Source organism: Hymenobacter baengnokdamensis, assembly GCF_008728635.1.
GTDB classification, from domain to species: domain Bacteria; phylum Bacteroidota; class Bacteroidia; order Cytophagales; family Hymenobacteraceae; genus Hymenobacter; species Hymenobacter baengnokdamensis.
The window spans coordinates 3,209,534-3,440,219 of record NZ_CP044285.1 but is presented as its reverse complement, the minus strand read 5'-3'; the positions used below and the strand labels follow the sequence as shown (position 1 = coordinate 3,440,219).

The following is a 230,686-nucleotide window of genomic DNA, read 5'->3' as shown; positions in this document are numbered from 1 at the left end:
TACCGGCGATATTCTTGTTGTACGCTACTTTCAGCGTGGCCGGGCTGGCAGCAGTACCCACCACAATCTTGGAGTTCGCCCCACTCACGGCCCAGGTAGTAACATTGCTGGCGACGGTACCCGACAAAATCCGGTCTTCGTTATTAGCCGAAGCCGAGGGGGCGGGGCTCATAACGTAGAATACCTGGTTATCGGCCGTAAAGCTGGCCGGCGGGCTGACCGCAGCTGCTTGCCCGGTAGTCCAGGGCGACTGGTCCCAGTTGGCCAGCAGGCCCAAATCGCCAGTGGTATTGGAATAAAACACGCCGGTTTCCGGCGTTACCACCACATCGTCAATGCTCAGGCCGTTGCCGTTGGTCGTGGAGTTGAGGGTATAGCCCCAGCGCAGCATAATTTCCTGGCCGGGTGCCAGGTTGAGGCCCATCAGGGTGGTAGCCGCTACCCGGCGGTTGGTGGCCGAGTTGCCATCGCGGCTGGCAATAACGGTGGCCGTCGAGGGCGCATTAACCCCCAGGGCCGGTACGGAGGTCCAGGTGCCGGCCAGCAGGCTGGTAATCGCGCTGCCGGTCTGGTAAGAAACATCTATCCGGGCGGCATCCTGCTTGCCCGAGTTGTACCACTGCTCCATCGCATACATCACTTCCAAATTTTTGATGGTGACCGAAGAGCCATTTTTGAGCCGGATACCGACGTAGCCCGTGCCATCGTAGCTGTACGAAGTGCCGGCAATACCCCCGAAGGCGCGGTCGGTAGTAGCCCCGCTGCTATAGCCGAAGTGATAATAATTGGAAGCTGAGTTGGAGCCGTCGTTGGCTTCAATCGTCGTAGGCGTATAATCGAGGATGCCGGTCGGAAAGGTAGCTTCCGTGTACACCTCGGCCGGCGCTGCCAGGTGGTTGCCGCTCATGGCCACGCTGCCACTCAGCGTATTGAAGTCCTGTACATAAGGTTGAAGGGTCGCATCAGTAAAAGTGTACTGAGCCCAGGCCGGATAGGTGCCTAGCCAGCTCAACAGCAGTGCTCCTATAAAGTAGACTTTTTTCATGAAACAGATTAAGGATGAAGCTTGTGGAATAAAAGAAAAGGTTGAAAATTTCTATACGCGGTAAAGATAAAGGGTGCGTCAGGGCACGATTCGCTTGAAAAAGGATAAATAGAATATTTTCTGCTAATAGTTATAAAATTGGATTATGCACCAGGATGCAAAAAAACAGCCTCCCGTTTGGGAGGCTGCGCTTGCTAAAAAACGGAAGTAGAATGTCAGCTTACCGGCCGGGCAGCTTCCTTGCTGGCGTAAAACTTGCGCTCAGTCATGCAGTATACATTGCCCTTGGCCAGCACATGCATCCTGATATTTTCGATGGAAAGCGTGGTGCCCTTTTTGGCGGCGGCGGCGTTGTTGTGCGCAATATCGTAGCCATCTAATATTATCACCAGGTTCGAGCCGATGGTTTCAACCAGGCGGCCATCGGTAATAAGCACTCCCGTGTCTTCGCCCAGCCCGATACCGATGAGCTTGGGGTGCAGAGCCACTGCTTCGATAAGGCGGCCAAAGCGCCCGCGCTTCACAAAGTGCGAGTCGATGATGGCGGCCGGCAGCAGGTTCAGGCCGGTACCCATTTTCACGGCTCCCTTTAATAAAGCATCGGGTACGGAGCCGCCGCGTATCATGTGCTGCGACATGGCCATGGCCCCGGCGCTGGTGCCGGCAATGACGAAGTTGGGCTCGGCGTAGTAGCGGCGGGTGAGCGTGTCCAGAAAATCGGTTTCGCCGAACATCTCGCGCAGGCGCGACTGGTTGCCGCCCGAAAACAGCACCACATCGGCGGCGAGCAGGCGGGCCAGGTAGTCGGGCTGCCGCGCATCGTCGGGGGTGCGAATATCCATAATGCCGATATTATGGCAGCTGAGCATCGCAAAGGAGGCCGTGTAGATAGGCCCCACCTCCTGCGGAATCATGGAAGCCGTAGTTACTACTTCGATACGCGGGTCAAGCTTGCCCGATTCGGACACGACCCGCTTTAGAATTCCCAGCTCGAAAAAATTAAGGTAGTACTGGCGCTTGCTGCGAACGGTGGGGTAGGTGCCCTTGTCCTCGTTGCCACCGATGGCAATAAGCTTGCCTTGCGGGATAAGATTTTTCAACGCTAACTGCTAATCTGATTTAGGAAGACAAAAGTACGAAGCAGCCCAGGGGATGCCGAGGCGAAAGGCAGATAGCCGGAAGTACATATGCTTTTTTCTATGTACTGCCGGCTTAGAAATTCGACCTAGCGTAGCAGCGCATCGAGGGTGGTAGTGGCAACCGAGTGGTAGTTGGGACGCGCCTGCTGATAAATTTTTTGCGCCCGCGCCCGGCCGCCCGGCGCGGCCAGCAGGGCGCGGTAGAGGGGCACCAGAAACTTGCGGCGGCCCACCTGCCGCAGAAAGTTTTCGAGGGCCGCGTCGGCCGGTTGGTAGCCGGCCCGCAACGCCAGCGGAAACCAGGCGGCCAGCAGCTCGGCATTGCCGGAAGCCGTAAAATGGAAAGTTGCGTCGAGCCGGGCCAGGTCGTCGGCCGTGAGGGTAGGCGGCAGGCCGCGCAGAAAGTGCTCCCACTCCTGGCTGCTCCACTCCGTAGTGATAGGGCGCAGCGCGGCGGGCGCTGTGCCCGCCGCCAGGCGAGCCAGCGTGTCGTTCACCGCTGTGAAGCGGGCCGACTGCGTTCGGGGGGCATCGGGCGGCAGGCCGGGGCCGTCGAGCCAGGCGGGCAGGTTGAGGTGGCGGGCTTCGGCGGGGGTGAGCAAGGTTTGGGTGAGGTAGGCAGCGAAGCGGTCGGTATCCATGCGCTGAAAAGCAAACCGGGCGAAGTACTCCGTAATAAAGGCATCGAGGCGCGGGCGCCCCACCAGCTGCTCCAGCGTCAGTAGCAGCAGGCAGCCTTTTTCGTAGGCGATGTCAGTGAGGCCGTCATCGGGGTCGCGGCCGGCCAGGTGCAGCCGCAGGTGAGTGGCCGGGCTGTCGGGACCCAGCTCCTGTATGGTGTGGCGCAGGTCGGCCTCCCCCAGCACTTGCAGCATCTGGGCATAGGGCCGGCCATAGAGCTGCTCCATAATACGGCGTTCAAAATAAACGGTGAAGCCTTCGTTCAGCCAGAAATCGTTCCAGGTTGCATTTGTAACCAGGTTGCCGCTCCACGAATGGGCCAGCTCGTGGGCCACCAGGCTGGTCAGGCTGCGGTCGCCCGTCAGGATAGTGGGCGTTACAAATGTTAAGCACGGGTTTTCCATGCCGCCAAATGGAAAACTTGCCGGTAGTACCAGCAAATCGTAGCGTCCCCAGCGATAAGCTCCATACAATTGTTCGGCGGCTTCTACCATTCGGTTTAGCTCGCTGAATTCGGCGCTGGCCAGGGGCAGGGTGGCCGGCTCGGCATAAATGCCAGTGCGGCCTCTCAGCGGAGTAAAGTCGAGCCGGCCAACTGCCAGCGCGAGCAAGTACGCGGGCACCGCCTGGGGCTGGCGAAAGCGATAGCGGCCGTCCGGCGCGGTGGCCTGGGGGTTTTCGGCACTCATCAGCGCAAGGAGCTGGCCACGCTCCGGGCCCATGATTTCTACCGCAGCTTCGTAGGTGAAGCGGCAGCCGGGCGAGTCGGGGCAAGGCAGCCAGGTGCGGGCCAGGATAGCCTGCGATTGGGTAAATAGAAACGGGTGCTGACCGGCCGTCTGCGCCGGGGCCAGCCATTGCAGCGCCGCCGCGCCGGGGCTGGTGCGGTAGCTGATGCGCAACGCTGTCGCGCCGGCTGGCAGCGCTACCCGCAAGGCCTGGCCCAGCACCGCGTCGGGGGCGCTGAGAGAGTAGGCAAGGGGTTCGCCGCCGGCCACGTCGCCCGCGTGCACCTGCTCAATGAGCAGCTCGCGGGTATCGAGCACCAGGTCCTGAGCCGTTGTCAGCGGCTCAGCCAGCAGCCAGGTAGCCGAGCCGCTGAGTGTCTGCCTGGCAAAGTCAATGGCCAGCTCAAGGTGCAGGTGCAGCAGGGGCGGGCCCTGCGCGTAGCTGTGCGGGTCGGCCGGGACGAGTGGAGTAGAAGCAGGCGAGCTGGGCATGAAAAGCAGAATGAAAATTAAATGAGCCGGCTTGGGTAGTTATGATTAACTGCCGTCTTATCCGCAACCGGCGTGTTATTAAGGAGGCAGCCGCCAATAAAGTACGCGGCTGCGGCCAGGTGGGTCGACTATTTCTGTTACCTTAGGCGCGTTATTTGCGTTGGCGTGGTATGCCCCAGCACAACCTGCCGGGTAGCGGCTCAGTAAAATGAGCACCTTCCGCGTCAACCAGGCGCGGCATCGCCGGGGAGCGGGTCTTACCCGGCTTCCGGTATGCCGCCCGCTTTCCCTCTGTAATGCTGCTTAAGCTCCGACTTCATTTCTTCACCGCGGCCTGCTTGCTGGGCCTGCTTAGTCTGCCCGTGCTGCTGGCTTCGTGCGGCGGCAACGGCACTTCGGCCGACCAGGCCAGCTCCAAAACCGGCACCCCAACTACGGGTAACGTTACCGGCCCCGAGCCCCGCGTCGACAGCGTCTTCGTTATCCGGACCATGCAGGCCGATGCCCGCTTCAAGGCGCAGGAGCGTTGGGCGCGCAAATTTTACCGCGAGCGGCAGTTCCGGCTGGGCTGGTTCCGGCAGCATCAGCTCGTGCCGCAGGCCACTACCTTTCTTTCCGTAGTAGATAAAGCAAAGGATGATGGTCTTGACCCTAAACGGTATGATACCAAGAAGATAACTGATATGTTGGTCCAGCTCAAGAGCGTGGGCCCTGATACTGCGCGCCGTAACCAGCTGGAGCGCAAGCTCGACGTTACGCTGTCGGGCAGCTACTTCGCCTGGGCTTCCGACTACTACCGCGGCGTAGCCAACCCCCGCGACACCAGGAACGATGCCTGGAAGGTTAAGCGCAATAAGATTAAGCTTGACCACGCGCTGATGACCATTCTGCGCGAGCGCGAAAGCACCTATCCCTACTACGACTTTGCCCCGCTGCACCCCGAGTACAACAACCTCAAAAAAGCCCTGGCCCTGCTGCGGGCCCGGCAGGCCGCCGGTGGCTGGCCCACGCTGTCCGGCACCACGCACCTCAAGCCCGGCGATGTCCTGCCCGTAGTAGGCCTGCTCCGCCAGCGCCTGCTGGGTACCGAGAATAGCGGTCCTGCCCCGGCCGCTACTGCCCGGCCGGTAAACAACGTTTCCTCGCCGGCTGCCACTACGTATGACCCGGCGCTGGTTGAGGCGGTACGAAGTTTTCAGCAGGACCTGGGCCTGCCACCTACCGGCCTGGTCAGCGGGGAAACATTACGCGAGTTGAATGTTCCCATTCACGAGCGCATCAACCAGGTTATTCTGAATATGGAGCGCTGGCGCTGGCTGCCCAAAAAGTTTGAGCCCGACTACCTCATTGTGAATATTCCCGAATACCGGCTACGGGTGTATGAGAAGGGCAAGGAGGCCCTGACGATGCGCGTCATCGTCGGCAAAACGCTGACGGCAACGCCCGTTTTTTCCGATAAGATGGAATATGTAGTGCTTGCTCCTTATTGGAACGTGCCTTACAGCATTATCGACAAGGAGCTGCGTCCGAAGCTGGTGGCCGACCCCGGCTACCTCAATCGACTCGATATGGAAGTAGTGAAGGGGTACGGTCGCAAAGCTACTATTATCGACCCCGCTACCATCGACTGGGCCAATGTCACGCAGGACAACTTCAAGTACACCGTGCGCCGCCGCCCCGGCCCTAAAAATGACCTGGGAGATGTGAAATTCATCTTCCCCAACTCGAACGATATCTACCTGCACGACACGCCCCACGATGAGCTGTTTTCGCAAACCAAGCGTAATTTCAGCCACGGCTGCGTGCGGGTAGAGGAGCCCATTAAGCTGGCTACGTACTTGCTGCGCAAAGACCCCAACTGGAGCCAGCAGACCATTCAGGATACTATTGCCCAGCGGCGCGAAAAATATATTACCCTGAAGCAAAAGCTGCCGGTGTACCTGGTTTACCTCACGGCCTGGGCTGATGCCAACGGGCATCCACACTTCCGCGATGATATCTACGGCCACGATAAAGCGCTGGCAAAAGAATATTTCGATTAGCTTCTGCGACTCTGGCGGAACTGGTAGGAATAGCTATAAACGTTCCCAAGCTACTTTCCTATTTGCTTTCCAAGAAGGCCCGGCCACTAAAATGGCCGGGCCTTTTTAGTGGTTTTAATGCCAGTTTGCCAAGGAGGCTGAACGAGAAGTCACCAATAGTTTTGAATACATTTGTATTGCAGAAGCGTATTCCCAGAGGAGTACGAGCAACAATTTTCGGAATAACAAGTGTAAATAAAACCTTGTTACAGTTGTTTTAAATTGCGTCTATACATTTGTTTGGCATGTAGCAGGTAGGGAAGTTGAGAATTGTTACGCACATTTGTGCCCTAAAAGGTTTCATATGGTAACCCGTATCCGGACTCTGTTGGAGCACAAACAGCTCTCGCCAACCCAATTCGCCGACCTGATTGGAGTCGGGCGGCCGGTTATGAGTCATATTTTAAGCGAGCGCAACAAGCCTAGCCTGGAGGTAGTGCAGCGTATTATCAGCGCAATGCCCGAAATATCAATACCCTGGCTGCTGAGCGGGGCCGGCGCTATGCTCGCAGAAGAGGTGGCTACTGACCCAAAAAGCCCGGCAGCGACCAACGCAGATAATGCAATACCTGCTCCGACGCCAGCGCCAGCGCTTCCTGAAGGTGAATTACCAGTCAAGGTAGTCCCCTCAGGGGTAAGGCAAACGGCAGTTGTGGCTGAGCCGGTATCCGTTCGTGTATCACCAGCCCCTGCCTCAGCCGCAGCTCCTCCTTTAGCCAATGTACCGGCAGCGGCGCCGCTGCCGGCAGTAGCCGAACTATCGCCTGAGAAGCCGGCAATCGCGGCTTTTAAGCCATTCCGGCCGACTCGCTTTACCCCGACCGCCCCGGCCTCCACAGTAGTAGCTTCAACTGCCACCACGGCCACTAATAAGGACTCATTAGCTGCTAATACCCCAGCGCTGGAAGGTGGTACACCCCCGCCTGTTGTGCCAGCCGAGCGCTCACCAAGCCCCGTGCCCGTTTCTGCCCCGGCCGCAGCGGCTCCGCTGCCCTCCCTGACTGAGCCGGGGAAGGCGATACGGCGTATCGTTATCTTTTACCGCGACGGCTCCTTCGCCGATTACTGCCCTGAGCAGTAGCTCCTGCCTAAAGCGGATTCTGGGTCAGTGTACGCTTTTTGCCATAATGGCTCCCCCTCTCCTTTTCGGAGAGGGGGCCGGGGGGTGAGGCGAACGCAAGAACAGAACCCGTATACTGACCCAGAATTCGCTCTAAGATAAGCTATAAGCTACCAATAGAGGTAGCCCCAAGCCTGGCTATTTTGCCAGGCTCGGGGCTACCTCTTTTAGCAGGTAACGGTCTTGCTGGTAGCCCGCTCAAGCTAGCTGCCTGCCTGTGACCCTGGCCTGAACAATGGGAGTAGAAGCTCGTATACTATTACAAGCAAGCAAGGGCGTAAGCAAGTTAAATTTCTGCTAATAGCTGTAGCGCGTAGTACAAATAGCAGCTAAGCTGCTACCTTGCCTAATAAGAGGGATAAGCTAATTGCGTTTGCTTACCACTTTGCCAATAAAATGCAATTGACAAGCCAGCTTATCAAGCTCGTTAGCAAGCGTTTTATAGGTCCTTAACTACCTGATGAGCGTAAGTAGTAAAAGGATATGCTGTCTGGGGATAATTATACTTTTTTGTGGGTTATGAATGAGGCTTTAAGTATAGCATGTTTTTCGTTATAAAACATTGTTTATCAAAAGGTTGTGTTGAGTATATTAAAGGTATTATGCTGGCTAAAACCTCTTCATTTGCGGTATGTAAGATATTTTTTTAATACAACCTTTGCTGTTCGCATCCTGACTTGTCAGGCAGTACGGTTATGCTAATCGCGTTGCCCGTCTGCTTGCCTGATAAAAGCTAAAATTGCTTCGCTAAGCTGGTGGGCAGCCTGCCCGCCTGAAAAGGCCTATTTGTTGGGTCTGCGAGCTACATCCTTCGCTACCAGGGACTGGTAATTCCTGCCCAATGAAGTTGGCCATCAAGCTGGCCGGCTGCCAAGGCTATTGGCAGGAAAAAAGGATAAATATGCCCCTTTTATCAAATGTAAACGTGGGTTCTTTGCCCGCTTAACAAGCATTTGCCTTGGTCTGAGATGGGCCAAATCGCCTTATTATTGATATAGTTGCTGGTGCCTCCGGCAAGCAGTTAGAGAAAATAGGCAGCGCTTGGCTTTCAGCTTTAGACCTTCGTTCCGTACCTTCGCGGCATGAAAAGCTTGCGCACCTACTCCCTGCTGCTGGCCGCCAGCGCGGCCCTGTTTCTGACCGCTGCCTGCTCCACGGCCCCCGACGCGGAGAAAGACCCCAGCGCCGACGCCGCTTATAAGCGGGCCCACCGTACCGAAGGCTACCGCGAGGCGCAGCGCAGCAACGTCAGCTACTAAGTACTTAAGCTCGGGCTTTACTGCCGGGCTATACAGGCAAAAGCCCCGGCTACGCACGTTGCGTAGCCGGGGCTTTTGTATAAGCTGAAGTAGGCCTAAGCTCCAGCCAGCGCGGGCTGGGCAAAGGCTGGCAGGGGCAGCGAGGCTACGAACTGCTGCTCCAGCAGGTCGGCCCAGGTGCGCAGGTAAAGCACTACGTCCTCGCGCTGGTTGTGGCGCAGGGTATTGCGCCGCTCAAACGGAATAGCCCGGCGCACGGCCGGGTCGCCGAGCTTTTCGAGGTGCGTAAGGTCCTGGCGCGAAAAGCCCAGGGCCAGCATCTCATCCACGGTCTGGTCGAAGGGCAGGCCGCTGGTGGGGCAGTAGTCCACGAGCTGGCGCTCCCAGTCGCCGTAGCGCTGCAGGGCCTGAGTGTGGATTTCAGCTTTGGTAAGGCGGGTAATGGTCTGGGCCAGGTGGCCGCAGTTGCAGCTGCCCATGTGGCCCCATTGATACGGGGCTTCGGTGGCCAGGCGGTGGGCGGTATCGCGCAGGGCCTGAATGAGCGGAAGAGAAACGCGGGAAGTCATGCCGGTAAGCTAGGAAAACAGCGTTAAAATAGTGACCAAGAACTGCTGACAGAAGTCGGCCCGCCCCGGTTTTGTTTCCAGTATTCGTAAAAAATCCGGTAGCTGCCCTTCTGAAAGAGGGCAGCTACCGGAAATATTAAATATTTAATATATAACGGCGTACGTAGCTCGCAGAGCCAATAAGTGGCTACTGCGGGCGACGACCACCCTCGCCGCTACGGCCCGCCTGGAAGGGCCGGCTGGAGCGCTGGCCGCCCCCGCCGGCCGCCGAGCGTCCGCCGCCGGCGCGCTCGCTGCTACCCGCCTGCGGACGGCCGCTGCTGCGGTGTTCGCCCCGCCCGTTACCCGAGCCAGCACTGGCGGCGCGTGGAGCTCCGCCTCGGCCCTGGCCGCTCCCGCCGCGCCCATCACGAGCCGGCCGGCCGGCCGGGCCTTTCGGCCGGATAATACGCTCATTGCCGGTCAGCGATACCGGGGCTACGCTGTTAGTCGTGTAGGGATGCTCTTTATCCACATCAAGCTGCTTGCGAATCAGCTTCTGAATGTCCTGCAAATAAGCACGTTCCTCTTCTTCAACAAATGTAAACGCCGTGCCGAACGCCCCCGCCCGGCCAGTGCGGCCGATGCGGTGCACGTAGGTTTCGGGCTCGTTGGGCACTTCGTAGTTGATAACGTGGGTTAGCTCATCCACGTCGATACCGCGCGCGGCAATGTCGGTAGCTACCAGCACGCGGGTGGTACCCGCCTTGAAGTTGCTGAGCGCCCGCTGGCGGTGGTTCTGGCTTTTATTGCCGTGGATGGCTTCGGCCGTAATCTGAGCCTTTTCCAGCGTTTCGGTTACCTTGTTGGCGCCGTGCTTGGTGCGGGTAAACACGAGCACGCGCTTAATGGCGGGGTCTTTCAGCACGTGACGAAGCAAAGCCGGCTTGTCGTTTTTGTCAACCAGAAACACCGACTGGGTTACCGTGTCGGCCGTGCTCGACACGGGCGTTACGGCTACCTGCACGGGGTTGGGCCGCAGGATGGTGGCCGAAAGCTCCTTGATAACGTTCGGCATGGTGGCCGAGAAGAACAGGCTTTGGCGGCCGGTCGGCAGCTTGGGCAGAATGCGCTTGATGTCGTGAATGAAGCCCATGTCGAGCATACGGTCGGCCTCATCGAGCACAAATACTTCCACGTGCTGCAAGTTGACGTAGCCCTGGTTCATCAGGTCGAGCAGGCGGCCGGGCGTAGCTACGAGTATCTCGATGCCGCGCTGCAAGGCCTGCACCTGCGGGTTTTGGCCCACGCCGCCAAAAATGACCGTCGAGCGCAGCTGCGGCAAGTGGCGGCCATACGCCTTAAAGCTCTCGCCAATCTGGATGGCCAGCTCACGGGTGGGCGTCAGCACGAGGCAGCGAATGCGGCCTTTGGGGCCCTGGGCTGCTTTCTGGGTTTGGGAGGTCTGGTGCAGAATCTGCAGAATCGGTACCGAGAAAGCCGCCGTTTTGCCCGTGCCGGTCTGGGCCACGCCGAGCAGGTCGTGTCCTTCGAGCACCTGCGGAATGGCTTGCTGCTGAATGGGCGTAGGGGTGGTGTAGCCTTCCTCGCTCAGGGCGCGCAGGATAGGCTCAATCAGGTTGAGGTCGTTAAAAGTCATGGGGGTGTAGGAGCCACCCGCCCGGTGGGGTGGTGGCCGGGGCGGAGGCCATCGGCTGCCCTCGCAAATACAGGAAAAGAAGAAGGGATAAGCCCGCGCCTCACGCACAAATCACGACGCGGCGGGCCGGCGGCCGTATACTTACGGCGGGCAGCTGGTCCGATTGCCAGGCTGCCTTCGGCGGCAAAGGTACCGCTTAAATCCCTAACTCATGCAGATAGTTCACCGCCAACGCGCCTACGACGGCCATTTCAAGCTCAACAAGCTCACCCTCAAAACACCGCAAGGGGAAGAATTACCCCGCGAGCAGTTTGCCCCCGGCCACGCCGTGGCGGCCCTGGTCTTCGATATGCAGGCGGGCAACTACCTGTTGACCAGGCAGTTTAGAATAGGGCCGGAGCACGAATTGCTGGAAATTGCGGCCGGTATGATTGACAAGGGCGAAACCCCCGAAGCGGCCATCCGCCGCGAAATCCACGAAGAGCTGGGCTACGAAACCGACCAGCTCACCGAAATCGTAACCATGTGGCCCTCGCCGGGCACCAGCGCCGAAACCATCGGAGTGTACTACGCCGAGGTGAGCCGGCAAACCGGTCCCGGCGGCGGGCTGGCCGAAGAGCACGAGCAAATCGAAATCGTGCACCTCACGCGGGAGGAACTAGCCAGGGAGAAAATCCAGGACGCCAAAACGCTGCTGGCCGTGCAGTGGGCGCAGCTGCATAAGGCATAAGAAAAAGTTTGTCATTGCGAGCGCTTCACTGCATTGCGCTCGCAATGACAGGCAGGGTAGCCCTTACTGCGGCGTGAGCTGGTACTCAAACTGCTGGCGCAGGTGGGTATCCGTAATCACGAGCGTGAGCGGGCCAGCGGCCGGGTCGAGCTTAATGAACGGGATAAGCTGCTGGCTCTGATACAGGTCGCGGCCGAAGAAGCGGCCAAAGCCGGGCTTGGGCGTGGCCGCAAAAACCTCCTTGCCATCTTTCGTGCGGGCCGAGAGCGTGAGCAGCGACGGGTCGGCAAACTTGGCACCCTGGCGGCGGATGTTGAGCACCAGGGCCCCGCCGGCGGGCAGTAGCTTCAGCCGTCGCTGATAGGTCGAGTCGGCCCAGTCGTGAATCTTACGCAGCTCGTTGATTTCGGCCAGCATTTCCTCGGGCGAGCGGTAGCAGATGTGGGTATAGGTACCGGTTACGTCGGCATCCTCATCGGTATTCTTGGTGATATTCGCTACTACCGGGCACTCCGGATTCTTTTGGGCAAACAGATAGCGCTTGCGCGCCGGGCCATTGGGCGTCTGGGCCTGGGCGGCCGTAGCGCCAGCCACCAGCAACAATAGCAGTCCAGCCCGCAGCGTAGTAGAAAATTGCATTTTACTGAGAAAATAAATAATACTTCGTTGGATAGGAATAAATCCGCTACAAAGAACGGCAGGCCGCGCCAAATGCTTCGTTTTATTCGCTAAACTGCCCTGGTGCCCCGTTGCTTTATGAAAATGTAATGCGGGCGTAACGCCTGCTTTATCTAGCGGCGCGAGCTTTGGGGTATGCTAAATCCCGCTCAATCAACCCGCTTTTTATTGGACTGGCGGCCCACGCGCGGCTACCTCTCGTGGCTGCTGGCCCTAGCGTGGTGGCAGGTGCTGGGGCGTCCGTTGCGCCGCAGCCTGCGCTCGGCGCTCGGCAGTGCCGCGCCGCATTGGCCAGCTGACGGGCCCCCCACCAAGCCCCGCCGGCCCCGGACCAGCCCGCGCCCAAGCCAGCCCCGGTTACCTTACTCCTCTGCCGCATGAGCACGCCAACCGGGCCACTGCCAGAGGCCGGCCGTCGCAAAAAGCGCCGCCTCGCTGTAGCGGTAGTCAGCGATGTGCACCTGGGCACCTACGGCTGCCATGCCGCCGAGCTGCTGCGCTATCTTAAGACTATTCGGCCGCAAGTGCTGGTCCTCAATGGCGATATTGTCGATATCTGGCAGTTTTCGAAAAACTACTGGCCGGCTTCGCACATGCGAGTGGTGCGCTACCTGGCCGGGCTGGCTGCCAAAGGCACCCGCATCTGCTACCTCACCGGCAACCACGACGAGCTGCTGCGCAAGTTTGCGGGCCTCAAGCTCGGGCATTTTCAGCTCGATAATAAGCTGGTGCTCGACCTGCCCCACGGCCGCACCTGGCTTTTTCATGGCGATGTGTTTGACGTAAGCATGCGGCACGCGCGCTGGCTTGCCAGGCTAGGCGGCAAGGGCTACGACCTGCTTATCTTGCTTAACAGACTGGTAAACTTTGGGTTGCAAAAGCTGGGCCAGCCCAGGGTGGCTTTGTCGAAAGCCGTGAAAGACCGGGTGAAAAGTGCCGTGAGCCTGGTTAGCGACTTCGAGCAGACGGCCGTCGGCATTGCCGCCGACAATGGCTACCGCTACGTGGCCTGCGGCCACATTCACCAGCCCGAAATCCGAACTCTGACCACGCCGCAGGGGGAAGTTACGTATCTTAATTCGGGCGATTGGGTGGAAAATCTTACCGCCCTCGAATACACCGCCGACACGGGCTGGACCCTCTACCGCTACGCCGAAGACCCGCTCATGCAGCCCCCCGCCGATGCCGCCGAGCCGCCCGAAGCCACCGACCTCGCTGCCGATGCCGCGCCCGCCACGTTGCTGGCCGGCTTGCTGGCCGAGTTTAAGTTGAAATAAGCCCCGCTGCGTACAGCAGCTAGAAGATGGGCTGATTAGCTGTTTAATATAGTGTAAAATGCATATTCTTTATGCTATTCAGGGCACTGGCAATGGGCACTTGATGCGGGCTCTCGACGTGGTGCCCCTGCTTCGGCAGCAAGTGGAGGCGCTGGGCGGGCAGCTCGACGTGCTGGTGAGCGGTCCGCCCGCCGATTTGCCGCTGCCCTTTTCGGTACAGTACCGGGTAGGGGGCATGGGTTTTGTATTTGGCAAGAAGGGCGGTATCAACTTTGTGAAGACCTTTCGGCAATTCAACTCGGCCGGTTTCGTGTACGATATCCGGCAGTTGCCGGTAGAGCGCTACAATCTGGTAATCAACGATTTTGAGCCGGTGTCGGCCTGGGCCTGCCGGCTGCGCCACCGCCCGTGCGTAGCCTTGAGCCACCAGAGCGCCGTGCTGCACCCTGCCGCGCCCCGCCCCGCGCAGGAAGACCCCGCCGGCCGCGCCGTGCTGCGCTACTACGCACCGAGCACGGCGCAGTATGGCTTTCACTTTCAGGAGTATGCGCCGGGTATCAGCACGCCCGTTATTCGGCGGCAGGTGCGCGAGCTGACGCCCACCGACGAGGGCTACTACACGGTGTATCTGCCGGCTTTCGACGAGCAAAGGCTGGTTGAGCGCCTGCGCTACCTCAGCCGCTCGGTGCAGTGGGAGGTGTTTTCGAAGCACAGCCAGCAGCCCGCCGACTACGGCAACGTGCGGGTGTGGCCCGTGAGCAGCGACGATTTTCTTCAGAGCCTGGCCCGCGCCCACGGCGTGCTCTGCGGCGCGGGCTTCGAAACGCCCGCCGAGGCGCTTTTTTTAGGTAAAAAGCTGCTGGTAGTGCCCATGAAGCAGCAGTATGAGCAGCAGTGCAACGCCGCCGCGCTCGATAAAATGGGCGTGCCCGTGGTGCGCGGCCTCAAAGACAAGCACCTCGACCGCATCGACGACTGGCTGCACCGGGGCCAGCCGATTCGCGTGCAGTATCCCGACCAGACCGGCGCCGTGCTGGCCCGCCTGCTGGCCGAGCAGCTGGGCGTGGGGCCGCCCGCCCTGGCGTTGTAGCCCCGCCCCGAAATAGCCCGCCGGGGCAAAGCCGCCAACTACCACGCTTACTGTCCAGTGACTACCACTCGCTGCGCACTATTTACCGCCTTCCCGTAGCTCCGTTTGATGCCCAACGACCTTCTTGTTGCCAGCAGGCCCCCGCTGGAATTGCCAGATGCCTTTTTCCCGGCCACCACTCCCAGCAGCTATTCGCGCAGCGACTTCGGGCCCGATTTTTACTGGGGGGCAGCCTGCGCAGCCTACCAGGTAGAGGGGGCCTGGCAGCAGCAGGGCAAAGGCCCGAGCATCTGGGATGAGTTTACGCGCCGGCCGGGCGCTATTCAGCGTGGTGAGCATGCCCGCGTCAGTACCGACTTCTTCACGCGCTACGAGCACGATTTAAACCTGGCGCAGGGGCTGGGCTTAACCGATTTCCGCCTCTCGGTGGCGTGGTCGCGGGTGCTGCCCGAGGGCACCGGGGCGGTCAGCAGGCGTGGACTCGATTTCTACGACCGCCTCGTGGATGCCTGCCTGGAGCGCGACCTGCGCCCCTGGCTGACGGTGTATCACTGGGATTTGCCGTTGGCTTTGCAACAGCGCGGCGGCTGGGCCAACCGTGCCGTAGTGGGCTGGCTGGCCGACTACGCCCAGGTGCTGGCCCGCCGCCTCGGCGACCGTGTGCAGCACTGGATGGTGCTCAACGAGCCGATGGTATTTGTGGGGGCGGGGCATCTGCTGGGCATTCACGCGCCGGGGCGCCGCAGTCTGCCCGCCTTTCTGGCGGCGGCCCACCACGCTACGCTGGCCCAGGCCGAGGGCGGCCGGGCGCTGCGGGCGGCGCTGCCCGATACTGCCCGCATCGGCACCACGTTTTCGTGCTCCTACCTTACGCCGGCCCGGCCGGGCCACGGCCCCAGCGAGGCGGCCACGCGCCGCGCCGATGCGCTGCTCAATCGCTTTTTTGTGGAGCCTACGCTCGGCCTGGGCTATCCAACGGCCGAGCTGCCCGCCCTGGGATGGCTGCTGCGCCGCTACCAGCGCCCCGGCGACGAGCAGCGGATGCAGTTCGACTTCGATTTCTGGGGTATTCAGAACTATACCCGCGAGGTGGTGCGCCGGGCACCCTGGCTGCCGCTGCTGGGCGCGGCCCTCGTGCCGGCCGCCAGGCGTGGCGTGCCTACCACCGAAATGGGCTGGGAGGTGTACCCCGAGTCGGTTTACCACATGCTGAAGCAGTTTGCTACCTACCCCGGCGCACCCGAGCTGTTCGTTACGGAGTCGGGCGCGGCCTTTGCCGACCAGCCCCGGGCAGGCCGCGTGCCCGATACCGCTCGTCGGGCTTACCTGCAAGCGGTCATCGGCCAGGTGCTGCGGGCCCGCCGCGACAATATTCAGGTAAACGGCTATTTCCCCTGGAGCTTTACCGACAACTTCGAATGGGCCGAGGGCTATCGTCCGCGCTTCGGGCTCGTGCACGTCGATTATGAAACCCAGGAGCGCATTATTAAAGACTCGGGCCACTGGTACGGCGAGTTTTTGGGTGGCGCACCGGTAACGGTCGGGGCCGGGCGGGCCGGCTTCAGCCAGCAGTAAGCGAAATGACTGCCTGCGACAGGTTATTTTCGGAGCCTTGGGCTAGCGCGTGAGCAGGGTATCGCGGCAGCTCATAAACCGCTCGATTACGCGCTCGGGCTGCTGTTCGTCAAACTCTGCGAAGCCCAGCACGAAAGCCGGCGCGGGCTGCACAAACCGTAGGGCGGTTACCACGGCTTCCAGGTAAGGCTGAATGCCCTCGGGGGTGCCAGCCGCTGCCGCTGCAAACTCGGCATCCCAGCGCAACGCGGCCGGGCCTTTGCGCACCAAAAAAGGCAGCACAAACGGAATATAGTGGCTGAAAACCGGGTTTTCCTCGCTGGTCAGGCGCGTGTCGGGCCACACGTGAAACGCGCTGAATGAGGCCGGCGGGGCTACCAGAAACCGCGCCTGCTCATCGGTCATGGCCTCAAACAGCGCGGCCCGGTTGGGCTGACTATAGAGCTGCGCATACGCCGCGTACCACACCGTTACGCCACCTGGGCCGATGAGCTGATAGGGATGAAACGAGCTGCCGATACTTACGCCACCGTGGGCACCAATTACCAGGTCATACAACTGCCCGAACTTTTCGACGTCAGCCGATTGCCGGTAAGGGTTATTGCTAAGGCCGTAGAGGTAGAAGCTGGCAAACTCAGTGAGTGGGGGCACGGCGGCTGGGGCAGTTGCAGGAGCGGGCACGGAAAGAAAAACCGGTTTCGATAGAAGACACTATCCGGCAAATCTCGGCCAGCCACGACGGATAAGGCGCAGCAGCCTCCATCTCTGGCTCGGCCTTGCGGCGGCCTGCTTACGGCTACGGCCTGAAAACAAGCAAGGTAGCACTGACTGGAACAATTATAAGTTGCTGATATGGGCTAAAACCCGACAATGCCAAAATCATGTACCCGTAAAACTCAACTAAAACCCGACCTTCGCGCGTTCATTCACCAGCCGCTCACTGGTGGCATTCCCTTGTATGGTACTCAGTAACGACCTTCTTATTTCGCGCGGCGAAGTACTTCAGCAACTTGAAGGCTATCTGAAAGATAATATCTATACCTTTCTTAAGAAGGTAGAGGATAGCTGGCAACCCGCTGATTACCTGCCGGACTCGCGCCGCGACACCTTCTTCGAGGAAGTAAAGGAATTGCGCGAGCGGGCTTCTACCCTCAGCTACGACCTGCTGGCCGTGCTCATCGGCGACACCATCACCGAAGAGGCGCTGCCTAACTACGAAGCCTGGTTTCATGAGCTCGACAACCTCAACCGCGACCGCGATAACGGCTGGGCGCAGTGGATTCGGGGCTGGACGGCCGAGGAAAACCGCCACGGCGACCTGCTCAACCGCTACCTCTACCTCTGCGGCCGCGTAAACATGCGCGAGTTTGAGGTCAGCACGCAGTACCTGATTAACGACGGCTTCGACCTGGGCACGGCCAACGACCCGTACCGCGCCTTCGTGTACACGAGCTACCAGGAGATGGCTACCAACATCTCGCACCGCCGCGTGGGCCAGCTGGCCCGCACCGCCGGCGACGACCAGCTCTCGAAAATCTGCGGCATGATTGCCGGCGACGAAAACCGCCACGCTCGCGCCTACAAAACCTTCGTGGAAAAGATTTTCGAGCTGGACCCCAGCGAGATGATGCTGGCCTTCGAGGACATGATGCGCAAGAAAATCGTGATGCCGGCGCACTACATGCGCGAGCTGGGCGTGGATATGGGCAAAACCTTCGGGCACTTCACCGATGCCGCTCAGCGCCTCGGGGTATACACCAGCAGCGACTATACCGATATCCTGGATACGCTCATCACGGACTGGAAAATTGCGGACCATACCGGCCTGACGCCCGCCGCCGAGAAGGCCCGCGACTACGTAATGGCCCTGCCCAACCGCCTGCGCCGCGTTAGCGACCGCATGCCGGTGCCCAAGCTCGAATACAAGTTTAAGTGGATTAGCTAACGGCCCGGCCGCGCTGAAACCGAAAAAAGCTCCGGCTGCCCTGCGCAGCCGGAGCTTTTTCATGCGCCCTAACTATTGGGCGGGGCCCTGGTTATGAGCAGGTACTTACCACTCGTAATTCTCCTTTTCCAATGGCAAAGCAAACGCAAGCCGCCTACTACACCGAGTTTGGCGGCATCGATAAAATAAAGGTTGGCCCCCTTGACCTGCCCGAACTGGGCGAGGGCGACGTGCTGCTGCGCGTAAAAGCCGCCGGTATTAACCCCGTCGATTACATCGTGCGGGAAGGCTATTTTCAGCAGGTAGTGCCCAACGCTTTCCCGGCCGTGCCGGGCTGGGACGTGGCCGGGGTAGTTGAAAAGCGCGGCCACGGAGCTTCCCGCTTCGCTGACGGTGCCGAGGTGTATGGCTACGTGCGCCGCCCCGTGGTACAGCACGGCACTTTTGCCGAATACATAGTAATTCCTGAATGCTATCTGGCGCGGCGCCCGGCTACCCTCAGCTGGGAAGAAGCCGGCGGCCTGCCGCTGGCGGGGCTCACGGCCTATCAGTCGGTTTTCACGGCCGGTAAGCTGAAAAGCGGCGAAACCGTTCTGATTCTGGGGGCGTCGGGCGGAGTTGGCAGCGTAGCTATTCAGCTGGCCAAAAGCGTAGGAGCCACGGTGATAGCCGTGGCCAGCGCCCAAAATGCCGACTATATGAGTAAGCTCGGAGCCGATTTTACCATCGACTACGCGGCCGGCCCGGTAGCCGAATCGGTAAAGAAAATAGCTCCGGAAGGCGTTGACCTACTGTTTGACGCCATTAGCGGCGACACGCTTACCCAGAGCCTGGCGGCGCTGAAGCCGGCCGGCCGGCTCATCTCGGTGCTCAACGATGGTAAAGCACTAAGCTTGCCCCCCGGCGTCTATTTCACGCACGTAATGGCCCAGCCCAGCGTGCCCGACCTCGACCACCTGCGCGAGCTGGCCGATGCCGGTAAGCTGCACCTGCCCATCGCGGCTACCTTCCCGCTGGCTGAGGTGAAAAAGGCCTTCGAGCAGATTGAGTCGAAGCATACCACCGGCAAAGTGGTGATAATTCCTTGAAGAGCAAACGCTAACGAAGCTGTTTAGGGCGTAGTAAAAAACGTGCTGCCTCGACAGGCAGCTGCTTGTCGAGGCAGCACGCTTTTTACTACGCCTCAATCTTCACGCCCTTCCAGAATGCTACCCGGCCCTGAATGTTGGCGGCGGCGGGGCTGGGCTGGGGGTAATACCAGGCGGCATCCTTGTTGAGCGCGTCGTTTACGCGCAGCGAGTAGTAGCTGGCGCGGCCTTTCCAGGGGCAGGTGGTGTGGGCAATGCTGTCCTCAAAAAACTCTTTTTTGAGCGAGCTTGCGGGGAAATAGTGGTTATTCTCAACCACAACGGTGTCGTCGCTCTCGGCCACGACGGTATTATTCCAGATGGCTTTCATGGGATAATGAACATTGCCCCGCGGGCCGTTGTTTTTGCCACCACTACCGTTACGTAGATTATTATGGCTATTGGGGTTCGCTTTCGTGATTTTGTGCCCGATGAAAACTCGGGCGATAAGGGATTTGAGCAGTTATTCAAGCTCTTTATGCAGCTCATTACCATCACCAGCGGCGACGTGGGCGAGGCGTTGCAGTGGCTCAATGAGCTCGACAAGCAGTACGGCCTCACTGACAACGACTACGGCATGGGAAACTTCATCGACGACCTCAAGAAAAAGGGCTACATCGATGAGAATGAGCAGGAGCGGGGCGAGCTGAAAATCACGCCCAAGACCGAGCAGAAAATCCGCAAATCGGCGCTGGAGGAGATTTTCGGCAAGCTCAAGAAGAGCAGCACCGGCAACCACCGTACGCCCCACACCGGACAGGGCGACGAGCAGAGTACCGACCTGCGCGAGTTCCGCTTCGGTGACTCGCTGGAGCAGATTCAGATGTCGGAATCCATCCGCAATGCCCAGCTCAACCACGGCATGGACGGCGACAATTTCATGCTGACCGAGGGCGACCTCGAAGTGCGCGAAAACGAGCATAAGTCCCAGACCAGCACGGTGCTGATGATTGACATCTCCCACTCGATGATACTCTACGGCGAGGACCGCATCACGCCCGCCAAAAAGGTGGCGATGGCGCTGGCCGAGCTGGTGAAGCAGAAATACCCTAAGGACACGCTCGACGTGATTGTGTTCGGCAACGACGCCTGGCAGATTGAGGTCAAGGACTTGCCCTATCTGCAGGTCGGCCCCTACCATACCAACACGGTGGCCGGCCTGGAGCTGGCGATGGATTTGCTGCGCAAGCGTAAAACGCCCAACAAGCAGATTTTCATGATTACCGACGGCAAGCCGACCTGCCTTAAGGAAGGCAACGGCTACTACAAAAACTCGTTTGGCCTCGACCGCAAGGTGGTGAACAAGACGCTGAACCTGGCCGCCGCCGCCCGCCGCATCAAGATTCCGATTACCACCTTCATGATTACCTCCGACCCGTATTTGCAAAAATTCGTGGAGGAGTTTACGGAAGTAAACCAGGGCAAGGCCTATTACTCGGGCCTGAAAGGGCTGGGGCACCTGGTATTTGAAGACTATAAAAAGAACCGGCGCAAGTCGTTGTAAGCTACTGCTTGTCGCTGCAAAAACGCTTCCTATTTCTAACCGGGAAATGGGAAGCGTTTTTTGAATACTATCCACGTTCAACTCGCCGCTGCCCGGCTGAACCACACGCCCGTTAAGCGGGTTTAAGACCTAATGAAGCACGAAACTATCCGCACCCTGGGCCAGCTCCGCGCCAGTGGTTACCAGCCCCGCACCGTGAAACAAGAGCTGCGGGACAACCTCATTTCTAAACTCAAAAACAAAGAGGATGTGTTTCCCGGCATCTTCGGCTACGAGGAAACCGTGATACCCGAGTTGCAGCGCGCTATTCTGGCCGGGCACCACATCAACCTGCTGGGCTTGCGCGGCCAGGCCAAGACGCGCATCGCGCGCCTGCTCATCAACCTGCTCGATGAGTATATGCCCGTGGTCGAAGGCTCGGAGCTGAACGACGACCCGTTGCAGCCGCTGTCGGTATTTGCCAAAAACCTCATTGCCGAGAAGGGCGACGACACGCCCGTGAGCTGGATGCACCGCAACGACCGCTACACCGAGAAGCTGGCGACGCCCGACGTGTCGGTGGCCGACCTCATCGGCGACGCCGACCCCATCAAGGCCGCCACGCTCAAACTGCCGTACTCCGATGAGCGGGTTATTCACTTCGGCCTGATTCCGCGCGCGCACCGGGGCATTTTCGTAATCAACGAATTACCCGACTTACAGGCCCGTATTCAGGTTTCGCTATTTAATATATTGCAGGAGGGCGACATCCAGATTCGCGGCTTCAAGGTGCGCCTGCCGCTCGATATCCAGTTTGTGTTCACGGCCAACCCCGAGGACTACACCAACCGGGGTAGCATCGTAACGCCGCTCAAGGACCGCATCGACGCCCAGATTATCACGCACTATCCCAAGTCGATTGAAATCGGCAAGCGCATTACCAAGCAGGAAGCCCGCATCAAAGAGGAGCAGAAAGGCCTGGTAACCAGCAACGAAATCATCCACGACCTCGTGGAACAGGTGGCCGTTGAGGCGCGCGGCTCCGAGTTTGTCGATGCCAAGTCGGGCGTATCGGCCCGCCTCACCATCTCGGCCTACGAGCAGGTGATTGCCGGGGCCGAGCGCCGGGCGCTCATCAACGGTGAAACCAGCACCTACGTGCGCGTGGCCGACTTTATCTCGGCCGTGCCTGCCATCACGGGCAAGGTCGAATTGGTGTACGAGGGCGAACAGGAGGGCGCCGGCATCGTGGCCGAGAAGCTCATGGGCAAGGCCATCCGCACGCTGTTCCTGAACTATTTCCCCGACCCCGACAAGGCTAAGAAGCTCAAAAACCGCCCCTCGCCCTACAAAACGGTGCAGGAGTGGTTTGGCAACGGCAACACGCTCGATATCCTGCACGACGCCAGCACCGAAGACTACCGCGCCGCCCTCGACAAAGTGCCCGGCCTGCGCGCCATCGTAACCGAGCTGCACCCCAAGGACGATGCCGAAACGACTTATTTCCTGATGGAATTCCTGCTGCACGGCCTGGCCGAGCACTCGCTCATCTCGCGCAACCGCCTCACGGGCGGCGCCCAGTTCAAAGATTTGCTTTCCTCTATGTTCACCATGCCCAGCTTCGGCGATGATGACGACGAGGAAGAGGAAAAGCCCCGCCGCCGCCGGTAGCAAGGTAGCGTGGACTCTGCGAGTCCGCGCGTGAGTAGTAAAAAGCCCCGCGTACCAGTCTGGTACGCGGGGCTTTTTCTTAAAGCAGCTTCCAAATTGGTGTAAGGGGCACCAGTGTGCTACTCGTCTTTTACTACAATCCTGGTAATCTCGTCGTTGCCCCGAATCTGGTCAATCACGTCCAGGCCCTCTACCACTTTGCCGAACACGGTATGCACGCGGTCGAGGTGGGCGGTATTGTCGCGCGAGTGGGCGATAAAAAACTGCGAGCCGCCGGTGTTTTTGCCGGCGTGGGCCATGCTAAGGGCGCCGCGCTCGTGGTACTGGTGGCCGCCGCTGGTTTCGCAGTCGATTTTGTAGCCGGGGCCGCCGGTGCCGGGCGCGCCTTTGGCGCCGGGCTTGGTGTTGGGGTCGCCGCCCTGAATCACAAAATTCGGGATAACGCGGTGAAACTTGGTGCCGTCGTAGAAGCCTTTCTTGGCCAGGTCGGTGAAGTTTTTCACGGTGTTGGGCGCGTCCTGCTCGTAGAACTCGACTTTCATGATGCCCTTAGGCGTGTGGATTTCAGCGGTTTTCATCGAAAAAATAAGCGGTGTGAAGGGTGGGAAAATGGCCCAGCATATGCCGTAGGCCCTGCGAAGGTAAAACAGGCCGTGTCGGGTTGGGGTTTGCTAAACCGAAGGCCCTGGCTATTACGTAATCTTGCGCCAGAGTTCCACTTTTTTCCTCCTTTCTATTTTTTCATGAAGAAGCTATTCTTCCCGCTGGCCGCCCTTACCCTCAGTCTTGGTTTCACAAGCTGCGGCGGCGACAAAACCACCGAAACCACCACGACTACTGAAAAAAGCACCGCTAACCCCGCCGATTCGGTAGCCGCGATGGCCGGCGACTCGGCCCGCATGGCCAAGCCCAAGGGCGTACTGGTAGACGGCGTAGCCATGACGGCCGACAAAGACATCGTTGACAATGCTGCTGCCGCCAAGAGCGTAAGCACGCTGGTAGCATTGGTGAAGCAGGCCGGCCTGGTTGAGACCCTGAAAGGCACGGGGCCCTTCACGGTTTTTGCGCCTACCAACGCGGCTTTTAACAAGCTGCCGAAGGCAGCCGTGGCGGCCCTGCAAGACCCCGCCAACGCGGCTAAGCTTAAGGGCGTGCTCACCTACCACGTTATCCCCGGCCGCCTCGTGGCCGCCGACCTCAAAGACGGCCAGGAGTTGACTACCGTGAACGGCGAGAAGCTGCACATCTCGGTGAAGGATGGCAAAGTGATGGTAGGCAACGGCAAAGACGCCCCCGCCACGGTGCAGATTGCCGACGTGATTTCCAAGAACGGCGTGACGCACATCATTGATACCGTGGTGCTCCCGCTGGCGAAGTAGACATTAATGGTTAATGCATAAATGGTTAATGTTGCTCCGATACGTTGAGTATATTAATCATTAACCATTAACTATTCATGCATTAACCATTAATGAAGTCCCGCGTCTTCCGATACTCTTTTGGCGAAGCTGGCCCAGTCCACGTCGGGCTCGCCCAGGGCCACGGTGGCGGTGAGGCGGTCGCGGATGAGGTTGGCAAAGGGCATGGGCACCTCATTCTTATAAGCCTCCTGCACCACCAGGTTCATGTCTTTGCGGATAATGGCGGGCGGCGCGCCCACCGGCTGGTAGTGCTGCTCGGCAATGAGCTTGCCGTAGCTTTTATAAATCGGGTTGTTGAAGAGGGTGCTGGTTAGCATCTCGTAGAAGCCCACGCGGTCGAGGCCGCACTTTTCGGCCAGCGTCAGGGCTTCGGCCATCCCTTCAATCACGGTGCCGAGCAGGAAGTTGCCGCAGAGCTTGGCCACGCTGGCCGCGCCGGGGTCGTCGCCAAAGTCGTGGGTGCCCTGGCCGATGGCGGCCTGCGCCGGTCTGAGCCGCTCGCGGGCTTCGGCCGGCCCCGAAGAGCCAATCCAGAGCTTACCGGCGGCCGCCACGTCGGGCTTGCCAAACACCGGCGAGGCTACCAAGAAGGAGCCGTGCGCGGCGTGCGCCTCGGCCAGGCGGCGGTTGGTATCGGGCGCTACGGTGCTGCACGAGGCATGGATGGCGCCCTTACGCAGGGTGGTGAGGATGCCGTTGGGGCCGGTGGTAAGGTCCGTAAGCGCGTGGTCGTCGGTAACCATCGTAAACACGATATCGGCCTCGCGCACGGCTTCGGCGGGCGTGGCCGCCACGGTAGCGCCCTGCCGGCGCAGGGGCTCGGCCTTGTCGGCGCTGCGGTTATAAACGGTAAGGGGAAAGCCGGCTTTAAGCAGGTTGGCCGCCATGGCGGCACCCATGCTGCCCAGGCCCAGAAAAGCAATTTTCATTATTTTTAATAGAGGATATGTGGAAAATGTGGGAGAAGTGCAGAATGTGGGAGATGTGAAGAATGTGGGAGAAGTGTAGAATGTGGGAGAAGTGTAGAATGTGGGAGATGTGGAGAATGTGAGAATGTGGAAGCTGCTTCTTTCTATTCCTCACATTTTCCACATTCTCACATCTTTCACATTCCTCACATTCTCCTACATTAAAAACCTAGTGCCGGTTGTCCTCATCGTGGAGCATACTCACGTAGCTTTCGTAGCGCGGCACGGCCAGCTGGCCCTTATCCACGGCTTCGCGCACGGCGCAGCCGGGCTCGTGCACGTGCTGGCAGTTGTGGTAGCGGCACTGGCCCAGCAGGGCGCGCATCTCGGGGAAGTAGCCGGCCAGCTCGGCGGCGGGCACGTCCACCAGGCCCAACTCCTTGATGCCGGGCGTATCGATAATATAGGTTTCGGGCGATACTTCCAGCATCTCGGCGAAGGTCGTCGTGTGCTTGCCCTTATCTGAAAAGGCGCTGATTTCGGCCGTTTTCAAATCCAGGTCGGGCACCAGCACATTTATCAGCGTGCTTTTGCCCACGCCCGAGTGGCCCGACAGCAGCGAGGTCTTGCCCGGCAGCAGCGCGGCCACGGCCGCTACGTTGGCCCCGGTTTCGGCCGAGCACAGCACGCTGGGGTAGCCCAGGCTGGCGTACATGCCGGCAATCTGGCGCTGATAGTCGAGCGTATCGTCGTCGTATAAGTCAGATTTATTGAAAATAAGCTGCGCCGGAATGTGGTACGCCTCGGCCGTAACCAAAAATCGGTCGATAAACCCAAACGAGGTGGCCGGCGACACCAGCGTTACTACCAGCAGCGCCTGGTCGAGGTTAGCGGCTACAATGTGGGCGTGCTCACTCTTATGTACCGAGCGCCGGATGATGTAGTTGCGGCGCGGCCGGATAGTATGAATCACGCCCGCGCCCTCCGACTGCTCCGGCAGGTCAAACTCCACCACGTCGCCCACGGCCAGTGGGTTACTCACTTTCAGCCCCTTGTTTTTAAACTTGCCCCGGAGCCGGCAGCGGTGCAGCTGTCCGCTGGTAGTGTCGCGCACCACGTACCACGAGCCGGTAGATTTAACGACGATGCCAGTCATTTTTGAGTTAAAAGTTAGGAGGTAAGAGTCAGGAGTTGAATAGGCTGTTCTGAGAAGTTAAAGACTGCCTTGCCAGAGGCCGCCCCACAACTTCTAACTTTTAACCCTTCACTTTTAACTCCCTAAGAATGCGGCTTGTGGCCCCCGCGTGCTGGTGCACGTAGTCGAGGCAAAGGTCCTGGACCTTCAGCCGCGCTTCTTCATTGTAATAGAGCCGGTCGAACGCCGCCTCCAGCTGCCGGGCCGATTGCACCGGAAACGCGCAGCCGAGCTGCACCAGCTCCACGGCTTCCTGAAACCGGGCGTAGCGCGGCCCGAAATACACGGGCAGCCCAAAGGCCGCCGCTTCCAGCGTGTTGTGCAGCCCCGCCCCAAAGGCCCCGCCGATGTAGGCAAACTGCCCAAACCGGTAAAGCTGGCTGAGCATCCCTACATTGTCGATAAGCAGCAGCCGGGCCTCGGCTACCGTGCCGGGCACGGCCCGCGAGTAGCGCAGCGTAAGGCCCGGCATGGCGGCTTCTATCTCCTGCAAATGCGCCTCCGATACCTCGTGCGGGGCCACAATAAAGCGCATGGTGCGGGCGTGCTTGCGCAGCAGCGGCGCCAGCGCGGGCAGGTCTTCGGGCCACACGCTACCGGCCACGAGCACCGGCGCGCCGTCGGCCACGAAGGCTTCGGCCAGGGGCAGGGGGCGGGCGGGGGCCAGCGCCGTTGCTGCCACGGTATCGAAGCGCGTATCGCCGGCTACGCTTACCCGCGTGAGGCCGATGCCACGCAGCAAGTCGGCGGAGGCCTCATTCTGCGTGAAAATGTGCGTCAGCTGGCCGAGAATCTGCCGAAAAAAACCTCCCCAGGGCCGGAAGAATGGCTGCTGAGGCCGGAAGATAGCCGCCACAACTACTGCCGGAATACCCTGCGCGCGCAATTCGCGCAGAAAGAAATACCAGAATTCGTACTTGACAAAGACTGCCAGCCGCGGCTGCACCGCCGCCACAAAGCGCCGGGCATTGCCGGCCGTATCGAGCGGCAGGTAAAAGACGTAGTCGGCTCCCGGCCAGCTTTTGCGCACCTCGTAGCCCGAGGGTGAGAAAAACGTGAGCACGATTTTGTGGCCGGGGTATTGCTGCCGTAGGCCCTCAATAAGCGGGCGGCCCTGCTCAAACTCGCCCAAGGAGGCGCAATGAACCCACAGGCGCGGGGCAGCATCGCCGGCCAGCGCCTGCTCAACGCGCGCCAGCAGCCCGGCGCGGCCCGCTACCCAGGCCGCCGCCTTGGGCACAAACGGAGCTACCAGGCGCAGCAGCAGCGCATAAAGCGAAAGTCCTAACGAATAGAGAAAGCGCAAAAAAGACCGTACCCGGAAAGTAAAAGTCCGGCTGCGGTCCCAAAATTAACGCTTTCGAGGGGTTATGGGGCTGGCCTGGCATCGGCCAACTAGCTAGCTCCTGACTTTCAGCCGATAATTCCCTCCTCCGCTTCCCAGTTAGCCGGGCAGGTTTCGCCGTGCTCCTCAAAGTGACGCAGGGCATCTACCACGCGCAGGGCATCGGAGATACGGCGGCCCAGAAAGCGGTCGTTCACGAGCTGGTGGCGCACAATACCGTCGCGGTCAATCAAAAACAGGCCCCGGTAGGCCTGGGCGGTGCCTATGAAGACCATTTCGCCCGATTCGTTGTAGTCGTAGTGACCAGCCAGTACATCGTAATTTGCCGATATGGTCTTGGTCGCGTCGGCCACGAGCGGATACGTTACCCCCACGATGCCGCCCTCATCGAGCGGCGTGCGCAACCAGGCCTGGTGCACCTGGTGCGAATCGGTGCTGCACCCGATAACGGCGACGCCGCGCCGCTCAAACTCGGGCAGCATCTGCTGAAAAGCCAGCAGCTCGGTAGGGCAGAGGCCCGAAAAGTCGGCGGGGTAAAAAAACAGCAGCACGTAGCGCTTGCCGAGGTAGCGGTCGAGCGAAAAATCAGCTTCTACCTGCTGGCCGATAACGGCATACGCCTTAAAAGCAGGCGCGCGCTTGCCAACGAGAACGGACATTTACTTAGTAGTTAATGGTTAATGAGTAGTGGTTAATGACGCTGGATTAGGTAGTTATGGCGGCCGGCCTGGATTACCCAACGACCTCTAAACGGTAATTGGTAGGCATAGTTATTTGTGCACTAAAAACTGAAACGTGCTGCGCGTGCGCTGCTCCAGCAGCAGCGTGCGCCCGGCCGTGAGCTGCTCAATGCTGGCCTGGTCGTAATGCTTAATTGTAAAGAGCGTCAAATCAGTATTATACTGCACCCGAAACTGCGCGTGCAACAGCTCCAAAAGCCGCTGCACGCGCAGCGCATTGTAGTCGGTGCACACCGAAAAGCTGATGGCTGAGTTCTGCATGAGGTTGATTTTGAGCCGCGCCTGGGCCAGCGCGCCGAATATCACTTCCAGGTTTTCTTCCGAGATAAACGCGAAATCCTTGCTCTCGAACGACAGCAGACACTGTCCCGCCTTGCAGATAAACGCGGGCACCAGCGGCGGGTGCTGGCAGTCGTGGATGAGCGTGCCCGGCGCCTCGGGGTTCAGAAACGACTTTACGCGTAGCGGAATGTGACGCTCGGCCAGCGGTTTCAGGGTTTTGGGGTGAATGACACTGGCCCCGTAAAACGCCATCTCGATGGTTTCCTGGTAGCTGATTTCGGGGTACAGCACCGTGTCAGGAAATATTTTAGGGTCGGCGTTGAGCAGGCCCGGCACGTCCTTCCAGATGGTGACGCTTTCGGCATTCAGGCAATAGGCGAAGATGGCGGCCGAGTAGTCGGAGCCCTCGCGGCCGAGGGTGGTGGTGCGACCGTCGGCGGTGCCACCAATAAAGCCTTCTGTTACAATGATTCTAGCTCCGGATTTTACGGCCTTGGTTACGGCTTGCCGTGTAAGACGCTCGGTTTCCGGCCAATCTACGCGGCCTTCGCGCCAGCTTGTATTGGTGCGGAGCATGGTGGTGGCTGCCAGGTGAGTTACTTCTGACGGCTCGAATTCAGTTAGCAAAGCTATACGTACAAACTCGGCGGAAATACGTTCTCCCAGGCTCACAATCTGGTCGTAACCCTCATCATAGTCAGCTTTTACGCGGCCAAAGAATGCGGAGGCAAATGCACTGAAATGATACTTTAAAATTCCTTCAACCGGACCAAATGGTCGAATCCGCTCCATTGGTACTTTTTGGACAACCTCTTGTCCAATGAGCGCGTGGTACCGATGAGTAGTTACCTCTTTATGATAGTAGTCTTGTCCTTTATAACCCAAATCATATAGCTCCTCCAGCGCATTCGTCGTCTTGCCCATCGCCGATACCACAATCAGCAGCGGACCCTGAGGCCCAAAGTCGCGCACGATGCGACAGAGGTTGAGAATCGCCGCCGCGTCTTTCACCGAGGCGCCGCCAAATTTGTAGACCTGCAAGCCCGTTAGTTCTTTTCCCATAAGCCCCAAAACTAGCCCATGCGCCGCTTTTGGGCGCTCGGCCCGGCAATGGTAGCTTTGTGCTAGCTCTTTCCGATTCCCTAGCCACCCTTCATGGACCACAACAGACTCGCCCTGCCCGTCGGCACCACCCTCGACCGCTTCATCATGCGCAAGCAGGAAGATTTTCCGTACGCCACCGGCGAGCTTTCGCAACTGCTGCGGGACATTGCGCTGGCGGCCAAAATCGTGAACCGCGAAATCAACCGCTCGGGCCTCATCGACATTGCCGGGGCCTACGGCAACCGCAACGTGCAGGGCGAAGACCAGCAGAAGCTCGACGTGATTGCCAACATTCGCTTCATCCGGGCGCTGCGCAACGGCGGCGAGGTGTGCACCATTATCTCGGAGGAGGATGAGGATATCATCCAGACCGGCAACACCCAGGGCAAATACGTGGTGGCCATCGACCCGCTCGACGGCTCTTCCAACATCGACGTCAACGTCAGTATCGGCACCATTTTCAGCATCTACCGCCGCATTTCGCCCACCGGCCGCGAGGGCAACAGCGCCGACTGCCTCCAGCCCGGTACCCACCAGGTGGCCGCCGGCTACGTCATATATGGCTCCAGCACTATGTTGGTGTACACCACCGGCAATGGCGTCAACGGCTTTACCTACGAGCCCAGCCTGGGCGAGTTTTTCCTCTCGCACCCCGATATCCAGACGCCCAAAACCGGTAAGGTCTATTCCATCAACGAGGGCTCATCGGAGTCGTTTTCGCCCGGCGTGGCGGCTTTTGTCAAGCATTGCAAAGACTCGAGCTTTTCGGCCCGCTACATCGGCTCGCTCGTGGCCGACTTTCACCGCAACCTGCTGAAGGGCGGTATCTACATCTACCCCGCCACGGCCAAGGATAAGAACGGGAAGCTACGCCTTATGTACGAGTGTAATCCACTGGCTTTCATTGTAGAGCAGGCCGGTGGCAAAAGCTCCAACGGCGAGCAGCGCACCCTCGAAATCGAGCCTAAAACCTGCCACGAGCGCTGCCCGGTATTTATCGGCAGCCGCGAGCTGGTAGAGCAGGCCGAAGCCTTTCTGGCCCAGGAAATACAGGAAGCAACCAAAGAATAATGTTTTTCATATATAAAAAAGCCGTTCCTGCTTGCAGGAACGGCTTTTTGCTTTTTAAGTCAAGTTAAGAGTAGCCGGTGAGGCAGTCAGGCAATTAGTCAGGCTTTTTGGCGCTCTTCTTAGCGGCCGGGGCCTTTTCCTGCGTCACTTCGGGGTTGCCGGTCGGGGTTGCCGCGGGGTCGGCCTCGCCAATTACGCCGCCGGTGCTCAGGGGCTCATCCGTAGCCGGGGCAGCCTCGGCCTGAGTGGGCTGGTAGGGCAGGTGCTGGCTCACGATAGTGTACCAGTTTGTCAGCTTCTTAATATCGGACAGGTACACGCGCTGGCGGTCATACTCGGGCATTACTTCGGCCAGGAAGCCGGTTAGCTCTGCCTCGCTCGACTTGCCCGAAACCGGCAGGCTGGCCCCGTACTTCTGATAGATGCGCTCAAATACATCGGTCAGCGGCAGCGTGTCGTCCGAATCCTGGGCATAAATACCTATTTCGCTCAGCAGCGACACTTTGTTGCTGGCTGGGGCCAGCGAGCGCGTTGCCTTGGCATCGAGGGTTTCGACCAACACACCGTGGCGCGCCGGGCGCACCAGGCGGTACAAGCCACTCTGGCCGCTGATGGCGGCCAACTCTTTCAAATCGTAGGGCATTCGTTTTTAATGATTAATTTTTTAATGATTAACGGTTAATTATTAAGCTGGGCCTGGAAAACAAAAATTAACCATTGACCATTAAATAATTAACCATTAAAACTAGTTTTCCAGCGCGTTTGAGCCAGTAACTCCGAGCTTGAAATCGATGGGCAGGCTGGTCAGGATGGGGTATTCGGGTTTCTTGAATTTGAGCAGGCGCACCACGCGGGCGGCCTCCTCGCCGGTGCCACCGCCCACCTGCTTCACAATGCGCAGGCCCTGAATATTACCATCGGGGTTGAGCGTAAAGCTGATGATGCAGCGGCCCTGCATACGGTTGCGCTTGGCCAGCAGCGGGTATTTCAGCTCCTTGGCAATGAAGGCATACATGGCATCCTGGCCACCTTCGTAATACTTGGCTACCGGAATTTCGGTGCCTACGTGGTTGAGCCCGGTGCCCTGCTCGGTCTGCGGCACGGTTTGGGAGGGCGGCACCGTGTTGGGCTTGGTCGTCTGCGCGTGGGCCGGGGCCAGCAGGGCGCACAAAGCCAGCGGCGTCAGCAGTAGTTTTTTCATGGGGATAGTAAAACAGGTCAGGATGAAACGGGCGGCTAAGGCAATTGGTGGGCCAAAAGTACTTAAGCGTCCGCCGCATCGGCTGCTACCTGCCGGTTTATTTCCGTGATAAAGTTTAGTACTTCCTCGCGGCCCAGCCCGGTTTCGGCCGACGTCACAAAGTAGCGCGGCAGCTCATCCCAGGTTTCGCCCATCTTCGCCAGATAATTGCTGATCAAAGCTTTCGTCTGGCTGGTGGACTGCTTGTCGGTTTTCGTAAAAATCATTACGAAGGGTACGCCCGCCTCCCCCAGCTTTTCCATAAAGTCCAGGTCGACGGCCTGCGGCGCGTGGCGCGAATCGAGGAGCACGCATACGCAGGTGAGATTTTCGCGCTTGGTGAGGTAGGCATTTATCATCTTGCCCCAGTCGGAGCGCGAACTCTTGCTCACGCGCGCATAGCCGTAGCCCGGCAGGTCGACCAGGTACCACTCATCATTAATATTGAAGTGATTAATGACCTGCGTTTTGCCCGGCGTGCTCGAGGTTTTGGCCAGTGCCTGGCGGCCCGTCAGCATGTTTATCAGCGACGACTTGCCCACGTTGGAGCGCCCGATAAAGGCGTATTCGGGGCGGTCGGGGGCCGGGCAGGCGGCCACCTGCGTATTACTAACTAAAAAAGTTGCTTCACGAATTACCATTTGCGGGTTACCTATCGGACGATGCAGGTACAAAGATGCGTTGGACTACGGGTGCCGGCCGAGTTACCAGCTCCGGCAGCTATAGTACAGCATTCGGTAAATAGTTGTCTTTCAAAACCTGCCACTATATTTGCGCCGCTCCCATTCCGCTCTTTTGCCGCTTCGCAAACGCCTGATTACCGCCGCTGGCCTATTTTAGTGCCCCTGGCCAGCCCGCGTACCCGCGCTTTGCCGGTATATTTGTTGCTTCCAAGGGCCAATGGCCTCGTTATTTTTAGACAGCAGCTGGCTAATCGGGCCAACCCTGTCGCCTAATTTTAGTATAAGTCGCCAAAACGAGTGTGCTAGTGGCCTGCTTACGCCGACATTATACTAAAGCCACTTCTTCGCTCTTCCTTTTAAATTTTCCAAACACCCTTTTTTCAATGGACAACGTATCCAAAAGGCTGCTGCAAGCTTCCTACGCGCTAGCCCTGACTGCGGCCGTGGCTACTTCGGCCCAGGCACAGAGCACCCGCAAGGACCTGCAAACCGGCAACAAGCTGTTCAACCAGGAGAACTACCGCGCTTCCATCCCTTACTACGAGCGGGTAATTGCCAAAGACCCTAACAACGCGCAGGCGCTGTTTCGGGCGGGGGTAGCGTATTTGTCCTTTGACAAAGAGAAAGCCAGCGACTACATCTATAAAGCGCAGAAGCTGAAGCCGAAAGTATCGAAAGACGTAGAGTACTGGCTGGGTCGCGTCGACCACCTCAACTACAACTTCGATGAGGCTATCACGCACTACCAGGCCTACAACGCTACGCTGAAAAAGAAAAACGACACGCGCCGTGAGGAAGTGGCGCAGCTGATTCAGCACAGCAAAAACGCTAAAATTCTGTTCAACGCGCCCAAGGACATCTTCGTGAAGAACCTGGGTCCGACCGTGAACACCCAGTACTCGGAGCACAGCCCGGTTATCTCGTCGGATGATAAGACGCTGATTTTCACGACGCGTGCCAACCCGACCGATATCCCCGGCCTCGATAGCAAAGCCCGCAATAAAACGGCGGCCGATGGCGAGTACTACGAGGGTATCGTGGAAACTCACCGCATCGATGCCGACAACTGGGAGAAGCCCCGCTCGCTGTCGGCGGCGCTTAACAGCAAAGGCCACGATGCGTCGGACCAGCTGTTCGACAACGATACCAAGCTGCTCATGTATCGCAGCGATGAGGATGGCGACGTCTTCGTAGCTTCAAAGCAGGCCGGTGGCGACTGGGGCAACCCGGTAAAGCTGAACAGCAACATCAACTCGAAGCAGTACGAGGGTGACGCTTACATCACGCCCGATGGCTTGACGCTATACTTCTCTACCTCGCGGTACTCGGAAGACGGCAACCTGGACCTGTACTACAGCACCCGCACCGCCGGCGGCGACTGGGGGCCGGCTAAGTCGCTGGGCAGCACCATCAACACCAAGTACGACGAGGACAGCCCGTACATGAGCCGCGATGGCAAGACGCTGTATTTCAGCTCGCGTGGTCACAACACGATGGGCGACTACGACATCTTCAAGTCGCAGTACGACAGCATCGGCCACAAGTGGGGCCGGCCCGAGAACATGGGCTATCCCATCAACACGCCGGACGCTGACTCGTACTACCGCCTGGCTCCCGATGGCACGTACGCCTACCTCAGCTCGTACCGCATCGGCGGCTACGGTGAGAAGGACATCTACACCATCAGCTACATCAAGAACATCAACATCAAGGGCTCGGTGTTCTCGAAACGCGACAGCACCCAGGCCATCCCCGGCGTGGAGCTGGTGTTCAACGGGACGCAGGCCGACAAAACGGCCATCAGCTTCCGTGATGTAACCAAGCCCGATGGTACGTATCAGGTGAAAGTTCTTTCGGCCCGTACCTACCAGGTAGCGGTGAACAAGGACGGTAAGAACATTGAGACGCAGGAATTTGCGGTGCCAATTTCGACCAATGACTCGACGAGCATCACTAAGAATTTCTACGTCGATTATATTGACACGACGCAAATCAACCCTATTGCCAAATACAAAATCTATTTCGATACTGACAAATACAAACTGCGTCCGGAATCGATTAAGGTTTTGAACAGTATCAGCACTGTTCTGAAAGCAAACACGGGCCTCAACATCTCGATTGAGGGTAACTGCGACTCGCGCAATACGGATGAGTACAACATGGTACTCGGCCAGAACCGCGCCGATGCTGCCAAGAACTACCTCGTGAAGCAAGGTGTGGCCTCGGCCCGCCTCACTACGGTAAGCTACGGCGAGCGCAAGCCCGCTGCCCCGAACGATTCGCCCGAGAACATGCAGCTTAACCGCCGCGACGAGTTTAAGGTGGTGCTGAAAGAGGGTGAGAAAATGCCCATGATTCAGCCCGCAACTTCAACTACCACTACTACTTCTTCCACCTCCAGCTCGTCGACTATGGCGGCTCCCGGAGCCCCGCTGCCCGGCAAGAGCAAAGTGCGCCTGGCCGACGGTACCAAGGTGAAAACCAAGGTGGATGAGTCAAGCGACAAGGTAAAAGTGAAAACCAAAGGCGCCGCCGGCGAGAAGTCGAAGACGATTTCGAAAGACGGCGAGCTGGAGTCGAAGGCAAAAGACGCTTCGGGCGAGAAAGCCAAAGTAAAAACCTCTAACTAGTCGTTTTTTCTTACTCTTTGCCAGAAAATAAAACGGCCGGACAAACAGTCCGGCCGTTTTTTTGTCCTGACTGCAAAGCGACTATCATCCGCTACGCGACAACGGCCTTGCCGCCGCACAATTTTTGCGGAGCGTTGCCGTTATTTGCACTCCTCCCTATGGCCGTAGTACCCTATAAAGAAGACGCCGCCGATAAGAAATCGCAGGTGGCCCGCATGTTTGACAACATTGCCGGCAAGTATGATTTCCTAAACCACTTTCTGAGTGCGGGCACCGATATTTACTGGCGTCGGAAAGCCGTAAATGAGCTTAAAGCGCTACGTCCGGCCCGCATTCTGGACATTGCGACCGGTACGGCCGACTTTGCCATTGAAACGCTCCGTGCTGCCGCACCCAACGCCCAGGTAACGGGCGTTGACATATCGGCCGGTATGCTGGAAGTGGGCCGCCAGAAGCTGGTGGAGAAGAAGCTCAGTCACCGCATTAAGCTGGAGCTGGCCGATTCGGAAAACCTGCCGTTTGAAGACAACCAGTTTGACGCTGTAACGGCCTCCTTCGGCGTGCGCAACTTTGCCCACCTCGAGCGCGGTCTGGCTGAGATGTACCGGGTACTGCGCCCCGGCGGGCAGCTTGTTATCCTGGAGTTCAGCAAGCCGACGGCTTTTCCGCTCAAGCAAGCGTATAATTTTTATTTCAGTCGGGTACTGCCGGTTTTTGGCAAAGTAATTTCCAAAGACCAGAGCGCCTACACCTACCTGCCCGAGTCGGTGCAGGCATTTCCCGACGGCGCCGAGTTCGTGGCTATTCTGGGTCGCGTCGGCTTTACTACTCCTGCATGGCAACCACTTACGTTTGGCATAAGCTCCATTTATACGGCTCGCAAATAGCGCGAATAAGCCCCTGGCGTGGCCTGCTGCCGCTGTTGGGCCTGCTGCTGCTGGCTGGCCCGGCGCTGGCCCAGCGCAAGCGCAGCGATGCCATCGACCGCAGCCGTAAAGGGCACATCAAGGGGATTACTGTCGAGAACCTGTCAAACTATAACGACCGGTTTTTTCGGCCCGGTATTTACATCGCGCCTAATTTCTCGCGGTTTTTTCTGGAGCAGTCGGCCGCCTATTTCCAGGCGGCCCAGCAGGGGCGGGGCATCTCGGCCAATTCTATTATCAGTCCGGGGTTTGCAGTAGGCTTTATTGGGGATATTCGGTTAGGCAATCCGGGCACTCCGTTTCACCTGCGCTTTACGCCGGGCCTTAATTTCCTGACGCGCCGGGTCGAGTTCCTGAGCGCCGGGGCTGGGCAGCCCGATACCATTCGCACCCAGGAAGTCAGCACTACCCAGCTGGAGCTGCCGATACTACTCAAATACCAGTCGAACCGCCGCCGCAACACGCGCTTTTACATGATTGGCGGCCTCAAGCCCAGCTTTGCCGTAACGCAGCGCCAGAATACGCCGGCCATTAACCAGATTACCGTGGCCCGCGACGACCTGATGCTGGAGTATGGCGTTGGGCTGGATTTATTTTACCCTTACTTCAAGTTTGGGCCCGAGCTGCGCTTTTCGCACGGCCTGCGCAATGTGCTGACCCCGCGCGACAACGCGTACAGCAACAGCTTGCAAAGCCTGCGCACGAATACGGTGACCCTTTACTTAAATATTGAATAATTTTTAACAGGCGGCTGCCCTGCTAAGCCAACAGTTTGCCACAATTTTTATGAAAACTGCTTTTATTACGGGAGCTTCCTCCGGCATTGGCCGGGCTACGGCGATAGCGCTGGCAAAATCGGGTTTTCAGCTGGTAATAGCCGGGCGGCGGCGCGAGCGCCTGGAAACCCTGGTGCAGGAGCTGGCCCCCACGCCGGTGCATATCCTGACCTTTGATGTGCGCGACCGCGCGGCCGTGGAAGCGGCTGTAGCCGGGCTGCCCGCGCCTTTTCAGCACGTTGATGTGCTGATTAATAATGCCGGCAATGCGCACGGCATGGCGCCTGTTCAGGAGGGCGATGTAGCCGACTGGGAGGCGATGCTCGATGGCAACGTCAAGGGGCTGCTCTACGTGAGCCGGGCGGTGCTGCCACGCATGGGCGAGGGCGGCTTTATCGTCAACCTGGGCTCGATTGCTGGCTACGAGGCGTATGCCAACGGCAACGTGTATTGTGCCTCCAAGGCGGCCGTAGCCATGCTCACGCGCACCATGCGCATCGATCTGCTGCCGCGCGGCATCCGGGTGGCTGAAGTAGCTCCCGGCATGGTCGAAACTGAGTTTTCGGCGGTGCGCTTTAAAGGTGATGAAGAGCGGGCCGCCAGCGTGTACAAGGGCGTGCAGCCGCTGCAAGCCCAGGATATCGCTGAGCTCATTCAATTTATCGTAACGCGCCCGCCGCACGTACAGATTGCCGAGGCCGTCATTTTTCCGGCGGCCCAGGCGGCGGCAGCTACGGTGCGACGGCAGCCTTAGCGCATTCCCCAGGTGTGTACAGCTTGGGGCGGCAGGCTGCGCGCTCGTAACCGCTCTGGCAGGGCTACTAGGGCATAGTAGCGTGCAGCTGTTGTAGCAGTGGGCCGTGTAAGGTGTGCCCACCCGCGAAGCGATAAGTCGTAACGTCGGCGCCCAGCTGGCGAAGGGTGGCTGCCTGTTGATTGAATATGTTGTTTTTAATATATTCATCCTGGTCGCCGCAAATCAGTGTTACGGGCAAGGCAGGTAGCAGCTGCCTGGCCGCTATAGGGTCGATATCAGCCGGAAAATCGCCGGCCCACAGTACCAGCCTATGCGGACGCCAGCTGGCGGCCTCACGGCTTAGCCAGCGGCTGGCCGTAGCGGTGCCCTGCGAGAAACCCAGCACCGTAACCTGCACCCCGGCCGGGCACTCGGCCAGCAGGTGGTGGCGTAGAGCCGTGAGATAGGCGGCCTGGTCCTCGATTTCAGCCAGCCGGTCGGCGCGGGTCATCCAGGATGCACCCACGCGGCCCGCCGTGCCCGTGAGGTAAAAGCGGGAGAGGCCTTCGGGCGCTACTACAACGGTACCCACCGGGTCGGCGGCGTGCAGCGGGGCAAAGTGGCGAATAAAGTATTCGGCCAGCTGGCCGTAGCCGTGCAGCACCAGCCACAGCTGCCGGGTAGCGGGCGAGAGGCTGCCCAGCTGCTGGTAGCGCGCCGTGCGGGCAACGGGAAAATGGTGTTCCAAAGGACTATATCGACCAAAAAATGAGCTGTCAGGCCAGCGTTAGCTACGGCTGCCAAAGATGGCGCTGCCCACCCGGATAAGCGTGCTGCCCTCGGCCAGCGCCCATTCGTAGTCGGCACTCATACCCATCGAAAGCTCGCAAAAATCTTCGGCATTGGCAAAATAGGTGGCTTTCAGGTGCTCGAAATACTGACGCAGCTGCCGGAATTCGGCCCGGACCAGCGCCTCGTCGGGCGTGTGGGTAGCGATGCCCATTACGCCGGTGAGCCGCACGTGGCGCAGCGCCTGGTAGTCGGCCGACTGCAATAGCTCTTCGGCCTCGGGCAGGCTGAGGCCGGTTTTGGTTTCTTCCCGGGCAATGTGAAACTGCAGCAGGCCGCGAATAACCCGCCCGTGCCGGGCCGCCTGCTTATCCAGCTCCCGCAGCAGGCGCAGGCTGTCGATACTTTCGACGGTGTGCACAAAAGGCGCCAGGTATTTTACCTTATTCGTCTGAAGCTGACCAATCTGGTGCCACTCCACATCGGCCGGCAGCTCGGGCTGCTTGGCGGCCATTTCCTGCACCCGGTTTTCGCCGAAGCGGCGGGCCCCGGCTGCATAGGCCTCCCGCAGCCGCTCTATGGGGTGGGTTTTGGTCACCACGACCAGCCGCGCCGCGGTGCCGGTTAGCTTCTGCTCGAAGGCAGCAATATTTTCAGCGATTGACATGGGGGTTCCTAATTGTGTTTCGCTACTTGTTGTTATTTTTTTTAATATTCATAATATTCATAATATTCATAATATTCATAATATTCATAATATTCATAATATTCATAATATTCATAATATTCATAATATTCATAATATTCATAATATTCATAATATTCATAATATTCATAATATTCATAATATTCATAATATTCATAATATTCATAATATTCATAATATTCATATTTATAAATACTATGAAGGCAATAAACTATGAACGAGGAGAAACAAAAAGCTAATCTTCCAGCACATTGTTCATAAACGTGCTTTTCAGGGCTAGCCAGAGCAGCCAGAGGGCGAGGCCCAGGCCTAGGTAAGGCCGGTAAAAATCCTGCACGCTGCGGTAGCGCTGAGTGAGAATATCGGATTTTTCTAATTTATTAATTTCCCCAAATACCTGCTCCAGCGCGGCATTATCGGTGGCGCGGAAGAAACGGCCGTCGGCGGCCTGGGCGAGCTGCCGCATGGTGGTTTCGTCGAGGCGGGTTTGCACGTAGCGCGGCTTGCCGGTGAGGGAATCGCGGCCGTAGGGCACATAGCCGTCCTCGCCCAAGCCAATGGTATAGAGCCGGATACCGTAGGCGTGCGCGAGCTTGGCCGCCAGTAGTGGGTCGAGGCTGCCGGCATTGCTTTCGCCATCGGAAAGCAGCACGCACACCCGCGACCTGGCTGCCGATTCGCGCAGGCGGTTGATAGCCACCCCGAGCGCCGTGCCAATGGCCGTGCCGTCGTCGGCAATCAAGCCGGGGCGCAGGCTGCGCAGGTTTTCCAGTAGCAGGTCATAATCGGTAGTAAGCGGCACCAGAGAGTAGGCCTGCCCGGCGAAGGCCACCAGGCCAAGCCGGTCGCCGGCCCGCCGCCGTACAAAGCTGCTGGCTAATGCTTTAGCTGCTTCAAGGCGGGTGGGTTTCAGGTCTTCAATCTCCATACTGCCCGACACGTCGAGGGCCAGCACAATGTCGATGCCGCGGCCGGTTTGGATAAGGTGCTCGCTGGGGCGCTGGGGCCGGGCAACGGCAATGACCAAAAGCGCCAGACTAAGGCTGAGCACGATATCCGGCAGGAAGCGCAGGGCCGCCCGCCAGTCGGGCCGGATGCCGCCCGGTCCGAAGGCCACCACCACCTGCCGGCGCCGGCGGGCCAGCAGCCAGCGCAGCAGCGGCAGCAGCGGCACCAGCGCCAGCAGCAGCAGCAGCCGGGGGTGCTGCCACTCGTAGCCAGCCAGGGTTGCGTAAGAAAAAGAATTCATGCTGAAAGTGGCCCGAAGCCGCAAATTACGCTGCCAGGCCTATGCTGGCTGCGGCACGCGGTGCCGGTACCTTTGCCGGCACTTTATGCCCTAGCGGCCGGCCTCATGATTCGTACCGTAATTTTTGACATGGATGGTGTTATTATCGACACCGAGCCCATCCACAACCACGCATTTAATACCCAGTTTGCCGAGCTGGGTATCAGCATTACTGCTGCCGAATATGCCACCTTTCTGGGGCGCTCGACCCGCAACGTATTTGAGCGCCTTAAAGCGCAGTATAATTTACCTCAGCCAGTTGAAGCGCTGTTGCAGCGCAAGCGGGAGCTGTTTAATAAGGCATTCGACGAAGACGCGGCCCTCGACCTGCTGCCCGGCGTACGAGCGCTGCTGGAGGACCTGCGGGCAAACGGCGTGCAGATGGTCGTTGCCTCCTCGGCCTCCAAGGCCACGATTGAGCGGGTGTTCCGGCGCTTTGGCCTGGCTCCGTACTTTACGCACGTTGTTAGCGGCGAAGACTTTGCGCAGTCGAAGCCCAACCCGGCCATTTTTGTGCAGGCGGCGGCCGTGTCCGAAACCCCGGTAACCGAGTGCCTTGTTATTGAAGACTCGGCCAACGGTGTGGCAGCGGCCAAAGCAGCTGGTATCTACTGTATCGGCTACGCCAGCCCGTACTCGGCCCTGCAAAACCTTAGTCAGGCCGACCGGGTGGTTCAGGACTTTTCGGAGCTGTCGGCTCCGGAGATTCAGGCTATTTAGAGCCGTTGCCCGGACCTGAAATTTGCGCTCAGTCAGTCCTCAAATCGACCCAGCTCTGTGCTGGCAAACGTCCATTCCGGCGTTTCAAACTCGGCCTGGGCCGGGCTGGGCACGGCAAACCAGGCGCCGAGCTTTGGCTGGGCTACGTTGCGCAGCAGGTGAATACTCTGGGCCGGCATATAGCTTTGAGCCAGTAGCAGATAGCGCCGGCCGGTTTGTGAGTTTTCGGCTACGTCGACTACCAGCACGGCGTGGCCGGGGCGGCCGCCGTGCACCAGCACATCGCCGGGCTGCACTTCGGCCAGCGGCACGGGCCGCACCTCCCGGCTCAGCGAGCGGGTGCCCGCGTAGCCGAACACCGGCAGCAGGTAACGTTCCAGGGCCGCGTGCGTAATCGCCTCGGCCGGCTTGGCAGCTGCCTTTACCTCTTCGCCGTGTACCTGAAACGTGTGCCCGGCCAGGTAGTCCGAAAACCAGGTGTCGTAGCCGGTAGTCAGGTGAAAGTGAATCCGGTTTGGGTTCTGGCTAAATAAATACTCGGCGCGCAGCCGGATAACGGCATCGGCGCACTGCTGCAAGTCCCTGGTACCAGGGGCAATATCAACTACGGCCGCCACTACGGCCTGATTATCCTTTAACCGCCCATCGTAAAGGCGGGCGGGCGTGCCGGCGGGGCGAAGCGGCAGTCCGCGCAGCCACTCGCCCCACGAGCCCGGCCGTACTGCCTGGCGCTGGCAGCCCGCCGGAGCTACAAAGCGCCGATGCAGGCACTCTGCCGGCTGCGGCTGCCTTGCCAGCCAGGGGTAAGTGGGCGTAGCCGGCGTAGGTAAAAGCGCCAGCAGGGTAAAGGCCGCAATTTCCGGATAAGTCATAGCCCATTAACGCTGACTCCCTGTAAAGCAGTATAGCCTGTAAATACCTTGCCGGTTAAGGCGAGGTATTTACAGGCTATACTATGTAGAAATACTTTCCTATTTCAATGCTGTTTTCTTAGCGGCGGCCGGCTTCTTGGCTGCTGCGGGCTTTTTAGCGGGCGCTTTTTTCTTGGCAGCGGGGGCCTTGGCGGTCTTTTTGGCCGGAGCGTCAGCTTCTTTCTCGACTGACGGGGCAGCCGCTTTTTTGCCGAAGCGCCCGCCTTTGGCGGGTTTGTCGGGGGTAGCGGCGGCCAGCTCCAGGCAGCGCTCCAGCGTAAGCTCGGTGGGCTCTTCGCCCTTCGGAATCTTTACGTTCTTCTTGCCGGCTACTATGTAGGGCCCAAAGCGCCCATTAAGTACCTGAATATCGGGATTTTCAGCAAATTCCTTAATTAGTCGCTCCGCGTCGGCCTTACGCTTGGCTTCGATGAGCGTTACGGCTTCTTCGCCCGTGATGGTATGCGGGTCCTGCTCCTTGGTAAGCGAGTAAAACTTGCTGTCGTGGCGAATGTAGGGGCCGAAGCGTCCGAGCGCGGCCGTCATCTCCTTACCCTCAAACTCGCCCACCACGCGCGGCAGCTTAAACAAATCCAGCGCCTCTTCGAGGGTAATGGTTTCGATAAACTGACCTTTGCGCAGGTTGGCATAAGCAGGCTTGGTTTCGCCCTCGGTATCGCCCAGCGCCACGTAGGGGCCGTATTTGCCCAGGCGGGCCGTTATCTTCTCGCCCGTTTCGGGGTGCAGGCCGATTTCGCGGGTGCTGCTCAGCGTGCTGCGCTCAATGTCCTGCCCCCGCTCCACGCTCTTGTGAAAAGGCTCGTAGAAGCCGGCCAGCATGTGGCCCCATTCCTCCCGCCCGTTGGCAATCTGGTCAAACTCGTCTTCTACCTTAGCCGTGAACTGAAAGTCTACGATAGCGGGAAAGTGCTCAACCAGAAAATCATTGACCACCAGGGCCGTATCGGTCGGAAAAAGCTTAGCCTTGTCCGCGCCGTAGGTTTCGCTGCGCTGCTCGGTCTTCACCTCGCTGCCCACCAGCGCCAGGGCGTAAATCTTGCGCTCCTTGCCCTCCCGCGAGTCTTTTTCGACGTAGCCGCGCTTTTGCACGATGCTGATGGTGGGGGCGTAGGTGCTCGGGCGGCCGATGCCCATTTCCTCCAGCTTCTTCACCAGTGAGGCTTCGGTGTAGCGGGCCGGCGGCGTGCTGAAGCGCTCGGTGGCCGTCAGGGCCTGAAGCGGCAGGTGCTGACCTACGCTCAGCGGCGGCAGGCCGCGCGAGAAGCTGCTTTCGCCATCGGCGGGCTGGTCGTCATCGTCCTTGCTTTCGGCATAGGCTTTCAGGAAGCCCTCAAATGTAATTACCTCACCCGTTGCCGAAAACGTGGTGCCCGGCTGGGTGCTGATACCAATCACGGCTGTGGTGCGCTCAATTTGCGCGTCGGCCATCTGCGAGCCCATGGCCCGCTTGCGGATGAGGTCGTAGAGGCGCTGCTCCGAGGCATCGGCCCCGGCTTTCACCTGCTTGAAGTCGGTGGGGCGAATGGCTTCGTGAGCCTCCTGGGCCGAGGCCGACTTGGTTTTAAACTGGCGCTCCAGGGCATACTCGGCCCCGTAGGCAGCCTCAATGGCCTCGCGCGCCCCCTTGCGGGCCTCCTCGCTCAGGTTCACCGAGTCGGTTCGCATGTAGCTGATGCGGCCCGCCTCGTAGAGCTTCTGGGCCACCGTCATGGTCTGAGCCACTGAGAAGCCCAGCTTACGCGAGGCTTCCTGCTGCAGGGTAGAAGTGGTGAAGGGCGGCGCGGGGCTGCGCTTGCCCGGTTTTTTATCGAGGCTATTAATACTGTAGGTAGCCCCGATGCAGCGCGTCAGAAAGGCTTCGGCCTCTTCGCGGGTTTTGTAGCGGGTGGGCAGCTCGGCTTCCAGGGTGGTGCCCTGGCCGGCGTCGAAGCGGGCCACTACGCGGTAGGCGCTGGCCGATTTGTGCTGGTTAATCTCCCGCTCGCGGTCTACTACCAGGCGCACGGCCACGCTCTGCACGCGGCCAGCCGAGAGGCCGGCTTTCACCTTGCGCCACAGCACCGGGCTCAGCTCAAAGCCCACCAGGCGGTCGAGCACGCGGCGGGCCTGCTGGGCGTTCACCAGGTCGAGGTTTATCTCGCGCGGATTATCGATAGCCCTGAGAATAGCCGCCTTGGTAATCTCGCGAAACACAATGCGCTTTGTCTTGTCAGCCTTGAGGTTAAGCGTTTCCGACAAGTGCCAGGAAATGGCTTCGCCCTCCCGGTCATCGTCACTGGCCAGCCACACCATCTCAGCTTCCTTAGCCAGCTTTTTGAGCTGCGAAATGAGCTCGCGCTTGTCGGCATCAACCACGTAGGTGGGCTTGAAGCTGTTGGCTACATCGACGGCATTATTATCCTTGGGCAGGTCGCGGACGTGCCCGTAGCTGGAGCGCACCACGAAATCCGGGCCGAGGTAGCCTTCAATGGTTTTGGCCTTGGCGGGCGACTCGACGATAACTAGATTCTTGACCATGCAGGCGGTAGTAGGAGCGGGGTAAGGTTTTGCCGGGATGCTGAGAACGCGCACCCCGCCCGAAAAGTTGAAAACGGGCACAAAGATGCACGGTAGGCGCTGACTGCGGCCGGCAAGCTACCTTACCGACGCGATTGTATTGTCGGATTGCTTCGCGGCCCTACTTTTGTTGAGTCTCCCCGCGAGCCGCTGGTTCGCCCCACCCTCACTGCTTCCCTCCACATGGCTTCCGCCAAGAAAGCTCCCGCTTCAGAACCAGACTACGGCCTCAACGGCGAAAACCCGGATGATGCACCCGTGATGCCGGTAGTGCGCACCGACCAGACCCGCAAGCGCGGGGCCGGCCGCAACTCCGAGCTGACCGATACTGACTACGTCAACGAGCAGCTCAACCGGGTGCTCTTCGCCCTCGATGCCTTTAAAAAAGGCGACGTGTCGGTGCGCCTGACCAAGCAGAACGACGACATCTTCTCCGAAATCGCCGAAGCCTACAACTCGATGGTGGAGATGATTGGCGGGGTAGGCGGTGAGGTATCGCGCATCTCGAAGGTGGCCGGGGTTGAGGGTAACCTCAAGGCCCGCGCCTCGGCCGAGGGGGCCGCCGGCTTCTGGCGCGACATGATAAACAATATCAATGGCCTGGTGGATTCCATCGCCGTGCCGGTACTGGAGGTGGGCAAGGTGTTGAAAAACATCAGCCGGGGCAACCTGGACGAGAGCTTCCAGATTCCGGTATCGGGCGACTTCAAGGTGATGGCCGAAACTATTAACCGCACCATCGACAACCTGAACGTGTTTGCCGGTGAGGTAAGCCGCGTGGCGCAGGAAGTAGGTACGGAAGGCCGCCTCGGCGGCCAGGCCGTGGTGCCCAACGTGGGTGGCGTGTGGAAAGAGCTGACGGACAACGTAAACACGATGGCCTCGAACCTGACGAGTCAGGTGCGCGACATTGCCAACGTGGCCACGGCCGTAGCCCGCGGCGACCTCAGCCAGAAGGTAACGGTAGAGCTGAAAGGCGAGCTGCTCCAGCTTAAGCAGAACCTCAACCAGATGGTGGACTCGCTCAACCTGTTTGCTGGCGAGGTAACCCGCGTGGCCCTCGACGTGGGCACCGAAGGGAAGCTGGGCGGCCAGGCCAGTGTGCCGGGCGTATCGGGCACCTGGAAGGACCTCACCGACAACGTGAACAACATGGCCGCCAACCTGACGAGCCAGGTGCGCGACATCGCTAACGTGGCCACGGCCGTTGCCCGCGGTGACCTGAGCCAGAAAATGACGGTAAACGTTAAAGGTGAAATATTAGAATTAAAGAATATTCTGAACCAGATGGTTGACTCGCTCAACATCTTTGGTGACGAAGTAACCCGCGTGGCCCGCGAAGTAGGTACCGAAGGCAAGCTGGGCGGGCAGGCCGTGGTGCCCCGCGTTGGGGGCACCTGGAAAGAGCTGACTGACAACGTAAACACGATGGCCGCCAACCTGACGAGTCAGGTGCGCGACATTGCTAACGTGGCTACCGCGGTAGCCCGCGGCGACCTGAGCCAGAAGATGACGGTGGATGTGCAGGGCGAGATTCTCGACCTGAAAAACATTCTGAACCAGATGGTGGACTCGCTCAACATTTTCGCCGGCGAGGTAACCCGCGTGGCCCGCGAAGTGGGTACCGAGGGTATTCTGGGTGGCCAGGCCAACGTGCCCCGCGTATCGGGAACCTGGAAAGAGCTGACTGACAACGTAAACACGATGGCCTCGAACCTGACGAGCCAGGTGCGCGACATTGCCAACGTGGCTACCGCGGTGGCCCGCGGCGACCTGAGCCAGAAAATCACGGTAAACGTGCGCGGCGAGCTGCTTCAGTTGAAGGAAAACCTCAACCAGATGGTGGACTCGCTCAACGTATTCGGCGATGAGGTAACCCGGGTGGCCCGCGAAGTAGGTACCGACGGCAAGCTGGGTGGCCAGGCCGTGGTGCCCGGCGTAAAAGGTACCTGGAAAGACCTGACCGACAACGTAAATACAATGGCGGCTTCGCTCACCAGCCAGGTGCGCGACATTGCCAACGTGACGACGGCGGTGGCCCGCGGCGACCTCTCGCAGAAAGTATCAGTAGATGTGCGCGGCGAGCTGCTCGACCTTAAGGACAACATCAACCAGATGGTGGACTCGCTCAACATCTTCGCCGGCGAGGTAACCCGCGTGGCCGTGGAAGTAGGCACCGAAGGCCAGCTGGGCGGTCAGGCCAACGTACCGAACGTGAGCGGTGTGTGGAAAGACCTGACGGACAACGTAAACACAATGGCCGCCAACCTTACTACGCAGGTACGGGGTATTGTGAAGATTGTAACGGCCGTATCGCAGGGCGACCTGACCCAGAAGCTGATGCTGGAAGCGGCCGGCGAAGTAGCCGACCTGGCCCAGACCATCAACCGAATGGTGGATGACCTCAACCGCCTCGCCTCGGAAGTAAGCCGGGTGGCCCGCGTAGCTGGGGCCGAGGGCAAGCTCACCGAGCGCGCTACGGTAGGCGGCGTATCGGGCTCGTGGAAAGAACTGGTGGACACCCTCAACGCGCTGATTGAGAGCATCGCCCTGCCGGTACTCGAAGTAAGCCGCGTGGTACGGGCCATCTCGGAAGGCGACCTGACGCAGATGGTCGAGATTCAGCCTACGGGCGATATCGCCGCGATGTCGAACGCCCTGAACCTGGCCGTGGAAAACCTCAACGCCCTGCTCGGCGAAATCAACGATTCGGCGCAGGTAGTAGGTACTTCTTCGGAAGAAATGGTGGATAAGGGTCAGGAAATGAGCCGGGTAACGGTCGACGTAGCCCTGGCCATGCAGCAGATGGCCGAAGGCGCGCAGAACCAGGCATTGAAAACCGACCAGGCCTTTAAGCTGATTGAGGAAATCATGACGGCCACCAAGGAAACGGCCAACAAGGCCGATGTGGTAAACAAGTCGGCTATCATGGGTGAACAGACCTCGCAGCAGGGCCTGAAAACGGTGGCGGAAGTGGTAAAGAACATGGAAGAGATTTCCAGCGCCGCTACCCAGACCTCCCGCACCATCGAAGTACTTTCGACCCGCTCGCAGGAAATCAGCAAGTCGCTGGGCGTAATTACCGACATTGCCTCGCAAACCAACCTGCTGGCCCTGAACGCCGCCATCGAAGCGGCCCGCGCCGGCGAGGCCGGCCGCGGCTTTGCCGTAGTAGCCGAAGAGATTCGCAAGCTGGCCGAAGGCTCGCGCAAGTCGGCTAACGAGATTGCCACGCTGGTAGAAGACGTGAAGAAGGATACGACCAGCGCCGCCAGCGCCATCAGCGCGATGGAAAGCCGGGTACTGAAAGGCAAGAACGCCACCTTCGAGGCCAGCGCGGCCTTTAAGAATATTGCCACCAGCAGCGGCGAAACGCTACGCACCTCCCGCGACATTCTCACGGCTACGGCCGTGCAGCAGACCTCGATTGGCGACGTGGTGAAGTATGTGGAAGAAGTGGTAGCCATTGCCGAGCAAACGGCCACCGGCACGCAGCAGGTAGCCGGCACGGCCCGCCAGCTGTCGTCGTCGATGCAGGAGCTTACCAGCTCCTCGCAGCGCCTCTCGGATATCGCGGACGACCTCCAGGACGGCCTCGAAACCTTCCAGCTCTTCGACTACCTGCCCGAGCCCGAGCCCCAGCGCCGCGTACTGCGCCGCACAGCCCCCGTGAAGGCAGCAGCATTGGCCGCTACCTCGCCGGCAGTACGCCGCGCCACGCCGCGCCGTGCTGGCGAAGCCGCCCGCACTACCGAAAGTCCGGCCGCTCCGCCAGCGCATACCGCCAACGGCAGCAACAGTGGTAATACCACAGGCCGGACGCGCCGCGTAACCGCCATCGCCGAAGCCCAGAAAGCACAAACTAATAGCGCCAGCAAGAATGCGTCGCGGCGGCCCAAGCTCACCCCCAAGCCGGAAGCCACTGCTAAGCCGGACGCCAAGCCGGAAGCCCCCGCGGCTGAACGGCCCCGTAATCGACCCAAATCCAGGTAGGGCCCCGCCTCTGGCCAGCGCCTGCTCCGCAGCGGGGCTCAGCTTTTAATTTCTCTTTGCTTTTAATTTTTTGCGCATGGCTGATTCTGCTGCTGCCCGCCCGGCAACTACGTCGGGCCGGGCCGCTCCGGCTGCTCCCGAGGCCGTTGTCCAGCTTATCGTTTTTCGCCTCGGTGATGAGGACTATGGCATCCGCATCGAGCAGGTGAAGGAAGTAACCATCACCCCGGATGTAGTGCGGATGCCCAAAACTCCACCCTTCATAAAGGGTATTGCAAACTTGCGGGGCGACATTATCGCCATTGTAGACCTGGAAGAGCGGTTTCAGCTCCGGCCCGCCGGGCGGCCGGTTCCCGAGTTTTCCTATACCTTGGCCGTCGAAGCGCCCGATTATACCCTGGGCCTGATGGTGCGGGAGGTGCCGCGCCCGGTAACGGTGCCGGTGAGCCTGATAGAGCCCGCTCCCGAGTTTGTGCAGGATACGGCGCAGCGGGAAAAATACCTGGAGGGCATTGCAAAGCTTCCCGACGGTAATGGCGTCATTATCGTGCTTGATATGCCTAAACTATTATCACCCAGCGAGATAATGCGCCTGCCCGGCCGGCCGGCCGAAACGGCTAATCGGCCAGCCAAAGCCAGCCGTACGCCGCACGATGCACCCTCTAAGCCCCAACAGACGTAGAGGAGCCAGCCGGAGCCCAGTCCGTTTCGGCTTTTCTTCTATTCTCCTCTTCACTCTCTAGATTTTCAGGTATACATGAATAAGCGGATTCTCATCGTCGATGACTCGTTCTACATGCGGACGATGCTCAAGAATATGCTCACCGATGCTGGCTACGACGTAGTGGGTGAAGCAGCCAACGGCCAGCAGGCCCTGGAAATGGCAGTGGCTACTACCCCCGACCTGATTACCCTTGATGTTATTCTGCCCGATAATACCGGCCTCGACGTGCTCAAGGGTATTCGTCAGCAGCAGCCCGATGCCAAAGTGGTGATGTGCTCGGCCGTAGGCCAGGAAACTATTGTGAACGAAGCCATTGAAAATGGTGCCCTGGCTTATATCGTCAAGCCATTCTCCGAAGAGCGGGTGCTTGAGATAGTGGGCTCCGCCTTGCAGGGCGACAGCTCGCTGGCTTAGGTTATTCGGTGGTTTTATCTAACGCTTGGTAGTTTTACAGCTCTTGCTTTCTCTCACTTTTTTTGCGCATAGTGCCCGTCTACAGACGCTGGCTGGCTTCGGTATTCCGAAGGCGGCTGCCTGTGGGTGGCTGTTGCGCGGGCGGGTGGGCCGTAGCTATTTGTCGGGGAGTCGGTTATGAAATCACGAGAACAAGAGTACCGTGAGCTGTTCATGGCCGAGGCGTTGGAGTATTACGACGCCATGTCGCGCCATTTGAGTGAGCTGGAGCGCAACCCGCAGGATACAGCTGCGCTCAACGAGCTCTTTCGGCTCATGCATAACCTCAAGGCAAATGCCCGGGCTATGGGTTTTGTCGATATGGGCGAGGTTGCCCATAAGATGGAAACCCTCTTTGGCCAGATTCGAAGCCAGGAGCGGGCCTTTACCGGGGCCTTGGTAACGCTGACCTTCCGGGCCGTAGATGTGCTCGGCACTATGATTCGGGCGGTGGGCTCGGGTCAGGATTCGGGTGAGGCCAAGGGCCTGCTCGACAACCTCGACCTGCTTATAAAGGGCGAAGAGCCGGTAGAAACCCAGGCGGCCCCTACCGAAGAAGAAGTAGATTCGGACGCGGCCCGCAAGCTGGAATTATCTGACTTGGTCTATATTCCGGTTAAGAAGCTTGACAACCTGCTGAACCTGGTAGGAGAGCTGGTAATCGACCGCGACCGCATCCTGACGCTGGCCGAGGAGCTGGGCCATTCGGCGCTGCAAGCCACCGCCCGGCACCTGTTTCGCATCTCCGACGACTTGCAGTACTCCGTGATGGACGTGCGGCTGGTAGGCGCGGGGGTGCTGCTCAACAAGTTTCCGCGGGTAGTGCGCGACGTGGCCGCTACCGAAAACAAGCAGGTAGAATTGACGCTGGCCGGCCAGGACGTGCAGATTGACCGCAATGTCTTGCAGCTCATTACTGATGCGCTGCTGCATATTGTGCGCAATGCCGTAAGCCACGGCCTGGAGGAGCCGGCCGCGCGGCTGGCGGCTGGCAAGCCAGCAACTGGTCAGTTGAGCATCTCGGCCCTGACCGAGCGCGACGACGTGCTGCTCCAGGTGCAGGATGACGGCCGGGGCATCGATACCGAAGCCGTGCGCCGCAAAGCCGTGCGCAAAGGCCTGGTATCGGCTGAGGCGGCGGCGCTGCTCGATGAGCACGGAGTATGGGCGCTGCTCTTTGAGCCCGGCTTCTCGATGGCCGAGCAGATAACGGATATTTCGGGTCGGGGCGTAGGCCTCGACGTGGTTAAGCTGGCCATCGACTCGCTGGGTGGGCAGCTGCGGGTAAATTCTGAATTAGGCAAGGGCACCACGTTTACGCTGGTGCTGCCAACCTCTATCGCGGTTAAAGGCGCCCTGCTGATAGAGCTGGAAGAGCGGGCCTATGCCGTGCCGCTCCTGCACACCGATACGGTACTGGCCCTGGCTAATGACCAGATTTTTGCCGTCGGTGGGTTGCTTATGACCCGCGTGCAGGACGAAAATGTGCCCATCGTGCCCCTGCGGCAGCTCTTATATGCCGAGGGCGATGAGCAGCTGCCCCGCGCTACCCGCGCCGACCTGCCCACAGACGGCGGCTTGCACCAGGTGCTGATAGTCAGCTACAACAACCGTCGGCTGGGCCTGCTTATCGACCGCTTTCTGCGTCAGCAGAATATTGTGGTCAAGTCGTTGAGCAAGCCCCTCGATACCATTGACCTCTTCGGGGGCGTCACGCTACTGGGCAATGGGCAGCTGTGCCTGGTGCTGGACGTGCCGGCCCTTACTCGTCTGTTTCTGGCCAAACGTCCTTGATGTTGGCTACCTCCCCCTGTTTTTCGTATTACCCTGCTGTCTCCCGCTGCTGTCGCCACGCACTTAGCTGTTATGAATTTATCAATGAATGAGTTAGAGCGCGATATTATCCGCGAAATCCTCAACATCGGTCTGGCCCGGGCGGCCGACAGCTTTGCCGTGATTGCACAGGAGCGCGTGATGCTGGAGGTTCCCAACCTGGACTTGCTGCCCAGCAGCGAGATTATTGACCGGGTGCGCGATTACCAGGCCCGCTACGTGGCTATCCAGAGCGATATTCGGGGCGATTTTAACGGCTCGACGTTCATGTTCTTTTCCGGGCAGCACGTGCAGCGCCTTTCGCGGGTGTGCCTCCGCATGCAGGTGTCTGACTCGCTGCAGCTCAACGAGCTGCAGGAGTCGCTGCTGCTCGAGATAAGCAATATTATTACCGGCGCCCTGGTAACTCAGCTGGCGAACATTCTGAAAGCCAATATTTACGGCGCGCCGCCGATGGCGCCTACCGGCGACCTGGCCGAAGCGCTCCAAAACCTGCTGCCCGACCCGTCGGCCCTGCAGCCGCTTATCTTCTCCGTAATTACGCAGTTTTCCGACAAGGAAAATTCGGTTGAGCTACCGCTGATGCTGTTTTTTGACCGGGCTACGTTTGAGAAAATCCTCGAAATCATCCGGACGTATGATTTTCTGGGGAAAGCACAGTCGGCAACGTAGTAATATGCATTATTTAATATATTAATTCGACAGCCATTTTCTTGCTTGCTACGGCCGTAACGTCATATTTCTTAACCCCACCAAGCGCCAGTCGCTTGGTGTTCTTTTTTAGCTGTGTCCCAAATTTCGCTCGCGCAAAAGATTGCCAATTTTGACCCAAATGCCCTCGGCGACGCCGCCGGTGGTTTATTTGGCCTGCCTTTTACCCCCGAAGAAGCCCAGGTTGTGGTGGTGCCCGTGCCCTGGGAGGTAACGGTAAGCTACCGTGCCGGCACGGCGCAGGGCCCGGCGGCCATTCGCGAAGCCTCTTTGCAAGTTGACCTCTACGACCCCGAATTGCCGGAAGCCTGGAAGCTTGGGCTGGCAATGGAGGAGGAAGACGAGGCGATTGCCCAAGCCAGCCGGGAGCTGCGCCCCGTGGCAGCCGGCTACATTGGCTGGCTTGAAGCCGGCCAGCCCGCCGCCGGGGCCGCCAAGCATGGGCCGGTACCGGCCCGAATGACTGCCGAAGGCCAGAAGCTACTGCAGTGGCTCAAAGCCAAGACCGGTGCCCTGCTGGATGCCGGCAAGGCCGTAGCCGTGCTCGGCGGCGACCACAGCACGCCGCTGGGCTACCTGCACGCGCTGGCCGAGCGCCACAGTGAGTTTGGCATCTTGCAGATAGACGCGCACTGCGACCTGCGCCCCGCCTACGAGGGCTTTCAGTATTCGCACGCCAGCATCATGTATAATGCCCTGGAACTGCCGCAGGTGAAGAAGCTGGTGCAGGTGGGCATCCGTGACATGTGCCAGCAGGAGGCCGACCTGGTTGAGCATTCGGTGGGCCGCGTGGCACTGTTCGGGCAGCGGTTTATGAGCGAAGAGAAGTTCGCCAAGAAATCCTGGAAGAAAGTGTGCGGTAAGATAATTGCTCAGCTGCCCCAGAAAGTATATATTAGCTTTGATATAGATGGTCTCGACCCCAAGCTCTGCCCCGGTACCGGTACGCCCGTTCCCGGCGGGCTGGAGTACGAGGAGGCAACTTACCTGCTACGCCAGATAGTGCGCTCCGGCCGCACTATTATTGGCCTCGACCTCAACGAGGTAGCGCCCGGCGATACCGAGTGGAATGGCATCGTGGGTGCCCGCCTGCTATATCAGCTCTGCAACTGGATGGCCGTGTCGCAGGGCCGCCTGGCGGCTAAGGGCGTGGAGTCGTCGACCGACTAGCTTTTCCTTCATTTCCCACCCTTTTGCACTGTTTCGCGCTATGGGCAAGCTTCTTATCAAGTTTATGCTTTCGGCCCTGCTTACGTATGGCCTGGCTAAGGTATTGCCAAACGTGCGGCTCGACGGCGTAAGCAGCGCCGCGCTGTTGGTTATCGTCATGGGGCTGCTCAACGCCACCGTGAAGCCGGTGCTCAAGATTATCGGCTTTCCGATTACGGTCCTGACTTTAGGGCTGTTTCTGCTGATTATCAACGTGATAATCGTTAAGCTGGCGGACTTTCTAATGACCAGCTTTGCCGTAACCGGCTTCGTAAGCACCTTGATTTTTAGTCTGGCGCTGTCGCTGGTCACAACCGTGGTAGACATGGTGGTGGACTAGGTGCCAGCCGCTGCGCGCCGGAGGAACCCGTTGGGTGTTGGCTGGCAACGGGCAACGAGCCTGGGCAATAAGGTATTCATCAAAAAGCCCGGCCGCTTCGAGAAGCGGCCGGGCTTTTGGGCATTGGGCTCGTTTGCTATACGCGCCGGATATCGGCGCCCAGCGCATTCAGGCGCTCGTCGATGTTCTGGTAGCCCCGGTCAATCTGCTCCACGTTGAGGATTTTGCTGGTGCCCTCGGCACTCAGCGCCGCGATGAGCAGGGCCACACCGGCCCGGATGTCGGGTGAGGTCATGGTAATGCCATTCAGCATCTTATGACGGTCGAGGCCGATGACAGTAGCGCGGTGCGGGTCGCAAAGGATAATCTGCGCGCCCATATCAATGAGCTTGTCTACAAAAAACAGGCGCGACTCGAACATTTTCTGGTGAATAAGCACCGTGCCCCGCGCCTGGGTGGCCACAACCAGAATAATGCTCAGCAAGTCGGGGGTAAAGCCCGGCCAGGTATGGTCCGAAACGGTCAGGATGGAGCCGTCGAGGTAGGTGCCAATCTGATAATGCTCCTGGGCCGGAATATAGATATCGTCGCCGCGAAACTCCAGCTCAATACCCAACTTGCGGAAGGTGTCGGGGATGATGCCCAGCTCGGGAATCTGACAACCCTTGATGGTAATTTCGGAGCCCGTCATGGCGGCCAGGCCGATAAAGGAGCCAATCTCAATCATGTCGGGCAGCATCCGGTGGTCGGTACCACCAAGATTTGCCACCCCTTCAATGGTGAGCAGGTTGGAGCCAATTCCCTGAATCTTAGCGCCCATGCGCACCAGCATGCGGCAGAGCTGCTGCAAATACGGCTCGCAGGCCGCGTTGTAGATGGAGGTGGTGCCCTCGGCCAGCACGGCCGCCATCAGAATGTTGGCGGTGCCGGTTACGCTGGCTTCGTCGAGCAGCATGGAGGCGCCATGCAGCTTGCCCTTGGGCACATGCAGGCGGTAGAAGTCGGTGCCTTCCAGGGTGAGCTGGGCTCCCAGCTTCTCAAGGCCGATAAAGTGCGTATCAAGCGGCCGGCGGCCAATCTTGTCGCCGCCTGGCTTGGGTAGCTGGGCGCGGCCGTAGCGGGCCAGCAGCGGGCCAAGTATCATCACCGAGCCGCGCAGCTCGCGGGCCTGGGCCACAAACTCGGGCGTATCGAGGTAGTCGAGGCGCACGTCCTCGGCCTGAAATATATACGTGTCCGGCGCCAGCTGGCCCACTTTCACGCCCAGGTCGCGCAGCAGCTCGATGAGCTTATTCACGTCCCGAATATTAGGTACGTTGCTGATGGTGACAGGCTCCGGGCTGAGCAGCACTGCGCACAGAATCTGGAGCGCTTCATTCTTAGCCCCTTGGGGTATAATTTCCCCGTGCAGCTTCCGTCCGCCGCGTACTTCAAAAGCAGCCATTCTCTTTCAATTAACAGTTAACAATGAGCAGTGAGAAATTGACCGGGCACCTGGGCGGTGCCGGCCAATGAAGCTGCAAAGCTACTGCGGCGGCTGCTGGGGTTCGGAGCGAAATTTCTTGCCCCGCTTTTTATCGCGCTTTTTACCGTTGCCGAAGCCGTTGCCGCCTTCGGGCCGGTCGGGGCGGCGCTCCCGGTTGTCGCGGTCGCGGCTGCCTTCAAAGCGCGGCTGCCCACTGGCGCGGGCCGGTGCGGTGGGCGTTGCCGCAGCCGGCAGGGCCGCCAGCTCAAACAGGCCCTGGTCGGCCACTACCTGGGCATCGAGCTTCAGCTCGCCGCCCGACAGCTCGCTCAGATGCCGGATAATGGTCACGTCCTTGGCGTTTTCCTTGTTGTGCTGGCGGTACAGAAACTTCATGGTGCGCCCAATCTGGGCGGCGGCCAGCTCGCGCTCGGCAGCATCGGGCAGCGTCAGGGCCTTGGCAATCAGCGCTTCCACGCCGCGACCGTAGGCCTTGAGCTTGGGGGCCTGGCGGGGGTACTCCACGCGCCGGGGCTTTTCGGTGTGCAGCTTGGGCGGGGTCAGCGGCACGGGCGCATCGAGGGCCACGTCGGTGCCGGCCAGCGCGTGCAGGTGGTTCCAGAGACGGTTCTGAATGTCGGGCTGGTCGCGCAGGCTGGGGCGCAGGCGCAGCATCAGCTGCACAATGCCCGCGGCGCGGCGCGTGCGCTCGGCTACGTCCTCAATCTGGGCCAGACCCTGAATGAGCTGGTAAGTGCTTTGCCCGTATTCGCGCACCAGCAGTTGCAGGTGGAAGGGCAGGGTAGTGGGAATTTCTTGCATTGATTTATACTAATTTAGCGCGGAGTTTCGCAAAGTTTTAACGGCAGACTTTGCGAAACGCTGCCAACGCTGCGAAACTCCGCGCTACAGCACCCGCAGCTTGGCAAAGCTCAGGAGCAGGGTTTTTTCGCCTACTTCTTCAAACAGAATAATCGCCTTCACGGTGCCGTTCTGCTTTTCGAGGGTGGCGACCTTGCCGAAGCCGAATTTAGCGTGCTCCACGCGCTGCCCGGCCTGCAAGTTACTCGTGTCGGAGGGTTGGAAGTCGGCCGGCGCTACGTACTTGGTGGGCACCGTCTTACGGACGGGGGCCGCCACAAGGTTGGAGCGCCGCTCAAATACGTGCTGAAAGGGCGACTCACCCACCGCCGGGCCGGCCGCAAATTTCACGTTGAGGTACTGCGGGTCAATCTCATCGAGGAAGCGCGACTTCTCGCACGAGCGCAGGTTGCCCCACTGGTAGCGCGAGGTAGCATAGCTGAGCGTCAACTTCTTTTCGGCCCGCGTAATGGCGACGTAAAATAGCCGGCGCTCTTCCTCCAGGTCGGCCCGCGAGGTAATCATCATCTGGCTCGGAAAAAGATTTTCCTCCATGCCCACGATGTATACATTGCGGAATTCCAGGCCCTTAGCCGAGTGAATGGTCATCATCGTCACGGCTTCGCCTTCCTGCGCGGCATCTTTCAGGTCGGAGTCGGTGACGAGGGCAATGTCCTGTAAAAAGGCGCCCAGCGACTTATCCTCGCGCTCGTGGTCGTCGACGTATTCCTTAATGCCGTTGAGCAGCTCCTGAATGTTCTCGTAGCGCGACAAGCCCTCGATGCTCTTGTCGGCGTACAATTCTTCAATCATGCCCGAGTTTTTGGCAATGAATTTGGCTGCCTCGAACGCATCTTCCTTGGCCGCTACGGCGGTGTAGCTTTTTATTTTTTCGGCGAAGCCTACCACCGGGTTCGATACCCGCGCCGGCAAAAACTGGTCGGCATTGCTCACCACTTCCCAAATGGTATGGTTGGCTTCTTCGGCCGCGTTAATTAATTTGCTGATGGTGGTATCGCCGATGCCACGCTTCGGATAATTAATGACCCGGCGCAGTGCCTGCTCATCGTTGGGGTTTACTGTGAGGCGCAGGTAAGCCACTAAGTCCTTGATTTCCTTACGCTGATAAAAGCTCAGGCCGCCAACGATTTTGTAGCGAATATTCAGCTTTCTTAATGCTTCCTCCATTGCCCGGCTCTGGGCGTTGGTGCGGTAGAGGATGGCGAAATTATCGTAGGAAAGATGCTGGTTCATCTTGTCCTCGTAAATCGACTGGGCAATTAATTTGCCTTCCTCGTTGTCGGAGGCGGCTTTAATTACCTCAATTAAATTGCCGTCCTCGTTTTCCGAAAAGACGCTCTTGCGCAGCTGCGCCTGGTTGTTTTTAATAACCGAATTGGCAGCCCACACGATATTTTTGGTGGAGCGATAATTCTGCTCCAGCTTGAATACGTTCAGTTCGGGATAGTCTTTTTCGAAATTGAGAATATTGGTAATATCGGCACCCCGGAAGGCGTAGATACTCTGCGCGTCGTCGCCTACTACGCAGATATTCCGCTCTTTAGCTGCCAGCTTGCGGGTAATTAAATACTGCGAGTAATTCGTGTCCTGGTACTCGTCTACCATCACAAACCGGAATTTATTCTGGTATTTATTCAGGATATCGGCGTGGTCGCGGAAGAGCACGTTGGTCTGGAACAGCAGGTCGTCGAAATCCATGGCGCCGGCCTTGAAGCAGCGCTGCTGGTACTGCTGGTAGAGCACCCCGATTTTGGGTCGCAGCGCCGCCTCATCGTCCTGCTTGATAACCGGGTCGTTGAGATACTGCTGCACCGACACGAGCTTGTTTTTGGCGGCCGAGATGCGGCCCAGCACGGTGCTGGCTTTATAGAGCTTATCGTCGAGCTCCAACTCCTTCACAATCTGCCCGATGAGCGTCTTGCTGTCCTGGGTGTCGTAGATGGTAAACGAGCGCGGGTAGCCGATACGGTCGGCCTCGGAGCGCAGAATCTTGGCAAAAACCGAGTGAAAGGTACCCATCCAGAGGTTTTTGGCCTGCGGGCCCACCACTTTCTCAATGCGGGCGCGCATTTCCTTGGCGGCCTTGTTGGTAAAGGTGAGGGCCAGAATATTGAACGGGTCGACGCCCTGCTCGAGCAGGTGGGCGATGCGGTAGGTAAGCACCCGCGTTTTGCCCGAGCCGGCGCCGGCGATAATCATGCAGGGGCCTTCCGTCTGGAGCACGGCAGCGGCCTGCGAGGGATTTAAAAGAGCGTGATAATCTAAAGCCATACGAAAAGTCCGCCGGAGGGCGGCTAGCTGACAAAGATAAGTTGGCAGGGTGGGAGGGCGGTATCTTTGTGCTACCAATTTTAGGCAGCGCGGCTACCCGCTGGCGCTTTACTAACGGCTTTCTATTGTCGATAAATTCGCTTTGCGTTATGATTGTTATCCAAAATACCGTTATTTCCGACGACGTAGCGGAGAATTTCTTTGTCTGCAACCTCGAGGCCTGCCAGGGCGCCTGCTGCGTGGAGGGCGACCTGGGCGCGCCGCTGGAGCTGGCCGAGCTGGAGATTCTCAAGAGCGAATACCCGAAGATTGAGCCTTTTCTGACTGAGGCCGGCAAGCAGGCCATTGCCGCTCAGGGGCTTTATATTGAAGACTGGGAGGGCGATTATAGCACCACCACTATCAACGACCGCGAGTGCGCCTACGCCCTCTACGACGAGCGCGGCATTCTGAAGTGCGGCATCGAGCAGGCGTATCTGGCGGGCGCTACCACGTTTAAGAAGCCCATCAGCTGCCACCTGTACCCGATTCGCATCACGAAGTACGAGGGCTTCGAGGCGCTCAACTACGACCGCTGGGACATTTGCTCGCCGGCCTGCTCGTTTGGGGCCAAGCTGGGGGTGCCGGTCTATAAGTTTTTGCAGGAGCCGCTGGAGCGCAAGTACGGCGCGGCCTGGTACGCCGAGCTGGCGCGGGAGATTGAAAATCCGACGGCGTAACAGTAGCGCGGACGCCGCGAGTCCGTGCGTGGCGTCGTTGGGCAACGTTTCCACGCGCGGACTCACGGAGTCCACGCTACTGTTACTTCATAAACACCGGGCGGATAAGGTTCTCAAACGTGAAAATCTCGTCCCACTTCTCCTGGGTCAGCAATGCGCGCTCGGTTACGGCGATGTCGTGGACCGACTTGCCGGTGGCCAGGGCTTCTTTGGCGATGCTGGCGCTGGTTTCGTAGCCGAGCACGGGGTTGAGCTGCGTTACAATGCCGATGCTGTTGTACACCATACTGGCGGCGTGGGCCGCGTTGGCGGTGATGCCGAGCACGCATTTTTCGCGCAGCGTGCGGCAGGCGTTGGTCATGTAGGAGATGCTGGTAAACAGCGCGAACGAGATAACCGGCTCCATCACATTGAGCTGCAGCTGGCCCGCCTCGGCAGCCATGGTCACGGTGAGGTCGGCCCCGATAACGTAGAAGGCCGTCTGGTTTACCACCTCGGGCACTACGGGGTTTACCTTGCCGGGCATGATGCTGGAGCCGGGCTGCAGGGGCGGCAGGTTGATTTCAAACAAGCCGGCGCGCGGGCCCGAAGCCAGCAGGCGCAGGTCGTTGCATATCTTGCTCAGCTTCACGGCGGTGCGCTTGAGCACGCCCGAGAGCTGCACGTAGGCCCCGGTATCGTAGGTAGCTTCGATGAGGTCGCCGGCCAGGCTCAGGTCGAGGCCGGTAATAGTACGCAGGTGCTGGGTTACAAGGCCCGCGTAGCCGGGCGGCGTGTTCACGGCCGTGCCGATGGCCGTGGCACCCATGTTAATTTCGGAGATGAGCCGGCGCGAGTCGTCGATGCGCAGCAGCTCCTCGCGCAGGTTGGTGGCGAAGGCGTTAAACTCATCGCCCATGCTCATCGGCACGGCATCCTGGAGCTGGGTGCGGCCCATTTTGAGCACGTTGTGAAACTCCTGGCCCTTTGCAAAAAAAGCATCGGCCAGCTCGGCCAGCGTGTCGCGGTAGCCGGCGAGCTTGTTGTTGAGCGCAATGCGGAAAGCCGTGGGGTAGGCGTCGTTGGTGCTTTGCGAGCAGTTGACGTGGTTGTTGGGGTGGCAGTACTGGTAGTCGCCCTTCTGGTGACCCATCATTTCGAGGGCCACGTTGGCAATTACCTCATTGGCGTTCATGTTAACGGAGGTGCCGGCCCCGCCCTGAATCATGTCGGTCAGAAACTGATTGTCGAACTCGCCGCCGGCCACGCGGTCGCAGGCCCGGGCAATGAAGTCGGCAATGGTGGGGTCGAGCACGCCCAGCTCCTTGTTGGCCAGCGCCGCCCCTTTCTTGACAAATGCCAGCGCCTGCACAAACAGCGGCTCGGTGCGTATGGGTATTCCGGTAATATAGAAGTTTTCTAATGCTCTTAAGGTTTGGATGCCGTAGTAAACATTATCCGGAATAGCCATTTCGCCCAGAAAATCGTGTTCGAGGCGGGTAGCTTGCGTGGGGGTAGTAACAATCATGGAGAGAAGCAGGGGAGGTGAGTGGGTGGGAAGCCGCCGCAAAGTAAGTTGAACTATAACGTAAACTGCCCCTGCCGGCCGAAATGGCGGGGGCAGGGGGCAGTTTGGTCGCTAAGCTTAAGCCAGGGGGAATAGCGCAAACCACGAAAGTTTGCGCTACGGCCGGCTAATATAGGTAGCTCATGCTTTCGCCTTCAGGAGCAGTTAGTTGGGCACCCACACCGACCAGCTGCGGCTGTTGACCGGGAAGTTGCCGTAGCCGTTGGCATCGGTAGTGATAGTACCGCTGTAGTTGCCGGTTTTGTCGGTGAGCGTGGCGCTTTTAAAGGGCGAGGTAATGCCCCGGCTCTGGGTGCTGCCGCCGTCGTTGAGCACCAGCATCAGGCCCTTGTGGGTAGAGTCGCCGGCGCGCGAGTAAGCGTAATAGTCGGCATCATCAATGCTGGTATATTCGTAGGAGGCGCCGTAAGCATTGGCCTTGCGAATGCCCATCAACGTTTTAATCTGGGCACCGAGGCCGTAGTTGTAGTAGTCTTTGTAGAAAACGCAGGGGTAACCCTTCTCGCGCATCAGGATGTAGGCGTAGGCCAGCTGCTTGAGGTTGGCCACCGGCGAGTACAAGCCGCCGGGGTTGTCGGTGTCGTGGTTATCAACGAACGACACGGAGTGCACGCCGTCGGCTTCGGTGAGGCCGGCAAACTCGAGCCCGCGCATATCCCACGAGCCGTTACCATCGCTCATGGCCTTGAAGGTGTAGTGCAGCGGCACGTCAAACAGGCTCGTGCGCCCGCCCGTCGAGGAAATATAGCTCTGAAGCTCGCTTACGCTGTTGAACCACACCTCACTCACGGCAAAGCGCGTGCTTTTCACGTTGTCGAACCACGTGTTCAGGAAGGAGGTAAGCATGTGCTTGCCGGCGTCGATGCGGTAGCCGTCCAGGCCCAGGGTGGTGGTCATCCAGTTGCCCCACTTCACCGTCTCATTGACCTGGTTCACGTCGGCATAGCGCACTTCGCAGCCCATGAGGTTGTCGTAGGCGTCGCCGTTGTTGTAGGGCTGAAAATCCCAGGGGTTCCACTGGTACCAGCCGTTATTCGGGGCCTGCTGGGCCCCGTTGAAGTTGTAGTAGTGCCACTGGTAAGTGCTGTACTTGTTGGCCCGGGCCGGGTAGGTAAAGCTGGTCCAGACGTTGTAGTTGGTGCCGTTGTAGGTGAAGCTCTCCTGGGCATCGGCGCCCATGAAGTGGTTCATGACCATGTCTTCGTAGACCTGGATGCCCTTGCCGTGCAGCGCCGAGACGCAGCTTTGCAGCTGGGCCAGCGTGCCGTAGCGGGTGGCCACCGAGCCTTTCTGGTTGAACTCGCCCAGGTCGTAGCGGTCGTACACCCCGTAGCCGTCGTCGTAGCCGCCGGCCGCGCCTTTGTATGCCGGCGGCAGCCACACAGCCGTAAAGCCGGCGGTGTTAAACTCCGTGGCTTTGCCGCCGAGCACCTGCCACCAGGTCTGGCCGCTGGTGCTCTGGGGCACGTCCCAGTAAAAGCCCTGGAGCATCACGCCATTGACGGCAGTGGCATTGCTGCTGCTTAAGGCAGTAGGGCTGGGAGTGGTCGGAGTCGTCGACTCCTTGGCGCAGGCAGCCAGCAAAAGCGTGGCCGCCAGCGATGCGCGGGTAGCGCCTCGTAAAAAATGAGACATTAAAAAGAGAATTGGGTGGGGAAAAGAAAAAGCGGACCGGCAACTTGCCGGTCCGGTAAAAAAATTAGTGCCAGGTGTCGGTTACCGTTTGGGTAGTGCCGGCTGGCGTGAGCGAGTTGTTGGGGTCGTTTTCCCAGAGGATATTGCCCGAGCCGTCTTTGCGGAAGTACTTGTACTGCACGCCGATGCCGGCGGTCAAGGGCAGGGTTACCGACCAGTTGGGGAAAGCCGCGCCGCTCAGCTGAATGGCGTTGGCCGTGTTCCAGGAGCCAAGCTGGCCGGTGCTGCCCACGATGTACAGGTTCTGGCCCGATACCGTGTTGCTGTAGTTGATGTTGAACGTTACGGCCGTAGTTGGCTGGGGCACCCACACCGCGTAGGAGCGCGAGTTAACGGCAAACGTGCCGGTGCCATTCGCATCCGTGGTTACCGTGCCGGCCGTGTTGCCGGTGAGGTCGGTGAGCGTCGCGTTTTTGAAGGGTGTGGTGAGCGTCTTGGTGGCGTTGCTGCTGCCGTCGTTGAGCAGCGTGAGCAGGCCGGTATGGCTGGCGTCACCGGCGCGCGAGTAAGCGTACACATCGGCGTCATCGGCGCTGGTATACTCGTAGCCCGAGCCGTAGGCGTGGGCCTGGCGGATGAGGTTCAGGGTTTTAATCTGGGCGCCGAGGCCGTAGTTGTAGTAGTCTTTGTAGAAGACGCAGGGGTAGCCCTTCTCGCGCATCAGGATGTAGGCGTAGGCCAGCATCTTCAGATTGACGATGGGCGAGTACAAGCCCCCCTGGTTATCGGTGTCGTGGTTATCGACGAACGACACTGACAGCGGTCCGTTTGACTCGGTGAAGCCGGCAAACTCGAGCCCGCGCATGTCCCACGAGCCGTTACCATCGCTCATGGCCTTGAAGGTGTAGTGCAGCGGCACGTCGAACAGGCTCGTGCGCCCGCCCGTAGCCGAGGCGTAGCTGTTCAGCTCGCTTACGCTGTTGAACCATACTTCACTCACGGCAAAGCGCGAGCCCTTCACCTGGTCGAACCAGGTATTGAGAAAAGAAGTGAGCATGTGCTTGCCGGCGTCGATGCGGTAGCCGTCCAGGCCCAGGGTGGTGGTCATCCAGTTGCCCCACTTCACCGTCTCATTGACCTGGTTCACGTCGGCATAGCGCACTTCGCAGCCCATGAGGTTGTCGTAGGCGTCGCCGTTGTTGTAGGGCTGAAAATCCCAGGGGTTCCACTGGTACCAGCCGTTATTCGGGGCCTGCTGGGCCCCGTTGAAGTTGTAGTAGTGCCACTGGTAAGTGCTGTACTTGTTGGCCCGGGCCGGGTAGGTAAAGCTGGTCCAGACGTTGTAGTTGGTGCCGTTGTAGGTGAAGCTCTCCTGGGCATCGGCGCCCATGAAGTGGTTCATGACCATGTCTTCGTAGACCTGGATGCCCTTGCCGTGCAGCGCCGAGACGCAGCTTTGCAGCTGGGCCAGCGTGCCGTAGCGGGTGGCCACCGAGCCTTTCTGGTTGAACTCGCCCAGGTCGTAGCGGTCGTACACCCCGTAGCCGTCGTCGTAGCCGCCGGCCGCGCCTTTATAAGCCGGGGGCAGCCACATGGCGGTGATGCCGGCCGCGCTCAGCTCAGCCGCCTGGCCGCCGAGCACCTGCCACCAGGTCTGGCCGCTGGTGCTCTGGGGCACGTCCCAGTAAAAGCCCTGCATCATGGTGCCCGGCACCGCCGAGGCGTTGGAAGAAGTCGCGCTCGGCGTGTCCGGGGCGCTGGGGGCTGCCGCCTCCTTGGCGCAGCCCGCTAGTAATAGCAGAGCCAGCGCGCCAGTCAGGCGCGTGGCCCCGGGTAGGGGTGTTAGCATGTTGGTTTGGGTGGGAAAGGTAGGCCGCAATGTTAACGGAAATTCCGCGCTTTACCACTATAAAATTTGGATTTTTTTTGCCAAAGGCTGAAAGGCTGTTAAATGATTGTTGCATGAAGTGACCTGCTAATTAACCGGCTTTTATACTATTTTTAGGCCTTTAAATGAACTGTAAGAAGTTTTTTGCTCACCTCCCTTTCCACAAACGTTTGCAGGTAGGTCAGCTGCTTCGGAAGAAAAATTTTTGGATAAAAAGAAGACGCCTGCCTGCCTCGTCGCATAGCCGCCGCTGCGGGGCGGGCAACCCCGGTAACGACTTCGCAGTTTTAAGCCCGTTACTTTCACGCGGTCTAATCCCAAACACCTTTTCCCTCCTCTGACCTTATGATAGCCTATATTGCCGCTGCCGACCGCCACCATGCTGCTCCCGTGGCCTGGCTCAGCTCGTATTTCCTGTTTTCGTTTGCCGATTATTTCGACCGGAATAACATGCACTTCGGTCCGCTGCGGGTGTTCAACGACGATACCGTGGCCCCGCAAAATGGCTTTCCACAGCACCCGCACTCCGAGATGGAAATTGTAACGCTGGTGCTCGAGGGCGAAGTCAGCCACGAGGATACCATGGGCAACCAAACGGCCATTCCGGCGGGCGAGGTGCAGCGCATGACGGCCGGTACCGGCGTGGCCCACAGCGAGATGAACCGCCAGAATAAGCCCCTGCATCTGTATCAGCTCTGGTTTATTCCCAGCCAGAAAGGGCTCGCGCCCAGCTACGAGCAGAAAGACCTGGGCTTTTTGAAAGGCAAGAAAAATGAGCTGGTGCCGCTCGTAACCGGCCAGCGCGTGCTCGAAGACGTGGTGTACATGAACTCGAACAGTACCATTTACTGGAGCAACCTGGATTGCGGCAAAAAGCTGACCTTTAAGACCTTTCCTATCCGCCTCACGTTTATTTACGTAAAGCAGGGCAGCATTTATGTGAATGGCGTCGAGCTGGGCACCAGCGACCAGGCCCGCATCGACGCCGAAGACGTGCTCGAAATTGAAGCCACCAAAGATGCCCAGTTTATCCTGATTGACTTACCGGGCAGCGAGGCAAACTATTAGCAACCGCCCGGGTCCGGGCTATCGGTAGCGTAAAGAGGCGCGGTTAATATAGTTAATTAACTATATTAACCGCGCCTCTGCTTTGTCTGAACGCCAATCCTGTATCTTGCTCCAGGCTGGGGTTCAGGGAGCAGATAATCAGGTCAATAGCTACTTTTTGGCCGGAACAGGCCGGGGCTTCAGCACCAGGCGAAAGCCGCGCAGCGCGGCCGGATGGTAAATAGTAGCGTGCGTTTCGGCCGGCAGCGGCTCATAATAGCAGGTAAATTCGGGCCGGGCCGGCGCTTGCAGGAGAGTAGCGAGCCGGGCCGTGCCTGCCAGGTCGCCCTGGCTGCTGGTGGCCAGGTAGAGCGTTTTGGCGGGGCCGTGGTAGGCCGGCACGATAGCAGCCGCTTGTTTTACCAGCTCGCCCTTGTTCCACCACAGGCTAGGGTCAAAAGCGAGATACGTATCGAACAGGTCGGGCTCGAGCAGCAGGGTTTCGACGGTGAATAGCCCGGCCAGCGACTCGCCGACCAGGGCCGTTTCGGCCGTAGTGCGGTAGCGCTGGCGCACGGCCGGCATCAGCTCGCGGCGGATAAACTGCCGAAACACGGCCGAGCCGCCCACGACGGGCGCGATTTTCCTGTCCGCTTCCTGGGTAGTGGGGCCGGTAAGGTCACGGCGCCGGGCCGTGTTTTCGATGCCCACCAGAATGAAGGGCCGCATGGTGCCATTGCCCACCAGCACCTGCACCAGGCCCGCTACGTGCAGAAAATCTTCGGCCAGGCCGCCATCGGGCATGTATAAAACCGGCAGCCGCACGGTAGCCGAATCGCGGTAAACCGGTGGGTAGTATACGTTGATGTGCCGGGTTTCACCCAACACTTTCGATGCCAGCGTGAAGGTTTCGCCGATGCACAAGGGCGCGGCGGCCGGCAGGGACTGGGCACCAGCCCAGTGATTTGCCAGCACGAGCAGCAGCAAATGGAAGCTGATTTTCCACCTGCTGCGTGCTGATTTAGTAAAGAGTAAGTCCTGCATTACATCGTGTATTTACGCCCTTTGTTCTGCTCCTTCAAATACGCCATCAGCGGCTGGAAATAATCGACCATTGCGCGGGCCGAGAGGTCTTCGCCGGTTTTTTCCTTGAGTACCGTGCGCCAGTCGCGGCTGCTGCCGGGCCGCATAATATCCTGCAAAAACCGGCCGACCTCCTGGCTGCCGTAGTAGTTGGTGGCGTGCGGGTCCTGGTGCAGGATTTTGCGGGCAATGTGGTCGTGGAGCTGGAATAAGATGATGTAGCTCAGGGCGTAGTCGTAGTACTGGGCCGGGTCGTCGTTGATGTGAGTTTTGGTAGCCGGGTCGAGGTAGTTTTCGCCGCGCGGAGTGGGCGGTACCATGCCCTGGTACTGCTTGCAGAGCGCCCACCACTTGGCGTTGAGCTGGTCGGCGGGCAGGTTTTCGGCATAAAAGGCATTCTCCCACTCGCTCATCACGCCCGAGGCGAAGGGGATGAACGGCACGTATTGCAGCGCTTCCTTCAATAATTGCTGGGTCTGGTCGGTCTGGGTTTTGGGGTCAATCAGTCCCAGGCCCACCAAAAATGGCTTTTGCTGGGCGGCCAGGCCCATCATGCTGCCAATGGCCTCGTGGTAGGCGCGGTTGGCCCCCTGGCGCAGCAGCGGCGGCACGTCGGGGTTAGTATAAGTGAGGTAGTAATAGATGTGACCCAGCTCATGGTGGGTCGTTTCGTACCACTCGGTGTTGGGCTCCACGCTCATCAGGCTGCGCACGTCGTGCTGAAGGTCGATGTGCCAGGCCGAGGCGTGGTTGTTCTTTTTATAAGGCGTGCCGGCGGGCAGCGGATAGAGACTGCTTTTCTCGTAAAAGCTGGCCGGCAGCGCCGGGAATCCCAGACTCTGGTAGAAGCGCTCGGCCTGCTTCACGGGCCATTCGGAGCCTTTCTTCGCAATTTCCGCGTCGAGGTTGACACCTTTTACCGTCACCATACTGCCCCAGTCCTGGCCCCAGCGGTTGGGCAGCCAATCGGAGGGCAGGTAGTCGGGCACCTGTTTGGCGTGGTATTTCTTGGCCAGCTCGTAGCGGGCGTAGGTGTGCAGCTCGCGGTAGAGCGGGCGCAGCTCGGTGTTGAGCTGGTGCACGAGCTGCATCATTTCCGCGCGGGTAAGGCCGTAGTCGCTGGCCTGGTATGCGAAAAAATCGGAGTAGCCAAGTGCCTGCACGGTCTGGTTGCGCAGGTCGCGCAGGTTGAGCAGCCCTTCCTTGAGCGTAGGCCCGATGGCCTTGCTCGCCTCCCAGATTTGCTGGCGCTTCGGCAGGCTGGTTTCGGTGCGCAGCAGCGCGTCAATATCATTGGTCGTTACGCTCTTGCCCGCGTATTTATAATCGAAGCCGTAGAGCTTCTCGGTTTGCGCCGCCTCCGCCTTGATGCGGCGCTTTACGAGGTCGGCCACGGTCTGGGGCGAGTTGGCGGCGTTGTAGAGCGCCGTTTCGAGCTGCTTGACCTGCAGCGGGATAAGCTGGTCTTTGTGAGTCAGTAAATAGCGTAATTCTTTAATATTGTCGGCGCTGCCGGCGAAGGCGGCCATGCGTTCGTTGGCGCGGCCGGTGCGGCCGGCGTTGGTGGTGTCGCCGGGCACGATGTGGGTGTTGCTGGTCCACTCGGCTTCGCTCGACTGGGTGTAGCGCCGCACGTACTCGGCCGTATACCGGGTTAAAAACTGGTCGGCCTGGGCGCGGTAGTCGGGCGGAGCCGGGGTGGCGGGGGCAGCCGGTGCGGCGGCCGTCGCCACCGTCGGCAGCTTGGCCGTCGGCGCGCAGGCGGTAAGCAGCGCGGCCAGCACCGGCCAGGGCCGGGCAAAACGAAATTCGGAATAGCGCGTTTTCATGCCCGAAAGGTAGGAGGCAAGCGCCTGCTGCGCCCCCTGCCCCGGCGCTATTGCCGCGTACCTTCCCAACTTAATTGCTCGTTTATGAAAAATACTTCCCTGCTGCTGGCCGTTAGCTTACTGACCCTGACAGCTTCGACCAACCTTTGGGCGCAGGCCACTGCCGCCGGAACGGCCGCGCCGGTACTGCCGCTCTACAGCGGCTCCATCCCCGATTCCAAGCCCAGCCAGGTGCAGGAAACGAGCGTGACCGAGAGCGTGGGCGTGCGCATCTCCAACGTTATTCAGCCCACGCTGACGGTCTTTATGCCCGACCGCACCAAGGCCACTGGCACGTCGGTTATTATTTGCCCCGGCGGCGGCTATGGGCGGCTGGCCATCGACCACGAGGGCTACGACGTGGCCAAGCGCCTCAACGACCTGGGCGTAGCGGCCTTCGTGCTGAAATACCGCCTGCCCAATGCCCAGAGCCAGCCCGATAAAACCATTGCCCCGCTGCTCGATGTGCAGCAGGCCCTGCGCCTGGTGCGCCAGCTGGCGCCCAAGTATAATCTTAACCCGGAGCGCATCGGCCTGATGGGCTTCTCGGCCGGCGGCCACCTGGCGGCTATGGCGGGCACGCACTTTGCCCGCCCCGTGGGCGATAACCCCGGCCCAGGGTCGGTCCGACCCGCATTTCTGGTGCTGCTTTACCCGGTTATCAGCTTCACCGACAGCCTTATGCACAAAAACTCGCGTGATAATCTGCTCGGCACTACGCCCAGCCCTGAGCAGGTGCGCCACTACTCGGCTGAGCTGAACGTGAGTGCCCAAACGCCGCCCACCTTTATCGTACACGCCGAAGACGACAAAACGGTGCCCGTTCAAAACAGCCTGGTGTTTTACCAGGCGCTGCACCGCCACGGGGTGCCCGCCGAATTGCACATCTACCCGCACGGCGGCCACGGCTTCGGCATGAACAACAAAACCACCAAAGGCCAGTGGATGGACCTCCTCCAGAACTGGATGGATGCCAACGGCTGGCTGACGAAGTAAGTAGCCCAAGTTTCGGGTCGGGTACAGATTGGTTGGCGTGGGCAGCCGGCTTTTAGTCGGCTGCCCGCCTTGTACCCTGACCTAAAATGTGCGCTAGAGCGGTTTCGCGCTCAGGGTACAACGTGGAAGTAGCGTGGCTTCTGCGAATCCGCGCGTGGGCTGTTCGAGTACCATTCACGCGCGGATTCGCAGAAGCCACGCTACACCTACACTGTCTCCGAAACAACTCTAGTAGAGAACAATAGACATTCTACCTGTTCCTTACTCACTACTTACTGTTCACTGAAAAAATGCTTCAGCTCGGCAATCAGGCTCCCGACTTTTCCCTCCTTACTGATAAAGGCGACATGTTTCACCTGGCGGCCCAGCGTGGGAAGCCGGTAGTGCTGTATTTCTATCCCAAAGACGATACGCCCGGCTGCACGGCCGAGGCCTGCGCCTTCCGCGACCAGTATGCCTATTTCCTGGATTTGGGGGCGGTAGTGGTGGGCATCAGCTCCGATAGTGAAGCTTCACACCGGAAATTCAGCCAGAAGCACCGCCTGCCTTTCCCGCTGCTGGCCGATACGGGCGGGCAGTTGCGCAAGCAGTACGAGGTGCCCCGCGCGCTGCTGGGCTTGCTGCCCGGCCGCGTCACGTTTGTGCTTGATAAAGAAGGTAAAATTGCCTATATATTTAATTCGCTAAGTGGCGCAACCGACCACGTAAGCAAGACTAAGGAGGTGCTGCGCGGGCTGGCGGCGCAATAGCGTATTGCTACCACGCAGGGCTGGCTTGCGTATCAGGCAGCTATGCAGCCTTCCGTTAGCCTCATCAGTGATATTGGGCTGGTAGCCGCCGCGCTATCGGCCCTTACGTTTTTTCCGCAGGTCGTACATACCTGGCAAACGCGCTCGGCCAATGGCCTGAGCGGGCCCATGCTGGCCGTGGGAGCCAGTAGCATGGTGCTTTGGCTGGTGTACGGCGCCTATGAGCATAATACGCCCATATTGTTCGGCAACGGCATAAACCTGTTTTTCACCCTGCTGCTGGTGTTTTTCAAGCATTATTTCCGGCAGCTGGGCGAGCCCGAAAAGCCCCTGCCCGCGCCGAAATAGTAAGGGAGAGCTGTTTGGTAAGGGTGGGTTTTACGTGTTGGAAATGGTGGTTTACAGTATGTAAAAGCTACAGTGCCTACCTGAATTACTATTTGACTAGACGTTCTAAGGGGAAGCCGTGTAGTGCTCTGACTTGTAGCCAGTCTGATTTGCGTAGCAGTTTTGCCAGCACTAACCATGCTCCCCTAGCAAGATGAAAAGGCCAGTTTTAAAATACTTATTGTTGGTCGCGCTGCTGGTTGTGGTGAGCCTATACTTTACTTCTGCCTCCCGCAATCCTTACGAGGGCGTCGAATGGGTCAAAGACTACCCAGGTGCGGGAGACCGGTATGTGACCTTTAGCCCCGTACTGGCAAGCGACCACCGCGTCGCGCTTGGACCAAGCATCGGTGCGGACTACGGCGAGCTTTACTTCAAGGATTTAAACCGTGATGGCATCAAAGAAGCTATTGTCGAGAGTAATCCTTCGTTCACATTCGGAGAATTTTGCCCTGGCCGGGAGGTACTAGAATACCGAAAAAGCCCAGGCAAGCGGGTTGAATTTGTGCGTATTGAGCGCTTGTCTAAAAATTAGGGCGGTCGGTTTAGGAAAGGTATAATGGGAAGTGTCTTGGAAATGCCGCACATTCGCCCTCCTCCCCCAAAGTAGCCCGCCGGCCGCGCCCCGGCAGGCAGTTCAAACCCACTACTTTTCCAAGACTTGTACGAGAAGCGGCCATTATGTAAAGATTTTCCCAGTGGAGCTTACTGCAAAGTTGGCGTTTTTAAATACCACTGAAAATTCTGTTCCGCCCCTCAGCAAGCAAAGCCTGACTACCGCCAACCGCCGCCCAGCGCGTGGTAGAGGTTAGTAACGGCCTGGCGCTGCTGCAGCTGGTCGTTTACACCGCTGAGCTGGGCCTGCAGTAGGCTCTGCTGAGCCGTGAGCACCTCGGTATAGTTGGCGAAGCCGGCGCGCAGCAGCTCGTGGGTGTAGTCCACGGCTTTGTTGAGCGCGTCGAGCTGCTGGGCCCGGATGCGGGCTTTTTCAGTGGCGCTCTGGTAGGCAAAGAGGGCGTTGGAAACCTCCTGCCCGGCCGTGAACATCGTTTGCTGATACGTGTATAGGTATTCCTGCTGCAAGGCTTGCGAGCGAGCCAGCCGCAGGCGGTTGATGCCCTGGTTGAACACGGGCTGGGCCAGGCCGCCCACCACGCTGGCGAAGATGGCCGTGGGCGAGAACAGGTTCTGGATAGTCGTGCTGGTGAGGCCGCCGTTGGCCGTAATGGTAAAGCTGGGGTAGAAGTAAGTCCGCGCCGCGTTGGTTTGCTCGAAGGTCGACTCAAACGTATACTCGGCCTGCTGCACGTCGGGGCGGTTGCGCAGCAGCTGGCCGGGCACGCCCGTCAGCAGGGCCGGCGAAGCATCCTGCCCGGCCAGCGTACCGCGCTCAATGGGCCCGGGTGTGCGGCCCAGCAGGGTAGCCAGCAGGTTTTCGGTTTCGCGAATGTTGCGTTCCAGGTCCGGAATTGTGACTTCCACGGCGTAGCGCTGCGCCTCGCTTTGGACCACGGCCGCCCCGGTTACCACGTCGCCTTCCAGCAGCAGCTTCATCACCTCCACGTCCTGAATGCGGTTCTGGACCGTCTGGCGGGTGATTTCGAGCTGGGCATCGAGCGCCAGCAGGGAGTAGTAGTTGTCGGCAATATCGGCAATAAGCTGCGTGAGCACCACGCGCCGGTAGGCCTCGCTCTGGAGCACATAGGCTGCGTACGAGCGCTTGGTACTGCGGAGCTTGCCCCACACATCGGCCTCCCAACTGCTGCTCAGACCCAGTAAATATTGGTGAGCCGCTCCGCCACCCGTTACGATAGACTGGTCGGTGGTTGTCGTGCCGCTGGTGGTGCCGCCCGTAGTTGTGCCGCCAGTGGTGCCGCCACCCGTAGTAGTGCCTCCCCCGGTGGTCCCCCCGCCGGTAGTGCCGCCCCCGGTAGTGCCCCCGCCGGTAGTACCGCCGCCCGTGGTGCCGCCGGTAGTGCCGCCCGTGGTTCCTCCCGTAGTGGTTGTGCTGCTACCGGTGCTGGTGCCTACAAAAGCGCCGCCTACCCGCGAGAGGGTAGTAGTGGCCCGCCCGTTGAGGCTGGGCAGAAAGGCAGCCCGGCTTTGGGCAAGCAGCGCCTGCGCCTGGGCAATGCGGGCATCGGCCACTTGCAGGTTGCGGTTGTTGGCCAGGCCCTCCGTAATAAGCTTTTGCAGCTGGGGGTCGGTAAAGAGCTGCTGCCAGGGCCGCGAGGCCAGGGTGGTCGTATCGGTAGTGGCCGCGTCGCGGTAGAGGCCGGTAGTAGCAGTATCGGGCCGGCTATAGGGGTGCAGAATGCCGCAGCTGCTGGCTGCGAGCAAAAGCCCGGACAAGGATAGCCGATATAAATTAGTGCAAGTCATTAGGAGGTAATTCTGAGGCTTATACGCGGCCGCCGGGCCGCCGGGTGCTGGCCATGGGGAGCCGGGGCTAAGCCATTGCGGGCTGCACTGCAGGTTTTTCTTCCGGCTTTTGCTCGTCGGGCTTCTTCCCGTCGGGCTTCTGCTCGCCGGCATCTTTTTTGGGAGCACCACCCTCCGCCTCTTCCTGCTCAATCTGTTCCTGCGTTTTGGGCGGACCGCTGATGCTTTCCTGCAAGCCCTCAAAAATCATGAACAGCACCGGGACAAAAAACACCCCGACCAGCGTGCCAAACAGCATGCCGCCGATGGCCCCCGCGCCGATACTCCGGTTACCGTTGGCCCCCGCGCCACTTGCAAACAGCAGCGGCATCAGGCCAAATACAAAGGCAAAGGAGGTCATCAGAATGGGGCGCAGGCGGGCTTTGGCTCCTTCCAGCGCGGCTTCGGTGATACTCATGCCGCCGCCGCGCCGACGTGAGAGCGAAAACTCAATTATCAGAATGGCGTTCTTGGCCAGCAGCCCGATGAGCATAATCACCGAAATCTGCAGGTAGATATTGTTGTCGATGCCGAAAAGCTTGGCAAACAAGTAGGTGCCGCTCAGGCCAATCGGAATGGAAAGCAGCACCGCAAATGGCAGGATGTAGCTCTCGTACTGCGCACTCAGCAGCAGATACACGAAGACCAGCGAGAGCGCAAAGATGTAGAGCGACTGCTTGCCGCTGCCCTGCTCTTCGCGGCTGATGCCCGAAAACTCGAAGCCGTAGCCGGCCGGTAGCTTTTGCGCCGCTACTTCCTGAATGGCTACCAGCGCCTGCCCCGAGCTGACACCCTCCTTGGGCGAGCCATTGACCGAGATGGCCGTAAACAGGTTGAAGCGCGACAAGCTCTCGGGGCCGAAAACGCGCTTCAGCGTAACAAATTCGGTGATGGGCGCCATGGCCCCGGTGGCATTACGCACGAATATCTTGTTCAACCCAGCCGGGCTGGCGCGGTAGCTGCTGTCGGCCTGCACCATTACCCGGTACTGCTTGCCAAACTGGTTGAAGTTGGATGCGTACGAGCCGCCGTAATACACCTGCATGGCATTCAGAATATTGGCTTCAGTCAGACCTGCCTCTTTCACCTTGGCCACGTTGATGCTCAGCTCATACTGCGGAAAGCCGGGGTTGAAAGCCGTGGACGCATACTGAATCTCGGGCCGCTGGTTGAGGGCCGCCAGAAAGTCCTGCGCCACCTTGTAAAACTCGGCCGTGGTGTGCCCGCCCCGGTCCTGGAGCTGAAACGTGAAGCCGCCTGTTTGCCCAAAGCCCGTGATGGTCGGCTGCGAGTTGCTGCGGATATCACCGGCCCGGATGTGGGCCGTGAGCTGGGTTATCTTCTTGATAACTGCCTCGTTGTTCATGTCCTTGCGCTGGTCCCAGGGCTTGAGCCGCACGATAACCATGCCGTAGGCGCTGCCCTGCCCGGCCAGGAAGTTCTGGCCCGTGATGCGCAGCGTGCCCAGCACGGCCGGTATCTTCCGAATCAGGCTATCGACCTCATTATTCACGGCCGTCGTGCGCTCCAGGGTAGAAGCCGGCGGCAGGCTTACGTTGACGAAGATGGTGCCCATGTCCTCGTTGGGCACGAAGCTGCTTGGGGTGCTCGTCATCAGCACGTAGAGGCCTACCGCAAAGCCGGCTACCCCAATAAGAGCCAGCCACTTGCGTCCCATCAGAAACTCTACTACCCGCGTATACTTGGCTACCAGCGCATCATAGGCCGCGTTAAACGAAACACTGAAGCGCTGCATAAGCGTCTTTTTGGGGGCGTTTTTCGCTTCCTCGTGGTGGGGCGGCAGCAGGAAAAGGGCGGCCAGCGCCGGGCACAGCGTCAGGGCGTTGATAGCCGAAATCAGAATGGCCACCGCCAGGGTAATGCCGAACTGCTTGTAGAACACGCCCACCGAGCCGGTGATAAACGTGACCGGCAAAAACACGGCCGCCATCACCAGCGTGATGCTCACGATAGCGCCGGTTATCTCGCTCATGGCGTCGATGGCCGCCCGGCGCGGCGAGGTGTAGCCGCTTTCAAGCTTGGCGTGCACGGCCTCGACCACCACAATCGCATCGTCGACCACAATGCCGATGGCCAGCACCAGGGCGAAGAGCGTTAGCAGATTGATACTGTAGCCAAAAACCTTGAGAAAGAAGAAGGTGCCGATAATGGATACCGGCACCGACACGCCGTGAATAATCGTGGAGCGAAAATCCTGCAGGAAGATAAAGATTACCAGGAACACCAGCGCAAAGCACTCGAACAGGGTGTGGAGTACCTTGTCGATGGAGGCATCCAAAAAGTCGTTGATGTTCACCAGGTTGGTGTAGTGAATGCCGGCCGGAAACGACTTCTCGGCAGTAGCCAGCACGGCGATTGACTTTTGGATAACATCGCGGGCGTTGGAGCCCGGCGTCTGGTTCACCGAGATGCCTACCGAAGGCTTGCCAAACGTGGCGCTGTTGCTGGCGTAGTCCTGCGCGCCCAGCTCAATGCGGGCCACATCTTTGAGGTGCAGCAGCTGGCCCTGCGAGGTGCCCTTGAGCACGATGTTGCCAAACTGCTCTTCCGTCACCAGCTTGCCGGTATACTTGATAACGTACTGAAAGCTCTGGTCGCTGTTCTGGCCAAACTGGCCGGGCGCGGCCTCCACGTTCTGGTCGGCCAGCGCGGCCGTGATGTCGGCGGGCGTGAGGCCGTAGATAGCCATCACGTCGGGCTTGAGCCACACCCGCATGGCATAATTGCGCGAGCCGAAAGCATTGGCCGCCCCTACACCATTGACCCGCTGGAGCTGGGGCACAATGTTGATGAGCGCGTAGTTCTGCAAAAAGGTCTGGTCGTAGGCCGGGTTATCGCTGTAGAGCGCAAAAATCAACAGGTTGCTGCTCTGCTGCTTGCGCACCGTTACGCCGGCCAGGGTTACTTCCTGCGGCAGCAGGCTGGTAGCGCTGGCCACGCGGTTCTGCACATCGACGGCGGCCTGGTCGGGGTTGGTGCCCACGTTGAAATATACCTGAATAGACCCCGAGCCGGTATTGGTAGCCGAAGAGGTCATGTACGTCATGCCCTCCACGCCGTTTATCTGCTCTTCGAGCGGCACCAGCACGCTTTTGAGCACCACGTCGGCGTTGGCCCCTGCGTAGCTGGCCGATACCTGCACCGTGGGCGGCGAAATATCCGGATATTGCGCTATGGGCAGCGACAGTAGTCCCAGCACGCCCAGCAGCACGATAATAACCGAGATAACGGTGGAGAGCACGGGGCGCTCGATGAATATTTTCAGCATATAAATCTCATTTAACAAGTAGCCTTTCTCACTTAACGGAGCCCCTGCCAGTGAACCAGGGCTGGTTCGCCGTTAACTGAACCCTAGCCTGCCATATCGGTCCGGGCTTTCTTCACCACCCTGGGCCTGATTTTCATGCCTTCCTTGAGCCCGCTGATGCCCTCCAGCACCACGCGCTGACCGGCTTTCAGGCCCTTTTGCACCACGAAGGAGGTTCCGTCGGGCGTGGGCACTACCGTGAGGGCTACGGCGTGGGCCGCCGTATCCTGGCCCACTACGTAGGCAAAGCGCTTACCCTGAAGCTCGTAGGTGGCACTCTGCGGAATGATAAGCGCATTTTGCATGGGTTGCATCGTGCGCACCGAGCCGCTGCTGCCGCTGCGCAACAAGCCCTGCGGGTTGGGAAACGTAGCCCGGAAGCTACTGGCCCCGGTTTCGGTATTTATCTGACCGATAGCCGTTTCGACGCGGCCGGTGTATGGGTACACGCTGCCATCGGCCAGTACCAGGCGCACATCGGGCACGTGGGCCAGCTTGTCTTGCAGGGTGTTGCCGGGGCGTCGGCGGGCAAAGTTGAGCAACGCTTTCTCGCTGAGCGAGAAGTAGGCATAAACATTGCCAATACTTGATATAGTGGTGAGCGGGTCGGTGGAGGTGCTGCTCACCAGGCTGCCGATTTTATTCGGAATCGAGCCCATGATGCCGGTTACCGGACTCGTAATGGTAGTATAAGCCAGATTGGTATTGGCATTGGACAGGGTGGCCTGGGCCTGCGCCAAGGCCGCTACCTTCGATTCCAAAGTATATTGGGCCCCCTCCAGCTCATACTTGCTGATAATATTGCGGGCCACCAGCGGCTGCACCTTGTTTACTCCCATGCGGGCGGCGTCCACGTCGGCCTGGGCGGTTTTGATGCCGGCCTGCGCCGTGCGAACGGCCTGCTCGTACTGCGGGGCGCTGATGTGAAACAGCTTCTGGCCCTTGCGCACGCTGGCCCCCTCATCCACGTAAATAGCTTCTACAAAGCCATCTACCTTGGGCCGAATCTCGACGTTCTGCTGCCCCTGAATCGTGGCCGGGTAATCCTGGAAAAGCGTAACCGTATCGGGCCGCACCACCAGTACGGGATAGTCCTTGATGGGCTGGGGGCCGCCATCCTTGCCCCCTTTGCCGCCCTTGCCATCCGCAGCAGAAGTATCTTTTTTAGAGCCGCAGGCCGCCACGCTCAGTAGGGCCAGCAGCCCGGCCGCGAGGCCTGGTAATCGAGTAGTCATGCGTATATAACGTAAAGCCGTAGCGCCGGGTCGGGCCGCCCGCCTGCTAAAAGACGAAGCCGCCAACCACCCCGGCAGACACCGCTATACGTCCGATGGCCAGGGCAGAGTTATCAGGCAGAGGAGAAGTAAGGCTGTTTCCCCATAGGCCCCTCACTTAGTGATGGTGATGATGACCCGGCTCCGGGGGCCTGCCAAACAGGTTGACCAGGGCTCCGGTTACGAACAGGGTGGCCCAGCATAGGTAGAGCCAGCCGTAGCCGGCGGGCAGCGGCCGGCGCACCAGGTAGCGAATAAGCAGCTCGGCCCCGCCGCTCATGAGCAGGCCGGTGAAGGCGATAAACTGCCAGGAGTTGAACCGGCTGGGGCGATAGAGCTTGGTAAAATCCATAAGCAAGGCAGAAAAGCGGCAGGGCCGGCACAAAGAAACTGCCGCCGCTACGGGCAGGGCCAAACTTAGGGCCGGGCCACGCGTACAACCCAGGACCGATGCCTGCCGATGTGCGGTGGTCCGACACCAACGGCCGCCGTGATTTCAGCGCGCAAATTTAGTACTTACCCACCCCGACTTTTATGATACTCAGCGACGAGCTTTTCGAAGAAGATGCTGCTAAGGCTATTCCTGGCGGCCAGCAGAAGGATGCCCCGAATCAGAACCCTACCAACAGCGTGGGCCCGGGCAACGAGGAGCTGGCCCGGCAGCGCGATTACCAGCAGGACCAGAGCAACAACAAAGCCAGCGACGATGCCACGGCCCACCGCAACGTTGGTGCCAATGGCTACACCCAGCGCAGCGACCAGAAAGACCAGCTGGCCAACCTGCACATCGGGGGCTCCGAAACCGAGCCGCAGGGGGGCAACAACCACACCTCGGCCGGCGAGCAGGCCCAGGGCCCCGGCTTTACGGAAGAAGGCAGCTACGAGCTCGACGAGCAGGGTGAGGGCGTGCGGATGCACGAGCAGAAGCTGGGCGATAACCACACCAGCGGCTCGGTACTGCGGCCCCAGGACGAGACCAGTAAATAGAAAATTCTTACTATTTAAGCAGTCAGGCCTCCTGGCTGCCGGCCTCCCTGGCCGGCGGCCAGGAGGCCAGCTTTTATAGAAAAGGAATTTAGCTGCTTGTCGTTGTGAAGGCGCCGCTTATCTTGCCGCACCTTATTTGTTCTTCACAATGAATTCTGTTTTTACTGCAACAAGTTTATCGGGCCTGAAGCCGCTTTCTCTTCTGCCAGACCGGCCTTATCTGCGTTGGGGGCGGAGCTTGGCCGGCCTGCTGCTGGCGGCCGGTCTGGCGGGCTGTAGCCCCACCCCGGAAACCGCTGCTACTGCGCCGGCCATCACTGCCCCCGCCTTAGCCAACGTTGCGGCCCCACTGCCGGCTCCGGTAGCAGCCACCCCTAAGGCGGCCAGCGGGAAAGAGCAGCTTAAAGGGAAGCTTGCCAAGCCGCGGGCCGTAAAGCCCGTGGCGCCGCTGCCCGCGCCGGTAGTGGCCGAGGCCGCCCCGGCGCCGGCCCCCGAGCTGGTAGCCGCCCCGGCGCCGCCGGCCACGCGCACCCAGGCCGGGCGGGTGCTCGACGAAAATGGCCGGCCCCTGGTTGGGGCTACCGTGCTGCTGCGCGGCAGCAGTAAAGGCACCAGCACCGACGCCAACGGCAGCTACACGCTGGAAGTACCCAATGGCGAAAATACCTTCCTAATCGGCTACGGAGGCTACGAAGACGAAACCATCAGCAGCCGCGATGGCCAGCCCCTGACGGTTACGCTGCTGCCCTCACCCAGCAGCAAAAAAGCCGGCCGCCGTGGCCGGCAGTAGAAAAAACCAGTGCGGTTGCCAAGGTGGCACCTTACCTGTTGCCTGAAAGGGAAGCGCTAACAGACAGATTACTCTGATGTTAGCGCTTCCCTTTGTTCCTTCTTACCGCAGCCGCTGGCGAAACAGCCAGTACACCGGCAGCCCCAGCGCTACCAGGCCCAGGCCGTAGCGCGAGTATTCGGCCGTGTCGGGCGCGATGAGCAGGATAACGCAGAAGGCCGAAGCCAGCACCACGTAGAGGCCCGGCAGCACCGGGTAGCCCCAGGCGCGGTAGGGGCGGGGCGCGTCGGGCCGGGTGCGGCGCAGCACGAAAATGCCGATTATCGTAATAAGGTAGAACAGGATAACCGAAAACATGACGTAGTTGAGCAGCTGCCCGTAGCTGCCGCTCAGGCACAGCAGGCAGGCCCACAGGCACTGGGCCCACAGCGCCCGGCCCGGTACGCCGGCCTTGTTGAGCGTGGCCAGCGAGGGAAAAAACAGACCGTCTTTCGCCATAGCATAATAGGCCCGGGCGCCACTCAGAATAATGCCATTGTTGGCCCCAAAGGTGCTGAGCATGATAAGGATAGCCAGCACGTATGCGCCGGCCGTGCCCATCACCGACTCGGCCACGGCGGTAGCCACGCGGTCGTCGGCGGCGTACTGAATGCCGCGGCCGGCCAGCGTCGCGGCCTCGGGCGAGCCTTTAAGCGGCAGCACCAGCAGGTACACCACGTTGATTAAAATATAGAGGGCCGTGACGATGGCGGTGCCCAGGGCCATGCTGCGCACCAGCGTGCGCTCGGGGTTCTGGATTTCCTCGCCCGCGAAGCCGATGTTGTTCCACGAGTCGGACGAAAACAGCGAGCCGGTCATGGCCATGCCAATGGCGATAACCAGGCTGCCGGTGCCCAGCGGCACGATGCCGCCGGTGGCCCCCGGTGCCGGCGAGCGCGTGGCGTGCCACAGGTCGTGAAAATTGGCCTGCACGGCGTCGGCATTCAGGCCCAGAAACAGGCCAAAGAGAATAAGCAGCGCCAGCGCCACGAGCTTGGTCGAGCTCAGCACATTCTGAATAAGCTTGCCGGCCCGCACCCCGCGCGCATTGATGGCCGTGATGCCCACAATGAGCAGAATGGCCAGCAGCTGCACCGAGCTGAACGGAAACGGCCCAATGCTGAACAGCACGTTTTTAACGGAGAACCAGGGCCGAAGCACGCCCGTAAACTTGGCAAAGGCCACGGCTACGGCGGCAATTACGCCGGTCTGAATCACGAGGAAAAGCGTCCAGCCGTACAGGAAAGCTACCAGCTTGCCAAAGGCTTCGCGCAAATACACATACTGCCCGCCCACCTTGGGGAACATGGCCGCCAGCTCGCCGTAGCTGATGGCGCCGGCCATGGTGATGAGGCCCGTGAGCAGCCAAACTACCAGCAGCCAGCCCGCTGAGCCCACCTGCCGGGCAATATCGGCCGACACGAGGAAGATGCCCGAGCCAATCATGGAGCCCGTCACGAGCATTACGGCATCGAACAGCGTAAGGGCGCGGCGGAAGTGGCCGGGCGCAGCGTCGGTAGAGGAGGGGGGTAAGGTTTCGGCCATAAAAGCAGGAGTATGGGCAGTTTTTTGCCAAAGAAACGGCACCACGTCTGATACTGCCGGCAACCGGGCAGGCTGCTCCTGCATTTGCCCGCATTTTTTATGCTTTTTGGAGCGGTGCCCGCTACGCTTCTGGGTCTTTTCACGAGCTTAGCCTGCCCGAGCGAGCGGGTGGTGTAAAAAGAATGGCCTACCCGCCGGAGTACGGTAGCTTGGGGCCCGGCCGCCTACTTTTGCCTTCATGTCCCGCAAGCTTCTGGCCCTGTTGGTAGCGATGGTGGTGCTGCTCTCGCTGGCTACCTACGTTTATTACCGCCGCACGCTGGCCGCCCGGCCCATTGACCCCTACGCCCTGGTGCCCGACGATGCGGTGCTGGTGCTGGCCACCCGCGACCACGCCGCCCTGGTGCAGCACTTGCAGGAGGCCGGCGTGTGGGACAATATTACCGGCGTTAGATATTTTCAGCAGGTAGCCGGTCAGCTGGCCCTGGCCGACAGCCTCGACAACGGCGGGCGGCCCGTAAGTCCGCTCGCGGGCCGGCAGCGCGGCTTGCTGGCCCTGCTGGGCCGCAAGCTGGTGCTGACCTCGCTGCACCTCACCGGGCCGGGGCAGGTCGATGCGCTTTATCAGGTGCCGCTGGCCAATGTACGCGAGTACCGGCAGGCGCGGGGCCTGCTCGAAACGCTGGGGCGCGACCCGCGCTACACCTTGGGCACCCGCGACTACGAGGGCTATGAGCTGCAGGAGCTGACGGCCCGGCAGGGCGGCCGGCTCACGGTGCTCAATTACCGCAATCACTTGTTGATGAGCACTTGCGCGCCGCTGGTAGAGGCGGTAGTCAATCGCCTGCGCCACCCCGATTCGCCGACCGTGCACGCGGGCTTCGGCACTACCGACCTGCTGCGCCTGCGCGATGTGGATGCCACTCTGCTCGTTAACTTTCGCCGGCTGCCGGGGCTGCTCGATGTGCTTTTTCAGCCGGGTACCCACGCTTTGCTCGACCAGGCCCTGGTGCTGGCTCACGAAGGCCTGCTGGGCCTGAAATTCGGCCCCGGCCAGCTTACCCTCACCGGCTTTGCCAACCCCGAAACGGCCGCCAACTCCTGGCAGCAGCAGCTGCGCGGCCAGCCCGCCCAGCCCTTGCGCGCACTTGCCGATGTGCTGCCCCTGCGCACGGCCCTGGTGGTAGCCGTGGCCGGGCAGCTGGCCCGGCCCCCGGCCTTGGCCGCCGATACTGCGCGGGCCACCAGGCAGGCCCTCGACAGCCTGCGCGCTTCCCTTACGCCAGGTGCTACCCTGGCTTACCTGGCGGCGCCCGCGCCCGGAGTGGCGCCCGTGCGGCTGTGGCTGGTGCGCAGCCCGGTGCCGGGCCGTGCGGCTCGCTGGCTGGCCCGGCTGCGCCGCTTGGGCGGGGCTTCGCCGGCATTCAGCAGGGTGGGGCCCTATGAGCAGTACGAGGCAGGCTTCGCCGCCGACCAGCTCTTGGGACCGTTAGCGGCGGCTCGGCCCGCGGGCGAACCTGCCGCGCCCCTGAGTACGGCGCTGGTTGGCAGCTACCTGGTGCTGAGCGATAACGCTGGCCTGCGCGCCTACCTCGCCGAAGTAGCGGCCGGGCAGGTGTGGAGCCGCTCGGCCACGCAGGTGGCGCTGCTGCAGCAAATGCTGCCGCTGGCCCGCCTCTCCCTGCTGGCCGATGTGCGCCAGGGCTGGAATGCCCTGCTCGGCAACCTGGCCGAAGAGCGCCGGGCCGGCCTGCTGCGCAACGAAAGCTTACTGCGCTACTTTTCGCAGGTAGCCTGGCAGCTGGTGCCGCCCGAGCAGCCCGCCGAGGAGCTTCGGGTGGCCTTTGAGCCCGGCAGCCAGTATTTTGCGCAGCTGGTACTGCGCCGCCCCGGCCAGGCCCTTACGCCCGACTCGGCCGCGGCGGGCAGCAGCGCGCGCCTGCGCTTCCCCGCCGTGCTGGCCGGCCAGCCGGTGCTGCTGCCCGCCGTGCCGACTGCCGATGGCTCGCTGGCGTCTCCCATCGTAGTGGCCGACTCGCTGGGGCAGCTGCGCCTGCTGCCCGCCGGCACCACCAACCGGGCGTGGGTCGATACCCTGCCGGGCCCCGTAGTGGGCTCCGGGCCGCGCCTGCTGCGCGGGCGGCTGCTGCTGGCCACGGCGCACCGCCTCCACTGGCTTAGCCCGGTCGATGGCCGGGAGGCGGCCGGCTTCCCCTTCAACCTGCCCGATACCGCTGCCGTTGCCGCCGTAGTGGCGGGCACGTCTTCCCGGGTGCTGGTGGCCACAACGGCCAACGACCTGCTGCTGTTTGATACCAATGGCCGCCGCTACCCCGGCTGGCCCCACCGGCTCGAAGCACCCCTGGCCGGCCCGCCGGTCTTGCTTACCGTAGGGGGCCGCGACGTGGTAGTGGCTGCCCTGCGCAATGGCTACGTGTATGCCTTCGACCAGGCGGGGGGGCGCTTTCCGGGCTTTCCCGTCAGCGCCGGGGCGCGGCTCGAAGGTCCACTGCTCACTACGGCCGGTAGTACGCTGGCCCGCAGCCAGCTGCGGGTTGTCAATCAGCACGGCGAACTGCTTACTATTACCCTCAGCGGCGACATCACAGCCCGCCGGCGCGTTGCTACCTGGAGCCGTACGGCCAGCTTCCGGCTCGTGCCGGAGGCCGAGGGCCGTGCCGGCTCGTTTGTGGTGGTGCGCCAGGATGGCGGCCAGCTCGATGTATTCAGCCCCACCGGGGTGGTGCCGCTGCTGAGCCGCCAGCTGCTTACCTCCGGTCCAAAGCCGGTGCAATGGTTCGACTTCGGTAGTACGGGCGGGGGGCAGGTGCTGGCTCTCTCCGAGCCGCAGCCGGGGCAGGTATCGTTGTTCGACGGCCAGGGCCGTGCGCTGGGCGCCGGTGCCGGCAGCCCCGGCGCGGCCGGCGTGTGGCCCAGCACCGGCACCGGCGTGGCCCTGCGCTATGATGCGGCCCACCAGCGCTATCAGCTGCTGCGGCTACTGCGCCGCGAGCTGCGCCGCGATGAGGTAGCGCGGCCATAAGAGGGAGTAGGATAGTAAAAAACTATATTATTCGATACGAGTCATTTTCAAGCTTTTTTGCTTAGCGCTACTCGTTACTTGCTGCTTTCTGTAAATAATGCGGAGTCCCATCAAATCTACAACTTGTTGAAAATATAATCTTAATAATATATAAAAATATATTATTAAGATTAACTTAATTCTTGTCAGGCTTTTAGCCGGGAGTTTCAGACGGGACTGCCCATTTTTTGAAACCCGGGGCCGCATTTTTCTGAACCCCCTTGCGGCTACGCCCGTCCCCTTTTTGGGTTCTTGTGACAAACGCATCCTGTTGGCGAATCATTGCGTGGTGAAACGAGGTGCCGTTAACCCAGACGCGGCCGCTTTCGAGCAATCACTACCTCAGTCAACAGCTTAAAAACGAATTCGCCAACAGGATACGTTTTCCACAGGAACCCGATGACCGGTGGAGAGGGTCCGCCCTTGTTGCGGATGCCTTACTCCACTGCTAGACGCAGGGCTTTGTTGCCAGCGCGCACCACGTACACGCCCGCTGGCACCCCCGCCGGCAGCACCAGCGCGGCTGCACCCGAGGCATCGGCCGGGACTGACGTGACCAAGCGGCCCAACGCGTCCAGCACGGTCACGACGGTGCCGGGCGCTGCGCCCGTAAGCGTGGCTACGCCGCCGGCCGCCGGGTTAGGATAGAGCTGCACAGAACCCGCGCCCCGTGCCAGGCCACGCACGGCTAGCGGCGAGAGGCTGGTGTCTACCACGCGGGCCAGCACTAGCGTGCTGCCGTTAGACGTGACGGGGATAGTGTAACTGCCGAAGGTCGCGCTGGGGACCACGTTGCCCACGGTCACCACATTCTGCCCGCTCACGGCGGTGCCGTAGCCCACGTCGTCAGCGGTGCCGCCGCCCACCTGGGCCCAATTTAGCGCGGCACTGCTGCCATTGTCGGTATACCTGGCCAATACCAAGTCCTGGGTCGTTCTGCCGGTGGCGGTGGCCCCGTTCACCGTCACAGTGCCGGGCGTGGTGCCTGAGCCGCCGAACAATACACCGTTGGCGTTGGTGGTGGTGTTTGTGATGCTACCCGTCACGTACACGCTAGTGCCGCTCACGGCGATGCCGTAGCCAAAGTCGTTAGCGGTGCCGCCGCCCACCTGGGTCCAGCCCAGTGCGGCGCTGTTTCCGTTATCAGTGTATTTGGCCACCAGTAGGTCGTAGTCAAGTGCGGCGCTGCTGGCTCCGTTCACCTGCACGGTGCCGGGCGTGGTGCCCGAGCCGCCGAACAACACACTATTGGCGTTGGTGGCGGAGTTGTTAATGGTACCCGTCACGTACACGTTGGTGCCGCTCGCGGCGATGCCGAAGCCCCCGTCGGAGCCCGTGCCGCCGCCCACCTGGGTCCAGCCCAGCCCGGCACTGCTGCCATTGTCGGTATACTTGGCCACAAAAACATCGTCCGTAGCCCTGCCGTTTGCCCCGTTCACCTGCACGGTGCCGGGCGTGGTGCCTGCGCCCCCGAACAATACACTATTAGCGTTGGCAGTGGTATTCCTGATGCTGCCCGTCACGTACACGTTGGCCCCGCTCACGGCGATGCCATAACCAAAGTCGTCCGCGGTGCCGCCGCCTACCTGGGTCCAACTCAGCGCGGCACTGCTGCCGTTGTCGGTGTATTTAGCCACTACTAAGTCGGAGCTGGCCGTATTGCTGGCTCCCAACTGAACGGCCGCGCCGGGCGTGATGCCTGCGCTTCCAAACAGCACACTGTTGGCGTTGGTCGTGGTATTGTTGATGCTGCCCGTCACGTACACGTTGGCCCCGCTCACGGCGATGCCGTAGCCGGTGTCGGCGCCGGTGCCGCCGCCCACCTGAGTCCAATTCAGCGTGGCATTGTTGCCGTTGTCGGTGTACTTGGCCACCAGTAGGTCGGGATTAGGCGCAGGGCTGGCTCCGTTCACCTGCACGGTACCGGGCGTGCTGCCCGAGGCGCCAAACAGGACCCCGGCGCCGTTAGTAGCATTATTGGAGATGTAGCCCGTCACGTACACGCTGGTGCCGCTCACGGCGATGCCGTAGCCCACGTCGGCCAGGACGCCGCCCCCGCTTTGAGCCCACGCCCAGGTACTGGTGGCGGGCACGTACTTGGCCACGAACAGGTCCGCGCCCCCCTGACTAGTAAGCAACGTACTGCCAAAGGCGACCTGCCCGACAAAGCGGCCCGTCACGAAAACGTTGCCGCGGGCATCGGTGGCCACGGCGCGGGCCTCGCTGAGGAGTCCGCTTTGGCTGATGACGCCGATGGCCCCGGCCCAGGCGGGGGCCTGGGCCGAGGCTGTGCGGGACGGCAGCGCTAGCCACAGAGTCAGCAACAGACAAGAAGCGCGAAAAGCCAGGCGGCGCGTATGGGCGGCTTGCCCAAGGACAGTGTAAGGATTTTTCATGCGTTTAATAGAAAAAGAATGAGGGAATGCCTGGTTCCGCCTCTTGGCCCAGCAAGCGGGCCGCATCAACTTGATGCTCAGACAGGACCGGCACTAAGATACACGTCACATGAATTATTTGTTTGTCTATTCTCCTGCTTGTGTTAACTCCGCTGGTCACGGCGGTCTGGGGGTAAAAGGGATTCTTCTAAACGGGCGGATTTACACGCGAAGCCCCGCTTAACTGCTTGCTGACCTGATTCATTCATGGCCAGACCTTCGCGCAGGAGCTGCGCAATGGCCTCCTGTTTGCCCGGAGCCAGGCGGGGCGGACCACGTGCTGGCCCTGGGCTTAGGCCCGAGTTATGCCGGCGCGCACCCGCGGGCTGACAAGGGTGCTTTTCGCGCCGGTACTTACTCAGCCAGCGGCAGGCCCAAGGTGTCGACGGCAATATGACGCTTGCGGCCAGCTACTTGCTTACCGGCCTCGTAGCCGTGGCAGCCCCCCTTTGACTGCCTATGCGTATCGACTGCGAGTCGATGGCCCCGGCTGTCGGTTCCGGCTCGCGGGTGAGTTGGCGCACTTGCCGCCGCAGGCCCGCGAGTAAGCGGTCCCAGGTACCGTCCTCGCGCCAGGCTTCGAACTGCTTATAGACCGTGCGCCACAGCGGCAAATCATGTGGCAGCAGGGCCATGGCCCCGCCGGCGCGCAATTGGTAAAAAATAGCGTGGAGCAACTCCCGTTTATGGTGCAACGGCGGCCGACCCAGGCCACTGTTGCGCAGGTAAGGCTCCATTAGTGGCCATTCGGTATCGGTCGGTTAAATCGGTAGCGTAAGCGGCGCGAAACATAGAACAAACCTACATAGCCCTTCTATTTGCCAACCCCCTGCAGGGCCGCGCCCGCCGCCGTGGCGGCCGAAGCCGGCGCGCTAGCAGGCGGGGCGTTGTAGTTTGCGCCACTTTCCCATGCCTCCACGGCGGCAAGCAAAAGCTTTGGCTACCTTCCACTCATGCCTTTCTCCCTTGGCCTCGTCGTAGGCAAGTTCTGGCCCCCGCACCGGGGCCATCAGCTGCTGCTCGAAACAGCCGCTGCCCAGGTAGCCGAGCTGCTCGTGCTCGTGTATGCCAACCCCGACGACCCGGCGCACCCCGCCCCCGAGCGGGCGGCCTGGCTGCGCGAGCTGTATCGCGGCGACGACTACGCCCAGGGGCCGCGCATTGGCGCCACGCCGCTCCGTATTATAGCCCTCACGGCGGGCACCGACGGCGTGCCGCCCGATACTGCCGACGATCACACCCACCGCGCTTTTATCGGGCAGTGGCTGGCTCGCCACGGCTACCGCATCGAGGTAGTGTTCAGCAGCGAAGCCTATGGGCCCGGCTTTGCCGGGCACCTGGGGGCGGCGCATGTGTTGGTCGATATCACCCGGCAGCGGGTACCCGTTAGCGGTACCCGGCTTCGCGCCGCATTGGCTGATAATACCCTCGTGGCTGACAACTCTTTGTCCCTGCTGCACCCCTTTATCGCGGCGCAGTACGGCGCGGTGCCGCCCGCCGCCCTGCCCCGGCTGGTGCTGCTCGGGGCCGAGAGCAGCGGCAAAACCACCCTGGCCTCCGCACTGGCCGAAGCGCTCGGTACCGTGTGGGTGCCCGAATATGGCCGCCTGCTGCACGAGCAAAAAAACGGTGAGCTGGTCTACGAAGACCTGCTCTACATCGGCCGCCGCCAGCTGGAGCTGGAAGATGAAGCCACCCCCCGCGCGCACGACTGGCTCGTTTGCGATACCAACGCGGCTACCACAGCGCTTTATTCCTACTACTATTTTCATCGCTGCGACCCCGCCTTGCAGGCGCTGGCACGGGTGTGCGGCCGGCGCTATGCCCGCACCTTCGTGTGTATGCCCACCGTCCCCTTCGAGCAGGATGGCTGGCGCGGCCCCGAAGCGCTGCGCCAGTTTCAGCACGGCGCTATTCTGATGCAGCTGGAGATGCTGGGCATCCCGTATACTTTGCTCGATGGCAGCTTGGAGGAACGGGTAGCGCAAGTGCGGGCGGCGCTAGGGTAATAACCTTTGTTCGCCACTGTCTTTTCTTAAAACCTGTTTAGGAAGTAGACTAAAATAAAAAGAACGTCATGCTGAGCTTGTCGAAGCATCTCTACCGCTTCACCTACCCTTTCACTGGCGCGAGTTTAGCGCAGCGTAACTCGTGACTATTTTTTCGGTGGAGGCTGTGCCTCCTATAGAACGAGCCGTTGCTGTGCCACTACTACCAGCCCGGCCGCCGCTTGCCGCTGGCGCGGCAGTGGAGGTGCAACCTCCACAAGAAGAAAAGGCACGAGTTACGGCTGCGCCTAAACTCGCGCCAGTGAGGGGTTTAGCACTCCGTTACTTTAAGCAGCAGGCGCAAACTCCAGGATGAATACCGTGCCCTTACCCACTTCCGACTCGGCCCGGAGCGTGGCGTGGTGAAAGGCGGCGATGGTTTGCGCAATCGGCAAGCCCAGGCCGTAGCCCTCGGGGGCCTGCGGGCCGGTGGCGTGAAAGCGCCGGAAACGGTCGAAGAGCAGCGGCAGGTTTTCGGCCGCGATGCCGGGGCCTTCGTCTTCGACGCGCAGCTGGTAGCCACCGGCCGCAGTGGGGCGGCCCAGCACCCGAATCCGGCCGTTTTCGTGGTTGTACTTGATGGCGTTGCTGAGCAGGTTGCGCAGCAGCGTATGCAGCAGCGTAGCGTTGGCACGGGGCACTGTGTGGTCGGGCGAGAGGTCGATGTGCAGCGCTATCTCGCGCTGCTGGCGGCGGTCGTCGAGCTCCTCGGCTACGTCGTGCACGGTTTGGGTTAAGCTCACGCTGGCATCGCGCAAATATTGTTCATTCTCTATATTTGCAATCAGCAGCAGCGTGCGCACCGTATTGCGCAGGCGGTAGAGCGTGCGCTGCGACTCTACTATCTGGCGGCCGTGAGCTTCGGGCAGGGTAGGGTCCTGGAGCATGTTTTCGAAGCGCGACTGCAAGATGCTGGTGGGCGTGAGCAGCTCGTGGCTCACGTTGCTCATAAACTCGCGCTCTTTCTCAAACGAGGTTTGCAGCTGCCGCATCAGGGCCGAAAGCGAGTCGTCGAGCCGCCGGAAGTCGGTTGTATCGGTATCAAGGCGCTGAAACGAGAATTCGCCCGGCTGCCGGATGCCGCGCAGCTTGCGCGAAATCAGCTCGCGCAGCGGCCCCAGCAGGTAGTGCGCAAAGGCCGCATCGGTAAATACCGTGATGAGCGCGCCGGCCACCAGCACCCACAGGGCCAGCCGCCGCAGCGTGGTCGTGAGCAGCTCGACGGTGGCCAGCGACGAGCCGATTTCGAGGCGGTAACGCCGGGGCGCGACGCTGCTGGCCGCGTTGCCGGGTACTTGCAGGGGCGCAACGTAGCTCAGAATCCGGAAGTCCTCGACCTGCTTGTCAACCTGCCGGGGCTCCTCAAAAATATGCTCGGTTGGCGCGAGTATCGTGCCGGCCGGGGCGGGCGGCAGCGGCGTCAGGGTAATGTATTCCTGTTTTAATATATTATAATCGGCGTATGACTCGTCGCGCTCGGCCCGCAAAAAAACGGCCAGTCCATCGCGGCTGATGAGGTGCAGCAGCTCCTTGCGCTTGTCGCGCAGGCGCTGGTCGGTGTGGGCCACCGCCACCCGCTGCACAATGGGCGGAATAAGCATGGCTCCCAGCAACACCAGCAGCAGCTTCGAGAGGCCGTTGAAGAGGCCGAGCTTAGTTTCGAGTCGCATAGTTTGGAACTAAAAGTCGGGGCTAGCCAAATAGAAAGAACGTCATACTGAGCTGCCTGGCAGGCTCAGCATGACGTTCTACGTGAACCAGGCTTCAAGCTTACACCGCCCGGTAGCCGATGCCGCGCACGGTTTCGATAAAGTCGGCCGAGCCGAACTGGGCCAGCTTTTTGCGCACGTTCTTGATGTGCACGTCGATGTAGTTCGAGTCCGAGTCGTCTTCCAGCACATTGCCCCACAGGTGCTCGCCGAGCTGTAGGCGCGTGAGCACGCGGCCCCGGTGCAGCAGCAGATAGTGCAGTAAATCAAACTCTTTCTTGGTGAGCGGCACCTCGGGGCCGGGCACTTCGGGCGTGCTGCCGTAGCGCACGGTGCGGGCCGTTACGTCGAGCACAAAGCCATCGCCAAAAACGATTTCGGGCCGCTTCAACCCAAACTTGCGGCGCGTGATGGCCTGCATCCGGCTCGTGAGCTCAAGCAGCGAAAACGGCTTGGGTAGGTAGTCATCGGCCCCCAGGTCGAGGCCCTTGATGCGGTCGTCGAGCGCGCCGCGCGCGGTCAGGATAATAAACGAAGCCTCCTGTTTCTCGCTCTGGCGGGCATCGCGCAGCAAATCGAGGCCGTCGCCGCCGGGCAGGCCCAGGTCGAGGAGCACAAAGTCGTAGGAGTTTACAAACAGCTTCTCCGAGGCCTCTGCGTAGGTGTAGGCCGAATCGACCAGGTACTGGGCCTGGGTCAGAAACTGGCGTACCTCCTGGTGGAGGCTTTTTTCGTCTTCAACGAGCAAAACGTGCATGGAGCAGGGAGGGAAAAGAGGAATAATAGTACAACATACGGACAGTGGCCGTTAAATGAAGATGAAGATTAGCTGTCTGTTGGATGAAGATGAAGAAATAATCGAAAAAATATTTCCGGCTGAAGCTTATCAGTCGCTGGGTTCAGGTTCCTGAGTAGTTCGCTTGCCTCGAAAAAAGAATAGAAATTCTTGAAAGCAGGTGGCCTTTAGGGTCCCGCTTGCCTGGCAGCTACCTTTGGCAGGTAATCTTTTTTGCCGAAACTCCTTGCCTTACCCCATGAAAACCGGCCTGCGGCAGCTGCTTTTTAGTGTAGTCTTGGTACTGGCCACCTGTGCCAGCGTGGCGGCCCGGCCGCCCGTTACCACCATCTACCTCGTGCGCCACGCCGAAAAGGACCTCACGCCGGGCCTCGCCGACCCACCGCTAACCGCCGCCGGTGAGGCGCGGGCGCAGCTGCTGGCCCGGCGCCTGGAAGGCCGCCACCCGGCCGCCCTCTTCACCACCGACACCCGCCGCACCCGCGCCACGCTGGCCCCGCTAGCGCGGGCCACGGGCCTTACACCCGAAGTGTACACTGCCAAAGACCCGGCGGCGCTGGCCACCCGCCTCGGGCAGCAGTACGCGGGCAAAACCGTGGTGGTGGTAGGCCACTCCAATACCCTGCTGCCGCTGCTGGCCGCGCTGGGCGCTACTACGCCGCTCGCCGAGATTAGGGAGGAGGAGTATAACTACCTTTTTAAAGTGACGCGGCGGCCGGGGCAGCCGGCCAGGCTGGTGGTAAGTCGCTACGGAGCCGCCCCGCCGGCGGGCGGGGCAGGAGGAGGCGGTATGCGGTAGCGCTTCGCGCGATTCCGACAGTTTTTCCGGGCTAAAGTGCGCCTGCGCCGCGGGGCTGAATGCCTGCCGGAGGCGGCAAGTCGCCGCGGGCTGGTACTTTTGGCTGACTTCGGGGCTTGCCGCCCTTTCTTTTGCTTATGCGCGCTCTTTCCTCTCTGCTTTTTGTCGGCCTGCTGGCCGGCAGCGTGGCCCCTGCTTCGGCCCAAACCGCCGCTAAAACCGACTCACTTGCTATTCGCAAAATCTACGACGAGGCCCTGCTACGCGGCCAGAGCTACGACAACCTGCGCTACCTGTGCCAGAAAATAGGCGGGCGCCTTGCCGGGTCGCCGCAGGCCGCCCTGGCTGTGGAGTGGGGCAAGCTGACGATGGAAAAAGCCGGCTGCTTCGATAAAGTGTACTTGCAGGAATGCCTGGTGCCGCACTGGGTGCGCGGGGCTAAAGAAAAGGGCCAGATTATCGGCAATAAAGGCAAGAGCATCAGCGTGGCCGTATGCGCGCTGGGTAATTCGGTGTCTACCCCTAATAACAAGCCCCTGCGGGCCGGGGTAGTGGAGGTGAAGAGCCTGGCCGAGTTGAAAGCCCTGCCCGATGCGGCGGTGAAGGGTAAATTCATCTTCTTCAACCGGCCCTTCGACGATGCGCTCATTGAGCCGGGCGCGGCCTACGGCGCGGCCGGCGACCAGCGGCGCAGCGGTCCGGCCGAGGCGGGCCGGCGCGGCGCGGTGGGTGCGCTCGTGCGCTCGCTCACCGCCGCCCACGATAACTATCCGCACACGGGCACTACCAGCTACGGCGATACGCCCACCAAAGTGCCCGGCGCGGCCCTCAGCACGGTGGCCGCCGACCAGCTCAGCCAGCTGCTGGCCGCCGACCCTGGCTTACAGTTTGAGCTGGAAATGAGCTGCCAGATGCTGCCCGACGAAAAAAGCTACAACGTGATAGGGGAAGTGCGCGGCTCGACATACCCCGAGCAGGTAATTACCGTGGGCGGCCACCTCGACTCCTGGGACCTCGCCCAGGGGGCTCACGATGACGGCACCGGCGTGGTGCAAAGCATGGAGGCTCTGCGGCTGCTCAAAGCCGCCGGCCTGCGCCCCGAGCGCACCGTGCGGGCGGTCCTTTTCATGAATGAGGAGAACGGCACCCGCGGCGGTGAGAAGTACGCCGACCAGGCCCGGCAAAACCACGAAACCCACCTGGCGGCCATTGAGAGCGATGGCGGAGGCTTCACCCCCCGCGGCTTCACCGTGGAAGCCACGCCGGCGGTATTTCGCAAAGTAGCCGCCTGGAAGCCGCTGCTGCGGCCCTACCTGGCCGATGAGCTGCTGCCCGGCCATTCGGGCACCGATATCGAGCCGCTGAGCGAGAAAGTGCATCCGACCGCGCTCTTTGGCTACAAGTGCGACTCGCAGCGCTATTTCGACCTGCACCACACGGCCAACGACACCTTTGAGCAGGTAAACAAGCGCGAGCTGGAGCTGGGCGGAGCAGCCATGGCCACCCTGATTTATCTGCTGGGTAAGTACGGGTTGTAGCGCCGGGAGGCGGTAAAAGAGAAGGGGTAAAGATGGCAGACCATCTTTTACCCCTTCTCTTTTACCTTTTTTCAAGGCAGGCTACTGGGTGTCAAGAATGGAGAACAGCTCGTCGAGCTTCGGCGTCAGGATAATATCGGTGCGGCGGTTAATGGCTTTATTCTGAGGCGTGTCGTTGGCCGCTACGGGCAGATACTGGCCCCGGCCCGAAGGTGTTATCTGCGTGGGGTCGATGCCGGCAGCCGTGAGCAGGCGCGTGATTTCGGTGGCCCGCAGCACGCTCAGGTCCCAGTTGTCCTTGGCGCCGTTTACCACGCCTTTAATGGGCACATTATCGGTGTGGCCTTCAACCAGAATATTCACGTCCTTGTTGCCCGTGAGGGCATTAGCCAGCTTAATAAGGGCGTCCTGCCCGGCCGGGTCCACGCGGGTCGAGCCCGATTTAAACAGCAGCTGCTCGGAAAGCGACACGTACACCTTGCCGTTCTTCACGTTCACCTGCAAGTCGTTGGAGTTAAAGCCCAGCAGCGCGTCCGACACCTTTTTGCGCAGGGCGTTGGTGGCGGCCTCCTTTTCGTCAAGTACCCGCTGCAGCTCCGCTACGCGGGCATTTTTGCCGGCCAGGTCCTGCTCCGTAATCCCGAGCGTCTGGTTAAGCTGGTTTACCTGGCTGCTTTTATTCAGCAGGCTGCTGTTGAGGCTGGCCTCGGTGCGGTCCTTAGCCTGCTGCAGCGCGCTTTTTTCCAGCTGAAGCTGGTCGCGCGACTTCGTCAGCTCGGCGTTTTGCTGCTGAAGGGCGGCGATTTCTTTTTTATTGCAGCCGGGCAGCGCCAGCAGGGCGGCGGCCAGCAGCACCGAAGCCACCGGCCCGGCCTGCTTCGTGAAAAAATGCATAAGGTTAAAGCACGTAAGGCGGTAGAAACGTCCCGGCGCTAACCAGGGCACCCGCGCTAAACGAACCAGTGAAAGCGCAGGTTGCCCGGCCGGGCTGGCCGGAGCCCGGCGGCGGGGTACTTTTGCGCAGTAGCCGGGCAGGGGCTTTTGTATAGTATGCGCATAGTTGCACTTCTGAGTATCGGTATTGGACTGCTGGCTGGGCTGGCGCAGGGCCGGGCGCGGCCGGTAGCGCCGGGCAGCCCGGCGGCTACCCGGTACTGGGTCCGTTTCAGCAACAAAGACGGCGTGCCATTCGACCCGGCCTGCTACTTCAGCGCCGCCGCGCAGGCGCGGCGGCAGCGGCAGGGCCTGCCCGCCGCCGAGTTTACCGACCGCCCCGTGCGGCCCGACTACGTGGCCGCCGTGCGCGCCCGCGTCGATACGCTAACCGTCGTCAGCCGCTGGTTTAATGCCGTGGCGTGCCGCGCCACGCCCGCCCAGGCTGCCGCGCTGCGCCGGCTCCCCGGCGTGGCGGCCGTAGTAGCCTGGCCGGTAAGCGGGCGGCTGCGGCCAGCCCGGTTGGGGAGGGAAAAAATTATAAATTCACTATATAATAAAAAATCATTATATGCTGCCCAGTCGGCCATTTCGCCCGCCGACTACCAGCTGGCCCGGCAGCAAACGGCGGCCCTGGGCCGGGTCGACCTCAAGCGGGCGGGCCTGCTGGGGCAGGGGGTGCGCATTGCGGTGCTTGACGTCGGGTTTCGCGGCACGGACAGGCACCCGGCGTTCCGGGCGCTGCGGCACGAGCGGCGCATTGCGGCTACCTACGACTTCCTGAAAAACCAGCCCGACGTATTTCGGGGCGGCGCGCACGGTACCGAGGTGCTGGGCTGCCTGGCCGGCCGCTTGCCCGCCCCCGATAGCCTGCACCCCGGCCCGGCGCTGGGCCTGGCCCCGGCGGCTATCTACCTGCTGGCCCGCACTGAAAGCCTGGCCAGCGAGCGCTTTACCGAAGAAGAGGCTTGGCTCCGGGCCGTGGAGTGGGCCGACCAGCAGGGTGCGGACATCATCAGCTCCTCCTTGGCTTATACCGAGCAGCGCTACTTTCCCGAGCAGATGGATGGCCGGCACTCGCTCATTGGGCGGGCGGCCACGCTGGCGGCCCGCAAGGGAATACTGGTAGTGAGCGCCGCCGGCAACGACGGCGACGACGACTGGGTGCGCATCGGCACGCCCGCCGATGCCGACTCGGTACTGGGCGTGGGGGGGCTCGACCCGGCCACGGGCCTGCACCTGGCCTTCAGCTCGGTGGGCCCCAGCGCCGACAGCCGCCTCAAGCCCGACGTGTCAGCGTTTGGGATTGTGCTCACGGCCAGTGCGGCGGGTGGCTTCGAGCGCGTCGAGGGCACGTCTTTTTCGGCGCCGCTGGTGGCAGGGCTGGCAGCCTGCGCCCAGCAGGCCAGCGGCGGCAGGCTCACGGCTATGCAGCTGTTTCGGCAGGTGCGCGAGGCCGGCGAATTATTTCCGTATTATGACTATGCCCACGGCTACGGCCGGCCCGAAGCCAGCCGCCTGCTGGCCCGGCTCAACGGTCCGCTGCCGGCGGTAGCGCCCACCTTCGACTTCGTGGTGCACGATTCGCTGGTAGCGGTGGTGCTGCGGCCCGCCGCCACCGTGCCCGCCGCCCGCCCACTGCCCCTGGTAGCCGAAGCCGACGAGCTGACCCCTGGCACTACCGACTGGCTAAGCCCGCCCGCCCCGGCCCGGCCCGCCGGCTCGCCCACCCCCACGGCTCCGAATGTGGCGCCGGTCGGCAAAGAGCAGCCCGCGCCGGCCGATACCGCGCCCGCGCTGGCCGCTTACCCAGCCTACCCACCCCACCTCTACTGGCACCTGGCCAATGCCCGGGGCGTGCTGCACCGCTACGAAGTACGCGCTACCACTCAGCGCCTGGTAGTGCAGGTGCCGCGCCGCCTCACGCGCGGCGGCAATGTGCTCCGGGTTTATTACCAGGGCTATACTGGCGAATATCATGAATAAGCTATGTAGAGAGCGCGGTCGCGTAGGCGTACCGGCAAATTCAGTTAAACAGGCAGTTCGACGTCAATAGTCAGTGGCACAGGATAACATGTTGAAAGATAGACTACTGGTACTGGTTTTGCTCGCGGTTGCCCCGGTGGCCTGGGCTCAGCAGGTGCTGCTGCAAACCGACGTAGCCAACGATACTATTCCGAGCCGAACGGGCCCCAACCGCCGTTATTTCGCGCATCTGTACGTGGGGAGCACCCTGGCGGCGGGCTCCAGCGCGCTCGGCCTGAAGTACGGCTTTGCCTCGTCCGAATTGCAGCTGGGCGGCCGGCTTAAGCGGCGCCTGAGCTCCTTCCTGGCCTTCAATACTGACCTGCGCTACGCCTACCTGCGCTACGGCCTGGACCCCGGCGCGGCCCGGCCGCTGCCTTTCGGCTCGGGGTTCGACAGCCAGCTCTTCAGCTACCACCAGCTGCAAAGCGAGGGCAGCCTGCGCCTCAATCCCAGCCGCCGGCGCGGCAACACCGTGGGCCGCTACGTCGACCTGCTCGCTTACGGCGGCTGGGCCTTTGCCACTACCTACGCTACCGAAGGCCCCGCGCCCGGCGGTGGCCGGCTCGAAATAGTAGCCCACGAGCCGCCTTACTTGGCCCGCTGGCAGGGTGGGGTAGGCGCGCGTGTAGGCAGCAACTCGCTGGCGCTGGTGGGCCGCTACCGCCTCAGCAATGCCCTCGCCGGCACCACCCTGCCCGAGCCGCCCCGCTGGCAGCTGGGCCTGGAGATAGGCTGGTTCTGAACCCTGCTTTGCACACCTTGCGTACACGGCAACACCCTGGGCGCTATCTTGGCACCCACCGGCTTTTCTGCCGGGTTGCTTACCCTGCTATATGACTACCTCTTTCTGCAAGCTCGGCGCTGTTGCCGCTATTCTGCTCGCCGCCACTTCCTGCGTTAATACCGAGCGCGAAACCGCTACGTCGTCTAAAGACCCGCACGCCGAGTTTACGCCGCCTACCGGCCGCGGCGAGCGCGTGGGCGGGGCTACGGTCCTCAATACGGTGCGGGCTACGCATCCTTTCTCCAACCCTAAAACGCCCGATACCTTCGTGCTGCAAATGCGCGGGCCGCGCATTCTCAGCAGCCGCCTGCATTTGTTTGTGCTGAGCAGCGCGGGCGATACCCTGCGCCACGAAGTGCTGCCCGCCACCGCGCTCATCAGCGACCGTACCCTGCGCGACAACCAGTCGGCCTCGGTGCGCGACAAGGAAATCAGCATTCTGCGTGGCATGAACGATTTCTTTGCCGCCAGCCACTTTGTGCAGCCGGCCGTGCCGGCCACCGCTACCCAGCCCGCCGAAGTAGATACCCAGGCCTGGACCAGCCTCCGCAGCGACCCCCACGCCATCGGCTTCGATTATCCCAATGGCACCGGCGAAACCCGGCTGGCCTATTCAAAGCAGTTCAACAAAACACTGCTGCTTAATCTTTGATATTTTGCGCAGGGCGATGCCGCTGCGTAACATCAGTTAATCGATAAGTTAACTAGTCCCCTGTAAAAGCGCGTCAGGCCAACCAGTGGGAGGCCTGACGCGCTTTTAATTAACCAACGGGCTGTAACCCTATAGGCGGGCCCAGCCCTGCTGACCGGCCGCGTTGCGCAGCAGCGCATAGCCGTGGCTTTGGCCTAGCACGGCGGCGGCCGTGTGCGAAGGCCAGGCGGCCAGGGCTGGGGCGCCGGCCTGCGGTGCCGTTTGTATTTCGTGGGCAATGGGCAGTGACAGCCGCCGGAGCGGCTGCGCCGGGGCCACCGCATGGGCGGCCACGTAGCGGCGCTGGCCGGTGGGCAGCTCTACGCGCAGATACTCGGCGCGCTGGCCCAGCACTAGCAGGGGCAGCGTGGCGGGCAGCAGCCGGGTAGCTTGCGCCGGGCGCGGGCGCACCCACTCGCCCCGGCGGTCGGGGCCGAACCCCGCCGGGCCGGTATGGGCAACGGGCACCGGGTCGGCGCGGTGCAGAAAGGGCCAGGGGTCAATGGCCCCGCCCGCCCGGTAGATGCCGAAGTGCAGGTGTGGCGCCGTGGTGCGGGCATTGCCGGTGTTGCCCACCAGGCCCAGCGTGTCGCCGGCCCGCACGCGCTGGCCGGGCTGCACCAGCTGCCGGTCGAGGTGGGCGTAGTAGAGGTGCTGGCCGTGCGCCGCATCGGCCAGCCACAGCACGCGGCCACCCAGCGGGGTTTCGCCGGTGCGCATGATGGTGCCATCGGTAGCGGCCACGGCCGGCGTGCCGCGCGGGGCAAAAATATCGACGCCCTCGTGGCGGCGGGTGCCGCCATCGCGCTCGCTGCCCCAGAAGCTGCCGATGGCCTGGTCGGTGCGCCCCCGTACCGGAAATAGCCCCAGACCCGGCCCGCGCCACAGGCGCAGCGTGTAGCGGCCGGCCGCCAGCAGCTCGGGCTGCACGCGCAGCAGGTGCTGGCCGTCGTCGGTGGCCTGGTAGCTGAAGTCGAAGGAGCCGGCGACGGTAGTATCGGCGCTGGCCCATTGTAGCAGCTCGGGCGCGTGGCCCGGTGCCAGGGCAAACGCATCAACGAAGAGGCGCGGGGACAGCACCGGGCCGGGCGCCAGCGTGAGGCGCACGTGCACCAGCTCACCGGCCCGCACGGCGTAGCGGTAGCTGGCGGCCGTGGGCTGCTCGGGGCGGAAATAGCCCGTTTCGAGCATGGGCAGCGGTACTACCAGCGAATCGCGCAGGGCCTGGGCGGCGGCCTGCTGCCACTGCCGGCCCAGGGCGGCTTCGTGCAGGCCGGCGCGGTCGAGGGCGCGGGCATAGTCGTCGTGCGGCGTGGTTTTCTGGAAAAGCGCGGCCAGGGTCTGGGGTTTGCTGCACGAGGCCAGCAGGGCCAGCATCAGCCCCAAAAAGCCCCCAAGCTGCCGCCGGCCCGGGGCTGGAAAAAACGAAAAAAGCATACCGGGCAAACGCCCGGCTAGCTGGGCAAGTTCGGCCGCAGTAGCGTGGACTCTGCGAGTCCGCGCGTGGTAGCACCCGGATGCTACTACGCGCGGACTCGCAGAGTCCACGCTACTGCGCTTTACCTTCGCTTTACTATGCTCACCCACCCTGTCGTTCTTACCGAGTGCCCGCGCGATGCCATGCAGGGCCTGCACGAGTTCATCCCCACCGCCACCAAAACGGCTTACCTCCAGCAGCTGCTGGCCGTGGGCTTCGACGTGCTCGATTTTGGCTCGTTCGTGTCGCCCAAGGCTATTCCGCAGCTGCGCGATACGGCCGAGGTGCTGGCCGGCCTCGACCTCAGCCGCACCAAAACCAGGCTGCTGGCCATCGTGGCCAATCGGCGCGGGGCCGAGCAGGCCGCCAGTCACCCCGAAATTAGCTACCTAGGCTTCCCGCTCTCGGTGAGCGAAACCTTCCAGCGCCGCAATACCAACCAGACCATCGCCGAGGCCCTGGCCGACGTGGCCGCCATGCACGAGCTCTGCGAGCGCCGGGGCAAAACGCTGATTGTGTACCTCTCGATGGGCTTTGGCAACCCCTACGGCGACCCGTACAGCCCGGCCGTGGTGGCCGAGTTCACGCAGCAGTTGGCCGTGCTGGGCGTGCGCATCGTGGCCCTGTCCGATACCATCGGGGCGAGCACGCCGGACTTGATTACGCCCTTATTTGCCGAGCTGATTCCGGCTTTTCCGCAGATAGAATTCGGCGCCCACCTGCACACCACGCCCACTACCTGGCTCGAAAAAGTGCAGGCGGCCTACCAGGCCGGCTGCCGCCGCTTCGACGGCGCCCTGTGCGGCATCGGCGGTTGCCCGATGGCCGCCGATGTGCTCACGGGGAATATGGCGACCGAGAATCTGGTGGCGTTCTTGGCAGGGAAAGGGGAGGAGCTGGGGTTGAACTTGAATAAGTTCTCAGATGCGCAACTAGCAGCTAAATATGTTTTTAATATGCCTTTTGATCTATGTTGAATTGGATGTCTAAAAGGTTGGACAAAACGGCTGTAGAAGAAAGCAAGAAGCCGATTATTGGCATAGAGTTTTACAATCCGCAGGCTACGAAACTTACCCTCTGGATAGAGCTGGCGTGTATAGCAGTAGAGTTGGAGACTACAATGGAGTACCGGATAGAATCTGACGAAACTGAGTACCGAATTGAATTTAGCGGTGACCAATTGATACTTTTCTTGCAATATCGGTTTGGGCCGAAGGTGCTAAAACGCCCTTATTCGCCTGGCTTTAAGAATAATGCTCCGTGGAAAGTAGAGATAGATTATTCAACTTAGCTACTTTTTACTCCTATTGCAACTTAGTTGCGTAAAAAATTTGCCAGTTACTCTATCCGCCAATGCCCACGCCCCAAGTCGATATCTTCATCCCCTGCTTTGTTGACCAGCTTTACCCGCACACCGCCCTCAACATGGTGAAGGTGCTGGAAAAAGCCGGCTGCCAGGTGCACTACAACCCGGCCCAGACCTGCTGTGGCCAGCCTGCCTATAATGCCGGCTATAAGGCCGAGAGCCGCAATATTGCCGAGAAGTTTCTCTCCGATTTCACTCCAAATTCGAACGAGCCGCGCTATGTGGTCAGTCCCTCGGCCTCGTGCGTAGGCATGGTGCGCAACGCCTACTCGCACTTGTTTGCCGACACCGCCGACGTGGCCCGCTGTCAGGGAGTACAGCGGCGCACCTACGAGCTAACCGAGTTCCTGGCGGAAATATTAGAAATGCACGATATTTCAGGCGCGGCCCTGGCTGGCACCTACACCTATCACGACTCCTGCTCGGCGCTGCGCGAGTGTGGCATTCGGGAAGCCCCGCGCCGGCTGCTCGACGGCGTGGCTGGCCTGCGCCGCATCGAAATGGCCGAAACTACCACCTGCTGCGGCTTCGGCGGCACCTTCGCGGTGAAGTTTGAGGCTATTTCGGTGGCCATGGCCCAGCAGAAAGTCGAGCACGCGCTGGCCACCGGGGCCGACTACATCGTGAGCACCGACGTAAGCTGCCTCATGCACCTGGAGGCGTACATCCGCCGTGAGAAGCTGGCTATCAAGACCATGCACATTGCCGACGTGCTGGCCAGCGGGTGGTAATTACTTGCATTATAATGAGCGAAGGTCTGCAAAAGCTAGAAAGCCACTTGTGCCGATTAGGCATAACTCAAACCTATCGCGGCGACCCTTATCAGCAGGGGCTCGACTGGGTATACTTCGATTGCTATTTTGATGAAATAGCAGTGCGCCAGTATTTTAAACTGGGGACGGCAATCAAATATGTTGAGTGGGATGGCCGGGTGGCGGGCCAGGAAGCAGGATTCTACGAGCCAGCCAGTGGCTATGGCATCATGGGAAATCATCCCATATATGGTCAAGCTCGGGGAAACCGAAAAATTACTGGGGCGGAATAACGGGTTAAGCAGGCTCTGCTAGCCGATACATCACATCCGAGCGCAGCACGTACTTGACGCCCTGCGTCACCTCGCTGCCCTCGTGGTAGAGGCTGTGCAGAAAAAGCAGCGCCATGCCCTGCCGGGGCTGGATGCGCACCCCGCGGAACGTGGTATCGCCGCCCTGAAAATTGTCGTTTAGGTACACCATGAAGGTGAAGTAGCTGGCCTCGTGGTCGTTGCGAATGTAGCTCTCGTCGAAATGGCCCTTAAACTTGTGTCCGCGCTGGTAGCGGTAAAAGCGAAATAGCTCGTTGAGGCCGCAGGCCGAGCTATTGCCCAGCTGTGCCGGGACGAACGGCTGGATTTTCGTCCACAACTCCTGCGCCAGCTCCTCGCTCTTATAAAAGGCTCGGCTGTTGTTGCGCACATCGGTTTTGACTTTGCTGCCGCTGGCCGTGTTCACTTTGGCCAGTTCGTAGCCGATTTCCTCACTGCGCACGACGTACTGCAAGCACTCGGCGCGGGTGAGAAAATCTTCAACCGTAAAGATGGAATCGGTTACTTTGGTAAGGCGCACAGGCAAGTATAGCTTACAACAGAGCTTTAATCCGGGCCGTCAGCCCGTCGCTGGCGGGCACCAGCGGCAGGCGCACGGCGGCTTCGCACACGCCTTGCAGGGCCAGGGCGGCCTTCACGCCTACGGGGTTACTCTCCTCGTACATGAGCGGGTTGAGGGGCACGAAATAGTGCAGCAGCTCATTGGCGCGGGCGTAGTCGCCGGCCAGCGCGGCGCGGGTCATGTCGCTGAATTTTTGGGGGAAGGCATTGGCCAGTACCGAAATAATGCCCTGGCTGCCGCAGGCGATAAGCGGCACCGTGAGCATATCGTCGCCACTCAGAAACAGAAAGTCGGCGGGCTTGCCGGCCAGAATGGCCAGGCACTGCTCTACGTTGCCGCTGGCTTCCTTGATGCCGATGATATTGGGGTGCTGTGCCAGCTTCAGCGTCGTATCGGCCGAAATGTTGGAGGCCGTGCGGCCGGGCACGTTGTAGAGCAGCAGGGGCAGGGGCGAGGCATCGGCCAGGCGCTGGTAGTGCGCCACCAGGCCGGCCTGGCTGGGCTTGTTATACGCCGGGCTGGCCGAGAGGATAGCGGCCACGCCGGTCAGGTCGGTGCTGCGCAGCTGCCCCTCCACGGCCGCCGTGTCGTTGCCACCGATGCCGTACACCAGCGGCACGCGGCCGGCTACGTGCTGGCGGGCCCTGGCCAGCAGCTCAATCTTTTCGGAAGCCGTAACGGTGGGCGACTCGCCCGTGGTACCGTTGATAACCAGGTAGTCTACGCCGCCCGTAATCGCAAAGTCGAGCAGGCGTAGCCAGGCGGCATAATCGACTGCGCCGGTAGCAGTAAAAGGCGTTACCAGGGCCACGCCGGTGCCATGTAGTTTGTTCATCCGCGGTGGGAGTTGTTGCTTTGTGCAAAAGTACGACTTCCGCCCGCCGTGGCTTGCTGCCCGGCATTTTTTTAGTTTCCTTGAAAATCCTGTTTCCTGTGGCTGCCACCCTGGCCGCTACCCTGAGCTTAGCCGCCTGCGACTCCAAAACGGCCACTACCGGCGAGGCCAAAACCCCCTCCACGGCCGAAGCGGCCGGCAAAACTGACTCGGCCAAAATCGACGAGGCCGCCCCCACGTCGGGCGCTGCCGCCGTGGCCGCCGAGGAAGCCAATGCCAAGCCGGGGCCCGACCCCAGCACCATTCCGGCCGCCAAGGCCAGCGACGCGGCGGCCATCTACGCCCGCCCGCAGATTCCCATTTTGTGCTACCACCAGATTCGCGACTGGACGCCGCGCGACTCGAAAGGGGCGAAGGATTACATTATTCCCATCGCGCAGTTCAAGGCCCAGATTAAGATGCTGGCCGACTCGGGCTACCATACCATTCAGCCCGACCAGCTGTATGCCTACCTCACCACCGGCGCCAAGCTGCCCAGCAAGCCGGTGATGCTGACCTTCGACGATACCGACCTCGACCAGTTTACCATTGCCCGGCCCACCCTGGCGCAGTACGGCTACAAGGGCGTGTATTTCGTGATGACGGTGAGCCTCGGCCGCCCGCACTACATGAGCAAGGCGCAGGTGAAGCAGCTTTCGGATGAGGGCAACCAAATCGGCTCGCACACCTGGGACCACCACAACGTGAAAAAATACCAGGGCCAGGACTGGGTAACCCAAATCGACAAGCCGACCAAGACGCTCGAAGACATCACGGGCAAGAAAATCAAGTACTTCGCCTATCCCTTCGGCCTCTGGAACACCCAGGCCTTCCCCGAGCTGAAGAAACGCGGCTTCGTGGCGGCCTTCTCGCTGGCCGAGAAGCGCGACCAGCAGGACCCGCTGTTTACCATCCGGCGCATTATTGCCAGTGGGTATTGGTCGCCCCGGACGCTGCACAACAATATGGTGCAGAGCTTTTAAGAATTAGCCTTAGAAGCTGAATTCAAACAGAACGTCATCACCGATGGCACGGGGCAGAGCCCCGCGCCATCAGCGCTAACCCAAACAGCTTTTTAGAAGCTCCTGAATGCAGTGAAGCAGCTCTGCCACGCCAGTAGGTTAGGAATGCTAACGGGGTAGTAGAGTTGCTTCACTGCATTCAGTATGACGTTCTGTTTTGGTTATATTATTCGCTCACACCAGCACTTTCAGTTTCTCACCCTTGCCCTTCAGTGACGACTGCCGGATAATCAGCTCGCTGGATACCACGCAGGTACGCGGTTGGAAATCTTCTTTCTGCGCCATTTGCTCCAGGAAGAGGCTGGCCGCCTGCTGACCGATGCGGAAGGGGTGCAAATTGACCGTAGTCAGGCCGGGCTCAATGAGGCTGGCCAGAAACTCGTCGCCGAAGCCCACGATGGCCATATCCTCGGGCACCCGGATGCCGCGCTGCTTAAGTGCCAGCAGCAAATCGAAGGCGTTGGTGTAGTTGATGGCGAAGATGGCGTCGGGCGGCTTGGGCAGCGCCAGCCAGGTATCGAGGGCCGCTACGGCCGAAGCGGGCCGAAAATCGATGTGCGCGCATAGCTCCTCAGCGGTGGGCAGGCCGTGTTTGCGGAGTGCGCTCAGGTAGCCCGCCTGCCGCTGCCGGCTGATGAGCAGCGACGCCGGCCCGGCCAGAATGGCGATACGGCGGCAGCCCTGCTCAATCAGGTGCTCGGTAATGGTAAAGGCCCCGAGGCGGTCGTCGAGAATGACTTTGGCGCTGTTCACTTCGTTGCACACCCGGTCGAAATGCACCACCGGAATACCGCGCCGGGCCGGGTCTTTTACGTGGTCGAAGTTCTCGGTTTCGCGCGAGTGACAAATCAGCAGGCCATCGACCCGGCTGGCTATCAGGGCCTGCACGTTGCTGACTTCGGCCTCGTACGACTCCTTCGACTGGCAAATCATGACCCGGTAGCCGGCCTTGGTTGCCACCTGCTGAATACCGCTCACGGCCGTAGCAAAAAATGGCCGCTCCAGGTCGGGGATGAGCACCCCGATGGTATGGGTAGCCTGGTTTTTCAGGCTTTGGGCCAGGAGGTTGGGCTGGTAGTCGAGCTGCTGGGCCGCCTCCAGAATGGCCTGGCGCGTGAGCGGGCTGATATCGGAATGCCCGTTGAGCGCCCGCGACACCGTGGAGGGTGCCACGCCTACCTGCCGGGCCACGTCGGCAATAGTAGCCTGGTGGCGCTTGCGGTTAGGGCCGCCCGGTGGCTTTTCAGCCGTGAAATGGTACTCGCAGGCTTTACAGAAAAAGCGCTGGCGACCCCGCACAAAGCCCGCTTTCATCACGTCGTCGGCAAGGCTGCACTTAACACATTTAACCATGAGGCAAGGGTGGGAGAGAAGGTGGATAATGCGAAGGTGGCCCTGAAGCTACGAACCAGCCAGCCGAAAGTGGTGAGGTAAAAAAATATTTTGCAAATATCACCTATCGGTAACGTTTCCGGAAACGTTACCGATAGTTTTTATGAATATTTTCGCTGATATTGAGGTTTTTAGGCTTTAGCAAATGGTAACGCTGCCTTTACATTTGGCTCAGTTTCCACTGGGGCTTACAGGTTGCGACGATGCCGGAGATAGGTATTCCGGGTTGTTGTGGTAAGCTTGAATTTGTACTTTTCTTATAGAGCTGTCGTGCTGCACACTATGCGCTGGTTCGGGCCGAACGACCCGGTTTCGCTTTTCGATATCCGCCAGGCCGGCTGCGCCGGGGTCGTGACGGCCCTGCACCAGCTGCCGGTAGGGGCCGTGTGGCCGGTGGCCGACATCCGGGCCCGGCAGCAGCTTATTGAGGCCGCCAACGCTACGCATTCGCCCCTGCATTGGGCCGTAGTAGAAAGCCTGCCGGTGCATGAGGACATTAAGAAAGGCCGGCCCAGCCGCGAACAGTATATAGCAAACTATCAGCAGTCGCTGCGTAATCTGGCCGCCTGCGGCCTCCGCACGGTGTGCTACAACTTCATGCCAGTGCTCGACTGGTCGCGCACCGATTTGCGCTACGAAATGCCCGATGGCTCGCGGGCGCTACGCTTCGTCTGGCAGGACTTTGCCGTGTTTGACTTGTGCATTTTGAAGCGCCCCGGCGCGGAGGCCGACTACGAGCCCGCCGTGGCCGAGGTCGCCCGCCGGCAGTTTGCCGCCATGAGCGCCGAGGCCGTGGCCCAGCTCACCAACACCACCCTGCTGGGCTTGCCGGGCTCAGAGGAGGCCTTTGAGCTGAAAGGCTTCCAAAGCTTGCTAGATGAGTATCAGACGATTGGTGCGGCGGCCCTTACGGCCAACCTGCACTATTTCATTCGGCAGGTGGCGCCGGTGGCCGAAGAAGTGGGTATTGGCCTCTGCATTCATCCCGATGACCCGCCTTTTCCGCTGCTGGGCTTGCCCCGCGTGGTAAGCACCGAGGCCGACCTGGCCAGCCTGCTGGCGGCCTGTGAGGTGCACGCCAACGGGCTGACGTTCTGCACGGGCTCGCTGGGCGTGCGGCCCGACAACGACCTGGCCGGCATGGCCGGGCGCTTCAGCTCGCGCATTCACTTTGTACACCTGCGCAGCACCAGGCGTGAGGCCAACCCGCGCAATTTCCACGAGGCCGACCACCTGGCCGGCGACGTGGATATGTACGCAGTGGTGCAGGCGCTGGTGCGCGAAGAGCTGCGCCGCGAGGCGGCGGGCGAAGAAAAAACCGCCCTGCCCATGCGGCCCGACCATGGCCACCAGCTGCTCGACGACCTCCCCAAGAAAACCTATCCCGGCTACTCGGCCATTGGCCGCCTGCGCGGCCTGGCCGAGCTGCGCGGCCTCGAATATGGCCTGCGCCGCACGTTGACGGCGGCCGAAGAGGCTGCCCCGGCCGCTGCTGCGGCTCGCTAAAAACTGCCTGCTTTTCCTCCTCTTTTCCCACCCGCCCGCCATGTTGCTCCGCAGCGTGTTCCTGCTTTTGCTGCTCGTTTCGGCCGTGGCTCCCAGCCGGGCCGACGATGGCTACCGGCTGTGGCTGAAGTACGACCGGATTGCCGACGCGCCGACGCGCCAGCAGTACCAGCGGGCCGCGCAGTTTATTGCCAGCCCCGGTGCTTCGCCGGTGTTGCGGGCCGCCAGCACCGAATTGCAGCGCGGGCTAAGCAGCCTGCTGGGCCAGGCCGTGCCCATACTGGCGGCGCCGGGCACCCGCACGGGCGGCATTGTGCTGCGCGTCGATAAAGCGGCCCGCGCCAACGGCCAGTCCTTGAAGCCCGAAGGCTACCGTATTTTTTCGGAGAAAAATAACCTGGTTATTACGGGGCGTACCGACGCGGCCGTGCTATATGGGGCTTTTGCGCTATTGCGGCAGGTGCAGACCCGCCAGCCACTGGCCGGGCTTAGCATCGCCAGCAATCCGCGCATTGGTTTTCGGCTGCTCAACCACTGGGATAACCCCAACGGTACCGTGGAGCGCGGCTACGCCGGCTCGTCTATCTGGAAGTGGTATGAGCTGCCCGAGCGGCTCGACCCGCGCTATACCGACTACGCCCGCGCTAATGCGTCGATTGGCATTAATGGGGTAGTGCTCAACAATGTGAATGCCAGCGCCCGCTACCTCTCGGCCGACTATCTGGCCAAAGTGGCGGCCCTGGCCGGGGTGATGCGGCCTTATGGTATCCGGGTGTACCTCTCGGTGCTATGGGCCGCGCCCAAAGTTATTGGGGGGCTGCCCACGGCTGACCCGCTCGACCCCGCCGTGCAGCAGTGGTGGTCCGCCAAGAGTGACGAGATTTACCAGGCTATCCCCGACTTTGGCGGCTTCCTGGTGAAAGCCAACTCGGAGGGCGAGCCTGGTCCGCAGGACTACCACCGCACCCACGCCGACGGGGCCAACATGCTGGCCCACGCCCTGGGCCGCCACGACGGCGTGGTGATGTGGCGCGCCTTCGTGTATAAAGCCAACAGCAACGGCGACCGGTTTAAGGAAGCCTACGAGGAGTTTCAGCCCCTCGACGGCAAGTTTGACCCCAAGGTGCTGGTGCAGGTAAAAAACGGGCCGATTGACTTCCAGGCCCGCGAGCCGTTTCACCCGCTGTTTGGGGCCATGCCGCGCACGCCGCTGCTGCTCGAAGTGCAGCTGACTCAGGAATATTTAGGCTTTGCGACCCACCTGGTGTACCTGGCCCCGCTCATCAAAGAATGCCTCGAAGCCGATACCTACGCCCAGGGCAAAGGCTCGACGGTGGCCAGGGTAGTGGATGGCAGCCTGGACCAGCACGCGCTCAGCGGCATTGCGGGCGTGGCCAATATCGGGGCCGACCGCAACTGGACCGGCCACCCCGTGGGGCAGGCCAACTGGTACGCCTTCGGCCGCCTGGCCTGGGACCACACGCTCAGCGCGCAGGCCATTGCCCAGGAGTGGACCCGCATGACCCTGACCACCGAGCCGGCCGCCGTGCGCACCATTACCCGCGTGCTGGGGCAGTCGCGCAGCATCTACGTGCGCTACACCACGCCGCTGGGGCTGCACCACATTATGGGCGAGAGCCTGCACTACGGCCCGCAGCCGTGGCTGGCCCAGGCCGGCCGCCCCGACTGGACGGCCGTGTACTACCACAAGGCCGATTCCAGCGGCCTGGGCTTCGACCGCACGGCCACCGGCAGCAACGCCCTGGCGCTCTACAAGCCCGAGGTGCAGCAGCAGTGGGGCAACCCCCGCACCTGCCCGCTCAACTACCTGCTCTGGTTTCACCATGTGGCGTGGCGGCAGCCGCTCAGCACCGGCCGCACGCTCTGGAACGAGCTGTGCACCCGCTACTACACCGGGGCCGACTCCGTGCGGTGGATGCAGCAGCAGTGGGCCGCCGCCCGGCCCGCCCTCGACCCGGCGCTGTACGCCGACGTGGCGACCCGCCTCCAAATCCAGCGCAGGGAAGCTCTGTGGTGGCGCGATGCCTGCGTGCTCTACTTCCAGACCCTGGCCCGGCAGCCGATTCCGGCCCCGTTGGCCCCGCCTACCCGCTCACTGGCCGACATCAAGCAGCTCGTTCAGCTCTACCAGCTCAAATAATTCCGCCTATTCAGCTCGTCATTATCCTGCTCATGAATACTTCGATACTATCTGCGAACGGCCATCCGGCTTCGGCCGCCAGCCCGGTCCCGACTGCCACGCCCGCGCCCCAGCCCAACGTGTTTTCACTGGCCGGTCGGGTGGCGCTCATCACGGGCGGCGGCAGCGGCATCGGCCTCGAAATAGCCCGGTGCATGGTGCAGGCCGGGGCTACTGTCGTCATTACCGGCCGCCGCGAGGCGGTGCTGCGGGAGTCGGCCGCCGAGCTGGGAAAGGGGGCTGAATATATAGTAAATGATATATGTAACCTGAGTTCGCTCGACGACCTCGTGGCGCAGGTAGAGGCCGGGTATGGCCCGCTCGATATTCTGGTCAACAACGCGGGCATTAACATGAAAAAGCCGGCGCTAGAGGTCACCGATGAGGAGTTCGACCGCATTATCCAGACCAACCTCAACGCCGTGTTCTCGCTCACGCGGGCGGCGGCCCGGCGCATGGTAGCCCGGCGCAGCGGCACCATTCTCATGATTTCGTCGATGGCCGCCTACTACGGTATCGACCGCGTGGTGGCCTACGCGGCGTCCAAGTCGGCGGTGGAGGGCATGGTGAAAGTGCTGGCCTCCGAGTTTTCCTGCCACAACGTGCGCGTGAATGCCATCGCGCCCGGCTTTATCGAAACCGAGATGAGCCGCACCGCCATGAACTCGGACCCCGACCGCCGCGACCGCGCCATGCGCCGCACGCCGATGGGCGAGTTTGGCCGCCCCGCCGATATCGGCCACGCCGCCGTGTTTCTGGCCTCGGAGGGCGCGCGCTACATCACGGGCGTGTCGCTGCCCGTGGACGGTGGCAATTCCATCGGATTCTAACAGTCAGCGCCGGTTTTTTAGGTGCTAGTGCCTGCTAAGCAAAGCATTGAGGCAGAAAACGCTTGGCCGCTGACAACGAGCAAGCACCGGCCGCCAGCTACAAAATAAACTTTTCACTTTTCATTTTTCCCGCCCATGAACACACGCATACGCACTTCTTGCCCACCGAAGGGCTGGAAATGGTCGCGCCTGGTGCCCATGCTGCTGCTCAGCGGCAGCCTCGCTCCGCTGGCACCACAGGTAGCCTATGCCCAGGTAGCTGGTGCCCACACCGTTACCGGCAAAATCACTTCCGACAACGGCGAAGGCCTGCCCGGTGTGACGGTAGTGGTAAAAGGCACTACCACCGGGGCTACCACCGACGTAAACGGCAACTACAACGTGACCGTGCCCGACGATAACAGCATCCTGGTATTCAGCTCGGTGGGTTTCACCAAGCTGGAGATTGCCGTGGGCAAGCGCACCAGCCTGAGCCAGCAGCTGGTACCCGAAACCCAGGCCCTGAATGAGGTGCAGATTGTGGGCTACGGCACCCAGAAGAAAAGCCAGGTAACGGGCGCCATCTCGACGGTGAGCGACGAGCAGCTGCGCGACGTGCCGGTGGCCAACGTGGGCCAGGCCCTGCAGGGCCGCGCCGCCGGTATCACCGTTTCCAGCTCCAGCACCACGCCGGGGCAGTCGCCGGTTATCCGCATCCGGGGCAACCGCTCCATCTCGGGCTCCAACGACCCGCTGCTGGTGGTTGACGGGGTGCCCTACGATGGCAGCCTCAACGACCTGAACCCCGACGACATTACCTCGCTCGAAGTGCTCAAGGATGCCAGCGCGACCGCCATCTATGGCTCGCGCGGGGCTAACGGCATTATCCTCATCACGACCCGGCACGGCAAAAGCGGCGCGCCCCGCGCCACCTACAGCGGCTACGCGGGTCTGAAAAAGCTCTATGGCCGCTACGACCTGCAAAACGGTCAGCAGTACTACAACTACAAGCTCGAAGCCTACAAGGCCCAGAACCCGAACTTCGACCCGTCGAACCCCAGCTTTCTGACTACCGACGAGCGGGCCAACTACGCGGCCGGCAAAACAACCGACTACCAGAGCCTGCTTTTCCAGAACGGCCACATCCAGAACCACGTGCTGGGCGTGAGCGGCGGCACCGACCAGACGCAGTACTCGGCTTCGCTGGGCTACTACGACGAGTCGGGCATTGTGCCGGTGCAGCGCTTTCAGCGCTACTCGCTGCGGGCAACGCTCGACCAGCAGATTGGCAAGCGCATCAAGGTGGGCGTGAACTCGCTCAATACCTACACCGTGGCCGACGACCCGGACATCAACATCCTCTACCAGATTCTGACGACCAGTCCGCTGGCTTCGGCCTATGATGCTAACGGCCTGCCCGTGCTGTTTCCGAACACGGATACGGCGGGTGCTAACCCGCTGACGCTTTATACCCAAGACGCGCACAAAGACCAGAACCGCCGCCTGCGTACCTTCAACAGCCTCTACGGCCAGGTGAATATCCTGAAAGGGCTGGACTACCGCCTGAACCTGGGGCTGGATGCGCGCTCGGAAAACAATGGCCAGTTCTACGCCTCCAATACCCCCCAGAACGGCGGCGGACCCAGCACCGCTCAGCGCTCTACCAACCTGGCTTTCAACCTGCTGGCCGAAAACCTGCTGCTCTATAACAACACCTTTGGCAAGCATACGATTGGCTTTACCGGCCTCTACAGCGCCCAGCAGTACAACTACGATGGCTTCTATGCCTCGGTGCGCAACCTGCCCACCAACTACCAGCTCGACAACAACATGGGCGCCGGCACGCCCGTTTCGACCACCAGCACCGCGCAGCAGTGGGACATTCTCTCCTACATGGCCCGCCTGAACTACGCCTACGACAACCGCTACTCGGCCACCGTGACCGTGCGCGCCGATGGCTCGTCGCGCCTGGCGCCGGGCAACAAGTACAAGGCGTTTCCCTCGGGGGCCCTCGCCTGGAACATTGCCAATGAAAGCTTTATGCAGGGTAAAGACTGGCTCAGCACCCTGAAGCTGCGCGCCAGCCTGGGCCGCGTGGGCAGCACCGCCGTGAACCCCTACCAGACGCTGGGCCTGCTGTCGGCCGGCATTGGGTCGGGCTACTACAACTACGGCTCGACCGGCGCCATCGGCGTAGTGCCTACTGGCATCCCGAACCCGAACCTGGGCTGGGAATACACTACTACCACCAACTTCGGCCTCGATTTCGGCTTTCTGCAAAACCGCATCACGGGTAGCGTAGAGGTGTACCAGCAGCGCACCAGCGACCTGCTGCTGCCCGATGCCCTGCCCGCCGCCAGCGGTTACACCTCTTTCATTCGCAATGCCGGCCAGACCCAGAACCGGGGCCTCGAAATCTCGCTGACGACGGTGAATATTCGGCCCAAAAACCCGGATGGCTTTGAATGGAACACCGACTGGAACTTCACCCTGAACCGGGAAAAGATTTTGTCGCTGGGCCTGGGCACCGATGCCAACGGCAACGAGCTGAGCGACGTGGGCAACCAGCGCTTTATCGGCCAGCCGCTCTACGTTATCTACGACTACAAAAACCTGGGTATCTGGCAGACCTCCGAGGCCGACCAGGCCAAGAAGTACAACTCGAAGCCCGGCCAGATTAAGATTCAGGACACCAACGGCGACGGCGTTATCAACGCCAGCGACCGCGTGGTTATCGGCTCGCGCCAGCCCAAGTTTGAGGCCGGCCTCACCAACCGCTTCCGCTTCAAGGGCTTCGACCTCACGGCCGTGGCGCTCACCCGCGTAGGAGCCACCGTGGTTGACCCGACGCTGTTCGGGCCCGCCTACTTCACCACCAACACCGGCCGCCGCAACCAGGTAAACCTCGATTACTGGACCCCCACCAACCCCAGCAATACCTACCCCGAGCCCGACCAGTCGGCCCGCGCCAACGAATGGCCTACCTACGGCCAGACCCTGGCTTACCGCGACGGCACGTTTATTAAAGTCCGGAGCATCGACCTGGGCTATACCATCCCGGCGGCCTGGGCCAAGTCGGCCTTCATGAGCAGCGCCCGCATCTACGTGCAGGTTCAGAACCCGCTCATCTGGGCCCGAGACCCTTTCTTTAAGGACAACAAGGCCATCGACCCCGACGCGCTCTCGTACTCCAGCCGCTTCAACGCCGCAAACGTGGGTACGGCGGGCGGTATCGAGTTTACGGGCGGCAACCCCAACAGCAGCTCGGCCGGCCTGGCCGGCGTTGGGGCCAACTACCCCGTGACGCGCGCCTTTATTGTCGGCGTCAACCTGGGCTTCTAATCTGCCGGCCCCTTTTCTCACCCACTCGTTTTTCCGGCGCCCCGCGCCATCTATATATGAAAAAGATAGTATTAGTAAGCATTGGAGCGTCCTTGCTGCTGGCCTCCGGCGGCTGCAAAAAGGACATTCTGGACGAAAACCCGACCTCCATCCTGACGCCCTCCTTCCTGAGCACCTCGCAGGGGGTAGAGGCGGGCGTAACGGGCGTATACTCGGCCCTGCGCCAGGTTTATGGCAACGATGCCTCGACCTTTACCACCGAGGCCGGCACCGACCAGTGGACCAACGGCATCACGGCCAGCAGTGGCCTGAGCGACTACGACCCCTCGGCCCTGACCCCGGTCAACGATGGCTCGCACTCCTTTATCTGGAGCACGTGCTACTCGGCCATCAACACCGCCAACGGCGTGTTGCAGTACTCGGCCACGGTGCAGGGGCTGACGCCGGCCCGCATTACGCAGCTGGTGGCCGAAACCAAGCTGCTGCGGGCGCAGTACTACTTCGTGCTGGTGCAGGATTTCGGCGACGTGCCCCTGATGCTGAGCTTCGTGGACTCGCCCACCAAGGACATCACGCGGGCCCCGCTGGCCGATGTGTACACCCAGATTATCAAGGACCTGACCGATGCCCTGGGCACCATTGCCGACAAGCCTGCCCAGCCCGGCCGCGTAACGCGCGCCACGGCCCTGCACCTGCTGGCCAAAGTGTACCTGACCCGCGCTACCTCCTCGGCCAAGCAAAGCGACGACTACACCAATGCCGCCAAGTATGCCAAGGAGCTGATTGACAACCAGGGCCGCTACGGCCTGGGCCTGGAAACGGACCCCGCCACCGTGTTTGCCGAAGGCAACGAGAATGGCAAGGAGGTTATCATGAACGTGCAGTTCAGCGGCGACGCAACCTTTAATCGCATCGACGGCTTCACGTTTGGCGGGGAAAACGTGCTGGGCTTCCAGTACCGCAGCCGCTACGACAAGCTGCCCAACATGGTGCGCGACGTTAACAACGGCCGGCCGTTTGCCCGGCACTGCGTCACGCACTATCTGGAAGATTCCTACATCCTGCGCGATGCCAATGGCAACGCCCTGGAGTCGGGCGCGCAGCTGCGCACCACCGACGCGCGCTACAACAAGTGGTTTACGACGGTGTACCTGGTAAACTCGCCCGGCGGCAACGCCGGCAGCACCAAGGCAGTAGCCGGCGACACCGCCGCCTGGTACCCCGGCCGGGAATTATCGGCCGCCAAGCTGGCCCAGATTGCCGCCCGCCAGCCCGTGCCGTACGTGGTAATAACTCCCAGCCAGTACACCACCGAGTACTTCCCGACCCTCAACAAGTTTGACTCGCGCAGCCGTACCTCTGTCAACGGCTTTTCGACCCGGCCCAACATCATCTACCGCCTGGCCGAAACGTACCTGATAGCGGCCGAGGCGTATTACTACCTGGGGAATGCAGCCCAGGCCGCCACGTACCTCAACGTGGTGCGGGAGCGCGCCGCTGCCAGCGGCAAAAAGGCGGCGATGGACATCACCGCCGCTCAGGTAACCCTCGACTTCATCCTCAACGAGCGCACCCGCGAGCTGTGCGGGGAGTTCACGCGCTGGTACGACCTCAAGCGCACCGGCCAGCTGCTGGTGCGGGAGCGCAATACCAGCTATTCGCCCCCGCTGACGGCCGTTACCACCGGCTTTACCAAAGGCGGCGTGTATGGCTCCAACGCCGCTATCAACATTAAGGACTTCCACGTGCTGCGGCCCATTCCGCAAACTGAGGTTGACCGTACCAGCGGCAAAATCACCCAGAATCCGGGTTACTAACGCGATTAAGCAGCGGCCGGACCACCGCGGTCCGGCCGCCCTTTTCGCTGGCCCGCCCAGCTTTATCGACTACTTAGCCGGCTGAATATTTTGACAAGCAAGTTCTTTCTGGTTTGCCTGCTTTGGTGGGGCGTGCTGAGCGCGCAGGCCCAAAGCGGCCTGCCCCGGCTCGTGAAAACCGGTTCGGGTACGCAGCTGCTGGTCGATGGCAAGCCGTATTTCGTGCTGGGCGGCGAGCTGGGCAACTCCGCGGCTTCGAGCACAGCCTATATGCAGCCCGTGTGGCCCCGCCTGAAGGCCATGCACCTGAACACGGTGATTGCGCCGGTCTACTGGGAGCTGCTGGAGCCGGCCGAGGGCAAGTTCGATTTTACGCTGGTTGATGGCCTGCTGCGCGATGCCCGCCAGTACCACCTGAAGCTGGTACTTCTCTGGTTCGGGGCCTGGAAAAACAGCATGTCGTGCTACGCGCCCGCCTGGGTAAAAACCGATACCAGGCGTTTCCCGCGCGCGGAAAGTGACAACGGGGTGCCGCAGGAAATCCTGACGCCCTTCGAGCCCCGCAACCTGGAGGCCGACCGCCGGGCCTTCGGGCAGTTGATGCAGCACCTGAAAGCTACCGACGACCAGCAGCATACCGTGCTAACCGTGCAGGTCGAGAATGAGATTGGCATGCTGCCCACCGCCCGCAGCTACGATGCCCGCGCCAATGCAGCGTTCCGGCAGCCCGTGCCCGCCCCGCTGCTTGCCTATATGCAGCGCGAGCGCAACAGCTTAAAGCCCGAGCTTGCGGCCATCTGGCAGCGGCAGGGCGCCAAAACTACCGGCACCTGGGAAGAGGTGTTTGGCAAAAGCCCGGCCACCGACGAGATTTTTATGGCCTGGCACTACGCCGTGTATACCAACGCCGTAGCCGTCGCCGGCAAAGCCGCCTACCCCTTGCCCATGTACGTGAATGCGGCCCTCAACCGGCCGGGCGTGCCGCCGGGCAAGTACCCCAGCGCCGGCCCGCTGCCCCACCTCATGGACGTGTGGCAGGCCGCTGCCCCGGCCATCGATATCTTGGCTCCCGACTTCTACAACCCCGATTTTAAGCACTGGTGCGACCTGTACACGCGCGGCGGCAACCCGCTTTTTATCCCCGAAATCCGCTTTGAGGACGGGGTGGCGGCCAAGGCGTTTTTTGCCTTTGGCAACTACAACTGCCTGTCGTTCTCGCCTTTCGCTATTGAGGGTAGCGATACGCTCAAGGGCGCGCCCATCGGCAAAGCCTATGAGCTGCTGCAGCAGGTAAGCTTTTTGCTGGCGCGGCACCAGCCCGCCGGGCAGGTGCGCGGCTTTCTGGTGCAGAAAGACTCGGCCGCCCGCACCGCCACGCTGGGCAACTACCGCTTCTCGGCCCGGCATGAGTACACGCTGGGCTGGTCGCTGGGTGCCAAAAAGCCCGACTGGACGCCGGGCGGCGGCCTGCTCATCGCGGTAGGCCCCGACGAGTTTTACCTGGTCGGGACCGGCCTCGTACTCACCTGCGAGCCCCTTGCCAGCGGTAAGCGCGCCGGCTACCTGAGCGTGGAGGAAGGCCGCTTTGAAGGCGAGAAGTGGGTGCCCGGCCGCCGCCTGAACGGCGACGAGGACCACCAGGGCCGCCACGTGCGCGTGCCCGGCAATGAGTATATGATTCAACACGTAAAAATCTACACCTATTAAGACCCGGCGCATGACCCGTATTCTTTCTGCTGGAATGCTCCGGCCCGGCTGGCTGGCCTGGCTGAGCGGCTGCCTGCTGGCCGCCCCGGTCGCCCACGCCCAGGTGCGCCTGCCGCGCCTGGTAAGCAGCGGCATGGTGCTGCAGCGCGAGACGCCGGTGCGCATCTGGGGCTGGGCCAAAGCGGGCGAGCCGGTGGCCGTGACTTTTCAGGGCAAAACCTACCGCGCCACCACTAGCGCCGATGGCCAATGGCACGTGCTGCTGCCAGCTATGAAAGCCGGCGGCCCCTACACGCTTGCTATCACGGCCAGCAACCGCCTCACGCTGCAAGACGTGCTGGTGGGCGACGTCTGGCTCTGCTCGGGCCAGTCGAACATGGAGCTGCCCATGCGCCGCGTGCGCGACAAATACCCCGAGGTAATTGCCCAGGCCGCCAACCCGCGCATCCGGCAGTTCGACGTGCCCATGCGCTATGCCTTCACCGGCCCCAGGGCCGATGTGACGGGCGGCAGCTGGGTGGCCGCCACCCCCGAAACCGTGCTCAACTTCTCGGCCGTGGGCTATTTCTTCGCCAAGGAAATCAACGCCCGCTACCAGGTGCCCGTGGGGCTGATAAAGAACGCCGTGGGTGGCTCGCCGGCCGAAGCCTGGCTTAGCGCCGACGCACTCAAGCAGTTTCCCAGGTATGCGCAGCAAAGCGCGCCCTACCAGGATAGCGCCCTGGTAGCTGGCACCAGGCAGCGCGAAGGCGCGGCCGTCGGGGCCTGGTACCAGCGCCTGCACCAGGCCGACCAGGGCGAAGCACCGGGCCAGCCAAAGTGGTACAGCCCCGGCTACGACGCCAGCGGCTGGGCTACGATGACCGTGCCCGGCGAGTGGGCCGACCAGACCCCGCTCGGCCCGGTCAATGGCGTACTCTGGTTTCGTAAGGAAATAGAGGTGCCGGCCAGCATGACGGGCAAAGCGGCCCGCCTGGAGCTGGGTACCCTCGTCGACGCCGACTCCACCTATATTAATGGGCAGCTGGTGGGCACCACCGCCTACCGCTATCCGCCCCGCAAATATGATTTTGGGCCCGGCGTGCTTAAGCCGGGCAAAAACGTAGTGATGGTGCGCCTCATCAGCAACGGGGGGCGCGGTGGCTTCACCCCCGATAAAAAATACCAGCTCACGGCCGGCGGCCAGGTGCTCGATTTGCGCGGGCCCTGGCAGTACAAGCTGGGCGCGGCCGTGCCGCCTACCCCCGGCACCACTACCTTTCAGTACCAGCCGGGCGGGCTCTACAACGGCCTGGTGGCCCCCGTGCTCCCCTATGCCATCAGGGGCGTGCTGTGGTACCAGGGCGAATCGAATACCGGCCACCCGGCCGACTACCAGGCCCTGACCACGAGCCTCGTCAACGATTGGCGCGCTCACTTCGGGCGGCCCGACTTGCCGTTTTTGCTCGTGCAGCTGGCCAATATCAACGCCGCCAAAAAGGAGCCCGGCGAAAGCAACCAGGCCCTGGTACGCGATGCGCAGCGCCGCCTGCTGGCCTTGCCCCACACCGGCCTGGCCGTCATTTCGGACGTGGGCGAGTGGAACGATATTCATCCCCTCGACAAGCAGACCGTGGGCCATCGCCTGGCGCTAGCGGCCGAGAAGGTGGCCTACGGCGATGCTAAAGTCGTGGCTTCCGGTCCGCTTTATCAGGCCATGCGGGCCAAGGGTAACAAGGTTACCCTGAGCTTTTCCAGCGTTGGCAGTGGTATGATAGCCAAAGGCGGTGGTCCGCTGGCGGGCTTCACCATAGCCGGCGCCGACCATAAGTTTGTGCCGGCCCAGGCGCGGGTGGTAGGTGATAAAGTGGTCGTCTGGAGCGACCAGGTAGCCGCTCCGGTAGCCGTGCGCTACGCCTGGGCCGACAATCCGGAAGGAGCCAATCTGTACAATAAAGAGGGCTTGCCGGCTTCCACCTTCCGCACCGACGATTTTTGAGTTAGCCCGTTTTATACCAGTTATCCCCGCTTTCGCGCTAGCCATTCCGGCGCGGCCCCGGCTGTTGCTCTGCCTTATGAAATACCTCCTCGGCTACGATATCGGTAGCTCTTCCATCAAAGCTTCGCTGCTCGACATCGCTACCGGCCGGTGCGTGGCGGCCGTGACCTCGCCCCACACCGAGATGGAAATCGCCGTGCCCCAGCCCGGCTGGGCCGAGCAGCGCCCCGAGCGCTGGTGGCAGGAAGTTATCAATGCCACCCATCAGCTCAGGGCCGCCTACGGCTTCGATGCCACGCTGCTGGCCGGTATCGGCATCACCTACCAGATGCACGGGCTGGTGCTGCTCGACCAGGCCGGCCGCGTTTTGCGCCCCGCCATTATCTGGTGCGACAGCCGCGCCGTGGAAATCGGCAACCAGGCTTTTGCCGGGCTGGGAGAGGAGTTCTGCCTGGCAAACTTCCTGAATTCGCCCGGCAACTTCACGGCTTCCAAGCTGAAGTGGGTGCGCGAGAACGAGCCGGAGATTTACGCCCGAATCCATAAGATTCAGCTGCCCGGCGATTACCTCGCCTACCAACTCACGGGCCAGCTGCAAACCACGGTTTCGGGCTTGTCGGAAGGCATATTCTGGAATTTCAAGCGGCAGGCTATTGCCCAGGAGCTGCTCGACTATTACGGCATCAGCGCCGACCTGCTGCCCGAGGTGGTCGATACCTTTGCCGTGCAGGGCCGGCTCACCGCCGAGGCCGCCCGGGCGCTGGGCCTGGCGGCGGGCACGCCTATCAGCTACCGCGCCGGCGACCAGCCCAATAATGCCTTCTCGCTCAATGTATTGAACGCGGGCGAAGTAGCCGCCACCGGCGGCACCAGCGGCGTGGTGTACGGCATCAACGAAACCACCACTGCTGACCCGCGCTCGCGCGTCAACTCGTTTGTGCACGTCAACAGCACCCGCGAGCAGCCCAAAAACGGCGTGCTGATGTGCCTCAACGGCACGGGTATTCTCAATAGCTGGCTGCGCAAACTCGTGGGCGACCTGCCCTACGAGCAGCTGAATGCGCTGGCCGCCCAGGCTCCGGTAGGGGCGGCGGGCCTGCTTTTTTTGCCCTTCGGCAACGGGGCCGAGCGCATTCTCGAAAACCGGCCGGCCGCCGCCGGGCTGCACGGCCTGCAATTTAATATACATAGTAAAAATCATATATTACGCGCCGCCCAGGAGGGTATCGTGTACGCCCTGAACTACGGCATGGACATCATGCGCGCCTCGGGCGTGCAGGTGCAGAAAGTGCGCGCCGGCCACGCCAACATGTTTCTGAGCCCGGTTTTCCGCGAGGCTTTCGTGAACTGCGGCAACCTGACGCTGGAGCTCTACGACACCGACGCGGCGCAGGGCGCGGCGCGCGGCGCGGGCATCGGGGCCGGCATTTATGCCAGTGCAGCCGAAGCATTCACTGGCTTGGTGCGCATCAGCACCGTCGAGCCCACGCCCGCCCTGCAGGCGCAGTACCAGCAGACGTACTCGGACTGGCAGACGCTGCTGGCCCGCGAAACCAGGCCGGCGGAATTGCTGCTGGCGTAAACCAAATTATCAACTTTCCAACTACCCTAACATCCTTCAGCTCATGGCTAACCAGGAATTTTTTAAAGGCATTGACAAGATAAAGTACGAAGGCCGCGACTCTGACAACCACCTGGCCTTTAAGTGGTACGACGAAAGCCGCGTGGTGGCCGGCAAAACCATGAAGGAGCATCTGCGCTTCGCTACGGCCTACTGGCACACCTTCGTGGGCACGGGCGGCGACCCGTTTGGCCCCGGCACCAAGAAGTTTGCCTGGGACGCGCACCCCGAAATTATCGGCCGCGCCAAAGACAAGATGGACGCGGCGTTTGAGTTCTTTACCAAGCTCGGCACGCCTTACTATTGCTTTCACGACATTGACCTGGTGGAGGAGGGCAGCTCGCTGCGCGAGTACGAAAGCAACCTGAGCACCATCGTGGACTATGCCCGGCAGCACCAGCAGGAGACCGGCGTGAAGCTGCTGTGGGGCACGGCCAACGTGTTCTCGAACCCGCGCTACATGAACGGCGCCAGCACCAACCCCGACTTTGCGGTGGTGGCCCACGCCGGCACCCAGGTGAAGAATGCCATCGACGCGACCATCGCGCTGGGCGGCGAAAACTACGTGTTCTGGGGTGGCCGCGAGGGCTACATGACCCTGCTCAACACCGATATGAAGCGCGAGCAGGCCAACATGGCTAAGTTCCTGACGATGGCACGCGACTACGCCCGTAAGCAGGGCTTTAAAGGCAAGTTCTTTATCGAGCCCAAGCCGGCCGAGCCCACCAAGCACCAGTATGACTTCGACGCGGCCACCGTTATCGGCTTTTTGAAGGAGCACGGCCTGGATAAAGACTTTATGCTCAACCTGGAAGTGAACCACGCCACGCTGGCCGGCCACACCTTCCAGCACGAGCTGCAAGTAGCCGCCGATGCTGATATGCTGGGCTCGATGGATGCCAACCGGGGCGACTACCAGAACGGCTGGGACACCGACCAGTTCCCGAACAACCTCAACGAGCTGACCGAGAGCATGCTCATCATCCTGGAGCACGGCGGCTTCCGGCACGGCGGCATCAACTTCGACGCCAAAACCCGCCGCAACTCGACCGACCTGGAGGATATTTTCGTGGCCCACATCTCGGGCATGGACACGTTTGCCCGCGCCCTGGTAACGGCCGATAATATCCTGACCAAGTCCGGCTACCGGAAGTTTCGCACCGAGCGCTACGCCTCGTTTGATACGGGCCACGGGGCCGATTTCGCCCAGGGCCGCCTCACGCTGGAAGACCTGCGCAAAATCGCGCACGAGCACGGCGAGCCCACGCCCCGCAGCGGCAAGCAGGAGTGGCTCGAAAGCCTCATCAACCAGTACATCTAACCAGGTAGCGTGGACGCTGGGAGTCCGCGCGTGGGAACGACCTACGCGCGGACTCCCAGCGTCCACGCTACTGCCATGCGAAAAATATGTAGGGGAACACGGCTCGGGCAGTCTGCGCCGCGTTCCTTTGCGCCACCAATCTTTTTCGCTTTCCCCATGAGCAACCCTAATCCCAACAACGTTTCGATTGACGAACTGAGCGTCAACACCATCCGCCTGCTGTCTGTCGACATGGTGCAGAAGGCCAACTCGGGCCACCCCGGCCTGCCGCTGGGCGCCGCCCCCATGGCCTACGTGCTGTGGTCGCGCTTCCTGCGCTTCAACCCGCAAGACCCCAAGTGGCCCAACCGCGACCGTTTCGTGCTGTCGGCCGGCCACGGCTCGGCGCTGCTCTACAGTCTGTTGCACCTCTACGGCTACGATTTGTCGCTGGACGACCTGAAGCAGTTCCGCCAGATGGACTCGCGCACGCCCGGCCACCCCGAGTCGCACATCACGCCCGGCGTGGAGGTGACCACCGGCCCGCTCGGCCAGGGCTTCGCCAACGGCCTGGGCATGGCGATGGCCGAGGCGCACCTCGGCGCCCTGTACAACAAAGAGGGCCACGCGCCGGTGCAGGACCACTACACCTACGTGCTGGTGAGCGACGGCGACCTGATGGAAGGCATTGCCTCGGAGGCGGCCTCGCTGGCCGGCCACTTGCAGCTGGGCAAGATGATTTACCTCTACGACGATAATAAGATATCGCTCGATGGCCCCACCAGCTTCGCCTACACTGAAAATGCCATGCAGCGCTTCGATGCCTACTACTGGCACACCCAGCACGTGCAGGACGGCAACAGCCTCGATGAGATTGAGAACGCCATCCGGGTGGCGCAGTCGGTGAAAGACCGGCCTTCGATTATCGCCGTACGCACGATTATCGGCTTCGGCTCGCCGCTGGCGGGTACTAGCAAGTCGCACGGCTCGCCGCTGGGCGCCGACAACGTGAAGGCTACCAAGAAGTTCTACGGCTTTGACCCCGAGCAGTCGTTTCAGGTACCCGCCGAGGTCTATGAGCACCTGCGCCAGCCCGGCCTGAAAGGTGCCGAGCTGCAAAAGCAGTGGGAAGCCGACTTCGCCGCCTACGCCAAAGCATTTGGGGCCGAAGCGGATATGTTTAAGATTTCCTTCGCCGGCCAGCTGCCCGAAGGCTGGGACAAGGACCTGCCCGTGTACACGCCCGCCGACGGCGAGCTGGCCACCCGCCAGGCATCGGGCAAGGCCCTGGACGTTATCAAGAAATCGGTGCCGTTCATGTTCGGCGGCTCGGCCGATTTGGCCTCGTCGAACGAGATGGATAAGTCGGGCGACGACTCGTTTCAGTACCTGCACCCCGAGCGCAGCAACGTGTGGTTTGGCGTGCGTGAGCACGCCATGGGCGCGGCGATGAACGGCATTGCCCACCACGGCGGCCTACGCACGTATGGCGGTACGTTCCTGACGTTCAGCGACTATATGCGCGGAGCCATTCGCCTCACGGCCCTGGCCGAGAGCACGGCCACGTTCGTGTTTACCCACGACAGCATTGGCCTGGGCGAAGACGGCCCCACCCACCAGCCCGTTGAGCACGTAACCGCGCTGCGCACGGTGCCCAACATTGTGGTGCTGCGCCCCGCCGATGCCAACGAAAGCACCGAGGCCTGGCGCATTGCCATGACCACGCCCAAGTCGCCGGTCGTGCTCATCTTCTCGCGCCAGAAATTGCCGATTCTTGACCAGTCCAAGCTGGGCTCGGCCCGCGAAGGCGTGGCCAAGGGCGCCTACATTCTGAGCGAGGCGAAGGGTGGTCAGCCCCAGCTTATTCTCATTGCCACCGGCTCGGAAGTAAAGCTGGCCATGGAGGCCCAGCAGGTGCTGGAGCAGGAAGGCACCGCTACCCGCGTAGTGAGTATGCCCAGCTGGGAGCTGTTTGAGCACCAGGATAAAGCCTACCGCGAAAAGGTGCTGCCGCCCACGCTGCGCAAGCGCGTAACTATTGAGGCTGGCACGCCCATCGGCTGGCACAAGTATGCCACCGACGAAGGCGCCGTCATTGCCATGAACCGCTTCGGCGCGTCGGCCCCGGCTGAGGAGCTGTTCGAGAAGTTTGGCTTCACCGTCGAAAACGTCGTGAAGCGGGCCAAAGACGTGCTCGCCGGCCACCCCGAGCAGGAAGACGAGAAGCAAGTAGTAGCCAAGGGCAACTAAGCGAGGAGTTGCGGGCGGTCGGTTATCGGCTGCCGGGCTCTGCGCTGCTGTTAGTCCTGCATTTCGATAACCGACCACCCGCACCTAATCGCTCATGTTGTTTCCAACCCTTTTCCGACGGCCGGCTGGCCGTCGGCACTGGCTGGCCTTTGCGCTGGCCGCCGCTGTCATGGCCCCCGTAGCGCCCGCCCTGGCCCAGGCCACGGTGCCCGTAATGGTGCAGGCTGGCGATGCTAAAGTGTTTATTAGCAAAGATATATACGGGCAATTTGCCGAGCACCTCGGGCGCTGCATCTACGGCGGCTTCTGGGTTGAGCCCGGCCTGAACGTGCCCCGGCAGGGCCGCCTGCGCCTGGACGTAGTGGAGGCCCTGCGCAAAATCCACGTTCCCAATATGCGCTGGCCCGGCGGCTGCTACGCCGACGCCTACCACTGGCGCGATGGCATTGGGCCCACCGCCCAGCGGCCCCCGCGCCTCAACGTGTGGTGGGGCGACGCGGTGGAGGACAACAGCTTCGGCACCCACGAGTTTCTGGAGCTGTGCGGCCTCATCGGCTGCGAGCCCTACCTGGCGGCCAACGTTGGCAGCGGCACGGTGCAGGAGATGGCCAGCTGGATGGAGTACCTCAACTCCAGCGCCGATACGCCCCTGACCCGCGAGCGCGCCCAAAACGGCCACCCCAAGCCCTACGGCGTCACGCTCTGGGGTATTGGCAACGAAAGCTGGGGCTGCGGCGGCAACATGACGCCCGAGTACTACTCGGATGTGTACAAGCGCTACGCCACCTTCGCCCACAACTACCCCGGCTCGCCGCCGCTGCGCCACGTGGTAAGCGGGGCCAACGGCGACGATGCCAACTGGACGGAAACGTGCATGAAGCGCATTCCGCTCAACCAGATGTGGGCCATTACGCTGCACCAGTACACGCTGCCCACCGGCAACTGGTCCAAGAAGGGCCCCGCCACCGGCTTCGACGAGGCGCAATATTTCAGCACGGTGCGCAACTGCCTGAAAATGGACGCGGTAGTGACCAGGCACGCGGCCATTATGGACAAGTACGACCCCCAGAAAAAGGTGGCGCTGCTCGTGGATGAGTGGGGCGTGTGGACCGACGTAGAGCCCGGCACCAACCCCGGCTTTCTGTATCAGCAAAACACCCTGCGCGATGCGCTGGTGGCCGGCACCACCCTCAATATCTTTAATAATCACGCCGACCGGGTGCGCGGGGCCAACCTCGCCCAGGCCGTGAACGTGCTGCAGGCCTTGATTTTAACGGATAAAGAGCGGATGCTGCTCACGCCCACTTATCACGTCTTCGACCTCTACCAGGTGCACCAGGATGCGCAGCTGCTGCCCCTGCAATTCAGCAGCCCCGACTACCTGCTGAATGGCGAGAGAATTCCGGCCCTGAACGCCTCCGCCTCGAAAGATAAGAACGGCGTGGTGCACGTGTCGCTCGTCAACCTCGACCCCAGCCATAGCTTCCGAATGGAGATGGCGCTGCCCGGCATGAGCTGGAAAACCGTGACGGGCAGGATATTGACCTCGGCGAAAGTCAGCGACTACAACACGTTTGACCAGCCCGACAACATCAGGTTAGCGACGTTTAGCGGCGCCAGGAAGCGCGGCGATAAGCTGGCCGTGGAAATGCCACCCAAATCGGTGGTGGTGCTGGAAGTGAAGTAAGCTTTAACTGGCCTGGTAAAGAATAGGGAGACGCGCAAAGTGGCGTTTCCGCACGGAGTGTACGCTTTTTTGAAGAATATGAAAAACAATATGTATCGGCTGGCCCTGGCCAGTGTGCTGTTTACCGGCGCCGTCGGCCTTAGCAGCAGCCAGCGCCCGCCCGCCGAAAAGGGCCTCAAAGATTACTACCAGGCCTATTTCCCCATCGGCGTGGCCGTGTCGCCGCAGGCCTTGAAAAACCCGGCCGAGGTGGCGCTCATTCTCCGGCAGTTCAACAGCCTGACGCCGGAGAACGATATGAAGATGGGCCCCATTCACCCCGAAGAAAACCGCTACAACTGGGGGCCGGCCGATGCCATCGTGGACTTTGCCCAGGCCCACCAGCTGCGCGTGCGCGGCCACAACCTCTGCTGGCACGAGCAAACGCCCAGGTGGCTGTTTAAAAACGCGGACGGCAGCCCGGTGAGCAAAGAATTGCTGCTCAGGCGCTTGCACGACCACATCGATACCGTGGTAAAGCGCTACAAAGGTAAGATTTATGCCTGGGATGTGGTCAACGAAGCGGTTGCTGACGACAGCACGCAGCTCCTGCGCAACTCGGACTGGTATAAAATCTGCGGCGAGGATTTTATTGCCGAAGCCTTCCGCTACGCCCACGCTGCCGACCCTCAAGCGGTGCTGTTTTACAACGACTACAACACCGAGCGCCCCGGCAAGCGCGAGCGCATCTACCAGCTGCTCAAGAAATTAAAGCAGGCCAAGGTGCCCATCGATGCGGTAGGGCTACAGGGGCACTGGTCGCTGGTCGAGCCCACCGAAAAAGACCTGCGCGCCACCATCGAGCGCTTCGCTTCGCTGGGGCTGAAGGTGCAGATTACCGAGCTCGACGTGTCGGTGTACCCCTGGGAAAAGGACCGCCGCGCCCGGCGCCCCGGCGAGTCGGACGCCTACACGCCCGAGATGCAGCAAAAGCAAACGGCTCAGTACAAGCTGTTTTTCAAGGTGTTCCGTGACGAGGTAAAGTACCTGACCGGCGTAACCTTCTGGAATATCTCCGACCACTACACCTGGCTCGATAGCTACCCCGTGGCCGGCCGCAAAAACCACCCGCTGCTGTTCGATGAGAATTTCAAGCCCAAGCCGGCGTACTACGAAGTGGTTAACTTTTAGATGGATAACTTATTGAATAGTAATAGTATGCGTGCTATCATCACTCACCTTCGCGGTGCGCTGGCGCTGCTGCTCCTGCCGGTGCTGGCCGTGGCGCAGCCGGCGGCGCTGCCTGTTGGCACCAGCTATATCTCGGCTACCGAAAGCGCGGGCAGCTTTCCGCTCTTTGCCAATGGCCGGGCCGCCACGCTCTACGCCAGCCCCGGCGAGTGGCCCGGCGTGCTGCGCGCCGCCCGCGATGTGCAGGCCGACCTCGGGCGCGTGACCGGCCAAAAGCCGGCCCTGCGCACCAGCCCGCCGCAGGGCCGGCAGCCGGTAGTGCTTATTGGCACAATTGGGCATAGCGCCTTGATAGATAAGCTGGTAAAAGCCGGTAAGCTCGACGTGAAAAGCCTGGCCGGGCGCTGGGAAACCTTCGTGGTGCAGCCCGTGGCCAACCCGCTCCCCGGCGTGCGTCAGGCGCTGGTGGTGGCCGGCAGCGATAAGCGGGGTACTATATATGGTCTGTACGATTTATCGCAGCAGATGGGCGTTTCGCCCTGGTACTGGTGGGCCGATGTGCCCGTGCCGCCGCAAAAAAGCCTGTACGTGGCCGCCGGCCGCCACACGCTGGGCACGCCGCAGGTGAAGTACCGGGGAATTTTTATCAATGACGAAGCGCCGGCCTTTGCGGGTTGGGCGAAGGCAAAGTTTGGCGGCATCAATCACCAGGCGTATGAGCATGTGTTCGAGCTGATTCTGCGTTTGAAAGGCAATTACCTGTGGCCCGCCATGTGGGGCAATGCCTTCAACGACGATGACAAGGCCGACCCGCAGCTGGCCGATGAATACGGGATTGTGATGGGCACTTCGCACCACGAGCCTATGCTGCGCGCCCAGCAGGAGTGGAAGCGCTACGGCCACGGCGCCTGGAACTACCAGACCAACGACAGCACGCTGCGTGAGTTCTGGCGGCAGGGAATCCGCAACATGGGCCGGCACGAAAGCCTGGTTACCATTGGGATGCGCGGCGACGGCGACGAGCCCATGAGCGAAGGCAGCAACATTGCGCTGCTCGAAAAAATAGTGGCCGACCAGCGCAAAATCATCGCCCGGACTACTGGCCGGCCCGCCGGCCAGACGCCCCAGGTGTGGGCGCTCTATAAGGAAGTACAGGACTACTACGACAAGGGCATGCGCGTGCCCGACGACGTGACGCTGCTGCTCTGCGACGACAACTGGGGGAATATTCGCAAGCTGCCCAAGCTAGCCGCCCCGCCCCGGCGCGGCGGCTACGGCATCTACTACCATTTTGATTACGTGGGTGGGCCGCGTAATTACAAATGGCTCAATACCAACCCGCTGCCGCGCATCCGGGAGCAGATGAGCCTGGCTAAGGACTACGGCGCCGACCGCATCTGGATTGTGAACGTGGGCGACCTCAAGCCGATGGAGCTGCCAATCTCATTCTTCCTCGACCTGGCCTGGAACCCGAAAGCCATTCCGGCCGACGGGGTAGCGGCCTACACCCAGCGCTGGGCGGCCCAGCAGTTTGGCCCCCAATACGCCGCCGAAATTGCCGATATCCTCGCCAGGTATGCCAAGTACAATGCCCGCCGCAAGCCCGAGCTGCTCGATGCCACTACCTACAGCCTGGCTACCGGCGAATGGGCCACGGTAGTAGCCGATTACACTACCCTTGCTACCCGTGCGGAGGCCATCAACCAAAAGCTGCCGGCCGCGGCCCGCGATGCCTACTTCGAGCTGGTGCTGCACCCGGTGCTGGCCTGCGCCAACCTCAACGAGCTGTACTACACCGTGGCCCTGAACCGCGAAGCGGCAAAAACCAAGCAGCCCAACACCAATGCGCTGGCCGAAAAAGCCCGGGCGCTGTTTGCCAAAGACGCCGAAATCTCGCGGCGCTACAATACCCTGGCCGGGGGCAAGTGGAACCATATGATGGACCAGACCCACATCGGCTACACCTACTGGCAGCAGCCGCCCGTCGATACGATGCCCGAAGTGGTGACGCTGGCCGCCGGCACGGCGCCGGCGCCGACGACCAACGCCGTAACACCCGAAAAAGCTGACTACGTGTCGATTGAAGCCGAGTACTTCACGCAGGCCGTGAATGGCGGGGGCGTAAGCTGGCAGCGCCTGCCCGACCTGGGCCGCACGGCGGGAGCCGTAACGAGCATCCCCACCACGGCCGCGCCCACGGCCACGCCGGGCGGCAACACCCCGCATCTCGATTACCGCATTACGCTCTCCCAGGCCGGCCCGGTAGCAGTGAGCGCCTACCTGGCCCCGACCCTCGATTTTACCAATACCACCGGCCTGCGCTACGCCGTGTCGATTGACGACGAAGCGCCGCAGCTCGTCAACCTGCACACCGGCCTCAGCCCCGACAACGGCAACAAGCCCTGGGAGCAGGCCGTGGCCAGTAATATCATCCTTAAAACCTCGCAGCACCACGTGGCGGCGGCCGGCCCGCACGTCCTCAGGTTCTGGCGCGTCGACCCCGGCGTGGTGCTCGAAAAGCTGGTGGTGAGCCCCGGTGCCGTGCCCGCCAGCTACCTTGGCCCACCCCAGAACGTGGCGGTGCCAGCTACGAAAGGCAGTTTGGGTAGTCGGTAAAGTATTGCTGGTTAACTGCGAATACTGCCGAGCTTACATCGCCAGACCAGCCAGCTCAGCAACCGGGGAAAGCTGGCCTGACTGCTTTTTTGCGCAGATATATAGGGGAGGATAAGCATCTTTGTGCGCTATTCTCCGTCATTCAGCGCTATGACTAAAACTACTGCTTTTCACCTTTGGGGGCGCCCGCTGGCGGCCTTCCTGGCCGTTGCTGTGCTGGGCAGCTGCGCCCGCACCATGCGCGACACTACCTCCGGCGAGTCGTCTACTATCGGCAGCCTCGTATACGTGGGTACGAATGTGGGCGGCGACCAGGCGGCCAGCATTTATCTCTATCGCCTGCATCCGGCCACGGGCGCGCTGACGCCAGTAAGCGTGCAGCGCGGCGGCGACCACCCGACTTACCTGACGATGGATGCCACGCACCGCCATTTGTACGCGGTGAGTGAAAGCGGCACCTTCCGGGGCCAGGCCAATACTGGTGGCGTTAGTGCCTTTGCCGTCGATGCCCAGACCGGCGCCTTGGCCCTGCTCAACCAGCAGCCCTCGCGCGGGGCGGGGCCGTGCTACATCAGCCTCGACCACACGGGTAAGGAAGTGCTGGTAGCCAATTATGGCGGGGGAAGTGTGAGCGTGTTGCCACTGCAAGCCGATGGGAAGCTGGCTCCCGCCTCGGCTAACGACCAGCATCAGCCGCCGCTGGGACCGCACAAAAACCAGGACCACGCGCACGCGCACTGTTTTATCACAGACCCGGTCAATCGCTACGCCTTTGCCGTGGACCTGGGTACGGATAAGGTATATGCCTACCGGTTTAACGCAACTACTGGCCAGCTGCGGCCCCAGGCCAAGCCGGCGTTTTTGGCCCGGCCGGGCGCGGGGCCGCGCCACCTCACGTTTCATCCCAATGGCCACTTCGCCTACCTCGAAAATGAGCTGAACTCGACCGTAACGGCGCTGGATTATGATACCACCGGCACGTTTACCGAATTGCAGACGCTCTCGACGCTGCCGGCCGGCTTCAAGGGAGAAAATTCGGGGGCCGATGTGCACGTCAGTCCCGACGGGCGCTTTCTCTATACGTCTAACCGGGGGGATAACAGCTTGGCAGTCTTTGCGATTGAGCCGGTTACGGGCCGCCTGACGCTGGTGCAGCACATCAGCACCCAGGGCCAGACGCCCCGCAACTTTGCCCTCGACCCCAGCGGCCGAATACTACTGGTTGCCAATCAGAATTCGGATAACATCTTCACCTACCGCATCGATGCCAAGTCGGGCAAGCTTTCGCCCACCGGCGAATCGGTAAGCCTGCCTTCGCCCATGTTTTTGGAAGTACTGCCCGATTTTACCAAGTGAGGGTGAGGGGCCGCAAGGTAAAAAGAGGTTTCGCAAGGTTTGGATTCAGAGCGGTTTCGGAATTGATTTTTAATTAATTCCGAAACCGCTCACTGGATTAAAAACCATCGCAGGTACTTTGCGAAACCTCTTTTTACCTTGCGGCCCCCCGCGCTATCAGTCGGCGGCCGGCAGCAGCGCCAATAGCTCATCCTCCGAGATAATCGGCACCTTGAGCGTAGTAGCCTTTTCGCGCTTGGCGGGGCCCATGTTGTCGCCGGCTACCAGGTAGCTTAGCTTCTTGGAGATAGAGCCCGTGATTTTACCGCCGTGCTGCTGAATCAATTCCTGCAGCTGCTCGCGGCTATAGTTCTCAAACACGCCCGAGAGTACAAACGTTAGCCCGCTGAGGCGGTTGCTCACCGCCTGGGGCGGCTCACCGGTGGTGGCGAGCTGCACGCCGGCCGCCTGCAGGCGGCTTACCAGCTCCTGGCTTTCGGGCTGCTGGCTCCACAGGGCCAGCGAGTCGGCAATGACGCCGCCGACCTCGGGCACGGCGGCCAGCTCTTCGGCCGAGGCCGCCATGATGGCGGCCATCGTGCGGTAGTGCTGGGCCAGCTTCTGGGCCACGGTTTCGCCCACGTAGCGAATGCCCAGGCCAAAGAGCACCCGCGCAAAGGGCACCGTTTTGCTTTTCTCGATGCCGGCAATCAGGTTGTCGATTGACTTCTCGCCCAGGCGCTCCAGGCCCACCAGCTCGGCGCGGCGCTGGGGCAGGTCATATATATCAGCGGGGGTATTTACCAGGCCCAGGTCGAAGAAGCGGCCCACGGTTTCGGCCCCCAGGCCGTCGATATTCAGCGCCTTGCGCGACACGTAGTGCTCCAGCCGCGCCTTGCGCTGGGGTGGGCAGCCGCGCTCGTTGGGGCAGCGGAAGTGCGCCTCGCCCTCGGGGCGCACCAGCGGCGTGCCGCAGGCCGGGCACTCGTGCGGAAAGCGCACCGGCACGGCCCCGGCCGGGCGGGCCGACAGGTCCACGCCCGTTATTTTGGGGATAATCTCGCCGCCTTTTTCCACGAAAACCATATCGCCCAGGCGCAGGTCGAGCAGGGCTATCTGGTTGGCGTTGTGCACGCTGGCGCGCTTCACGATGGTGCCGGCCAGCGGCACCGGGTCGAGCAGCGCTACCGGCGTCACGGCCCCGGTGCGGCCCACGTTGTAGAGTATCTCGTTGAGCCGGGTGCGGGCCGCCGCCGTGGGGTATTTGTAAGCAATGGCCCAGCGCGGACTTTTGGCGGTGTAGCCCAGCTGCTCCTGCTGGCGCAGGTCGTCTACCTTTATCACGATACCATCGGTATTCACGGGCAGCGTGAAGCGCTGCTGCTGCCACTCGTGAATGTAGTCGAGCACCTCCTGTAGGGTAGCGCAGCGCCGCCAGGTAGGCGATACCGGCAGGCCCCAGGCGGCGGCAGCTTCCAGCGTTTCACTGTGGCTGCCGAAGGTGCCCCGGCCCGGCGTGAGCACCGAATAAGCATAAAAGCGCAGCCGCCGCGCCGCCACCAGGGCCGAATCCTGGAGCTTGAGCGTGCCGCTGGCCGCGTTGCGCGGGTTGGCCATCAGGGCCTCGCCGTTTTGCTCGCGCTCCTGGTTGAGGTCGTCGAATACCTGGTTGGGCATGAATACTTCGCCGCGCACTTCCACATCGGGCGGAAACGTGCCGTGCAGGTGCAGCGGCAGCGTGCGAATGGTGCGCACGTTGGCCGTTACCACGTCGCCGCGGGTGCCGTCGCCGCGCGTCACGCCCTGGCTCAGCTCGCCACCTAAGTAGCTCAGGCTCATCGCTACACCGTCGAATTTCTGCTCGCATACGTAGCCGTAGGGTGCGCCTTCGAGGCCGCGCTGCACGCGCTCGTCAAACTCGCGCAGGTCGTCTTCCGAATACGTATTGCCCAGGCTCAGCATGGGAAAGCGGTGCTGGGCGGTGGCAAATTGCTTGGTGATGGTGCCGCCCACGCGCTGGGTGGGCGAGTTGGGCAGGGCCAGGGTAGGGTGGGCCTTTTCCAGCTCGTTCAGCTCGGCCAGCAGCTGGTCAAACTCCTGGTCCGACACCTCCGAGATATCGTGCTGATAATATTGGGTGTTGAGGTAGTGCAGGCGCTGGGTCAGCTCCTGGATGCGGGCTTGCGGGTCCATAGTAGGTGGGGGAGAAGCAGCGCGGGCTAAGGCTAAGATGAGCAAAGCAGAACGTCATGCTGACGAAGGGGGCAGCTTGGCCGGTCCGGTGGGTGAAGCGGCCAAGATGCTTCCTTCGTCAGCATGACGTTCTTTGATAAGGTAACTTCCGTGGCCGCGTTACGCCGCGCTGGCCGGCCGCACGCCGGGTAGCACGTAGGTGCTGCCGGCTTTCTGAGCATCGGCTTTGCCCTGCTCTTCGGTGCGGGCGGGCGGGGCATTGTCGTCGGTGCCGGGCTGGCCCTGGGCTTCCTTGGCCTCGGTGGGGATAATGGGCTCGGCCGGCGATTGGGGCTTAAAGCGGGCGATGAGCACAAACAGAATGGTGACGACGGCGAACCAGGCGAAGAATTTCATAAGCGGGTAAGAAAAAGCAGACAAAGCAAAAGATTGAGACAAAAATACGCGCTCTCGGGCAACGGCAACCCTGGCCCGGCGGTTGCGTTTGGGTTTTTAGAAATGAATAGCCGTGCTTTGCAGCGTGCTTTCGCCCCATTTACCTGCTCATCTCTTTTTTATGCCTGACCAATCCTCCGCTTCCTGGGCCGATACGGCCGCTTCGCTGCTCACCAAGCTTTCGGGTGGGGTGGAGCTCAACCTGGCTTTTGACCAGGTCGAGCTGCAAGTACCCAACCAGCTAAACCCCGCCGGGCAGCCGGCCACCTGGAAGCTCAACGGCTCGCTGCGTATTCGCACCAAAGGCGAGGCGCCGGCCGCCGCCCCGCTCGTGTCGCCCGCTCCCGACCCCAACGTGCCGCGTGTTTAGCCGGGCCCTGGAGGTAGAAGCCCGGCTGGTGCTTACCTGGCCGGGCGGGCACGATATTCAGCTGGCGGCTTCCGGCTCCTACCTTATTCTCAACGTGCCCAGCCAGCAGGTGCTCGACCTCATCACGGCGGGTCCGCCGCAGCCGCCCGGCGCGCCCAAAGCGCCCAAAAAGCCCGGCCCCGACCCCTTGCAGCAGCTTCATCAGCTGGCGCGCCGCCTGGGCCTAGTGCTCGACCTGCGCGTGGGCGGCAAAACCTACGTCCTCTTCGGCCTGGCTGACCGCAACGGCCCCAAAATCACGCTGAGCGCGGTACTGGGCAAGATTGGGTCGTTTTTTAAGTAGAACTACGCGCAAAGCAGAACAAAAAACTCCCTTTGTCTATTACAGGAGGGAGTTTTTTGTGCGTTAACTTAGCTTTTGTGCAAGCCCCCCGCGACGACCGTAATATTCCTTCCGGCACCGGCCACCAGCGGGCCGGGCACTCAGCTTTCAGCCGCATCGAGCGCGTGCCGCCGCTGCTAATGCTGCTCTACCTGGCGCTGCTGGGCATTACGATGCTCTTCGTAACGCTGGTGGCGATGTACGTTGCCTCACGGGCCCAGAGCACGGTGCCCCGGGGCATTCACGCATTTCCGCGCTACTTTTCCCTGAGCACGGTGGTGTTGCTGGTGTCGTCTTACACGCTGGCGCAGGCGCCCCGTCTGTATCGGGCCGACGACCTGCCCGGCCTGGCCCGCTGCCTGGGGGCTACGCTGCTGCTGGGCAGTATTTTCAGCGGCCTGCAGGTGCTGGGCTGGCGCGAGCTGGTTCAGCAGGGCGTGCTGTTTACGGGCGAGCGCAGCGGCACCTTTGTGTACGTTATCTCGGGGCTGCACGTGGCCCACATACTGGCCGGCCTGCTTTTTCTGCTGGCGCAGCTACTCAAAACCCTGCATGCCAGCCGCGACGCAGTGCGTACGCTGGTGTTTATCCGCAATCCATATCACCTGCGCCAGCTGCGGGCTTTGCTCACTTACTGGCACTTTATTGACGTGCTCTGGGTAGGACTGTTCGGGATGTTCTTATTCCTCTACTGAGACCACTGATTAGCTCGGATTGGAGCGGATTGCACGGATTTTGTGGACGGCGCGGCGCTCCGCTTGGTAAGACCTCGCTGTACAGTGCGCAAGCAACTCCGGGTCAGGGAATGTCCGGCCTCAACGGGTCGATTTCCGCACTTGTCCAGGAACCCGGAGCGGCACCACTTCACAAAGCCAAAAGTCTACCAAGCGAAGCGCCGCGCCGTCCACAAAATCCGTGCAATCCGCTCCAATCCGAGCTAATCAGTGGTCTTTATTGCACTACTTCGACCCAGCCTTTATACCGGCGGCCGGTAGTAAAGGTCAACAGGTAATAGTATACGCCGGCCATGTTCTCGCCGGTCCAGCGGAAGTTGCGGTCGCCCGATTCGTATACCAACCGGCCCCAGCGCGAGAATATCTTAATGCCTGCAAAGCGGTTATCGCAAAAATCAGCCGGCAGCGTACTCATAGTAAATACCTGGTTGGCCAGGTTGTGGCCGGTTGGCAGAATAATATTGGGTGGGGTAAAGGCAGCCGTGTCGGGGTTCAGCACCTCGAAGCGGACGCTGCGGGCCTGGGGCTGGGGGCGGCAGGTAACCTCCTGCAGCTGAAATGTAACGGTAAGCGGCATTGGCTTGCCATTTACCACGGCAACGCCGTCGCAGGCGGGCAGCCAGGTGAAGGTAGCCCCGGCCTGGCCGGCCGGCCGGGCCTCCGTAGTAAAGTACATACCCGCCGCGGCCAGGTCGAATCCCCGGCCCGCGGCACTCATCTTAAGCACGTCGCCGTTGGCGTCGGTGCCCGTAAGCGTAGCCGAGTAAGGCTGGCCTAGCGGCAGGCGGATAACCACTGTATCGGTAGGCGTGGCGGGTTGGGGCAGGGTAGTGGTAAGCACGGGCGGCACATTGCCGTAGTCCACAACAACCGGAATCTGGAGCGTGGGGGCCAGCTGCCGGGTGCCGCAGGGCGTGGTCGAGCTGGCGGTAAATACCAGCTGCTGGGTCTGCCCAGCCGGGCTGGTAATGGCCCGGCAATCGACGGGCCACGTAAAGCGGGCGCGGCGCACCTGGCCGGCTTGCGCCTGGGGCGCAATGGTGGCGCCCAGCACATCGGGCGCAAAGCCCGCGCTGCCACCCAGCGTAAACTGAATAGGGTCGCCGTCGGGGTCGGTGGCGATAAGGTCGAAGGCCAGCGTCTGGCCCGGCCGCACGTGCAGCGGCAGGCCTGGCCCGGCTGTGCTGCTGAGCGTGGGCGGACCGTTAGGGGGTGGCACTCCGATAAAGGCCACGTGGACCGTATCGTGCTTGGGCAGTGAGCAGCCGTTGTCGGCCACCAGCACGTCGAGGTGGCCCACCTTGCCCTGGGTATCGGTGCAGTCCGAAAAGCACAGCGAGGCTATCAGCGTATCGGGCTGCCCGGCCGTGTGCACCATTCCGGTGATGGCCGTTGTAAACGACGGCAGCGGCCCGGTATAGCCAAGGGGCAACAAGCTCAGGGTCAGTTGGGAGTTGGGGTCGGGGTCGGTAAAGCGCAGGCGCACGCAGTGGGGGCCGCCCGGCACGATACGCAGCGTATCGCGGCCCGCCCGGTAGGGGGTATTGCCGGTGGGGTTAGGCAGCAGCACCAGGCTGGGGGCCGTGTTTTTGGGGCATACCAGCACCTGCAGCTGAAAGTCGCGGCGCGTTTCCCCGATTTTCACGCCCTTGCGGTATTCCTGGCAGCGGACCCCAAACACAAACAGGCCCGTAGCCGAGGGCCGCACCGTAAGCCGCCCGGTGAGGGGCCCGATTTTAAGAGCGGGCGAGCCTGGAATCTGATTGGCCGCGCTGCGCCCCGGCATCCAGGTAATCTCGGCATAAGGCGCCCCGTAAAAGGCGGGCGGCGCGTTGCTGCCGGGGTTGGGATTGGACGAGTCGGCGTGTCCATTGAGGGGCGTCACCATGTCATACACCAGCGAGTCGCCGTCGGCATCCTGGCCGGCAAAGTCGTAGGTAAAATCTTCTCCCAGGCAGGCATAGTCGGCCAGCGGGGGAAACACGCGCGGCGTAGAGTCGCGAAATGCCTGCCCGTTGCGCACCACGGCCGGAAACTCCAGGTAGAAGGTCTGGGCCGCATTTTCGGGCGCCACTATATTACCGATAGTTTTGTTGCGGCAGCAGCGCTCTACCGAGGCGTAATAGCCTTGCGCACTCGAAAACTTATCCGGCGGCAGCTCTACCGTGTTGCGGTACGTCAGGGCTTTGGTGCTGAGGGAGCCCACCGCGCAGGCCGGGTTACTGTACTTGACAAACGTATCGTTGATGAGCGGCAGCTGCACCGTGGCCACCAGCCGATTGGTAGCCTTGTCGAAAATACCGGCGGCCAGGCTGCCATCGAGGGCAGCCGGACTGCCATTCACCGCGTCGAAGTACAGATTCAGCGTTAGCTGATACGTGTTGCCGGTCAGGTATTGCAGGTCCATCTCGCCGCCCACAATGTGCGTGGCCCTGGCCACCGGGGCATTGCCAAGTACCAGCAGCAGGCAGGCCAGCCCGCACGTAACCCAACGCGACAGCGCCGCCTTACAGGCCCATTCTGCCAATAAAGCATAGTAAAATCTCCTCATAGCGCAAGCAAGCTGGCGGGGTAGTAGCAAGTAATACTGATGAATAACACCTGGGCGAACCCAGGCCGGTCCTCTAAGGTAAGGTCAAGTCAGGAGTTGGGCAAGGTGCACTACCTTCGGTAATCAGCCCGGCGCAATGGTTAGAAGCCCGCAAACTGTGTTAATATGCAAAAAATAATATATTTAACCCTGCTGGTAAGTTGCCTGGGGCTGCTGGCCGCCGGGCGGGCGGGTGCCCAGGCCCCTGGCGCCGCACCCGACGCCGCCCAGGCTTGCCGGCAGGCGCGCCTGCGCCAGGGGCAGGGCCTGGCTGCCGTGGCGGGCGTATCGGTGCGCCACCGCCAAAAAATGGACCGCTACGATGTGAAGTGGTACAAGCTCGACCTGACGCTCGACAACACTTCGCGCAATATTGCCGGCTCGGCGCTGCTGCGGGTGCTGGTAGGCGCGCAGCCCCTCGATTCGCTGGCCTTTGAGCTGTACCAGGCCCCGGCGGGCTCACCGCCCGGCACGGCAACGCTGGTTATCGACTCGGTGCTGGCCGGCGGCCAGCGCTCGCCGGGCGTGCTGCGCCAGGGGCAGGCGGCCACCGCCGCGCTGGCCCGGCCCGCCCCGGCCGGCAGCCTGCTCGATGCCCGCATCTATTACCACGGCACGGCACCCAACGGCAACACCAGCGCCATCGGCAATGCTTTCAATACGGCGACCATCAACGGAGGCAGCTACAACGTTACCTGGAGCTTGTCGGAGCCGTTTTCGGCTCACGAGTGGTTTCCCTGCAAGCAGGTGCTTACGGATAAAGCCGACTCGTCGGCCGTGTCGGTCACGACTACGCTGCCCAACAAGGTGGGCTCCAATGGCGTGCTGCGCCGCACGGTGCTGCTGCCCGGCGGCCGTGTGCGCTACGAGTGGAGTACCCGCCATCCCATCGACTATTACCTGATTTCGGTGGCCGTGGCTCCCTACGTGGAGTACGTCACCTCTGCCAGCCTGCCGGGAGGGCGCAGCATGCCGGTGGTGAGCTACCTCTACGACCAGCCCACAGTGGCTGCCAATAAAACGGCGCTCGATGTGCTGCCGCACACCATTGAATACTTCTCGTCGCTGGTGGGTACCTACTACTTTGCCGATGAGAAGTACGGGCTCTCGTTTGCCCCCATCGGGGGTGGCATGGAGCACCAGACCATGACCACGCAGAGCGAGATGGGGGACGATTTTACCCTGACGGCCCACGAGCTTTTCCACCAGTGGTTTGGCGACAACGTCACCTGCGCTTCCTGGGAAGACATCTGGCTCAACGAGGGCTTTGCCTCCTACGCCGAGTACCTGTACGAGCAGCAATACTACGACCCGCGCGGCTGGATGAACCAGGCGCACAGCTACGCCTATCGTAGCCTGCTCGGCAGCGTGCGCGTGCCCGACACTACCAATGTAAGTCGCATTTTCGACCACGACCTTACGTATAAGAAAGGGGCTTCCGTGATACACATGCTGCGCTACCTCTGCCACGACGATACCCGCTTCTTTCGGGTGCTGCGCACGTATCAGCAGCAGTTTAGCGGCCGCACGGCCCGCACCGCCGACCTGCAGCAGCTGTTTGAGGCCGAGCTAGGGCAGCCGCTCGACTACTTCTTCAACCAGTGGTACCGGGGCAATGGCTACCCCATTTTTACTGTGCGCTGGAATCAGGTCGGCCGGTCGCTTTTTCTGCAAGTGAATGAGGGCGCTACGGCCGGGGCCTCGCCCGGCTTTTTTCGTACGGAGGTAGACTATCAGCTTACCTTTCAGGACGGCAGCACCCGCCTCGTGCGCTTCAACCAGACGCAGGCCGGCCAGGGATTCGTGGCGCCCGTCGATAACATCGTGACCGATGTAGCGGTAGACCCCAACGGCTGGCTGCTGATGTACCCCGGCACCGTGCAGCACGACAATAGCCTGGTACTGGCTGCCCGCGCGACCGGCGTGCCCGAGCTTACCCTGTTTCCTAACCCGTGCCACGACGCCCTGACTATCAGCGGCCTGGCCTCGCCAGCCACGGTCGAAATCTGTGATGCGACGGGGCGCGCCGTTCTACGCCAGCCCGTGCAAGCTGCCCAGGCCGAAGTAGCTACCCAAGCCCTGGCCCCCGGCCTCTACCTGCTGCGCCTGCTCAGCCCCACGGGCGAACGGGTAGGGCAGGGGAAATTTGTCAAACAATAGAAAATCCTAACTATAATATTCTTCTATTTTCTGCGCTATCGCCGCATCGGCGGCGGGCTCGTCAAGCACAGCCTGCAGCAGCGCGTCGAATGAGCAGGCCGACGTAAAGTGCAGCTCACGCACCGGATTGGTAATGAGGCGAATAAAGAGCGGCCTGTCGTTTACCCCCACTAAGTCGAGCGTGATAAGGCCATAGCGCTGGTTACAGCGCCCGCTTTCGGTGCAGTCGGTAGGGTTGGGCTTAAAAAGCTGCTTCACGGTAAGCTCGCGCAGCTGTTGGTGGCGACGCAGGCGGTGGTCGTGGCAGGCGCGGTGATAGCCCAGGGCCGTTACCCGCTCGCCCAGCAGCTGGTAGAGGTGCTCAAAGTTGCCCGGCCCCATGGTGTGGTCGTAAAAAAACAGCGCCCCCTGGCGGCCCTCCTCGTGCAGCAGCTCTACACGCAGCCCGCGCCGGCTGCCAATGCCGCTTTTGCGCAGGTGGTACGCCTTAAAATACGGGCCCAGCCAGTTGCGGTACACCTGTTCCGCCACCCAGGCCGAATGGCGCCGGGCCTGCGCGGGCGTGGGTTCGCCGGCGGGCTCCCACCCGGCTACTGCCGCGCCATTGCGCCGCTGGAAAAGCTGTTGAATAAACTCTAGCACTGCTAAATTCGGGATAACCGCAACAGGGCAGAAACAGGTCCTGCGGCAAATAGTTTCAAACTAGGCCGCTGGCTGGCCGCGGCAAACGAGCAAAAAAAAGCGCCCCTTCTTTGCAGAAGAGACGCTGCCTGACGGGCCGCCGCCGCGGCTCCTGGCTACTTGACCCTGGTCCAGGTCTGCGACCGGCCAATGAGCGAGAAGCCAATGTAGCCTTTCACCTCCATCTGGTTGGCCGACTCCATCTTCATGTAACAGGAATAGGTTTTACCGCTTTCGGGGTCGTAAATTTTGCCATTGTCCCACTTGTTGCCATCGTCGTACACAAAGCCTTCCATAAATACCAGTCCCAGCTTGGGGCGGCTACGCAGCTTAGGGTCAGGGTTTGACACATCGAGTTTGGGCTTGCCGGTAGCCGGGTCGTTGGGAATAGTGAGGGTCACGATTTTGCCGCAGAGTTTATCGCCGCACTTATATATCTCAAAAGTGGCTTTCTTCTCGGAGTTGGTCCAGATACCCAGGGGCGAGAGGGTCTGGGCGCGGGCCGGCGCGCAGGCCGCGCCCAGCCACAGTGCCAGCAGGAGGAAGAGTGAGTTGCGCATCGTAAAGAACGTGAAGAAATGCTGAAGGGTGGATTAGGGTGGAAAGCTACGGTAAAAATCGCGTTGAGCCAGCTATGGCAAGTATACAGCCAGATTTTTGAAAGCAGCTATTCTCGCCGGGGTCTGCCGCTGCCGGCACTTGCCGTCGGCACCGCAGGCTGGGGGCGAACAACAGCAGCATGAGCGAAATTAATGCGCTTGACTTTCAGGTAGCTGCTAAAAATACTGGCCCCGCAGCCCTAAAATATCTGGGAAAACTTGGAACCTCCACCCCCGTAATTAACTTTAACACGCAGTAGCGAGTGCTACGGCCCCGTACAAGTGGCCCTAAGTTGCTGGGAAACGCGTTCGGGGTTATGTGGAACCATAAAGAAAGGAGGTACAAAATGTCTAGTAGTCCCAACCAAATCCTGCCGAGCCTGTCCAATGTAGTACGCCTCACCGCCGTACTCGCCTAAATACACAGCTCGGCGGAGGGCGCTGCAGTGTTGCGGCCCCCTTTCGTTGGACAGGTCTTACTGTGAGACGGCGGCGCTGTACCCCAGCGCTCTCGCTCGGTAAGATTTGAAGGATTAGATGCCCGGTTGGCCCGATGGCACGCGTAAGCGTTCCGCTGTGGGTTAGCCGGGCATCGTTTTTTTAGGCAGTGCCGGGCCGTGCTGCCCTGGTAAAAACAAGCTTTAGCTGCTTTTTAGCGCGGTTCGGAGGCGCTGTACGGTAGCGCGGGCTTTTAGTCCGCACGTTGCTATGCCGAGCACTCGCGGACTAAAAGCCCGCGCTACTTGACCAGCCTTATCCTGATTCCGAAACCTCGCTAGGCTGAGCTATGTACAGTGGTACCACCAGTCGGGTGCAGACTTGCTACAGTTACTTTTTCACAAAATGGCGGAGCGTAGTACGCCGCCTGGCAGGTTTTTTAGCTGGCTTTGCTTTGACCGCTGAATGCCGGCCCGGCGCCTTTTTGCCGGTTGCGTTGACCCGATGTGCGCGCGAATGACCAGCGGCAATCCGATGCTGCACGGGCCGCAGCATCACCTTAGGCAGCGGAGTAGCTGGTACGGCCACCGCCCGGGCCGGCAGCGGGGAGAGCGGGACTACAGCCGTGGCGGGCCGGGCCGCAATGTTTGCCGGCGCGGTGCGGGAGCTATTAATCCGATTGCCTACTGCTGCGCTAGCCGTACTGTTGTCGAGCACCCGGCGCACCTGCATAAACCGCTGCTCGTAGCCGCTGCCTTCTACCTGGCTTATTTTGACGCCCGATTCGCGCCGGGCCGACGAGGCGTGCACAAATCGCAGCGGGGTTTCGCCCGGTGCCGAAATAATGATGCCCGCGTGGCCAGGCGTGGTGCTGCCGGCCGCCGTACCTGTGAAAACGACGATATCGCCGGGTTGCGCCTGGGCGCGGGGTACCGGCCGGCCCACGTCGAGGAGCAGGGCCGTGGAGTGCGGCATATCCACCCCAAACCGGCCAAACACGTAGCGCACGAAGCCTGAGCAGTCGAAACCCGTAGCTGGGCTGGTACCCGCATACACGTAAGGCGTACCCAGCTGCCGGAGCGCAAAGCGCACCAGGCTATCGCGCTGGCTGGCCGCGACCGGCAAGTTTCCCGGCTGGCCGCCCGGCCGGACTGCGGCGTGCTCGGCTACCAGCAAGGCCGCCGAAGCAGGAGCCGGGCCAGGTGCAGCCGGGCGGCCGGCCGGCGGGTGCCGGTAGAAGCGCAGCCCCAGCAGCATTACCAGTAAGAAGCCAAAAATCAACCAGATACTACGCATTTTCAGATAACAGACCAGGAATTACGTGCGCTTAACGGCCACCTTGTGGAGCAGGTTAGCACTGGCCAGGGAAAAGATTGGGTGGCCGGCCCGGTTTAAGCTCTTACTTTGTGGGCATGTTCGCATCAACTTCTGCCTTTTGCCGCCTGGCCGCCGTGGCCGGCCTGCTGGCGGCCGTGCCCGCCGCCGCCCAACCTAAAGTTAAACCCAGGTCAAAGCCCAGCCCGGCCGCCACTGCCGCGCCGGCCAGCGCCGGCACCCTGCGCTACACGCTGGCTATGCCGGCTCCGCAAACGCACTACTTTGAGGTGCGGATGGACTTGCAGGGTTTCGGCCAGGATTATACCGACCTCAAGATGCCGGTGTGGGCGCCGGGCTCGTACCTGGTGCGCGAGTTTGCGAAGCACGTCGAGCGCCTCAAGGCCCAAACGGCCGGGGGCAGCAACTGGCGGTGGAAAAGCTCGATAAGAATACCTGGCGGGTACACCACGCCGGGCAGGCTACTTTCCAGGTGAGCTATGGGGTGTACGCCTACGAAATCAGCGTGCGCACCAGCTTTATTGATGCCGACCACGGCTTTGCCCTGGGCAGCAGCATCTTTATGTACCCGGCCGCCAGCAAGAATATGCCGAGCCAGGTAACGGTGCAGCCCGCCGCGGGCTGGGCCACCGTGAGCACGGCCCTGCGGCCGGTGCCTGGCATGCAGAAGTTCGTGTATCAGTCGGCCAGCTACGACGAGCTGGCCGACTCGCCCATCGAAATCGGCAACCAGAAGGTGTTGAATTTCACGGCTAATAACACGCCGCACCAAATGGCCATGTACGGGCCGTTTACGCTGCCCAATGAGGCGCAGTTTCTGGCCGATATGAAGAAGATTACCGAGGAGGCACAGCGGGTGGTGGGTCAGAATCCCCTCGACCACTACCTCTTCATTGTGCACCACCTCGAAGCCGGCGGCGGGGGCCTCGAGCACCTGTACTCGACCACGCTGGGCGCGCGGCCCGGCACCTACGGCAGCGATGCGGGCTACAAGAACTTCCTGCGTCTGGTGGCCCACGAGTATTTCCACCTCTGGAACGTGAAGCGCATCCGGCCCGTGGCGCTGGGGCCGTTCGACTACGACCACGAGAACTATACCCATATGCTGTGGGTAAGCGAAGGCCAGACCGAATATATGGCCAACCAGATAGCCCAGCGGGCCGGCTTCTATACCGCTCAGCAGTACTACGACCAGCTTGCTACCGTGCTGGGGGGCGTCGAAAACCAGCCCGGCAACAAGCTGCAGCCGGTGGCCATGTCGAGCTTCGATGCTTGGATTCGGGCCTACCGGCCCGATGAAAACTCGCGCAACTCCGAAATCAGCTACTACGACAAGGGGGAGATGGTAGGCATGATGCTCGATTTGATGATTGTCAAAGCCAGCAACGGCCAGAAGCACCTCGACGACGTGTTTCGCCTGCTTTACGACAAGTACTACAAGGGCCTGAAGCGCGGCTTCACCGACCAGGAGTACCAGGATGCCGTGGCCGAGGTGGCTGGCAAGCGCTTCGACGACTTCTTCCAGAACTACGTGTACGGCGCCCGTACCCTCGACTATGCTACCGCCCTCGGCTACGTGGGCCTGAGCTTTACGAGCGCGCCCGCCACTACCAACGGCAGCCTCGGAGCCGCTATTGCCAATCGCAACGGCCACTACATCGTAACTTCCGTGAAGCGCGATGGCACCGCCTGGAACGGCGGCCTCAACGTGAATGATGAGATTTTGCAGCTGAATGGCGCGGCTCCTACCGACGAAGCTGTGAAGCAGGCGCTCTTTGCCTCGGCTCCCGGCACGGCCCTCAAGGTGCAAGCCAGGCACGGAGCTATTACCCACGACCTGAGCCTGACCCTGCAGCCCGACCCCGACCGCAGCTACCAGATTCAGCCGGCCGCCAATGCTACGCCCGACCAGCAGCGCCTGCTGGCTAAGTGGCTGGGTAAGTAGGAGGGCATTACCCCTGAAATGAAAGCAGCCCCGACCGACTGGCCGGGGCTGCTTTCATTTCAGGAGTTTTCTGGCCTGTATCTGGCAAAGAATAACATGCGTTTAGCGGTTCAGCTTAGGGGTTGGTGGCTGGTTTGAGCCTGGTTGGAGACCCTTGCTCTGCCTGAACAGACCCAGGCCAGACACGTACAAAGGACAAAGTGGTTACCTGACCCATTTAGCTCTCTTCGTGTCTGCTCTATGTTTCTCATTCAACAAACCGGCGTAGCCATTGGCGTGTGCCTGCTGGCTATGCTGTGCTGGGGCTCGTGGTCGAACGGGCAAAAGCTGGTGGCGGATGCTAAAGTACCCATCACGCTTTTTTACCGCGACTACGTATTGGGCATTCTGCTGCTTACCGCGGTGCTGGTGAGTACGCTGGGCAGCTTTGGCAGCCAGGGCCGGCCGTTCGTGGCTGATGTGCGGCAGGCGGCAGGGAGCGGGCTGGGCCTGGTGCTGGCGGCGGGCCTGGTGTTCAACCTGGGCAATCAGTTGCTGGTGGCCGCGATTCAGGCCGCCGGGCTGGCCATTGCGATGCCCGTGGGCAGCGGTATTGCGCTGGCCCTGGGGCTGGTAGTAAATTACGTAGCCGAGCCCCAGGGCAACGTGTGGCTGCTGGCGGCGGGCGGCGCATTAGTGTTGGTTTCTATTGCCTGCAGCGCCGTTGCCTATGCCAAAAAGGCCGGCGATAAAGACCAGGGCGGCAAGTCCGGCAACAGCCAGCAAGGCTTGCTGATTGCGGGCGCGGCGGGGGTCGCCAACGGTTTCTTTTTCCGCATGGTTACCTCGCCGCTGGCTAAGGATTTTGCCCACCCCAAGGCCGGAGCGCTGACGCCCTACACGGCGCTGGCGCTATTTGGGCTGGGCCTGGCCCTCAGCAACCCGGTGGTAGAGCAGGTGTTGCGCCATTTTGCTGATACCCCGGAAGCGGCCCAGGTGCGCTACAGTGAGGTGGCGGCCCGTCAGCACGGCATCGGCATTGGTAGCGGGGTGCTGTGGGGCGCGGGGATGGCCGCCCTGCTGCTGGCTTCTACCAAAGCGGGCAACGCCGTCTCGTTTGGCCTTAGCCAGGGCGCTACCATTGTGGCCGTGCTGTGGGGGCTGTTTGCGTGGCACGAATTCAAAGATGCTCCCGCCCCGGCCTATCGCTGGCTTTGGGCAATGGCCATAGCCTACGTGTTGGGGGTTGGCCTCATTGTAGCGGCCCGCCTGGGGTAGGATGGCTTCCGCTGATAAGTAGGTTGGCTGCATATAGTATTTTAGCTTTATTGCCTACGATAGCCGGTTTCCTTTATGAAAAAGCAAGAGCAGCTTGCCGGCCAAAGAGAAGAAGTTTTGCTTCGCTTTTGGCCGGCAGGCTGCTCTTAGTCAGCTACTCATAAGCTCGGCTACTTCACTCGCGTTAGCGCCACTTCCCGCACTGGGGCGATTACCAGCGGCACCTTTTCCATCTTCACCGACGAGGTATCGAGGCCGAAGTACTGGGCCTCGCCCGAAATAAACTGCTTGATGTAGAAGTAGGCCTGCATCACGAGCTTCTCCTGGGTCGGAAAGTCGTTTTCGATAGACAGGTATTTCTCCAGCACCACGAAGCGGAAGTCGCCCGTGACGTGCTGCTTGCTGAGCGAGGCGTAGCGCGAGGTAATATCCACTTCCTTGTTGCGCACCAGGTCTTCGACCACCTTGCGGAAGAACAGGTTGATGCGCTGCTGCACCCGGAAGCCCAGCCGGAAGTTGATGCGAAACACGTCGTCGGGGGCCAGCTCGGTTACCTTATACTCCATGGTATAGGGCTCATCGGTGGTATCGACATGGATAAACCAATAGATATCAGCACGCTTGGGGCGTTTCTGGAAGATAGAATAAATGATTTTCTGCTCAATCTCGCTGGCCCGCTCGGCCGAGGTCAGAAACACGAGGTGGGTGGCGTACTTCGAGATGGACTCGTCGTTGCTGAGCTGCTTGAGCGGCTCGATGTAGGGCTCCATCTTCACGAAGTCGGTGAGGCGGCGCTTGATGTAAAAAGCTTTCAGCCAGACGTACATCACCGCCATCAGGGCCGAGCCGATAGCCAGCGACACCCAGCCGCCGTGCGGGAACTTGAGGAGGTTAGCTACCATAAACGAGCCTTCAATGATGCCGTAGACCCCCACGAAAAGCGCCACCAGCGGGAAGGCTACCCGCTTGATTTTGCGTAGCCACACCGTTAGCAGCACGGTGGTCATGAGCATGGTAAGGGTAATAGCCAGGCCATAGGCCGCTTCCATATTCGAGCTTTCGCGGAAAAACAGCACCACGCCGATGCAGCCAATGAGCAGCAGCCGGTTCATGCTGGGCACGAAAAGCTGGCCCTTGACGTCGGTAGGGTAGTTGAGGCGCACCTTAGGCCACATGTTGAGGCGGATAGCCTCGGCTACCAGCGTAAACGAGCCGGTAATAAGTGCCTGCGAAGCGATAACGGCCGCCACCGTGGCCAGCCCGATACCGAAGAGCAGAAACCACGACGGCATAAGGGCATAAAACGGGTTCTGGCCGTTAAGCTGCTGGCCCTGGTGAGCAAGCAGCCACGCGCCCTGGCCCAGGTAGTTGAGCAAGAGGGTAATCTTCACAAAAGTCCAGCTGATGCGGATGTTGCCTTTGCCGCAGTGGCCCAGGTCGGAGTACAGCGCCTCAGCCCCGGTAGTGCACAGAAATACCGAGCCCAGCAGCCAGAAGCCACTGGGATAATGCACCAGCAGCTGGTAGGCATAGTAGGGGTTAATGGCCCGCAGAATAGTCGGGTTATGCGCAATCCAGACGGTGCCGAGTACGCCCAGCATCGTGAACCACAAAAACATAATCGGCCCGAATGCTTTGCCAACTATCTGAGTGCCCAGGCTTTGCAGTAAAAAAAGCCCCGCAATAATCCCCACCACGATAGGCACTGTCGGGATGGTTGGGTAAATCGCCCGCAGGCCCTCCACCGCCGACGCCACCGAGATGGGCGGCGTAATAACCCCATCGGCCAGCAGGGCCGAGCCGCCAATAATAGCCACCGCCGAGAGCCAGGCCCCACGCCGCCGCACCAGGGCGTAGAGCGAAAAAATGCCGCCCTCGCCGTTGTTATCGGCATTGAGGGTCAGCAGCACGTACTTGACAGTGGTCTGGAGCGTGAGCGTCCAGATAACGCACGAGATGCCCCCGAGCACCAGCAGCGGGTCGATGAGGTCGGGTACGCGGCCACTTTTGAGGATGGACGACATCACGTAGAGCGGCGACGTCCCGATATCGCCGTAGATAATGCCCAGCGCGATAAGCAACCCTGCCCCGGAGATGGCGGTGTGCGAGTGTTTAGAACTCATTTGTTACTAAAGTAATTACTTGGTCAGGTAGCAGCAGGTAAGGCCGGCGGCGCAGTAAAAATAACAGAGGGGGCAACGGGCTTTACGCAGGCGCGTTGGGAATGGCTGGGTCGGGAAAGTAGGCGTCGGCCGCGGGCTCAGGCGCTTCGGCCGCTGTCCGCTCCGCTTCCAGGGCGGCCAGCAGCGCGGCGGTTTCGGCCGCCGCCTGGTCGTGGGCCCGGCTCACGCGGCGGTTTAGCTCACTTACCAGGCGCTGCCAGGTAGCCAGGTCGCCGGGTAGGGCAAAGTGCGCGGCCTCGCGGCCCAGCAGCCAGAGTCGCAGCCGGTTGGTGCCCCGGTGGCCGTAAAGCAGCATCAGGGCGGTGGCCAGCAGGCCAGCCATGGTAGGTAGCGTGTGCAGCCAGTTGTTTAAAAATAAGAGTAGAATAATGGTCAGGCCCAGCCCTCCCAGCAGGTACCACAGCAGCCAGCGCACCGGCTGCACCTCGGCTCGCTCCAGCTCGCGCAACCCAAAAACCTGCCCCAGCACGGTAAGCGAAGTGGCCGTTAGCACCAGGCGGCCGTCGGGGCTTTGCACGGTCGGGGCCGGCGGCTCAGCGGCCGACGCGGGCAGCGTAGCTGCTGTTTCAGCGGCTGGTTCGGCCACCGGCCCGATAGTGGCCGGTGGCCGAATAGCCGGCGGGGCTGTAGCCGATACCGGGCCAATGGGCACGGCGGTACTGCTTCGCACCCAGACCGGGGCGGAGGCCGCGGTCGAAGCCGGGCCCGGAAGCGTAGTAGACGCCGTCAGCGCCCCGGCCGACGCCTCGCCTCAGTTGTTTACTTTCAGCAGCTCAACGTCGAAAATCAGGGCCGAGTCGGGGCCGATGTCGCGCCCCGCGCCCCGCTTGCCGTAAGCCAGGTCGGAGGGAATGTAGAGCCGGTACTTCGAGCCTTCGGGCATCAGCTGCAGGGCCTCGGTCCAGCCGGCGATGACGCCATTTACCGGAAACGTAGCCGGCTGGCCCCGCTGGTAGCTGCTGTCGAACACGTTGCCGTTGATGAGCGTGCCGTGGTAGTGCGTCGTTACCGACGAGCGCAGGGTGGGCTTTTTGCCGGTGCCCTCGGTCAATACTTCGTACTGCAGGCCGCTGGGTAGCGTTACGATGCCCGGCTTGGTCTTGTTTTCGGCAAGGAAGGCTTCGCCTTCGGCTTTGTTGCTCATGGAGTTAGGGTTTTGGGTGTTGTCGTCCGCGTCTTCTTCGCCCCCGCCCAGCTGCTCTTGCAGCTGCTGCATAGCGGTTTGCATCTGCTCCTGGGTTAGGCGGCTGGGCAGGCCCTGCAGGCCTTCCTTGAGGGCGGCGGCCAGGGTGTCGATGTCCAGCTCCAGGCCCTGCTGGGCAAAGTTTCGGGCCAGGTCGCGGCCAATGATGTAGCTGACCTGCTGCTGATTGGTGTCGAGGGTCACGGGTAAAAAAGGATAAAGCGGCCGGCTCGCCAAAGCCGGCCCGGCGTGAAAAATGGGATAACCGGGCCGCGAAGGTCGGCACGGCGGTGCGCTTCTTACGCAAAAAGCCCCGCGGGGGCGGGGCTTTGCAGCGCAAAAAAGTGGTAAACCCGCTCGGCTAGAGGTAGTAATGGTCTTCCTCGCCGCGCAGGTCGAACGTCAGGTTAAGCTTGGCCAGCTGCGCACTCAGGTAACGGAGCGAGCCCAGGCTGCCCAATAGCAGCAGCAGCGAAGGCAGAGCAGTAGTCTTTTTCATGAGAACCGGGGCTAAGTAGTTGAATGGTGCGACAAAGATACGGCATACCCGAAAATATGTTAGGCGTGCCGAATAAATAGCTGGATTTAATTTGTGTATTTGCTTAACAGGCAGGATTTTGTGCAACCGGCAGGGGATATGGGGGAGCGCGCCGGGCCAGCTGCATGGTGCAAGTAAGGTAAAATTATTATTTATTAATATATTACTACAAATGAATAATTTGTCTGGCTTAGCTGGTATGGTCGGCCACAATGACCCACTGGCCGTTTAGCTTCCGGAAAATCAGCAGAAACTGGCCCTGCGCATCGCCGGCCGCTACGCCGGGCCGGGCCAGGTGCCAGTGCCCGATTACCTGCGCCACTTCCGGGCCGAGCGGCGTAATGCGCAGCTGGCTGAAGTCGAGCTGCCCCATCTGCCGGGCGTCGGGGTAGCTGCGGCGGTAGTTGGTCAAGGTAGGCTGCCAGCCGTAGGTAAGGCCTTTTTTGCCGATAAAGACGAGCGAATCGGAATGCCAGTAGCCGGCCATAAAGCCGGGGATGTCGCCCCGGTTCCAGGCGGCCGTCTGGGCGGTGAGCACCTGGGCGATAGCCTGGCGCGGCGTGGGCGGCGCGGCCAGGGCGCAGCTAAGGGCTAGGAGGGTAAGCATATAGAAAATTTTCTATCTAATACCGGCTAGCGGTTCAGCAAGGTAGCTACGTAGGCGGTGCCGCCCAGCGCGCGCATGTTGTGCAGCACGTGCAGCTGCTTGGCCCGCGCCTGCGGGCCCGGCTGGCCGGCCCGGAAGCGCAGCGGATTGGGCAGCACGCCGGCCAGCAGGGCCGCCTCGGGCGCGTTGAGGTCGCGGGCCGACTTGTGAAAGTAGCGCTGGCTGGCGGCTTCCACGCCGAAGGTGCAGTCGCCCATCTCGGCCACGCTCAAATACATTTCCATGATGCGGCGCTTGCTCCAGAGCAGCTCGATAAGCACCGTAAAGTAGGCCTCGGCCGCCTTGCGCACGTAGGAGCGGCCCTGCCACAGAAACACATTTTTGGCCACCTGCTGCGAGATGGTGGAGCCGCCCCGCACGGGCTGGCCGCTGGCGCGGTGCCAGTTGTACTGCGCCGCCTTCCACATGCCATCGACGTCGAAGCCGTGGTGAATGAGAAAGCGCTGGTCTTCGGAGGCCACCACGGCCAGCGGCACGCTGGGAGCCACTTCATCGAGCGAGGTGAAGTCGTAGCGCACGTGGCGCGGGTCGGGCTGAATGCCGTAATAGCCCAGCCCGACCGGCGCGTGGGCACGGCGGTCGAGCATAAGCCAGGTGGCCGGCGGGGCCATCCAGCGGTAAAGCAGCACCCAGGCCACCGTCAGCAGAAAGATTGCGGTCAGGGCTTGCAGCCCCACGCGCACTACCGTGCGCCAGGGTGGCAGAATAGATTCGATAGCGTGCGCCACGGGGCAAAAGTAGAAGCCAGAACCCGGAAGGAGAAAGGAAATGGCCAGCGGCCGGTCCAAAGTGCGGCAACTGGCCGCGCGCCCGGCAGTCATCGGCCGACACTTCTTCGCTTATTCCGGGCTCTTCATACCGGCCAGCGCCTCTGCCGTAATAAAGCCGTGCGCTGCCGCGTGCGTGGCGGCCGTGAGGTAGTCGGGCACCAGCAGCAGCTCAACGCCCGTATCGCGGCGCAAGGCGGCGGCCAGCGGGCCGATGTGCCTGGCCCGGGCCGGCACGCCCACGTCGCGGATATAGATAACCCGAATGCGGCCGGGATACGTGCGCACCACCTCTGCATAAATTACGGGGTCCTGCTGCCCGCTGTCGCCGAGCAGAATAAAAGGCAGGTCCGGGTAGGTGTCCAGTACCTGGTTGATTTCCTTGAGCTTATGGCCGTGGTGCGGCGAGGCATCGGGGTTTTTCCCTTCCGAGCCGGGCGTGCGGCCGAGCAGGGTTTCGCGCAGCAGCAGGGGGCCGGGCGGCACGCCCTGCAGGCGCAAAAAATCGTCGAGTACGTCGTAGAGGTTCCAGGGCGAGGAGCTGACGTAAAAGAAGGGGTTGTCGGGCCGGCCGCTCTGCCCATGCAGCAGGGCCTGGTAAAAAGCCGCCACGCCGGCCAGCGTCTCGTGCGAGTGGGCATTGCGCAGCAGTACCGTGCGCAGCATGCGCAGAATATGGGTGGCCCGCGTCACGATAACCGTATCGTCGAGGTCGGAGATAACGCCAAACTCGGCCGTGGGCGGCGGAATGAGTACCTGGGCCACGCCTTCTACCTGGCCCAGCAGGCCCCGAAACCGGGTCGGGAGCTTCGTCAGCCGCACCGTTACCGGGTACCAGAGGTAGTTGACCGAAGCGGGCAGGGCCGGCGGGTCGAGGCGTAAGGTAAAATAGCCCGTGGGGCCGGTAACTACCGGTAAGTCAAGATGCTGGGGTAGTGAAATAACTACCTCTGCCCCCGGTATCTCGCGGCTGTTGAAGCGCCGGTACATGGCCTGGAAGTTGCGCCACGGCGAGTCGGCCTCGGTCTGGGGCGTGAGGCCGCGGTCAGCCAGCAGGCGCCCCTTCACATAAAAGCGGTGCGGCGTGCCGTAGCTGCGGTACACATCGAGGTGCAGGGGGCGCAATCGGCCCAGCCGGGCGGCCACGCGCGTCATGCCCGCATCGGTCCATTCGAAAGCATCCGCAAGCCACTGGCCTAAATTCATCTGGCAAACCTACGGCGAGCGAAGTATTCAAGCCCTCGTCGCCCTTCTTGCCCAGCTTGCGTAGAACGCAGCGATACCCTGCGCTTTTATGTCTACGCCTCCCACCCACCCAGCGCCTCTGCGTGCTAAAACCCGTAAAAAGCAGTTGCCGCCCCTGCCCGAGCTGGCCGCGCATGAGCTTTATAAAGACCCGGCCCGCCAGGCCGAGCTAGCCGGCCTGCGCTATGCCACCGATGCCGGCCCGGGCCTGCGGCGCACCACTGACGGCGATGGCAACTTTATCTATCTCAACGCGAAAGGCGAGCTAATAGCGGATGAAAAAATACTGGACCGCATCCGCAGCTTCGTGATTCCGCCGGCGTGGACTGATGTCTGGATTGCGCCCAGCGCTACCTGGCACCTGCAGGTGACGGGCCACGACGAAGCGGGCCGCAAGCAATACCGCTACCACCCCGCCTGGGAGGCGGCCCGCTCCCTGACGAAGTTTTCGCGGCTGCTGGCTTTTGGCCAGAAGCTGGGCGAGCTGCGCCGCCAGCTGCGCAAAGACCTGGCCCGGCCGGGGCTCGACCGCGATAAAGTAGTGGCGCTGGCGCTCCTGCTCATGGACCAGTCGTTTATACGGGTTGGCAATGAGGAGTATGCCAAGAAAAACAAGAGCTACGGCCTCACCACGCTGCTCGACAAGCACGCCACGATTGAGGGCGCCGACGTGCGCTTTTCGTTCGTGGGCAAAAAAGGGGTGGCCCATGACGTAACCATTCACGACCGCAAGCTGGCGCAGCTGGTGCGCAAGTGCAAGGAGATTCCGGGCCAGCACTTGTTTCAGTTCTACGGAGCCGATGGCCAGCGCCACCCGCTGGAGTCGGGGCACGTAAATGACTACTTGCACCGGCACACCGGAATTGCGCTGTCGGCCAAGGACTTTCGCACCTGGGGCGGCACCGTGAAAATGGTGCAGTGCCTGGAAAGCGTGCTGAACAGTGACGCGGAGCTGGCCCCCGACAAAGCCATCCGGCAGGCCACCAAAGAAGTAGCCGCCAACCTGGGCAATACGCCCACAGTATGCTCGAAATACTATATTCATCCGCAGGTAACCGAGCTGTTTAAGTCGGGCCGGCTCATCGAGTACCTGCGCCGCCACGATGCCGACCCGCACGACCGCGACGAGCTATCGCCCACCGAGCACCTGGTGCTGGAAATGCTGGCGGAAGTGTAGTTAATTGGTTAATTTTCTACTGGTTACTGATTAATGCTCTTCCACTTATCAGTAGGTATTAACCAGTAAAAGTTATTCATCCTTGAGCCGGTCGTAGTTTTCGAAGCGCTCGTTTTTTTTCGTGGGCTCAGGTTTGTTGAGCGTCCCGTTCGAGTCGGGCTCGTAGCGCAGGCGGCGGCGGGAAGTGGCGCGCAGCACATCCTGGCCCGCTCCGGCGTGGATAACGATTTTCAGGCCGTGGCCACTCAGCTCAAACCTATCATTGCCGCCCAAGCCTTCCAGCGTCAGGCGCTTGGTTTCGCGGGCGTAAAACGTGCGCTGGTAGAACAGCGAGTCGGCCCCCAGGCTGGCGTTGTACACGCGCACGGTGGTGGAGTCGGGGGTGCGGGCCACCACAAAATGGTCGGGCTGCTCGGTACCGGCCACCACGGGGCGCCGGGCCTTCAGCTCGTAGTATTTTTTGGCAACGCCGGGCAGGTTATCGCGGCGGGCCTGCAGGTCGCCCAGCAGGCGCGGGCCTTCGAGCTGATACACGGCCGGGGGCAGGCAGCGCACGGCCCTGGCCAGGGTAGAGTCGGGCAGCCGGGCTTGTACGTAGTGGGCTCCTGCCATAAAATCGCGGCGGCTGAGCAGGTTAAGCGCCCGCTGGTCGACGTAGCGGCCCTGGCCGGTGAGGGCCGGGATATCGTGAAATTTTCGCTTGAAGGTCACGAAGTGCCGCACGGCAAACCTGCGCGTCATCGCCCAGGGCACCAAGCCATCCGAAATCCGGAAAAAAGCCTGGTCGCGGTCTTTGGGTACGGGAGCAAACAGCTTGCCACCGGGCCGGGCGGGGTCGGGCATTTCGGCCCACTGCCACTGGCCGGCGTGGCGGTCCCAGTCGCCGATAAGCACATCGAGCAGGCGGGCCCGCAGCAGGGCCGGCTGGTCGGGGCGGTTGCGCGGGTCGGCGTACAGTCGCTTGCGCATCTGCTCATCGTCGACAAACTTGCGCGCCTGCGGCACCAGGGGCGAGCGCACTTTTTCTCCATCGTATTTTTCTTCGAGCAAGGCCAGCTTGCCCCGCAGGCGCTCGTTGGCTTCCGCCGAGCCCAGGTCGGCGGCATCGGCAGGTACATAAAAGAGGCGCGGGTGGGCGTGCGGCACCCCCAGTGCCTGGGCCAGCGGCGCTACCACCAGCGCCCCGTAGGGATTACCGGCCGAGGTGCAGTCGCGTATAAAGTTGGCGGTGAAGAGCTTTCGCAAAAAAAAGGGTAGAATGTGGGAGGGATCCTTATCGAGCGAGCGCAGCACGTAGGGCCGGTCATCGGCTGCGTGCAGCGTAAGGCTGGTGCTCTGAAAGCCGCCCCCCAGCTTGGTGGGCGTAAGCGGCCCCGCCGCCGGCTCGGCCGTGGCCAGGCGCAGCACGGGCACGCGCACAGGGGCGGCCCACACGGCCCGGTGGTGGGGGCCAAGCAGCAGCCCATAGAGCCAGCCGTGCCGGTTGTATTGGCGGCCAGCCGTGGCCCACACGCTGTCGGCCCCGGCCGGGGTGGTAGCGGGCAGCCGGGCGTCGGACTGGTAAAAATTGCGGCGCGCGCAGCCCGTAGTCAGGCCCAGCGTCAAGCCACCGGATAATAACAAAAAGGTAATGGAGCGCAAGATGAGCCAGAATAACGGGTGTGCGGCAGCCGCTGCTGCCCAGCCGCCTATAACGTAGCTGAACTGGAAAAGATAAGCCGCGCTTAGCTGCTGCTACCGACAACCCGTGGGCCGGCTCATACGCTATACGGGCAACTTTAGGATGCGTGCGCTGTTCGAGTACCAAAGACTAGCAATTAAGTATCAGAAGCCGTTGTTGTGCAGGTGTTTGGAAGTAAGCCACAGGTTAAGCTACTAAAAAGCGGCTGGGCAGTATTACTGGTAAGTGGGCTGCTGGCGGGCTGCGGCGCCCCCACGCCGCCCGCCGCCCGCGAGGCCGGCCCGGTTTTTAATGCCGATTCGAGTGTGGTGCGGGTGGCGGCCGGGGCGCACTATGCCCGGCGCGGCTGGTGGTGGCAGCACCTGTGGGGCCGGCACTACCGCGGCCTGTGGGCAATACCGGTGAGCGCGCCGGTGCTGCGGCTGGGCCGCGCGGGGTTGCTGCCCCTGAGCAGCGGCGGCAGCTTCCAGACCAATACGCTGCACCTGCGCACGCCCGACGGCCGCTTATTTGTGCTACGCTCGGTTGATAAAGACCTGAGCCGTAGTATATCTGCTGCCGGGCTCGACTGGCTGATTGGCCCCGTACTGCGCGACCAGACCTGCGCCGCGCCGCCCTATGGAGCCTACGTGGCCGCCCGGCTCGCCCAGGCCGGCGGCATCTACCATACCAATCCGCGCCTGGTGTATCTGCTGCCCGATTCCGCGCTTGGCAGCTGGGCCCGGCAGTTTCGCCCGGCCCTGTATCTGCTTGAGGAGCGCCCCAGCCACAACCAGCGCCCGGCGCCCGGCTTCGGGGCGGCGCAGCGCATCATCAGCTCTGAGGCCATGCTGGCCGAGGCCCTGCACTCGCCGCAGGCCAGCCTGAAACCTACGGCTTACCTGCGGGCCCGGCTGCTCGACCTGCTGCTCGGCGACTGGAGCCGCCGCGCCGACCAGTGGCGTTGGGCGGCGCTTTCGGGAGCGGGTGGGCGCACGGAGTTCCGGCCCGTGCCGCGCGACCGCGACCAGGCGTTTTTTCGGTTTGATGATGGCTGGCTGACGCGCCTTATCTCGTGGGTGCGCCCTCGCTACCAAACGTTTAACTCACATTTGCTGCCGGCCGATGTGGAGCCGCTTACTACCACGGCGCGGGCCCTCGACCACACGGCCCTGGCGCTGCTGCCCGAACAGGCCTTCGTGGCCGAAGCCGACTCGCTGCGCCGGCTCCTGACCGATGAGGTGCTTGCCCAGGCCATGCAGGCCACCCCGCCCGAAGTGCGGGCGCGCATGACGCAGGAGCTGCTGCCCGCCCTGCGCGCCCGCCGCGACGCTTTGCCCGCCGTGGCCCGGCGCTACTTCGAGGTGTTGCAGCAGGCAGCAGTTGTCACCGGCACCGACGCCCCCGAGCGGTTTGAGCTGCTGGCCGAAGGCCCCGGCCGCCTGCGGCTGCGCGTTTTTGCCCGCAGCCCCACCCGGCCCGACAGCCTGCTCGGCGAGCAGCACTACGACGTGCGGCGTACTACGCGCCTGTCTGTCTACGGCTTAGGGGGCAAAGATGAGTTTAACCTGCGCGGGCGCCTGGCCCCCGGCTTTGCCGTGCATCTGTACGGGGGCGCGGGCCGCAATGTGTTTTTGCAGGAAGATATCCTGGTGCCCAACGCGGATGGAATCAGCGTTTATTCCGGCCCCGACGACCTCGTGCAGGTAGGCCACACTGTGCGGGTGCTGCCCGCCCCTGCGGTGGCAGCACCCGGCACCGCCGCCGAGTGGCTAGGCAGCCAGTATCGCCTGCGCCTGGGTAATAGGGTAGAAAGCAGAGGGGAGTAATACGCCAAACTTGCCGCCGCCCGCCACAATTGGGCCTGCTGTTCAGTTGTAGGGTTGAAAGAAGGAAAATAGGCCTCTACGAGTTGTAAAGTAAAGTATATTATTAATAATTTAATATATTTTATTTTATTAATGTTAAAAAAATAATTTGTCTTTGCGAGTAACGCGCAGCAATCGCACCGCGCACGACACCTGAGCGAGTCGTTCAGGTCGATTGCCGCGCTGCGCTCGCAAGGACAACCGGCTTTTGCGATGGGCTTATGGGCGTTAAAAAATAGACTACAAAGGATTCTTCCCGTCTATAGTGCCGTAACTGCTTAGCACCCGAAAACGGGCGAATAGCTCCTCGCTGTACCAGCCCTCGCGGCGCGTGAGCTGAATAACCTCGCGGTGGCGCGCATTGCGGTAGGCGTACTGCTGCATCGCCGCCGCCGACTCCCAGACGCTGAAGGTGGCCTGGCGCACCAGCGGCAGCTCGCCCAGCCCGATAGCCAGCCGCAGGCCTTCGGCCCCGGCCAGCGCCCGGCTCGTGGGCTCGACGTAGCGCCAGAAGCGCGGGGCCCGCCGCAGCCGGATACTGGCCCGCGTGAGTACGGCCACCGGCTCCTCAGCTTCGGCCCGGCCAGCCCCGGCGGCTGGGGCGTAGTCAAATGGGTTGAGGCCGTCCCAGGCGCCATGGGCTTGCAGCGGGGCCAGCTCAGCGGTCCATATTTCGGCGCTGCGCTGCGCGTAGGCGGCCCATACCGGGTGGCCCGCGAAGAAAGCGGCGGCGTCTTCGGCCCGCTGCCAGGTAGCCAGCAGGCCGTAGCGGCGCAGGTTGGGCCAGAAGCCAAACCCATTGGCCGCCCCGCTGCCCAGCAGCTGAAAAAAGCGCAGGCCCGCTACCTGCTGTAGCTGGCGCGGTGCCGTGGCCATTTGGGCCAGCGCCCAGCGGGCCACGCCGGCTCCGGGCCGGAGAGTAAACAGCGTGAGCGTAGTCAGCATGAGCAGGATAACAGGCAGCCACAAAAAAAGGCCGGAATTGCTTCCAGCCTTTTACTAAAAAACCAATAGAAGGCACTGATTCGTAGCAAAGCTGACTGGCTAAAAATCGCTTTAAGGCAGCTTTTCGGGGGCTAGCGCTGCACCTGGGCGTGCTCGTTTACGTCGTCATCCTTACTACGCTGGCCGGTTACCACGGCGCGGGCGTAGGCGTAGGCCTGCACGAGCAAGCTGCTGGGCGAGTCCCAATATTCAGCTTTGTCTATATCTACCTTGAGAATCATAATGTTGGGGTCGTCTTTGCCCTTGGGAAACCAGCCGCGCATGGGCTCAGTCCACAGCTCGGCAATCTTGGCCTCGTCGCGGTAGGCGCTGGCCCGGCCCGAAATCGACGCGTAGGTATTGGCGCTGGGGTCCGAATAGCTCAGGTTTACCTGATTGTCTTTTTTAACCTCGTACACCTTCGCCGACTCCTTATCGGTAAAGAAAAGCAGCGAGCCATCGGCCTCGGGCTTGATGGTAGCCATGGGGCGGCTGTGCAAGGCGTGCTGCTCGTCGAAGGTAGTAAGCATGGCAATGCGCACATCCTTGATTTTTTCAAAAAGCTTCTGGAGGTCGTGGGTGACCGGGGTTTTCTTATCGGACATGGGAAAAGGAAATTAGGAGGAAACTACAACCGGCCGGCGGCCGGTTGTGGAGCTAGCTTACGGCCGAACCCGCTTCTGGTTTCCCGGTTAGGATAAGTACGCGGCTGGCGGCCGCTTTTTTGCCTTTGCTTATGAATTTTCTGGCGCACCTCTTTCTGGCCGGCTCGCCCGCTGCCCCGGCCTACGCCGACGGGCTGGTGGGCCAGTTTATTGCCGATTCGGTGCCCGGCCGCCGGCTGGAGTGCTACCCGGCCACCGTGCAGGCCGGTATTCGGGCGCACCGCGCCATCGATGCGTTTACCGACCAGCACCCGGTGGTGCGGCGCGGCACCGCCCGGTTGCGCGTGGCCGGCCTGGGCAAGTACGCCGGCGTTGTGTCTGATGTGTTTATGGACCACTTTCTAGCGCGCAGCTTTACCAGCTTTTCGGCCGAAAGCCTGCCCGCCTTCTCGCAGCGTGTGTATGCGCTGCTGGAAGCGCGGCTACCGGAGTTTCCGGCCCCGGTGCAGCGCTTTTTTCCCCATATGGTGCAGCACAACTGGCTGCTGCACTATGCCGAAACGGCGGGTATCGGCCGGGCCCTACAGGGCCTGAGCCGCCGGGCTTCGCCCGGCTCTGGCATGGACACGGCCACCGGGGAGCTGCACCAGCACTACGCCGCCTATGAGGCCGATTTTCGGGAGTTTTTTCCGCAGCTGCAGGCCTACGTAGCCGGGTTGGCGTAGCGCTCCCTATGGCGCGGCACGCCGCACATCGGCGGGCTTGGCAGTCAGCTTGATATACAGGATGATGGTGGCTAGGCCGCCCGAAATGAGGTTGGTCATCAAAATCGGGATATCGTGGATAAGCACCGCGTAGGTGCCCCAGAGGCAGGTGCCCACAAACAGCAGCAGGAAAGTGGGCAGCGAAAGCGCACTCGTATCGCGGGTTTTGATGGTTTGGTAAGCCTGCGGCACATAGGCCACGGTAGTAAGCATAGCAGCTACGCTGCCAACAAGGGTAACAATCGTCATAGGCGACGAAAGTACACTTAAAATCACTCATCTATACCTAAAACAGGAGCAGCTTGCCCCTGGCATACCGCTCCTGTTTTGCTTCCGGTTTTTACTTCTTTTAGTGCTGGTGGCCGCCTTCGCCGTGCACGTGGCCGTGGGCCAGCTCTTCGGCGGTGGCGGCGCGCACATCCTGAACTTTGCCATCGAAGTGCATGACCATGCCGGCCAGCGGATGGTTGAAGTCCATGGTCACCTGCTCGTCGCCGATTTCGACTACTTTGGCTTGCATGTGGTGGCCCTCGTTGTCGGCCATGGGCAGGTAGTTGCCCACTTGCAGCATCTGGTCGTCGAGCTTGCCGTCAATTTCAAATACCTGCTTCGGAATTTCTACTACGGCCTGCTGGTCGTAGTCGCCATACGCCTGCTCGGGCGTGAGCGAGAAGGAGAAGGAGTCGCCGGCGCTTTTGCCGTCTAGCTGACGCTCAAACTCTTCGGGCAGGCCGCTGTGGCCAAACAGGAAAACCATCGGCTCGTCGGCCTCGGCCTGCTCAACCAGTACTTTCTGTTGGTTTTCGTCGGTTACGGAGAGGTCGTAGGTTAGGGTTACGACGGAGTTTTGGGCAATGGCGGCCATAAAAGGGGTGGGTTAAGGGGAACGTAAAGGTAGGGTAGCGGCTGGCACCCGGCCTAAAAACAGGCCATTGCTGGCTCAGCTACCGTTTTTTACCCAAACCGGCTAAAAAATTCCCCCGCCTCACTCAACGTGAAACGGGGGAGGCTGGTTATTTAAGGCGGAGCTTTCTAAGCCGGCATGGCCTTCAGCTCGCGGTTCCAGAAGCGGTGCCGGGCAATAGCCTGGCTAAATTGCTTCGCCAGCTCGGCCACCTTAGTATCGGTGCTGGTAATAACGCCCTCGGCCCCGATAATGTCGGTTGCGCCGGGGTAAGCGGCGGCCTTCAGCAGGTCCACGCCCTCGGCCGAGGCCGCGATGGGCTTGCAGTGGCGGTAAGCTTCGTTGACGAAGCGCACGGCGTCGGTGTCCTGCTTTATAGTATTTACGCTATGTTCGCCGCCAGCCACGTACACGGCATCATACAGGGCGGAAGACGTGTCCTGGAACGTCCAGTTTATCAGCAGATTCTGGCCGTCTTTGCCTTTCAGTGAGCCCTGATGGGTGGCAATAATGTGGGTTTGCGCGCCGCCATCCATCAGCGTCTTCATCAGCTCCGCGATGGCCGCCACATCGGCCCCGTCGGTGGCCAGAATGGCAATCTGCCGGGTTTTAATACTGCCCTTGCCCGCGTTTATTTTGCTGTCGGGCGCCATGCTCAGGGCAGGGGAAGAGGCTTTGGCGTCTGTCACCGGGCCCGACTGATAGTCGGCGGCTTTGCCATCGGCGGGCACTTGCAGGTTGAGCTGCACGCCTTTGGCCGAGGGCACTTCCATGCCCAGCCCTTGGGCTACGCGGCTGGCCAGCTCGGCCGCCACCTGCGCCAGCTGCATGAGCGTGCGGCTGCGTACTTCCAGCTTCTGCACGTGGCCCAGCTCGAAGCGCAGGGCCTTGACGATGTGCGCTTTCTCTACCTCAGTCTGGCTGTTCCAGAACAGGCGGGCCTGGCTATAGTGGTCGACGAAGCTTTTGCTGCGCAGCCGAATCTTGTGGCCTTCTACGCGCTCGGGGTAGCTCACAAAGCCGCCCTCGCTCTGCTTGGCCTGCTTCGGAAAGTTGTCGTTGAGCAGGTTGGGGCCGTAGCTTACCTGGCCCTTGTTGATAGTCTGGCGCATGTGGCCGTCGCGCTGCCCGTTGTGAACGGGAGCCAGCGAGCGGTTAATCGGAATCTCGTGAAAATTGGGTCCGCCCAGACGCTTGAGCTGGGTATCGGTGTACGAAAACAGGCGGCCCTGCAACAGCGGGTCGTTGCTGAAATCGATGCCTGGCACCACGTGGCCGAGGTGAAAAGCCACCTGCTCAGTTTCGGCAAAGTAGTTGTCTACGTTGCGGTTAAGTACCATTTTGCCGATAAGCTGCACCGGCACCAGCTCTTCGGGAATAAGCTTGGTGGCATCCAGAATATCGAAGCCAAACTTGTGCTCGTCTTCCTCTTCCACCACCTGCACGCCCAGCTCCCACTCGGGGTAGGCGCCGCCTTCGATGTTGTTCCAGAGGTCGCGACGGTGAAAATCAGGGTCTTTACCCGAAATCTGCTGCGCTTCCTCCCAGGCCACGGCGTGGGTACCCAGCACCGGCTTCCAGTGAAATTTTACGAAGCGGCTCTTACCCTCGGCGTTCACCAGGCGAAAAGTGTGCACGCCAAAGCCTTCTATCATGCGCAGGCTGCGGGGCAGGGCGCGGTCCGACATCACCCAGAGCAGCATATGAGTGCTTTCGGGATTGATGGAGATAAAGTCGTAAAAGGTATCGTGAGCCGAGGCCGCCTGCGGAATCTCGTTGTGCGGCTCGGGCTTTACGGCGTGCACAAAATCGGGAAACTTAATGGCATCCTGAATAAAAAACACCGGGATGTTATTGCCCACGAGGTCAAAAACGCCTTCCTCGGTATAAAACTTCACGGCGAAGCCGCGCACATCACGGGCCAAATCGGAAGAGCCGCGCGAGCCGGCTACCGTAGAAAAGCGCGTAAATAAAGGTGTCACGGCGCCGGGCTGCAAAAAGGCGGCGCGGGTCAGGTGGGTTGCGTTGCCATAGGCCTCGAAATAGCCGTGAGCCGCCACGCCGCGGGCGTGTACCACGCGCTCCGGAATGCGCTCGTGGTCGAAGTGGGTCATCTTTTCGCGGTAGATGAAGTCTTCGAGCAGCGAGGGGCCGCGCTCACCGGCCTTGAGCTGGTTCTGGTCGTCGTTGACCCGCAGGCCCTGGTTGGTAGTCAGGAACTGCCCGTAGCCGTCCTCACGGTTCTGGGCCAGCTCGTCGGTCTTGGGGTTGCCAACTACGTCTTCGTGCGTTTGCTTGGCGATGGGTTTGGTGGGCATGGAAAAGGAAATGACAGGATAAAATTAAGTGCTCCCGTAAACGTACTGGCGACGCTAAAGTTGACCTTCTCGCCAACCGGATACCTTTAAAAAGTATATGGTTGAGGTAATTGTGGCAGCATCGGGCAGCTATAACCTCGGCTTGGCGCCGCGCGTAAGGCAGGCAGCTTACCTCCTAATTTCCTTTTTCTTATCATGCGTAACTCATTGCGTTGCCTGCCGGCGGTTCTGCTGGCGAGCGCTAGCCTGCTGTCCGCCTGCGGTCCGCAGCAGTCAACCGAAAAAAAAGCCGTAGCCGCGGCCACCGATAAGTCGGCCGAACTGGCCGATACGGCCACGCAGGGGGCCAGGCCCCGCCTCGTGGCTACTTTTCCCGACTCGCTCAATACCCCCGATGGCCTGGCGCTGGCCCCCGATGGCCGGGTGTTTTTATCCATCCCGAATATGGCCGATAATAAATATCCGGCCCGCATCGTGGAGCTGACCGGCACCGGCTACAAGCCCTTTATCAACAACCTGCCGCTGGAGCCGACTACCAAAAAGGCCACCCCGATGGATTTGGCCATTGGCCCGGATGGTAATTTATATTACGCTGAAAACCAATACGAAAACAGTAAAGATTTCAAGTCGCGCCTGATGCGGGTGCGGATGACCAACGGCAAGCCCGGCGCCATCGAAACTGTGGTTGATAACTTTGCCCTGGCCAATGGCGTGGTGTGGAAGGGCAACACCCTGTACGTGACGGACAGCCAGTGGGACCTGCCCGACAACGACAAGGGCAGCGCCATCCTGTACTTCACGCTCGACCAGCTCAACCACGGGCCCATTCACCTGAAACCCAAGACCAAGGACCCGCACGTGCTGGCCATGTTCACCACGACCGTCAACGAAACCGGCGTCGATAACGGGGCCGACGGCATCGACTACGACAGCCAGGGCCGCATTTATACGGGTTCATTCGGCGACGGCAATTTCTACCGCGTGTCGCTCAAGCCCGATGGCAGCTACGACAAGCAGGAGCTGGTGCCGGTGGCCGCCCCCAAAATCCCGTGCATCGACGGCTTCGTCATCGACCGCGCGACCGATAAGGCCTACATCACCAGCGCCCGCCTGAACTCAATTGACGTAGTTGACCTCAAAACCAACGCCCACACCATCCTGGCGCGCAACGGCGATACCAACGGCGCCGGCGGCCGCCTCGACCAGCCCGCCGAAGTGCTGCTCAAGGGCAAGGAGCTGCTGATTTCCAACTACGACAACCCCAACAAGCACTTCGTCAATACCAAGTCGGACGCCCCGCACACCGAGTCGGCGATTGACCTGAAGTAAAAGGCTGCTAATGACTTATAAAAGAACGTCCTGCTTATCTGGCGTCTGCTTCGACAAGCAGACGCCAGATAAGCAGGACGTTCTGTATGTAGCTAAGAAATAGCTTAATCCTGTAGTTCCCAGGCCGTGCGGTAGCCGCCCACGCGCTCGACGTAGTCGAGAAACGCCTTGTAAAAAGGGTGCGCGCCCAGCGTGGAGGAGTCGCCCACGAGCAGCAGCTTCTTGCGCGCCCGCGTCATGCCCACGTTCATGCGGCGGATGTCGGAGAGAAAGCCGATTTCGCCGTGCGAGTTGCTTCTAGTTAGCGATATAGCGATAATATCGCGCTCCTGTCCCTGGAAAGAGTCCACGGTCCCCACACTGAGCTGCCGGTGCAGCAGCAAGCCACTCAGTTCGTCGTTTTCCTCCACGGCATCCTTGAGGTAGTTAATCTGGGCGCGGTAAGGGGCGATGACGCCGATGCTGAGCGGGTCGTTTTCGTGGTCGGGCGCGTCGTAGGGCTCCAGTAGCTGGGCCAGCCTTTTTAGCAGCAAATCGGCTTCTTCGGGGTTAGCCGTGGAGCGGCTTTCCGGGATGGTAATCTCCTGGAAGCCAAAGCCGGCCGTGTCGAGAAACTCCACCGGCAGGTCGGGGGCGAAGCGGATGTCGTAGGCGTCGAGGCCACTGTGGGCCACGGTGGGCGCGGCCACTAGGCGGCCTTCGTAAAACTGCTCCGAGCTGAACTGCATAATCTGCTCGTGCATCCGGTACTGCAGGGTCAGCATCCGGCTCACGGCGGGCTGGCGCTTGATGCACTTCTCGAACAGCGTTTCGCGCAGGCCGTCCTTGGCCGCTTTTTCGCTCTTCACGGTGGGCGGCAGCTGCTGGTGGTCGCCGGCCAGCACCACGCGGCCGGCCTTGGCAATCGGAATCCAGCAGCCCGGCTCCAGCGCCTGGGCCGCCTCGTCGATAAACACCGTTTCGTAGGTGAGGTGGCGAATGTTGCGGTTTGAGGCGCCCACCAGCGTGCAGGTAATCACCTGCACCTGTTCGAGCAGGTCTTCGGTGATATAGCGCTCCAGCCCGTCGGCTTCCTGGTGCAGGGCGCGGGCTTCTTCCTTGAGCAGGCGGCGCTGCTCGCGCTCTTCCCAGCCAAACTGCCGGGTGTGCTTGCCGGCCATATCACGGTACTGCTCGGCGGTCTGGCGCATCGAGCGCAACTCGCCGTAGCGCTTGTGGGCCATCACCTGCGCATCGAGCGTGTGCTCTAGCAGCAGGTCCGAAACCCGTGAGGGATTCCCCATGCGAATGACGTTGACCCCGCGCTCGGCCAGCTTCTCGGTCAATAAATCGACGGCCGTGTTGCTGGGCGCGCACACCAGCACGCGCCGCTCGCGCCGGATAGTTTCCAGAATGGCCTGCACCAGCGTAGTCGTTTTGCCGGTGCCGGGTGGCCCGTGAATGATGGCCACGTCCTGGGCGGCCTGCACGTGGCGCACGGCCGCCAGCTGGCTCTCATTCAGCGGGCTGGGATAGAATAAGTCATCGGCCTGCTCGGCCCGGAAGCGGGCGGGCTTGGCCCCGAGCAGAATGTCGCGCAGCTCGGCCAGACGGTCGCCGTAGGCGCCCATCACCTTGCCCAGCGCGTAGTCCATCTCGCGGTAGCTCACCTCGTCGAAGGTGAGGTCGATGCCCAGCTTGCCGCCTTCGAGTACCCAGTCGGGCAGGTCTTCCTTGGCGGTGGCCAGCAGCAGCTTGTTGCGCCGTACGCTGGTAATGACACCGCTGAGCGTGGGCCGGTCGGTGGCCGAGCGGCCCGGAATATTGCCAAACAAGGCCGCGTTCTTGCCCACCTGAAACAGGTGCAGCCCCTGCTGCCCGGCCGGCCGCTCCAGCTCCAGCACCACCTTGCCGCCGAAGCCCACGTCTTCTTTGGTAATCGTGACGGGGTACCAGGTCAGCCCACGCTGCTGGCGCTCCTGCACGGTAGCCTTGGCGTTTTTTAATTTAAACTGCTCTAAATCTTCTTGTTGCTCCAGCTTGAGCATAGCCTGCACGCGGCGCAGCTCCTGCTCAATGGCGTAGGGCTCGGCGGGGGGAGGATGGTTTCGGTCGACAAAAGACGGGGGAATGATTTTCGTTGTAGGGGTAACAACGAAAAGGGGAAATGAGTGGCCGAAGCGGCGGCTGTAAGTCAGGCTAACCTGCCGTCTTCGTAATGATAATGTTCCTGACTGGCTGTAGTGAAGCGCTGAATGAAGCCGGTTGCGTAATGCTCAGGCTTGCGAGGCTCGAACAGCTTTTCTTGGATTGCCCAGTCATAAGCACTCATGCCAAGCGGATTTTCCTGAAAACAATTCTGCTCTTATGCTACTCCGCCTGCGCCACGAATTGGCTGACGGCCTGGCTTACCAGTTGATTGAGGCTGATACCGCGGCCGGTTGAAACCAGCGCCGCCCTGCGGTGCAGCTCCGGCCCGAGGCGCACGTTGAAGCTGCCGGTAAATGTTTTGCTGGGCTCCTTTCCTACGGCCGCACACAGGGCGAGGTAGTCGTCCACGGCCTGCTCAAACTCGGGGCGGAGCTGCTTGGCCGCGTCGGCTTCAAAGGTAACGAGGTCCGTAATAGCCTCAATTTTGCCGTGAAAAACCTCGTCGGTTGCGTTGTACTGCACCGAGCCGACGTAACCTTTGTAAACGAGTGCGTTTTCCATGAGAAGCAGGGAGAAGTACCTAACAAATGCCGAGAAGAGTGATAATTTCCTTGAGCTGATATTCTTTGAGAACATTGCCGGGATGCGGCTTATGCAAGCTGATAGCCACCTGGGTAGCCCGATTGTAAAACTGCCGCCGGCTACCTGCCGTCTTCCCCTTAGTTAGGGCTTCAAAACCGTAGGCTGCCAGCAGCTTTACCAGCTCATCCCAGGTAAAGTCCTTAGGCTTAGCACAAATGCGCGCTTTGAGCTTGTCAAGCGGAGACATAAACTGCTGCACCTAAAAATTAGTTGCCAAATATACGGCCTCCTACCCCAGCAGCGCGGGCCGCTCCTGGTACACCTTCCACAAAAACTCGCCGCACAGGGTATTGGCCCAGGCAAACCACGGGCGGGTAAACCTGGCGGGGTCGTCCTTGTGAAACGACTCGTGCACATAGCCGGTACCCGCGTGGGTCGTTTTGAGCGTCTGCACGCAGGCCCGGATTTCGGCGTCGTCGGTGCTGGTGAGGCCGCGCATGAGGATGGCCAGGGGCCAAATCATGTCGGCCCCGACGTGCGGCCCGCCGATGCCCTCGGCCGCCCGGCCCTGGTAAAAGAACGGGTTAGCCGCCGACAGCACCAGCCGGCGCGTGTTCTGGTAGGTAGGCTCGTTGAGCGGGATGGCCCCGAGGTAGGGCAGGCTGAGCAGGCTGGGCACGTTGGCGTCGTCCATCAGGGCGTGGCTGCCGTAGCCATCGACCTCGTAGGCGTACACCGGGCCGAAGTCGGGGTGCGTTACGATGGCATGCTGGCGCAGGGCCACGGCAATCTCGTCGGCCAGGGCCATCAGCTCGTCGTAGCCGGCTTGCTCGTGGTGAATGTCGTAGAGCATGAGGGCGGCCTGGCGCAGGCTGGCTACCGCAAAGAAGTTGCCGGGCACCAGAAAGGGCAGCCGGGTGGCGTCGTCGCTGGGCCGGAAGGCTGAGGCAATGAGCCCGCACGGCCGTACCGGGTAGCCGTAGCCGCCGAGCGGCTGGGTGTCGAGGGCGTTGGTGGTTTGGCGCTGAAAGTGGTAGGGGCCGGGGCCGGCCTTGCGCTGCTGCTCGCGGAAAGTTTTTACAATCAGGGTAATGGCGGCGCGCCACTGCGCATCGAAGGGCTGCTGGTCGCCGGTTATCTTCCAGTAGTGGTAGCCCAGGCGAATGGGGTAGCAGAGCGAGTCGATTTCCCACTTGCGCTCGTGAATGCCCGGCTGCATGGCCGTCTGGTCGTGCGCCCACTCACCGACCCTGGTTTTATCGGCGTAAAAGGCGTTGGCGTACGGGTCCTGCAGGATGCACTGCGTCTGGCGGTTGATAACGCCCGCCACCAGCTGGCGCAGGGGCGCGTCCTGGGTTATCAGCGCCAGGTAGGGCCACACCTGGGCCGAGGAGTCGCGCAGCCACATGGCGTCGATGTCGCCGGTGATAACGTAGGTATCGGGCCGGCCCGCGCGGGTGCCGGGCGTCACAGTGGTATCGAGGGTATTCGGGAAGCAGTTGCCGAAAAGCCAGCCGAGCTCAGTGTCGGGCACGTTGCGCTGAAACTCCTTGATAGCCTGCTCGACTGCCTGGCTGCTGAACCGGCGCTGACTCGGGGCCGGCCGCACCACTGGCAGGTTGGGCCCGCCCCAGGCCCGTAGGGGAAAGACAGGCAGAAAAGGACTGGCCACCAGCAAGCCAGCGCCCTGCACAAAAGCTCGACGTTTCATAGCAACAGGAAGAGGCCGGCAAAGATGCGACTCAATGCCGGGCTGAGCCGCCAAAAAGACTGCCAGAAAATCAGGCAGCCTTCCGTAATTAACTAGTAGTAAGGCGCTTACTACTTGGTAAAGCGCTGGCTCAGCGCCTGCTGGACTTTCGTGGTAACCTGGCAGACTTCAGGCAAAGAAGTCGCCGGGGTCCGTCTGGCTAAAGTACTTTTTGAGCTTGCCTAAATCGCCAAAATAAGGCAGCACCAGGGCCATGAAGTCGCGGGCCGCCGGGCTGTCGGCATAAACCAGAAACGTGTCGCGGTCTTCATCAAACTCTAGGTGCTCGAGCAGGTCGGGCCGAAACTCCTCGATGATAGTTTCGATGTGTTCGCGCCACGAAGCGCCATCGCCGCCAAAGCCGTAATCTTCAAACAGCTGGTAGTACGCATCGAGGCCCGCTACATCGGCCAGAATGGCAAACTGGCGCGCCGGCTCGGCCGGGTTTTTGGCGGCGGCTATTTTAAAGGGAAAAGTGGAAGTCACGGAACAAGAAGTAAGAGCCAGGGTTCAGCCTGAAAGCAGCTGTTGCACAGGGCCAACAAGCTGCGTAGCAATGCAGGCCGGGGGAGCTTACGCTAAAAAAGCAGCCAGGTACGATAATCCGTGGCGGGGCGGCTCCGTAGCTTTAGCGTCGCCAGCGTCCATTGCCCGGCTCCGTTTATGGCTACCATCCAGTTTTCCACTACCAGTATGCACGTTGCTTATCGCCCCGACCTCGGCCACCTTACCGGCCGCTGGCTGCACTCGGTTACCGAGGCGGAGCTGCATGAAGGCTACGAAGCCCTGCGCCGGGCCGCACTGCACTATCACTGTGGGCACTGGCTTATTGATTCGCGCCGGCGCGTCAATCGCAGTCTCGAAGGGCCCGAGTGGGTCACCACCCATTTCCTGCCCGAGGTGCAGCGGGCGCTGAGCGGGCCGCTGCGGGTGTGCTTCCTGGTGCTGCCCGGCTACCTGAGTAGCCTGCCCGGCGCGGCTGCCGCCGGCCGGCCCGACAGCCCCCTGCAGGTTGCCCGCTTCGTAGACGAGGGCGCGGCCAACGCGTGGCTGAGCGCGGAGTAAGTGAAACAAGCAGCCCCGGCGGGCCGGGCGCAGAAAAGCTAGGCGGCCTCGGGCCGGCGGGTCAGCACCACCAGCAGAATAACCTGGTGAGGGTCTTTAGGCGAGAGCTTATTATCAAAGCTGTCGAGCTCGTAGCCGTTGGCCAGCCACTCCCGAACCTCGGAAAAAGCCAGTATCTCGGCCTGGGTAAACGCAATGGGCGGCCCCTGGGGCTCGTCTTCGGCGCCAGCCGAGAGAAAGGTAAGAATTTTGGTTTCGGGTAAGGAGGCGGCCGGGTGCATAAAGGCTAAAGTAACTGGTCGAAATAAGTAAGGGCTTAAAAGGGATAGCCCAGGCCAACGTTCACTACGGTCTGGTTGTCGGTATGCCGCAGGGCATTGCCCAGGCGCCAGGGCTGCCCCAGCTCGGTCGGGTCGTACACCTTGGTGGCAATGTCGAAGCGCAGGATAAGAAAAGTAAAATCCATGCGGATGCCGAACCCCGAGCCCACGGCAAACTGCTTATAAAACCGATTCACCAGAAACTCGGCGCCGGGCCGGGCGGCATCGGGCTGGAGCGTCCAGACGTTGCCAAAGTCGGTAAACAGCGCCCCTTTGATAAACGAATACACCGGGAAGCGGTATTCGGCCGAGCCCTCGAGCAGCACCTCGCCGGGCTGCTCGGTGTAGTAGTCGCGGGTGCCGTCGGCAAAGCGCGTGGCGTAGGAGCCGGTGCCCAGGCGGCGCGGCGCCCAGGCGCGCACGCTGTTGGACCCCCCCACAAACAGGTACTTGTCGTAGGGGATAATATAGGGGTTTGTGATTACTCCGTTGGTAGCGTCGGGCGTGGTGGTCAGGGCGTGTGCCACGCCGCCATTCAGGCGCCAGGCGAAGTAGGTTTGGGGCGAAAGGCGGTAGTAGCGGCGGTAATCGGCCGTTAGCTTGGCGAAGTTGTACACGGCCAGCCCCGTTTGCTCAAACCATTGCTCGTGGCGGTAGAGGTCGCGCGTGAGGCCGCCCACCTCGGCGTACAGGCGCAGGTAGTGCCCGCTGCGCGTCTGGGTAAGGTCGTTGGAATTGTAGAGCGACGTAAAGCTGAGGCTTGGCTCATAGATGGACTGAAACGAGAGGTACAGGGGGCTGCCCTGCGTGGTGCGCAGGTCGCTGAGGCGCCGCCGGTAAAAATTGCTGACGTAGGGCGTCCGTACGATGCCCAGGTCTACGGGCGTGAAGATATACTGCTGGTAGGTGCTGGGCTGCCAGAGGTAGTCAAAGGTAAACTCGGCATTGCTGCGGGTATAGTAATTATTTGAGGTATAAGTGGTGGAAAGCGCAAACCGGGTGCGGGGCTGGTCGTTGCGCAGAAAATTGCCTAACTGAAACGGCACCAGAAACTGGGGCAGCACCAGGGCGGCGGTCGCCCCGTACTGTACGGTGTAGGTGGCCGGGCCATTACTGCTGTCGCCTACCTGGGTAAGCTGGCCTTCGAGGCCGGCGCGGGCGCTGAGCTCGAGCACCTCGGCTCCGCCAAAGGGGTTGCGCCATTTCAGGCGCAGGTTACCAAAGGGCCCCACGCGGTTGGCCACGTAGGTGCCGCCAAATTCGGTCGTTTCCGAAAAGCGCGGGCTCGGCGAGGTCGTAATGACGGCATCGAGGTAGCTGGGCGGCCGGATGCCACCGGGCAGGGAAGAGGGTGAGTCTGGCGTCAGGGTCTGGCTGCTGTCGGCCGCTGGTGCAGCGGTGCTGGCCGCGTCGGCCACCTTGCGGTAGCTCACGGTATTAAACCGGAACATGTCGAGGTTGGAGAGCTGGCGCTGCGTGCGCTGCGTGCGGGTCTGGTTATAGAGCTGGCCGGGCCGCACGGTAATCTGCCGGGCCAGAATACCCAGACTAATGGCCAGCTTGCCCCGGCTCGAAAAAAGCAGTGAATCCTGGCGTACCGTATCGCGCGGCACTACCACCCGCCCCGCCCGGCGCAGCCGGCGCGCGCTCAGCGAGTCGGCCACGGCGGCTGGCGTAACGCCAGCCGGTATATTGGCCGTTGAGATGCGCCCGGTGGGTGAGTTCGCCGCCCGGCCCGATACGTTGAGGGTATCGGCCGGCGCAGCTGTCCGGCGTAGCTGCCGGCCCCGCAGCCGGCGGGTGGTGTCGCCGGCCGCGGCCCGCAGGCCGCGGGCTTGGCTTACATCGGTAAGCACCGTAACGTGGCGCAGGTGATAGGCGCGGTGCCCGCCGGGCGGACTGGCAATGACCAGGCGCAGCCGCACCTGGGTTTTCTCAAAGCTGGTATCGGCTTCCAGGGTGATATACTGGGCCCGGAAGTCGTAATAGCCCGCGTTTTTGAGTAGCGTTTCCAGGCGCTGCCGCTCCTGGCCGATGAGGTCTTCGTTGTAGGCCCCGCCGGCGTGCAGCAGGGTGGCGCCCCGCGCCCCGGCTACCACTCGCGCCACCCCCGAGTCGGCAATGCTCTGGGTGAGCTTGCTGAGCGTAAACTGCTGGCCCTCGGCTACCAGGTAGGTTACCGTAACCAGCCGGTGCAGGCGCCCACCCATCGAGTCGCGCAGCGGGGCCGCCCGCTGTGGCTTGCGCAGGCCCACGGCCCGTAAGGCGCTGGAAATAAGCGTTCGCTTGGAGCGGGCCGAATCGGTGAAGCCGACCGTAGCCCGAAAATAACCCTGCGAACGCAGGTAAGTAGCCAGCTGGTCTACCGTGCGGCGGCTCAGCGTGGGGTCGTAGATAACGGGCGGCTCGCCCAGGCGCATGATGGAGTTCCCCTTTTCCAGGGCAGTGCGCTTGCGGGCTAGGCGGCGGTCGCGGCGCGCCAGCAGCTTGCCGGTTCGGGCCGAGTCGCCCTGGGCGGTAGCCAGCCGGGCGGCATATTTTTCCCGAATACCCTTCACCTTACGCTCAATGCGCGTCGAATCATAAAAGGAATGACCTAGCTGATAAATCGCCAGCTTCGGCAGCGGCAGGTTGCGGTTCGGCTTTTGCTGTACCAGGGTAAGCATCCGTTCCTGCTGGGCCGGGCTCAGGCCCTCACTCTCAACGGCTACCCGCGTGAGCAGGCGCTGCTTGGGCTGCAGCAGGCGCAGGGGCGAGCAGCCCACTGCCACCAGCAGGGCCGTGAGGCCCGGCAGCAGCCAGGCCGCTACCGCGCGCGGGCCGAAGCGCGGCCGGTCGTTACTTTGTTGTTCTAATGGTTTCAAAAGCCCTCGCCAAATACGTACGGTCGCTACACCAGCGCAAATATCGGCAGCGCCACGCTGCCTTTCTGGTCGAAGGCGCGAAAAGCGTGCTGGAACTGCTCGGTTCGGGTCTGGTAGTCGAGCACCTGCTCGCCACTGCGGCCTTTGCCGAGCACCTGCGTGCCCACCCTGGCCTGCCGGTGCAGCTGGCCAGCGAAGATGAGCTCACGCAGCTCGGCACGCTGCAAACCAACGCCGCCGCGCTGGCCGTAGTGCGCCGCCCGCCCGAACTACCGCTGCCCGCCGCGCTGCCGGTCAATAGCCTGGTGCTGGCCCTCGACAACGTAGCCGACCCCGGTAACCTCGGCACCCTCTGGCGCCTGGCCGACTGGTACGGCCTGCCCGGCCTGGTGTTATCAGAAAACTGCGCCGACCCATTCAACCCCAAAGCCGTGGCCGCCAGCATGGGCGCTTTTGGCCGGGTGCCCGTGTGGCCCGGCCGCGACCTGGCTGGCTGGCTGGCCAGCCAGCCAGGCGAAGTGCCGGTGTACGGGGCTGACCTGAAAGGTGATAATGTGCATAAGCTCCAGCTGCGGCCGGCCGGCGTGCTGGTAATGGGCAGCGAGTCGCACGGACTTAGCCCGGAGGTAGGGGCCCGGCTCACGCGTCGGCTGCACATTCCGCACGGCCCCAGCGGCCGGGCCGAAAGCCTCAACGTGGCTGTATCGGCTGCCATCCTGCTGGATAATTTCTTTCGAAACGTGTAGCGCGGCGGGTGCTTCGCTGCCCCTCGACAAGCGAAGCATCCCGCCGCGCCACTACCCATAGGGAGCTATTAATTACCAAAAATCCGCACGCCGAAGCTCAGGGTCTGAGCCTGCGGGCCCTGGCCCTCCCGAAAGAGGTTATTGAGGGTGTACTTGGCAAAGAACGTAAGCGAGCGGTAGTCCAGCACCCCTTGCAGGCCATACTGCCAGTCGGTGAGGTTATACGAGCCGTAGTCCTTATCCTTATAGGTGGTGCCGTCCTCAAAATACTTGAGCTTGGTCCAACTGCCGAGCCGGTAGCCCACGAAGCCCCCCGCCCCGAGGCGCAGCGCCGTGTTGCCGTGCCGGTCGTGCAGACCCAGCTGGAGCATGAGCGGCACGGTAAAGGTGGACGTTGCGAGCTTGGTTTTCTGGTACTGGCGGCCGCTGGTTTCGAGTGCCACGCTGGTCTGGCCGTTCTGGTTCACCCACTTATTATTGCCTTCCAGCATATAGTTGTTAAACGCAAACTCGGGCCCGAGAATAAGATAAAGCGGACTACGCCGCCCGCCCAGGCGCTGCCTATGGTCGAAGCCAAGGTTGACGTAGCGCGAGCCCAGCGTGCGCAGCTCGGGCCGGCCGGCCCCGCCAGGCTGGTTCACCAGCGCATTCAGGCCCAGGTCAAATACCAGGTCGGTAGACGATGATTTATACTCCCAGCGCGCCTGGCGCAGCGAATCGCGGTGGGCCTGCCGGTCGGCGCGCCCGGCGGCGCGGGGCTGGCTGTTGGTGTTGCCATCCGTATTGATAACTACGCCAAACTTCTTCTCCAGCAATACTTCTATCTTATTGCTGGGACCGTAGCTGCCTGGCCCCGGCTTGCGGGTCGTGATGCGGATTTCTTCTGGCAGCTGCTGGCCCGGCTGGTCCTGGTCGGGGTGAAAAATGGTCGTCAGGCGGTCCGTTTCGGCAACCTTGGCGGCCGCATCGGCCCGCTTGATGTAACCACTCAGGCGGGCCACCAGCGAGTCGAGGTGGTACTGGGGCAGCTGGCGCAGCTGCTGGGCGTCGTGCACTACCAGCGTCATCACGGCCTTATTGGGCAGCTTTACTACAATTGTATCGTTTGGGCTCGGGGCGAGTACCCACGCCTGGGCAGGGCGGGCAGCGGCCAGCACCAGGGCTCCCAGTACAGTTGAAAGAAGAAGTTTCATGGAGAAGAGGTGTTAAGAAATGTAAAAGGAACAGGTTAAGCCGTTTGCTGTGAAGTAGAAAACGGAGGGCCGCCCCGTTTTACAGTTGGATGGTTCGCGACAGTACCCGGCCGCCGAGCCGGGCCTGCACGGTCAGGGTTTCGGGGAGCCCGGTAGCCTCGGCCAGGCTCACGGCCTCGCCGTGCACCAGGTGGTCGGCCTGGCGCAGCAGGCTACCAAAGCGTAGCCGGGGCCGGGCCGGCGCCGAGTGCGCGGCCACTACGACCGGCGCCGGGGTGCGGGTGGGCTCCGGACCGCGCCGCACCTCTACTTCAATGATTTCAGGCGTAGCGGCCGGGGTAGCAGGCCCTGCGGCTACTACAAGAGGTGGGTTGGTAGCCTGCGCGGCCGGTGCTACTGCCGGGGCAGCTGGCGCGTGCAGGGTAGGCCAGGGCTGGGCGACCGGGATGCGCCGCCCCCTGGTCGTGGCTGACAGGCCGACGGCCGCGTCCGGCCGCCGGGTTTGGAGATGATGGCTACTGGCTACCTGGTAGGCCGTGGCGGCGCGGCGCGGCCGGGTAGTAGTGGCTATCGGGAGGCTAGATGGGGAAAGCGAAGAAGCCGTTGCCTGCCTGGAGAAAATACCTGGTTTTTTTTCAGCTTCGGCAGAAATATTATAGCTAATGCCCGGTTCATTAAGTGATTGCTGGTGTGATGCTGTAAGGGGCTGCCGCCCGCCTGTCCGCTTGGCGGCTAGCTCCTGGCCGGGCTGCCGGAAGTAGCTTCCGCGCCATAGCCCGGCCCCGCCGGCCAGCAGCAGAAGCAGTATCGCGGCCGCCGAATAGTGCCACCAGGCCGCTACCCGGTGCTTGCGGCGCGGCTGCGGGCGCAGGTGCTCATCTTCCAGGCGCTCCCATAGCTCGCGGCGGGGCGGGGAAGCATGGCCTCCCAGCCCCGTCCGAAACAGGGTATCAAGGCGCTCGGCCTCGGCCAGCGCGGCCAGGCGCTGCTGCAAGTCGGCGCCGGGGGGCGTGGCGTGCCGGCCTAGCTGCTGACGAAACATGTTATCAAGGTTATCGGAGTTCATATTTAATATTTTAAATATATTTATTACTGCATAATTAGGCTTAATACAATCTTAGCCCATTAGCCGCTTACCATGAGCAGCTCTAGCTTGCGCTGTAGCATTGCCCGTGCCTTGCTGAGCTGCGACTTGCTGGTGCCCTCCGAGATGCCCAGCGCCTCCGCGATTTCGGGGTGCGAGTAGCCTTCGATGGCGTAGAGGTTAAACACGGTGCGGTAGCCGGTGGGCAGCGCTTGCAGCAGGGTCAGCAGCTCCTCGGCTTGGAGCTGGGTGTCGGCAGTGGCGGGCGTGCTGGCCAGGTTTTCGGGCTGGGCAAACTCTTCCAGCGAGAGGTGCAGCGGCTCACGGCGACGCAGCTCCATCAGGGCCTCATTCACCATAATGCGTCGAATCCAGCCCTCGAAAGAGCCTTCCTGCCGAAATGTGGGCAAGGCCCGAAAAACCTTGGCAAACCCCAGCAGCAGTGCTTCTTCCGCATCTTCATGCCGCTTGAGGTAGCGGCGGCACACCGTCAGCATCAGCCCCGCAAACTGGTTGTAGAGCTGGCGCTGGGCGCGGGGCTCGCCCCGCAGGCAGGCGGCAATCAGGTCGGGCTCGGTCACGGGGCAGGGTACTGGTAGGGCAGAGGCGGGCGGTAGTTGGGGGGCTAGATGCGGGTAAGGGGGCAGGGGTTGCCTGCGGAGTAGAAAAATAGCAGTTCGGCGCAAAAAAAGCCCCGGCGGCCCGCCGGAGCTTAAAATAGCGAGCGGAAATTCGGGCCAGTATGCCCGTAGCCGAATAATTGGCCCTGGGTAAAAGGTTGGTCCCACAGGCAGAGTAGGCGAGTCAGCCCTACCCAAAAATGCGGAAAAGGGAGCGTCTCACCTTAATATTCACGCTTTTCTAAAAGTTCTTTGACTTTCTAACCAGCTTCCATATCTTGCTCTCATCGTTCACCTTTCTTCTTTTCGCATGGCTTATTTCGACAGCACCCTGACGGTGGGGTACTACGATGCCTTTGGCGTTGACCACATCGACCACACGTATGCCTTGGTGGCGCACGGCAGCGATACGTATGCCTTCCCCTGCTACGGCGATTTTGCCACGTCCACCAGCGGGCCGGGGGCCCGCGGCAATGTCAACGTAAAGTACCCGGTTGACATGTGGACGCCTTACATGATAGGCTCACAAAATGTGGGCTCGCACCGACCCGCCAGCTTGTTCGTCGCGCTGGGAATGGCGCAGTTTCGCTTCGACCCCGCCTACAACTGGCGGGTGCAGGACTGGCCCGAAGGGTCGCAGATTGGCGGCGTGGCCTGCTGGGGCGGCATTGTCTACGGCGTGTCGGGCGTGTGCCAGCAGGTGTGCAACCGCGTGCTCTGGTCAACGGTGGACAATCGTTTCAACGAAACCCCCGTGAACTGGCCCCCCACGTTTTCGGCTACTTACTGGGTGTATGGCTACTATGGCAAAACCACCGAGGAAATAGCCGCCCGGGTGGCCTTCGACCTGGTGAAGCTGGCACCCTTCATGCCGATTCCGCAGACCATTGAGGGCAACTCAGGCTTTGCCAATCGGGCGGCCCAGCCGGGAGCGGAGGCCCAACTGCTCGACATTCAGGCCCGCCACGCTGCCGCCCTGCGCGAATCCCTGCGCCAGCCCATGGCGGCCCCGGAGCGACAGCTGGAAATTCAGCACCTCATTGAAGTCAGCCAGGCCCAGGCCGAGCCCACGGCCTTTGCCAGGGCGGCTCCCGCCTATAACCCGCAAGCCGTACTGGCCCGCGACACCGCTTTTCGGGTGCGCAAAACGGAGCTGGACATCCTGCTGCTGCGCGGCGAAGTAAGCCGCGACGAGTACGCTACCCAGGTAAACCAGGCCTTTCAGCACCTGCTAGCCGAACTGCAGGACATTATGCCACCCGTGGTCTTCGACCGTTTGTTCCCTGAGTACACCGCCGCGCGACCCGTGGTACTGGTGAACCGGGAGCAGATGCCCGAATCTTACGACTTGCTGCCGGCCAAGCTGATGCTTTAGTACTTCTCCCCGGCAAAGCCCCGACAGCGTCCGCTTTGCCGGGGGGAAGTGGCTGGTAACGTATACACGCGCCGTTCCGGATTATTGCCGAAAGTGCCGTCGAAAGTTGGTAATTAGCCGGTGTCAGCACCCCTTAAGACGTTTCAGGCCCGCTTTACCCGCCTACCTCAACGAGTATCCTCCGTATTGGCAGGGGCTGGTGACTGACAAGCTGCCTGAGTGCAGCTATAACAGCTTGGCTATCAGTGGGGCTGAGGTCAGGCGGACTTTGCACGGGACCGGCAAGTTTGGCTGTAGAGAACCAAGCTTTCGAGAATAAGGCATGCGAAAAGTATTATTTTTAAATTCTCCGCCTCGTGGCCCAAACTTGTACTGCAGAATGCCTGTACCTCCTGGCTGCAACGGCTCAACGGTGGCTAGCCACTGTCTGGTTCGGGGGCCGGTTAGGTTTTGTCCTCGGGGGATAGTTACGATTACCCATTGTGGCGCTGTATTGCTGGCTACTAAAACCCCGCTGTAGTCATACGTGAAGGTAAATCTAAAGAGCAGGTAGTAGAGCATGGCTGCTATAAGCAGAAAGCTACCCACAGCCAAGGTAGGAATGGAGCTCGGCGGAGGGCCAATGAGGGCCTGGGTACTCGGAGCGGTGGCAGGGACAAGGGGCATAACTACTCGTCAGGATAAGGTTATCTGGTTTTCGACTAGCTGGTAATAGCCTTTGCGATTGGCCAAGAGCTGCTCGTGGGTGCCGATTTCTACAATTCGGCCATCATGCAGGAGAATAATCTGGTCGGCGTACTTTACCGTACTAAGCCGGTGAGCAGATACAATGACGGTTCTGCCCGCTAGAAATGGCGCCAGGTTCGCCATTATTTCCTTTTCATTATTGGCGTCAAGGGCATTGGTAGCTTCATCAAAAAAGATAACCTCCGGATTCTTGTAGATGGTGCGAGCAATCAATATTCGCTGGCGCTGCCCCTGGCTGATACCTAGTCCGTTCTCCCCGATTACAGTTTGATACTTGCGCGGCAGCGAGTCAATGAAAACGTGAATATTTGCCATTCTGGCGGCTTTCACCAGCCGGGCCTCGTCCAGGTACTCATCGAGGCAGATATTGGCGGCAATGGAATCAGCGAAAATGAAGCTGTCTTGCAGCACGGAGCCGCATTTATCCCGCCAGTTTATGGCGTTGATGGAAGTGAACTCGCGTCGCCCCACCCTAATACTGCCGCTGTCGGCCGTATAAAATTTGAGCAGCAGCTTAATCAGGGAAGTCTTTCCGCTGCCGCTCTGGCCTACAATGGCCGTTACTTTGCCCACGGGAATGGTCAGGGACAAGTTTTGCAGCACTTGCTGCTCGCTGCCCGGAAAGTGAAACGAAACATTCTCCAGGCGAATGTCGCCCAAGGTGATGCCGCTCCGGTCGGCAGGGGCCACGGCGGAGCTCTCATCCTCCCGGCCATAAATCTCGCCCAGCCGCTCCAAGCTAAACCTGGCGCTGTAGCCCTGTAGAATCAGGGACAGGAGCTGCGAGATAGGGGCGTTTAATTGTCCGATAATGAAGGTGATGGCGATAAGACTACCGAAGCTTAAGGTCTGATGCACTACCTGAACGGCCCCGATTAAGTTGACCAGCACTATTAACAGATAGCTAAAGAAGCGGGCCCCGCCGTTCTGCTTTTGACTTAGATTCAGCTTGATAATATTTTGCCGAAACAGCAGGGCCTGAATTTTTTCCCACTCCCAGCGTATTTTCTTTTCGATGTTGTTCAGTTTGATATCCTGAATGCTGTTTATCATTTCATAGAGCTTGCTCTGCTCCCGGGAGGCCAGCGTAAACAGCTCGTTGTCGTTGGTGCGCATCTGTTTGAGATGCATAAATATCCAGCCGATTTCCAAGGCTGTGCACCCCAGAAAGACCCCGAATATGCGGGCGCTGTAATACCAGAGCGCACCGGCTAGAATCAAGGCTGTGAACACAGAAAAGAAACTTCTCAGGAGCGTATCGGTGAGAAAGCGCTCTATCCGGTCGTGGTCGCGGATGCGCTGCAGCAGGTCGCCCTTAAACCTGCTGTCGAAGAAGCTAATGGGCAGGCTCATCAGCTTGATGAGAAAATCGGAGATGATGAAGATATTGACGCGGGTACTCAGGTGAATAAGCAGCCGGGAGCGGATGAAGTCAACGGCCGTGCTAGACACGTAGATGAGCAGCAGGGCGGCCGCGGCCAAGTAAATAAAGTCGACGTCGCGGTAGGCAATACCGTAATCGACAATCCACTGCGTTACGAAGGGCAACGCTAGCTGTAGTAGACACCCAAACAGTAAGCTCACCGCCAATAGGGAAAAGTAGAGCCGGTACTGGGTAATGTACTTGCCCACGAAGCTGAGTTGGGCCTTGTTGAGCTGCGTTGTTTGCAGTGGCGTGGCATAAAAGGCCGGCGTCGTTTCTATCAGCAAGGCAAACCCCTCTGGCTGGTCGCCCCGCCACTGGCGCAAAAACTCCTGCCGGGTGCACGTGCGCAGCCCGCTGGCCGGGTCGGCATAGTACACCGTCTGGCGGTCTATGCGGTAGGCCACCACGTAATGCTCGCGGTTCCAGTGCACGATGCAGGGCAGCGGAACTTGCCGGGCCAGGCTCTCGAAGGGCACTTTAGCGAGTAAGGTCCGAAAGCCGAGCTTTTCGGCCAGCCGGCTAACGTCCTGGGCCAGGAGCCCGTTTTTGGTGAGGGTGCAGTGGCCCAGCAGGTCCGCAACGGTATAGTACTGGCCGTAATGCCGCGCAATCATGGCCAGGCAGGCTACCCCGCAATCCATGCTGTTCTGCTGCTGCACGAAGGGAAATGGCTTCTGAAATAGCATTGAACAGGGGCTTAACTATTGCACCTTCAACTGCCGGGCCACATCCTGCTTCATTACCTCAACGACGTCTTGCAACTCGGCGCTAACGCGGAATTCGCAGGCGGTGGCAATCTGGCTTAGGTTCAGGGCCCGAAAGCCCCGGCTGACGAAGGCCAGGCGGCTCATCACCCGCTGCTCAGTGTAGAGGCCCCGCTCCAGGGCTACGAGCCACAGCTTATAGACCCCATACCACACAAAAATGGCCTCCTGAATGCTGGAGATGGAGATGCGGTTGCCGGTCCAGGGCGAAACCGCCCGGTAGCCGGCCAGCCGGGTTTGCTCCCGCGTTGGCAGCCAGGGCGAGCAGGCATCGGCCATGTAGAGCGTGGCATGAATGGACTCGTGCACAAAAGCCTCCACCAGCAACTCGGGAGAAACACCCTGAACGTTGGAAAGCACGGTGCGCCCAATATAGCGGGCATCTGAGCCGGAAATAAAGTTGGTAACCCGCCCGGCATGGCTGATTTTATTTACCACGATGGCCCGCAGAAAGGAGGATACCTGATGGGCAATGGGGAGGTAGTCTGCCAGGGGAGCCACGGCCGCGTCGAACCAGTAGCACAGGGCTTCAATCTCCCCAAAGTCGTAGGCCGCAATTGTATTTTCCAGGGGTTCGTTCACGTCCGCATTAGAGATGCGCAACGCGTAAGGGCTAAAAAAGTCCACGGGCACCGTGTCCAGCAGCCGATACGCCTCAAGCGTTGCGTACGACTGGGTTTGCTCCTGATACCTGCAGTAGAATGAGCCATCGGCCGCCCAGAGCTGGGGATAGAGCGCAGTATCGTACTGGTGCGTGCGCTTGCTGGCTTCCGCGTCCAGGGCTTCAGTGAGCATACCGGCCATCTGCTGCCTTGCCGGAGTCGACAAAGCTGGCCCCCCGCCCAGGCCCTCGGTGAGGTTGCTGGCCGCCGGGTGCCCGTTGCCCGGCACCAGGTGGAGCAGGCGGTGGCTTACCTCCGGAATGGCGCCAAACTCCAGCAACTCGTCTACGGACAGGGCCTGCGCCCGGGTAATAAACCGCTCATACTGGTCTGAGTCGGCGAGCAGGAGAGCCTCCTGAAACGCTCCAATCTTGTCGAACAGCAAGACCTTATACGCCGCAAGAATGCGCTGCTGGTGCGTGACGGAAGCAGGCTCCGTAAAATCAAATGATTTTTGGAAGTCCAACAGAGCGGTCTGAACTGTTTTCATAAAAACAAAAGCTAACTGGTAGATAATAAAAGTCTTAGTGGTTGATTAACCCTGAAGCGAGTACCCGCCGGGAGGCAAAGCCGGCCAGCCGCCCGGCCGGCTGAGCTTTAAGCCTGCCGGTAAGCCAGTAATTCGGGGAGATACTCGGGCTCTTCGGTGCCGTTCACGGCTTCTGTCATGGCTACGGCGTCCTCATAGCGCAGAAGGGCTATTCCCTGTAGCTCCAGCACCGAAGCGGGAAACTCACTCAGCACGGCGTTCTGCACGTGGGTAATGAGCTTCATAAAGTCGTGGCAGTAGAAAGTTGGGTTGTCAAAGCCGTTTTCGCTGCTGTAGCGGTGGGGCAGGTAGCCGCCGCCGCAGATATCATTAATAGGGCAGGCCAGGCACTTCCGCGGCAGCTGCACGTGGCTCAGGTTATAGAGCTGGGCGAGTGGGGTGGCCAAGGCCTCGTCCAGGCTGGTGCCGATGAGGTTGGCGTTGTTTTTTGTGAAGCCCTGCCCGCAGATTTTGAGCACGTCCACGGATTCGATATCCCCGTTGGTTTCGATAACCAGTACCTCGTTGCGCCCGTCGCCCATCATGTCCGAGCCAATGGATTTGCCCAGCACGGCCTGCATAATGTTGCGGAAAAAGCGGATAGACAACCGGTTGGTATCGGCCCGCCACGAGTCGAAAACGGCAGTTAGCCAATCCCCATAGGGGGTGTACTGGCTGGTTTTATGAAAGTAGGAGGGCTTATCATAGTTAGCATCGGGCAGCAAAAAGTCAACGTTGTCTGAGTGAATCTGCTTGAAATGCTGATAGGTAGCTACCGGGTCGGCGGCAATATCGATAACGCACAGCAGGCCGGGCGGCAGCTTGGTATAGGGCGACTGCCGGGCTATGCGAAAGCCTTCCACGATTCGGCTGTAAGACCCTTTTCCCGCGTGGTCAACCCGGTACTTATCGTTTTGCTCGGGCAGGCCATCCAGGCTGACGCCAATGTGAATACCCAGGCTACCCAGCGTCTGGCACCAAGCCTCATCCAGCAGGACGCCGTTAGTCTGCACCGAGAAATGTACCCTTACTAACTCATCGAGCACTTGGTGGGCGTGGTCCACAAATTCCGTGATGAGGGTTTTGCTGGCCAGCAGCGGCTCGCCACCATGAAAAACAAACGTGAAGCTTTCCAGCTCGTGGGCCAGGCAGTGCTCCCGAACGCGGGCTATCAGCGTGTGGATGGTTTGCCGGCTCATAAACTTCGGCTGTAGCTTATAGGTGTCATCCCCGCCGTTATACATGTAGCAATAAGTACAATTCAGATTGCACCGGCTTGCTATTTTCACGACTAAGGCTTTGCAAACTAATCCTGACTCATTCATGGCGGCGAAGCGTTACAGATGACGTAGTGGGGACAATCAAAAAGGCGCTGGTCTGACCTGGCTTGCTGCTGCGGTCATGGGCCGCAGCGCTGCTGTCGAGAGGGGTGGGGCACGTGCGGCCAGGTGGCGGGTAGTTGCCGCGCGCCGGCCCGATGGTTTCCGGCGCCTGGCTGGCAGCCCGCTCCCGCAGCAAGGCTAGCCGCGCGCTACTGGCTGCTGAATACCTAATAAGTCGCCGGGTTTTGGCGTAGTCAAACGTGCAGTGTACACGAAGCACGGGCGCGGGCGCAACGAATCACCAGACCAGGTTTTCTATTGACTCAGCCGTGCTGCCATCCTGCTAAGCAGGCTCAACTCGTGGCCGCTGTCTGCTCGCGCTGCGCTCTTGGGCCGCGGCGGCGAGCGTGGATACCAGCTATAGCTTGTGGCGGCAGGCTCTGCCAGGGCGCTGACTGGGCGTAACCGCGCCTTGTGCAAATACGCCGGGTGTAAACTGAGCCTAGCCGGCCCGGCGAATTGCAGACCGCGCAGGGTTTTTTTCTAAAAAATAGTGGGAAAAGAGTTACCCCTTTCCCCACTATTCAACTTATCAACTCACGCGCACTTTTTTGCTCAAAGCAAAAAGAAGCGGGCTAGGCTACTATAATGGGCTCGGGCTCCTGCGTGCCGCGGCTGTAGTTCTGGCTGTAGTGGCCCTGCGAATAAAGAGCGCTGCCGGCTCCACCCGACACAACGTAATTATTGGCTACATCCTTGATAGCCTGGTTTTGGAAAGCCTCGATAGAGCCTTTCACTGCGTCAATTTGGTCGGCGTTGAATTTGAACTTAGGTTTCATCTTAGTGGAGGTTAATAGGTGGAAAATTGACAGCAAGCAATCGATGGGCCCCTCGCTGCATTGCCTGACAAAACAACAAAGCCATGCAGCTGGAAACAATAGTAAATAATTGCTTTTTTTATATTAATTTTTAGTTTAATTGCTAGTAACACTGCTGTTTATAGCAATAAGTTGCTAGATAAACTTCGCGCTCCATGCTTCGCTTTGTCCTTCAGTAAGCCAGTGTTGGCTGCGGGCAGATACACTTCCTTCCCGTAGGGTAAGGCCGGGGCCGCTAATGGGGTTGGGCTGCAAACCCTGATGAAGCAACGCTGGGCTGGCGGCTTTGGAAAGCACACTTGTGTAGGAGCAGGGCTACTATTTAATCGAGTTAATCGATTGCGTAAGTGCGAGCCGGATACCTCTCAAGCAGAGCGTGTAAATTGTGTGCTCTGCCCCCGGGCCTGCAGAATTGCCGTAAACAGAATTTCACGGTTGCTGGTGAGCTGGAGCTTGTGGCGAATATTAGTTTTGTGATTGTGCAGGGTATGAATGCTGATACTCAGCTCATCGGCAATCTGCTGAGATTTTTTGCCCTCCGCCAGCAGGGTCAAAATCTTGCTCTCCCGCACGCTCAGCCCATGCCGGGCGTTAACCGGGCAGCGGGCGGTGTCAAACTCAACAAATAAGTCTCGGATGCCTTGGCTGATGTAGCGGTCACCGTTACTTATCATACTAAGGCAAAGCATGAGTTCAGACAAGCGAAAATCTTCCAGCAGATAGCCGGTAGAGTGATATTCCATAAGCTGGGACAGCGAGAAGGACGCGCGACGCAGCACCAGAATGCAGGCGCTTTGGGGCTGAGTAGTATGCACGCAGGAAGTAACGGCCTTGATTCTTTCGTGCTGGTAGCAGTAAAGCAGCGTGTATTCAAAAGCCTGCGTAGTCATCATCTTGGTAAGCAGGGGCAGGTCGTCGGGGACGTATGTGACGCGATGACCTTTCTCAAGCAGATACTCGCCCAAAAACTGAGTCGTTTGCTCGAATGCGTCAGGCAGGACAACAAGAATAGAAGCCATAGTTAAGTGGAAAAGGACAAGGAGGGTAGATAGCATGCTGGTCGTCTCACTGGCGCTGCCAGCGTTGGGGCGCGACAGGCTTGGCTGTAGCGCGAGCCACCAGGGACTCGCCAAGCCCGCCAATTGTATATTAATATTAACTTTAAATATAGAAAATATATAATATAAATCTACTCAATGGTTCTTTTCCTTTCTTCCTCGCTGGCAGTTTTGCGCTGGCGGGCACTGGCTACCTTGCTGTTGCCCAGCCTGTAGGATAGACTCAGGGCCACCCGGCGCGTGTCGTTCCACTCAACGAAGCCATTGCGTTGGTTGAGGTAGTCCACATCGATGCGGTTGCGGTTGCCGTAGAAAATGTCGCCGACGGCCAGGCGAAGGCTGGCCTGCTGGTTAAAGAGGCTTTTGCGCACGGCCAGGCTCACGTCGTAGGTGTAGCCCAGGTGGTAGATGCCCTGAACGCTGGGTGATAAGTACCAGGCATTTAGCTCGGCTTTCAGTCCTAGCTGCTTGCTGACCTCGAAAGCGTGGTTGGTGGTGGCATAGCCTACCAGCACGTGGTAGTTGTAGCTGCCGCCCAGGTAGGTCGATTGTTCTTGCCGGTAAGAAAGCTGGAGCAGGGTGTTAATTTCCCACCACGGGTAGGGGTGCACGGGCAGCGAAAGGTAGGCGCCGGCTTCCTGGCTAAGGGCCAGGTTTTGCTGCGTGTTGTACAACAGGTTGTTCGCGTTGTCCTGGACCGTAATACTGCTGAAGTAGTTGGTGGTTTTGCGGGCGTAAGCCGTTAGGTTGTAGATGCCTTTGTACACGAAGCCAAGGCTCAGATTGTGGATGTAGGCGGGCTGCAAAGTCGGATTCCCTTCCCGAAAGGCGTACGGGCTGGTGTAAAACCGGAAGGGATTCAGGCGGGCATAGTCGGGGCGGTTGATGCGGGCTCCGTACGTGAAGGTCAGCTCTTTGGTATTGGAAAGCGGATAGCGCAGATAAAGGGAGGGAAACAGGTTGAGGTACTGCCGCTCCGTAAGCTGGTTAGTGTAGTGGGAGTTGGCTTCCGACCAGGTATACTCCACCCGGCCACCGGCCTTGTACTGCATGTGCCGCAGGGCTCCCGCCAGGGTGGCGTAGCCTGCCGACACGCGCTCGGCGTACTCAAACAGGTCTTGCTGGCGGGCGTTTACTTCCTCCAGCCCGTTGCGGCTCTGGGAGTAATCGAAGTGGCTGGTAGTTTGGACCCAGCTCTGTTTCAGGCCGGCTTCCAGGGTCAGGCCGTGCGCTACCTGGCCCGAGTAATCTACCTTGCCCGACCAGATGCCAATTTTTTGCTGGGCCTGGGTACTGATGGTGAGAGGCGGCGAAAGCGGGTCTCCCGCGGCCGAATACGTGGTATTGGCTACCAGCTGGTTGCTGGTGCTGGAAAAAGGCGCGTAGTCCAGGTCAGCGCTCAGGCTGCGGCCGGCGGTGTCCAGCTTGGCTTTGTAGTTAAGGTTGTAGCTGAGCTGATTGGTACTCCCTGCCGAGCTGTTGCGCGTGTCCAGCACAGAATCGGGGGCAACCGCGGTCGGCCCAAAAATGCGGGTGAGGATATTCGTGCGTCGCTCTGTGCTGCCCGCGTTGCCCAGCATCAGCACGCCCAGCACCTGCTTATCCGACAAGTTATAGTCCAGCCCCAGCTGAAAGCTGTTGCCACGGCCCTGTACGTCGCCGGCCTTGTTATTTAGCCAGGTGGCCGGGTGGCCAGGGTCTTCGAAGATGACGTACTCGTCTTCCAGGCGGCGCTTCTTGCGGTTGCTGGCCCCGTAGTTGCCGTAGAGAGCCAGCACGCCCCGACGGTAATTGACCACTGAGCTGCCAGTCTGGCTGTTATAGGTTGCCTGCTCCGTGCTGGCACCCAAGCTGGCGTTGAGGCCATCCTTAAGGCTTTTTTTTGTGATGATGTTCAGGATGGCGCCCCCTTCCGCATCGTACTTAGCCGGCGGGTTGGTGATGACTTCAATCCGGCTGACGTTGTCGGAGGGCAGGTTCTTGAGGTAGTTGCTCAGGTCATCGCTGGAAAGGCGGATGGGGCGGTCGTTGAGGTAGACCAGCACCGTTTTATTGTTGGCCGACAAGCTGCCATCGGCTTTTACCTGCACGCCCGGGGCCCGGCTCAAGGCATCCCACACGGTGCTGCCCTGCGCCAGAATACTGCGCTCGACGTTGAAGATGGTGCGGTCAATCGTTTGCTCGTAGAGGGGCTTGCGGGCCGTAACCGTTACTTCCTGCAGCAGGTGCGGGTCGGGGGTAAGGGTGACGCGGAGCGTATCCAGGGGCAGGGTAACGGGCTGCGAAAACTCGCGGTAGCCCAGCAGGGAAATCTTCAGCACGTAGGCGCCGGGGGGCAGTTTCGTAAACTGAAATACCCCGCCGGTGGCCACGCCGGTGTGCACGTACTTGCCCTCCTGAAAAAGCGTAACCGTGGCCACGTCCAGCACCTGCTGGTGCTCATCCTTCACTATCAGCTGAGCCCGGCTTATGAGGATGGTGCCTGCCAGCAGGCTGCCCAAGCAGCAGAAAAATTTCCCTCCCATCTGACTTGCTGTTTCGAGTGCGAAAAACTACAAGCCAAAACTATCGGACTGCTATGTAAACGAAAGTTAAATAAATTTGTAAGAAGTTAAATCTTTCTTTAGTTGCTGCCGGGCTAAAAAATTAGCTGTAATATCCCGGTATGAAAACCAGCTGGCTCCGCTTTGCCTACCCCGTTACGTTCTGCGCTCTTCTGGTCAGCATCGGGCTACAGGTAATCTGGCTGCGCCAGCTGTTTGCCGCGCAAACAGAGCAGTTCCGCGCGGAGTTGGAGCACGAGGTGAGCGAAGCTGCCAAGCAAACGATTTACTCTAGCCTGACGGAGAAAAGCAAGCGCATAAAGCAGTTTTTCATGTCCGACGAATGGGCTCAGCTGCGGCAGGCCTTCGACAACATGAAAATCAACAACGTGTCAAACGTATTCGATTATGGCATCGACGCGGATAGCGGCTACGTGGAAATTAAATTTTCCTTTCGGAATGCCACCGCTAAAGTCCGGGCCACGCGGGCCGCTCCAAAGGGTCCGCAACGCCCCCCCGCGCCTAGTCCCATCGACCGGGTTACCCTGCGGCGTATGCAGCAGCAGGTGACTTATCGGCTACGGAAGCTGGGTGTGCGCACGCCGCTCTACTACGTACTCTATACCTACGCCGATGAGCACGTGGCCGCCAGCAACCTGCCCGGCAAGCCGCAGGCGGCACGGGGGTTTATGAGTAAAATTTACTCCTTCAATCTCAAGCACGCGCATAAGTATCAAGCTATTGTCTTAGACATCAGCGGCGTGGTATGGTACCGGATGCGGTACTATCTGCTGTCCTCCGTCGTCATGGTTTTGCTGACTGGAATGGCCTTCTTTTTTATCCTGGACCTGCTGCGCAAGCAACGGCTCTACGCCGATGCCAAGCTGTCTTTTGTCACTAATATGACGCACGAACTCAAGACGCCCCTGTCAACGGTTGCCGTAGCATTAGAGTCTATCGTTAAGTATCAGCTAGTTAAAGAGCCTGAAAAGCTAGCCAGCTACATCAATATGAGCCAGGTAGAACTGCACAAGCTCACGCGGATGATTGAGCAGGTGCTCGCCATAAACAGCGAGCTGGAGGGCAACATCTCGCGGGAGCCTGAGTTGCTCGACATTCAGGAGCTGGTTCGGGAAGTGCTCGACTCCTTGCAGATGCGCCTGGCGGCGGCCGGCACCGTTGTGCGGTGGGAGCCGGTAGCCGAGCCCTGCTTTATTTATGGGCACCACGGCCAGTTAGCCAGCGTGTTTTATAACCTTTTCGACAATGCCCTAAAATACGGGGCGCCCCTGGCCCATCTGGAGGTCAGCTTTCGGTTGGTGGACGAGTGGGTGCACATTGCGGTAGCTGACGACGGGCCGGGCATGGAGGCCATCTACCAGGAAAAAGTGTTTGAGCGCTTTTTCCGGATTCCCAGTACCGGCTTTGTGCACAACGTCCGGGGCTCGGGCCTGGGCCTGCATTCCACCCGGCAGACTATCGTAGCGCACGGCGGCACCATCTACCTGGCCAGCCAGCCAGGCCACGGCACAACCGTTTACCTCAAGCTGAAAATTGCCGATGAAGATTCTATACGTTGAGGACGAGCCTTTTCTGGCACAGATTGTAAGCGACGGACTAACCAAGAATGGCTACGAAGTGCTCCATCTGAGGGATGGGGCGGCAGCGGCGGCGGCCTTCGAGCACTTTTCGCCCGCCCTCGCCGTGGTAGACATCATGCTACCTACCCTGGACGGGTATGCCCTGGTGGAAAAGATTCGGCGGAGCGGCAGCAAAATTCCAATCATCTTTCTTAGCGCCAAAGACTCCGTGGCGGACGTAGTCAGCGGCTTTCACCGGGGCGGCAACGATTACCTGCGCAAGCCCTTCAGCCTGGATGAGCTATTCGTGCGCATCGACTCCCTGCTCGCCCGGTTTGGTATTAGGGAAGCGGCGGCGCAGCCCTTGCAGCAAATTGGCAACTGCCAGGTCGATTTCCTGCATCAAAAGCTTCATACGCCCTCCGGTGAACATCACCTCTCGTACAAGGAAACCCAGCTTCTAAAGCTGCTCATCGAGCATCGCATGGACATCCTGGAGCGCCGCAACGCCTTGCTTAAAATCTGGGGCAACGATGACTACTATAATACCAGAAGCATGGACGTCTTTATTTCCCACCTGCGTAAGCTTTTGCAGGAGGATACCACTCTCCAGATTCTGACTATCCGGGGAGTGGGCTATAAGCTTCTTGCTACGTGAAGCGGCAGCGAACCCTGGCGCTAGCCAGGGTTCGCTACTGACTCAGAATTTCATGATTTAATTCATATTATAATATATAATAAATGTAACATATATGCACTGCCAACCCCGACTCAGTCGCGGTAATTCAAGGCCGGCTTGCGGTCGCCGAGCAGAGGCTTGTACACGTAGCTGCCCACTTGCTGCTGCAGCTCGGCCCTGGCTTTGGTCAGCAGCTCGGGGCTGGTGAAAAGGTCGATGGCCGTGAGGGTCATGGTTTTGGCCGCGACCATCATGCCCTTGGTGCCGATTTCCTGGCCGCTGCACGCTACGGCCTGCCAGCTGTGGGCGGGCGTGCCGGGTATCCAGGTAGCGGCCGTCAGGCCCACGGTGGGCACCACGTAGCTCACGTCGCCCACGTCGCTGCTGCCGCCCGCATCGCGGGGCTTGTACGCCCCGATTTCCGCCGCCTGAGTAACGGGCGGCGCGGGCACGCCCAGCGACGCCTGAATCTGCTGGCCAAAGGCCATTTCTGCCGGCGTGTAGCTCACGCCGCCCACCTGCTCCAGGTTGGCTTGCAGGTCGTGGGCCAGGGTTTCGTTCACCAGCAGCTCGTGCGTGCCGCCGATAATCTCATGGTCCACGGTTGTGCCGGTGCCCAGGGCGGCCCCCTCGGCGGCTTTCACCACGCGGTCGAACACGCTCTGCACAATGGCGCGGTTGGGATGACGCACGTAGTAATAAACCTCGGCAAAGTCGGGCACCACGTTGGGCGCCTTGCCGCCGTTGGTGATGACGTAGTGGATGCGCGTTTCCTGGGGCACGTGCTCGCGCATCATGTTCACCATGTTGTCCATTGCCTCCACCGCGTCGAGGGCGCTGCGCCCGCGCTCGGGGGCGGCGGCCGCGTGCGCGGCAATGCCGTGAAACCGGAACTTAACCGACTTATTGGCAATGTACTGGCCGGTCATGGCCGCGTTTTCGTTGCTCGGGTGCCAGTGAATAACCGCGTCCACGCCGTTGAACAGGCCCTCGCGCACCATGTACACCTTGCCGCTGCCGCCTTCCTCGGCGGGGCAGCCATACACTTTCACGGTGCCGTGCAGCTTACCTTCCTTCAGCAGGCGCTGCACTTCGAGGCCCGTGGCCACGCTGGCCGTGCCAAACAGGTTGTGGCCGCAGCCGTGGCCCGCATCCTGGCCGGCAATGGGCGTTTTGGTGGGCACCGCCTGCTGGGCCAGGCCCGGCAGGGCATCAAACTCGGCCAGCACGCCGATAACCGGCTGCCCGCTGCCGTAGGTAGCCACGAAGGCCGTCGGAATGCCCGCCACGCCGGCCTGCACCGCGAAGCCGTGGTCGCGCAGCGTTTTTTGCAGCAGCGCCGAGCTCTGGGTTTCCTTGTAGCCCACCTCAGCAAAGCCCCAGATGCGCAGGGCCAGCTGGCGGTAGTCGGCGTAGTGTGCCTGCAGCTCTTGCAAAGCCTGCGCTTTTAACGGCTCTGCCGGGCCGCCAATAGCGGGGGGGGCGGCTGGCCGAAAGGCCAGTAGGGAGATGCTGAGTAGGCCGAACAGGTACTGATGTTTCATTTACTTCCGGATTAATAATACAGAGTTTGCCCAGGCAGGAGCCAAGGCCTAGCTTAGCCGGCCGTGGGGCGGCTAAAGGTAGCAAGTTTACCCAGATGGCCGATTTTTGGCTTGCTAACAGAGTTGTTCTGCAGGGCAGAGGCTATCCACTGATAAAATTCTGATGAGAAAGGCAGGCCCGGTCCCACATGGGAGTAGTAGCTAAGCTAGTTGAGTAGTAAAGCCGTTTCCAAATCCGGGTGCCGGGCGAGCTGTCCGCTCTTTTGTTCACGCCACTCGTTCTTTCAATGAGCGGACAGCCGGCGAAAAGCCGGCAGCCCGCCCCAGATAAGCACTTCTTGGACCTGAAATTTGCACTATGCCGTATATTTACACTCTTATCTATAGCTAGATAAGCCAGCAAACTCGGTCATGCCAGTAATTATGCTAAAACGATGCGTGTTTGACGGGGAATCATATGCACGCCCTATCTGCTGAGAACCAGTATAATACGCTACTCGCGCAGCCAGCGTATCATCACCGGAAATCCTTCCGTGGTGGTCATTTCCATCCACACCAGCAGCGGCAGGCCCATATACTGGCCGGAGGCAAATAGCTGTAGCAGCCACTCACTCTGGCCCTTGTAGCCGGCCGGATGAAATACCACTGCGGGCGGAATCTCCAGCTTCAGGCAGGCGGCGTAGGTCCAGAGCAGCACGGCCAGCTCTTCGCCGTCTTTCTCGGGGTGGTTTTCCGTAACGTTGGCTTGCAGCAGCGGACGCTCGGCGGCGCGGGTCACGGCCAGGTGGCCGGCCTCGTGCAGCACATCGCCGGGGTAAAGCAGCCGGGTGCGGTCGAGCCACAGCTCGCCTTTTTCAATCAGCAGGCCCGGCAGGAAACCCGGCTTTTCGAGCGGTGCTTCGCGCACGGGCAAGCCAATAGCGGCCAGAAATGCCAGTATCTGGTCGAGATAGTGCGCCGGTGCCGGCGGGGAAGCCAGGTGGCCGGTTGCTGGGGCGGGGAGCAGCATAAAACGGGCGGTATCGAAGCGAGAGCTGCCAAGGTACCACCCGTAGCGAATCAGGCCGCTTACTGCTCGTACTGCCCCACGCTGAGCATCACCAGCGTGCAGGCTTCTTCGGTCTGGATGCCGGCGGCCTGCGCCTTGTGCTCCAGCTCGGGGTTTTCGGTGCCGGGGTTGAAGATGATGCGGCGCGGCTTGAGACTCAGAATGTAGTCGTACCAGGCTGGCTGGTTCTGGGGCCCGACGTAAAGCGTGACCGTATCCACACCCGGCTCCTGCGGCCGGTCGGTGTGAATGGCGAGGCCGGCCACCTGGCCTTTGCGGATACCTACGGGCACGACTTCGTGGCCGTGGCGCTGAAGGGAATGCACGGCGCGGTAAGCGTAGCGGTCGGGGTTGTCGGTGGCACCTAAAACTAAAGTCTTCATTATAAATTAATTAAAAGCAACAAGAACGTCCTGCTGAGCTTGTCGAAGCATCTCTACTACGTCGCGAGGGTCAGTAACTCCAACGGCATGGTAGAGATGCTTCGACAAGCTCAGCAGGACAACGATTGTTGAACAAACGAATTTTACCGCCCCACGGATACGGCCACTGCCTCGGCCACGCGCTCGCCGTCCATGGCGGCGCTCACGATGCCGCCCGCGTAGCCGGCGCCCTCGCCGCAGGGGTAGAGGCCGGCCACTACCGGGTGCGCCAGGCTGTCGTTGTCGCGCGGGATGCGGACCGGCGACGAGGTGCGGCTTTCCACGCCCACAATCTGGGCCGCGTTGGTGGCGAAGCCGGGGATTTTGCGGCCGAAGGCGCGGAAGCCCTGCCGCAGCCGCTCGCTGAGCACGGGGCCGAGGACGGCATCCAGCTCCACGCTCACCAGGCCGGGCTGGTAGCTGGTTTCCAGCAGGCTAGGGGAGAGCTTCTGTTGCAGAAAATCGCCCAGGCGCTGGGCGGGGGCCAGCTGGGTGCCGCCAGCCAGCCGGCAGGCCGTTTGCTCTATTTCCTGCTGCAGGCGCAGGCCGGCCAGCACGCCGTGCCGGGCCACGTCCATGTCGGCCAGCTCCACGGCGGCCACGATGCCGGAGTTGGCAAAGCGCGAGTCGCGGCGGCTGGGGCTCATGCCGTTCACCACCACCTCGCCGGGCGCGGTGGCCGCCGGCACGATGAAGCCGCCGGGGCACATGCAGAACGAGAACACGCCGCGCTGGGCGTCGCGCACCTTCGTTTGCTCCACCAGCGCGTAGCTGGCGGCCGGCAGCAGCCCGCGCTCGGGCCGGCCGTACTGCGCCGCGTCAATCAGGCTTTGCGGGTGCTCGACGCGCACGCCCAGCGCGAAGGGCTTGGCCTCGATGGCGATGCCGCGCTTATGCAGAATTTCGTATATATCGCGCGCCGAATGCCCGGTGGCCAGAATGGTTGCCTCGGCCTCCAGCGCCTCGCCGGTGTGCGTGACCACGCCGCGCAGGTGGTTGTTTTCCAAAATGAAATCCTCCACCCGCGTCTCAAACCGCACCTCGCCGCCGGCCTCAATGATGGCGTCGCGCAGGCTCTGCACCACGGCGGGCAGCTTGTTGGTGCCGATGTGGGGGTGGGCATCGACCAGGATATCGGGGGTGGCGCCGTGCTGCACCAGCCGCCGCAGAATGCGGCCCACGTCGCCGCGCTTGGTGGCGCGGGTGTAGAGCTTGCCATCGGAGTAAGTGCCTGCGCCGCCCTCGCCAAAGCAGTAGTTGGAATCGGGGTTCACGACGTGCTCCTTGTTCAGCGCGGCCAGGTCGCGGCGGCGGGTGCGCACGTCCTTGCCGCGCTCCAGCACAATGGGCCGGATGCCCAGCTCGATGCAGCGCAACGCCGCAAATAGCCCCGCCGGCCCGGCCCCTACAATAATGACCCGCCGCCGGGCCTGCCGCACGTCGGGGTATTCAAACCACGGCCCCAGCAGCTCGCGGGCGGGCGCGGGCGTGGCGCGGTCGTACACGTCGGCCCGCAGGCGGATGAGCGGCCGGCGGCCCCGCGCATCGAGCGAGCGCTTGCGGATGTGCACGAAGTCGGCTTCGCCGGGGCGCAGGCCGGCGGCGGCCAGAATGGCCGCGTAGCGGGCCAGCTCGTCGTAGGCTACCTCGGGGGCGAGGGCCAGGTCTAATTCTTGTTTCATACAGCAGGCGAACGGGAGTTAGCCGTTAAGCAAGCGCAAAATTACGATGGGGGGCGGGATGGCACCGCCTCCGCCTATTGCTGAATGCTTAGCGAAACATGGTTGCCACTTATACTTGAGGGAATTATACCCCCGGTGGAATGATTCCCGCTACTGCCAGCGCGGCAGTAACGGGAATCGTAATGTTAGCTGCTATTCAAAATGACAGTTCAAGAGCAAAAACAGATTGCAATTGCCTTTTCTGACAAGTTTCAGGAGTTTGACTTGGACTTAAAGCTGACAGCAGATGAGTTCCGTTTGTTTGATAACGGCATTTCTGCTAATAGCATGGACGAGAAATGGAACATCTTGGTGCTTGATAATTTTATGTGTTGGACTCGCAGTTGGACAGATAATCTTATTTATATAATTCAATTAAAAAGACAGTCAGATACTGTAATTCTCGAAAAAGGCTTTGTTACAAGAGACGAAACCAGATACATGAGCGAAGGCATTGAAGAGGACAAAACTATTTTTCTTCAACTTCTTCAGTTTTATTTAGATAGGGATGATATCTATGTTGACCCGGAATTTCAGCTCGACGTAATTAAAAAGATAATAAAGAAATTCGACCCAGCAGGGAAATGCAAAAAATCTATCGGACATACCGATGTAGGAGAAACCAAAAAGATTTACGAAGCTCTTACACAAGAAGACCTAAAGGCATACTATAGTGTTTTTGGATGGAACGAACTAAAACAGCACCTTTCTAACAGAGATGATAACGAGCCTTTACTCAGTTTGCACTTACTAGGCGGTCAAACTAATTCCTCTGTAGCTTATTACTTCGACAAAGAGGTAAAATCGTTATTGGGACAAATAGTGCTAAAGACCAAACTAACCAACAGCTAACATCGGTTTTGCAATATGATGGCTGATGAATAAGTACTGTACAATTGTACTACTATTGAAACTTAGTAATAAATTTAAAGAGACGGAACACGGAATTCCCTCACATCGCAAATCCGTTTTCCGTTACCTATACTTCGCGCCCGGCCTCCGCCACCTGGCGGCCCTAGCCGCTACGGGCAGCCTGGGGTTGCTGGCGGGCGGCGGGCTAGCGGCCGGGGCCGGGCGGCGGCATTTTGGCTAAGACAAAGGGCATTTTGCGTAAACCTGCTTTTCAAGGAGTTGTGACCTTTGCATCGTCAACCACCAGAACATAATCTCCGATGAAAGCAGTAAGAATTCACACATTTGGGGGGCCGGAGGTCCTGCAACTTGAAGACATAGCGCCCACGTGCTGAAGGTTGGGTTACCAACTCTTACGTCGATTGCCGCTAGCGCGGCAGTGGAGGTACAACCTCCACAAGAATTAAAGGCATGAGTTACGCTGCGCTAAACTCGCGCCAGGCCTTGCACGACCTTAGGGATTGCCGGCCAGTAAGCTCGTGCAGCGGGGGAAGATGCTTCGCAGGCTCAGCATGACAAACGTTTCTACTTTTGGCCCCATGCCCATGCCTGCAACTTCTGCTTCTCCGCTTCGCTCCATCGTCTCCGGCTCCATCGGCAACCTCGTGGAGTGGTACGACTGGTACGCCTACTCGGCCTTTGCGCTCTATTTTGCGCCCGTCTTTTTCCCCCAGGCCAGCCCTACGGCGCAGCTGCTGAATACGGCGGCCATTTTTGCGGTAGGCTTTCTGATGCGGCCAATTGGGGCGGCTTTTTTGGGGAGCTACGCCGACAAGCACGGGCGCCGGGCGGCGCTGCTGTTGTCGGTCAAGCTGATGGCGGGCGGCTCGCTGCTTATTGCCTGCGCGCCCGGCTACGCTACTATCGGGCTGGGAGCGCCGGCCCTGCTGCTGCTGGCGCGGCTCATGCAGGGCATCAGCGTGGGCGGCGAGTACGGCACCTCGGCCACCTACCTGAGCGAGATGGCCGGCGCGCGGCACCGGGGCTTCTGGTCGAGCTTTCAGTACCTTACCCTGATGGGCGGGCAGCTGCTGGCGCTCATTGTGCAGCTGACCTTGCAGCAGTTTATCACCTCGGCCGAAATGACGGCCTGGGGCTGGCGCATTCCGTTTGTTATCGGGGCTGGCGCGGCGCTCGGCGCCTTGCTGCTGCGCACGCACATGAGCGAAACCGCCGCCTTCGAGCAGGAGCAAGCCGCCGGGCAAGCCAGTGGCCGTCCCGCCCGGCTTTCGGCCCTGCAGCAGCTCCAGGCTTACCCCCGCGAAACCCTGACCGTGGTCGGGCTGACGCTGGGCGGCACGCTGGCGTTCTACACTTTCACCACCTACGCGCAGAAGTTTCTGGTGAATACCAGCGGCTTTACCAAGGAGCAGGCTACCCTTATTTCGTTTGGCGCAATGGCCGTGGCGCTGCTGTTTCAGCCGCTGCTGGGCGCTATCTCCGACGTGCTGGGGCGGCGGCCGGTGCTGCTGTTTTTCGGAATCGGGGCCACGCTGGGTACGGTGCCACTGCTGCGCACGCTGGCTCACACCAGCAGCACGTGGGGCGCGTTTGGGCTGCTGATTGCGGCGTTGTTCGTGGTGAGCGGCTACACCAGCATCTCGGCCATCGTCAAGGCCGAGCTGTTTCCGACCCACATCCGGGCGCTGGGCGTGGGGCTGCCGTTTGCGCTCACGGCGGCTATTTTTGGCGGCACCGCCGAGTACCTGGCCCTGCTGGCCAAGGAGCACGGCGTGGCCGAATACTTTTATTGGTACGTGACGGGCTGCGCCCTTATTTCGCTGCTGGTGTACTGGCGCATGGGCGAAACCAAGGCCAGGGGACATATGTAAAATAAATAGTTTTAGTACTATGTACTACGCAGCGTAATGCAGGACAGTTAAGTAGATTTAATAAAACCTGTTCTTTACAAAAATTTTAATTTCAGCAACCTATGAATGCTATCTTTCGGGGCGTGGCCATCATTGCCCTCCTGGCATTAAGTGAGTGTAAGGACGATGTATCCCCGCAATTACCTGCTGAAACCACTTCGGGAGCTAATACTTTTGGGTGCAAAATCGATGGCCAAATATTCGTGCCCCGCGCGTCCAGGAATGATTCGGGATTTGAATCTGGTTACCGCGTACTTGCCAAAGACTATTACCTTTTCAGTTTAAGTGCCGATGATTTTAGTGGCTACCCAGGCAAGTATGTAATAATTTCAACGGATAGCTTTCGGCTAGAGACAGGCCGGGTTTTTGACCTTAAAAAGGGTGGCGTGCAAATATTTGTCTTAAATGGAGATGGGGGAGACTATAGCTTTAGAGCTCATGATTCTGGCCAGTTAACAATTACGTGCTTCGACTCGGTCAGACATATTCTCTCGGGGCGGTTTGATTTTACGGCTAGTGCTGATGTAACTGGCGGCGTACTTCCTGGTAAGCAAGTACATGTTACTGATGGACGTTTTGATATTAGCGTTTTTTGATATTAATATTTGATGTATTGCTACCTGACGTTACGCAGGGCGACCCACCTACGTAACGTCAGGTACTACCAATCGTTAAGCGGCTACCTTCAAACTTATTGCCAGACTTACTACTTACTCACGCACACCTAAAAACCTTCCCTCACCATGCGTTTCCTGCCCCTTGCCGCCCTAGCCGGCGCTGCCCTGCTCTTCCAAACCACCACGGCGCTAGCCCAGGGCCAGATGCCCGAAGACAAATCGAAGCGCCCAAGCCCGCCGGCCATGGTAAAAACCTCGGTGGGCAGCACCGAAGTCACCATTGACTACAGCCGCCCCTCGCTGAAGAGCCGCGAGGCATTCGGGGAGAAAAGCCCCCTGGCGCCCACGGGCGAGGTGTGGCGCACCGGCGCCAACGAGGCCACCACCTTCACGGTGAGCAAGGCCGTGAAAATTGACGGCCAGCCGCTGGCGGCCGGCAGCTACGCGCTGTTTACCATTCCCGGCAAAGCCGAGTGGACCATCATCTTCAACAAAACGGCCAAGCAGTGGGGCGCGTTTAAATACGACGCCAAGGAAGATGCGCTGCGCGTAAAAGTGAAGCCCAAAACCCTGGCCGCGCCCGTCGAGCAGTTCACCATTACGGCTGATAAGTCGGGCAAAGTGGCGCTGATGTGGGCCAAGACGGAAGCGGATTTCATGGTGAAGTAAACCTGGCTTCACCCTTTACATAAAACGTCATGCTGAGCTTGCCGAAGCATCTCTACTGCGCCGCGTGGATTAGTAACCCTGGCGGCGCGGTAGAGATGCTTCGGCAAGCTCAGCATGACGTTCTTTTTTAATATTGAGTCAGTTATAAAATTCTATGGAAAAGCTCGTGCTGCTGCGCCACGGCGAAAGCGTGTGGAACCAGGAAAACCGCTTCACTGGCTGGACCGACGTGGACCTCTCGGAGCTGGGCAAACAGCAGGCGGCCCACGCCGGGCAGCTCTTGCAGCAGCACGGCTACACGTTCGACATCGGCTTTACGTCGGTGCTGAAGCGGGCCATCAAAACGCTGGACATTGCCCTCGAAAACATGGACCAGCTCTGGATTCCGGTGCAGAAGTCGTGGCGGCTCAACGAGCGCTTCTACGGGGCGTTGCAGGGCCTCAACAAGGCCGAAACCGCCGCTAAGTACGGCGAGGCGCAGGTGCAGGAGTGGCGCCGCTCGCCGCACGCCCACCCGCCGGCCATCACCCGCGACGACCCGCGCTTTCCGGGCCACGACCCGCGCTACCAGCACCTCACCGACCGCGAACTACCCCTGACCGAAAACCTGAGCGAGACCCTGGACCGGGTAATGCCTTTCTGGACCGAGAAGATAATGGGCGCGTTGCGTCGCAACCAGAAGGTAATAATCGCCGCCCACGGCAACAGCCTACGCGCCCTGGTGCAGTACATCGACCACCTCACCGATGAGGAGGTAACGGCCCTTGACATTCCGACCGGCGTGCCGCTGGTGTACGAGCTGGATGAGAATTTCAACCGCCTCCGGCATTATTATTTGCAGGAAGACGGCCCGGTGGCTGGTCCCGCTGCGAAATAGCTATTTTTGCGGGGTAGGCTTATCTTTAAGTTTCGCCTACCCCTCGCTGTTTTGTCCGACTCGCCCCACGCCCGCCTCGCCGCCCTGGCCGACCCCACTGCCGCGCCCGCCGACCAGCTGCCGCGCCTGCGCAAGCTGCTGGAATCGCTGCTGCGTGCCGACTACAAGCGCCGCAAGGCGCCGTTTGGTAACTTGTTTCAGGCAATAGGCGGGGCGTGCTACGCCCTCGAACTGTCGGCTGGCCTGCGCACCCACCTGCAAGACCTGCGCGTGGCCGCCAACCTGGTACTGCACGAAAGCTACCCCGGCACCGCCGCCGAAGTAGCCGCCGGCTTCGCGGCCGTGGCCGAATTGCTCGAAGCGCTGACCGGCGAGCCCTACGCCGGCCCGCGCCCGCCCGCGCCGGCCGAGGTGCGGGCCCACCTGCCGGCCGACCCGCCCGCCGCGGCCCCCGTCGAAACCGGAGCCGACCCGCGCGCCGTATGGCGGGTGCAGGTGGTGCACGCCGACCTGCCCGGCGGCGTGCTTACCGTGGAAATGAGCGCGCCCGCCGACGGCCGGCCGGCCGGCCCGTTTCAGCTGGAACTGCCCGCCGCCTACGACAATCTGCTGCTGGCCGCCGCCGCCCTGCACCCGGCCCTCAACCTCATCGGCCCGGTGCTGCTGCCCAGTGGCCGGGTGCGCCCGCGCCGCGTGGTCTTGGAGCCCGATTATCTTATCAGCGTCACGACCCTGGCCGAGTGCGCGCAGCGCGACGGCACGTTTGGCGAGCTGGCGCTGCTGAAATCCTTTCTGCCCGACGAGCCCTCGCGCTCGCTGGTCGTCGGGAACCTGGTCAACCGCCTGCTCGATGAGGAAGTCAGCCACGCCGCGAATCAGGTAGCCGTGAGCAGTGAACAGGTAACAGCGAGTAGTGGGCAGTTAGCAGTTGGGCAGGAAGCTGCTGCCAGCCAGACTGCCAACAACCAACAACCAACCCCTAAAAACCAACCCGACTTCGACCTTGAGCATTTTCTGACCAAGAAGCTCTTTCGCGCCGAGCCGCTCACGCTGAGTACCCTGCCCGAGTTTCAGACGCGTAATGGCGTGCCCGAGCTGCTGAACGATTTGCGCCGTCACCACCGCACGCTGCGGCAGGCGCGGCAGCAGGGCTTCGCGGTGCACTCGCGCACCGGCTACCAGCAGCAGCCCCTGCGCCTGGCCGACTGCTTCCTCGAGCCCACCTTTTTATCCGCCACCTACGGCCTGCAAGGCCGCCTCGACCTGCTGCACGAAAGCGCCACCGGCTACGACCTCGTGGAACTCAAAAGCTCGGTGAAAGTGCCCGTGGCCGAGCCCTGGACCAACCACGCGGCCCAGGCCCAACTTTACCGCTTATTGCTCGAATCGGTATTCGGGGCCGATGGCGAAACCGCCGGCCGGGGCCGCACCAGCATTCTGTATTCCAACGCCGCCGAAGACCAGCCCGCCGTGCGCCCGGTGGTGCAGAACCTCGATTTTGTCGACCAGCTGCTGGCGGCCCGCAACCAGCTCGTGGGCCTCGAGTTGCAGCTGGCCCGCGCCACCGGTCCCGGCCAGACGGCCGCCCTGCTGGCCCCGGTGCTGCGCCCCAACCTGGCGGCCATCCCGCCTTTCAACCGCGAAAAGGCTGAAAAAACCGCCCGCGTGTGGGCCGACGCCGACCGCACTGAGCGCGCCTACTGCCTGGAGCTGACCCGTTTCGCGGCCCGCGAGATGCGCCTGGCCCTGCTCGGCGACGAAAGCCGGCCCGGCGACGCCGGCGGCCAGGCCGGCCTCTGGCTGCTGCCGCAGGCGCGTAAGCACCAGAATTTCAGCCTGCTCGACGAGCTGGAATTAATCGAAGACCACAGCAACGCGCCCGATGACGCCCGCGCGGGCCTCGGCCCACACCTCATCTTCCAGCGCCCGGTGGGGGGGCGTGAAGTCAACTTCCGCGCCGGCGATACCCTGATTCTGTATCCGAGAAAGAAAGCAGTCGACAGCACTGCCGTGCGCGAAGCCGACAGCTTGCTAGTAGCTACCAGCTTGTCCGTACTCGATGCGCAGGTGGTGAAGACCACGCTGGCCGAAGACCTCGGGGCCGATGGCCGGGTAGTGCTGGCCGTGCGCAACCGCCGCATGGCCCCGCGCTACCTGCACGGCCACTCGCACTGGGCCCTGGAGCCCGATACCTACGACACCTTCCGGCGCGAGTGGGCGGGGCTGACGAGTTTTCTGAGCTTGCCGCCGGCCCGCCGCCGCCAGCTGCTGGCCCGCACCGCGCCGCGCCGGCCCGAAAACTGGGACGCCACCACGGCCGCGCCCGCCACCGAAGCCCGCGAGGTAGTAGCCCGCGCCCTGGCCGCGCCCGACTGGTTCGTGCTCTGCGGCCCGCCCGGCACCGGCAAAACCCGCTCGGTGCTGCGCGAGCTGGCCACCCGCCTCGTGGCCGACGACCAGCAGACGCTGCTGGCCGCCTATACCAACCGCGCCGTGGACGAAATCTGTGAGCAGCTCATTGAGGCCGGCCTGCCGTTTATCCGCATTGGCTCGCGGCTGGGTACCGCGCCGGCCTACCGGCCGTATCTGCTCGATAACATGATTCGCGACCTGCCCACCCGCCAGCTGGTGCGGGCGCGCCTCACCACCACGCCGCTCTACGTGGGCACCATCAGCAGTTTGCTGGGCCGGCCCGAGCTGTTTCAGCTGAAGAATTTTGACGTGGCCGTGGTGGACGAGGCCAGCCAGGTGCTCGAAGGCCCCATGCTGGCTTTGCTGGCCAAGGCCCGGAAATTTATCCTCATCGGTGACCATCGCCAGCTGCCGGCCGTGGTAACCCAGGAGCCAGAAGCCAGCGCCGTGGCCCCCGCCGTAGCCGAGTTGCTGCGCGAGCAGCTGGGCCTCACCAATCTGCGCAACTCCTACTTCGAGCGGCTGTTTCGCCGGGCCGAGACGCAGTGGCCCTACGCCCACGGCACGCTGGCCAACCAGTACCGCGCCCACGCCGAGCTGGCCGCGCTCGTCAACGACGATTTCTACGGCGGGCAGCTGCGCAGCCCCGCGCCCTGGCAGCACGCCAGCCTCAACCCCAGTGCCTGGCCCGCGCCACTGGCCCCTGCCGATGCCTTCGGCGAAGCCCTGCGCCGGCAGCGGCTGGTATTTGTGCCCACCCGCCGCCAGCCCGACGACTTCTCCCAGAAGGAATCGAGCCAGGAAGCCGAGCTGGCCGCCCGCGCGGCGCTGCAAGTGGCCCAGGGCTACGGCGCGCAGTTCGACCCCGACGCCACGCTGGGCATCATTGCCAGCTACCGCAACCAGGCGGCGCGCATTCGCGCCCGGCTGGCCCAGCTGGCCCAGGAGCACGGCCTGCCCGCGCTGGCCCAGGTCAGCGTCGATACCGTGGAGCGCTACCAGGGCTCGCAGCGCGAGGTGATTATTGTGAGCTTCTGCTGCCACCACGAGCACCAGCTCGAAGCCATGGTATCGCCCGACGAAACCGGCCAGGTCGACCGCAAGCTCAACGTGGCCGTGACTCGCGCCCGCCAGCAGCTGGTTTTACTGGGCAATGAGCTGATTTTGAGTCGCGCCCCGCACCACGCCGGGCTGCTGGCGCGGGTCCGGAAGGGCGGGGGCTGGGTGTAATATTGATAATATTAATTATACTATATTTTGCTCGCCATCGCTGGCTGTTGCCAGGCTGAGCGCGCCGCCGGATTCTGCTCAAACTGCTTCAGCGGCCGCCAATTGCGGTAATGGGTGAGGGTAATCGGTAGCAGCCACCAGTGGCAGTCAGCATTACCTGATGGCTGCTACGGGAAAACAATTAGCCGGCCGGGTGGTCTTGAGCAACGCAGCGGCCCGAAGCCCTTGCGCAGTAACTGCTTTATTACCCTTATTACCTATGAAAATCGGAATCATTGGGGCCGGCCACATCGGCAGCGCCCTCGCGGGGCGGCTCACCCGCCTTGGTCACGCTGTGCGCATTGCCAACTCGCGCGGCCCCGAAACGCTTACGAGCGTGGCCCAGAAAACCGGCGCCACTCCCGCCACGGCCCGCGAGGCGGCTCGCTTCGGCGAGCTCATCGTGGTGACCATTCCCCTGATAAATATCCCTGACCTGCCCAAAGACCTGTTTGAAGGCGTGCCGGCTGAGGTGCCCGTGATTGACACCAGCAACTACTATCCGCTGCTGCGCGACGGCCACCTGCCCGAGCTGGAAAGCGGCTTCCTGACCGAGAGCGAGTGGGTGCAGCAGCACCTGAACCGGCCGGTAGTGAAGGTATTCAACAACATTCTGGCCGACCATCTCGAAAAAGCGGGGCAGCCTGCCGGCACGCCCGGCCGCATTGCCCTGCCCGTGGCCGGCGACGAGGCCGCCGCCAAGCAAAAGGTAATGGCCCTGGTTGAGGAGCTGGGCTTCGATGCTCTGGACGGCGGCCGGCTGCACGAGTCGTGGCGGCAGCAGCCCGGCACGCCGGCGTACTGCACCGATATGTCCGCTGCCGAGCTGCGGCAAAGCCTGGCCAGCCTCGGCACCGAGCGCACGCCCGCGCAACACGCCCAGTTCCTGGCCAACCACGCCGAGCAGGAGCAGCACATGGCGGCCCAAGGCATTAAGCTGAAGTAACAAGCTGAAGTAACCAACGCCATTTCCCGGCGCGGGCGGGCCAGCGGCTGGCAGGCTTTGCCCGGCAAGTAGTAATCCAGGCAAAGCCTGCCCGGCGGGGCGGCTGAGCCGCTTTCAGTCAAAGACGGTCACGCCGAAGCCGGCGTGACCGTCTTTTTTTCTAAACAGCAGTTCCAGGCCGTGTGCGTCGCAACTTCGGCCTGTGGTAAAGATTGTGCTATAAGGGGATGGTTTTATTAAATGGAATAATTATTCTGTAGCAGTAAATAAGAAGTGTGTTGTTCTGCCACCGTAGTAAGCTCTACGCTAAGGCCCGGGCGCTGCTGCCAGCACGGTAGCCTGGCAGCAGCAGGCAGCAACCATTGGGCGGCGTCAGCAGTAGGAGGGCAGTAGTTACTACAGCCAACCACTAACCCCTTCTGATTTACCAATGGAAGAAAATCCTAATCTGAGCCGGCGCAGCGTATTGGGCGGCCTGGGCGCCACCCTGGCCACGGCGGCCGTAGCCCCCATGCTTGCGGCTTCGGCCGAGGCCGCTCCCGCCGCGCCGGCCGAGCTGCAAAACCCGGTTACCAAATACCCGCGGCCGCCGTTTAAGAGTCAGTCGCAGCCCTGGCCCGGCCTGGCCGGCCAGATGGACCCGCGCCCCGACCACGGCGAAACCAGCTACAAGGGCTCGGGGCGGCTGGCGGGCCGCCGGGCCCTGATTACGGGCGGCGACTCGGGCATGGGCCGGGCAGCGGCCATCGCCTACGCCCGCGAAGGCGCCGACGTAGCCATCAACTACCTGCCGGCCGAAGAGCCCGATGCCCGCGAAGTAATTGCCATCATCAAGGCGGCCGGGCGCAAGGCCGTCGCGATTCCCGGTGATATCCGCGACGAAGCCTTTTGCCAGCGGCTGGTGGCCGAGGCCGTGCGCGGCCTCGGCGGGCTCGATATCGTGGTCAGCAACGCGGGCCGGCAGCAGTCGCACGCCTCCATTCTGGATATCACGACCGAGCAGTTTGACTGGACGATGAAAACCAACATCTACGCGCCCTTCTGGATTATCAAGGCCGCGCTGCCGCACTTGCAGCCGGGCTCGGTTATCATCGGCACCACCTCGGAGCAGGCCTACGACCCCTCGCCCGACTTGTACGACTACGCCCAGACCAAGGCGGCGACGATGAATTATGTCAAGTCGCTGGCCAAGCAGCTCGCGCCCAAGGGTATCCGCGTCAATGGGGTGGCGCCGGGGCCCATCTGGACGCCCTTGCAGGTAAGCGGCGGCTCCACCCAGGAAAACCTGCAAAAATTCGGGGAGAAAACGCCCATGGGCCGGCCCGGCCAGCCCGCCGAGCTGGGGTCCATCTACGTGCAGCTCGCGGCCAGCGACGCCAGCTTCGCCACCGGCCAGGTCTACGGCTCGGCTGGCGGCAGCGGCCAACCGTAGTTTTAAGCAGTCAGTTAGCAGTTATACCCGTCACGAAGTGGGTTGCGAATCCAGGAGGTGAAAGTTGAGGGTAAGTAAGGACGCGAGTTCTTGGCCGAACTCGTTGAGTCGGGAGAAGAAGCCGAGCACGGCTTGTCGGAAGTGGCCCTTGGTGCGGTAAAAGGTGGCGTTGATGATTTTCTGGCGCAGGAACTTCCACAGGCGCTCAATCAGGTTCAGGTTGGGCGAATAGGGCGGCAGAAAGACCTGCACCAGGGGCTTATCGGCCAGCCACTGGGTCAGTTCCTGGTTTTTGTAGTAGCGGGCGTTGTCGCAGACCACGTAAATCGGTTGGCTGGGATGGGCGGCCAGCAGCTGTTCGTATAAGGCTTTTGTGCTCTGGGCGTTGACGCAGGCCGTTTCGTGCACGTACACCTGCGTAGGGCAGTGCGCGTTGAGGGCCGCGTTCAGATTCACCCGTTCGCGTCCGCTGACCGTAGGCAGGGGCCGCTGTGCGCCTTTTTCGGTCCAGGCCCGGGTGCAGCGGGTGTTGTGGGTGGGGTGGGCCGCGTCGGCAAAATACACCACGGCGTCGCCGGCCGCAGCCCGTTCCAGCAGGGGCTGCAACCGGTTGGCCAGAAAAGCGGCCTGCGCGTCGGCGTCCGCTTCGCAAGGCATGGGCGTGGTGAGCTTGTACACAAAGCCCAACCGGTGTAGCAGGTCCGTCAGGCCCGAAACCGAGTAGCGCACGCCGGTGGCCTGTGTCAGCCAGGCCTGCAACGGGCGGCAGTCGGTGTACAGGGTCCGGCGCAGCTCCTGGCACAAGCCGGCGAGTTGGGTGCTGGTCAGCAGCCCCCAGTAGCCGCGCTGCTCGTGGGCCAGGTACTTCTCCAAGCCCAACCGGGCAAAGGCCTCGGCGTAGCGGTACACCGTGCCATCATCCAGCCCCAAATCGTCGGCAATGCTTCCCGCCGAGCGCCCCTTGTCCAGCAACAGCACCACCGTCACTTTTACGTAGCCCTCGTCATCGCGCCGTTGCTTTTGCAACGCACGCAACCGTTGGCGCTCCGGGTCGGTGAGGGAAACCTGCATGCCGCAAGTTTAATCAACGGCTTTCGCTTTTTACTTCGCGACGAGTTTAGTAGTGAACAGCTAAGGGCAGTATTACCGCCTTTCATTGTTCACTACTAACTCCTCACTGTTCACTGCCTTGCGTAGCACGTAGTCTTTGAGCCGCACGCTTTTTACGCTCCGCCGGAATGCGGGCGTGAGCGTGTGCAGGAGCGTAGTGTTTTTGCCAGCGGCAGTCTGGTACCAGCTTTTGCAGCCCGAGGCCCACACGGTGGTGCCGAGCTTGCGCTGCACCTCTTCGTTGTGGGCGCGCTGGGCTTCGGGCTTTACGTCGAGGTAGGCCCCGGGCCCGGCCTGGTCGAGGATGCGCAGGTAATCGAGCACGTAGTTTACCTGCGACTCCATAATGTGGATGATGGAATTGTGGGCCAGGCCGGTGTTGGGGCCCACCAGCACCAGCATGTTGGGGTAGCCCGCTACGGTGGTGCCCCGGTAGGCCTCGGCGCTGCTTTGCTGCCACTCGCCAAACAGGCTGCGCCCGCCCAGTCCGCTGATGTGCAAATCGACCATAAACTCGGAGGCCACGAAGCCGGTGCCGAAAATAATGGCGTCCACGGGCCGCGCCTGGCCGTCGTGGGTGACGATGCCGGTGGGAGTTACTTCCCGGATACCTTCGGTGACAAGCTCCACGTTGGGGCGGGTGAGGGCAGGATAGTAGTTATTCGATATAAGTACCCGCTTGCAGCCCAGCTGGTAGTTGGGCGTGACTTTGCGGCGTAGCTCGGGGTCTTTAATGGCGCGCTTAAGGTGGCGGGCGGCCAGCTCGTTGGCCTGAGCGGCCAGCTTTTTATTACCCATGAAGAGCAGCCCGAACAGCTCGTTGCGCCAGTAGATAAGCTCGCGCTGCATCCACTGCAGCAGCGGCAGCCGGCGGAACCAGGTTTTTTCTTTCTCCGAAAAAGCGCGGTCGCGCCGGGGCAAAATCCACGGGGCCGTGCGCTGAAACACGTAGAGCTGGCCGACCAGCGGGGCAATCTGGGGCACGAACTGCACGGCGCTGGCCCCGGTACCAATCACGGCCACGCGCTTGCCCTGGAGGTCGTAGTCGGTATCCCACTGCGAGGAGTGGAAGGTTTTGCCGGCAAACGTGGCTAGGCCCGGCAGCTGCGGCAGCGCCGGGCGGTTGAGCGGCCCGATGGCCACCAGCACCACGCGGGCGGTGGTCTGCTGCCCGGCGCGGTCGGTGAGCGTCCAGCGGCCGGTAGCTTCCGCAAACTCGGTGCGGATAATCTCGGCGTTGAACCGAAGGTGGGGCCGCAGGTTGAATTGGCTGACCGTCTGCTTGATGTAGCTCAGAATCTCGGGCTGGCCCGCGTACATGCGCGTCCAGTCGGGGTTGGGGGCGAAGGAGAAGGAGTAGAGCGGCGAGGGAATATCGCAGCCGCAGCCGGGGTAAATATTGTCGCGCCAGGTGCCGCCGACTTCGGCGGCCCGCTCAAAGATGACGAACGAGGTGTTGCCGCGCTGTTGCAGGCGAATGGCCGCCGTGAGGCCCGCAAAGCCGGCCCCGATGATGGCTACGTCCACGGAATGTTGCATAAGAAAGCGAGAAGCCAGCGGAGAGGGTGGGAAAAAGATACGCTGCTTGCCGACTAATTTACGGCGCGCCGTACGTTTGCATCCCAGCCCTTCGCATTTCCAGCTGCCCACCCCCCGCCTTCGCCCCATGAAACGCCTTTTATTGCTGCACGGCTACACCGAAGACCGCACTATTTTCGATACGCTGCGGCCGTTGCTGCCGAGCTTCGACGAAGTGCTCTCGCTGGAGCTGGAAGAGGAATTTGCCGGCTGGCACCCGGCCGGGCGGCCCAACGTGCTGGCGTTGGCGCAGCATCTGGCAGACCGCTACCAGATTAGTGCGGCCGATGTGCTCATCGGCCACTCGATGGGCGGCTGGATTGCCGCGCATCTAAAGCAGCTCACCGGGGCCACGGCCATCCTGCTCAGCTCGTTTACCGACCAGCGCAAAATTGTGTCGGCCATTCGCAGCCCGCGCTTGCTGAGCTTTTATGCGTTGTCGGGCCTGATGCAGGCCCGGTTTATGCGCGAGCGCTTCAAGCGTAATTACCGCCGCGACGAGTCGCGCCAGCTCTACGCCCAGCTGGTCGATAACCTGGCCCGGCACCGCCGCCGCTACGTGCATCAGCAGCTGCAGGTGCTGTTTGCGCCGGCGCCGCCGCTTACCGTGCCGCCCGATTTGCGCCTGCACGCCCGCCGCGACAACGTTATCCGACTGCCCGACGAGCCCTTCGTGGAGCTGCCCGGCGACCACTTTGCCCATTACTTCTACCCGCAGCCGGCCGCCGAGGCCATCCGCGAGTTTTTAAGTAAAAAGTAACAGCTGCTTCTCTCACTTCTTTCCTTTTCCCACCCAGTCATGACCAGTATTAAGGATTCTCTATTTATCGTGACCGGGGCGGCCTCGGGCATCGGGCAGGCGGTGGCTATTCGGGCGGCGGCGCAGGGCGCGCACGTGCGCGCCTCTGATGTCAACGCCGAGGGCCTGGCCCGCACGGCGGCTACCGTGCGCCAGGCCGGCGGCCGCCTGGAAACCTCGGCCCTCGACGTGAGCCAGGCCGACCAGATAGCCGCCTACGCCCGGCACGTCGCCGAAACGTATCCCGGCCAGCGAATTATTCTGCTTAATAATGCCGGCGTAGCCCTGGGCGCGGGCACCTTCGAACAAAACACGCTGGAGGAGTTTGCCTGGCTGCTGGAGATTAACCTCTGGGGCGTGGTGCGCATGAGCAAGGCGTTTCTGCCGCTGCTGCGCGCCGGGGGCGGCCACCTCGTGAACGTATCGAGCGTATTCGGCCTGTTTGGCGCGCCGCAAAACGCGGCCTACAGCACAGCCAAGTTTGGCGTGCGCGGCTTCACCGACGTGCTGCGCAACGAACTGGCCGGTAGCGCCATCCGGGTTTCAACGGTGTTTCCGGGCGGTGTTAAAACCAACATCGCGGCTAGCGCCCGGCTCGGGGTCAGCGTCACACCCGAGCAGCACGCCAAAGCCAACCGGCGCTTCGACAAAAGCGCCCGCACCACGCCCGAGCAGGCGGCGGTCCTTATTCTCAAGGGCATTGAGCAGAACAAGGCCCGCATCATCGTCGGCCCCGACGCCCGGGTTATGGACTGGCTCACGCGCCTGCTGCCGGTGCGCTACGCCCGCCTGGTGCTGCCCGGCGTGCGGAAGGCATTTAGCTCAAAGTAGCGCAGGTGGTAGTAGTTAATAAGACCGACCTAAACCTAGCGACCCAAAAAAAAGCAGGTAGCTTCCCACTAACAACGGGCCGACCCATAAGGTCCAGCGCTTTACACGTGGGCTGACTCCCTGGGTTCGTCGCACGAGCGAACTCTGTAGTAGATAAGCGGGTAGCAGGCCTGCGAATAGAAATAGGTTCACAAATCCTTGTCCTTCCAAATCGTGCATGCCACCTCCATAGAGCTTGATGCCGGCATCGTGTAGGCATAGCAGCAACGCCGTAGCTACAGCCGCCGGAAGGACGAGTTGGGGGTGCCGGTTGGTGTGCAGCAAGGCGGTAATACTGATAATGACCAGGGGAGTTAACAGAATGCCAATCGGCGCCTGGAGGTGGTCGGCGTAGTCATTCGCCAGGGCAATAACCAGGGCCAGTAGAATGGTTAGGGGAAAAGGCATAGCAGGCAAAGGGGAAAGTGAGGCCCAAAGGTCCCCGCGCCTTTTTCTCGCTTTCTTGACAAATGTCATTTTTGCCTAGCTCTTGCCCCGCAGGCGGCTCAGGGTTTCGGCAGCCACGCCCAGGTGCGAGGCAATGTGCTTGAGCGGTACCCGCCGTAGTACTTCCGGAAAATCGGCCAGTAAGTGGGCGTAGCGGGTGGCAGCCGGCTGCGTTCGCAGTTGGTGGGCGCGCTGCTCGCTCAGAACGTAGTAGCGTTCGGTGATGACCCGGCCAAAAAGATTAAATTCGGGAAACTCTTTGTAGAGTGCTTGCAGCTCCTCGTAGGTAATGGAATACAGTGCGCTGGCTTCCAGCAGTTCCAGGAATTCAGTCGAAGGCAGCCGGGTCAGAAAGCTGACAATAGAAATTACGAAGTCGCCCTCGCGCATAAACCACGAGGATATCTCGCGACCCTCGTGCAGCAAATAGCCGCGCACTAACCCCCTTTCGACAAAATACACTCGCCGCGCCACCTGGCCCGGTTGCAGTAACAAGTGCCGGGCCGAAAACTCCTCGTGGCGCACTGTCGAGGCTAATGCTGCTCGTAGCACCGGGCTCATTGGCGCGATGGTTTCGAGCGCGGTGATGAAATCGGGCATAGGCCGAAGATAGCTCCCCGGCCCGGTTTTGCGTAGGAGGCATTGGAATTCCAGCCGCCTGCCTACCTTTGCCCCACGATGACCCCCGTTTGCCGCCTTACGTCCGCCTTTAGCTCCGCGCTGCCGGTCCCCACTATGGGCCTGGCGGCTGCCTGGCGGGCTGCGCAGCCGGCTGGTGCCGCGCCGCAGCATCACCACCATCTGTAGGAGACCGGGCAACCGGGCTGGCCGCTACCCTGTAGCCTCTGAAGCCAGCCGCTCGCGTCTCCACCGCCGCCCCGCCGCTGGGCCGGGAAATAACTTTTTCTTCGTTTGGGTATTTACGGATGAGCTTTCCGGCGGCCAGGTGCGGCCGGGGCACCGTCCAGTTTCGCGGCTGGCCCCTTGGCGGGTCGGCAGCTTTTTTCTTCTCATGCTGCGTTTAGCCATTCAAAAGTCCGGCCGCCTTTCGGAGGACTCCCTTCAGCTCATCCGCGAGTGCGGCATCAGCTTCGTTTCGTCGTCTTATAAGCTCAAGGTCGAGGCCAGCAACTTCCCGCTCGAAATCCTCTACCTGCGCGACGACGATATTCCCGGCTACGTGCAGGACGGCGTGGCTGACCTCGGCATCGTGGGCCAGAACGTGCTGGTAGAAGCCAACTGCGCCGCCCTGGAGGTCGAAACCCTGGGCTTCAGCAAGTGCCGGCTGAGCCTGGCCGTGCCCCGCGGCGCGGCCTATGGCTCGGTGGCCGACCTGCAAGGCAAAAGTATTGCGACTTCGTACCCCAAAATCCTGGGCGACTACCTGGCCGGCCAGGGCGTGCAGGCGCACCTGCACACCATCAGCGGCTCGGTGGAGATTGCGCCCAGCATCGGGCTGGCCGAGGCCATCTGCGACATTGTGAGCAGCGGCTCCACGTTGCTCGGCAACGGCCTGCGTGAGGTCGAAACCATTTTCCGCTCCGAAGCCGTGCTTATCGCGGCCCCCGGCCTCAGCCCCGAAAAGCAGGAGCTGCTCGACCAGCTGCGCTTCCGGATGCAGGCCGTGCGCCGGGCCCAGCGCTCGAAATACATCGTGCTCAACGCGCCGGTTTCGGCGCTTGATGCGGTAAAGGCGCTGCTGCCGGGCATTAAGTCGCCCACCGTCACGCCCCTGGCCGAAGAAGGCTGGGTGTCGGTGCAGTCGGTGGTGGATGAGGATAACTTCTGGCACCTCACCGGTCAGCTCCAGGCCATCGGAGCCGAAGGAATTCTGGTGCTGGGTATCGAAAAGCGAGTCGGGTAGGAAAGAAAAGGTAGTACTATGCAAATCTTTCGCAACCCCGACCCTAGCCAGTGGCCCGCGCTCCAGCAGCGGCCGCTGGCGGCCAGCAACGCCGCCATCCTGGCCCGCGCCGGCGAGATTTTCGACGACGTAGCCCGGCGCGGCGATGAGGCCCTGCGCCAGTACGCCGCGGAGCTCGACGGCGTACCCGCCCTCCCCAACCTGCGCGTGAGCGCCGAAGAGCTGGCGGCCGGGGCCGCCCAGGTGCCGGCCGCGCTGCAAGCCGCCATTCGCCAGGCTATTCAGAATATTGAAAAGTTTCACGCCGCCCAGCGCCCCGCCGCCGTGGAAGCCGAAGTGGAGACCATGCCCGGCGTGCGCTGCTGGCGCCGCAGCGTGGCCGTGCCGCGGGTGGGACTGTACGTGCCGGGTGGCTCGGCGCCGTTGTTTTCTACCTTATTAATGCTGGGTATTCCGGCCCGGCTGGCGGGCTGCCGCGAGATTGTACTCTGCACGCCGCCCGGCCGGGGCGACGGCCGCGTGGCGCCCGCCATTCTCTTCGCCGCCCAGGAGCTGGGACTGACCACCATCATCAAAGCCGGGGGGGCGCAGGCCATCGCGGCCCTCACGGTAGGTACCGCCTCGGTGCCGGCCGTGGACAAGATTTTCGGCCCCGGCAACCGCTACGTAACCGCCGCCAAGCAGCTGGCGGCCCAGCGGGGGGTGGCCATCGATATGCCCGCCGGGCCCAGCGAAGTACTCGTTATCGCCGATGCCAGCGCCAACCCGGCTTTCGTGGCGGCCGACCTGCTCTCGCAGGCCGAGCACGGCCCCGACTCGCAGGTGGTTCTGCTAACGGACTCCGAGCAAATGCTGACTGGTGTAATCGCCGAGCTGGCGCGCCAGCTGCCGCGGCTGCCCCGCGCCGAGATTGCCCGCCAGGCCCTGGCCGAGAGCCGCGCCGTGCTGCTGCCCGACGTCGCCACCATGCTGGAGTTCAGCAACCAGTACGCGCCCGAGCACCTTATCCTGGCCCTGGCCGCGCCCGAAAATATAGCGAATGATGTATATAATGCCGGCTCCGTTTTTATGGGCCACCTCACGCCCGAGGCGGTGGGCGACTACGCCTCCGGCACCAACCATACGCTGCCGACGGGCGGCTACGCCCGCGCCTACAGCGGCGTGTCGCTCGACTCGTTCTACAAGAAAATCACCTTTCAGCAGCTGGCGCCCGCCGGCCTGCTCGCCCTGGCCCCGGTGGTAGAGGCGATGGCCGAAGCCGAAGGGCTGCGCGCCCACGCCCAGGCCGTGGCCCTGCGCCGGGAGGCGCTGGCGACCAGTCGCTAGCTCAGGCGGAGCGCCTCACCCCAACTCCCTCAAAAAGGAGAGGGGAGTCTGATAAAAACCTGTTCAGCTAGCCAGCCCACGCAGTGGGCGTATCTGCGCCATCCGTTAAATCCGTTAAATCTGCGATGAATTTAGAATCCCTCATTCGCCCCAACATCCGGGCCATGAAGCCATACTCGTCGGCGCGCGACGAGTTTCAGGGCGAGGCCCAGGTGATGCTCGATGCCAACGAGAACAGCCTGGGCAGCGCCGGGCCGGCGCAGTTCAACCGCTACCCCGACCCGCAGCAGCGGGCGGTAAAGGCCGGGCTGGCGCAGCTGAAAGGCGTGGAGCCCGCGCAGATTTTCCTGGGCAACGGCTCCGACGAGGCCATCGACCTGCTGGTGCGCCTGACCTGCACGCCGGGCGGCGCGGACAGCATTTTGCTGCTGCCGCCTACCTACGGTATGTACGAGGTGGCCGCCCACCTCAACGATGTGCGCATCGAGCGCCTGCCGCTGACGGCCGACTTCCAGCTCTCGCCCGCCATCGTGGCCGGTGTGCTGGCCTCTTCGGCCAAGCTGGTATTTATATGCTCGCCCAATAACCCGACCGGCAACCTGCTGCACGCCGCGGCCATCGAGCAGATTCTGCGCGGCTTCCGGGGCCTGGTGGTGGTGGATGAGGCCTACGCCGACTTCGCCGCGGCCCCGAGCTGGACGACCCGCCTGGCGGAGTTCCCCAACCTGGTGGTGCTCCAGACGTTTTCCAAGGCCTGGGGCCTGGCCGGCCTGCGCCTGGGCATGGCCTTTGCCGCGCCGGAAATCATCGGCTACCTCAATAAAATCAAGCCGCCCTACAACATCTCCGAGGCTACCCAGCAGCACGCGCTGGCGGCGCTGGCGGCGGCTCCGCACTTCGAAGAGCTGCGCCGGCAGCTGCTCAGCGGCCGCGCCTGGCTGGCTGCGCGCCTGCCCGCGCTGCCGATTGTGGCCGAGGTTTTCCCGTCGGATGCCAACTTTTTGCTGGTGCGCTTCCACCCCGACGCCACCGCCGTGTACGACTACCTGCTGGGCCGGGGCATTGTGGTGCGCAACCGCACCACCCAGCCCGGCTGCGCCGGCACGCTGCGCCTGACCGTGGGCTCGCCCGCGGAGAATGAACAGCTGCTGGCGGCGCTGGCGGAGTTTAACGCCGCGTAATTCCTGCTTTATCCTGACATGAAAAAAGTTCTCTTCATCGACCGCGACGGCACCATCCTCATCGAGCCGCCGACCGACTATCAGATTGATGCCTGGCATAAATTCGACTTTGTGCCCGGCGCCATTACGGCCCTGGCCCGGCTGGCCCGCGACGGCGAGTACGAGCTGGTACTGGTCACCAACCAGGACGGCCTTGGCACCGCCAGCTACCCGGAGGATACCTTCTGGCCCTACCAGCAGAAAATGCTCGACATCCTACGCGGGGAGGGGGTCGAGTTCAGCGAGATTCTGATTGACCGCAGCTTTGCCCACGACCCGGCCCCGACGCGCAAGCCGGGCACGGCGCTGCTCACCCGCTACCTCGACCCGGCCAACGGCTACGACTTAACGCACAGCTACGTCATCGGCGACCGGCGCACCGACGTGCAGCTGGCCGAGAACCTGGGCTGCCGCGCCATCCTGCTCCACGCCGAGGCCGACGAGCGCGCCGCGCTCAGCACCACCGACTGGGCGAAAGTCTACGAGCACCTGCGCCGCCCGCCGCGCCGCGCCCACGTGATGCGCAACACCAACGAGACCCGCATTGAGGTTATCCTTAACCTCGACGGCACCGGCCACACCGATTGTAAAACCGGGCTGGGCTTTTTCGACCACATGCTCGACCAATTGGGCAAGCATAGTGGCTGCGACCTCTACGTGCGCACCCACGGCGATTTGCACATCGACGAGCACCACACGGTGGAGGATACGGCCATCGCCATTGGCACGGCCTACCACGAAGCGCTCGGCGACAAGCGCGGCGTGAACCGCTACGGCTTCCTGCTACCCATGGACGATGCGCTGGCCCAGGCGGCCATCGACTTCTCGGGCCGGCCCTGGCTGGTGTGGGCCGCCGACTTTACGCGCGAGCGGGTGGGCGACGTGCCGACCGAGCTGTTTTACCATTTCTTTAAAAGCTTCTCCGACGCGGCCCGCTGTAACCTCAACATCAAGTGCGAAGGCGACAACGAGCACCACAAAATCGAGGCGATTTTCAAGGCCGTGGCCAAAGCCATTAAAATGGCCCTGGTGCGCGACCCGGCCGGGCAGCACGAGATTCCCAGCACCAAAGGCATCTTATAAATGCTGTTTTATCATTTGGGTAAATCCGGCTAAAGTACTCATTATACCAAATGTTTTAAAATGAACATTGCCGTCATCGATTACCAGGGAGGCAACGTGCAGTCAGTCCTGTTTGCGCTCGAGCGCCTGGGGGTCACCAGCGCCGTACTCACGTCCGACCCCGACGTCATCCGCCGGGCCGACCGGGTGCTGTTTCCGGGGGAAGGCGAAGCCAGCTCGGCCATGCGGGCGCTGCGGGCTGCCGGCCTCGATAAGGTGCTGCCCACGCTCACCCAGCCTTTCCTGGGCATCTGCCTGGGCATGCAGCTGCTGGGCCGCCACAGCACGGAAGGGCCGGCCGGCGGCACCGAGCTGCTGGGAATGCTGCCGTTCGAGGTGGTGCGCTTCGCGCCGCCCGATGCTACGCATAAGGTGCCGCACATGGGCTGGAACAACCTCCACGACCTGCAAACGCCGTTGTTTGCGGGCCTGGGCACAGCGCCGCCGAAAAGCGATACTCAGTCGGCTCGGCCAGCTGATGCGACTCCGACGGCGGCCGACTACGTGTATTTTGTGCACAGCTACTACGCGCCGGTGGGGAGCTACACCATTGCCCAGGCCAGCTACCCGGCGGGGGTGCCCTTCAGCGCGGGGGTGCGCTACCGCAACTTCTACGGCGTGCAGTTTCACGTGGAGAAGAGCGGCCCGGTTGGCGAGCAGATTCTGCGCAATTTCCTGGAGGGCGACCTGCGCTAAGCAGCCCTGATTGATTGCTCAAATGTTGCAATAAGCTGCTTTTGCCAGTCCTAAGATTATTATACAAATGGATATTATTCCGGCCATCGACCTCATCAACGGCCAGTGCGTGCGCCTGACCGGCGGCGACTTTGCCCGCCAGACCACCTACGCCGCCGACCCGCTGGCCCAGGCCCAGTACTTCGAGCAGCTCGGCGCCACCCACCTGCACCTGGTGGACCTCGACGGGGCCCGCGCCCGAGCGCCGCGCCAGCTGCCGGTGCTGGAGCGAATTGCCCGGCACACCCGCCTGCACATCGACTTCGGCGGGGGCATTCAGACCACGGCGGCGGCCGAGGCGGCCTTTGCGGCCGGGGCGGCGCAGCTTACGGCGGGTAGCATCGCGGCCCGTGAGCCGGCCCTGGTGGGGGAGTGGCTGGCCCGCTTCGGGGCCGGGCGCATCATCATCGGAGCCGATTTCAAGGGCGAGTACATTGCCGTGAGCGCCTGGACCGAGCAGTCGGACCAGACCCTGACCGGGTTTATCGGCGCTTACCTGGCGGCCGGGGCCACCACCTTCATCTGCACCGACGTGAGCCGCGACGGTCAGCTTCAGGGCCCCGCCACCGCTACCTACGCGGCGCTGCGGCAGCAGTTTCCGGCCGCGCAGTTCGTGGCCAGCGGCGGCGTGACGACGGTGGACGACGTGGCGGCGCTGCGGGCGCTGGGCATGAGCGGGGCCATCATTGGCAAAGCCATCTACGAAGGCACCATTACGGAGGCCGAGCTGCGCGCCGAGCTGGCCAGGTAGCGGGGTCGCTTTAAGCTTCCTGCCTGCTTCGTTGTTATTTCCCCGCCATGTCCTTCGCTCTCCCGGTTACGACCGTTTTTTTGACCTCGACGATACGCTCTTCGACCACGCGGCCAGCGGCCGTAGTGGCCACGGCGCGGGCGGCCCTGGCCGCTACGGCCGCTGGCCGGCCCACGCTGCACGGCGTGCCGGTGGAAGAGCTGTACCTGATTCCTGTATAATATATAGCGTATGCTGACCAAACGCCTCATTGCCTGCCTCGACGTACAGAACGGCCGCACCGTAAAGGGCACCAACTTCGTGAACCTGCGCGACGCCGGCGACCCCGTGGCCCTGGCCGCCCGCTACGCCCAGGAGGGCATCGATGAGCTGGTGCTGCTCGACATCACCGCCACCGTGGAAAAGCGGCGCACCCTCCTCGAGCTGGTGCGCAACGTGGCCCGCGAGGTCAATATTCCCTTCACCGTGGGCGGCGGCATCGGGGCAGTAGCCGACGTGGAGGCGCTGCTGCTCAACGGAGCCGACAAAGTCAGCCTCAACTCTTCCGTATTGCGCGAGCCCGGCCTGATTGACGAGATGGCCCGTCGCTTCGGCAGCCAGTGCATCGTGGTAGCCGTGGATGCCCGGCAAACCAACGAAGAAGCCACGACCGCCTCGCAAGAAGCCTGGGAAGTCTTTACCCACGGGGGGCGTCATCCCGCCGGCCGCGAGGCCGTCGCCTGGTGCCGCGAGGCCGCCGAGCGTGGGGCGGGCGAGCTGCTGCTCACTTCCATGAGCCACGACGGCACCCGCGACGGCTACGCCCTCAGCCTGACACGGGGAGTCGCCGCCGCCGTAGGTGTGCCGGTTATTGCCTCGGGCGGGGCGGGGGCGGCCCCGCACTTTCGTGAGGTGCTGCGGCCCGGCGGGGCCGACGCGGCGCTGGCGGCCAGTGTCTTCCATTTCGGCGACATCTCGGTGGCCGGGCTCAAAAACTATCTGCTGCTGGAAGGCGTAGCCATGCGTCCGGTTGGCTAGGATTGGGGCTGGTTTAAATATAATAAATAATCTATGTATCAGCAGCTGGCCCACGTTGCCTTGTTAGTTCGTGACTACGATGAGGCGATTGCCTTCTACACCCGGCAGCTGGGTTTCCGGCTGCTGGCCGATACCCGCCTGAGCGCTACCCGGCGCTGGGTGCTGGTAGCGCCCCCTGGTGCCCCGGCGGGCAGTGCCCTGCTGCTGGCTCAGGCCGACGATGCCGAGCAGCTAAGCCGGGTCGGCAACCAGACCGGCGGCCGGGTGTTTCTGTTTCTGCAAACCGACGATTTCTGGCGCGATTACCACGCTATGCGGGCGCGGGGCGTGCGCTTTCACGAAGCTCCGCGTGAGGAAGTCTACGCCACGGTAGCCGTCTTTGAAGACCTGTATGGCAACCTCTGGGACCTGCTGCAGCCCAAAACCCCGGTTGCCTGACCCCACTTGCGGCTCGTCCGCTTTTCTCTTCTCTTATGACGTTAGATTTTCAAAAGATGCCCGACCAGCTCATTCCCGCCATCGTGCAGGATGCGGCCACGGGGCAGGTGCTCATGCTGGGCTACTTCAACGCCGAAGCCTGGCAGCGCACGCAGGCCGAGGGCCGCGTAACGTTCTACTCGCGCTCCAAACAGCGGCTCTGGACCAAGGGCGAAACCAGCGGCAACTACCTGCAGGTAGTGAGCCTGCACCTCGACTGCGACCAGGACACGGTGCTGGTGCTGGCCCGGCCCGATGGTCCCACCTGTCACCGGGGTACCACCAGCTGCTTCGAGGGGCTGCCCGGTGCGGAAGAAGCGGCGCCGGATGCCACCCGCCCGGCCCCGGCGGTGAGCTTTCTGGCTGAGCTGGACCGCCTCATTGAGCGGCGCCGGCAATACCCGGCCGAGGAGCCGGGCTCTTATACGGTGCGGCTATTTGAGAAAGGACTGGCCCGTATTGCCCAGAAAGTAGGGGAGGAAGCCGTTGAAACGGTTATCGACGCGATGGCCGGTAATAAAGCCGGCCTGCCCGGGGAGGCGGCTGACCTGGTGTACCATCTGCTGGTGCTGCTACGTGCCAGCGGCTCCTCGCTGGAGGAAATGCTGGCCGTGCTGCGGCAGCGCCACCAAACCATCGGCGCGGGCCAGCGCCGCCCGCTGCCCGACTAAGCCGCCCGCCCGCGAAGGGTAATTTTGCTTAACATAATTTATAAACAGGATTATTTGCTTCTTCTGGTCAGTCAGTTATCTTTTTAGTTGGCGCTCGATTTTATCCAGCAGTGCCCTGATTAAGTTCAGGTCTTCTACTTCGGTTACGTCGAGCTGGGTGTTCATGCCGGGGCCGGTGAGTTGAATACGAAACAGCCGCTCGGCCGGGGCTGGCCCGGTGCCCTGGGCACTGGCTGGGGGAGTTGCTGGCTTAGCGGGCGCTGCCTGGCTGCTCGTAGTAGCAGTAGGAGCCGGCCCGCTGGGGGCGGCTCCTACTACGTTGTCGCCGGTGCCGTTGAGCCCAAAGAGACTGGCGATAGCATCGGTAGTAGCTGCCGGGGCGGGGCGTTGGGCCGGTAACAGGGGCTTGTTGCCGGCGTGGAGCGCTGGCGGCGGGGGAAGAGCCGTTGCTGCTGGCAGCAGGGCTTCTAAGGGGGCGTTGTCGAAGTCGTCGTCGGTCGGCTCCGACTCGTCGGGCTCAGGCGCACTGGGAAGCGGAAGCTGGCGAAATACGTTGGGTGCCGGGGTAGGGCTGGCCAACTCGCGCCGGGGTGGCTGTTGAGCAGCCAGCTGGTCGATATCTGCAATGATATTGTGCTCGTCGAGGAGCTTTACCATGCGTGCCCCGTCGACAAAAGCCTTGGAAACCCCCTGGGCATTGATTTCTTCCACCCCAAACTCGCGCATGAGTAGTACATCGAGCATGGCGACGGGTAATTCCCGGGAGCGGAACTTACGGCAGAGTTGCGTGAAGAGTGGAGGCGTTAGAAAGGCTTCCCGGTGAAAGACGAGCTCTTCCTGCTTGTCGTAGGCATGCTTAATGCGGCGAAAGAGCGTGGTGGTGGCCAGCAGCTCTCGTTTGCTGGTCAATAACCCAAACTTCACGGCAGAGCCCACAATGGCCTTGAAAGAGCCGCTCACTTTACGATTAAGCTTGCGGGCGCAGGTATCGAGGGCGCATTTTCCGCCGGTGTCGTCTACTACTTCGGCTACTTCCCAGGCGCCGCTGTAGCTGGTGCGGGGATAATCAATCAGTTTTGGCATACTAGTACTAGATTAGGATGGAGTACAGGGTCTTGGCAATAGTAGTACAATTATAAACTATAAAACAAGCAATAAAGTTAAAAGTATAAAAAAGTATAAAAATTATGTTTTATTTTGTACTTTTTTATACTTATAGGTACTTAATGTACGTTTATCTATTATACCAACACTTAACTTAGTTTTATACTGTACTAGGATAGGAAAAGAGCTTAGCTAGGAGTAGAGCCTGTTATTCTTTACCATCCATCTTAACTGAGTCACTGCCGAGTCGGCAGTTGCTGCCAAGTCCAAGTGTACCATACAGGTCCTGGAAGCCGCCTGTGGTATACCACCGCCGAAGTCCTGACTTCTGCTCCCCAGCACACTACGACCAAGCAGCCCGGGCTTGCGCAATAGCGCAGACTATCAGCCGGCATTGCGAGGCTGCTCAGGCCCATAGTTAACACAATCGAACAGGCAGAGCCCGGTGGGACCACCCGCACGCACCAGGTCGCACATCATGGTCAAGTGTTAAAGCCCACCTGGTCGACATAAACCTTTTTGGCGCGGCCAAGGCCGGCCACCGGAACAGGAATAAGTTCGAGCTTTAAATCTATACGTTTCGGCGGGCTGCTGATGCGAGCTGAATATCCGCCACTAAGTAACATACGAAACTGGTTGATGCGGGAAATTAACCACCCGATGGCTCAACGCGATTCGGGTCGGGTACCGCACTGCCAGTAGCCCGCACCAGCCGGTCTGTTCTCGGACTGGCAAGTACCTGCTACCAGCTTGTTTTTTAAAATTCCATTTTTTTAAAATTCCATTTGTCTTATAATTTATATTATGTTAAATTGACTTTCTCTAAACTCCCTGCCCTGCCGCCCACCCTCTCATTCTGCCTGGGTACTTAAAAAAGAAGCGCGCTGACTAAGCTAGCCAGCGCGCTTCTTTAGCACTACTTTAAAACCCGGGCTGTTTTATTTTTTCAACGCTTGCAGCCGGTCTTCCATCTTTTTGGAATCGGCATTGCGGCCCAACCGGAAATAGACTTTTTGCAGGGCGCTCAGGCAGCCAGGGTCATTGGGCTGCACTTCCAGTGCTTTCTCGAAATACGGCACTGAGGCCTCGAAGTACTTCTTACCGTCGGTTTCCAGCGCCTTGCCTTTTAGCTGATACGTCTTCAGGTCCATCTTGCTGGCTTTGGTATAGAGCGCAGCGGCCTGGTTGAAGTTGTAGATACCCATGTTGTACTCGGCATCAAAATTCTTGGGGTCCAGCTCAATCGCCTTCTTGTAGTCGGCCTGCGCCAGGTCGGTTTTTTTCTGCTGGTCGTAGAGCGAGCCCCGCACGGCGTACAGGTTGGCGTTCGTCGGGTCAGCAGCAATGGTTTTCGTGATTTTGTCCACCGCCGCGGCGCCACCGTTATTACCGGCCATCGACCGGTTCAAATCCTCAATCAGAAAGGTCTTGTTATTAGGATAGGCCACCAGGGCCTGGGCCAGCACCTTCTGGGCATCCGCATCGTTCTTCTCCTCGCGGGCTATTTGCAGCAGCCGCTGGTACACTGCCACCGGGGCGGGCTTTGACTTGTACGCATCCAGGCTCAGCAGCTGCATGTAGCTGGCTTTGGCCCCGGCAAAATCCTGCTTCGCATCCTGAGTATACGCGCTATATAGGACAGCCGTAGTATCCTGCGGATTTATCTGCGAAGCCTGCCGGAACCCGGCCAGCGCCTTGTCATACTCCTTGGCCTGGTAGCCCACTACGCCGGCATTGAAGGCAATGCCGTACAGGTTTTGCAGGCGGGCGGGCACCTGCTTGCCGAACTCGCCCGCGGGTCCATCCAGCTGCAGGGCTTTGTTGTACGACTCGGTGGCTTTTTGCAGGGCTTCGCCGGGCTGCAGGTCTTTGCCGTATTTGGCAAACAGCGCCTGCGTGCTCGGGTCAATAATCTGGTAGTAGATATCGCCGCGGGTAAACCAGGTTTTGGCCTTATCCTTGGTCTTTTCGTTGGTAATGGCTTCGTTGATGCTCACCAGGGCCTTGTCGAGCTGACCAGCTTTCTGGCTGAGGATGGCGTTGGTCACGGCCGAATTCTGGGCCAGCGCGGGCGTGGCCAGGCCGGCGGCCAGCATGGCAGTGGCGACGGCGAGCGTCAGAAAGGATTTTTTCATGGGAGGGAAAAGAAAATGTTGACGGCACAAAACTACACCCGTCCGGCAAAATCGCGCCGGCGCACGTTTACGAAGGAGCCAGCGCCTGGTTTTACCCTTTTACCCGCTGCCTGGCCCAAAAAAGGGCGGCCGGCAAAGCCAGCCGCCCCACTCCTGCTCACCCGCGCTTATTCCTGCTCATCGGCCGCTTCAGCATCCGAATCGTCGGCTACAGCTTCCAGCTCATCGGCGTCGTCCAGCAGCTCGTCATCGGGGCCTTCGTCGGCGGGCAGACGGTCGGCTTCGGCCACCAGTATAGCACTCGCCTGAGCTTCAGCGGCCAGCGGGTCGAGCTCGGCTTCGGCGGCCGCCACCTTGGCTACCGACGAAATCTCGTCATTGGCCGCTACCTTAAACAGGCGTACGCCCTGGGTGGCGCGGCCAATAGTGCGCAGCTCGCTCATGCTGAGGCGAATGGTGAGGCCCGAGCGGTTGATTATCATCAGGTCGTCGGCATCGTTGACGGCCTGAATAGAAACCAGCTTACCGGTTTTCTCGGTCAGCATCATGGCGCGCACGCCCTTGCCCCCCCGGTTGGTTACCCGGTACTCGTCGAGCGCCGAGCGCTTGCCGTAGCCGTTCTCACTTACGACCAGCAGCTCCTGGGTGGGGTCGGCGATGCACACCATGCCCACCACCCGGTCGCCGGCTTCCTCGCCCAGGGTAATGCCGCGCACCCCGGCCGCCGTACGGCCCATCGGCCGCACCTTGTCTTCGGGAAAGCGCACGGCCCGGCCCGAGCGCAGCGCCAGCACCACTTCGGAGTTGCCCGAGAGCAGCTGCACGTCGAGCAGGCGGTCGCCTTCGTTGATGGTAATGGCGTTGATACCCGCCGCCCGGGGCCGTGAATAGGCCTCCAAAGGGGTCTTTTTCACCGTGCCCTGCTCGGTGCAGAACATGAGGAAGGTGTTTTCCAGGTAATCGGGCGAGCGCAGGTTGCGCACGTTGAGCACCGAGCGCACGGCATCTTCCTTGGGCTTGTCGATGAGGTTTTGCAGCGGCGTGCCCTTGCTGGTTTTGGCGGTTTCGGGCACTTCGTAGGCCCGCAGCCAGAACATGCGGCCCTGCTCGGTGAAGATGAGCAGGTACTCGTGGGTGGTAGCCACAAACAGGTGCTCGGTAAAGTCGTCCTGCTTGGAGCCGGCCCCGCGGGCGCCCACCCCGCCCCGCCCCTGGGTACGGTACTCATCGAGGCTGGTGCGCTTGATGTAGCCCTCGCGGCTGACGGTAATCACCATCGCCTCGTCGGCAATCATGTCTTCCATCGAGAAGTCGCCGCCCGCCTGGTTGATGCTCGTGCGACGGGCATCGCCGTAGCGCTCGCGCATGTCCAGCAGCTCGTTCTTAATAAGCAGCCGCTGCTCGGCTTCCGAGGCCAGGATGGTGTTCAGGCGGTCAATCAGGCGCATCAGCTCCTCAAACTCGGCCACGAGCTTGTCGCGCTCCAGGCCGGTGAGGCGCTGCAAGCGCATATCCAGGATGGCGCGGGCCTGCACCTCGCTCAGGGCGAAGCGCTCGATGAGCCCTGAGCGGGCTACCTCCGGGTCGCGCGACTCGCGGATGAGCTTAATTACCTCGTCGAGGTGGTCGAGGGCGATGAGCAGGCCTTCCAGGATGTGGGCCCTCTTCTGGGCTTCGGCCAGCTCGTAGCGCGTACGGCGCACGATTACTTCCTCCCGGTGCTCGACGAAGTACACAATGAGGTCGCGCAGGTTCAGGGTCATGGGGCGGCCCTTGACCAGGGCCACGTTGTTGACGCCGAACGAGGACTGCAGCTGCGTGTATTTGAAGAGGTTGTTGAGCACCACCGTGTTTAGGGCATCGCGCTTGAGCTCGTACACAATGCGCATACCGTCGCGGTCGCTCTCGTCGCGCAGGGCCGAAATACCCTCGATTTTCTTCTCGTTGATGAGGGCCGCCGTCTTTTCAATCATCGAAGCCTTGTTCACCTGATAGGGAATCTCGGTCACGATAATCTGCTCCTTGCCGTTGGGCAGGGTTTCAAAGTTTGTCTTGGCCCGCATCACGATGCGGCCCCGGCCGGTTTCGAAGGCCTGCTTCACGCCCTCGTAGCCGTAGATGATGCCCCCGGTGGGGAAGTCGGGCGCCGTGATGTGCTCCATCAGCTCGGCAATGGTGATGTCGGCATTATCGAGGTAGGCCACGATGCCGTTCACTACCTCCGTCATGTTGTGGGGCGCCATGTTGGTGGCCATGCCCACGGCAATGCCGCTGGTACCGTTCACGAGCAGGTTCGGAAACTTGGCGGGCAGCACGCTGGGCTCTTCGAGCGAGTCGTCGAAGTTGGGCTGAAAGTCTACCGTGTCCTTATCCAAATCTCCCAGCAGCTCGTCGGAGAGGCGCTTGAGACGGGCTTCGGTGTAGCGCATGGCAGCCGGCGAGTCGCCGTCGACCGAGCCGAAGTTGCCCTGCCCGTCTACCAGCGGGTAGCGCAGGCTCCAGTCCTGGGCCATGCGCACCATGGTGTCGTATACCGAGCTGTCGCCGTGCGGGTGGTACTTACCCAGCACTTCGCCCACAATACGGGCCGATTTTTTATGACTTTTAGTGTACGAGACGCCCAGCTCGCTCATGCCGTAGAGCACGCGCCGGTGCACGGGCTTGAGGCCGTCGCGCACGTCGGGCAGCGCCCGCGAGATAATCACCGACATCGAGTAGTCGATGTAGGCCCCGCGCATCTCGTCTTCGATGTTAATCGGGATAATTTTTTCGCCTTCGGCCATTCCAGTAATGGAGTTAAGAGTGAAGCGGTAAAAGGTGATGCCCGGCAGCCGCCGTTTCCGGGGCTTTTGACTTTCACCTGTATTGCGTGCGCAAGTTACGGCAAAAAAGCCGCTTTTCCTAGCGTATGCGGCACTTTGAGGCAGCACTCGTCTACCCCCCGACTCAGCACTCTGCGCCTGCCCTAGCCCCGTTAAAAAGCGAAATCCACCCGCCCGCTCCTAGTGCCCAGCTTATTTCAGCGGCTTGCTGTGGTCCTGGTCTTTGCGCTTGTTGTCGCCATCGTGCTGCACCTTAATCCGTTCCCCGATGGCCGGATATTGCATTTTCCATATAGGACGAGCCCTATATTTCGCCCCGTTGTGGTAGTGCACCTTCCGGATGTGGCACGAGTCGATGGGACAGGTGCGGCAGCCAGCCAGCAGGCCGACGGCCAGCAGCAGGCCCAACAAGGAGAACGAACGGCGAAAGCTAAGCATGCCGTAAAAGTAACAGCTAAGCCCGCCGCGTCCCGCCGGCCGTGAACCCGGGCCGGCAGCCGGCACTGGGTAGAAATACGGGTAAATCCCCGTATTTCTACTCGTATTTAATTAAAAATCAATTTTTGAACGCTACTAAAGCGCAGCTTACCTCTATATTTGGCCGGCCGCTGCCAGGAAGTAACTGCCTGGCAGACGGCTTTTTATCGCGGGCTGACTGCGCGTCCTGGCTGCGCGCCCGTTGGGCTGCTGGCCCTGCCCCCGCCTCACTGCTTTCTTCCTCCACTCCCTCTTTCCTTTTTTCCATGCAACACCCTTTCTCTTTCCCACCCGCCCGCCCCACGCAGTGGGCCGGCCTACTGCTACTGGGAGGCCTGCTGGCCAGCGGCTGCCAGTCGGGTACTACTACCAAAACCGAGGAGAAGACAACCCCTGCCTTGACGACAGCCCGCGACAGTACCGCACGCACAAGCCCGGCCCGGCCCGCGGGTGGCTTCTTCGTTCGCCACAATGCGGCCTCGCCCGAGGGCCAGGCCGACCTGGCGGCCCTGCAGAAAGCGATGGCGCTGATGAAAAACATGCCCTGCGACAACCCCCTGAGCTGGTATTACCAGGGAGCCATTCACAACGTGCCGAGCTACAGCCAGGCTTCGCCCTTGTGCGCGCCGTTTGGCAAAGACAAGCCCTTTGCCTGGGATGGCTGCACCCACGGCAGCGGCGAACACCATTTCCTCGTCTGGCACCGCCTCTTTACCTGGCACCTCGAGCGCATCGTGCGCAAGCTCTCCGGCAAGGCCGACTTTGCCCTGCCCTACTGGGACTACATTACGCCCGCCACCCGGATAATGCCCGCCGCCTTTCGCAATGCCGGCGCCAGCCGCGACTCCCTTTCCAACGTGGAGCGCTCGGCGTGGCTCAACCAGGGCAAGGCCATCGGCCCGTGGATGAACCCCGTGCTGAACACCACTACCTTGTTTCAAAACCGGCTCTTTACTACGTTTAATACCGAGCTGGACCAGGGCCTGCACGGGGCCATGCACGATTACATCGGCAGCGGCACCTCCACTGGCATCGACAACACCCCGCGCTGGAACCGTATTTATCAGCGCAAGGTAGCAAACGGCATGATGGGCAACGTTCCGTCGGCGGGGTTCGACCCCGTCTTCTGGGTCCACCACGCCAATATCGACCTGCTGTGGACCCAGTGGGCGCAGTCGCCCCAGGGCCAGCGGCCCAACCTGGACTCGCTGAAGGCCGATAACTGGAACCACTACAATTTCATTGACGAAAACGGCAAACACGTCTCGTACTCCGTCGACTCAGCCTACGCCCTGGCCATGCACCCCGACTACCGCTACGACCGGCTTCCCGCCCCACCCGCTGCCAAGGCGAAAGAGGACGTGGTATTGCTGGCCCAGGGACGCCCCAACCAGAGTACCCCACCCGTGACCCTGGCCACCACCCGGGTGGGCAAGTCGGTGGTGACCACGACGAGCTTTACGGCCCGCCTGGCCGTGCCCGCCCCCAAAGCCGGCCTGCTTAAAAGCGCCACCCCCCAGCCTGGGGCCAACGCCCGCCCCCAGCGCCTGCTGCTGCGGGTCGAGGCCTCGCTGAGCCAGGAGCCTAGCGGCTTCTATGCCCTGTACGTGCGCCGCCAGGGGGGCACCGGCCCGCTGGCTACCCAGCAGCACCTGGCCGGGGTCCTCAACTTCTTTGGGGCAACCCACCACCACGACGGCCCCGGCATGGAGGGTATGGTGATGCCCAAGGCCAGCCGGTTTACGCGCACCTTCGTGTTCGACATTACGGACGAGGTAGACGCGGCCAGCTTCGGCCAGGCCCTCGATGTGCAGGTGGTACCGGCCGGCACCAACGGGGTACCCATCACCATCGAGCAGCTAACCCTGGTCACGCAGGCCATCTGATAACCCGCCCCACCTCAGCCACCGTACCAGTGCCCCGCCTGCCAGCCGGCGGCCGGGGCACTGGTACGGTGGCTGAGGTGGAATTGGCTAGGCCCGCCCCTCCCACTCGGCCAGAAACTGGGCCACAAACTCTTCCATAAACTGCTGGCGGCGCGCGGCCAGCCGGCGCGCGGCGGGCGTGTGCAGGCGGTCTTTGAGGTGCAGCAGCTTCTCGTAGAAGTGGTTGAGGGTGGGCGCGGTGCTTTGCTTGTAGTGCTCGAAGTCGGCGTGCGAAACGGGGGGCACGGCCGGGTCGTGCATGGGGCGCCCTTTGTGGCCACCGTAGGCAAAGGCCCGGGCTACCCCGATGGCCCCGATGGCGTCGAGGCGGTCGGCATCCTGCACCACGGCCGCCTCGGGGCTGCTCACCGGCGTTGCGACCCCCAGGCCCTTAAAGCTGACTTCGCGGATAATCTGCTCGACGCGGGCCACCGTGGCCTCGGGCACCTGCTGGCTGGCCAGCCAGGCGCGGGCCGCGCGCGGGCCGGCCTCGTAGTCGCCGCCGTGAAACTTCCAGTCGGCAATATCGTGCAGCAGAGCGGCCAGCTCGGCTACCTCCTGGTTGAGGCCCGGCCCCTCGTGCTCCTGGGCCAGCGTGCGCGTCACCTGCCACACCCGCCAGATGTGCGGCCAGTCGTGGCCCGCGCCTTCGGCCTTGAATTTGTCTTCGATAAAAGCGGCCGTAGCGGCAATAACCGGGGTCATAGGCTGAAAAAAATAAGGCAATGAAATACGCCGGGCGAGCCGGCTGAGTAGTGGGCGCCCGCCGGGCCAGCGGGCGGGCAGCGCCTGCTTCGCGCTGGGCAGCACCACGTTCAGGCGGTCGGGTGGCTTATCGCCAACCGGCCCGCCCACAAATATGCGGGGTTACGCTCTAGCTTGCGGGCCGAATCCCTCCCTGACCGGCTGACGGGCGGCCCTCCCCGGCCCTACTATATGGAAAAAATTGCCATGCTTGGCGGCGGCTCCTGGGCCACTGCCCTTACCAAGATTCTCTCCGAAAACGGCGCGCGTGTCGACTGGTGGCTGCGCTCGAAAGACGATGTGCAGCACCTGCTGCGCACCGGCCACAACCCGCGCTACCTCTCGGCCGTGCTCTTCGACCGCAACCTGGTGTACCCCACCTCCGACCTCAATGACGCCGTGGCCGAGGCCGACTGGCTGGTGCTGGCCGTGCCGGCCGCCTTTGTGCAGCCCGTGCTCGATAAGCTGGGGCGCGACGCGCTGCGCCATAAAATCGGGGTCGTGTCGGCCATCAAGGGCATGATACCGGGTAAGAACATCCTCGTGACCGACTACGTGCAGGAGCGCTTCCGGCTGCCGGCCAGTCGCCTCGGCGTCATTGCCGGGCCCTGCCACGCCGAAGAAGTAGCCCTCGAAAAGCAGAGCTACCTCACCATCGGCTCGCCCGACGTGAGCGGCCTGGGGCTGGCCTTCTGCACCCTATTAAGAAATCGCTATGTTTCGGCCCACCCGGCGGCCGACCTCGACGGCATCGAGTACTGCGCCGTGATGAAAAACATCATCGCCCTTACCGGCGGCATTGCCCACGGCCTGGGCTACGGCGACAACTTTCTGGCCGTGCTGGTAAGCAACGCGGTGCAGGAAATCCGCCGCTTTCTGCAGGCCATCTCGCCCCAGCCGCGCGACCTCTCGGCCTCGGCCTACCTCGGCGACTTGCTGGTAACGGCGTACTCGCAGTTCTCACGCAACCGCACCTTTGGCAGCATGGTGGGCCGCGGGTACTCGGTAAAGTCGGCTCAGCTGGAGATGAACATGGTGGCCGAGGGGTACTACGCCGTCAAGAGCATTCACGAGCTGAACCGTAAGCTCAAGGTAAATATGCCGATTACTACGGCCGCGTATAACATTCTCTATGAGCGCATTGCCCCGGCCGTGGAGCTGGAGATACTGAAGGAGAAGCTGCGGTAAAAGAAAGCTGCTTACAACCGCTCAAAGTTGGTGGGGTCTATCGGGTCGTAGCGAACCATAACTTTTGTCCCTTTCGAAAATCGGGGAACAGCCATTGCCCAGCCAGAATAATCTACCGCTTCAATCGTCTCACCTTCTTCGGTTTTAAAGCAAATCACCGGACGAATTACCGGCGTAAAACTTGACGTTGCTTTGCTTAAAACAAGCTTATTCCTAACTACTGTCCCTTGCGTTTGCACCCCACGCACTTGTAGTTGCTTACCCTGTCTGATATCGTTTGTAATGCGACGAACAGCACGTATCCCGCCGACCACTGCGCATCCAGCAAGAAAAGTATAAGAGATGCTAGAGGTCAGGTCCATTTACTGAGGTCAGCCAGAGCAGCTAAGGTAGCTTAAGCAGCCCGAAACCAACTCCCGCCCCAACCCGTTATATTTGCAGCAGTTACATAAAATAAGGGGCCGGGCACCTGGCCCAACCCCTTACCCAACTACCGGAGTAAGTAAGTGACAAGCAGCACGGCCAAGGCCTTTGCTACGCCACTGGCAAACCCCACCAGCACAGCTTTTCCCACTGCCTGTAGTAGTTTTGTCGCGTTGTCCCGTTTCATTGGAGATGAAGTTAGGGTTCCACTAAAACCCCCGCTTCAGAAACCCCGACTGTTAGCGCAGCCGGGGTTTCCCTTTTTCAAGGGCTACCGTAGGCCGGGGGACATACCCAACGCGCGTGCGGCAAAGATAGCTGCGTGTACATTCTTATGACCAACTGGCTCCCGCTTGCCCTGCTCACGGCCCTGT

The 230,686-nt window shown here is 61.2% G+C and carries 190 protein-coding genes and 1 pseudogene (2 of these 191 cut by a window edge); 97 read left to right on the top strand and 94 right to left on the bottom strand.

Translation table 11 applies throughout. The features are described from left to right. The 3 genes from F6X24_RS14660 to F6X24_RS14650 form a co-directional block, all read right to left on the bottom strand. Positions 1–1,045, bottom strand: the start of a protein-coding gene (locus tag F6X24_RS14660; RefSeq protein WP_151088732.1) for a T9SS type A sorting domain-containing protein. It extends 1,352 nt beyond the left edge of the window; 1,045 of the gene's 2,397 nt are visible here — the first part of the coding sequence; the start codon lies at positions 1,043–1,045; its stop codon lies beyond the left edge, outside the window. A 215-nt stretch (positions 1,046–1,260) separates the two neighbouring features. Beyond that, positions 1,261–2,145, bottom strand: coding sequence for a cyanophycinase (locus F6X24_RS14655; RefSeq protein ID WP_151088731.1), 885 nt, complete (start codon positions 2,143–2,145; stop codon positions 1,261–1,263). Between the two features lie 125 nt (positions 2,146–2,270). After that, positions 2,271–4,085, bottom strand: a complete 1,815-nt coding sequence (locus F6X24_RS14650; RefSeq protein WP_151088730.1) for a M1 family metallopeptidase — start codon at positions 4,083–4,085, stop codon at positions 2,271–2,273. A 296-nt stretch (positions 4,086–4,381) separates the two neighbouring features. Between F6X24_RS14650 and F6X24_RS14645 the strand changes: the two genes are divergently transcribed. From F6X24_RS14645 to F6X24_RS19015, 3 genes are all read left to right on the top strand, one after another. Continuing rightward, entirely contained in the window at positions 4,382–6,127 is a 1,746-nt protein-coding gene (locus F6X24_RS14645) for a L,D-transpeptidase family protein (RefSeq protein ID WP_151088729.1), read from the top strand. A gap of 343 nt (positions 6,128–6,470) precedes the next feature. Next, complete coding sequence (locus F6X24_RS19485; RefSeq protein WP_151088728.1) at positions 6,471–7,247, top strand: helix-turn-helix domain-containing protein; 777 nt, start codon at positions 6,471–6,473, stop codon at positions 7,245–7,247. A gap of 1,121 nt (positions 7,248–8,368) precedes the next feature. Beyond that, positions 8,369–8,545, top strand: coding sequence for a hypothetical protein (locus tag F6X24_RS19015; RefSeq protein ID WP_191906341.1), 177 nt, complete (start codon positions 8,369–8,371; stop codon positions 8,543–8,545). A 95-nt stretch (positions 8,546–8,640) separates the two neighbouring features. On the opposite strand, the gene F6X24_RS14635 is transcribed toward F6X24_RS19015, so the two are convergent. Together F6X24_RS14635 and F6X24_RS14630 are read right to left on the bottom strand one after the other, a co-directional pair. Then, positions 8,641–9,114, bottom strand: coding sequence for a hypothetical protein (locus F6X24_RS14635; protein ID WP_151088727.1), 474 nt, complete (start codon positions 9,112–9,114; stop codon positions 8,641–8,643). A gap of 187 nt (positions 9,115–9,301) precedes the next feature. Next, positions 9,302–10,753 carry a DEAD/DEAH box helicase gene (locus tag F6X24_RS14630; RefSeq protein ID WP_151088726.1) on the bottom strand — a complete coding sequence of 484 codons (1,452 nt, stop codon included), beginning with the start codon at positions 10,751–10,753 and terminating at the stop codon, positions 9,302–9,304. Between the two features lie 211 nt (positions 10,754–10,964). On the opposite strand from F6X24_RS14630, the gene F6X24_RS14625 reads away from it, so the two are divergent. Further along, a complete protein-coding gene (locus tag F6X24_RS14625) occupies positions 10,965–11,483 on the top strand; it encodes an NUDIX domain-containing protein (protein WP_151088725.1) in 519 nt (172 codons plus the stop codon). Between the two features lie 63 nt (positions 11,484–11,546). On the opposite strand, the gene F6X24_RS14620 is transcribed toward F6X24_RS14625, so the two are convergent. After that, complete coding sequence (locus F6X24_RS14620) at positions 11,547–12,122, bottom strand: hypothetical protein (RefSeq protein ID WP_151088724.1); 576 nt, start codon at positions 12,120–12,122, stop codon at positions 11,547–11,549. A gap of 416 nt (positions 12,123–12,538) precedes the next feature. Between F6X24_RS14620 and F6X24_RS14615 the strand changes: the two genes are divergently transcribed. The 3 genes from F6X24_RS14615 to F6X24_RS14605 all read left to right on the top strand — a co-directional run bounded on the left by F6X24_RS14615 (position 12,539) and on the right by F6X24_RS14605 (position 16,103). Further along, complete coding sequence (locus tag F6X24_RS14615) at positions 12,539–13,438, top strand: UDP-2,3-diacylglucosamine diphosphatase (RefSeq protein ID WP_151088723.1); 900 nt, start codon at positions 12,539–12,541, stop codon at positions 13,436–13,438. Between the two features lie 58 nt (positions 13,439–13,496). Continuing rightward, positions 13,497–14,528: a glycosyltransferase family protein gene (locus tag F6X24_RS14610; protein ID WP_151088722.1), complete on the top strand. Its 1,032-nt coding sequence runs from the start codon at positions 13,497–13,499 to the stop codon at positions 14,526–14,528. 108 nt (positions 14,529–14,636) lie between these two features. Beyond that, a complete protein-coding gene (locus F6X24_RS14605; protein ID WP_151088721.1) occupies positions 14,637–16,103 on the top strand; it encodes a GH1 family beta-glucosidase in 1,467 nt (488 codons plus the stop codon). Between the two features lie 42 nt (positions 16,104–16,145). Here F6X24_RS14605 and F6X24_RS14600 read toward each other — a convergent pair whose 3' ends face one another. Continuing rightward, complete coding sequence (locus F6X24_RS14600; protein ID WP_151088720.1) at positions 16,146–16,784, bottom strand: hypothetical protein; 639 nt, start codon at positions 16,782–16,784, stop codon at positions 16,146–16,148. A 277-nt stretch (positions 16,785–17,061) separates the two neighbouring features. On the opposite strand from F6X24_RS14600, the gene F6X24_RS14595 reads away from it, so the two are divergent. Both F6X24_RS14595 and F6X24_RS14590 read left to right on the top strand, forming a co-directional pair. Beyond that, complete coding sequence (locus tag F6X24_RS14595) at positions 17,062–18,048, top strand: acyl-ACP desaturase (protein WP_151088719.1); 987 nt, start codon at positions 17,062–17,064, stop codon at positions 18,046–18,048. 131 nt (positions 18,049–18,179) lie between these two features. Beyond that, complete coding sequence (locus F6X24_RS14590; protein WP_151088718.1) at positions 18,180–19,136, top strand: NADP-dependent oxidoreductase; 957 nt, start codon at positions 18,180–18,182, stop codon at positions 19,134–19,136. Between the two features lie 88 nt (positions 19,137–19,224). On the opposite strand, the gene F6X24_RS14585 is transcribed toward F6X24_RS14590, so the two are convergent. After that, positions 19,225–19,506, bottom strand: a complete 282-nt coding sequence (locus F6X24_RS14585) for a DUF427 domain-containing protein (RefSeq protein ID WP_151088717.1) — start codon at positions 19,504–19,506, stop codon at positions 19,225–19,227. Positions 19,507–19,569: 63 nt separating this feature from the next. On the opposite strand from F6X24_RS14585, the gene F6X24_RS14580 reads away from it, so the two are divergent. Then, on the top strand, positions 19,570–20,679 hold the full coding sequence (locus F6X24_RS14580) for a vWA domain-containing protein (RefSeq protein ID WP_151088716.1): 1,110 nt from the start codon (positions 19,570–19,572) through the stop codon (positions 20,677–20,679). A gap of 132 nt (positions 20,680–20,811) precedes the next feature. Next, positions 20,812–22,329, top strand: a complete 1,518-nt coding sequence (locus tag F6X24_RS14575; protein ID WP_151088715.1) for a sigma 54-interacting transcriptional regulator — start codon at positions 20,812–20,814, stop codon at positions 22,327–22,329. Positions 22,330–22,448: 119 nt separating this feature from the next. Here the strand turns inward: F6X24_RS14575 and F6X24_RS14570 are convergent, their stop codons facing one another. Beyond that, positions 22,449–22,907, bottom strand: coding sequence for a peptidylprolyl isomerase (locus F6X24_RS14570; RefSeq protein ID WP_151088714.1), 459 nt, complete (start codon positions 22,905–22,907; stop codon positions 22,449–22,451). A gap of 165 nt (positions 22,908–23,072) precedes the next feature. On the opposite strand from F6X24_RS14570, the gene F6X24_RS14565 reads away from it, so the two are divergent. After that, positions 23,073–23,708: a fasciclin domain-containing protein gene (locus F6X24_RS14565; protein WP_151088713.1), complete on the top strand. Its 636-nt coding sequence runs from the start codon at positions 23,073–23,075 to the stop codon at positions 23,706–23,708. An 89-nt stretch (positions 23,709–23,797) separates the two neighbouring features. On the opposite strand, the gene F6X24_RS14560 is transcribed toward F6X24_RS14565, so the two are convergent. The 5 genes from F6X24_RS14560 to F6X24_RS14535 form a co-directional block, all read right to left on the bottom strand. Next, positions 23,798–24,679 carry an NAD(P)-dependent oxidoreductase gene (locus tag F6X24_RS14560; RefSeq protein WP_191906340.1) on the bottom strand — a complete coding sequence of 294 codons (882 nt, stop codon included), beginning with the start codon at positions 24,677–24,679 and terminating at the stop codon, positions 23,798–23,800. A 208-nt stretch (positions 24,680–24,887) separates the two neighbouring features. Next, positions 24,888–25,814 (bottom strand): ribosome small subunit-dependent GTPase A, encoded by a 927-nt coding sequence (rsgA, locus tag F6X24_RS14550; RefSeq protein ID WP_151088711.1) that lies wholly within the window; start codon positions 25,812–25,814, stop codon positions 24,888–24,890. 100 nt (positions 25,815–25,914) lie between these two features. Next, on the bottom strand, positions 25,915–27,159 hold the full coding sequence (locus F6X24_RS14545) for a 3-deoxy-D-manno-octulosonic acid transferase (RefSeq protein WP_151088710.1): 1,245 nt from the start codon (positions 27,157–27,159) through the stop codon (positions 25,915–25,917). Between the two features lie 107 nt (positions 27,160–27,266). After that, entirely contained in the window at positions 27,267–27,857 is a 591-nt protein-coding gene (locus F6X24_RS14540; RefSeq protein WP_151088709.1) for a peroxiredoxin, read from the bottom strand. Between the two features lie 111 nt (positions 27,858–27,968). After that, on the bottom strand, positions 27,969–29,282 hold the full coding sequence (locus F6X24_RS14535; RefSeq protein ID WP_151088708.1) for an aspartate kinase: 1,314 nt from the start codon (positions 29,280–29,282) through the stop codon (positions 27,969–27,971). A gap of 93 nt (positions 29,283–29,375) precedes the next feature. Between F6X24_RS14535 and fbp the strand changes: the two genes are divergently transcribed. Then, entirely contained in the window at positions 29,376–30,395 is a 1,020-nt protein-coding gene (gene fbp, locus F6X24_RS14530; RefSeq protein ID WP_151088707.1) for a class 1 fructose-bisphosphatase, read from the top strand. A 94-nt stretch (positions 30,396–30,489) separates the two neighbouring features. Here fbp and F6X24_RS14525 read toward each other — a convergent pair whose 3' ends face one another. The 3 genes from F6X24_RS14525 to yihA form a co-directional block, all read right to left on the bottom strand. Beyond that, on the bottom strand, positions 30,490–31,038 hold the full coding sequence (locus F6X24_RS14525) for a DUF5606 family protein (protein ID WP_151088706.1): 549 nt from the start codon (positions 31,036–31,038) through the stop codon (positions 30,490–30,492). A 102-nt stretch (positions 31,039–31,140) separates the two neighbouring features. Beyond that, entirely contained in the window at positions 31,141–31,596 is a 456-nt protein-coding gene (locus tag F6X24_RS14520) for an energy transducer TonB (RefSeq protein ID WP_151088705.1), read from the bottom strand. A gap of 62 nt (positions 31,597–31,658) precedes the next feature. Then, the gene (gene yihA / locus F6X24_RS14515) at positions 31,659–32,276 is read right to left on the bottom strand and encodes a ribosome biogenesis GTP-binding protein YihA/YsxC (protein ID WP_151088704.1); all 618 of its coding nucleotides are present in this window, start codon (positions 32,274–32,276) and stop codon (positions 31,659–31,661) included. 425 nt (positions 32,277–32,701) lie between these two features. On the opposite strand from yihA, the gene F6X24_RS14510 reads away from it, so the two are divergent. The 4 genes from F6X24_RS14510 (at position 32,702) to F6X24_RS14495 (ending at position 37,404) form a co-directional block, all read left to right on the top strand. Continuing rightward, positions 32,702–34,948 carry an OmpA family protein gene (locus F6X24_RS14510; protein ID WP_191906339.1) on the top strand — a complete coding sequence of 749 codons (2,247 nt, stop codon included), beginning with the start codon at positions 32,702–32,704 and terminating at the stop codon, positions 34,946–34,948. 158 nt (positions 34,949–35,106) lie between these two features. Next, positions 35,107–35,835: a bifunctional demethylmenaquinone methyltransferase/2-methoxy-6-polyprenyl-1,4-benzoquinol methylase UbiE gene (gene ubiE / locus F6X24_RS14505; protein ID WP_151088703.1), complete on the top strand. Its 729-nt coding sequence runs from the start codon at positions 35,107–35,109 to the stop codon at positions 35,833–35,835. After that, a complete protein-coding gene (gene porT / locus F6X24_RS14500) occupies positions 35,784–36,611 on the top strand; it encodes a type IX secretion/gliding motility protein PorT/SprT (protein ID WP_151088702.1) in 828 nt (275 codons plus the stop codon). Before ubiE ends, porT begins: the two co-directional genes overlap by 52 nt. A gap of 49 nt (positions 36,612–36,660) precedes the next feature. Beyond that, complete coding sequence (locus F6X24_RS14495; RefSeq protein ID WP_151088701.1) at positions 36,661–37,404, top strand: SDR family NAD(P)-dependent oxidoreductase; 744 nt, start codon at positions 36,661–36,663, stop codon at positions 37,402–37,404. 67 nt (positions 37,405–37,471) lie between these two features. Here F6X24_RS14495 and F6X24_RS14490 read toward each other — a convergent pair whose 3' ends face one another. The 3 genes from F6X24_RS14490 to F6X24_RS14480 all read right to left on the bottom strand — a co-directional run bounded on the left by F6X24_RS14490 (position 37,472) and on the right by F6X24_RS14480 (position 40,130). Further along, on the bottom strand, positions 37,472–38,134 hold the full coding sequence (locus tag F6X24_RS14490) for an alpha/beta hydrolase (protein WP_151088700.1): 663 nt from the start codon (positions 38,132–38,134) through the stop codon (positions 37,472–37,474). A 39-nt stretch (positions 38,135–38,173) separates the two neighbouring features. After that, a complete protein-coding gene (locus F6X24_RS14485) occupies positions 38,174–38,842 on the bottom strand; it encodes a YggS family pyridoxal phosphate-dependent enzyme (RefSeq protein ID WP_151088699.1) in 669 nt (222 codons plus the stop codon). A 274-nt stretch (positions 38,843–39,116) separates the two neighbouring features. Further along, the gene (locus F6X24_RS14480) at positions 39,117–40,130 is read right to left on the bottom strand and encodes a VWA domain-containing protein (protein WP_151088698.1); all 1,014 of its coding nucleotides are present in this window, start codon (positions 40,128–40,130) and stop codon (positions 39,117–39,119) included. A 105-nt stretch (positions 40,131–40,235) separates the two neighbouring features. On the opposite strand from F6X24_RS14480, the gene F6X24_RS14475 reads away from it, so the two are divergent. Then, a complete protein-coding gene (locus F6X24_RS14475) occupies positions 40,236–40,889 on the top strand; it encodes an HAD family hydrolase (RefSeq protein ID WP_151088697.1) in 654 nt (217 codons plus the stop codon). A gap of 32 nt (positions 40,890–40,921) precedes the next feature. On the opposite strand, the gene F6X24_RS14470 is transcribed toward F6X24_RS14475, so the two are convergent. Continuing rightward, a complete protein-coding gene (locus tag F6X24_RS14470) occupies positions 40,922–41,761 on the bottom strand; it encodes a DUF4846 domain-containing protein (RefSeq protein WP_151088696.1) in 840 nt (279 codons plus the stop codon). Between the two features lie 99 nt (positions 41,762–41,860). Then, entirely contained in the window at positions 41,861–44,338 is a 2,478-nt protein-coding gene (topA, locus tag F6X24_RS14465) for a type I DNA topoisomerase (RefSeq protein WP_151089628.1), read from the bottom strand. Positions 44,339–44,560: 222 nt separating this feature from the next. Here topA and F6X24_RS14460 point away from each other — a divergent pair, with 222 nt between their 5' ends. The 7 genes from F6X24_RS14460 (at position 44,561) to F6X24_RS14430 (ending at position 53,640) form a co-directional block, all read left to right on the top strand. Then, a complete protein-coding gene (locus F6X24_RS14460) occupies positions 44,561–48,370 on the top strand; it encodes a HAMP domain-containing protein (protein ID WP_229725119.1) in 3,810 nt (1,269 codons plus the stop codon). Between the two features lie 76 nt (positions 48,371–48,446). After that, entirely contained in the window at positions 48,447–49,052 is a 606-nt protein-coding gene (locus F6X24_RS14455; protein ID WP_151088695.1) for a chemotaxis protein CheW, read from the top strand. Between the two features lie 75 nt (positions 49,053–49,127). Then, positions 49,128–49,508, top strand: coding sequence for a response regulator (locus F6X24_RS14450; protein WP_151088694.1), 381 nt, complete (start codon positions 49,128–49,130; stop codon positions 49,506–49,508). Between the two features lie 177 nt (positions 49,509–49,685). After that, the gene (locus F6X24_RS14445) at positions 49,686–51,341 is read left to right on the top strand and encodes a chemotaxis protein CheA (RefSeq protein ID WP_151088693.1); all 1,656 of its coding nucleotides are present in this window, start codon (positions 49,686–49,688) and stop codon (positions 51,339–51,341) included. 84 nt (positions 51,342–51,425) lie between these two features. Further along, complete coding sequence (locus tag F6X24_RS14440; RefSeq protein WP_151088692.1) at positions 51,426–52,052, top strand: chemotaxis protein CheC; 627 nt, start codon at positions 51,426–51,428, stop codon at positions 52,050–52,052. Between the two features lie 114 nt (positions 52,053–52,166). Further along, positions 52,167–53,261: an agmatinase family protein gene (locus F6X24_RS14435; RefSeq protein ID WP_229725118.1), complete on the top strand. Its 1,095-nt coding sequence runs from the start codon at positions 52,167–52,169 to the stop codon at positions 53,259–53,261. A gap of 40 nt (positions 53,262–53,301) precedes the next feature. Continuing rightward, positions 53,302–53,640 carry a phage holin family protein gene (locus F6X24_RS14430; RefSeq protein WP_151088691.1) on the top strand — a complete coding sequence of 113 codons (339 nt, stop codon included), beginning with the start codon at positions 53,302–53,304 and terminating at the stop codon, positions 53,638–53,640. Between the two features lie 136 nt (positions 53,641–53,776). Here F6X24_RS14430 and murA read toward each other — a convergent pair whose 3' ends face one another. The 3 genes from murA to F6X24_RS14415 form a co-directional block, all read right to left on the bottom strand. Next, positions 53,777–55,084, bottom strand: a complete 1,308-nt coding sequence (murA, locus tag F6X24_RS14425; protein ID WP_151088690.1) for a UDP-N-acetylglucosamine 1-carboxyvinyltransferase — start codon at positions 55,082–55,084, stop codon at positions 53,777–53,779. An 81-nt stretch (positions 55,085–55,165) separates the two neighbouring features. Next, on the bottom strand, positions 55,166–55,927 hold the full coding sequence (locus F6X24_RS14420; RefSeq protein WP_151088689.1) for a DUF4290 domain-containing protein: 762 nt from the start codon (positions 55,925–55,927) through the stop codon (positions 55,166–55,168). A gap of 84 nt (positions 55,928–56,011) precedes the next feature. Beyond that, complete coding sequence (locus F6X24_RS14415) at positions 56,012–58,258, bottom strand: ATP-dependent helicase (protein WP_151088688.1); 2,247 nt, start codon at positions 58,256–58,258, stop codon at positions 56,012–56,014. Between the two features lie 149 nt (positions 58,259–58,407). Here F6X24_RS14415 and F6X24_RS14410 point away from each other — a divergent pair, with 149 nt between their 5' ends. Continuing rightward, positions 58,408–58,977, top strand: a complete 570-nt coding sequence (locus F6X24_RS14410; protein ID WP_151088687.1) for a DUF3109 family protein — start codon at positions 58,408–58,410, stop codon at positions 58,975–58,977. An 82-nt stretch (positions 58,978–59,059) separates the two neighbouring features. Here F6X24_RS14410 and aspA read toward each other — a convergent pair whose 3' ends face one another. The 3 genes from aspA to F6X24_RS14395 all read right to left on the bottom strand — a co-directional run bounded on the left by aspA (position 59,060) and on the right by F6X24_RS14395 (position 64,028). Next, positions 59,060–60,484, bottom strand: a complete 1,425-nt coding sequence (gene aspA / locus F6X24_RS14405; protein WP_151088686.1) for an aspartate ammonia-lyase — start codon at positions 60,482–60,484, stop codon at positions 59,060–59,062. Between the two features lie 204 nt (positions 60,485–60,688). Beyond that, positions 60,689–62,179 (bottom strand): alpha-amylase, encoded by a 1,491-nt coding sequence (locus F6X24_RS14400; protein WP_151088685.1) that lies wholly within the window; start codon positions 62,177–62,179, stop codon positions 60,689–60,691. A 64-nt stretch (positions 62,180–62,243) separates the two neighbouring features. Continuing rightward, positions 62,244–64,028 (bottom strand): alpha-amylase domain-containing protein, encoded by a 1,785-nt coding sequence (locus tag F6X24_RS14395; RefSeq protein WP_191906338.1) that lies wholly within the window; start codon positions 64,026–64,028, stop codon positions 62,244–62,246. A gap of 384 nt (positions 64,029–64,412) precedes the next feature. On the opposite strand from F6X24_RS14395, the gene F6X24_RS14390 reads away from it, so the two are divergent. Further along, entirely contained in the window at positions 64,413–65,135 is a 723-nt protein-coding gene (locus F6X24_RS14390; protein WP_151088684.1) for a pirin family protein, read from the top strand. A 150-nt stretch (positions 65,136–65,285) separates the two neighbouring features. Here the strand turns inward: F6X24_RS14390 and F6X24_RS14385 are convergent, their stop codons facing one another. Together F6X24_RS14385 and F6X24_RS14380 are read right to left on the bottom strand one after the other, a co-directional pair. Then, positions 65,286–66,101: an alpha/beta hydrolase gene (locus tag F6X24_RS14385; protein WP_229725117.1), complete on the bottom strand. Its 816-nt coding sequence runs from the start codon at positions 66,099–66,101 to the stop codon at positions 65,286–65,288. A 56-nt stretch (positions 66,102–66,157) separates the two neighbouring features. Next, positions 66,158–68,026, bottom strand: coding sequence for a M2 family metallopeptidase (locus tag F6X24_RS14380; protein WP_151088682.1), 1,869 nt, complete (start codon positions 68,024–68,026; stop codon positions 66,158–66,160). An 84-nt stretch (positions 68,027–68,110) separates the two neighbouring features. Here F6X24_RS14380 and F6X24_RS14375 point away from each other — a divergent pair, with 84 nt between their 5' ends. The 4 genes from F6X24_RS14375 to F6X24_RS14360 all read left to right on the top strand — a co-directional run bounded on the left by F6X24_RS14375 (position 68,111) and on the right by F6X24_RS14360 (position 70,732). Further along, the gene (locus F6X24_RS14375; RefSeq protein WP_151088681.1) at positions 68,111–69,061 is read left to right on the top strand and encodes an alpha/beta hydrolase; all 951 of its coding nucleotides are present in this window, start codon (positions 68,111–68,113) and stop codon (positions 69,059–69,061) included. Between the two features lie 290 nt (positions 69,062–69,351). Next, complete coding sequence (locus F6X24_RS14370) at positions 69,352–69,810, top strand: peroxiredoxin (RefSeq protein ID WP_151088680.1); 459 nt, start codon at positions 69,352–69,354, stop codon at positions 69,808–69,810. A gap of 42 nt (positions 69,811–69,852) precedes the next feature. Beyond that, a complete protein-coding gene (locus F6X24_RS14365) occupies positions 69,853–70,158 on the top strand; it encodes a SemiSWEET family sugar transporter (RefSeq protein WP_151088679.1) in 306 nt (101 codons plus the stop codon). A gap of 193 nt (positions 70,159–70,351) precedes the next feature. After that, complete coding sequence (locus F6X24_RS14360; RefSeq protein WP_151088678.1) at positions 70,352–70,732, top strand: hypothetical protein; 381 nt, start codon at positions 70,352–70,354, stop codon at positions 70,730–70,732. A 239-nt stretch (positions 70,733–70,971) separates the two neighbouring features. Here the strand turns inward: F6X24_RS14360 and F6X24_RS14355 are convergent, their stop codons facing one another. From F6X24_RS14355 to F6X24_RS14340, 4 genes are all read right to left on the bottom strand, one after another. Then, a complete protein-coding gene (locus tag F6X24_RS14355) occupies positions 70,972–72,549 on the bottom strand; it encodes an efflux transporter outer membrane subunit (RefSeq protein ID WP_191906337.1) in 1,578 nt (525 codons plus the stop codon). Between the two features lie 97 nt (positions 72,550–72,646). Then, on the bottom strand, positions 72,647–75,907 hold the full coding sequence (locus F6X24_RS14350; protein ID WP_151088676.1) for an efflux RND transporter permease subunit: 3,261 nt from the start codon (positions 75,905–75,907) through the stop codon (positions 72,647–72,649). Between the two features lie 83 nt (positions 75,908–75,990). Further along, positions 75,991–77,181, bottom strand: a complete 1,191-nt coding sequence (locus F6X24_RS14345; protein WP_151088675.1) for an efflux RND transporter periplasmic adaptor subunit — start codon at positions 77,179–77,181, stop codon at positions 75,991–75,993. A 157-nt stretch (positions 77,182–77,338) separates the two neighbouring features. Next, entirely contained in the window at positions 77,339–77,572 is a 234-nt protein-coding gene (locus F6X24_RS14340; protein WP_151088674.1) for a hypothetical protein, read from the bottom strand. Between the two features lie 182 nt (positions 77,573–77,754). Here F6X24_RS14340 and F6X24_RS14335 point away from each other — a divergent pair, with 182 nt between their 5' ends. Both F6X24_RS14335 and F6X24_RS14330 read left to right on the top strand, forming a co-directional pair. Beyond that, positions 77,755–78,207: a hypothetical protein gene (locus tag F6X24_RS14335; protein ID WP_151088673.1), complete on the top strand. Its 453-nt coding sequence runs from the start codon at positions 77,755–77,757 to the stop codon at positions 78,205–78,207. 148 nt (positions 78,208–78,355) lie between these two features. Beyond that, positions 78,356–78,997, top strand: a complete 642-nt coding sequence (locus tag F6X24_RS14330; protein WP_151088672.1) for a carboxypeptidase-like regulatory domain-containing protein — start codon at positions 78,356–78,358, stop codon at positions 78,995–78,997. A 102-nt stretch (positions 78,998–79,099) separates the two neighbouring features. Here the strand turns inward: F6X24_RS14330 and F6X24_RS14325 are convergent, their stop codons facing one another. Continuing rightward, a complete protein-coding gene (locus F6X24_RS14325) occupies positions 79,100–80,581 on the bottom strand; it encodes an APC family permease (RefSeq protein WP_151088671.1) in 1,482 nt (493 codons plus the stop codon). 238 nt (positions 80,582–80,819) lie between these two features. Between F6X24_RS14325 and F6X24_RS14320 the strand changes: the two genes are divergently transcribed. Next, positions 80,820–83,624 carry a hypothetical protein gene (locus F6X24_RS14320; protein WP_151088670.1) on the top strand — a complete coding sequence of 935 codons (2,805 nt, stop codon included), beginning with the start codon at positions 80,820–80,822 and terminating at the stop codon, positions 83,622–83,624. Positions 83,625–84,100: 476 nt separating this feature from the next. Here F6X24_RS14320 and F6X24_RS14315 read toward each other — a convergent pair whose 3' ends face one another. Next, entirely contained in the window at positions 84,101–86,059 is a 1,959-nt protein-coding gene (locus tag F6X24_RS14315; protein ID WP_151088669.1) for a beta strand repeat-containing protein, read from the bottom strand. A gap of 449 nt (positions 86,060–86,508) precedes the next feature. Next, a complete protein-coding gene (locus F6X24_RS19480) occupies positions 86,509–86,835 on the bottom strand; it encodes a transposase (RefSeq protein WP_151088668.1) in 327 nt (108 codons plus the stop codon). A gap of 216 nt (positions 86,836–87,051) precedes the next feature. On the opposite strand from F6X24_RS19480, the gene F6X24_RS14305 reads away from it, so the two are divergent. After that, on the top strand, positions 87,052–88,107 hold the full coding sequence (locus F6X24_RS14305; protein ID WP_151088667.1) for an AAA family ATPase: 1,056 nt from the start codon (positions 87,052–87,054) through the stop codon (positions 88,105–88,107). Between the two features lie 326 nt (positions 88,108–88,433). Here F6X24_RS14305 and F6X24_RS14300 read toward each other — a convergent pair whose 3' ends face one another. Together F6X24_RS14300 and F6X24_RS14295 are read right to left on the bottom strand one after the other, a co-directional pair. Continuing rightward, on the bottom strand, positions 88,434–89,816 hold the full coding sequence (locus F6X24_RS14300; RefSeq protein WP_151088666.1) for a sensor histidine kinase: 1,383 nt from the start codon (positions 89,814–89,816) through the stop codon (positions 88,434–88,436). Positions 89,817–89,916: 100 nt separating this feature from the next. Next, positions 89,917–90,612: a response regulator transcription factor gene (locus F6X24_RS14295; protein ID WP_151088665.1), complete on the bottom strand. Its 696-nt coding sequence runs from the start codon at positions 90,610–90,612 to the stop codon at positions 89,917–89,919. 277 nt (positions 90,613–90,889) lie between these two features. Here F6X24_RS14295 and F6X24_RS14290 point away from each other — a divergent pair, with 277 nt between their 5' ends. Then, entirely contained in the window at positions 90,890–91,450 is a 561-nt protein-coding gene (locus F6X24_RS14290; RefSeq protein ID WP_151088664.1) for a histidine phosphatase family protein, read from the top strand. 137 nt (positions 91,451–91,587) lie between these two features. Then, complete coding sequence (locus F6X24_RS14285; RefSeq protein WP_151088663.1) at positions 91,588–92,988, top strand: M20/M25/M40 family metallo-hydrolase; 1,401 nt, start codon at positions 91,588–91,590, stop codon at positions 92,986–92,988. 81 nt (positions 92,989–93,069) lie between these two features. Here the strand turns inward: F6X24_RS14285 and F6X24_RS14280 are convergent, their stop codons facing one another. Next, positions 93,070–93,882 (bottom strand): OmpA family protein, encoded by an 813-nt coding sequence (locus F6X24_RS14280; RefSeq protein WP_151088662.1) that lies wholly within the window; start codon positions 93,880–93,882, stop codon positions 93,070–93,072. Between the two features lie 156 nt (positions 93,883–94,038). Between F6X24_RS14280 and F6X24_RS14275 the strand changes: the two genes are divergently transcribed. The 3 genes from F6X24_RS14275 to F6X24_RS14265 all read left to right on the top strand — a co-directional run bounded on the left by F6X24_RS14275 (position 94,039) and on the right by F6X24_RS14265 (position 97,385). Next, positions 94,039–95,907, top strand: a complete 1,869-nt coding sequence (locus F6X24_RS14275; RefSeq protein ID WP_151088661.1) for a S8 family serine peptidase — start codon at positions 94,039–94,041, stop codon at positions 95,905–95,907. Positions 95,908–96,025: 118 nt separating this feature from the next. Next, positions 96,026–96,691, top strand: coding sequence for a hypothetical protein (locus F6X24_RS14270; RefSeq protein WP_151088660.1), 666 nt, complete (start codon positions 96,026–96,028; stop codon positions 96,689–96,691). A gap of 91 nt (positions 96,692–96,782) precedes the next feature. After that, positions 96,783–97,385 (top strand): hypothetical protein, encoded by a 603-nt coding sequence (locus tag F6X24_RS14265; protein ID WP_151088659.1) that lies wholly within the window; start codon positions 96,783–96,785, stop codon positions 97,383–97,385. 129 nt (positions 97,386–97,514) lie between these two features. Here the strand turns inward: F6X24_RS14265 and F6X24_RS14260 are convergent, their stop codons facing one another. Continuing rightward, positions 97,515–98,861: a M23 family metallopeptidase gene (locus tag F6X24_RS14260; RefSeq protein WP_151088658.1), complete on the bottom strand. Its 1,347-nt coding sequence runs from the start codon at positions 98,859–98,861 to the stop codon at positions 97,515–97,517. 138 nt (positions 98,862–98,999) lie between these two features. On the opposite strand from F6X24_RS14260, the gene F6X24_RS14255 reads away from it, so the two are divergent. The 3 genes from F6X24_RS14255 (at position 99,000) to F6X24_RS14245 (ending at position 101,312) form a co-directional block, all read left to right on the top strand. Continuing rightward, complete coding sequence (locus F6X24_RS14255; RefSeq protein ID WP_151088657.1) at positions 99,000–99,878, top strand: hydroxymethylglutaryl-CoA lyase; 879 nt, start codon at positions 99,000–99,002, stop codon at positions 99,876–99,878. A 376-nt stretch (positions 99,879–100,254) separates the two neighbouring features. Further along, positions 100,255–100,998, top strand: coding sequence for a (Fe-S)-binding protein (locus F6X24_RS14250; RefSeq protein WP_151088656.1), 744 nt, complete (start codon positions 100,255–100,257; stop codon positions 100,996–100,998). Between the two features lie 14 nt (positions 100,999–101,012). Continuing rightward, positions 101,013–101,312, top strand: a complete 300-nt coding sequence (locus tag F6X24_RS14245; RefSeq protein WP_151088655.1) for a hypothetical protein — start codon at positions 101,013–101,015, stop codon at positions 101,310–101,312. Between the two features lie 4 nt (positions 101,313–101,316). Here F6X24_RS14245 and F6X24_RS14240 read toward each other — a convergent pair whose 3' ends face one another. Both F6X24_RS14240 and dapA read right to left on the bottom strand, forming a co-directional pair. Beyond that, the gene (locus tag F6X24_RS14240) at positions 101,317–101,871 is read right to left on the bottom strand and encodes a 2OG-Fe(II) oxygenase (protein ID WP_151088654.1); all 555 of its coding nucleotides are present in this window, start codon (positions 101,869–101,871) and stop codon (positions 101,317–101,319) included. A 13-nt stretch (positions 101,872–101,884) separates the two neighbouring features. Beyond that, complete coding sequence (gene dapA, locus F6X24_RS14235; protein WP_151088653.1) at positions 101,885–102,748, bottom strand: 4-hydroxy-tetrahydrodipicolinate synthase; 864 nt, start codon at positions 102,746–102,748, stop codon at positions 101,885–101,887. An 80-nt stretch (positions 102,749–102,828) separates the two neighbouring features. On the opposite strand from dapA, the gene F6X24_RS14230 reads away from it, so the two are divergent. Beyond that, entirely contained in the window at positions 102,829–103,770 is a 942-nt protein-coding gene (locus tag F6X24_RS14230; RefSeq protein ID WP_394349933.1) for a polysaccharide deacetylase family protein, read from the top strand. A gap of 213 nt (positions 103,771–103,983) precedes the next feature. On the opposite strand, the gene F6X24_RS14225 is transcribed toward F6X24_RS14230, so the two are convergent. After that, positions 103,984–105,162, bottom strand: coding sequence for a LacI family DNA-binding transcriptional regulator (locus tag F6X24_RS14225; RefSeq protein ID WP_151088652.1), 1,179 nt, complete (start codon positions 105,160–105,162; stop codon positions 103,984–103,986). Between the two features lie 321 nt (positions 105,163–105,483). On the opposite strand from F6X24_RS14225, the gene uxuA reads away from it, so the two are divergent. From uxuA to F6X24_RS14155, 14 genes are all read left to right on the top strand, one after another. Further along, a complete protein-coding gene (uxuA, locus tag F6X24_RS14220; RefSeq protein ID WP_151089624.1) occupies positions 105,484–106,707 on the top strand; it encodes a mannonate dehydratase in 1,224 nt (407 codons plus the stop codon). Positions 106,708–106,747: 40 nt separating this feature from the next. After that, on the top strand, positions 106,748–108,868 hold the full coding sequence (locus F6X24_RS14215; RefSeq protein WP_151088651.1) for an alpha-glucuronidase family glycosyl hydrolase: 2,121 nt from the start codon (positions 106,748–106,750) through the stop codon (positions 108,866–108,868). A 32-nt stretch (positions 108,869–108,900) separates the two neighbouring features. Continuing rightward, positions 108,901–109,737 (top strand): SDR family NAD(P)-dependent oxidoreductase, encoded by an 837-nt coding sequence (locus tag F6X24_RS14210; protein WP_151088650.1) that lies wholly within the window; start codon positions 108,901–108,903, stop codon positions 109,735–109,737. A 135-nt stretch (positions 109,738–109,872) separates the two neighbouring features. After that, a complete protein-coding gene (locus F6X24_RS14205; protein ID WP_151088649.1) occupies positions 109,873–113,058 on the top strand; it encodes a SusC/RagA family TonB-linked outer membrane protein in 3,186 nt (1,061 codons plus the stop codon). 56 nt (positions 113,059–113,114) lie between these two features. Continuing rightward, positions 113,115–114,875 carry a RagB/SusD family nutrient uptake outer membrane protein gene (locus tag F6X24_RS14200; RefSeq protein WP_151088648.1) on the top strand — a complete coding sequence of 587 codons (1,761 nt, stop codon included), beginning with the start codon at positions 113,115–113,117 and terminating at the stop codon, positions 114,873–114,875. Between the two features lie 90 nt (positions 114,876–114,965). Beyond that, positions 114,966–116,582: a GH35 family beta-galactosidase gene (locus F6X24_RS14195; protein ID WP_229725116.1), complete on the top strand. Its 1,617-nt coding sequence runs from the start codon at positions 114,966–114,968 to the stop codon at positions 116,580–116,582. Between the two features lie 10 nt (positions 116,583–116,592). Further along, the gene (locus F6X24_RS14190; protein WP_229725115.1) at positions 116,593–118,560 is read left to right on the top strand and encodes a sialate O-acetylesterase; all 1,968 of its coding nucleotides are present in this window, start codon (positions 116,593–116,595) and stop codon (positions 118,558–118,560) included. A gap of 76 nt (positions 118,561–118,636) precedes the next feature. Continuing rightward, positions 118,637–120,142: a xylulokinase gene (locus F6X24_RS14185; protein WP_151088646.1), complete on the top strand. Its 1,506-nt coding sequence runs from the start codon at positions 118,637–118,639 to the stop codon at positions 120,140–120,142. A 43-nt stretch (positions 120,143–120,185) separates the two neighbouring features. After that, positions 120,186–121,502 carry a xylose isomerase gene (xylA, locus tag F6X24_RS14180; protein WP_151088645.1) on the top strand — a complete coding sequence of 439 codons (1,317 nt, stop codon included), beginning with the start codon at positions 120,186–120,188 and terminating at the stop codon, positions 121,500–121,502. A 156-nt stretch (positions 121,503–121,658) separates the two neighbouring features. Further along, a complete protein-coding gene (gene tkt, locus F6X24_RS14175) occupies positions 121,659–123,731 on the top strand; it encodes a transketolase (protein ID WP_151088644.1) in 2,073 nt (690 codons plus the stop codon). 94 nt (positions 123,732–123,825) lie between these two features. Then, on the top strand, positions 123,826–125,418 hold the full coding sequence (locus F6X24_RS14170; RefSeq protein ID WP_191906336.1) for an alpha-N-arabinofuranosidase: 1,593 nt from the start codon (positions 123,826–123,828) through the stop codon (positions 125,416–125,418). Positions 125,419–125,496: 78 nt separating this feature from the next. After that, positions 125,497–126,588 carry an endo-1,4-beta-xylanase gene (locus tag F6X24_RS14165; protein WP_151088643.1) on the top strand — a complete coding sequence of 364 codons (1,092 nt, stop codon included), beginning with the start codon at positions 125,497–125,499 and terminating at the stop codon, positions 126,586–126,588. Positions 126,589–126,615: 27 nt separating this feature from the next. Continuing rightward, on the top strand, positions 126,616–129,204 hold the full coding sequence (locus tag F6X24_RS14160; RefSeq protein ID WP_229725114.1) for a glycosyl hydrolase 115 family protein: 2,589 nt from the start codon (positions 126,616–126,618) through the stop codon (positions 129,202–129,204). A 150-nt stretch (positions 129,205–129,354) separates the two neighbouring features. After that, positions 129,355–130,560, top strand: coding sequence for a lactonase family protein (locus tag F6X24_RS14155; protein ID WP_151088641.1), 1,206 nt, complete (start codon positions 129,355–129,357; stop codon positions 130,558–130,560). A 156-nt stretch (positions 130,561–130,716) separates the two neighbouring features. Here F6X24_RS14155 and ligA read toward each other — a convergent pair whose 3' ends face one another. Then, positions 130,717–132,732 carry an NAD-dependent DNA ligase LigA gene (ligA, locus tag F6X24_RS14150; RefSeq protein WP_151088640.1) on the bottom strand — a complete coding sequence of 672 codons (2,016 nt, stop codon included), beginning with the start codon at positions 132,730–132,732 and terminating at the stop codon, positions 130,717–130,719. 159 nt (positions 132,733–132,891) lie between these two features. Beyond that, positions 132,892–133,128, bottom strand: coding sequence for a hypothetical protein (locus F6X24_RS14145; RefSeq protein ID WP_151088639.1), 237 nt, complete (start codon positions 133,126–133,128; stop codon positions 132,892–132,894). A 160-nt stretch (positions 133,129–133,288) separates the two neighbouring features. Between F6X24_RS14145 and F6X24_RS14140 the strand changes: the two genes are divergently transcribed. From F6X24_RS14140 to F6X24_RS14130, 3 genes are all read left to right on the top strand, one after another. Further along, entirely contained in the window at positions 133,289–133,537 is a 249-nt protein-coding gene (locus F6X24_RS14140; RefSeq protein ID WP_151088638.1) for a hypothetical protein, read from the top strand. Continuing rightward, positions 133,530–133,880, top strand: a complete 351-nt coding sequence (locus F6X24_RS14135; RefSeq protein ID WP_151088637.1) for a hypothetical protein — start codon at positions 133,530–133,532, stop codon at positions 133,878–133,880. Before F6X24_RS14140 ends, F6X24_RS14135 begins: the two co-directional genes overlap by 8 nt. A gap of 77 nt (positions 133,881–133,957) precedes the next feature. Further along, on the top strand, positions 133,958–134,614 hold the full coding sequence (locus tag F6X24_RS14130; RefSeq protein ID WP_229725113.1) for a cytochrome c oxidase subunit 3: 657 nt from the start codon (positions 133,958–133,960) through the stop codon (positions 134,612–134,614). Between the two features lie 256 nt (positions 134,615–134,870). Here the strand turns inward: F6X24_RS14130 and F6X24_RS14125 are convergent, their stop codons facing one another. Beyond that, positions 134,871–137,204 carry a T9SS type B sorting domain-containing protein gene (locus F6X24_RS14125; RefSeq protein ID WP_151088636.1) on the bottom strand — a complete coding sequence of 778 codons (2,334 nt, stop codon included), beginning with the start codon at positions 137,202–137,204 and terminating at the stop codon, positions 134,871–134,873. A gap of 165 nt (positions 137,205–137,369) precedes the next feature. On the opposite strand from F6X24_RS14125, the gene F6X24_RS14120 reads away from it, so the two are divergent. Beyond that, entirely contained in the window at positions 137,370–139,403 is a 2,034-nt protein-coding gene (locus tag F6X24_RS14120; protein ID WP_151088635.1) for a M1 family aminopeptidase, read from the top strand. Between the two features lie 6 nt (positions 139,404–139,409). On the opposite strand, the gene F6X24_RS14115 is transcribed toward F6X24_RS14120, so the two are convergent. The 3 genes from F6X24_RS14115 to F6X24_RS14105 form a co-directional block, all read right to left on the bottom strand. Further along, positions 139,410–140,045 carry a hypothetical protein gene (locus F6X24_RS14115; RefSeq protein ID WP_151088634.1) on the bottom strand — a complete coding sequence of 212 codons (636 nt, stop codon included), beginning with the start codon at positions 140,043–140,045 and terminating at the stop codon, positions 139,410–139,412. Positions 140,046–140,200: 155 nt separating this feature from the next. Further along, positions 140,201–140,644 carry a DUF2147 domain-containing protein gene (locus tag F6X24_RS14110; RefSeq protein WP_151088633.1) on the bottom strand — a complete coding sequence of 148 codons (444 nt, stop codon included), beginning with the start codon at positions 140,642–140,644 and terminating at the stop codon, positions 140,201–140,203. A gap of 867 nt (positions 140,645–141,511) precedes the next feature. Further along, entirely contained in the window at positions 141,512–142,417 is a 906-nt protein-coding gene (locus tag F6X24_RS14105) for a C40 family peptidase (RefSeq protein WP_151088632.1), read from the bottom strand. 116 nt (positions 142,418–142,533) lie between these two features. On the opposite strand from F6X24_RS14105, the pseudogene F6X24_RS14100 reads away from it, so the two are divergent. From F6X24_RS14100 to F6X24_RS14090, 3 genes and pseudogenes are all read left to right on the top strand, one after another. Beyond that, positions 142,534–143,126 (top strand): annotated as a pseudogene (locus F6X24_RS14100) (M61 family metallopeptidase); the annotation flags it as partial. Beyond that, positions 143,118–144,401: a M61 family metallopeptidase gene (locus F6X24_RS14095; RefSeq protein WP_394349947.1), complete on the top strand. Its 1,284-nt coding sequence runs from the start codon at positions 143,118–143,120 to the stop codon at positions 144,399–144,401. The pseudogene F6X24_RS14100 and the gene F6X24_RS14095, both read left to right, overlap by 9 nt. Positions 144,402–144,641: 240 nt before the next feature. Then, positions 144,642–145,658, top strand: coding sequence for a GRP family sugar transporter (locus F6X24_RS14090; protein WP_151088629.1), 1,017 nt, complete (start codon positions 144,642–144,644; stop codon positions 145,656–145,658). 170 nt (positions 145,659–145,828) lie between these two features. On the opposite strand, the gene F6X24_RS14085 is transcribed toward F6X24_RS14090, so the two are convergent. The 7 genes from F6X24_RS14085 to F6X24_RS14060 form a co-directional block, all read right to left on the bottom strand. After that, positions 145,829–147,781 carry a KUP/HAK/KT family potassium transporter gene (locus tag F6X24_RS14085; RefSeq protein WP_151088628.1) on the bottom strand — a complete coding sequence of 651 codons (1,953 nt, stop codon included), beginning with the start codon at positions 147,779–147,781 and terminating at the stop codon, positions 145,829–145,831. 82 nt (positions 147,782–147,863) lie between these two features. After that, positions 147,864–148,511 carry a hypothetical protein gene (locus F6X24_RS14080; RefSeq protein WP_151088627.1) on the bottom strand — a complete coding sequence of 216 codons (648 nt, stop codon included), beginning with the start codon at positions 148,509–148,511 and terminating at the stop codon, positions 147,864–147,866. Between the two features lie 81 nt (positions 148,512–148,592). After that, entirely contained in the window at positions 148,593–149,228 is a 636-nt protein-coding gene (locus F6X24_RS14075; protein WP_151088626.1) for an FKBP-type peptidyl-prolyl cis-trans isomerase, read from the bottom strand. Between the two features lie 157 nt (positions 149,229–149,385). Continuing rightward, positions 149,386–149,523: a hypothetical protein gene (locus F6X24_RS19010; RefSeq protein WP_191906335.1), complete on the bottom strand. Its 138-nt coding sequence runs from the start codon at positions 149,521–149,523 to the stop codon at positions 149,386–149,388. A gap of 229 nt (positions 149,524–149,752) precedes the next feature. Beyond that, entirely contained in the window at positions 149,753–150,169 is a 417-nt protein-coding gene (locus tag F6X24_RS14070) for a YybH family protein (RefSeq protein WP_151088625.1), read from the bottom strand. A 26-nt stretch (positions 150,170–150,195) separates the two neighbouring features. Next, positions 150,196–150,957 carry a monofunctional biosynthetic peptidoglycan transglycosylase gene (gene mtgA, locus F6X24_RS14065; RefSeq protein WP_229725112.1) on the bottom strand — a complete coding sequence of 254 codons (762 nt, stop codon included), beginning with the start codon at positions 150,955–150,957 and terminating at the stop codon, positions 150,196–150,198. A gap of 111 nt (positions 150,958–151,068) precedes the next feature. After that, positions 151,069–152,202, bottom strand: a complete 1,134-nt coding sequence (locus tag F6X24_RS14060) for an App1 family protein (protein ID WP_151088623.1) — start codon at positions 152,200–152,202, stop codon at positions 151,069–151,071. Positions 152,203–152,290: 88 nt separating this feature from the next. Between F6X24_RS14060 and F6X24_RS14055 the strand changes: the two genes are divergently transcribed. Beyond that, positions 152,291–153,418 carry a DNA topoisomerase IB gene (locus F6X24_RS14055; RefSeq protein ID WP_151088622.1) on the top strand — a complete coding sequence of 376 codons (1,128 nt, stop codon included), beginning with the start codon at positions 152,291–152,293 and terminating at the stop codon, positions 153,416–153,418. A 72-nt stretch (positions 153,419–153,490) separates the two neighbouring features. Here the strand turns inward: F6X24_RS14055 and F6X24_RS14050 are convergent, their stop codons facing one another. Continuing rightward, the gene (locus F6X24_RS14050) at positions 153,491–155,059 is read right to left on the bottom strand and encodes a hypothetical protein (protein WP_151088621.1); all 1,569 of its coding nucleotides are present in this window, start codon (positions 155,057–155,059) and stop codon (positions 153,491–153,493) included. Between the two features lie 204 nt (positions 155,060–155,263). Here F6X24_RS14050 and F6X24_RS14045 point away from each other — a divergent pair, with 204 nt between their 5' ends. Further along, positions 155,264–156,907 carry a hypothetical protein gene (locus F6X24_RS14045; RefSeq protein WP_151088620.1) on the top strand — a complete coding sequence of 548 codons (1,644 nt, stop codon included), beginning with the start codon at positions 155,264–155,266 and terminating at the stop codon, positions 156,905–156,907. A 279-nt stretch (positions 156,908–157,186) separates the two neighbouring features. On the opposite strand, the gene F6X24_RS14040 is transcribed toward F6X24_RS14045, so the two are convergent. After that, entirely contained in the window at positions 157,187–157,915 is a 729-nt protein-coding gene (locus F6X24_RS14040) for a spheroidene monooxygenase (RefSeq protein WP_229725110.1), read from the bottom strand. A gap of 107 nt (positions 157,916–158,022) precedes the next feature. After that, entirely contained in the window at positions 158,023–158,535 is a 513-nt protein-coding gene (locus tag F6X24_RS14035) for a pyridoxamine 5'-phosphate oxidase family protein (protein WP_151088619.1), read from the bottom strand. 131 nt (positions 158,536–158,666) lie between these two features. On the opposite strand from F6X24_RS14035, the gene F6X24_RS14030 reads away from it, so the two are divergent. After that, complete coding sequence (locus F6X24_RS14030; RefSeq protein ID WP_151088618.1) at positions 158,667–159,260, top strand: acyl carrier protein phosphodiesterase; 594 nt, start codon at positions 158,667–158,669, stop codon at positions 159,258–159,260. Between the two features lie 6 nt (positions 159,261–159,266). Here the strand turns inward: F6X24_RS14030 and F6X24_RS14025 are convergent, their stop codons facing one another. The 3 genes from F6X24_RS14025 to F6X24_RS14015 form a co-directional block, all read right to left on the bottom strand. Further along, positions 159,267–159,548, bottom strand: a complete 282-nt coding sequence (locus F6X24_RS14025) for a SemiSWEET family sugar transporter (RefSeq protein WP_151088617.1) — start codon at positions 159,546–159,548, stop codon at positions 159,267–159,269. 100 nt (positions 159,549–159,648) lie between these two features. Continuing rightward, positions 159,649–160,164 (bottom strand): FKBP-type peptidyl-prolyl cis-trans isomerase, encoded by a 516-nt coding sequence (locus F6X24_RS14020; RefSeq protein ID WP_151088616.1) that lies wholly within the window; start codon positions 160,162–160,164, stop codon positions 159,649–159,651. A gap of 167 nt (positions 160,165–160,331) precedes the next feature. Further along, entirely contained in the window at positions 160,332–162,521 is a 2,190-nt protein-coding gene (locus F6X24_RS14015) for a catalase (protein WP_151088615.1), read from the bottom strand. A 195-nt stretch (positions 162,522–162,716) separates the two neighbouring features. Here F6X24_RS14015 and F6X24_RS14010 point away from each other — a divergent pair, with 195 nt between their 5' ends. Continuing rightward, a complete protein-coding gene (locus F6X24_RS14010; RefSeq protein WP_151088614.1) occupies positions 162,717–163,850 on the top strand; it encodes an SMP-30/gluconolactonase/LRE family protein in 1,134 nt (377 codons plus the stop codon). A 104-nt stretch (positions 163,851–163,954) separates the two neighbouring features. On the opposite strand, the gene F6X24_RS14005 is transcribed toward F6X24_RS14010, so the two are convergent. The 6 genes from F6X24_RS14005 to F6X24_RS13985 all read right to left on the bottom strand — a co-directional run bounded on the left by F6X24_RS14005 (position 163,955) and on the right by F6X24_RS13985 (position 168,798). Further along, positions 163,955–165,877 (bottom strand): AAA domain-containing protein, encoded by a 1,923-nt coding sequence (locus F6X24_RS14005; protein WP_151088613.1) that lies wholly within the window; start codon positions 165,875–165,877, stop codon positions 163,955–163,957. Positions 165,878–166,023: 146 nt separating this feature from the next. Further along, positions 166,024–166,161, bottom strand: coding sequence for a DUF7710 domain-containing protein (locus F6X24_RS19515; RefSeq protein ID WP_449405068.1), 138 nt, complete (start codon positions 166,159–166,161; stop codon positions 166,024–166,026). Between the two features lie 38 nt (positions 166,162–166,199). Then, complete coding sequence (locus F6X24_RS14000) at positions 166,200–166,541, bottom strand: type II toxin-antitoxin system HicB family antitoxin (protein ID WP_151088612.1); 342 nt, start codon at positions 166,539–166,541, stop codon at positions 166,200–166,202. A gap of 19 nt (positions 166,542–166,560) precedes the next feature. Beyond that, positions 166,561–166,821 carry a type II toxin-antitoxin system HicA family toxin gene (locus tag F6X24_RS13995; RefSeq protein ID WP_229725108.1) on the bottom strand — a complete coding sequence of 87 codons (261 nt, stop codon included), beginning with the start codon at positions 166,819–166,821 and terminating at the stop codon, positions 166,561–166,563. Positions 166,822–166,851: 30 nt separating this feature from the next. Beyond that, positions 166,852–168,273, bottom strand: coding sequence for a glycoside hydrolase family 125 protein (locus F6X24_RS13990; RefSeq protein ID WP_151088611.1), 1,422 nt, complete (start codon positions 168,271–168,273; stop codon positions 166,852–166,854). Between the two features lie 168 nt (positions 168,274–168,441). Continuing rightward, positions 168,442–168,798, bottom strand: a complete 357-nt coding sequence (locus F6X24_RS13985) for an Imm51 family immunity protein (RefSeq protein WP_191906334.1) — start codon at positions 168,796–168,798, stop codon at positions 168,442–168,444. A 177-nt stretch (positions 168,799–168,975) separates the two neighbouring features. On the opposite strand from F6X24_RS13985, the gene F6X24_RS13980 reads away from it, so the two are divergent. Beyond that, complete coding sequence (locus F6X24_RS13980) at positions 168,976–169,377, top strand: hypothetical protein (RefSeq protein ID WP_151088609.1); 402 nt, start codon at positions 168,976–168,978, stop codon at positions 169,375–169,377. A 38-nt stretch (positions 169,378–169,415) separates the two neighbouring features. Here the strand turns inward: F6X24_RS13980 and F6X24_RS13975 are convergent, their stop codons facing one another. After that, a complete protein-coding gene (locus tag F6X24_RS13975) occupies positions 169,416–169,658 on the bottom strand; it encodes a hypothetical protein (protein ID WP_151088608.1) in 243 nt (80 codons plus the stop codon). Between the two features lie 35 nt (positions 169,659–169,693). After that, entirely contained in the window at positions 169,694–172,561 is a 2,868-nt protein-coding gene (locus F6X24_RS13970; RefSeq protein WP_151088607.1) for a BamA/TamA family outer membrane protein, read from the bottom strand. Between F6X24_RS13970 and F6X24_RS13965 the strand changes: the two genes are divergently transcribed. Then, positions 172,552–173,307 (top strand): TrmH family RNA methyltransferase, encoded by a 756-nt coding sequence (locus F6X24_RS13965; protein WP_151088606.1) that lies wholly within the window; start codon positions 172,552–172,554, stop codon positions 173,305–173,307. The genes F6X24_RS13970 and F6X24_RS13965 overlap by 10 nt on opposite strands. Before the next feature lie 68 nt (positions 173,308–173,375). Here F6X24_RS13965 and F6X24_RS13960 read toward each other — a convergent pair whose 3' ends face one another. From F6X24_RS13960 to F6X24_RS13950, 3 genes are all read right to left on the bottom strand, one after another. Further along, a complete protein-coding gene (locus F6X24_RS13960; protein ID WP_151088605.1) occupies positions 173,376–174,500 on the bottom strand; it encodes an outer membrane beta-barrel protein in 1,125 nt (374 codons plus the stop codon). 79 nt (positions 174,501–174,579) lie between these two features. Continuing rightward, positions 174,580–175,566: a hypothetical protein gene (locus tag F6X24_RS13955; RefSeq protein ID WP_151088604.1), complete on the bottom strand. Its 987-nt coding sequence runs from the start codon at positions 175,564–175,566 to the stop codon at positions 174,580–174,582. Positions 175,567–175,625: 59 nt separating this feature from the next. After that, entirely contained in the window at positions 175,626–176,165 is a 540-nt protein-coding gene (locus F6X24_RS13950; protein WP_151088603.1) for an RNA polymerase sigma factor, read from the bottom strand. 349 nt (positions 176,166–176,514) lie between these two features. On the opposite strand from F6X24_RS13950, the gene F6X24_RS13945 reads away from it, so the two are divergent. Continuing rightward, positions 176,515–177,579: a hypothetical protein gene (locus F6X24_RS13945; protein WP_151088602.1), complete on the top strand. Its 1,065-nt coding sequence runs from the start codon at positions 176,515–176,517 to the stop codon at positions 177,577–177,579. Between the two features lie 675 nt (positions 177,580–178,254). Here F6X24_RS13945 and F6X24_RS13940 read toward each other — a convergent pair. The 6 genes from F6X24_RS13940 to F6X24_RS13915 all read right to left on the bottom strand — a co-directional run bounded on the left by F6X24_RS13940 (position 178,255) and on the right by F6X24_RS13915 (position 187,466). Further along, positions 178,255–180,438, bottom strand: coding sequence for a peptidase domain-containing ABC transporter (locus tag F6X24_RS13940; RefSeq protein ID WP_151088601.1), 2,184 nt, complete (start codon positions 180,436–180,438; stop codon positions 178,255–178,257). 15 nt (positions 180,439–180,453) lie between these two features. Further along, a complete protein-coding gene (locus F6X24_RS13935) occupies positions 180,454–181,668 on the bottom strand; it encodes a hypothetical protein (RefSeq protein WP_151088600.1) in 1,215 nt (404 codons plus the stop codon). A 107-nt stretch (positions 181,669–181,775) separates the two neighbouring features. Next, a complete protein-coding gene (locus F6X24_RS13930) occupies positions 181,776–182,951 on the bottom strand; it encodes a radical SAM protein (protein WP_229725106.1) in 1,176 nt (391 codons plus the stop codon). 713 nt (positions 182,952–183,664) lie between these two features. Beyond that, entirely contained in the window at positions 183,665–183,868 is a 204-nt protein-coding gene (locus F6X24_RS13925; RefSeq protein WP_151088597.1) for a hypothetical protein, read from the bottom strand. A gap of 404 nt (positions 183,869–184,272) precedes the next feature. Continuing rightward, on the bottom strand, positions 184,273–184,926 hold the full coding sequence (locus F6X24_RS13920) for a response regulator transcription factor (protein ID WP_191906332.1): 654 nt from the start codon (positions 184,924–184,926) through the stop codon (positions 184,273–184,275). 170 nt (positions 184,927–185,096) lie between these two features. Next, positions 185,097–187,466, bottom strand: a complete 2,370-nt coding sequence (locus F6X24_RS13915) for an outer membrane beta-barrel protein (protein ID WP_191906331.1) — start codon at positions 187,464–187,466, stop codon at positions 185,097–185,099. A gap of 164 nt (positions 187,467–187,630) precedes the next feature. Between F6X24_RS13915 and F6X24_RS13910 the strand changes: the two genes are divergently transcribed. After that, the gene (locus tag F6X24_RS13910) at positions 187,631–189,088 is read left to right on the top strand and encodes a sensor histidine kinase (protein ID WP_151088592.1); all 1,458 of its coding nucleotides are present in this window, start codon (positions 187,631–187,633) and stop codon (positions 189,086–189,088) included. Continuing rightward, positions 189,069–189,746, top strand: coding sequence for a response regulator transcription factor (locus F6X24_RS13905; protein ID WP_229725104.1), 678 nt, complete (start codon positions 189,069–189,071; stop codon positions 189,744–189,746). The genes F6X24_RS13910 and F6X24_RS13905 overlap by 20 nt, the downstream gene beginning before the upstream one ends. Positions 189,747–189,859: 113 nt before the next feature. Here F6X24_RS13905 and F6X24_RS13900 read toward each other — a convergent pair whose 3' ends face one another. The 4 genes from F6X24_RS13900 to F6X24_RS13885 all read right to left on the bottom strand — a co-directional run bounded on the left by F6X24_RS13900 (position 189,860) and on the right by F6X24_RS13885 (position 194,463). Then, positions 189,860–191,311, bottom strand: coding sequence for an amidohydrolase (locus F6X24_RS13900; RefSeq protein ID WP_151088589.1), 1,452 nt, complete (start codon positions 191,309–191,311; stop codon positions 189,860–189,862). Positions 191,312–191,804: 493 nt separating this feature from the next. Next, on the bottom strand, positions 191,805–192,320 hold the full coding sequence (locus tag F6X24_RS13895; protein WP_151088587.1) for a hypothetical protein: 516 nt from the start codon (positions 192,318–192,320) through the stop codon (positions 191,805–191,807). Between the two features lie 59 nt (positions 192,321–192,379). Then, positions 192,380–192,745: a CoA-binding protein gene (locus F6X24_RS13890; protein ID WP_151088585.1), complete on the bottom strand. Its 366-nt coding sequence runs from the start codon at positions 192,743–192,745 to the stop codon at positions 192,380–192,382. Between the two features lie 140 nt (positions 192,746–192,885). Then, a complete protein-coding gene (locus tag F6X24_RS13885; protein ID WP_151088583.1) occupies positions 192,886–194,463 on the bottom strand; it encodes an NAD(P)/FAD-dependent oxidoreductase in 1,578 nt (525 codons plus the stop codon). A 201-nt stretch (positions 194,464–194,664) separates the two neighbouring features. Between F6X24_RS13885 and F6X24_RS13880 the strand changes: the two genes are divergently transcribed. The 8 genes from F6X24_RS13880 to F6X24_RS13845 all read left to right on the top strand — a co-directional run bounded on the left by F6X24_RS13880 (position 194,665) and on the right by F6X24_RS13845 (position 205,507). Beyond that, on the top strand, positions 194,665–195,354 hold the full coding sequence (locus F6X24_RS13880) for a hypothetical protein (RefSeq protein WP_151088581.1): 690 nt from the start codon (positions 194,665–194,667) through the stop codon (positions 195,352–195,354). Between the two features lie 599 nt (positions 195,355–195,953). Then, positions 195,954–197,246 carry an MFS transporter gene (locus F6X24_RS13875; RefSeq protein ID WP_151088579.1) on the top strand — a complete coding sequence of 431 codons (1,293 nt, stop codon included), beginning with the start codon at positions 195,954–195,956 and terminating at the stop codon, positions 197,244–197,246. A gap of 101 nt (positions 197,247–197,347) precedes the next feature. Further along, positions 197,348–197,881, top strand: a complete 534-nt coding sequence (locus F6X24_RS13870; RefSeq protein ID WP_151088577.1) for a hypothetical protein — start codon at positions 197,348–197,350, stop codon at positions 197,879–197,881. A 147-nt stretch (positions 197,882–198,028) separates the two neighbouring features. Then, on the top strand, positions 198,029–198,571 hold the full coding sequence (locus tag F6X24_RS13865) for a DUF2911 domain-containing protein (protein ID WP_151088576.1): 543 nt from the start codon (positions 198,029–198,031) through the stop codon (positions 198,569–198,571). Positions 198,572–198,725: 154 nt separating this feature from the next. Then, the gene (gene gpmA, locus F6X24_RS13860) at positions 198,726–199,448 is read left to right on the top strand and encodes a 2,3-diphosphoglycerate-dependent phosphoglycerate mutase (RefSeq protein WP_151088573.1); all 723 of its coding nucleotides are present in this window, start codon (positions 198,726–198,728) and stop codon (positions 199,446–199,448) included. A 51-nt stretch (positions 199,449–199,499) separates the two neighbouring features. After that, positions 199,500–203,090 carry an AAA domain-containing protein gene (locus tag F6X24_RS13855; protein WP_151088571.1) on the top strand — a complete coding sequence of 1,197 codons (3,591 nt, stop codon included), beginning with the start codon at positions 199,500–199,502 and terminating at the stop codon, positions 203,088–203,090. A 259-nt stretch (positions 203,091–203,349) separates the two neighbouring features. Beyond that, on the top strand, positions 203,350–204,075 hold the full coding sequence (locus F6X24_RS13850) for an NADPH-dependent F420 reductase (protein ID WP_151088570.1): 726 nt from the start codon (positions 203,350–203,352) through the stop codon (positions 204,073–204,075). Between the two features lie 430 nt (positions 204,076–204,505). Next, complete coding sequence (locus tag F6X24_RS13845; RefSeq protein ID WP_151088568.1) at positions 204,506–205,507, top strand: SDR family oxidoreductase; 1,002 nt, start codon at positions 204,506–204,508, stop codon at positions 205,505–205,507. Between the two features lie 30 nt (positions 205,508–205,537). Here the strand turns inward: F6X24_RS13845 and F6X24_RS13840 are convergent, their stop codons facing one another. Together F6X24_RS13840 and F6X24_RS13835 are read right to left on the bottom strand one after the other, a co-directional pair. After that, positions 205,538–206,578, bottom strand: coding sequence for an IS630 family transposase (locus F6X24_RS13840; RefSeq protein ID WP_151086484.1), 1,041 nt, complete (start codon positions 206,576–206,578; stop codon positions 205,538–205,540). Positions 206,579–206,650: 72 nt separating this feature from the next. Continuing rightward, positions 206,651–208,156 (bottom strand): flavin-containing monooxygenase, encoded by a 1,506-nt coding sequence (locus F6X24_RS13835; protein WP_151088566.1) that lies wholly within the window; start codon positions 208,154–208,156, stop codon positions 206,651–206,653. Positions 208,157–208,283: 127 nt separating this feature from the next. Between F6X24_RS13835 and F6X24_RS13830 the strand changes: the two genes are divergently transcribed. Beyond that, positions 208,284–208,955, top strand: coding sequence for an alpha/beta fold hydrolase (locus tag F6X24_RS13830; protein WP_151088564.1), 672 nt, complete (start codon positions 208,284–208,286; stop codon positions 208,953–208,955). A 39-nt stretch (positions 208,956–208,994) separates the two neighbouring features. Beyond that, positions 208,995–209,825 carry an SDR family NAD(P)-dependent oxidoreductase gene (locus F6X24_RS13825; RefSeq protein ID WP_151088562.1) on the top strand — a complete coding sequence of 277 codons (831 nt, stop codon included), beginning with the start codon at positions 208,995–208,997 and terminating at the stop codon, positions 209,823–209,825. A gap of 15 nt (positions 209,826–209,840) precedes the next feature. On the opposite strand, the gene F6X24_RS13820 is transcribed toward F6X24_RS13825, so the two are convergent. Both F6X24_RS13820 and F6X24_RS13815 read right to left on the bottom strand, forming a co-directional pair. After that, positions 209,841–210,272, bottom strand: a complete 432-nt coding sequence (locus F6X24_RS13820) for a hypothetical protein (protein WP_151088560.1) — start codon at positions 210,270–210,272, stop codon at positions 209,841–209,843. Positions 210,273–210,347: 75 nt separating this feature from the next. Further along, positions 210,348–210,911 carry a Crp/Fnr family transcriptional regulator gene (locus F6X24_RS13815; protein WP_151088559.1) on the bottom strand — a complete coding sequence of 188 codons (564 nt, stop codon included), beginning with the start codon at positions 210,909–210,911 and terminating at the stop codon, positions 210,348–210,350. Positions 210,912–211,323: 412 nt separating this feature from the next. Between F6X24_RS13815 and hisG the strand changes: the two genes are divergently transcribed. From hisG to hisIE, 10 genes are all read left to right on the top strand, one after another. Then, positions 211,324–212,175 carry an ATP phosphoribosyltransferase gene (gene hisG, locus F6X24_RS13810; RefSeq protein WP_151088558.1) on the top strand — a complete coding sequence of 284 codons (852 nt, stop codon included), beginning with the start codon at positions 211,324–211,326 and terminating at the stop codon, positions 212,173–212,175. A gap of 18 nt (positions 212,176–212,193) precedes the next feature. Continuing rightward, positions 212,194–213,501, top strand: coding sequence for a histidinol dehydrogenase (gene hisD, locus F6X24_RS13805; RefSeq protein WP_151088557.1), 1,308 nt, complete (start codon positions 212,194–212,196; stop codon positions 213,499–213,501). A 125-nt stretch (positions 213,502–213,626) separates the two neighbouring features. Next, positions 213,627–214,682, top strand: coding sequence for a histidinol-phosphate transaminase (hisC, locus tag F6X24_RS13800; RefSeq protein WP_151088555.1), 1,056 nt, complete (start codon positions 213,627–213,629; stop codon positions 214,680–214,682). An 18-nt stretch (positions 214,683–214,700) separates the two neighbouring features. Further along, positions 214,701–215,804 carry a bifunctional histidinol-phosphatase/imidazoleglycerol-phosphate dehydratase HisB gene (gene hisB, locus F6X24_RS13795; RefSeq protein ID WP_151088554.1) on the top strand — a complete coding sequence of 368 codons (1,104 nt, stop codon included), beginning with the start codon at positions 214,701–214,703 and terminating at the stop codon, positions 215,802–215,804. A gap of 60 nt (positions 215,805–215,864) precedes the next feature. After that, the gene (gene hisH, locus F6X24_RS13790) at positions 215,865–216,539 is read left to right on the top strand and encodes an imidazole glycerol phosphate synthase subunit HisH (RefSeq protein ID WP_151088553.1); all 675 of its coding nucleotides are present in this window, start codon (positions 215,865–215,867) and stop codon (positions 216,537–216,539) included. A 67-nt stretch (positions 216,540–216,606) separates the two neighbouring features. Continuing rightward, positions 216,607–217,329: a 1-(5-phosphoribosyl)-5-[(5-phosphoribosylamino)methylideneamino]imidazole-4-carboxamide isomerase gene (locus F6X24_RS13785; RefSeq protein ID WP_151088551.1), complete on the top strand. Its 723-nt coding sequence runs from the start codon at positions 216,607–216,609 to the stop codon at positions 217,327–217,329. Positions 217,330–217,376: 47 nt separating this feature from the next. After that, positions 217,377–217,550, top strand: a complete 174-nt coding sequence (locus F6X24_RS19005; protein WP_191906329.1) for a hypothetical protein — start codon at positions 217,377–217,379, stop codon at positions 217,548–217,550. Between the two features lie 10 nt (positions 217,551–217,560). Further along, the gene (gene hisF, locus F6X24_RS13780; protein WP_151088550.1) at positions 217,561–218,346 is read left to right on the top strand and encodes an imidazole glycerol phosphate synthase subunit HisF; all 786 of its coding nucleotides are present in this window, start codon (positions 217,561–217,563) and stop codon (positions 218,344–218,346) included. A gap of 33 nt (positions 218,347–218,379) precedes the next feature. Further along, a complete protein-coding gene (locus F6X24_RS13775) occupies positions 218,380–218,784 on the top strand; it encodes a VOC family protein (protein WP_151088548.1) in 405 nt (134 codons plus the stop codon). Between the two features lie 35 nt (positions 218,785–218,819). Beyond that, positions 218,820–219,494, top strand: a complete 675-nt coding sequence (gene hisIE, locus F6X24_RS13770) for a bifunctional phosphoribosyl-AMP cyclohydrolase/phosphoribosyl-ATP diphosphatase HisIE (protein WP_151088547.1) — start codon at positions 218,820–218,822, stop codon at positions 219,492–219,494. A 75-nt stretch (positions 219,495–219,569) separates the two neighbouring features. On the opposite strand, the gene F6X24_RS13765 is transcribed toward hisIE, so the two are convergent. From F6X24_RS13765 to F6X24_RS13750, 4 genes are all read right to left on the bottom strand, one after another. Then, the gene (locus tag F6X24_RS13765; RefSeq protein WP_151088545.1) at positions 219,570–220,577 is read right to left on the bottom strand and encodes a hypothetical protein; all 1,008 of its coding nucleotides are present in this window, start codon (positions 220,575–220,577) and stop codon (positions 219,570–219,572) included. A gap of 959 nt (positions 220,578–221,536) precedes the next feature. After that, the gene (locus F6X24_RS13760; RefSeq protein ID WP_151088544.1) at positions 221,537–222,733 is read right to left on the bottom strand and encodes a tetratricopeptide repeat protein; all 1,197 of its coding nucleotides are present in this window, start codon (positions 222,731–222,733) and stop codon (positions 221,537–221,539) included. Between the two features lie 167 nt (positions 222,734–222,900). Then, positions 222,901–225,516, bottom strand: coding sequence for a DNA gyrase subunit A (gyrA, locus tag F6X24_RS13755; protein WP_151088543.1), 2,616 nt, complete (start codon positions 225,514–225,516; stop codon positions 222,901–222,903). 231 nt (positions 225,517–225,747) lie between these two features. Then, positions 225,748–225,993 carry a hypothetical protein gene (locus F6X24_RS13750; RefSeq protein WP_151088542.1) on the bottom strand — a complete coding sequence of 82 codons (246 nt, stop codon included), beginning with the start codon at positions 225,991–225,993 and terminating at the stop codon, positions 225,748–225,750. A gap of 305 nt (positions 225,994–226,298) precedes the next feature. Here F6X24_RS13750 and F6X24_RS13745 point away from each other — a divergent pair, with 305 nt between their 5' ends. Continuing rightward, positions 226,299–227,918 (top strand): tyrosinase family protein, encoded by a 1,620-nt coding sequence (locus F6X24_RS13745; protein WP_151088541.1) that lies wholly within the window; start codon positions 226,299–226,301, stop codon positions 227,916–227,918. An 87-nt stretch (positions 227,919–228,005) separates the two neighbouring features. Here the strand turns inward: F6X24_RS13745 and F6X24_RS13740 are convergent, their stop codons facing one another. Continuing rightward, positions 228,006–228,812, bottom strand: coding sequence for an HD domain-containing protein (locus tag F6X24_RS13740; protein WP_229725102.1), 807 nt, complete (start codon positions 228,810–228,812; stop codon positions 228,006–228,008). An 81-nt stretch (positions 228,813–228,893) separates the two neighbouring features. On the opposite strand from F6X24_RS13740, the gene F6X24_RS13735 reads away from it, so the two are divergent. Further along, a complete protein-coding gene (locus F6X24_RS13735) occupies positions 228,894–229,889 on the top strand; it encodes an NAD(P)H-dependent glycerol-3-phosphate dehydrogenase (protein WP_151088540.1) in 996 nt (331 codons plus the stop codon). An 11-nt stretch (positions 229,890–229,900) separates the two neighbouring features. Here F6X24_RS13735 and F6X24_RS13730 read toward each other — a convergent pair whose 3' ends face one another. Continuing rightward, on the bottom strand, positions 229,901–230,251 hold the full coding sequence (locus tag F6X24_RS13730) for a DUF3592 domain-containing protein (protein WP_151088539.1): 351 nt from the start codon (positions 230,249–230,251) through the stop codon (positions 229,901–229,903). A 395-nt stretch (positions 230,252–230,646) separates the two neighbouring features. Between F6X24_RS13730 and F6X24_RS13725 the strand changes: the two genes are divergently transcribed. Then, positions 230,647–230,686, top strand: the beginning of a protein-coding gene (locus tag F6X24_RS13725) for an EamA family transporter (protein WP_151088537.1). The gene runs 389 nt beyond the window's last position; the window shows 40 of its 429 coding nt (coding positions 1–40); the start codon lies at positions 230,647–230,649; its stop codon lies off the right edge, out of view.

Bases quoted from the DNA above. Each gene is read 5' to 3' on its own strand.
- F6X24_RS14010 (WP_151088614.1), top strand. From the start codon at position 162,717: ATGCGTAACTCATTGCGTTGCCTGCCGGCGGTTCTGCTGGCGAGCGCT.
- F6X24_RS14035 (WP_151088619.1), bottom strand. From the start codon at position 158,535: ATGTCCGATAAGAAAACCCCGGTCACCCACGACCTCCAGAAGCTTTTT.
- F6X24_RS14245 (WP_151088655.1), top strand. From the start codon at position 101,013: ATGAGCGAAGGTCTGCAAAAGCTAGAAAGCCACTTGTGCCGATTAGGC.
- F6X24_RS13905 (WP_229725104.1), top strand. From the start codon at position 189,069: ATGAAGATTCTATACGTTGAGGACGAGCCTTTTCTGGCACAGATTGTA.
- F6X24_RS14410 (WP_151088687.1), top strand. From the start codon at position 58,408: ATGATTGTTATCCAAAATACCGTTATTTCCGACGACGTAGCGGAGAAT.
- F6X24_RS14415 (WP_151088688.1), bottom strand. From the start codon at position 58,258: ATGGCTTTAGATTATCACGCTCTTTTAAATCCCTCGCAGGCCGCTGCC.
- F6X24_RS13930 (WP_229725106.1), bottom strand. From the start codon at position 182,951: ATGTATAACGGCGGGGATGACACCTATAAGCTACAGCCGAAGTTTATG.
- F6X24_RS14570 (WP_151088714.1), bottom strand. From the start codon at position 22,907: ATGAAAACCGCTGAAATCCACACGCCTAAGGGCATCATGAAAGTCGAG.
- F6X24_RS14315 (WP_151088669.1), bottom strand. From the start codon at position 86,059: ATGAAAAATCCTTACACTGTCCTTGGGCAAGCCGCCCATACGCGCCGC.
- F6X24_RS14210 (WP_151088650.1), top strand. From the start codon at position 108,901: ATGAATACTTCGATACTATCTGCGAACGGCCATCCGGCTTCGGCCGCC.
- F6X24_RS14105 (WP_151088632.1), bottom strand. From the start codon at position 142,417: ATGCGTAGTATCTGGTTGATTTTTGGCTTCTTACTGGTAATGCTGCTG.
- F6X24_RS14290 (WP_151088664.1), top strand. From the start codon at position 90,890: ATGAAAACCGGCCTGCGGCAGCTGCTTTTTAGTGTAGTCTTGGTACTG.
- F6X24_RS13885 (WP_151088583.1), bottom strand. From the start codon at position 194,463: ATGAAACAAGAATTAGACCTGGCCCTCGCCCCCGAGGTAGCCTACGAC.
- porT (WP_151088702.1), top strand. From the start codon at position 35,784: ATGGCAACCACTTACGTTTGGCATAAGCTCCATTTATACGGCTCGCAA.
- F6X24_RS14325 (WP_151088671.1), bottom strand. From the start codon at position 80,581: ATGGCCGAAACCTTACCCCCCTCCTCTACCGACGCTGCGCCCGGCCAC.
- ligA (WP_151088640.1), bottom strand. From the start codon at position 132,732: ATGGACCCGCAAGCCCGCATCCAGGAGCTGACCCAGCGCCTGCACTAC.
- F6X24_RS14295 (WP_151088665.1), bottom strand. From the start codon at position 90,612: ATGCACGTTTTGCTCGTTGAAGACGAAAAAAGCCTCCACCAGGAGGTA.
- hisD (WP_151088557.1), top strand. From the start codon at position 212,194: ATGCAAATCTTTCGCAACCCCGACCCTAGCCAGTGGCCCGCGCTCCAG.
- F6X24_RS14275 (WP_151088661.1), top strand. From the start codon at position 94,039: ATGCGCATAGTTGCACTTCTGAGTATCGGTATTGGACTGCTGGCTGGG.
- F6X24_RS14440 (WP_151088692.1), top strand. From the start codon at position 51,426: ATGAATGAGTTAGAGCGCGATATTATCCGCGAAATCCTCAACATCGGT.
- F6X24_RS13785 (WP_151088551.1), top strand. From the start codon at position 216,607: ATGGATATTATTCCGGCCATCGACCTCATCAACGGCCAGTGCGTGCGC.
- F6X24_RS14345 (WP_151088675.1), bottom strand. From the start codon at position 77,181: ATGACTACTCGATTACCAGGCCTCGCGGCCGGGCTGCTGGCCCTACTG.
- F6X24_RS14095 (WP_394349947.1), top strand. From the start codon at position 143,118: ATGCAGAAGTTCGTGTATCAGTCGGCCAGCTACGACGAGCTGGCCGAC.
- F6X24_RS14580 (WP_151088716.1), top strand. From the start codon at position 19,570: ATGGCTATTGGGGTTCGCTTTCGTGATTTTGTGCCCGATGAAAACTCG.
- F6X24_RS13865 (WP_151088576.1), top strand. From the start codon at position 198,029: ATGCGTTTCCTGCCCCTTGCCGCCCTAGCCGGCGCTGCCCTGCTCTTC.
- F6X24_RS14300 (WP_151088666.1), bottom strand. From the start codon at position 89,816: ATGCGACTCGAAACTAAGCTCGGCCTCTTCAACGGCCTCTCGAAGCTG.
- F6X24_RS14645 (WP_151088729.1), top strand. From the start codon at position 4,382: ATGCTGCTTAAGCTCCGACTTCATTTCTTCACCGCGGCCTGCTTGCTG.
- F6X24_RS14420 (WP_151088689.1), bottom strand. From the start codon at position 55,927: ATGCAAGAAATTCCCACTACCCTGCCCTTCCACCTGCAACTGCTGGTG.
- F6X24_RS13830 (WP_151088564.1), top strand. From the start codon at position 208,284: ATGAAACGCCTTTTATTGCTGCACGGCTACACCGAAGACCGCACTATT.
- F6X24_RS14060 (WP_151088623.1), bottom strand. From the start codon at position 152,202: ATGAATTTAGGCCAGTGGCTTGCGGATGCTTTCGAATGGACCGATGCG.
- F6X24_RS14400 (WP_151088685.1), bottom strand. From the start codon at position 62,179: ATGTCTCATTTTTTACGAGGCGCTACCCGCGCATCGCTGGCGGCCACG.
- F6X24_RS14280 (WP_151088662.1), bottom strand. From the start codon at position 93,882: ATGCATTTTTTCACGAAGCAGGCCGGGCCGGTGGCTTCGGTGCTGCTG.
- F6X24_RS14485 (WP_151088699.1), bottom strand. From the start codon at position 38,842: ATGTCAATCGCTGAAAATATTGCTGCCTTCGAGCAGAAGCTAACCGGC.
- F6X24_RS14005 (WP_151088613.1), bottom strand. From the start codon at position 165,877: ATGCTCAAGCTGGAGCAACAAGAAGATTTAGAGCAGTTTAAATTAAAA.
- F6X24_RS14615 (WP_151088723.1), top strand. From the start codon at position 12,539: ATGAGCACGCCAACCGGGCCACTGCCAGAGGCCGGCCGTCGCAAAAAG.
- F6X24_RS14650 (WP_151088730.1), bottom strand. From the start codon at position 4,085: ATGCCCAGCTCGCCTGCTTCTACTCCACTCGTCCCGGCCGACCCGCAC.
- F6X24_RS14540 (WP_151088709.1), bottom strand. From the start codon at position 27,857: ATGTCCGTTCTCGTTGGCAAGCGCGCGCCTGCTTTTAAGGCGTATGCC.
- F6X24_RS14120 (WP_151088635.1), top strand. From the start codon at position 137,370: ATGCAAAAAATAATATATTTAACCCTGCTGGTAAGTTGCCTGGGGCTG.
- uxuA (WP_151089624.1), top strand. From the start codon at position 105,484: ATGCGCTGGTTCGGGCCGAACGACCCGGTTTCGCTTTTCGATATCCGC.
- F6X24_RS14595 (WP_151088719.1), top strand. From the start codon at position 17,062: ATGGTACTCAGTAACGACCTTCTTATTTCGCGCGGCGAAGTACTTCAG.
- F6X24_RS13850 (WP_151088570.1), top strand. From the start codon at position 203,350: ATGAAAATCGGAATCATTGGGGCCGGCCACATCGGCAGCGCCCTCGCG.
- F6X24_RS13945 (WP_151088602.1), top strand. From the start codon at position 176,515: ATGGCTTATTTCGACAGCACCCTGACGGTGGGGTACTACGATGCCTTT.
- F6X24_RS14200 (WP_151088648.1), top strand. From the start codon at position 113,115: ATGAAAAAGATAGTATTAGTAAGCATTGGAGCGTCCTTGCTGCTGGCC.
- F6X24_RS14015 (WP_151088615.1), bottom strand. From the start codon at position 162,521: ATGCCCACCAAACCCATCGCCAAGCAAACGCACGAAGACGTAGTTGGC.
- F6X24_RS14585 (WP_151088717.1), bottom strand. From the start codon at position 19,506: ATGAAAGCCATCTGGAATAATACCGTCGTGGCCGAGAGCGACGACACC.
- F6X24_RS14215 (WP_151088651.1), top strand. From the start codon at position 106,748: ATGTTGCTCCGCAGCGTGTTCCTGCTTTTGCTGCTCGTTTCGGCCGTG.
- F6X24_RS19015 (WP_191906341.1), top strand. From the start codon at position 8,369: ATGAAAAGCTTGCGCACCTACTCCCTGCTGCTGGCCGCCAGCGCGGCC.
- F6X24_RS13960 (WP_151088605.1), bottom strand. From the start codon at position 174,500: ATGAAACTTCTTCTTTCAACTGTACTGGGAGCCCTGGTGCTGGCCGCT.
- F6X24_RS14155 (WP_151088641.1), top strand. From the start codon at position 129,355: ATGACTAAAACTACTGCTTTTCACCTTTGGGGGCGCCCGCTGGCGGCC.
- F6X24_RS13920 (WP_191906332.1), bottom strand. From the start codon at position 184,926: ATGGCTTCTATTCTTGTTGTCCTGCCTGACGCATTCGAGCAAACGACT.
- F6X24_RS14320 (WP_151088670.1), top strand. From the start codon at position 80,820: ATGTCCCGCAAGCTTCTGGCCCTGTTGGTAGCGATGGTGGTGCTGCTC.
- F6X24_RS13730 (WP_151088539.1), bottom strand. From the start codon at position 230,251: ATGGACCTGACCTCTAGCATCTCTTATACTTTTCTTGCTGGATGCGCA.
- hisF (WP_151088550.1), top strand. From the start codon at position 217,561: ATGCTGACCAAACGCCTCATTGCCTGCCTCGACGTACAGAACGGCCGC.
- F6X24_RS14455 (WP_151088695.1), top strand. From the start codon at position 48,447: ATGGCTGATTCTGCTGCTGCCCGCCCGGCAACTACGTCGGGCCGGGCC.
- F6X24_RS14140 (WP_151088638.1), top strand. From the start codon at position 133,289: ATGCCTGACCAATCCTCCGCTTCCTGGGCCGATACGGCCGCTTCGCTG.
- gyrA (WP_151088543.1), bottom strand. From the start codon at position 225,516: ATGGCCGAAGGCGAAAAAATTATCCCGATTAACATCGAAGACGAGATG.
- F6X24_RS14630 (WP_151088726.1), bottom strand. From the start codon at position 10,753: ATGACTTTTAACGACCTCAACCTGATTGAGCCTATCCTGCGCGCCCTG.
- hisB (WP_151088554.1), top strand. From the start codon at position 214,701: ATGAAAAAAGTTCTCTTCATCGACCGCGACGGCACCATCCTCATCGAG.
- F6X24_RS14190 (WP_229725115.1), top strand. From the start codon at position 116,593: ATGACCCGTATTCTTTCTGCTGGAATGCTCCGGCCCGGCTGGCTGGCC.
- F6X24_RS13955 (WP_151088604.1), bottom strand. From the start codon at position 175,566: ATGAACTCCGATAACCTTGATAACATGTTTCGTCAGCAGCTAGGCCGG.
- topA (WP_151089628.1), bottom strand. From the start codon at position 44,338: ATGGTCAAGAATCTAGTTATCGTCGAGTCGCCCGCCAAGGCCAAAACC.
- aspA (WP_151088686.1), bottom strand. From the start codon at position 60,484: ATGATTGTTACTACCCCCACGCAAGCTACCCGCCTCGAACACGATTTT.
- F6X24_RS14575 (WP_151088715.1), top strand. From the start codon at position 20,812: ATGAAGCACGAAACTATCCGCACCCTGGGCCAGCTCCGCGCCAGTGGT.
- F6X24_RS13765 (WP_151088545.1), bottom strand. From the start codon at position 220,577: ATGCCAAAACTGATTGATTATCCCCGCACCAGCTACAGCGGCGCCTGG.
- F6X24_RS14590 (WP_151088718.1), top strand. From the start codon at position 18,180: ATGGCAAAGCAAACGCAAGCCGCCTACTACACCGAGTTTGGCGGCATC.
- F6X24_RS14450 (WP_151088694.1), top strand. From the start codon at position 49,128: ATGAATAAGCGGATTCTCATCGTCGATGACTCGTTCTACATGCGGACG.
- F6X24_RS14565 (WP_151088713.1), top strand. From the start codon at position 23,073: ATGAAGAAGCTATTCTTCCCGCTGGCCGCCCTTACCCTCAGTCTTGGT.
- F6X24_RS13910 (WP_151088592.1), top strand. From the start codon at position 187,631: ATGAAAACCAGCTGGCTCCGCTTTGCCTACCCCGTTACGTTCTGCGCT.
- F6X24_RS13775 (WP_151088548.1), top strand. From the start codon at position 218,380: ATGTATCAGCAGCTGGCCCACGTTGCCTTGTTAGTTCGTGACTACGAT.
- F6X24_RS13895 (WP_151088587.1), bottom strand. From the start codon at position 192,320: ATGCTGCTCCCCGCCCCAGCAACCGGCCACCTGGCTTCCCCGCCGGCA.
- F6X24_RS14110 (WP_151088633.1), bottom strand. From the start codon at position 140,644: ATGCGCAACTCACTCTTCCTCCTGCTGGCACTGTGGCTGGGCGCGGCC.
- F6X24_RS13745 (WP_151088541.1), top strand. From the start codon at position 226,299: ATGCAACACCCTTTCTCTTTCCCACCCGCCCGCCCCACGCAGTGGGCC.
- F6X24_RS14360 (WP_151088678.1), top strand. From the start codon at position 70,352: ATGAAAAGGCCAGTTTTAAAATACTTATTGTTGGTCGCGCTGCTGGTT.
- F6X24_RS13820 (WP_151088560.1), bottom strand. From the start codon at position 210,272: ATGCCTTTTCCCCTAACCATTCTACTGGCCCTGGTTATTGCCCTGGCG.
- F6X24_RS14370 (WP_151088680.1), top strand. From the start codon at position 69,352: ATGCTTCAGCTCGGCAATCAGGCTCCCGACTTTTCCCTCCTTACTGAT.
- F6X24_RS13760 (WP_151088544.1), bottom strand. From the start codon at position 222,733: ATGAAAAAATCCTTTCTGACGCTCGCCGTCGCCACTGCCATGCTGGCC.
- F6X24_RS14165 (WP_151088643.1), top strand. From the start codon at position 125,497: ATGAAAAACAATATGTATCGGCTGGCCCTGGCCAGTGTGCTGTTTACC.
- F6X24_RS14560 (WP_191906340.1), bottom strand. From the start codon at position 24,679: ATGAAAATTGCTTTTCTGGGCCTGGGCAGCATGGGTGCCGCCATGGCG.
- F6X24_RS14520 (WP_151088705.1), bottom strand. From the start codon at position 31,596: ATGAAAAAACTACTGCTGACGCCGCTGGCTTTGTGCGCCCTGCTGGCC.
- F6X24_RS13735 (WP_151088540.1), top strand. From the start codon at position 228,894: ATGGAAAAAATTGCCATGCTTGGCGGCGGCTCCTGGGCCACTGCCCTT.
- F6X24_RS14205 (WP_151088649.1), top strand. From the start codon at position 109,873: ATGAACACACGCATACGCACTTCTTGCCCACCGAAGGGCTGGAAATGG.
- F6X24_RS14125 (WP_151088636.1), bottom strand. From the start codon at position 137,204: ATGAGGAGATTTTACTATGCTTTATTGGCAGAATGGGCCTGTAAGGCG.
- ubiE (WP_151088703.1), top strand. From the start codon at position 35,107: ATGGCCGTAGTACCCTATAAAGAAGACGCCGCCGATAAGAAATCGCAG.
- F6X24_RS13835 (WP_151088566.1), bottom strand. From the start codon at position 208,156: ATGCAACATTCCGTGGACGTAGCCATCATCGGGGCCGGCTTTGCGGGC.
- F6X24_RS14225 (WP_151088652.1), bottom strand. From the start codon at position 105,162: ATGGTTAAATGTGTTAAGTGCAGCCTTGCCGACGACGTGATGAAAGCG.
- F6X24_RS13975 (WP_151088608.1), bottom strand. From the start codon at position 169,658: ATGCACCCGGCCGCCTCCTTACCCGAAACCAAAATTCTTACCTTTCTC.
- F6X24_RS14030 (WP_151088618.1), top strand. From the start codon at position 158,667: ATGAATTTTCTGGCGCACCTCTTTCTGGCCGGCTCGCCCGCTGCCCCG.
- hisC (WP_151088555.1), top strand. From the start codon at position 213,627: ATGAATTTAGAATCCCTCATTCGCCCCAACATCCGGGCCATGAAGCCA.
- F6X24_RS13875 (WP_151088579.1), top strand. From the start codon at position 195,954: ATGCCCATGCCTGCAACTTCTGCTTCTCCGCTTCGCTCCATCGTCTCC.
- F6X24_RS14430 (WP_151088691.1), top strand. From the start codon at position 53,302: ATGGGCAAGCTTCTTATCAAGTTTATGCTTTCGGCCCTGCTTACGTAT.
- F6X24_RS14340 (WP_151088674.1), bottom strand. From the start codon at position 77,572: ATGGATTTTACCAAGCTCTATCGCCCCAGCCGGTTCAACTCCTGGCAG.
- F6X24_RS14390 (WP_151088684.1), top strand. From the start codon at position 64,413: ATGATAGCCTATATTGCCGCTGCCGACCGCCACCATGCTGCTCCCGTG.
- F6X24_RS13965 (WP_151088606.1), top strand. From the start codon at position 172,552: ATGGTTTCAAAAGCCCTCGCCAAATACGTACGGTCGCTACACCAGCGC.
- F6X24_RS14185 (WP_151088646.1), top strand. From the start codon at position 118,637: ATGAAATACCTCCTCGGCTACGATATCGGTAGCTCTTCCATCAAAGCT.
- F6X24_RS14070 (WP_151088625.1), bottom strand. From the start codon at position 150,169: ATGCTTACCCTCCTAGCCCTTAGCTGCGCCCTGGCCGCGCCGCCCACG.
- F6X24_RS13880 (WP_151088581.1), top strand. From the start codon at position 194,665: ATGACAGTTCAAGAGCAAAAACAGATTGCAATTGCCTTTTCTGACAAG.
- F6X24_RS13980 (WP_151088609.1), top strand. From the start codon at position 168,976: ATGGCTACCATCCAGTTTTCCACTACCAGTATGCACGTTGCTTATCGC.
- F6X24_RS13815 (WP_151088559.1), bottom strand. From the start codon at position 210,911: ATGCCCGATTTCATCACCGCGCTCGAAACCATCGCGCCAATGAGCCCG.
- F6X24_RS19515 (WP_449405068.1), bottom strand. From the start codon at position 166,161: ATGAGTGCTTATGACTGGGCAATCCAAGAAAAGCTGTTCGAGCCTCGC.
- F6X24_RS14020 (WP_151088616.1), bottom strand. From the start codon at position 160,164: ATGGCCGCCATTGCCCAAAACTCCGTCGTAACCCTAACCTACGACCTC.
- hisG (WP_151088558.1), top strand. From the start codon at position 211,324: ATGCTGCGTTTAGCCATTCAAAAGTCCGGCCGCCTTTCGGAGGACTCC.
- F6X24_RS13925 (WP_151088597.1), bottom strand. From the start codon at position 183,868: ATGAAACCTAAGTTCAAATTCAACGCCGACCAAATTGACGCAGTGAAA.
- yihA (WP_151088704.1), bottom strand. From the start codon at position 32,276: ATGGTAATTCGTGAAGCAACTTTTTTAGTTAGTAATACGCAGGTGGCC.
- F6X24_RS14255 (WP_151088657.1), top strand. From the start codon at position 99,000: ATGCTCACCCACCCTGTCGTTCTTACCGAGTGCCCGCGCGATGCCATG.
- F6X24_RS14380 (WP_151088682.1), bottom strand. From the start codon at position 68,026: ATGAAAACGCGCTATTCCGAATTTCGTTTTGCCCGGCCCTGGCCGGTG.
- F6X24_RS19010 (WP_191906335.1), bottom strand. From the start codon at position 149,523: ATGAAAAAGACTACTGCTCTGCCTTCGCTGCTGCTGCTATTGGGCAGC.
- F6X24_RS14495 (WP_151088701.1), top strand. From the start codon at position 36,661: ATGAAAACTGCTTTTATTACGGGAGCTTCCTCCGGCATTGGCCGGGCT.
- F6X24_RS14475 (WP_151088697.1), top strand. From the start codon at position 40,236: ATGATTCGTACCGTAATTTTTGACATGGATGGTGTTATTATCGACACC.
- F6X24_RS14635 (WP_151088727.1), bottom strand. From the start codon at position 9,114: ATGACTTCCCGCGTTTCTCTTCCGCTCATTCAGGCCCTGCGCGATACC.
- F6X24_RS14510 (WP_191906339.1), top strand. From the start codon at position 32,702: ATGGACAACGTATCCAAAAGGCTGCTGCAAGCTTCCTACGCGCTAGCC.
- F6X24_RS14250 (WP_151088656.1), top strand. From the start codon at position 100,255: ATGCCCACGCCCCAAGTCGATATCTTCATCCCCTGCTTTGTTGACCAG.
- F6X24_RS14625 (WP_151088725.1), top strand. From the start codon at position 10,965: ATGCAGATAGTTCACCGCCAACGCGCCTACGACGGCCATTTCAAGCTC.
- F6X24_RS14395 (WP_191906338.1), bottom strand. From the start codon at position 64,028: ATGCTAACACCCCTACCCGGGGCCACGCGCCTGACTGGCGCGCTGGCT.
- F6X24_RS14445 (WP_151088693.1), top strand. From the start codon at position 49,686: ATGAAATCACGAGAACAAGAGTACCGTGAGCTGTTCATGGCCGAGGCG.
- F6X24_RS19485 (WP_151088728.1), top strand. From the start codon at position 6,471: ATGGTAACCCGTATCCGGACTCTGTTGGAGCACAAACAGCTCTCGCCA.
- F6X24_RS14000 (WP_151088612.1), bottom strand. From the start codon at position 166,541: ATGGAAAACGCACTCGTTTACAAAGGTTACGTCGGCTCGGTGCAGTAC.
- F6X24_RS14610 (WP_151088722.1), top strand. From the start codon at position 13,497: ATGCATATTCTTTATGCTATTCAGGGCACTGGCAATGGGCACTTGATG.
- F6X24_RS19480 (WP_151088668.1), bottom strand. From the start codon at position 86,835: ATGGAGCCTTACCTGCGCAACAGTGGCCTGGGTCGGCCGCCGTTGCAC.
- F6X24_RS14145 (WP_151088639.1), bottom strand. From the start codon at position 133,128: ATGAAATTCTTCGCCTGGTTCGCCGTCGTCACCATTCTGTTTGTGCTC.
- F6X24_RS14090 (WP_151088629.1), top strand. From the start codon at position 144,642: ATGTTTCTCATTCAACAAACCGGCGTAGCCATTGGCGTGTGCCTGCTG.
- F6X24_RS13990 (WP_151088611.1), bottom strand. From the start codon at position 168,273: ATGAAACGTCGAGCTTTTGTGCAGGGCGCTGGCTTGCTGGTGGCCAGT.
- F6X24_RS13935 (WP_151088600.1), bottom strand. From the start codon at position 181,668: ATGAAAACAGTTCAGACCGCTCTGTTGGACTTCCAAAAATCATTTGAT.
- F6X24_RS13840 (WP_151086484.1), bottom strand. From the start codon at position 206,578: ATGCAGGTTTCCCTCACCGACCCGGAGCGCCAACGGTTGCGTGCGTTG.
- murA (WP_151088690.1), bottom strand. From the start codon at position 55,084: ATGGCTGCTTTTGAAGTACGCGGCGGACGGAAGCTGCACGGGGAAATT.
- F6X24_RS13940 (WP_151088601.1), bottom strand. From the start codon at position 180,438: ATGCTATTTCAGAAGCCATTTCCCTTCGTGCAGCAGCAGAACAGCATG.
- xylA (WP_151088645.1), top strand. From the start codon at position 120,186: ATGGCTAACCAGGAATTTTTTAAAGGCATTGACAAGATAAAGTACGAA.
- dapA (WP_151088653.1), bottom strand. From the start codon at position 102,748: ATGAACAAACTACATGGCACCGGCGTGGCCCTGGTAACGCCTTTTACT.
- F6X24_RS14260 (WP_151088658.1), bottom strand. From the start codon at position 98,861: ATGCTTTTTTCGTTTTTTCCAGCCCCGGGCCGGCGGCAGCTTGGGGGC.
- F6X24_RS14350 (WP_151088676.1), bottom strand. From the start codon at position 75,907: ATGCTGAAAATATTCATCGAGCGCCCCGTGCTCTCCACCGTTATCTCG.
- F6X24_RS19005 (WP_191906329.1), top strand. From the start codon at position 217,377: ATGTCCTTCGCTCTCCCGGTTACGACCGTTTTTTTGACCTCGACGATA.
- F6X24_RS14305 (WP_151088667.1), top strand. From the start codon at position 87,052: ATGCCTTTCTCCCTTGGCCTCGTCGTAGGCAAGTTCTGGCCCCCGCAC.
- F6X24_RS14285 (WP_151088663.1), top strand. From the start codon at position 91,588: ATGCGCGCTCTTTCCTCTCTGCTTTTTGTCGGCCTGCTGGCCGGCAGC.
- F6X24_RS14365 (WP_151088679.1), top strand. From the start codon at position 69,853: ATGCAGCCTTCCGTTAGCCTCATCAGTGATATTGGGCTGGTAGCCGCC.
- F6X24_RS14620 (WP_151088724.1), bottom strand. From the start codon at position 12,122: ATGCAATTTTCTACTACGCTGCGGGCTGGACTGCTATTGTTGCTGGTG.
- rsgA (WP_151088711.1), bottom strand. From the start codon at position 25,814: ATGACTGGCATCGTCGTTAAATCTACCGGCTCGTGGTACGTGGTGCGC.
- F6X24_RS14535 (WP_151088708.1), bottom strand. From the start codon at position 29,282: ATGGGAAAAGAACTAACGGGCTTGCAGGTCTACAAATTTGGCGGCGCC.
- tkt (WP_151088644.1), top strand. From the start codon at position 121,659: ATGAGCAACCCTAATCCCAACAACGTTTCGATTGACGAACTGAGCGTC.
- F6X24_RS14085 (WP_151088628.1), bottom strand. From the start codon at position 147,781: ATGAGTTCTAAACACTCGCACACCGCCATCTCCGGGGCAGGGTTGCTT.
- hisIE (WP_151088547.1), top strand. From the start codon at position 218,820: ATGACGTTAGATTTTCAAAAGATGCCCGACCAGCTCATTCCCGCCATC.
- F6X24_RS13900 (WP_151088589.1), bottom strand. From the start codon at position 191,311: ATGAAACATCAGTACCTGTTCGGCCTACTCAGCATCTCCCTACTGGCC.
- F6X24_RS14265 (WP_151088659.1), top strand. From the start codon at position 96,783: ATGACTACCTCTTTCTGCAAGCTCGGCGCTGTTGCCGCTATTCTGCTC.
- F6X24_RS14375 (WP_151088681.1), top strand. From the start codon at position 68,111: ATGAAAAATACTTCCCTGCTGCTGGCCGTTAGCTTACTGACCCTGACA.
- gpmA (WP_151088573.1), top strand. From the start codon at position 198,726: ATGGAAAAGCTCGTGCTGCTGCGCCACGGCGAAAGCGTGTGGAACCAG.
- F6X24_RS14330 (WP_151088672.1), top strand. From the start codon at position 78,356: ATGAATTCTGTTTTTACTGCAACAAGTTTATCGGGCCTGAAGCCGCTT.
- F6X24_RS14160 (WP_229725114.1), top strand. From the start codon at position 126,616: ATGCGTGCTATCATCACTCACCTTCGCGGTGCGCTGGCGCTGCTGCTC.
- F6X24_RS13750 (WP_151088542.1), bottom strand. From the start codon at position 225,993: ATGCTTAGCTTTCGCCGTTCGTTCTCCTTGTTGGGCCTGCTGCTGGCC.
- F6X24_RS14055 (WP_151088622.1), top strand. From the start codon at position 152,291: ATGTCTACGCCTCCCACCCACCCAGCGCCTCTGCGTGCTAAAACCCGT.
- F6X24_RS13845 (WP_151088568.1), top strand. From the start codon at position 204,506: ATGGAAGAAAATCCTAATCTGAGCCGGCGCAGCGTATTGGGCGGCCTG.
- F6X24_RS14605 (WP_151088721.1), top strand. From the start codon at position 14,637: ATGCCCAACGACCTTCTTGTTGCCAGCAGGCCCCCGCTGGAATTGCCA.
- F6X24_RS14470 (WP_151088696.1), bottom strand. From the start codon at position 41,761: ATGACTTATCCGGAAATTGCGGCCTTTACCCTGCTGGCGCTTTTACCT.
- F6X24_RS14525 (WP_151088706.1), bottom strand. From the start codon at position 31,038: ATGCCCTACGATTTGAAAGAGTTGGCCGCCATCAGCGGCCAGAGTGGC.
- F6X24_RS14460 (WP_229725119.1), top strand. From the start codon at position 44,561: ATGGCTTCCGCCAAGAAAGCTCCCGCTTCAGAACCAGACTACGGCCTC.
- F6X24_RS14025 (WP_151088617.1), bottom strand. From the start codon at position 159,548: ATGACGATTGTTACCCTTGTTGGCAGCGTAGCTGCTATGCTTACTACC.
- F6X24_RS13825 (WP_151088562.1), top strand. From the start codon at position 208,995: ATGACCAGTATTAAGGATTCTCTATTTATCGTGACCGGGGCGGCCTCG.
- F6X24_RS14335 (WP_151088673.1), top strand. From the start codon at position 77,755: ATGATACTCAGCGACGAGCTTTTCGAAGAAGATGCTGCTAAGGCTATT.
- F6X24_RS14480 (WP_151088698.1), bottom strand. From the start codon at position 40,130: ATGAATTCTTTTTCTTACGCAACCCTGGCTGGCTACGAGTGGCAGCAC.
- hisH (WP_151088553.1), top strand. From the start codon at position 215,865: ATGAACATTGCCGTCATCGATTACCAGGGAGGCAACGTGCAGTCAGTC.
- F6X24_RS13870 (WP_151088577.1), top strand. From the start codon at position 197,348: ATGAATGCTATCTTTCGGGGCGTGGCCATCATTGCCCTCCTGGCATTA.
- fbp (WP_151088707.1), top strand. From the start codon at position 29,376: ATGGACCACAACAGACTCGCCCTGCCCGTCGGCACCACCCTCGACCGC.
- F6X24_RS14170 (WP_191906336.1), top strand. From the start codon at position 123,826: ATGTTGTTTCCAACCCTTTTCCGACGGCCGGCTGGCCGTCGGCACTGG.